A 230,686-nucleotide genomic window follows, 5' to 3' on the forward strand; every position below is an offset into this window, starting at 1 on the left:
CACTGTATTTATATACAGTGTAACTACGCCCAAATAAAAGCCACAAGAAATTTGTGATTATTATGTGAGCAGAGCCGAATTCCTGCCAGTCTCCTGCCAGAAATCGTCAGGCTTTATGATGAAAATAATCACTCAGACGGGAGAAAACGCCGCCCTTACCCACCGCCTCCAGCGTCACCAGAGGCCAGTGGGCGACCAGTTTGTCGCGGTCGTAGAGTTCAATTTCCCCGACCCGTTGATGCGCGGCAAGTGGGGCTTCCAGTTCCTTCTTATCCAGAATGTACTTCGCTTTGATGTTCGGCAGTTCCGCCTTCGGCAGGGCCATCCAGAAATCGTGTTCCGTACCCAACGCGATGTTCTCTTTATCGCCGTACCAGATGCGCTCCATCCCAACCTGTTTTCCGCTGCGCAGGATTTGCACCGTGTCGAAATGTTGTTGTCCCCAGCGCAGCAGTTTGCGTGCCTGATCCTCGCGCCCTTTTGGGCTATTCGCCCCCATCACCACGGCAATCAGCCGGCGCTGACCGTCCACCGCAGAAGCAATCAAATTGAACCCCGCGCCTGAGGTGTGCCCGGTTTTCAGCCCATCCACGTTCAGGGTTTTGTCCCACAGCAGTCCGTTACGGTTTTGCTGGGTAATGCCGTTCCAGGTGAGGCTTTTCTCACTGTACATGTGATAAAACGCCGGCTCACCGTGAATGATCGCCCGCGACAATACCGCCAGATCGTAAGCTGAACTGTGCTGGCCGGGTGCATCCAGACCGTGAACCGTTTCAAAATGGGTATCCTGCAGATTGAGCTTCTTCACGTAATTATTCATCATCGCGACAAACTGCGGCTGCCCACCGGCGATGTAATCCGCCAGCGCTACGCAGGCGTCGTTACCGGAATCAACAATCAGCCCACGGCTTAAATCGCGCACGGAAACCCGATCGCCTTCCTTCAGGAACATCAGCGAAGAGCCAACAAAAACCGGATTATCCTTTGCCCACGCGTCGCGCCCCACCGTCACGATGTCATCGGGTGTGATGCGATGGCTGTCAATGGCGCGATCGACCACGTAACCGGTCATCAGCTTGGTCAGGCTGGCAGGATTGCGCTGCTGATGCTCATTACCCGCCGTGAGAATTTGCCCCGTAGTGTAATCCATTAGCACCCAGGAGCTGGCTTCGATGACCGGTGGTGGTGGCGCAAAGTCAGCCGTACCGGCAGCAAGGGCAGAAGAGAGATGCATCGCGAGTAAAGAAGCGGCAATAAACAGACGGGGTTTCAACAGCATGTCCTCAGGTATACAAAAGAGCCGTCCTTTTTACGGAATTCTTGATAAACGAACAGGGATTAATTGCAAGGAAATGTGACTTACAGCACGTTATCTCCTGTCTGATTGATCCACCGCAACTTATCCTCACTCACTTTCTTTGTTTCTTCTCTGCGGGTCTGGCTGATTACCTCGCCGAACTTTGCTACTCTGTGCTGTCGAGGCAGCGCGTAACCAGAAGTCACGGAACCCACTTATTTATGAATGACGGCAAGCAGCAACCCACCTTTCTCTTTCACGATTACGAAACCTTTGGCACGCATCCGGCGCTCGACAGGCCTGCGCAATTTGCCGCCCTGCGGACCGACAGCGAGTTCAACGTCATCGGCGAGCCTGAGGTCTTTTACTGCAAACCGGCGGACGACTATTTGCCCCAGCCAGGCGCGGTGATGGTCACCGGGATAACCCCCCAGGAAGCGCGTGAGAAAGGCGAGAATGAAGCTGCGTTTGCTGCGCGGATCCACGCGCTGTTTACCGTGCCCAACACCTGCATCATCGGTTACAACAACGTACGTTTCGACGACGAAGTCACTCGTAACGTACTGTATCGCAACTTCTACGATCCTTATGCCTGGAGCTGGCAGCATGATAATTCGCGCTGGGATCTGCTCGATGTGATGCGTGCCTGCTACGCCCTTCGCCCGGAAGGCATCAACTGGCCGGAAAATGACGAGGGTCTTCCCAGTTTTCGCCTGGAGCATCTGACGAAAGCGAACGGTATCGAACACAGCAATGCGCACGATGCGATGGCGGATGTGTACGCCACCATTGCGATGGCACAACGGGTGAAGGCACAGCAGCCGCGTCTGTTTGAGTATCTCTATACACACCGTAGCAAACACAAGCTGGCCGCGTTGATTGATGTGCCGCAAATGAAGCCGCTGGTGCATGTCTCCGGCATGTTTGGCGCATGGCGCGGCAACACCAGTTGGGTTGCGCCGCTGGCGTGGCATCCGGATAACCGTAACGCGGTGATTATGGTGGATTTAGCCGGGGATATTTCGCCGCTGCTGGAACTGGACAGCGACACCCTGCGTGAACGTCTGTACACCGCCAAAGCCGATCTGGGCGATAACGCCGCCGTGCCGCTGAAGCTGGTACATATCAACAAATGCCCGGTGCTGGCACAGGCGAACACGCTGCGCCCGCAAGATGCCGATCGTCTGGGGATTAATCGCCAGCACTGTCTCGATAATCTGAAAGTTCTGCGTGAAAATCCGCAGGTGCGTGACAAAGTGGTCGCCATCTTTGCCGAAGCCGAACCATTCACGCCGTCCGACAACGTTGATGCCCAACTTTATAACGGCTTCTTTAGCGATGCTGACCGTGCGGCAATGAAGATAGTGCTGGAAACCGATCCGCAAAACCTGCCGGCGCTGGATATTACCTTTGTCGATCCACGTATTGAGAAACTGCTGTTCAACTACCGGGCGCGTAATTACCCCGGCACGCTGGATGAAGCAGAGCAACAGCGCTGGCTGGAACATCGCCGCCAGGTCTTTACGCCGGAATATTTACAGCGCTACGCCGACGAGTTGCAGATGTTGTATCAGGAATATGCGGATGATAAAGAGAAGCAGACGCTGCTGAAGGCGCTGTGGCAGTACGCGGAAGAGATCGTCTGAGATTCGCCCTCCGCGCCACGGCGGAGGGCCTGTTATCACGCTTTCTGAACGGTGATGCTCCAGGCGGCATCGCCAACCTGCTGATAATCCGTAATCGCATGCCCTTCTTCCGCCGCCCACTGAGGGATCGCTTCGGTCGCCTGGGTGCAGTCAAACTCAATCACCAGTTCGTCACCGCTCGCCATTTCAGCCAGCGCGGCTTTTGCTTCAATCAGTGGAAACGGGCAAACCTGCGTGACCACGTCCAGTTTTTTAATCGCCATCATTAATCCTTACGCTTAATTTGCCGCAGCGGTTGCCAGACGGGCTTTACGCTGCGGTCGAACAAACACAATCCACGACGCGGTCCAGACGCCGAGGATCATAAATACCAGGCCAATCCAGCCCTGCCAGGTCATCATCGCCGTCATCACCAGCCCATTACCGATAGAGCAGCCACCGGCAATACTGGCGCCGAACCCCATCAGTAAGCCACCGAAGCCGCTGCGCAACGTGGTTGCTGCATCGGCGGCCCGCACGCGGAATTCACGACTGGCTTTTGCCGCGATGAACGAGCCGAGGAAAATACCCAGCACCAGGAACACGCCCCAGTTGAGGAATTTGCTGTCTCCCGCCACCAGGAACTGCAAAATGTTAGCTGTCGGCGAGGTGATCCCGAGCCCAAACATCCGCCCGGTGGCTTCGCTCAGCGGCCAGGCCAGCAGCGCGATAAGGCCAATCAGTACCGCCGTCACGAACGGATGCCAGCGTTTTTCAAACAGAATATGTGCAAGCCCGGTACGACGCGGCGGTAAAGAGGCGACTTTCAGCTTTGGCTTTTTCAGCTCTTTACTGACGACCCAGAGCGTCACCACCAGCAGGACGGCAATCAGCGGCCAGACGGAGAGGTTCAGCGTGTCAGCAATGGAGTTGTGCTCCGTGCTGTACGTTTTTAGCGTCTGGTTCAAACCGCTGGCATGAGGCGAACGCATCACCGCACTCATCACCATGTAGGTTGCCAGCGCGATCCAACTACCAATTAAGCCCTCACCCGCACGATACCAGGTTCCGGTGGCACAACCACCCGCATAGACGATCCCAATCCCGAAGATATAGCCACCGACAACGGTACCGAGCCACGGGAATGCCCCGGCGTCATAACGGATCACCCCGGCCTGGATCAGCGCAAAAGCCCCGATGCTCTGCACGCAAATCGCGATCAGCAACGCATAGAACATGCGGTTGTTTTTGGCGATATACATGTCACGGAAACCGCCGGTCAGACAGAATCGACCACGCTGCATCACAAAGCCCAGCAGTGCGCCGCAGATCACGCCGCTTAAAATCATTGAAAACATAAATTAGTTAGCCTGAAGAATATCCATCAGGAAATTATTCCTGACCACGCGGCGGGGAACCAATAACCAAATTCTCTAATTTAGAACGAATAGTTATGAATAATGACAGGAAATAAACCAACAACATAAAAAAAGCCGGAGGGTAAACTCCGGCTTCCTGCCCGGTAACGCTTCGCTTACCGGGTCTACAAATTTTACGAATTACTGTGCGATATCTTCGTACTGCGGCACCGGGTTGCGGAAGCTTTTGGTCACGCAAGCCAGATACACCAGCCCGATACCGGCCCAGATCAGGCCCAGAACCATAGAGCTTTCTTCCAGGTTAATCCACAGCGCGCCCACGGTCAGCGCGCCACAAACCGGCAGCACCAGATAGTTGAAGTGGTCTTTCAGCGTCTTGTTGCGTTTTTCACGGATCCAAAACTGTGAAATCACAGACAGGTTCACGAAAGTAAACGCCACCAGCGCACCGAAGTTAATCAGCGCCGTCGCCGTCACCAGGTCGAATTCAATCGCCATCAGGGCAATTGCCCCCACCAGCAGTACGTTCCATGCCGGGGTACGCCACTTCGGATGAATGTAACCGAAGAAGCGAGTCGGGAATACGCCGTCACGACCCATCACATACATCAGACGAGAGACACCGGCGTGTGCGGCCATACCAGACGCCAGGACGGTGACGCTGGAGAAAATCAGCACGCCCCACTGGAAGGTTTTACCCGCCACGTACAGCATGATTTCCGGCTGAGACGCATCCGGATCCTTAAAGCGAGAGATATCCGGGAAATACAGTTGCAGAAAGTAAGAGGCGCCGATAAACACCAGACCGCCAATCAGCGCAGTCAGGAAGATAGCCTTCGGGATCACGCGCTCTGCATCTTTGGTCTCTTCTGACAGCGAAGAGATACCGTCAAAGCCCAGGAACGAGAAGCACAGAATCGTTGCGCCAGTGATCATTGGCACCACGTGTGCGTCTTCCGACCAGAACGGACGCGTACTGGTCAGCGTACCCGCACCTTCACCATTCGTAACACCGTGAATGATGAGGCCAACAATGACCGCCACAATACCCATTTGCAGGATCACAATCAGCGTATTGAAGTTTGCCACGGTTTTGATGCTGCGCAGGTTAGAGATGGTCATAAAGGCCACCAGCGCGACAACAAAGATCCACGACGGTACAGACGGCACCAGCGCTTCAAAGTAAATTTTAGCCAGCAGAATGTTGATCATCGGCATGAACAGGTAGTCCAGCAGGGATGACCAACCCACCATAAAGCCGACTGTCGGGCTGATGGATTTCTGAGCATAGGTATACGCCGAGCCAGCAGACGGAAAACGGCGAACCAGTTTACCGTAGCTCAACGCAGTAAAGAGAATAGCGACCAGCGCAAAGGCATATGCCGTTGCAACGTGACCGTCAGTGAGGCCTGAAACGATACCAAACGTATCGAACAGCGTCATCGGCTGCATATAGGCAAGGCCCATCATGACAACCGGAATCAGCGTAAGCGTTTTACGCAATTCCACGCGAGAAGTTTTTGGAGTAGCGTTATGCGACATGGTCATTCCCCTTTACGGCGAATGCCGTCGCGTAAGCAAAAAATTGCCCCATCTTCTGGATTCCTCAGCGACAACAACTGTCGGTTTTTAGTAAATATCTATCCGGTACGAAGCCCGGCCTCTTTATATGAATGATTGGTTTGATGCAAAAAAATAACCGACGCGTATGAAAACGTCGGTTAATCTCATTTTTTGCAAGCGGCGCATTGTGCCCTAAATTGGGGCGAAATGACAAGAGAATGAGGACCTTGCCATTAAATATTTTTTCTTAACCATTTGATTTGTCAGCATCGACTTTTGCGTAAACGCCAGCGATCGCACTATTTGCTAAAATAGCATCCCGCCACCAGGCGCTGGCAAGCCCTGCCGTCTGTTCATTCCAGCCGATCCAGACGGGTTCGAAGAGGATTTGCTCCTGCACTTTTTTCTCAATCAATGCCCCACTATCCAGGAAGCGCTGGGCCAGATAACGCGGAAGATAACCGCATCCCAGCCCACTGATTTGCAGCTCCAGCTTGGTCTTGAAATCAAACACCGTAATCGCTTGCTGGTCATCAAGCAGTTGTGTCGCAGTAGAAGAAAGATGCGAGCTGTCGCCGACCACTATAGCGCGGCAGCGCCTGATGGTGCTGCGACTTAGCGGCTCCGGCTCCTGAGCAAGCGGATGATGAGGCGCAATCGCAAAGACTTGCTCCAGTTCGCCAAGCCTTGTAAATCCAAAATCACTGGAGGAAGGAGGGTCGTGCATCGCGCCAACAATAATGTCCGCCCTGCCCTGAGTCAGCGCATCCCACGATCCGCCCAGCACGCCGTTGATAAATTTCAGGCGCGTGACGCTGTGGTGCTGGTAAAAGGCTTCAATCAGCGGCGCGAGCAGGGAAAACGGAAACGTATCGTCCACGCCGATGACCAGTTCATTTTCCCAGCCTTCGTGGAGCTTTATCGCCTGCTTTTCCAGCTCCCGCACGGTGTGCAGCACCTCACGGCCTTTTTCTAACAGCATTTGTCCGGTGCGGGTGAACCGGGCGCGATGGCCGCTGCGATCGAGGATTTGAATGTTAAGGTCGCTTTCGAGGCGGTGAACGGTGTAACTAAGCGCAGACGGCGTCTTGTAAAGTTTGGCCGACGCCGCCGCGAAACTCCCCTCTTTCTCTAAAGCATCGAGAATGATAAGCACATCCAGCAGTGGTTTCATACATACCCCCTTGCGGTGTACGACGGCTAACTGCTGGAAGCATGCTTATTCCAACGGCATCACCAGCGGGTCGGGATACTGATACTCAAACCCAAGCTCATTACAGATTCGGCTGCCATCGATAATTTTACCTTTACCGTTGTCCGCAGAATCGCGGAACTGCGGCGGCTCCATTCCCAGCAGACGCGCCATCTGCGGATAGAAGACATTGCGCGCCGGATGCGAAGGCGCACATATATTATAGATGTGCCCCCCTTTCGGCGCCTGTAGCAGCAGTGTGATGGCGGCAATCACATCTTCAAGATGCACCAGGTTGACGCCATGTTCGCCATTCGGCGCGGTTTTACCGGCAAAGAAGCGTCCCGGATGTCGTCCTGGCCCTACCAGTCCGGCCAGACGCAGAATATCGACTGACGTACCCGGTAGATTATGTAACCAGTCTTCCAGCTCTTTTAATACGCGTCCGCTGGCGGTAACCGGATTGCGCGGGGTATTCTCTTTGACCGTTCCCTGTACATCGCCATAGACCGAGGTCGAACTGGTAAAGATGATGCGCGGAATACGGTATGCCAGCGCGCTGTCCACCAGCTCCTGCATCGCCTGCAAATAGAAGTCTTCTCCTGGACCGCTGCGACGGGCCGGTAAAGTAATCACCAGCGCATCCACATCCATCAGCGCATCCAGATCGTCTGTTTCACACACCAACTCAGGCTCGAGCCGTAGCGGATACCCTTCAACCCCACTCATTCTGGCCGCTTCCACGCCATCCTGGGTGGTTTTGCTTCCCGTCACCTGCCAGCCTCTGGCAGTAAGCGACATCGCCAGCGGCATGCCTAACCATCCTAAACCGACAATTGCGACCTTTTTCATCCGTTTTCTCCTGACTCCAGCTCTATTTATATAAGGCTACGCCAGCGTTCTAAGACTGACAATTCATACTATAAATAGGAATTAAAAAAAGCGCTTGCTTTAAGGCGTTAAAGTGGTTTAGGTTAAAAGGCATCAAATGAATAAGCATTCATCGAGAATTTTATGACACGCGTTCAATTTAAACACCACCATCATCACCATCATCCTGACTAGTCTTTCAGGCGATGTGTGCTGGGAGACATTCAGATCTTCCAGTGGTGCATGAACGTATGAGAAAGCCCCCGGAAGATATCTTCCGGGGGCTTTTTTTTGGTGCGCAATTCAGACAGGTTCAGACAGGATAAAGAGGAAAAGAGAATGTTAGACAACAGCCGTTTACGCATAGCTATTCAGAAATCAGGTCGTTTGAGCGATGACTCACGCGAATTACTCGCCCGCTGCGGGATTAAAATTAACTTACACACCCAGCGCCTGATTGCGATGGCAGAGAATATGCCGATTGATATTCTGCGCGTGCGTGACGACGATATTCCCGGTCTGGTGATGGATGGGGTGGTTGACCTGGGTATCATTGGCGAGAACGTACTGGAAGAAGAATTGCTGAACCGCCGCGCCCAGGGTGAAGATCCGCGCTACTTTACCCTGCGTCGCCTCGATTTCGGTGGTTGCCGCCTTTCCCTGGCAACGCCGGTGGATGAAGTCTGGGATGGCCCCGCCGCGCTGGATGGTAAACGCATCGCCACCTCTTATCCGCACCTGCTCAAACGTTATCTCGACCAGAAAGGCGTCTCTTTTAAATCCTGCCTGCTGAATGGTTCTGTGGAAGTGGCCCCACGCGCGGGCCTGGCCGATGCCATCTGCGATCTGGTCTCGACCGGCGCGACGCTGGAAGCCAACGGCCTGCGTGAAGTGGAAGTGATTTACCGTTCTAAAGCCTGTCTGATTCAGCGCGACGGTGAGATGACTGACGCCAAGCAACAACTGGTCGATAAGCTACTGACCCGTATTCAGGGCGTTATCCAGGCTCGCGAATCAAAATACATCATGATGCACGCGCCAAGCGAGCGTCTGGAAGAGGTGATCGCGCTGCTGCCAGGCGCCGAACGCCCGACCATTCTACCGCTGGCCGGCGATCAGCAGCGCGTGGCAATGCACATGGTCAGCAGCGAAACCCTTTTCTGGGAAACCATGGAAAAACTGAAAGCGCTCGGCGCCAGCTCCATTCTGGTGCTGCCGATTGAGAAGATGATGGAATAATTGCACGCGACGGCGCCCGGTGGCGCATTCGCTTACTGGACCTGTAGGCCGGATAAGCAAAGCGTTATCCGGCATAATAAGGAAAGTGACATGAGCTTTAGCACAATCATTAACTGGAACTCCTGTTCCCCAGAGCAGCAGCGTGAATTACTGATGCGCCCGGCGATTTCCGCCTCTGACAGTATCACCCGTACCGTGAGTGAGATTCTGGAGAACGTCAAAGCGCGTGGGGATGACGCCCTGCGCGAGTACAGCGCGAAGTTTGATAAAACCGAGGTTGCGGCGCTGATGGTGACCGCAGAAGAGATTGCCGCCGCCAGCGAGCGACTGAGCGACGATCTCAAACAGGCGATGGCTGTCGCGGTGCAAAACATTGAAACCTTCCACAACGCGCAAAAATTACCGGCCGTTGATGTGGAAACCCAGCCAGGCGTCCGCTGCCAGCAGGTGACACGTCCGGTGGCGTCCGTAGGTCTTTACATTCCTGGCGGCTCCGCGCCCCTCTTTTCAACGGTCCTGATGCTTGCCACGCCAGCACGCATTGCGGGCTGTAAAAAGGTGGTGCTGTGTTCCCCGCCGCCGATTGCCGATGAAATTCTCTATGCCGCGCAACTGTGTGGCGTACAGGACGTCTTTAACATCGGCGGTGCGCAGGCTATCGCTGCGCTGGCATTTGGCAGTGAATCGATACCTAAGGTCGATAAAATCTTTGGCCCAGGCAATGCGTTTGTCACCGAAGCGAAACGTCAGGTGAGCCAGCGTCTCGACGGTGCGGCGATCGATATGCCTGCCGGTCCTTCCGAAGTGCTGGTGATTGCCGACAGCGGCGCCACGCCGGATTTCGTCGCCTCCGATCTGCTTTCGCAGGCAGAACACGGTCCGGATTCCCAGGTCATTCTGCTGACCCCGGATGCCGACATCGCCCGTCGCGTTGCCGAAGCCGTTGAACGTCAACTGGCTGAACTCCCGCGTGCGGAAACAGCGCGTCAGGCCCTCAGCGCCAGCCGCCTTATCGTCACACAAGATTTAGCCCAGTGTATTGCTATTTCTAATCAGTATGGCCCTGAGCACTTAATTATTCAGACACGTAATGCCCGCGAGCTGGTTGATAACATCACCAGCGCTGGTTCGGTGTTCCTCGGCGACTGGTCGCCGGAGTCGGCGGGGGATTACGCCTCCGGAACGAACCACGTCCTGCCGACCTACGGCTATACGTCTACCTGTTCCAGCCTCGGACTGGCGGATTTTCAGAAGCGCATGACGGTTCAGGAACTGTCGAAAGCGGGCTTCTCCGCGCTGGCTTCAACCATCGAGACACTGGCGGCGGCTGAACGCCTGACCGCTCACAAAAATGCCGTCACTCTGCGTGTTAACGCCCTGAAGGAGCAAGCATGAGCACTGAAAATACGATCAGCGTTACCGACTTAGCCCGTGAAAACGTCCGCAATCTGACGCCGTATCAATCCGCTCGCCGTCTGGGCGGCAACGGCGACGTCTGGCTCAATGCCAATGAGTTTCCGACGGCGGTCGAGTACCCGTTGACTCAGCAAACGCTGAACCGCTACCCGGAATGCCAGCCGAAGGCGGTCATCGAAAATTACGCGCAGTATGCCGGGGTTAAACCTGAGCAGGTGCTGGTCAGCCGCGGCGCAGATGAAGGCATTGAGTTACTTATCCGCGCCTTCTGCGAGCCGGGGAAAGACGCCATTCTCTACTGCCCGCCGACCTACGGCATGTACAGCGTCAGTGCCGAAACCATTGGCGTCGAATGCCGCACCGTTCCTGCGCTGGATGGGTGGCAACTGGATATGCAGGGCATCTCTGACCATCTCGAAGGCGTGAAGGTGGTCTATGTGTGCAGTCCCAATAACCCCACCGGACAGCTGATTAATCCGCAGGATTTGCGCACGCTGTTGGAACTGACACGTGGCAAAGCCATTGTCGTCGCCGACGAAGCTTATATCGAGTTTTGCCCGCAGGCGACGCTGGCGGGCTGGCTTTCTGAGTATCCAAATCTCGTCATTCTGCGAACGCTGTCCAAAGCGTTTGCTCTGGCTGGCCTGCGCTGCGGCTTTACGCTGGCGAATGAAGAGGTGATTAATCTGTTACTGAAGGTTATCGCCCCCTACCCGCTTTCTACGCCCGTTGCCGATATCGCCGCGCAGGCGCTCAGCCCACAAGGTATTACTGCGATGCGTGAACGTGTGGCGCAGATCCTGCTTGAGCGCCAGTACCTGGTGAAGGCGCTTAAAGAGATCGACTGTGTCGAAGAGGTTTTCGACTCCGAAACCAACTACATTCTGGCGCGCTTTACCGCCTCCAGTAGCGTATTTAAATCTTTGTGGGATCAGGGCATTATCTTACGAGACCAGAACAAGCAACCTTCTTTAAGCGGCTGTCTGCGTATTACTGTCGGTACCCGTGAAGAAAGCCAGCGCGTCATTGACGCTTTACGTGCGGAGCAAGTATGAGCCAGAAGTATCTCTTTATCGATCGTGATGGAACCCTGATTTCCGAACCGCCGAGCGATTTCCAGGTGGATCGCTTTGACAAACTCGCCTTCGAGCCAGACGTTGTGCCGGTGCTGCTGAAGCTGCAAAAAGCGGGCTTTAAGCTGGTGATGATCACCAATCAGGACGGTCTGGGAACGCAAAGCTTCCCGCAAGCCGATTTCGATGGCCCGCACAATCTGATGATGCAAATTCTGACCTCTCAGGGCGTGCAGTTTGATGACGTGCTGATCTGCCCGCACTTGCCTGCAGATGAGTGCGACTGCCGGAAGCCGAAAGTGAAGCTGGTCGAACGCTATCTTGCCGAACAGGCGATGGACAGCGCCAACAGCTACGTCATTGGCGATCGCGCCACGGATATCCAGTTGGCGGAAAATATGGGTATTCGCGGACTGCGTTACGACCGGGAAACGCTGAGCTGGGCGGCGATTGGCGAACAGCTGACCAAACGCGATCGCTACGCCCACGTTGAACGCGTCACCAAAGAGACGCAGATTGACGTCAAAGTATGGCTGGACCGCGAAGGCGGCAGCAAGATCAACACCGGCGTCGGTTTCTTCGACCATATGCTCGATCAAATTGCCACACACGGCGGGTTTCGCATGGAGATCACCGTCAAAGGCGATCTCTATATCGACGATCACCACACCGTGGAAGACACCGGTCTGGCGCTGGGCGAAGCATTAAAACTGGCGTTGGGTGATAAGCGCGGCATCAACCGTTTTGGCTTCGTGTTGCCAATGGACGAATGTCTGGCGCGCTGTGCGCTGGATATCTCCGGGCGTCCGCACCTCGAATACCGAGCAGAGTTTACCTATCAGCGCGTCGGCGATCTGAGTACGGAGATGATCGAACACTTCTTCCGTTCGCTTTCCTACACGATGGGCGTGACGCTGCATCTGAAAACCAAAGGCAAAAATGACCATCACCGCGTGGAGAGCCTGTTTAAAGCCTTTGGCCGTACCCTGCGCCAGGCCATTCGCGTTGAGGGTGATACCCTTCCCTCCTCCAAAGGAGTGCTGTGATGAACGTGGTGATCCTCGACACCGGCTGTGCCAACCTGAACTCGGTGAAATCCGCGGTGGCACGTCACGGCTATGATCCGGTGGTCAGCCGCGACCCGGACGTGGTGTTAATGGCCGATAAACTGTTTCTCCCCGGCGTCGGCACGGCGCAGGCGGCAATGGACCAGCTGCGCGAGCGTGAACTGATCGAGCTTATCAAAGCCTGCACGCAGCCGGTGTTGGGCATTTGCCTTGGAATGCAAATCCTGGGGCGGCGCAGCGAAGAGACGAACGGCGTCACTCTGCTGGGCATTATCGAACAGGATGTGCCGAAGATGACCGATTTCGGTTTACCGCTGCCGCATATGGGCTGGAACCGCGTCTACCCGCAGGCGGGAAACCGGTTATTCCAGGGCATTGAAGACGGGGCCTATTTCTATTTCGTGCACAGCTATGCGATGCCGGTCAATCCGTGGACCATCGCCCAGTGCCACTACGGCGAGCCGTTCACCGCCGCCGTGCAAAAAGATAACTTCTTCGGCGTGCAGTTTCACCCGGAGCGCTCGGGTGCCGCTGGTGCACAGTTGCTGAAAAACTTTCTGGAGATGTGATGATTATTCCGGCTTTAGATTTGATCGACGGCACCGTCGTGCGTCTCCATCAGGGCGATTATGCACAGCAGCGTGATTATGGCACCGACCCACTACCGCGTTTACAAGATTACGCTGCGCAGGGTGCCGAGGTGTTACACCTGGTTGACTTAACCGGCGCGAAGGATCCGGCGAAACGACAGATCCCGCTGATTAAAACGCTCGTGGCGGGTGTAAACGTGCCGGTGCAGGTTGGCGGCGGTGTACGTACCGAAGAGGATGTCGCGGCGCTGCTGGAAGCGGGAGTCGCTCGTGTGGTGGTTGGCTCTACGGCGGTAAAGTCGCCAGACATCGTGAAAGGCTGGTTCACGCGTTTTGGCGCCGACGCACTGGTCCTCGCGCTGGATGTGCGTATTGATGAGCAGGGAAATAAACAGGTGGCGGTGAGCGGCTGGCAGGAAAACTCCGGCGTTTCGCTCGAAGAACTGGTGGAAACCTATCTGCCAGTTGGCCTGAAACATGTGCTCTGTACGGATATTTCTCGCGACGGCACGCTGGCAGGATCTAACGTCTCATTGTATGAAGAAGTCTGCGCGAAATATCCGCAGATTGCCTTTCAGTCTTCTGGCGGCATTGGCGACATCAATGACGTTGCCGCCCTGCGCGGAACCGGCGTACGCGGCGTCATTGTCGGTCGTGCGCTGCTGGAAGGTAAATTTACCGTGAAGGAGGCTATCCAATGCTGGCAAAACGTATAATCCCTTGCCTCGACGTTCGCGATGGTCAGGTCGTGAAAGGCGTGCAGTTCCGTAATCACGAAATCATCGGCGACATCGTCCCGCTGGCGAAACGCTACGCCGATGAAGGTGCCGATGAACTGGTGTTCTACGATATCACCGCCTCCAGCGACGGACGCGTAGTGGATAAAAGCTGGGTTTCGCGTGTCGCAGAAGTGATCGACATTCCTTTTTGCGTCGCGGGCGGAATTAAGTCGGCAGACGATGCCGCGAAAATTCTCTCCTTCGGTGCCGACAAAATTTCCATTAACTCCCCGGCGCTGGCCGACCCGACACTGATTACCCGTCTGGCCGATCGCTTTGGCGTACAGTGTATTGTGGTGGGTATCGATACCTGGTATGACGCTCAAACCGGCAAGTACCATGTCAATCAGTATACCGGCGACGTAAGCCGCACCCGCGTCACCACCTGGGAAACCCTCGACTGGGTACAGGAAGTGCAAAAACGCGGCGCCGGAGAGATCGTCCTTAACATGATGAACCAGGACGGCGTGCGTAACGGTTACGACCTGGAACAGCTGAAAAAAGTACGTGACGTTTGCCGCGTACCGCTGATCGCGTCCGGCGGCGCGGGCACCATGGAACACTTTCTCGAGGCTTTCCGCGATGCCGATGTCGATGGCGCGCTTGCCGCCTCCGTCTTCCACAAACAGATAATCAATATTGGTGAATTAAAAGCGTACCTGGCAACCCAGGGCGTGGAGATCAGGATATGTTAACAGAGCAACAGCGCAGCCAACTGGACTGGGAAAAGACCGACGGACTGATGCCCGCCATCGTACAACACGCGGTATCAGGTGAAGTGTTGATGCTGGGATATATGAACCCGGACGCGCTGGATAAAACCCTCGAAACCGGCAAAGTCACCTTCTTCTCGCGAACCAAACAGCGACTGTGGACCAAAGGCGAGACGTCGGGCAACTTTCTGAACGTCGTCAGCATTGCGCCAGACTGCGATAACGATACTTTGCTGGTACTGGTGAATCCTGTCGGACCCACCTGTCACAAAGGCACCAGCAGTTGCTTTGGTGACACCAGCCACCAGTGGCTGTTCCTGTATCAACTTGAACAGCTACTCGCTGAACGCAAAACAGCCGACCCGGCAAGTTCCTATACCGCGAAACTGTATGCCAGCGGCACCAAGCGCATCGCTCAGAAAGTGGGTGAAGAAGGCGTCGAAACCGCGCTGGCAGCCACGGTACATGACAAATTCGAACTGACCAACGAAGCGTCGGATTTGATGTATCACCTGCTAGTTCTGTTGCAGGATCAGGACCTCGACCTGACGACGGTCATTGAGAACCTGCGCAAACGCCATCAGTGATCGTAAGGCGTAAAAAAGCCGGGTCAGTTCACAACTGGCCCGGCTTTTTATTGAAGGGTAATATTACTGCGCTTTTGGCTTGTAGTTACGCAGCGCGTTACGTCCCAGCACCACGCCGGCGCCAATCATTCCGCCAAGCAGTACCGCCAGTACCAGTGTGATCGATTTCTTCGGGCTATCGCGATAAACAGGTAATGTCGGCTTCATTACATAGCGGTAAGCATGAATGCTATCTGGATTAATCTTAAGCGAGTTGACCGCCAGCAGATTTTGTCGCGTCAGGTAGTAATCATCAGAAAATGTTAATGGGCGCGTTGCTTCATTATTGACCATGGAAGACAAGGCTTCACTTCCCAACATAAACATCGTGTCCTGGGAGACTTGATCGGCTTGCTGAACCTGCGGCAGCTTGATATTGGCCTGTTTAGCGACGGAAAGCGCCTGGTTAATCTGCGCAATGCGCAGTGCTTTTTGTTCCTGAGCCACTTTTTCCTGCGCCTCGAGCGAATGCTCTAAATCAGAAGCACGAGTTTTAATGCTCATCGCGAGGTCAGTATTAATTTCTTTGGAGACCGCTTCATCAACCTGCTGAATGTACCGCGCCAACGTTTTTTGCGCGGATTCAGCGGATGTTGACTGATAGGTGACTTTCAATGGCAATGGCTGACCTTTTACAGACGCGTTGATGGTCAATTTTTCTGGCTCTTCCTGATTATCGAGCGTTTCAGAAAGCGCGGAAAATGCCGAGTTAAAACGTCCAATCACACCCGACTGAACATCGTTTACTTTTGGCGCATCCTGACCGTAAAGGATACTCATGGCATTGGTATAGGTCGCCAACTGGCCAGCGTCAGGTTGAGTAATAATTGCCGTTGAGGTCCATTTCTCTTTCGCCACCGCCAGATAACCCACGGCCACAGCGATAGCCACAATAATGCAGATGATTATTGTCACTTTACCGCGCCAAATCTGAATCACTAAGTCAATCAAATCAATCTGTTCCGGTTCATTGCTGCGCCCGGATAGGTTGTTATTTTCCACTGTCATCATTGCCCTAAACAAGAAAGGTCTAAACTCGCCACAGTTTATCGGGAAACATAATTTATGCCATAGGAAATTTGGTGGGATTGCGAAAATTCTGGTAGGTTTTTAACTCATTATCAGGGATTCCCTTCCCTGCAGTTGATTAATCAATCACTGCCAAAAAGGTCACGGGTATAGACTTTTTCTGCGACATCTTTGAGTTCCTCAGCCATGCGGTTTGAGATAATGACATCAGCCAGTTGTTTAAACTGTGTCAAATCACGTTCGATTCGCGAGTGGAAAAACGTCTCGTCCTGCATCACAGGTTCATAAATCACCACTTCTACACCTTTGGCTTTAATGCGCTTCATGATCCCCTGAATGGAAGACGCACGGAAGTTATCTGAACCGCTTTTCATGATCAGACGATAGATTCCCACCACTTTGGGTTTTCTGGCGAGAATGGCATCAGCGATAAAGTCTTTACGGGTACGGTTGGCTTCAACGATTGCGGAAATAATATTATTCGGAACTGACTGATAATTAGCCAGAAGCTGTTTGGTGTCTTTTGGCAGACAATAACCACCGTAACCAAACGAGGGATTGTTATAGTGATTACCAATACGCGGATCCAGGCAAACCCCTTCGATGATCTGACGGGTGTTTAAACCTAAACTTTCAGCGTAACTATCGAGCTCATTAAAGTAAGCAACCCGCATTGCTAAGTAAGTATTAGCAAAAAGCTTGATCGCTTCTGCTTCGGTAGAATCCGTAAACAGCGTTGGGATATTTTGCTTCACCGCCCCTTCCTGAAGCAAAGCGGCAAACCGTTCTGCGCGTTCAGAGCGCTCGCCGATGACAATACGCGACGGATACAAGTTGTCATAGAGCGCTTTACCTTCACGCAAAAATTCAGGGGAAAAAATAATATTTTGCGTATTAAATTTCTTACCCATCGCTGCGGTAAAGCCAACCGGTACTGTTGACTTAATTATCATCACCGCATCTGGATTAATCGCTATCACATCCTGAATGACGGATTCTACACTTGAAGTGTTGAAATAATTTGTTTTTGGATCATAATCGGTTGGCGTCGCAATAATAACATAATCTGCGTTTCGATAAGCTTCATGCATATCCAGTGTGGCTTTGAAATTAATTTTCTCCGACGTCAGGAACTGCTGAATTTCTTTATCGACAATAGGAGATATCCGATCATTCAACATTTCAACACGAGAAGGGATAATGTCTAACGCCACAACCTCATGATGTTGTGCGATTAGTAGGCCGTTAGACAGGCCGACATACCCGGTACCGGAGATGGTGATTTTCATTACATGCTCTCAGAATTAACTTAAATAGACATCATGATGTATTCGCACCCTGACACGTTATTATTGTTTTAGCGCCTGAGCGAATAATGTGTCAACGAAGCCTAATACAATTAGGATTATCTTTATCATCCTAAAGGGACAATATTAAGTTAATATTAAGCAATGAAAATTATGCAATAAGAATCAGGATAAAAAAAAGCCCGATCATTAGACCGGGCTTCTGACATAGAATGTAATTAATCCATCCATTCGGTATGGAAAACGCCTTCTTTATCAGTACGCTTATAGGTATGCGCACCAAAGTAATCACGCTGTGCCTGGATCAGGTTAGCTGGCAGCACTTCAGCTCGATAGCTGTCGTAGTAGGCAACGGCTGCGGAGAAGGTCGGTACCGGGATGCCATTCTGAACAGCATAGGCAACTACATCACGCAGTGCCTGCTGATATTCATCAGCGATGTTCTTGAAGTACGGATCCAACAGCAGATTGGCAATGCCTGCATTCTTCGCATAGGCATCGGTGATCTTCTGCAGGAACTGCGCACGAATAATGCAGCCTGCACGGAAAATTTTCGCAATTTCACCGTAATTCAGATCCCAGTTATATTCGTCAGACGCTGCACGCAGCTGCGAGAACCCCTGCGCATAGGAAACGATTTTGCCGAGATACAGCGCACGACGAACTTTCTCAATAAACTCAACTTTATCAGCGGCAGGCTGCGCTTTCGGACCGGTCAGGACCTTAGAGGCAGCAACACGCTGGTCTTTCAGCGAGGAGATGTAACGAGCAAAAACGGATTCAGTGATCAAAGACAGCGGTTCGCCGAGATCCAGAGAACTCTGGCTTGTCCACTTACCGGTACCTTTGTTTGCCGCTTCGTCCAGAATGACATCAACGAGGTATTTACCCTCTTCATCTTTTTTAGTGAAGATGTCTTTAGTGATATCAATCAGGTAGCTGCTCAGTTCACCGTTGTTCCATTCCGTAAAGGTACTGGCCAGCTCTTCATTAGAAAGATTCAGGCCGCCTTTCAACAGGGAATAGGCTTCAGCGATGAGCTGCATATCGCCATATTCGATACCGTTGTGAACCATCTTCACGTAATGGCCTGCTCCATCAGCACCGATATAGGTCACGCAAGGCTCGCCATCTTCTGCGACTGCAGCGATCTTAGTCAGAATCGGTGCCACCAGTTCGTAGGCTTCTTTCTGCCCACCCGGCATGATAGACGGCCCTTTCAGCGCACCTTCCTCACCACCGGAAACACCGGTGCCGATGAAGTTGAAACCTTCAGCAGAAAGTTCACGGTTACGTCGAATGGTGTCCTGGAAGAAAGTATTACCACCATCAATGATGATGTCGCCTTTGTCCAGGTACGGTTTCAGAGAATCAATGGCAGCATCGGTACCCGCGCCTGCTTTCACCATTAACAGGATACGACGAGGCGTTTCGAGGGATTCAACAAACTCTTTCACCGTGTAGTAAGGCACCAGTTTCTTGCCAGGGTTCTCGGCAATCACTTCTTCGGTCTTTTCACGGGAGCGGTTGAACACGGAGACGGTATAACCACGGCTCTCGATGTTGAGCGCCAGGTTGCGCCCCATCACTGCCATGCCGACGACGCCGATCTGTTGCTTGGACATTACATACTCCTGTCAGGTGTGGTCACCGCGCGATGTATGCGCAGCTTGAATGTGGATAAATCTTACAGCAGAGGAAAAGTAATGACCAGACCTTGGTGCCAGAGTAGGCTAATTTACTATTGCGAACCTTTATATAAGTTAATGTATTCATCTTTTAGATTATTTAAATTAAAGTGATGAGCAACTTTATTTGCCACGAATCTATATTTGTTATAATGCGCTTGCATTTCATCAATAGCGGATGAAACTTCCTCAACAGTGTTCCCAAATAAAATTCCGTTTTTTTCACCATCAAATTCATAAATGAGTTCACTGCAACCACCAACATCACTTAATAGTAATGGAAGGCCAACGACCCCAGCCTCTATTGCAGACATTGGGAGCCCTTCACTATCTGAAGTCAAAATAAAGGCATCATAATCCCTGTAGTTGCAAAACCCTTTAACTTCACCAAGAAAATGAATATTATCTTGATTTCTATACTTCACCCTAAGCGCCTCAAGGTACTCACCACCGCCAATAAAAAACATATTGACATCTTCTTTATTATGCAATGCTTCAGCAAGCAATTCGGGTCTCTTTGGGTATGTCATCCGTCCAACAAAAACCAGTCTTAATGGCCCAGAATTATATTTAGCGGGGTCAACCATAGTTTCAGCAGGAAGAGTTGCATTATTTATAAGGGCCAGTTTACACTCTTTTATACCTATTACTTTAATAGCATTTTTCCTGTCATTATCTGAGACACATAAAATAGAATCAGAAAGATAAGACAGCAATTGTTCAATTAGGCAGTAAATTTTTTGTGCTCGACCACCATTATATATACAGGACCACCCATGTGAGACATAAATAGCACGGTGCTTCCAAATTAGTTTTGAAATGCGAGCATATAGACCAGCGTTTGCCGAATTACTAACAACGATATCAGCTTTAATATTTTTTAAAGCCTTAAAAACATGAAATATGTTTAGTATGTTTTTTACATTTATCAAACTTGGAATAATAAATGTCTTACTAACAGGAAATTGCTCTGTTAGCCATCCTTTATCTGAAGTAATAAGATATATATTGAAATAATTATCAAGAATTTTTTTTTGCTCGCTTACCCATTTTTGAGCACCGCCAACTTCTGACTTCGTAATCACAAAAACAAGATTTTTTTTAACGGAATTCATTCAGTTACCATATAATTATTTTAGTGGGAATTATTTTCCATATCCATTAGGGTTGTCAGACTGCCATTTCCAGGCGTCTCGAATCATTTCGATGATCCCCCTCTTGGCCTTCCATCCTAATTCGATATTTGCTTTTGAACTATCAGACCAACACTCTGCAATATCACCTTTTCTGCGAGGTACTAATTTATATGGGATTTTAATGCCAGTAACGCTTTCGAACGTATTAATTATCTCTAAAACCGAGTATCCCTTGCCAGTACCCAAATTATAGATTTGTAGACCATCTGAAGAAGAAATTTTAGACAATGCCTGTACATGAGCTTCAGCAAGATCCATTACATGAATATAATCCCGAACACCTGTACCATCGGGTGTAGGATAATCAAATCCATATACATTTAAATACGGCAAAGAGCCAATTGCGACCTGTGTTAAATAGGGCATTAGGTTATTTGGTATTCCATTAGGCTGCTCGCCAATATTTCCGGATTCATGTGCGCCAATAGGGTTAAAGTATCGTAATATTGTGATTTTCAGTTGTTCATGAGCTTGTGATATATCATTGAGCATTAACTCCATGAATAATTTTGAGCTTCCATATGGGTTTGTAGTTCCACCTATAGATGTTGATTCGCTTATTGGATAACTAGTTGTTTTGCCATAGACAGTTGCCGAAGAACTAAAAATAAAATTATTGACGTTATTTTTTATCATACATTTCAATAATGTCAGTGTACCTGAAACATTATTTACATAATATTCAACAGGTTTTTTAATAGACTCACCTATTGACTTTAACCCTGCAAAATGAATCACCGCAGTAACATTATTTTTACTGAAGATATTCTCCAGTGTTTTCTCACAACAAGAATCGCCTTCATAGAAAGTAATATTCTGACCAGTCATAGATTCAACTCTACGCAAAGGCTCAATAGTTGAATTTGAAAAATTATCCAGTACTATAACCGAATGTCCTTGGGAAACCAAAGAATACACGGTATGGATGCCGATATACCCACAACCACCTGTAACTAATATAGACATAACTTTACCCGTTCGATAATTACATGCTCAAAGAAAGATCCCATTATGAACTCTGTATTCTATTTCTTAATTTTCTAAGTATTCTTAGCAACTTTGGATTAAGTATTTTGCCTAATACACTAAGATATATATAGTATGATAAACTAATCGATTTTAAGGCAATCAAATACTTATCGAACGTACCCTTATCCTTTATAGATAAAGAGTAAAGTGCATTAATAAATATATTTTTTTTAAGAAAAATATTTAATGATTTAATCCTTTTGCAAGATAGCGTATTTTTTTCATCTGGATGCTCATGGAAATACTTAATATGGTATAGAATATCATTGTTCACTCTGGTTGATGTTCTATTTTCAGCATTCCTCCGAATTACTACTTGGGGATCCCCAGAATATGCTACCTCCCCAAGCATAGACATTTTTAACCACACATAGATGTCCTCTCCGAGTTTAATATTGCGTGGAAACCCTCCCATTTTTTGAAATAGAAATTTATTCAAACACACAGAAGAAGAGTTAATAAGACCTCTGGAATGAGAATAATCCTGAAAGAAATCTTCTAACATCCCCATATAATCTCTCGAGTATTTGTTCTTTGGTATGAACGTAGTTCCATCTTCTAATATTTCATAGTAACAAGAGGAATACAGTGCGCATTGTGGGTACAAAGCAATTAGATTGGCTATTTTTAGCAAATGAGCGGACTTCCAATAATCATCAGCATCTAATAAACAAACGTATTCTGATTTAGCCGCTTCTATACCAGTATTTCGAGCTACTGATACTCCTGAGTTTTTAATGTTAATGAGTCTGATGCGCTTGTCGTCAAATTCTCTGACTATATGCTCACTTCCATCAGTTGAACCATCATTCACAATAATTAATTCAAATCCTGCGTAGTCTTGATTTAATACTGAGGTAATCGTTGATCGGATCGATTCTCTTTTATTAAAAAGAGGGATTACAACTGACAGTAACATTACAGTCTCCAGCAGATTATGAATTAGTAGAGATAATAAAATGGTTCAAATGAAAAGGAAGGATATCTGGACCAAAAAGGATCTATAGAATTTCCGAACATATTCATTTTTTCCATAACAAACAATAAAATATAAATCAATATAAAATAATTCGTCAGAGATGGAAGCATCTTGTAAAGATACATATATACAAAATAGCCATAAATATATAACAATATGAAATTGATTCTCTCGGGTCCCAATGGAACTCCTAAAAAGCCAATGTATGACAGACAACTAAATATCGCGATAGTTTTCCAGTAGCTATTGCTTATTTTATTCCAGGATAACAGAATTATAATCGTTAAGGGGAAAATTAATATTGCAAATCTTTTAGATGTAAAACTGAATTCAGTGGCTGTCATCAAATAAAAGTTTAATTTATTTACACCAGGTAATCCTGCACCAACTTCAGATAAAAAGTTGAGAATAAAATACAAATTTAATTTTATCACTATCAGAAAAATAAAAATTATACTTATATGGCGCAAACTTATTTTACTATAGTATTTCTTCAAGAACAAATAAAACAAACCTATAGGAAGTGAAGTTAAATGGAATAACGTAGCTATGGTTAAATAAAAGAAACTTTTTTTACCTGACGTCGATATCGCAAAGAGTAATATTACTGTCGATATAGCTTGTCTTTGTAAATATCCATATGTTTGAATTGATGCAAACAGAATAATTAACGCAGCGATTACTCCTATCTGACTATGTAACTCATTTTTGAAAGCATATTTAAGCATCCATACGTACAGGAGAATGAGACATATAGAAGTATTAATTACTGCAAGACCCACTGGTGATATATTTACCGTGCATTTCGATATAAATAAATATATCAATGGCCACCCAACTTCGATGCCACCTGAAAATCCAAAAATTTCACTGTAATATCCAGAGGAAAGTGCTTTATACACCATGAAATAATGACTTAAATCATGATCAAGTTCATCAGTGTAATTTCTGGACGCGATAATTATTAAAAGCGAAATGAATGCCAGCAATATTAAACATTGACGAAAATAGCCAATAAGATGTTTTGACATTGTAAGTAGAGTTAAAATTGAAATGGCAAAACTGGCAATTGGTGAAAAAGGGATGGATAATAAACTTACACCGCCTAATAAAAGGATTAACTTATATGAAAGTGGGGCTGTATGCATTTAAATATATTATCTCTAAATGGTTTCTTTTAATTATCTAAGACTATCTGCCAAATAATTTAATGATTTCTTTCGCCAGGCTTCAACAATTTCATTGACTCTCAAATAATCAATATCATTTGACAAAATATTAGTTAAGTCAGTACCACTATTAATATCCTCTGGATAAACGAGTCTTTCTTTAAGCCCCAACAGTGTTAAGAGAGATATAAAGCGGCTTAGCCCTCTGGATTTATTCCCTATTGCTATGAAATTCTTATTAAAGATGATTGAAAATACCATGCCATGGAAAGAATCTGTCACTACATATTCTGCATTCTTAAATCTCTGCACCCATTCAGCAAGGGTATAATATTTATTGTCATCATGTATGTCTTTTTCTGACTTTATCTCTCGTTTATCTTTAATTATGCTTGAGAAAACACTCGCTGTTTCTTTTTCATCTAGAATGTACTTAAGTAAATAACCTGTATCCTGATTTGGTGAATGCTCTGAAAGAAGATCATCATAGAAGGATAAATCAAGCATAGTTGGATCAAGAACATGTACTACAGACTCTATAGAAAACTCATTTCGGCAAATATCAACGCCTGTATCTTCACGTACTGAAATCGCATCGAACTGTTTAAGTAATGACTTGGTTAATTGTCTTTTGTCTTCATGCTTCCAGACATCAACTCCAAATGAAGCTGCATATGATATTTTTTTACATTTTTCGCCTTCATAAAAATCTAAGAAATAGGCGGAATACATGTCATTATTGATGTAATCATAGCGCCAGACTTGATCACTACCTACGATCATAGCATCCAGAACCAATGTTTTGCTTTCATTTTTTAATTGATTTAAATTTTCAATTTTCTTTGTATGTTTATTTATGTACTTCTTAATGGTTTTTTTATTTTGCTTTTCTTTAATAAATCTCTCACGAATGCCACGAATATTCTGAAATGGAAATCGTGCTAATATATATAACAAAAAACGCCTTGTTGGATTTAACGCAGGTCTTATATCAATTAGCGTTACATCATGCCCCATTTTTTTCAGAACAAAAGTTAGCGACAGGCATTGTAGAATGCCACCATAATTAGAAATCAATGGTAACGTGAGCAACCCTATCTTTTTACTCATTTGACACCTTTTCTCTTCAAATAATTAGCAATAAAATATATATGCTTAATGCTATTTTTAATTAATGATTTAGTTAGAATTCGATACTTAACTTCATGGAATGCCATTTTATAAAAGAAAAACATCAAATTATTCTTCTTTTTGGCTTCGAAGAATATTGTATGTGATTTACTTGATATAATTTTCCTTATGCGATAGATTTCCTTGCGATTTTCATCAACTTCTGTAGGTAGTAAAAAATTTCTTTTCTGAGGATGCCATTTTTTTTCAAGATCTGCATCCTTAATTCTTATTAAAAGTCCTTCCTGTCGATGTCTATAATTACCTGCCTGAGCGTGTATGACATCATCAACGTCAATATGCTCTAAAAATAGTCGCTCTGCGCCAGCCGCCTCTTTTAAAAGAGTCGATATTTCAAGGTTTCTCGATAATACTATATTGGTCCCCTTTGGATCTGAGACATATTTTGGAAGCCATGCATCCCCAAAGACAACATCGGCAACTTCAGCTGCTATATCATCACACCACTCACATGCTTCAGGTTTGAATAATCCTAATCCCCAATCTGTTCCATATAGATGTCCTGTCTGAGCCATCCTTTCAACACCACTTGATGATGTGACTTTTATGCTATAACGGCTAGCTGTCCCAAATGAATTTTTGACTCGAAAATTTATGTGCTTAAGATTTGAAGGTAAGATACCTTGCTGCCAAGAGAGAAGTTCTGAGAATGCTTTTGTCTTGAGATGCCCACAAAATATGCCGATAAAATATTTCAAAGAGATATTGAGTTCATCATTTTTCTTGCACAACAGGCGGATCGCTTTGATATAGCAAGGAATCCCGACTACAGCATATTTTTTCCCTAAAACAATATTTTCCAGCGCATTATCAAATTTTGTTGGATAATATTGAGACCGTGTTTTTAATTTTATATCTTCAATAGATTCTGATATTGAATAAGAGTATAACTGCTCATTGGTTTTTGATGCCCCAACATGAATTACACCATCGATTAATTTTTTTGACATCAATTCGACAAGCAACCATGTCGTGAGTCCTCCAGAACTTGCATTTTCCCTATAATTTCCCTCACTAGCATATCCAGCGAAAATCTCATGATGATAGCCGACTTTTTGATGAAAACTTAAACCATCTACTTCACTATACAATGAATCTGCTATACTAGTTTCATTATGGTGAGATGCGAATGGACATATTTCATCATCAAGTTCATCAATATTACCATGCGGTTTAAGTATTCCATATTCATCCCATTCAAGTGTTATCTTATCATTTTTATAAGAACATGCTCCGCATCCTATGCAGTAGTTATTCTTTATTACCTTCTGAATACTCATTCACTCTCCCTAAAAAAAAGAATGCTTTTATAATTATATGCCAGGCATATGAATAAATTACTTAAAATTGTTGCAAGGACTCCGGCATAAACGCCGATATGTTTGTAGAACAAAAAAAAGCTAATCAGACTTATAGCACTCGCGATACACATTATTTTCACTTTGGATCGCATATTATCTTTAGTAACAAGTATTGCACCTGAATTACTTGCTAAATAAATGATTGGAATACTGAGCGCCATTAACTGAATTAATTCTATTGCGTCGTTATACTTCCATCCAAATAAGAGTGGAATAATATATGGAGATAAAAAATATATGACACTTGTTACGATAACTCCAAATATAAACATTAATATATTGCCATATTTATATACTGATTTTAGTTTTGAGATATCCTGATAAGCCCATCGATGTAGTTTTGGAAGAAGATATTTTTGATATATCACTGTAGGGAACAGTATAGCTGCAGAAATGAATAAAAACGCGACACTATAATAACCAGCATCCTCTGTGGAAATAAAATATTTAACAAGGACAATATTAACTTGATAATAAACCATATAGAAAACACCAGAAACCCCAAAAATTGCAGACTCTTTAATCATCTCAAGCTTATTAACATTTTGGAGTTTAATGAATTTTCTTTCAGTATGGCCTTTTAAATAAACATCCTTCTTAATTAGCCTTTCAATAACTCTATAAGTTGAAATTACCATCAAAAAGGATATCATTGCGTACCCAACAGAAATACTACTTATGGAAACTTCATTAAAAACCAGGTAAATAATAATTAATACACTGAAACGCAGAATATATACTGATGTTTGCACTACAGAAACAGCTATATAGTTTTCTTCTAATTGATAAAGCGCACCTAGCAACTCTATTATTACTTGGGACACAACGATAAATGACAATAAAAATAATAATTTTTGATGATAATATTCCGTGTATAGAAACCAACCTGAGAGCGTAACAATTATGATTGACGTCGTGAATAATGTAAATGTTAAACCAGGAATAATAAATCTAACACCTCCCCACCCCTCACTTCCAAACGCTTTCAACCAAAATTGTGGTATTCCGAAACCACATAATGGAGCAACAGTCATTGTTAAATAAAAAGCAGATGAAAAAATCCCGAAATCGCTTGGTGACATATGTTTTGCAAGCATGAATTGCGTAGCAAAATTTAACAATGCCGTTAATAGGGTACCAACGGCTAATATAATCATATGACCAGCAGCCTTGTTTTTACGCATTCAAAATCCCACGCTACCGCCCCTGGCTTAACAGTTACCAGTGCACTATTTTGCAAAAAGAAAAGCAGTAACTAATTATTAGATCTTATAAGACTACTGCTTTGATATCAGTTTATTAGTTAATTAATTGCCACAGATTAATTGCTTATCATTTTAACAATACTATCCCTAAACTTCGCCCCTTCTTTCAGATTGCGCAGCCCATACTTCACAAACGCCTGCATGTAGCCCAATTTCTTGCCGCAGTCGTAGCTGTCACCCGTCATCAACATGGCGTCAACAGACTGTTTTTTCGCAAGTTCTGCAATTGCATCAGTCAACTGAATACGGCCCCATGCGCCTGGTTCGGTTCTTTCCAGTTCTGCCCAGATATCAGCTGAGAGCACATAACGCCCTACCGCCATGAGATCAGAATCCAGCGTCTGCGGCTGATCTGGTTTCTCGATAAATTCGACAATGCGACTGACCTTGCCTTCATTATCCAGCGGATCTTTCGTCTGGATGACGGAGTACTCAGACAGGTCACCCGGCATACGTTTCGCCAGTACCTGGCTACGCCCTGTTTCCTCAAAGCGCGCAACCATTGCAGCCAGATTATAACGCAGCGGATCCGCACTGGCGGTATCGATGATGATATCTGGCAAAACCACCACAAAAGGGTTATCGCCAATTGCCGGACGTGCGCAAAGAATGGAATGGCCCAGACCCAGCGGCTGCGCCTGGCGCACGTTCATAATGGTCACGCCCGGAGGACAAATGGACTGCACTTCCGCCAGCAACTGGCGCTTAACGCGTTGCTCAAGAAGTGACTCAAGTTCATAGGAAGTGTCAAAATGGTTCTCAACGGCGTTTTTAGACGCGTGAGTGACCAGGAGGATTTCTTTGATCCCTGCAGCCACAATTTCGTCGACGATATACTGAATCATTGGCTTGTCAACGATCGGCAGCATCTCTTTGGGAATTGCCTTGGTGGCAGGCAACATGTGCATGCCGAGTCCTGCTACCGGGATAACTGCTTTTAAATTCGTCATTATCTATCCTACCTTTGAATGGCTGATGAAGTCTGGGTCTTTGCCATGAGCTAGACAGTTCCAGGCTTCCTTCTCGCTTGGTTTGATCGAAATCTCACCATTGAGACAAAATGTCTTCTCACACTACACTTCATCAACGTGAGGTTTAACTCAGATAACTCGGAAAACCTTCTCTGCTTACAATAGCTTAGTCGCTTTCCGAATTATCGTAGGTAGCAGTGTTATCACTCAAACGTCATGTATTACTCGGAAACAAACGTAATGTCGTCTTTCTTATCATGGACAAATTCGAACTTTAACGTTCTGTCCAGCCCCTGAGAAAGGGTGTAAGGCGCAACAAATCCTGAAGAGTGAACCTTAGTCGCGTCGAACTGCGTGGTAGCGCAGAATTTTTTGACCCGAACAGAACTTACCGCAAATTTCTTCCCGGTAAGTTTACTAAGAACATCAAAACAGTACCCCCCAAGCATGCCTAATGGATACGGTAGGTGCACCGAAGGGATCTTTTTACTAAGACTCTGTTCAACTTCCGTAACAAGCTGGTTCATGTTCAGATCAGGCTTATCGACATAATTGTAGACTTCATATCCTGGCTGTACATTCTTAAGTTTATATTTAATGAATTCAACAATGTTACCAACATAGGCCATAGACTTATAGTTAGTACCAGACCCAACCATCATGAATTTCCCGCCCGCAATCTGCTTGAGCAGATTATAAACATTGCCGCGGTTACGTTCACCGAATATCACCGTTGGTCGAATAATAGTCAATGAACGCTCATCAGGGGCTTTTGCATGCCATTCGCGAAGCACTTCTTCGGCTTGCCACTTACTTTTACCATAGTGGTTGAACGGGTCGTGTGGATGTGTTTCATCAGGGTTATTTTTGTTCAGACCATATACAGCAACAGAACTCGTAAAAATGATGTTTTTGACACCATTTTTTTCCATGGCAGCAAGAACATTGCGGGTACCCTGGACATTGACATCATAGTAAAGAGAAGTTGGGCTCACATCATCGCGATGCTCGGCCGCCAGCAGGACTACGGTATCAAACCCCGAAAGCGCCTGATCCAGTGCTTGTTGATCGCGCACATCGCCAATTTGCGTGATTTGCGGATAGAAATGGCTTTGCTGTTTATCCAGATTTTTAATGTTAAAGTCAGCAACAGCAGTTTCAAGGAGGCGCGTTCCAACAAACCCGGAGGCTCCAATGAGCAAAACGTTATCGTTCATAAATCACTTAGTCTGGTTATAAGATAAAAACACAAGATAAAGGTGAGAATCTTCCCTGAGTAGTCAGCGCTGCCCAGCCCCAGCTTTAACGGTAATTTCGCAATTATAATCTTTTAACACATGATATCCAGTAAGATTATGGCGGGTTGCATCACCCCCTCCTCTCCGGTAACCGGAAGTTGATCGCGTCAACATTCACCACATGGTGGTTTATCCGATCGATGTCGACTGAGCTCTGCCCTTTTTCGTTTACCGCATGCACGTTCGCGAGCGACAGCAGCGTATCCTCTTTCGCCATAAACTTACCGCGCACGTCTTTGCGCAGGTCAAAATGCATTTTCAGCGCCGGCCCCGTTGCCGACTCCTGCATCACCTTGATATTACGCAGAAAAAGATGTTGTGGCTGATTGTGCAACTCCAGCGTCGCCCGCTTCATCTCGATGTTGGTCAGCGCGACAAAAGAGGTGACATTACCGGAGGAAATTTGAATACCGCGTAACTTGTATTCAAGCTGGGTATTATCAAGCGAGATATGATTGAGTTTAAAATTTTGCGGGATGGAGAGATATTTTCCTTTGACCACGCCATAGCCAATGAGCATCCCTGCACTGTTAACCATATCGACATTATCAATCACGAAATTATCACAGCCATAAATGGCAACCGTTGCGTTGTCGATGCCAGCCTTTTTGCTGAAATCCGGGGTGATATTTTTCGCCTTCACATTGCGGATGACAAAATGTTTGCCGTTCTCGACATGCACCAGCTGCCGACAATCTGTGCCGCTAATATTGGCAACCACAAAGTTTTTGACCGTCTGCTTCTCAGGATAACTGTTATCGTACGTACTCCCGGCAAGACCAATCCCAATCCCCCAGTTAATTTTGCCGTTAGTACAGTTTATCCGTTCAATCACATGGTCCGAGATGAGGATATTGCGATCGTTAATGGCGACGTTCCATTCGATAGCATCTCCCTGCAAGTCGCTGAAACGACAGTGGGTGATACGCGCACCGTCAACCTGATTGTGGAATCCCTGGCGCAGAATCGCATAGTTGGCCTGGGTCACGGTGAGATTATCGATGACCAGATTGCGCATCACACGCGGCTTTTTTCCACCGATATAAATCTGCGTGACCGGCCCAAAGCCGCTCATCGCAAGACCCGTAATCGCGCAGCCAGAACCGCGCACATCCAGCGTGATGTTGTGCAGGCTCCCCCCCTTCTCGCCCACAACCTGGCATCCGTCCTGGAGCACAAAGCGACCGCGACCGTTGCCGCTCAGGCGGCCCAGCACGCGCAGCGTTTTTCCCGGTGGGATAAAAATGCCGGTATTGATGTTCTCACACACCAGTCCCGCTGGCACCACCACGGTCTGTCCTTCGCTAAATGCCTGTTTAAATGAAGCAATCCAGTCCTGTGGATTATAATCCTGAATATTGACGGTTCTGGATGACGCCACCGCGCGGGCAAAAGGAGAATGGAGGACAGGCAGCGCCGCAAGCGCAGTGCCTGTCGCAAGGAAGGTTCGTCGGGAAAGCGTCTTCTCTGGCATACACCCTCGGCTTAGATCGTTTGCAGCAGGCTGGCCAACTGACGATTGATCACCTGCTGATTAAAATCATGTTCAACTTTTTCACGCGCGCGCTGGACGACCGGTTCCAGCGTCTGGCGATCGATCTGGCTGAACGAGGCGAGCTGTTGCGCCAGCGCATGGGCGTCGTTTTCCGGCACCAGCCAGCCGGATTTACCCGCCTCTACCAGTTCCGGGATACCGCTATGGACGGTAGAAACAACAGGAATGCCCACCGCCATCGCTTCCATCAACGCGACGGGAATGCCTTCCATGTCGCCATCTGCTCCGGTAATGGACGGCAGCAGAAAAACATCCGCCTTATCCAGCAGCGCTTTCACTTCATGACTGGGCTTAAACCCCGGCATATCAATCACATCATCGAGTTGAAACTGCTCAATTAGCGTGCGCAGTCGCCGTTCCCAGGGACCAATCCCCAGAATGCGATAACGAAACGCCACGCCCTGCTCCTTCAGCTGGCGGCAGGCCTCTATCGCCACATGCAGCCCTTTTTTCTCCGTCAGTCGTGCAACTGAGATAATCTCCAGCGGCGTACCGGGCGCTTTTGCCGGGCGATGGGTAAAGCGCGTCATGTCCACCCCCATGCGCGACACGGCAATTTTCTCGGGCGGACAGCCCATACTTTTCAGGCGTCCAGCCCACAGCTCGCTTATCGGCAGCATCAGATCGCCACGGCGGAACAGTTGCTGATACTCCGGTGTGTAATGGTTGAGCACATTACGACTGGAGATATCTATACCGTGGAAAATCGTCGCAATCTTGCCCTGAATAACGCCCAGCTCGCGCAGTTTCGCCGCCGTCACGCCTGCCGGGCCAAAGTGGGCGATAAACACCTCCGCGCGCAATGGTTTACTCACCTGCGCACAAATCGACGAGAGAATTAGATTGCGTGACTCGTCGCCATAACGGGTGAAATTGAGTGATTTCCAGGTTGCCGCCCGGTGCAATCCCGGCAGCGTTTTACACGCCCGATAGCGCAGCTTTGCCAGCCGTCCCTGCGGTTCGTCCTGTAGCCAGCGCGTTCTGCCTGCCAGCCCATATTTCTCCCATGCCGCGTGGGTATTTTGCGTATCGCCTTTCTGTAGGGCGATAATTTCAACATCAAAGCCCATATCAATAAACGCGGTGATCTGATTGAGGACGAAGGTTTCCGACGACAGCGGAAATTTCAGTAAAAAGAAGCTGACCTTCATGTCCCCTCCCCGATGCGCGTTAATACCGACTCCACCATGCGGTATCCCTGTTCACGCTCGCGGCGAACGGCCTGCGCCAGCCGTTCGTTGACCTGCGGCAACTGACCCAGCGTATCCGCCACCATCGCTTCCAGGCTGCCGTTCAGCAGATGACGGATATCTATTGCCATCTCCGGCATGCCCAGTTGCTGCATGATGCCCGCCGACTTATGCTCGTAGTTAATGGCAATGGCGGGCGTCGCAAAGTTCATCGAGATGATGGCGGAATGCAGGCGCGTGCCCACCGTCAGGTCACACGCACCGAGGATCTTACCCATTTCGAGATCGTTGAGTTCATCCATCACCACATGGTAACGCGACGGGTCGCTGATATGCTGGCGCAGATTCAGCGCCACCATACGGTCATCTTTGTTATAGCTGTCAATGCCAGTACAGGTAGACAGCGCGATAACCTGATAGCCCTCATCCAGAATGCGGTTGACCACACCGGCGAAGGCCTGCTCATAAGCCTGCTGGGTAGTACCCAGACGCGTATCAAACGGCGCCAGTTCTCGCAGGGTAATTGCTACTGTTTTCTGCTGCGCCGCCACACTCAACCAGTGTTGAACGGCATAGCCCGGCGTAAAATCTTCATCGTGATGATCCACCAGCCAGGCCGTATCCACACCGTGCTCCACTTTTTCGGTGGTGATATTGCTACGCTTCATCAGATCCAGGCTCACCGACTCACGCAGGATCAGCGCATCACAATGGCCGAAAACATAATTAGCCAGTTGATTAAACTGCGGATCCTGGAACGGCCCCACGCTGTGACCAATCATGTAGAGCGGTTTTTTCGCCATAAAGGTGCACAGCGCGTGTTCAAACTGCGGTACGCCGTACAGGTCGACAAAGAACGACCCGCCCACCTGAATGATGGCATCATAACCCGCAAGCAGACGCACAAAGTCAGTAAAACCCTGGGCAATCGCGATATTACGCAGCTTGCCGGTATCCGTCACGCGGGAAAGCAGTACCTGGTGCTGGTAACGACGGCGCAGTACTTTTTTTACCCGCCCCACTACGCCCGCCGCGCTGTTGTGCTGTTTCATCTGTAAAAAGAGCGGGTCGCCCATCACCGGACGATTCAAAAGCCAGGACGAACTCACCGGATAGCGGCTCATCACATCCACTTCCGCGTCAGGCTCAAGGCGGTTAATGGCATCCAGCAAGCCGCGTAAAATCGCGCTATCGCCACGGTTGCCGCAGGTATGGTTGCCCAGAATCAATAATTTCATTTCACCCTCTTAAAATCGTTGCCGGATGACGGCTGTTGCCTGATCCGGCCTACAGGTCATTGACTTCGTAAGCCGGATAAGACGTGTGAACGTCGTCATCTGGCAAAACTTATCCTGCACGAAGCAAGGTTTTCATTTTTTCACTGCGACAAAACTGGCGCTTCATCTCTACCACCAGCGGATGGCGTGAGAGCACGATCATCACCGCGAACGCCAGCGCACCGGCGGCAATCTGTGTCGCCAGCAGCACGCCAAGTGACAGATGTCCCTGTAACGCGATACCCAGACCGTAGCTCACCGCCAGCGTCGGCAGTGACAGATAAAACGGCAGCCACAGGCTCAGGATGTACTGGCGGTAGCTGGAACCCAGCACCGGTTTGATCATCACGAAATAGCTCAGAATGGTGTTAATGATCTGCACCAGCAGGAAGCCCAGCGTCACGCCAATTGCCCCGGCCATCTGCCCGCCGACAATAATTGCCGGAATAAAGAGAAACGTTTTGAAGACGTTGAATTTAAAGCTGATATCTACCCGCGCTTTCGCCATGAGCAGCGAACCAATCGGATTGCCGACCGAGCGCAGCAACCCCACCACGCACAGCAGTTGCATCACGGGAATGATGCTGTTCCATTTCTCGCCAAAGACCAGCGGCACAAAATTATTCGAGACCACCATCAGGCCAAGCAGCGCCGGGAAGTTGATAATGCCCACAACGGAAAGCAGCTTGTAAAAGTTCACGCGCAGCTTCTGCGTGTCGTCCTGAATTTTGGCAAACGCCGGAAACAGCACGCGGGTGATGATCGGATTGAGCTTCATCGGCGGCACCACCGCCACGTTGTAGGCGAGGTTGTATCCGCCTGCGACGCCTGCGCCGAGAATGCGTGCCAGTACCAGCGTGGAGAGGTTGGTATTGACGTAGTTGATGATGCTGTCCGCCGTCAGCCATGCGCCAAAGCGCAAATTCGACGAAACGGACGCCAGCGAAAAGTGCAGACCCGGACGGTAGATCTTGCGACCAAAATAGCCAAACAACAGCGTGCGTACCGCGCTGTTGACCAGATAACCGAGAATAGCGGTCATGGCCAGCGGCCAGAAATGGGCGCTGATGACGGTAAAGGTAAAGCCCGCCAGCACCGAACTGGTTTCAATCATCCCAATCTTGTTGAATTCCAGCTCTTTTTGCATCAGCGCGCGAAACTGCTGCCCGTGCGGGATCACCACAAACGCCAGCGAAAGCGTTTTGATAAGCGGCGCCAGGTCCGGGTTATTCAGCACATCGCCAATCTCGTCGCTCAGCAGGAAAACGACCACACACACCACAATCCCCAGCCCCACGTTCAGCCAGTACAGGGTGGTCAACTCAAGATGGCTTATCTCCTTGCGCTGAATAATAGAGTTGGCAATCCCGAAGTCAGAAAGTGTGTCGGCCAGGGCGATAATCACCAGCGACACGGTCAGCAGCCCGAACTGATGGTTATCGATAATGCGGGCCAGCACCGTCATCTGAATCAGCCCCAGGCTGATGATGATCACCGTGGCGACGGCCGACCACTTCGCGCCGCTGATGGTTTTTTCACGTAAGCTCATGATCGTTCCTCAGTACGCCGCTTTGTTAACAAAGCCCTTGAACACGGTCAGAAAAACGATCTTGATGTCGAACCACACGCTCCATTCGCGGATGTACTCCAGATCGTACTCCACGCGTTTTTCCATTTTCTCCAGCGTGTCGGTTTCGCCGCGCCAGCCGTTGATTTGTGCCCAGCCGGTGATCCCTGGCTTGACCTTGTGGCGCAGCATGTAGCCCTCAATCAACTGGCGGTACTGCTCGTTATGCGCCACCGCGTGGGGTCGCGGACCGACGATGGACATTCCGCCGGTCAGCACATTGATAAACTGCGGCAGTTCATCCAGCGAGGTCCGGCGCAGGAAGTTCCCCACGCGGGTGACGCGCGGATCGTTCTGCGTCGCCTGCGTCACCACCTTGTCGTTTTCCATCACCTTCATCGAACGGAACTTCCACACTTTTATCGGCTTACCGTCCATTCCGTAACGGGTCTGGCGGAAAATCACCGGGCCCGGGGAGGTCATTTTGACCGCCAGCGCAATGCAGCATAGCACCGGGGAGATCAACAGCAGGATCAGCGTCGCCAGCACAATATCTTCCGCACGTTTAAGCAGACGATTGATACCCGACAGCGGCGTGTCATACAGCGGCACCACCGGCACGCCACTCACCTCTTCGATGCGTGAATGCAGGATGTTAAAAGTAAAGACGTCCGGAATCAGGATCACGGAACAGGTGGTATCCGCCAGCTCGCGCACCAGTTTCTTCACCTGCGCACCGTCGCACATCGCCATGGCGATGTAGACGTTATGGATGCGTGATGCTTTCGCGTCTTCTACCAGCTGTTCGAGGTTACCCGCCCAGTCAGAGGTGACGCCGCCCGGTTTCGGGTCGTGATAAACGCCAACCACCTCAAAGCCTAACCACGGTTCATTGCGGAAGCTATCAAGTAACGCCTGTCCGGCAGGCAGATCGCCTGCGACGGCCACCCGGCGCGTGTTGTAGCCACGGTTGCGCAGCCATCCTGCGCCGATGCGAATAAACGACCGGCAGAAAACCAGTCCGACGCTGGTCAGCAGATACCACGCCAGCCAGACCGCGAGGCGATTGTCGAAATCCTGATTGAACGCCACCAGACCGGCGCTAAAGACGAGGCTTAGCGTCCAGTTTTGTAACAGGAGCGCCAGCTCAGTGGAAATTTTGACGCCGCGCCATGAGCGATAAAAATCGGTCATGCCGCCCAGCATCTGAAAAACAACCAGCGTGATCAGCGCCACCAACAGGTGCATGTACAGGAAAGGCAGTCCACTCACTTCGCAGACCAGCCACAGCCCGCCAAACATGATGGTGATATCTGAAAAGCGTTGCACCATAGAGATTAACGATGCATTGGTTTTGGCTCGTTCGCGCTTTTTTAGATTTGTCATCGTTGTTCCTGTTATTAGCCCCTTACCCGCCAGCGGGTAAGGGAAGACCTGACCTTACTGATTCAGCAACGTCAGCAGAGTACGCGTTCGCGCTTCCATCAGCGGAATATCACCGCGTGATTCCACGTTCAGGCGTACCACCGGTTCGGTATTGGAGGAGCGCAGATTGAAGCGCCAGTCGACAAACGACATGCTGATGCCGTCGGTCCGATCCACGGCCAGCGCTTCACTGGCGAAATGCTGCTCCACACGCGAAATCGCCGCGGCCGGTTCGTCCAGCTTGCTGTTGATTTCACCGCTCGCCGGGAATGCCGCCATCCGGTCGCGAACCAGTTCGCCAAGCGTCTGCCCTTTCAGACACACCAGTTCCGCCACCAGTAACCACGGGATCATCCCGCTGTCGCAGTAAGCAAAATCGCGGAAATAATGGTGGGCGCTCATCTCGCCGCCGTAGATGGCGTCTTCGTGACGCATCCGCTCCTTAATGAAAGCGTGACCAGTTTTCGACATCACCGGCGTGCCACCCGCCGCGGTCACCACATCCACCGTGTTCCAGGACAGACGCGGGTCGTGAATAATTTTGGCACCGGGGTGTTTTTCGAGAAACGCTTCCGCCAGCAGCCCCACGATGTAGTAGCCTTCGATAAACTGGCCTTTATCGTCGAACAGGAAACAGCGGTCGAAATCGCCGTCAAAGGCAATGCCCATATCCGCGCCGTGTTCAATCACCGCATTACGGGTATCGGCGCGGCACTCCGGCAACAGCGGATTAGGAATGCCGTTCGGGAAGTTGCCGTCCGGGGTGTTGTGCACTTTGATGAACTCAACCGGCACGCCCAGCGCCTGAAAGCGCGCTTCAATAGCGTCCACGACCGGGCCTGCCGCGCCGTTTCCGGAGTTAATCACCAGCTTCAGCGGCGTGAGGTTTTTGACATTGATGTAGCCAAACAGATGGTCGATGTAGGCATCACGCAGGGAGATTTGCTTATAGCTTCCGCGCAGCGCAGGGTTCACCGGCGGAAAATCGTTGGCCTCGGCCAGACGCTGCACGTCGCGCAGACCGGTATCCCCGCTGATGGGACGTGCGCCTTCGCGCACCAGCTTCATGCCGTTGTAGTCCATCGGGTTGTGGCTGGCGGTGACTTCAATCCCGCCGTCAACGCCAAGGTGGAAGGTCGCAAAGTAGATCTCTTCAGTGCCCGACAGGCCGATATCCAGCACATCGACACCCGCATCCTGCAAACCTTTAGCCAGCGCCAGCTTCAGCGCCTCGCTGGTCAGACGCACGTCGCCGCCCAGCACAATGGTTTTCGGCTTCAGAAACTCGCCGTAGGCGCGGCCAATCCGCCACGCAATATCTTCATTCAGTTCTTCGCCCAGCCTGCCGCGAATATCGTAGGCTTTGAAACAGGTTAATTTTGTCATGTTTTTACCCTTCTTCAGGCAACAGTTGTCCCTGACCAGAAAATGGCCAAAAAATGTTTATTTATCGTTGTCGGATGACGCTTCGCTTATCCGACCTACAAAATCACAGGCCCGGTAAGCGCAGTTCCGTAGCTTCGTAGGCCGGATAAGCAACGCGCCATCCGGCAGTCTTCGCCTGATGGCGACGCTACGCGCCTTATCAGGCCTACATGCAACAAAATCGCATGCCCGGGCGCTATAAAGGCGTCACACCCGGCCGTAGCGATCCGCAAACCGCACCACGTCATCCTCTTCAAGATACGAGCCAGAGCGCACTTCAATCAGATCGAGCGGAATTTTTCCTGGGTTTTCCAGACAGTGGGTGGCTCCCAGCGGAATATAGACAGACTCGTTTTCACCGAGCAGTTTGATCTCACCGTCAATGGTGACTTTAGCGGTACCCGCCACCACCACCCAGTGTTCGGCGCGGTGATGGTGCATTTGTACCGACAGCCCTTCACCTGGTTTCACGGTGATGCGTTTGACCTGATAGCGATCACCGGCGTCGATGGAGTCATATTTCCCCCACGGACGGTATACTTCGCGGTGAATGTGGTGCTCATGGCGGCCATCGGCTTTGATTTGTTCAACCACTTTTTTGACGTCCTGCACCGCGTTACGGTCGGCAATCAGCACCGCGTCTTTGGTCTGCACCACCACCAGGTCTTTCACGCCAACGGTGGTCACCAGTCCCGATTCGGCATAAACGTAGCTGTTCTCGGTTTTATGGCTGATCACGTCGCCGTGGTGGACGTTTCCCTCGGGGGTATGCGCGCTGATCTCCCACAGTGAGGACCATGAACCGACATCGCTCCAGCCCGCGTCCATTGGCATCACCACCGCATCCGCCGTGCGCTCCATCACCGCGTAATCGACAGATTCTTCCGGACACGCCAGGAACGATGCTTCATCCACGCGAATGAAATCGAGATCCGGATCGACCGCGCTCATCGCGCTTTCGCAGGCTTCCAGGATATCGGGACGGTATTTTTTCAGTTCTTCCAGATAGCGACCGGCACGGAACAGAAACATCCCGCTGTTCCAGTAATAATCGCCGCTGGCAACGTAGGCCTGCGCCGTTTCCAGATTCGGTTTTTCCACAAACTGCGCAACGTCAAACGCCACGGCATCGTTAACGCCGGGGGTGACATCGCCGCGGCGAATATAGCCGTAGCCGGTTTCCGGTAGATCCGGCACGATCCCAAACGTAACCAGTTTGCCCGCTTCGGCATACGGCATCGCGCTGCGAACCGCGTCGCGGAAAGCGTCTTCGTTGGCAATCACATGGTCCGCCGCCAGCACCAGCATCAGCGGATCGCGGTCCGGGCTATGGCGCAATGTCGCCAGCGCGGCCAGGGCGATGGCGGGGGCGGTATTACGCCCCGCGGGTTCGAGAATAATGTTCTCAGTCAGTTTGTTCAGTTGACGCAACTGCTCAGCGACGATAAAGCGGTGCTGCTCGTTGCAGATCACCACCGGACTTTCACACTCCACGCCATTGAGACGACAAATTGTCGTTTGCAGCATGGTGAGATCGCCTTTCAGGCATAAAAACTGTTTGGGATAGAGTACACGGGAAAGCGGCCATAAGCGGCTACCGGAGCCCCCGGCCATTACAACCGGATAGAGTGTTGTCTGACTCATCATTAATCCCCGAATCCCCTTCATTCTTCAAGTTGCAGGTGTGTTGTCTTTCCTCGTTCACCCCAGGCACTTACTTATGTAAGCTCCTGGGGATTCACTGCGTCACCGCCTTCCTGCAACTCGAATTATTTTGGGGAAATATCATTCATAAATTGACGTAACACGTTCTCTTTATCGAGCGTGCGTTCGGCATATTCACGTGCCACCGTGTTGTTTTTTGGCATTGCAAGCGCCTGGGTGATCCCTGCCACCAGCGCGTCGACCGATTCCGGCTCTACGCAAACGGCAATGCCCGGATAGCTTTCGCAAAGCTGTCCCAGTTCGGTTTCAGGCTCTGCGGTGATCACCGCATTCCCGCCAACCGCCAGAATATTGGTTAACTTGGAAGGCAGAACGGCATCCGCGGCGCCGCGTTTTTGCACCACCAGATGGCAATCGCCCATCTTCAGCAGCGCAGGCAGCGCCTCATACGGTTGTAGCGGGAAGAAGAGAATATTTTGCAGGCCGCGTTCGCGGGCCATTTTCTCCAGACGCGCTTTGCCGCCCCCCTGACCAACAATGGCGAAAATCAGCGGCTGTTCGCGCAACCGTTCCGCCGCCGCAATCACGTTTTCCAGCCCCTGCTTCTCGCCGATGTTGCCAGAGTAAAGAATGATTTTTTTGTCATCCGGCAGACCGAGCTGTTGGCGCAGGCTGATAACCGCGTCGTCGTTAACCTTTTGAAAACGCGCCACTTCCGACCAGTTAGGGAAGAAAATTACCTTCTCTGCTGCCACCCCTTTTTCCTGCGCTTTCTTCATCATTGAGCGGGAGATGGTGGAGACATTGTCGACGTTATGCAGACCGCTGCGTTCAAAAGCGCTCGCCAGCTGCGCCACTTTGCCGGTTTTACCCTTGCCCGCCAGACCGAGACCCAGCATCGCATCGACTTCATAGTCCTGAATGTGTAGCAACGTGCGGGCGCCGGAAAGTTTTGCCAGCAGGCGCATCCCCGGCGTGCAAAACAGCGTGGGCACCACGCCAATAATGCGATCCGGCTTCCAGCGACGCTGCGCCATCAGCGGGAAAAAGCTACTGAGCGCAAAGCTGCCCAGATGCAGTAATCGTTTCAGAGTTGACGGCTGTTTCGGCACATACAGCGGGCAGCGCCAGACGGTTGCATCGCCCTCTTCCCGGCGATAGCCCCAGGCTGAATAGCGCTCGCCTACTTTCCACTGCGGGTAATACGGCGGCGCGGTGATCACCCGTACATCGTGGCCTTCACGCGCCATCCACTCGACCATTTCACCGGTGTATTTACCGATGCCGGTCAATTCCGGTGAGTAGTTGATGCCATAAACGAGGATTTTCATAATCCCGGTGCCTTAGCCTGACGTTCCGGCAAAAAATACGCCCGCGTGTTGTCATGGACGTTGTCGCTCGCCAGCAATGCCGTGGGCGTCAGCCAGCGGTAAGCACCGTGCTGCGCGTCAGGCAGAGGCAAATCACTTTCCTGCACCCGCAGACGAAAACCGAGCACGATGTAATGCGTCGAGAAGTCTTCGCCGGAAAAGTTGTCGTCATAGAAATGTTGCCAGACGCCATAAAATTTCCCGGCGGACAACGGGAGACGTTGTCCCAGTTCGGCTTCGGTCAGGCGTTCGAAGGCCGCGCTCAGCGGTTCATCTTTTTGCACCCGACCACCGGGCACGAACCAGAAACCCTGCGCCGGTCGGTTCAGTCGTTTACCCAGCAGAAATTCCCCCTGCGCGTTTTCCACGATCAAATCGATGGAGACAAGCGGCGCAGAACGCACGACGGTGGCAAGATCCTCCTGACGTAAAAACATGCTTACCCCCGAAATCGATGCTGATTTTCAAGGAACCACTGGTAAGTGCTGGCAAGGCCGGCCTCCAGTGAGATCTCGTGATACCAGCCCAGTTGATGCAGTCGGGTGACATCCAGCAATTTACGTGGCGTGCCGTCCGGTTTGGTGGCGTCAAACACCACTCGGCCCTTATAGCCCACCACCTGCGCGACGGTCTGCGCCAGTTCGCGAATGGTACAATCCACGCCCGTACCAACATTAATGTGCGACAACATCGGCTGGGTGTTCTCCTGCCAGACCTCGCTGTCCAGTTCCATCACGTGGATGCTGGCCGCGGCCATATCATCAACATGCAGGAATTCACGCATCGGCGTCCCGCTCCCCCACACCACCACGTCCGGCGCGTTCTGCGTGGTCGCTTCGTGGAAGCGGCGCAGCAGCGCCGGGATCACGTGCGAATTGCTCGGGTGAAAGTTGTCATGTGGACCATAGAGATTGGTCGGCATCACCGAGCGATAGTCGCGCCCGTACTGGCGGTTGTATGACTCGCACAGTTTGATACCGGCAATCTTGGCAATGGCATACGGCTCGTTGGTCGGTTCCAGCGTGCCCTGCAACAGTTCACTCTCCGCCATCGGCTGTTTCGCCAGCTTCGGGTAAATGCAGGAGGAGCCGAGGAAAAGCAGCTTATTTACGTCATGCAGATGCGCAGCGTGAATGATGTTGCTTTCCATCATCATGTTTTCAAAGATGAAATCGGCCGGATACGTGTTGTTGGCGACAATACCGCCCACCTTCGCCGCCGCCAGATAAACCTGGTCGATGCGCTCGGTGGCAAAGAAATCGTGCACCGCGTTGCTGTCCAGCAGATTCAGCTCATCACGGGTGCGCAATACCAGTTCCACATCACCGCGTTGTTCAAGCTGGCGGGCAATCGCGGAACCCACCATTCCGCGATGACCGGCAATAAAAATGCGTTGTTTGCTCATTCTCAGGACTCCAGCGCGATGGCAACCTCGTAGCCGTGAGACTTCAGCAGAGAGTGTTTCTTCGCCGCTTCCAGATCTTTCGCAACCATTTCACTGACCATCTCCTGCAACGTAATTTCCGGTTTCCAGCCCAGCTTCTCATGGGCTTTGGTCGGGTCACCCAGCAGGGTTTCCACTTCCGCCGGGCGGAAATAGCGCGGGTCAACGGCGACAATCACATCGCCCGGTTTTACGCCCGGTGCGTCATGACCGGTGACAGAAACCACGATCCCTTTTTCATTCACGCCTTCGCCTTCAAAGCGCAGCTTGATCCCAAGTTGTGCGGCGGCCATTTCAACAAACTGGCGCACGGAGTACTGCACGCCGGTGGCGATCACGAAGTCTTCCGGCTGTTCCTGTTGCAGCATCATCCACTGCATTTTGACGTAGTCTTTCGCATGGCCCCAGTCACGCAGGGAATCCATGTTGCCGAGGTACAGGCAAGACTCCAGACCCTGGGCGATGTTGGCAATCGCGCGGGTGATTTTACGGGTGACGAAGGTTTCGCCACGGCGCGGTGATTCATGGTTGAACAGAATGCCGTTACAGGCGTAGATACCATAGGATTCACGGTAGTTGACGGTGATCCAGTAGGCGTACAGTTTGGCGACGGCATACGGCGAGCGCGGGTAGAAAGGGGTGGTCTCTTTCTGCGGGATTTCCTGTACCAGACCGTACAGCTCAGAGGTCGATGCCTGATAGAAGCGGGTTTTCTTTTCCAGACCGAGGAAGCGGATCGCCTCCAGCAGACGCAGCGTTCCCATCGCATCCACATCGGCGGTGTATTCCGGTGATTCGAAGGAAACCGCAACGTGGCTCATCGCGCCCAGGTTGTAGACCTCATCCGGCTGCACTTCCTGGAGGATGCGCGTCAGGTTGGAGGAGTCCGTCAGATCACCGTAGTGCAGATGGAATTTCGGGTTGCTCGCATGCGGATCCTGATAGATATGATCCACGCGCTCGGTATTAAATGAAGAGGCACGACGCTTAATACCGTGAACTTCATAACCTTTTTCCAGCAGAAGTTCTGCCAGGTAAGAACCATCCTGCCCGGTGACACCGGTAATGAGAGCGACTTTAGACATTTTATTACCTCTTATTATCCCCTAAATAGTTCGGGTTGTAGCAAGGCGGCAACGCAGATTATCCAGGAGCTTACTGAAGTAAGTGACTGGGTAAGCGAGGAGCGCCAACACAGCTACAGCCCGAAATATGACGGGGAAACTGGTTACTTTTTAACGCGTTCGCGTGTTACTACTGCGGGATTGCCACGGCAAATCGTGTTTGCCGGTAGCGATTTAAAAACACTGCTACGTGCGCCTACCACGGCGCCATCGCCTATCGTGACGCCTGGCGCCACGAACACATCCGTTGCCAGCCAGCATTTCTCGCCAATCACAATCGGGGTGGCGTTAATATCAAAATGCGCGCTCGCGTAATCATGACTGCCGGTACACAAATAGCTTTTCTGCGAAACCACCGAATGGGCGCCGATCGTAATATCGCCAAGCGTATATAAATTCACGTCATCCCCGACCCAGGCATAATCACCAAGGGTTAATTTCCACGGATAGGTAATTTTCACCGACGGTCGAATCACTACGTTTTTTCCTATTTTTGCGCCAAACAGACGGAGCAAAAAAGCGCGCCAGCGATACAATACCTGTGGCGACCAGGCAAATAATGTTGCCTGTACAGCCCACCACATTTGCACTTTAATTGCATTTCCGCCGCGAAATCCTTTCGGTACGGAGAAACCACGTAAGTCTTGCATCATTAATCCTTATATTTCAGGCTTTGTTATATAAGGCTTTCGTTTTACCCGTCGTACGTAAGCGTAATAGCTTCGATAATTCAGCCCAAAAACCCGGCACGCGTAATATCTGACGCTGTACTTTTTTAGCGTCTTCGCATAATTCCAGATTATTCGTCGTTGACACGCCGCCCATTGAAAATTCAGAGACCAGCCCGTCCAGTTTTTTAAAGTCATAACCTTCTTTATACAGTCTGGCGGCCAGCGCATAATCGGAAGACACTTTGAACTGCAGGTCGTAACGCCATACTTTCAGCGCTGCGACCGGGAAAAATATGGCCTGATGGCTCGCCGGCAGGCTGTGATAAATATACCAACCGGGTTTTGCGCGACGTTGCATTTTTTGACCATTGCCAAAATCAAGCAGCGCGTCGCCGGTAATCATCACGTCTTCTTTTTGCGTCCGAAGCTGGCGAACAAAATGAGCGATATCCGGATGAAAAATATCGCCGGAATTGAGAAACAGCGCGAATTTGCCTTGCGCCATCTCAATGCCTTTGTTCATCGCATCATAGATGCCTTTATCCGGCTCGCTGATGAAGCGTAAGTGATAGTTGCCGCAGAGGTTTTCCAGAAATTCCTGCGTACCATCATTTGAACCGCCATCCACTACGATCCACTCAAAGCTGATGTCGTTCGCCTTCGCCAGATGCGCCAGAGAGGCGTGAGTTTTGACGATGCCGTCCAGATTACGAAACGCGACGGTGATAATGCTGAGCAGCATAGGATTAACCTCATCAAACTTTTGTAATATTCAGCGCTTTGCGCAAAATAAACGGACAAACAATTAAAAACGCGTATTCCGGGCTAAATATTGAACCGGTAAAAAACAATGACACCGGTGTAAAAAGATAAAGCTGCACCCGAAAGTTTTGATTATCGCCAAATGCATTTAATGTCATCTTAACGATTTTCCACATGTACCACAGCGTCATTAACACGGCGAACCAGGAAAAATAAATAATCAGTAGATACAAACCATTGTCTATTGTTTTCCCGACATCCGCACCGTTAAAGATTCCGAATGATGCGACATATTCATAAAGTGAGCCAAATCTGACTACGCCATCAATATGGGTTAAAGAATAACCGACCATCACTAACGGACCGACAATGCGATAATAAGACGAGGACCCTTCTGTTCCTAAATCGCCCAGACGCGTAGAAATATAAGGGAACGCAAATATCACCCCTACTAAAAATACGGCTAATGAGATTATCGCCAGCGGTAGTTTTTTCTTTATCGCGTCCTTATTCAGATACTGAAACGCCCATTCCAGCAGGTAAAACAGGATAAAAGTCATTACCCCTGAAAACGATCCTGATAATATTATCCCTGCCAGAATCATAGCATCGGTTTTAGGCGTTTTGATACCAAACTGTTTGATACTGAGCCAAATTGAGATTAAGGCCAGAGCAAAAAATGCCGGTTCGAAATAGAGCGCGGTGGTTCGCTTGCCGCCAAATTTAATAAAATTCAATACATAGCTATTGCTGTAAATAAGATATTTCGAAATGCTTTCCATCAGGCTGCTACCGCCGGTGAGGATGATTTGCGCCATTTCCGCTGCCGCCAACATCACCACCAGCGCTACCACCAGATAGAAAAAACGCAGGATTTTACGGTAGTTATGCGGCGAGATGGTTTTGAAGCGAATACTCCAGACCATACCGATAATAATCACGATATAGACAAACAGCATCGTCGATGTGACGTACTTGCTGGCGTTGAGCGACTGACCAAACAGATAGTTAAACGCCGTCAGCCCTGCCCCGATACCTAATGCAATCATCAGTTTTTTGATGCTGATGCGCTCAACGAACAGCAACAATAAAACCGGCAGAAAGGTGACGATGGTGATAGGGAAACTTTCGCCCAGTTGGGCAATTTTGACGTTAACCAGCAGGTAAATTAGCGGCAGCAGCAGATAGCTACAGATTCTGATAGAACGAGACATATTCCTCCAGCATCTGTTGACCACTGTATGCCGCGCGGCTGCGCTCGCGAAATTCACTGAGCGACGTACCAAAAACCGTCTGCGCGATGTCAGTTTTATTCATCTGCACCAGTGGCAGCACCTCTTTGGCAGAAAACGTTTTGCCGCCGGATTTGTGCAGAACTTCCTGCGCCGCCTCGCTGTGCGTGGCGATCACCGGTACACCGATAGACAACGCTTCGCATAAGATCAGCGGATAGTTGTCCACGCGGGAGCTGAACACCAGTGCGTCCATCTGGTTAAGCGCGCTCATCAACTTGCGTTTGTCGGTTTCAAAACCGTGATTGACCACGTTCTCTGCGTTAAACGGCGAGAATTTGCCAAAGGTATGCAGTTCGATCTTGTCGCCCAGCGCCATCATGTCACGCACCAGGCGCTGATTGGTTTTACCGTCGTAGCGCAGATCATGGGCGACAATGGCGATTTTCGGTTTACCCTGGGTCTCGTTGACCGGAGACAGCTCCGCTAAAATCGCTTCGGTCGCCACATCGATCCCGTTATTAATAATGCGACAGCGCCCCACCCCGTACAGGCTGTTAAACGCGTCGGCAACGTGCTGGCTCGGCGAAATAAACTGACAGCCCAGCGCCAGCATCTGGCGGAACAGTTGGCGTTTTCCGTCGACCAGCTTATGCGCGCGGTCAACTTTCACCGGCGGATAATTGCTCAGCGTCGGGCATTTCTGGCAGCCTGCTTTCCACCCCTCGCAGCCATCGGTAAAAGCACAGCGTCCGGTAACACTCCAGTGATCGTGCAGCGTCCAGACCAGCGTGACGTCCGGTTTGTGATTTTTCACTTTTTCGCAGAACGCCACTACTTCGGCCAGATTCAGCCAGTAGCTGTGCAGAACGTGAAAATGCAGGACCAACGGGCCCGACGTACGGTTCACGGTCCGATAAAGATTGTTCAGATTGCCAAACAGATCGCGATTAAACAGACGAAACAGCGCGATATTGGCCACTGAGGTCAGACGCGGCGTCTGTTTAATCACGTGTGGATAACGACTATGGCTGACACTTTTCTTTCCGCCCTTGCCGTAGCCGTAGATAAATTGCGAAGCCAGCCCTTTTTGTAGCGCGCGCTGATGCAGATCCAGCGCCACTCCAGCTGCCCCACCTTCCGCCAGTCGCACATTAAATTGCAGAATGTTCATTTAATTACCTTAACCCGGGCCTTCTCGCCCACCACCAGCGCGTTATCCGGGATGCTGTCGAGCACCACGCTGCCTGCGCCAATGGTCACATTGTTACCGATGCGAACATCACCCAGCAGGATCACGTTGGCACCCAGCTCTACGCCGTTGCCTATCACCGGGCAGGCCAGGTTGTCCGCCCCGCGATTGCCGATGGTGACGCCGTGACGAATCGTGAAGTCGTCGCCGGCCACCACGTTTTTATTGATCACCACCGCGTAACCGTGATGAATGGTGAAGCGTCGTCCGATGGTCGCTGCCGCCTGGATTTCATAGCCGAACAGGCATTCGGTTATCAGCCGATACAGCACCAGCACCGGCGCGGCCCACAGATTGTTCAGCACGTTTTTTTTGCGCCAGACGGAGCAGAAATGGGCGACCCGGTAGGCCAGCACCATGCAGCACGGGCGCAGGCTCCCGCTGTTGGCGCGGATATCTTCCAGCATGCTTAACGCCCTCGCAGACCGTCAGCCAGACGTTTGCCGTTACGCAAAGAAAGCAGCGTCAGCAATGTGCGCCAGGTCATCCGTTTGTTGCGGATCTGGTAGAGCGTAAATAGCTGATATTTCTTGCTGGCGCGGTCAAATTTGTCTTTATGCTTGCGATAGAAATGGAAGTAGCCAGAGAATTTCTTTGGCGACGAGGTAATCTGCATTTCGCCATGATTGATGTGCAGGATCTGCGTCGCCTCTTCCACCTTCCACGGCTCGCCGTACTCCACCACCATCCGCAGAAAGATGTCGTAATCCTGCGCGGCTTTCAGTTCGGTATCGAACAGGCTCTCTTTAAAACGCCACGCCCAGGTAAAGACCTGATTACCGATAATGTTGCGCTTATAGAACAGACGGCGCGAGTAAGGGGATTTCGGATACAGCGGCAGGCTCGCCGGCTGAGAATAGACCTCGCCTTCGCAGACATAATCGTTGGCGTACAAAAAGGCGTGAGTCACCAGTTGATGCTTATGGGCGAGGAATACGCTCAGACGGTTTGGCGTCCATTCGTCATCATCATCAATACCCGTGATGTAATGCCCTTTCGCCTGCATGATGGCCTGATTACGCACCGCGCAGGCACCAGAGTTAATTTCATTATGGGTATAGCGCACGCGCGGATCGTTTAGCCCCTCAACAAACTGCTGAAGCTGCTCATAAGAGGAGGAACAATCATCGACGATGATCATTTCCCAATGGGGATAATCCTGGCGCAGCACCGATTTAATCGCCCGAATAGCGAGCTGCTGCCGGTTCCAGGTTGGCATATAAATGGAGATCAGCGGATTTTCTGTTTTCATGCTTTTTTCCCAGGAAGTGATGCCGGAGGGCCAACGTGTAGGCCGGATAAGGCGTTTACGCCGCCATCCGGCAGCGATGCCTGATGACGCAGCGTGTAGGCCGGATAAGGCGTTTACGCCGTCATCCGGCAGCGATGCCTGATGACGCTTTGCTTATCAGGCCTGGTCAATGAGCAGGCCCCTCACGATTTTTTATTTTGTGTCGGACTTGTATTCGTACTCGTAGTACCCGTAATCCTGATACCCGGTGGCGCGACGGAAGATGGAGTTGAGGATTACCCCTTTCACCTGAATGCCATTTTGTTCAAAACGGCTCAGGCTGGTTTCCACTTCTTTCAGGGTGTTAACGGCATAACGGGCGACCATCAACGTCGTGCCTGCATGCCGCCCGACAATCGCGGCGTCGGTGACGGCCAGGATTGGCGGCGTGTCGATCAGCACCAGATCGTAATGGCTGCTCGCCCAGCGAATCAGTTCGCCAAAGCGTTCACTCATCAACAGCTCAGAAGGGTTCGGCGGCACCTGACCGCGCGGTACAAGGTCAAAATTAGGAATGGACGTCGGTTTCGCGCAGGTCGCGATATCCCCTTTCCCGACCAGAATCTCCGAGAGGCCATTCACGTTGTTGGTGCCAAGCAGTTCATGGGTATAGCCTTTACGCATATCGCAGTCGATCAACAGCACGCGCTTGTTGGTCTGGCTGATGACCGCCGCCAGGTTGGCACAGACAAAGGTTTTCCCGATAGACGGACTCACCCCGGTAAGCATCAGCACATTGTTTTGCGCCTGCATCATGGCGAAGTGAAGGCTGGTACGCAGGCTGCGCACGGCTTCGATCGCCAGATCCGTCGGATTACCCACCGCCAGCAACTGGCTCTGCTTGTAACGTTTGACGCCTTTGACGGTTTTGACGCTATCCCGCGCTTTCTGCCATTCCGACAGCGGAATACTGGCGTAAACGCTGATGCCGTTCTCTTCCAGTACCTGCGGGCTCTCGATACCGCGGTTGAGCAGCGAGCGCAACAGCACGCCAACAATGGAGAGCATCAGGCCGAGAATAATGCTACCGAGAATGATCAGCGCTTTCTTCGGCTTTAACACGCCAGGCTGGGCAATGGCCGGGTCAACGATCCGCACGTCACCCACGGTACTGGCTTCGGTGATCTTCAGTTCCTGCTGCTTATTCAACAGTTGCATGTAGACCTGCTGTCCCGACTCCACATCACGCGTCAGGCGCACAATCTCCTGCTGCGTTTTCGGCATCGCCGTCACGCGTCCGTTCAGTTTGGCTTTTTCATCCTCCAGCGCCTTACGTTTTTCCAGCAGCGTACGGTACGCCGGGTGCGCTTTGGTGAAGAGTTTCGAGATTTCCGCTTCTTTAAAGGTCAGCTCGTTGAGCTGGGCGTCGATGTTGACCATCGAGTCCAGCACGGCTTTTGCTTCCAGCGGCAAATCGACGGAGTCTTTATCCTGACGAAACGCATTGAGTTTATTCTCTGCTACGTCCAGATGCTGACGCACTTCCGGCAACTGTTTTGCCAGGAAGGCCAGGCTTTTTGCCGCCTCGGCAGATTTACGCTCAACGTTCTGTTCCAGATAATTTCGGGTAATGCTGTTGAGAATGTCGCGGATCTGATCGCGATCTTCACCGGTGAAGCTCAGGCTGAGCACGCCGGTATCTTTGCCGTTTTCGACGACCGTCAGGTTGTTTTGCAGGTTGTTGATCATCCCCAGCGTGGAGAATTTGGTGACGGTAAATTCCGTGTCCGGGCGAGCATGAATCGCACTGACCACCATCGTGACGCCGTCTTTGCTCAGGGCCTGCCCAACCTGTCCGCGCGCGCTGAAGCCGCCGTCGCTGTTCAGCTCGTAGTCTTTATCACTCAACACCTTGAGGGTGAAGGTCTGTTCGTTCATCCCTTTTGGCAGAGTAAAGGTGGTCACTTTCACTGATTCGTTCTGGCGCCCCATCAGCCGTTCCCAGCCCGCACCAAACAGTGGGAAGGTGTTCTTGCTGACCGAGATATCAAGGTCCAGATCGTCCACCGTTTTGCCTAACACGAGACGAGACTGGATTAGCTGTATTTCCGCCTCTGAGGCAGGCGGTTTGTTGGATAACGCAGAGCCGATATCCTGCACCAGCGAGTTGCCGGTGTTTTGTTCAATCTGCACCAGCGCATCCGCACTGTAGATAGGTGTGGCAAAGAGGGTGTAAATCACCGCGCACAGCGCAAAGACCGCCGTAATGCCCAGCACCCACCAGCGCGCTTCAATGACGGTTCCCACCAGGCGGCCGATATCAATCTCATCGTTGCCCGTTACCGGAGCGGCAGACTGTTTTACTTTTTCTGTCATTATTTTACCTGCTCTGCGTTCAATGCCTGCGCCCACTGGCGGGCAGACCGTTCAAGTAATGAATACACCGCTTCAAACGCCTCGCGGCTTTTGCGATACGGGTCGGGGATTTCGCGCTCATTGTCCCAGTGACCGAAAAGCATGACCTTGCCACGCATCTCAGGCGCCAGTTCGTGCAGAGAGGCGATATGCCTTTTTTCCATCGCCAGGATCAGGTCGTAGTCACGGCACAGTCGCCCGGTGACCTGACGCGCGCAGTGCCCTTCCAGAGAGAGGTCGTGACTTGCCGCCACGCTCACCGCTGAAGCGTCAGCGCCTTTTCCCACCAGCGCCCCCAGACCGGCGGACTCCACCGTTATTTGTGGGTGATACTGTTTGAGCAGGCGTTCTGCCGTCGGGGAACGGCAGATGTTCCCCACGCAAACCACTAATATTTTGTTAAACATGACGATTACCAGTTATGAATGTCGCTGGCCGTATCCGTCATGTAACGGACACCGCTGATGGTCGGCAGCAACTGATTGATCAGACGGTTCCAGCGTGCAACCGGTGCGGTCGTGACATACACCACGTCATACGGTTGCAGACGGAATTCCGTCGCCATGACCAGAGAGGTCGCATCAGACATATCGAGCTGATAAATGTTGGCAATCTTGCCGCCGGGGCCTTTGCCTTTCAGCGGACGGATCACAAAGATGCCGCTGGCGTTGGAGGTGGTCAGATCGATGCCTTCGGCGTTACCCAATGCTTCGGTCAGCGTCATGCCGCTGAAGTCCATTTTGAGGGTGCTCTGTTTTTTCACTTCACCCATCACGAAGACTTTCAGGTCGTCATTGCGCGGTACATAGAGAATATCGCCGGGATAAAGCAGACGGTTCTGGCTGAGATCGCCGTTTTGCATCAGCGCCTGCAGTGAAATGCGTTGTTCTTTACCTTTGTGCGTCAGCACCACGTTGCGCCAGTCAGCCACTTCTGTCAGGCCACCGGCGGCGTTAATGGCGTCCAGCACGGTCAGCGGCACGTTGGTGATCGCCTGCTGGCCGGATTTATTCACCTGCCCGGAGATGTAGGCTTTTTGCGAACGGAAAGCGGCGATATTAACGTCCACCTGCGGGTCAGCGATGTACTTCGCTAAGCGCCCGGTAATATCACTGCGGATTTCTGCCAGGGTTTTGCCGACCACGCTGACCTTGCCGATGTACGGGTAAAACATGGTGCCATCGGGCTGAACCCAGTTACCGGTATCGCTGGAGCTACGGTATTGGCCCGCAGGCGTGGTGAGTTCGGGATGATCCCAGACGGTCACGCTCAGCACATCCCCTGCCCCGACCCGGTACTCATAGCTGGCGAGCTCCTGGTCCAGCGACATATTCGGCTGGGCGACATTCGGGCGCGGACGTAATTGCTCAACCAGTCGCGGTGTCAGTGGATACACATTCACCATCCGGTCGAGATCAAAATCAGCGTCTTGCTGTTTAATCACGTCTTTACCCATCGTAGACATATTGCTGCCCGGAAGTACTGTGCAACCGCTTATCAAGGTTACCGACACCAATAATGGCATCAATTTCATTTTGGATTTCATCATTGATTATTTATCACTTTGGCAGAGTAATTATCCTGTGCAATTTAAATAGCGACTTCGCCGTACACATTTACATTGCAGTTAATTGAAAAGAAATTTAACTGGCATCAGTCCTAAAAAAATTGAATTCATCCGTAAGCTATTGACAGAATAATGCGTATTCGTCACCAGGCGTTCAGGCACGCTACCGCCCCTGGCTTTTTAGCTACCAACGCACTGATTAGATTATCTTTTTGTCAGCCTTGTTATTTCACCCTTTGTCATAACAGAGGAATACTTAAGGCATTCTGGATGTCAGTCATTAATGAAAAGGGATCCAACTTAATATATTTACTCTTCCATCATTAACGCTGGAAGAATTGTTACAGCTAACGTTATAGCAGGCAAGGTAACAAGCCTGCTATTCTCTGTTTTTAAGATTAATATTAAGCGCAATTAACGCCAGTTTTTAGGAATTACTTGATGTTGACAATATCTATTTATTTGACTCACCCTGCGATATTTCCTAAATATATTCTGACGCCGTCAATTATTCCCGCCGGAAACTTTATGGGTATTATGAATACCCTCAGCGACGCGAAAACGGGATAAATCCCTTCCCGACATTGCAATTTCCCTCGACATTATCCATGATCGAAATGTGACAATTGTCATATAACAAAAGGTATTACGTTTACTATGGAATGGATCGCCGATCCGTCAATCTGGGCCGGACTCGTCACGCTGGTGGTGATTGAATTAGTCCTCGGCATTGATAACTTAGTCTTTATTGCCATCCTCGCAGAAAAACTGCCGCCTGCTCAGCGCGACCGTGCGCGTGTCACCGGGCTTATCCTGGCGATGCTGATGCGCCTGCTGTTGCTGGCATCAATCTCATGGCTGGTCACGCTGACCAAACCGCTATTCAGTGTGCACGGGTTGAGCTTCAGCGCCCGCGATTTGATCATGCTGTTTGGTGGCTTCTTCTTGTTGTTTAAAGCCACGATGGAGCTGAACGAACGACTCGAAGGGAAGGACAGCGACAACCCCACCCAGCGCAAAGGGGCGAAATTCTGGGGCGTGGTGGCGCAAATCGTGGTGCTGGACGCCATCTTCTCGCTCGACTCCGTCATCACCGCCGTCGGGATGGTCGATCACCTGGCTGTGATGATGGCGGCCGTGATTATTGCTATCAGCCTGATGCTGTTGGCCAGTAAGTCGCTTACGCGTTTTGTGAACAGCCACCCAACCATTGTCATCCTCTGTCTCAGTTTCCTGCTGATGATCGGTTTCAGCCTGGTGGCAGAAGGTTTCGGCTTTCATATTCCGAAAGGATATCTGTACGCCGCGATTGGCTTCTCGGTGATGATTGAAGCGCTTAACCAGCTGGCTATCTTTAACCGTCGCCGTTTCCTGTCGGCGAATCACACGCTGCGCCAGCGTACGACCGAAGCGGTGATGCGTCTGTTGAGCGGGAAAAAAGAGGACGCGGAGCTGGATGCCGAAACCGCCTCTATGCTGGTCGATCATGACGACAGTCAGATCTTCAACCCGCAGGAGCGCCGGATGATTGAGCGCGTGCTCAACCTCAACCAGCGTACCGTCAGCAGTATTATGACCTCACGCCACGACATTGAGCATATCGATCTCACCGCACCAGAAGAGGAGATCCGTGCGCTGTTGGAGAAAAACCAGCATACGCGCCTGGTGGTGACCGGGGGCCACGATGAAGAAGATCTGCTGGGCGTGGTGCACGTTATCGATCTGCTTCAGCAGTCGCTACGCGGTGAACCGCTCGATCTGCGGGTGCTGATTCGCCAGCCGCTGGTGTTCCCGGAAACGCTGCCACTGCTGCCGGCGCTGGAGCAGTTTCGTAATGCGCGCACGCATTTCGCCTTTGTTGTGGATGAATTTGGTTCGGTGGAAGGGATTGTGACGCTGAGTGACGTCATGGAAACCATCGCCGGTAATCTGCCCAACGAAGTGGAAGAGATCGACGCCCGCCATGACATTCAGAAAAACCCGGACGGATCATGGACTGCCAACGGCCATATGCCGCTGGAAGACCTGGTGCAATATATCCCGCTGCCGCTCGATGACAAACGGGAATACCACACCATTGCGGGTCTGCTGATGGAGTATCTGCAGCGCATTCCTAAAACGGGCGAAGAGGTTCAGGTGGGGGATTTCCTGCTCAAAACGTTACAGGTTGAAAGCCACCGCGTGCAGAAGGTGCAAATCATTCCGCTACACAACGGGGATGAAATGGACTACGAGGTATAACGCTAAACGGTGCCGGATGGCGCTATCGCTTATCCGGCCTACAATCTCGTTTCCAGGCCGGATAAGCGTCCAGGCCGGATAAGACGCGAAGCGTCACCATCCGGCACAACACGATCAGCCTAATCAAAGCTTATCGAGCAGCTTCTTCACATCTTTGCCGTCACGGGAGTCTTTATTTCGCTCCGCCCAGTCGTTCAGACGACGCTTCGCTTCATCCTGCATATGCTTACGCAGGAGCTGATCAACCTGCAGAGTGTAATTCAGCGCCTGCCAGTTGCCGTAGACCCGCAGCGGAACCGGAGTCGCCTTCAGGAAGTCGATCAGTTTACCCTCGCCCTTCCAGCCGTCCAGCACCCGCACGTTAAACTGCGTGTCACAGGTTTGTCCGACCAGGTCGAGTGTACCCTGCCCGGTCAACGCCAGCATCGCAGATTCGCCTGCCATGTTATCCAGCACCAGTTTACCGTGATCCAGCGTCAGGTCCGTCACAAAGCGCGCCAGACGGGTCGCGTTATCGACGTTTTCCACTGACTGCACATCGCCGCCACTGCGTTCCACGGCCTGCTGAATCAACTGCTGGAAGTTCATACCGTCCATCCGCGTGTCACGCATGTCAATATGCGCTTTCCCCTGCCAGCTGTGACGGAACGACTGCGCATCGATGTCTGCCCCGGAAAAGTCTCCCGCCAGCGTCGTCTTGCCGGTCAGAGCAATCGGATAGTTGAACGCCCTGAGGATCGTACCGATTTCGACCTCTTCCAGACGCGGCTGAAACACCACACGGGGAGATTGTGCACGCGCATCCAGCATTCCCGGCAGCGAGATTGTCCCGCCGTCAAGTTTGCCCTGTAGTTCCGCGATGGTCAGCACGTCGGACTGATTGGTCATACGGCTGCTGACGTCGGTAAAATTCATCCCGCGCCAGACAACAGTGTTCGCTTTCAGCGCGATATCGGCACTAAAGCCTTTCAGCCCCTGATAGGCCGGTTCATCCACACGGCTTGAAATCACCGGACGTGCCAGCGGTGGCTGACTTCCCCCCTGTTCCGTCACGCCGTTGGTACTGCCAGCATTTTCAGGTGGCGCTAACAGGTTATCGAGATTTAAGCGGGCAAATTGCAGATTGACCGACCACGCCGGTTGTTCCTTCAGTGTCACCTGCACGTTTCCAGTTAACGCACTGTCGTTGGCCGTCACGTTAATCTGGTTGAAGGTGAGCGTTTTTTTCTCTTCCTGCCATTGCGCCTGCAGTTGCCCCTTCCCCTGTATGCCCTGTTTGGGTAAGTCGGCACCCTGCAATTGCCAGCTTAGCTGCTGAATGCTGGCCGCTAAATTATGAGGATAGTCGGAGGCGTCAACGGTTCCGCTAAGGGCAAGGGTAAGGTCGCGCTGATCACGATTAATACGCCCGGAAAATTCGAAAGAACCACGATGCTGTTCGTCCTGCTCCATCTCCAGGCGAATATCGCGAACGGTAACCTGTTCGTCGTTTTCATGTTGAAAGACCAGTACGCTGTCCGCCACGCGCAGACTGGCAATATCAAACGACCAGCCGCGATCTTCGGCGACATCCGGCAAGGTATTGTCTCTCGGAGCCACCGGAGCGTTTTCGCGACGTACCGCTTCCGTTTGCGGCGTCAGTTGAATCACCGCGCCTTTGAGCATCACCTGTTTGACACTGAGCTGATGACTCAGCAACGGCCACAGCGCGACGTCCAGACGCATATTATCCGCGCGAACCAGAGGCTCACTGGCCCCTTGCGCCGTTAACACCATACGCCCGGAGAGGATGCTGAGCTGCGGCCAGACATGCCAGCGCAACGGGCCATCGAGTTGCAGTTGATAACCGCTTCGCGCAGCCACCTGTTGCACCATATAGGCGCGGAAATCGTTCGGATTGACTAACAATACTAACGCGGAGAAGCCGGCCACCAGCACGACCAGCAATATCATCAGCGTCGTCAGAAATCGTCTCATGCTATCCTCAATGGACCAGACTCAGTCTTTATCAATCCGGCTGGCGACAGCGCCCTGCTGATCGCGATATTTCGCATCTTCACGACGGTTGTAAGGTCGAAGCGCAGGCCCCGAAAGCGGTTCGAAGCTCAACGCGCCGATCAACATCCCAGGACGCAACGCCAGCGGTAATTTACCGGAATTATAGAATTCCAGCACGATACAGCCAGACCAGCCCGGATCGATACGGTGCGCAGTCACGTGAACCATCAGACCAAGGCGCGCCAGTGAAGAGCGTCCGTCCAGCCATCCCACCAGGTCCGCCGGTAAGGTGACCGACTCATAGGTCACCGCCAGCGCCAGTTCGCCCGGATGCAGGTAAAATGCGTCGCCTTCAGCCAGTACAATCTCATCGCTCATTACGCGATCCAGCGCAGCGCTTACTTCTGCCTTTGGCCCGCTGAGATCGATAAAAGCAGCGGTATGTCCACTAAAGGTGCGAAATTTATTGCCCAGACGCACATCCACAGTGGCGCCATTAATACGCTCAACGGGTGGACGCGGGTTGATCGACAAACGGCCCTCATCAAGCCAGGCTTCAATATCTCGGTCACACAGACGCATGGCACTTTCTCCTTTCGTGCATCGGGCGCTTAACGCATTGTGCATTAAGGGCAAACCAGGTTATCACTGAACGGTACACAATTCGCCGGGCTTATTCAAAGAACTGACTGATTTTCGCTTTCAGAATATCAATGGCGATGCGATTTTTCCCACCACGCGGCACGATAATATCGGCGTACTGTTTAGACGGTTCAATAAATTGCAGAAACATCGGACGCACGGTCTTCTGATACTGCGCCATCACGGAATCCATCGAACGACCGCGTTCGTTAACGTCACGCTTGATACGACGCATCAGGCAAATATCCAGCGGCGTATCGACAAAAATAGAGAAGTTCATCTCTTCGCGCAAACGCGCATCGGTCAGTAACAGAATCCCTTCAAGAATAATGACTTTCTTCGGCTCGACGCGAACCGTCTCTTTCATGCGGGTGTGTTCAACGTAGCTGTAAACCGGCAGTTCAATCGCCGACCCCCGCTTGAGAGCCTGCAGGTGCTGAAACAGCAGACTGTGATCCATCGCGTTCGGATGGTCGTAGTTGGTTTTGACGCGTTCTTCCATCGACAGATGACTTTGATCTTTGTAATAGCTGTCTTCGGGAATAACGCCGATATGTTCATCGCCGACTTGTTCACGCAACTCACGATATAGGGTACTGGCAATAAGACTCTTGCCGGAAGCCGATGCGCCAGCAATACCGATGATGACGCACTGATGGGACTGATCAGTCATAAATTTAGCGACCTGAATAACCTGGTTAGGAAGGGGACGCCGCACGGGCGTCAAACGCGGCAATTATAGGGATTTCAGCCGTGCGATACCAGTCGAGATAGCAGGGAGTGTATTTAGCGCCCCATGATTCCCTGTCGCAAATTTATTTGTACATATTTGGAGCAACCCGCGGAATTACCCCGAATTCGCAGTAATTAATCGCCATATAATGTCAAATTATGAGCAACCGGGATATAAATTGTAAATTGTTTGTACTAGCATAAACAGAGATAACTACGATGCGTCCGGGCGTTCCGCGACGTTCCGGCCACTCGGAAGCAGGGTAATGAGTAAACCATCCCAACATGTTTTAGTTACCTTGCCGCATCCTCTGCTGCGCTTCGTCAGTTTAGGACTGGCGGCGTTTATTTTTACCCTTTTCTCGCTCGAATTATCCCAGTTTGGCGCCCAGCTCGCCCCGCTCTGGTTCCCGACGTCAATTATGATGGTGGCCTTTTACCGCCACGCCGGACGAATGTGGCCGGGAATTGCGCTCGCCTGCTCGTTAGGGAGCATTGGCGCATCGCTGGTCCTGTTCCCGCCTGGCGCGTTGAATTTTACCTACACCGCGATCAACATTATTGAAGCCATCGTCGGCGCCATGCTGCTGCGTAAGCTATTACCCTGGTATAACCCGTTACAGAATCTCAATGACTGGCTACGTCTTGCCTTTGGCAGTGCGGTCATCCCACCTCTGTTGGGTGGTATTCTGGTCTGGATGTTATCGCCGCATGAGACGCCGCTGAAAGCGTTTCTGATTTGGGTGCTGTCAGAATCCATTGGCGCGCTGGCGCTGGTGCCGTTGGGTCTGTTGTTCAAACCGCACTACCTGCTGCGCCACCGCAATCCGCGTTTGTTCCTTGAAACGCTGCTCACGCTGATGGTGACCTTAGTCCTGAGCTGGTTTGCCATGAAGTATGTTCCATGGCCCTTCACATTGGTGATCGTATTGCTGATGTGGAGCGCCGTGCGATTACCGCGGGTGGAAGCCTTCCTTATCTTCCTCGCCACCGTCATGATGGTGTCGCTCATGATGGCTGCCGACCCCACGCTGCTGATCACGCCCAAAGTGCATGTGATGAACAACCTGCCGTGGCTGCCGTTCTTAATGATTCTCCTGCCGGCAAACGTCATGACGATGGTGATGTATGCCTTTCGTGCTGAGCGTAAGCACATTACAGAAAGTGAAGAGCGCTTTCGCAATGCGATGGAATATTCGGCGATCGGCATGGCGCTGGTCGGTACGGAAGGACAATGGCTACAGGCCAACAAAGCGTTATGCCAGTTTCTGGGCTATCAGCAGGATGAGTTACGCTCGCTGACCTTTCAGCAGCTCACCTGGCCGGAAGATCTGAATAAAGATCTGGAACAGCTCGCCATGCTGGTGGACGGTGACATCAATAGCTATTCGATGGAGAAGCGCTATTACACCCGTGCGGGCGAGGTGGTCTGGGCGCTGCTGGCCGTCTCGCTGGTCCGTCACCCGGACGGCACGCCGCTTTACTTTATTGCCCAGATTGAAGACATCAACGATCTCAAACATACCGAATGGGTCAACAAACGGCTGATGGAACGCATCACCCTGGCTAATGAAGCGGGCGGCATTGGGATCTGGGAGTGGGAACTGCAACCCGACGTTATCAGTTGGGATCAGCGCATGTTCGAACTGTATGAGGTCCCCGTCCATGTTAAACCCACCTGGTCTGTCTGGTACGACTGCGTTATCCCGGAAGACAGAGAGTATGCAGAAAAAGTGGTTCGCGACTCATTAGCCGCCCGCCAGCCTTTTAAGATGGAGTTTCGCATTGCGGTAAAAGACGGCGTCCGCCATATCCGCTCACTGGCGAACCGGGTGTTGAATAAAGACGGTGAGGTCGAGCGGTTGCTGGGCATCAACATGGACATGACAGAAGTGAAGCAGTTGAATGAAGCGCTGTTTCAGGAAAAAGAACGTCTGCACATTACGCTGGATTCCATCGGTGAAGCGGTGGTGTGTATTGATGTTGATATGAAGGTCACTTTTATGAACCCGGTCGCCGAGAAGATGAGCGGCTGGCAGCAAGAGAATGCCATTGGCGTACCGCTGTTGACGGTACTGCGGATCACCTTTGGCGACAACGGCCCGCTGATGGAAAATATCTACAGCGCCGATATGTCCCGTTCCGCCATTGAACAGGATGTGGTTCTCCATTGCCGCAACGGCGGCAGTTACGATATTCACTACAGCATAACTCCGCTCAGCACGCTGGACGGCGGCAATATCGGTTCGGTGCTGGTGATTCAGGATGTCACCGAGTCGCGTAAGATGCTGCGTCAGCTGAGCTACAGCGCCACCCATGATGCCCTCACCCACCTGACCAACCGGGCTAGCTTTGAAAACAAACTGAAGCTGCTGCTGCAAACCGTGCGCACTGCGCATCAGCGCCACGCGCTGGTCTTTATCGATCTTGATCGTTTTAAAGCGGTAAATGACAGCGCCGGTCACGCGGCGGGCGATGCACTGCTGCGGGAACTGGCGCAACTGATGCTCAGCATGTTGCGTTCCAGCGATGTGCTGGCGCGTCTGGGCGGCGATGAGTTTGGTCTGCTGCTGCCGGAGTGCAATATTGAAAGCGCGCGCTTTATCGCCACGCGGATCATTAACGCCGTCAACGATTACCACTTTATGTGGGAAGGCCGCCTGCATCGCATTGGCGCCAGCGCCGGAATCACGCTCATTGACGAGAACAACTGCCAGGCGGTTGAGGTGATGTCGCAGGCAGATATCGCCTGCTATGCCTCTAAAAATGGCGGGCGCGGTCAGGTGACCGTGTATGAACCACAACAAGAGCAGGCGCATCACGAGCGCGCGATGATGTCGCTGGATGAACAGTGGCGGATGATTAAAGATAACCCTCTGTTAATGGTCGCTCGCGGTGTGGCCTCCCCGCGCATTCCCGAAACGCGCAACTTCTGGCTTCTCTCGCTGCGACTGTGGACCAGCGAAGGGGAAGTCATGGAAGAACAGGCCTTCCGCACAACCTTAGCCGATCCGGCGCTTAACCATGCGCTGGATCGCCGCGTACTCCATGAGTTTTTCCATCATGCCGCCCCGGCGGTTGCCAGCAAAGGACTCAGCGTCGCCCTGCCGCTTTCGGCGGCGGGATTAATCAGCACAACGCTCATTGACGAACTTCTGGCTCAACTGGAGCAGAGCGCTCTGCCGGGACGCCTGCTGCATCTGATTGTGCCTGCGGAAGCGCTGTTACTGCATCCGCAGGAGAGCACTGCCGCCATGCAGACACTACGTCAGGCAGAGTGTCGCATCATTTTGAGCCAGATTGGCCGCGATCTGCAGATCTTCAATCTGATGACGAAAGGTATTGCGGATTACCTGCTGCTCGACAGTGAACTGAGCGCCAGCATTCACGGCAATATGATGGATGAAATGCTGGTGTCGATTATTCAGGGGCACGCCCAGCGTCTGGGGATGAAAACCCTTGCGGGACCCGTGCAAACGCCGATCGTCATGGATACGCTGTCAGGTATTGGTATCGACCAGATTTATGGCGATATCATCGCCGAAGCGCAACCGCTGGATCTGCTACTCAACACCAGCTATTTCGCAATCAACTGACGGCTGCCATCCCTCGGTATACCAGATGTGCAGTAACGCGTAGGAGCGCCAGGGTTTCCAGCGTTCCGCATAGCGGCGGATCTGCGCGGGAGTCATCCCAGGGAAACGTTGTTTAATCAGATAGTCGTCAGGCAAAAACACATCCTTCGCCTGCCAGCCGCGCAGGGCGAAATAGTTTGCCGTCCAGCGACCAATCCCGGGAAATCCCTGTAGCGTTTTAATTGCCTGTTCAATATCTTCCGGCGGCTGACCGATCAGCGTCCCATTCTGCGCGGCCTGCGCCAGATGGATTAGCGCGTTGGCGCGCATCAGCGGCATACCCAACGCTTTCAGTTCCAGCGGATCGGCGGCAACAAGCTGTTCAGGGGTCGGAAAACACACATACTCTGGCGCGTCCGCTAACGTGTCGCCATACACTCGCGCAACCTTCGACGTCAGCTTTGCCGCCATCGCGACGCTCACCAGTTGGCCCAGAATCGCACGAACGCCCTGCTCAAAGGCGTCCACCGAGCCTGGCAGTCGCAGCCCCGGACGCGCCGCCCCCAGTTCACCTAAAGCCTGGCTGATCTGCTGTGGTTTACAGCGCAGATCGAACAGTCGCTCCATTTTCTCAAGGCAGATATCCGCAACCGGCAACAGCCCGTCACTCAGCGTTACCTGAAGCGTATTCGTCACCGTGTCAGGAACGACTGCGATGATTCCCTTGTGTTGCCCTATTGCCAGGCTCCGCGTGTAACGTAATGCCTCTACGGTTTCCACGCCGCTGACGGCACGTGCGGCAAGAAAACCTAACATCCATGACCAGTCATATGGCGGTTGCCAGCTCAGGGTAAACATCCTCAACTCCTTTTTCTGCAAACCTTCAGCATAAACGCTATTCAGACGTTGTGCTTTGCTTTCATATTCCAGTTGTCGCGACGGCGACATTTCGCTAAAGTCACGCCCCTTCTTCACTGGCATGGGGATTTTTAAGGTGTTTATTGGATTTGATTACGGTACCGCTAACTGCTCTGTCGCCATCATGCGTGACGGCAAGCCGCAACTGCTGAAAATGGAAAATGGCAGTACGCTGCTGCCTTCCATGCTTTGCGCGCCGACGCGTGAATCGGTGAGCGAATGGCTCTACCGCCATCATGGTGTTCCGACCCCAGACAATGAAACGCAGGCGCTGCTGCGTCGGGCCATTCGCTTCAATCGCGACGAGGACATTGACGTTCACGTCAGCAGCGTACAGTTTGGGCTCTCCTCGCTTAGCCACTATATTGACGACCCGGAAGAGGTGTATTTCGTTAAATCGCCGAAGTCTTTTCTGGGTGCCAACGGGCTGAAGCCTCAGCAAGTCGCGCTGTTTGAAGATTTAGTCTGCGCAATGATGTTGCACATTCGCCAACAGGCACAAAACCAACTGCCGGAAGCCATTACCCAGGCCGTGATTGGACGCCCCATTAACTTCCAGGGATTAGGCGGCGATGAAGCAAACCGTCAGGCGCAGGGCATTCTTGAACGTGCGGCAAAACGCGCCGGCTTCGAGGATGTTGTCTTCCAGTTTGAGCCGGTGGCGGCGGGACTGGATTTCGAAGCGACATTGCAGGAAGAAAAACGGGTCCTGGTGGTGGATATCGGTGGGGGGACGACCGACTGTTCGTTACTGCTGATGGGGCCAAAGTGGCATCACCGCGCCGATCGCGAGTCCAGCCTGTTGGGACACAGCGGCTGTCGCGTTGGCGGGAACGATCTGGATATCGCGCTGGCCTTTAAAAACCTGATGCCACAGCTTGGGATGGGAGGAGACACCGAGAAAGGAATCGCCCTCCCGGTGTTGCCATGGTGGAACGCGGTGGCGATCAACGACGTTCCGGCGCAAAGCGATTTCTACAGCAGCGCCACGGGCCGTCTGCTGAACGACCTGGTACGCGATGCCCGCGAACCGGAACAGGTGGCGCTGCTGCTGAAAGTCTGGCGTCAGCGTCTCGGCTATCGACTGGTCCGCAGCGCCGAAGAGAGCAAAATCGCCCTGTCAGCACAGCCTGAGGTTAACGCAACGCTTTCGTTTATCCGCGACGATCTGGGCACCCTCATCACGCAACAGGGGCTGGAGAACGCGCTGGATCAGCCGCTTGCACGGATTCTGGAGCAGGTGCAACTGGCGCTGGATAACGCCCAGGAGAAACCGGACGTCATCTATCTGACCGGCGGTAGCGCCCGCTCGCCGCTTATCAAAAAAGCGCTGACCGCCAAACTGCCGGGTATTCCCATTGCGGGTGGCGATGACTTCGGTTCCGTTACCGCAGGACTGGCACGCTGGGCTGAGGTGGTATTCCGCTAAACGCCTCGCAAGCTGAACGCAGATGGATTGACATTAAGGTTCATGTGGCTTAGTTTCAGGAGTGAGGGTTAGGGAGAGTTTCCCCTCCCCCTGGTGTCTTAGTAAGCCGGTAAGCTAATCACTAAGAGTATCACCAGTATGATGACTACCTTCATCATAACCCTTTCCTTATTTTGGCCCCTTCCTCGGGAGGGGCTTTCCCGTTTCAGCGTCCTGCTGAAATCCGTGGCTTACCTCCTTTTTGCCGTGCCGCCACTGTAGCGCACAATTTCTCATGCGCCTTTTTCGGCGATGATTGTTGCGTAACGCCTCGCAAAGCACGCCGCCATTCGGATGAATCCGTACAGGGTTTCATAATTCCTCCATTTTTCTCCCTTGATGGCTGGCTAAACTAGTATCATTCCGCGAAACGTTTCAGGATGAGAAACTCATAACGATGAAAGGCAGTCATAAATCCCGCTGGGTAATCACCATCGTGGTGGTCATCGCCGCCATCGCCGCATACGGGTTCTGGCAGAACCGGAGCGAACCGCAAAACACCGCACCCGGCGCAACCGGACAAGCGAAACCAGCGGCTGGCGCAGGTCGTCGTGGTATGCGCTCCGGCCCCCTCGCGCCCGTGCAGGCCGCGACGGCCACCGAACAGACCGTTCCGCGCTATCTCACCGGACTGGGGACGATTACCGCAGCCAACACCGTCACCGTACGTAGCCGCGTGGACGGGCAACTGCTGGCGCTTCATTTCCAGGAGGGTCAACAGGTTAAAGCCGGTGACCTGCTGGCGGAGATCGATCCCAGCCAGTTTAAAGTGGCACTGGCACAGGCGCAGGGCGTCCTGGCAAAAGACAAAGCCACCCTCGCCAACGCGCGTCGTGATTTAGCGCGTTACCAGCAACTGGTTAAAACAAATCTGGTCTCGCGTCAGGAGCTGGATGCCCAGCAGGCGCTGGTAAGCGAATCCGAAGGCACGATTAAGGCCGATGAAGCCAGCGTCGCCAGCGCGCAGCTGCAACTCGACTGGAGCCGCATCACCGCACCGGTTGATGGTCGGGTTGGTCTGAAACAGGTAGATGTCGGCAATCAGATTTCCAGTGGTGATACCAACGGTATTGTGGTGATCACCCAGACACACCCCATCGACCTGATTTTCACCCTGCCGGAAAGCGATATCGCCACCGTCGCGCAGGCGCAAAAAAGCGGACAGCCGCTGGTGGTTGAAGCCTGGGATCGAACCAATTCGAAAAAGCTCAGCACGGGCGTACTGCTGAGTCTGGATAACCAGATCGATGCCACCACCGGGACCATCAAAGTGAAAGCACGTTTTGAGAATCAGGATGATGCACTGTTCCCGAACCAGTTTGTAAATGCCCGAATGCTGGTCGACACCGAACAAAACGCCGTAGTGATCCCCACTGCCGCCCTGCAAATGGGCAACGAGGGGCACTTTGTCTGGGTGCTGAACGATGAGAACAAAGTCAGTAAGCATCTGGTCAAAACAGGGATTCAGGACAGCCAGAAGGTGGTGATCAGCGCCGGGATCTCGGCGGGTGACCGCGTCGTCACCGACGGGATTGACCGCCTGACGGAAGGGGCGAAAGTGGAAGTGGTGGAAGCGCAAGCCCCCGCCACAACTGAGACAAAAGCCACCCGCCGTGAATACGGTAATAAAGGAGCGCGCTCCTGATGCAGGTGTTACCTCCGAGCAGCACAGGCGGCCCGTCGCGCCTGTTTATTATGCGGCCCGTCGCCACCACGCTGCTGATGGTGGCGATTCTTCTCGCGGGGATCATCGGCTATCGTTTTCTCCCCGTTTCCGCGCTACCGGAAGTGGATTACCCGACGATTCAGGTGGTGACGTTGTATCCTGGCGCCAGCCCGGATGTCATGACCTCAGCCGTCACCGCGCCGCTGGAGCGGCAGTTCGGCCAGATGTCCGGTCTGAAACAGATGTCGTCGCAAAGTTCAGGCGGCGCTTCCGTCGTGACGCTGCAGTTTCAGCTCACCTTGCCACTGGATGTTGCCGAACAGGAAGTCCAGGCCGCGATAAACGCCGCCACTAACCTGCTACCGGGCGACCTGCCGAACCCGCCAGTCTACAGCAAGGTCAACCCGGCCGATCCGCCGATCATGACGCTGGCGGTGACCTCTACCGCCATGCCGATGACCCAGGTGGAAGATATGGTCGAAACCCGCGTCGCCCAGAAGATCTCCCAGGTCTCCGGCGTGGGTTTAGTGACGCTCTCCGGCGGTCAACGCCCGGCGGTCCGCGTGAAGCTCAATGCACAGGCGATTGCCGCGCTGGGCCTGACCAGCGAAACCGTCCGCACGGCAATTACTGGCGCGAACGTCAACTCCGCCAAAGGCAGTCTTGATGGCCCCAGCCGGGCGGTTACGCTCTCGGCAAACGATCAAATGCAGTCTGCCGACGAATATCGCCAGCTTATTATCGCCTACCAAAACGGTGCGCCGGTTCGTCTTGGCGATGTCGCCATTGTTGAGCAAGGCGCGGAAAATAGCTGGCTGGGCGCATGGGCAAACAAAGAGCAGGCCATTGTGATGAACGTCCAGCGCCAGCCGGGCGCGAACATCATCTCAACGGCAGACAGCATTCACCAGATGTTGCCGCAGCTAAAAGAGAGCCTGCCGAAGTCGGTAAACGTCACGGTGCTTTCTGACCGCACAACCAATATTCGCGCCTCGGTCAACGACACGCAGTTTGAGCTGATGCTGGCTATTGCGCTGGTTGTGATGATTATCTATCTGTTCCTGCGCAATATTCCCGCCACCATTATTCCTGGCGTCGCCGTCCCGCTTTCGCTGATAGGGACGTTTGCGGTGATGGTATTTCTCGATTTCTCCATCAATAACCTGACGCTCATGGCGCTGACCATTGCCACCGGCTTTGTGGTCGATGATGCGATTGTGGTTATCGAAAATATTTCGCGCTACATCGAGAAGGGAGAGAAACCGCTGGCCGCCGCGCTCAAAGGCGCCGGGGAAATCGGTTTTACGATTATCTCTCTCACCTTCTCGCTGATTGCGGTGCTGATCCCACTGCTGTTTATGGGGGATATCGTCGGGCGCCTGTTCCGCGAATTTGCCGTCACGCTGGCGGTGGCGATTTTAATCTCCGCCGTGGTGTCGTTGACCCTGACGCCGATGATGTGCGCCAGGATGCTGAGCCAGGAATCATTGCGCAAACAGAATCGTTTTTCCCGCGCCTCGGAGAAAATGTTTGAGCGCATCATTGCCGGCTACGGCCACTGGCTGGCAAAAGTGCTTAATCACCCGTGGCTGACGCTGAGCGTGGCGCTCGGCACTCTGCTATTAAGTATCATGCTGTGGGTGTTTATTCCGAAGGGCTTCTTCCCGATCCAGGATAACGGCATCATCCAGGGCACGCTACAGGCGCCGCAATCCAGCTCCTTTGCCAGTATGGCCCAGCGTCAGCGGCAGGTGTCGGATATGATTTTGCAGGATCCGGCGGTTGAAAGTCTGACTTCCTTTGTCGGCGTTGATGGCACAAATCCGTCGCTAAACAGCGCACGCCTGCAAATTAACCTCAAACCGCTGGATGACCGTGATGACCGGGTTCAAAAAGTGATCGCCCGTTTACAGGATGCAGTGGCGAAAGTACCGGGCGTTGACCTCTATCTGCAACCGACCCAGGATCTGACTATCGATACCCAGGTGAGTCGCACACAGTATCAGTTCACGCTACAGGCCACGTCGCTGGACGCGCTCAGTACCTGGGTGCCGCAACTGATGGAAAAATTGCAGGCGTTGCCACAGCTTTCTGACGTCAGCAGTGACTGGCAGGACAAGGGATTAGTGGCCTATGTCAATGTCGATCGCGACAGCGCCAGCCGTCTGGGGATCAGTATGGCGGATGTCGATAACGCGCTGTATAACGCCTTCGGTCAGCGGTTGATTTCCACCATCTACACCCAGGCGAACCAGTATCGGGTGGTGCTGGAACACAATACCGAAACTACGCCTGGACTGGCGGCGCTGGATGCAATCCGTCTGACCAGCAGCGACGGCGGCATCGTGCCGCTCAGTGCGATTGCTAAGGTTGAACAACGCTTTGCGCCGCTCTCGATCAACCATCTGGATCAGTTCCCGGTGACCACCATTTCGTTTAACGTGCCGGACGGCTATTCGCTGGGCGATGCGGTGCAGGCAATACTGGACGCGGAAAAAACGCTGAATCTGCCAGTGGATATCACCACACAGTTCCAGGGCAGCACCCTCGCCTTCCAGGCCGCGTTGGGCAGTACCATCTGGCTGATTGTGGCGGCGGTAGTGGCGATGTACATCGTGCTTGGCGTGCTGTACGAAAGTTTTATCCATCCCATCACCATTCTCTCCACCTTACCCACCGCAGGCGTCGGGGCGCTGCTGGCGCTGATGATTGCCGGTAGCGAGCTGGATGTTATCGCCATTATCGGCATTATTTTGCTGATCGGGATTGTGAAGAAGAACGCCATCATGATGATCGACTTCGCCCTTGCTGCGGAACGCGAACAGGGCATGGCGCCGCGCGAGGCGATTTTCCAGGCCTGCCTGCTGCGTTTTCGTCCGATTTTGATGACCACGCTGGCGGCGCTGTTGGGCGCGCTACCGCTAATGCTGAGCACCGGCGTCGGTGCGGAGTTGCGCCGTCCGCTGGGGATTGGCATGGTCGGCGGTCTGCTGGTCAGTCAGGTGCTGACTCTGTTCACCACGCCGGTGATTTACCTGCTGTTTGACCGCCTGTCGCTGTATATGAAAAAACGCTTCTCTCAGCAGGAAGAGGAGGCGTAAATGAAGTTTTTCGCCCTCTTCATTTACCGTCCGGTGGCGACGATTCTCATCTCTCTCGCCATTACCCTGTGCGGTGTGCTGGGCTTTCGACTGTTACCCGTCGCCCCGTTGCCGCAGGTGGATTTCCCGGTGATTATGGTCAGCGCCTCGCTGCCCGGCGCGTCGCCGGAAACCATGGCTTCATCGGTGGCGACACCGCTCGAACGCTCGCTGGGACGGATTGCCGGAGTCAGTGAAATGACCTCCAGCAGTTCTCTCGGCAGTACGCGCATCATTTTACAGTTCAATTTCGACCGCGATATCAATGGCGCGGCGCGGGATGTGCAGGCCGCAATTAATGCCGCGCAGAGCCTCTTGCCCAGCGGAATGCCGAGCCGACCGACCTATCGCAAAGCCAATCCGTCCGATGCGCCGATCATGATTCTGACGCTGACCTCGGAGACATACTCGCAGGGCGAGCTCTACGACTTTGCCTCAACCCAACTGGCGCAGACTATCGCGCAAATAGACGGTGTCGGCGACGTCGACGTGGGCGGCAGTTCGTTGCCTGCCGTGCGCGTCGGGTTGAATCCACAGGCGCTGTTTAATCAGGGCGTTTCGCTGGATGATGTCCGTACTGCCATCAGCAACGCCAACGTGCGCAAACCGCAAGGGGCGCTGGAAGATAACACGCATCGCTGGCAGATTCAGACTAACGACGAACTCAAAACGGCGGCAGAGTATCAGCCACTGGTGATTCACTATAACAATGGCGGCGCCGTACGTCTGGGTGATGTCGCGACGGTAACCGACTCGGTACAGGATGTCCGCAACGCCGGGATGACCAATGCTAAACCGGCCATTTTGCTGATGATTCGCAAACTGCCGGAAGCCAATATTATCCAGACCGTCGACAGCATTCGTGCGAAGCTGCCGGAGTTACAGTCCACGATCCCGGCTTCGATTGATATGCAAATCGCCCAGGATCGCTCGCCGACCATCCGCGCTTCGCTGGAAGAGGTCGAGCAGACGCTGATTATCTCAGTGGCGCTGGTCATTCTGGTGGTCTTTTTATTCCTGCGCTCCGGTCGCGCCACGCTGATCCCCGCGGTCGCGGTACCGGTTTCATTGATTGGCACTTTTGCCGCCATGTACTTGTGCGGTTTCAGCCTTAACAACCTGTCGCTGATGGCGTTGACCATCGCCACCGGCTTTGTAGTGGATGACGCCATCGTGGTGCTGGAAAATATCTCGCGCCATCTGGAAGCGGGAATGAAACCCTTACAGGCTGCACTACAAGGGACCCGTGAAGTCGGCTTCACTGTGCTGTCAATGAGCCTTTCACTGGTCGCGGTGTTCCTGCCGCTGCTGTTGATGGGCGGGTTGCCGGGGCGCTTACTGCGTGAATTTGCCGTCACGCTGTCGGTCGCCATCGGCATCTCTTTGCTGGTGTCGCTCACCCTCACCCCAATGATGTGCGGCTGGATGCTGAAATCGAGCCAGCCGCGAGAACAAAAACGGCTGCGCGGATTTGGCCGCATGCTGGTCGCGCTGCAACAGGGCTACGGTAAGTCGCTGAAATGGGTGCTCAACCATACGCGACTGGTCGGCGTGGTGCTGCTTGGCACGATTGCGCTGAATATCTGGCTCTATATTTCGATCCCAAAAACCTTCTTCCCGGAGCAGGACACGGGCGTTCTGATGGGTGGGATTCAGGCCGATCAGAGTATTTCTTTCCAGGCGATGCGCGGCAAGCTGCAGGATTTTATGAAGATCATTCGCGACGACCCGGCGGTGGATAACGTGACCGGTTTTACCGGCGGCTCGCGGGTCAACAGCGGGATGATGTTTATCACCCTAAAGTCTCGTGGCGAGCGGCAGGCAACGGCGCAACAGGTGATCGACCGTCTGCGGGTCAAACTGGCGAAAGAGCCTGGGGCCAATCTTTTCCTGATGGCGGTGCAGGATATTCGCGTCGGCGGACGCCAGTCTAATGCCAGCTACCAGTACACCTTGTTGTCAGACGATCTGGCGGCGCTGCGCGAATGGGAACCGAAGATTCGTAAAGCCTTAGCCGCCCTGCCCCAACTGGCGGACGTCAACTCCGACCAACAGGACAACGGCGCTGAGATGAACCTGGTGTACGATCGGGAAACCATGTCGCGGCTGGGTATTGACGTGCAGGCGGCAAACAGCCTGTTAAACAACGCCTTTGGTCAGCGGCAGATCTCCACCATCTATCAGCCGATGAACCAGTACAAAGTGGTGATGGAGGTTGATCCGCGCTATACCCAGGACATCAGCGCGCTGGAGAAAATGTTTGTCATTAATAGCGACGGAAAGGTGATTCCACTCTCGTATTTCGCCAAATGGCAGCCAGCGAATGCGCCGCTGTCGGTCAATCATCAGGGGCTGTCAGCCGCATCAACCGTCTCCTTTAACCTGCCAACCGGTTCTTCGCTGTCAGAAGCGAGCGAGGCCATTAACCGGGCGATGACCCAGCTTGGCGTGCCATCCACGGTGCGCGGCAGTTTTGCCGGTACCGCGCAGGTTTTTCAGGAAACCATGAACTCCCAGGTTATCCTGATTATCGCGGCGATCGCCACGGTCTATATCGTGCTCGGTATGCTGTATGAGAGTTACGTCCACCCGCTGACCATCCTTTCCACGCTTCCCTCAGCGGGCGTCGGCGCGTTACTGGCGCTGGAAATTTTCGATGCCCCGTTCAGCCTCATCGCCCTGATAGGGATTATGCTATTGATTGGCATCGTGAAGAAAAACGCCATCATGATGGTCGATTTTGCACTCGACGCGCAGAGGCAGGGTAACCTCACGCCTGAAGAGGCTATTTTCCAGGCCTGCCTGCTGCGTTTTCGCCCAATCATGATGACCACGCTGGCGGCGCTGTTTGGCGCGCTGCCGCTGGTACTCTCCGGCGGAGATGGCTCTGAACTGCGCCAGCCGCTGGGGATTACTATCGTCGGTGGTCTGGTGATGAGCCAGTTGTTAACGCTCTACACGACGCCGGTGGTTTATCTCTTTTTCGACCGTCTGCGGCTACGTTTTTCGCGTAAATCGATAACTGAAACATGACAGAACTTCCCAACAGCACCCGCTGGCAACTGTGGATTGTGGCATTTGGCTTTTTTATGCAGTCGCTGGATACCACTATCGTCAACACCGCGCTGCCCTCAATGGCGAAAAGCCTCGGGGAAAGCCCGCTACATATGCACATGGTCATCGTCTCTTACGTGTTGACCGTGGCGGTGATGCTGCCAGCCAGCGGCTGGCTGGCAGATAAGGTCGGCGTGCGAAATATCTTCTTCAGCGCTATTGTGCTGTTTACCCTGGGCTCACTGTTTTGCGCCTGGTCGGGTACGCTGAACGAACTGGTGATGGCACGCGTTCTGCAAGGCGTCGGCGGCGCCATGATGGTTCCCGTTGGCCGTCTGACGGTGATGAAGATCGTTCCGCGCGAACAGTACATGGCAGCAATGACCTTTGTGACCTTGCCCGGTCAGGTCGGTCCGCTGCTCGGCCCGGCTCTGGGCGGGATCCTGGTGGAATACGCCTCCTGGCACTGGATTTTCCTGATTAATCTGCCGGTCGGCATTGTCGGTGCTATCGCCACGCTGCTGCTGATGCCCAACTACACCCTGCAAACCCGCCGCTTCGATCTCTCAGGTTTTCTGCTATTAGCGGCGGGCATGGCAGTACTGACCATCGCGCTGGACGGCAGTAAAGGCATGGGGATTTCACCGCTTACCCTCGGTGGGCTGGTCGTCTGCGGCATCGCCGCCATTCTGCTCTATCTGAAACACGCGAAAGATAATCCGCGCGCGCTGTTTAGCCTCAACCTGTTTCACACCCCCACCTTCTCTCTGGGGTTGCTCGGCAGCTTTGCCGGACGCGTAGGCAGCGGCATGTTGCCTTTCATGACGCCGGTCTTTTTGCAGATTGGGCTGGGTTTCTCTCCGTTTCACGCCGGGTTGATGATGATCCCGATGGTGCTGGGCAGCATGGGCATGAAGCGCATTGTCGTACAGGTGGTTAACCGCTTTGGCTACCGTCGGGTGCTGGTCGCCACGACGCTTGGCCTATCGATGGTGACCCTGCTGTTTATGTCCAGCGCGTTGCTTGGCTGGTATTACGTGCTGCCGCTGGTGCTGTTTGTTCAGGGGATGGTTAACTCGACACGTTTTTCCTCCATGAATACCCTGACCCTGAAAGATCTGCCGGATGAGTTTGCCAGCAGCGGCAACAGCCTGTTGTCGATGATCATGCAGCTCTCGATGAGTATTGGCGTGACCGTTGCCGGGTTGTTGTTAGGCATGTTCGGGCAGCAGCACATTTCGATCGATAGTGGAACGTCGCATAGCGTCTTTATGTACACCTGGCTGTGTATGGCCGTTATTATCGCGCTGCCCGCCCTGATCTTTGCCCGCGTCCCAAACGATACCCATAAAAATGTCGTCATTGCGCGACGCAAAAGGAGAACCTGATGAAGCTCTGGCGACCGGGGATTACCGGCAAACTGTTTCTGGCGATTTTCGCCACCTGCATCGTGCTGCTGATCAGCATGCATTGGGCGGTGCGCGTCAGCTTCGAGAGAGGGTTCATTGATTACATCAAAAACGGCAACGAACAACGCCTGACCCTGCTCAGTGACGCGTTAGGCGAACAGTACCAGCAGCACGGTAACTGGCGCTTTCTGCGCAATAATGACCGCTTTGTTTTCCAGATCCTCCGTTCATTTGAACATGATAAAGACGACGACAAAGCTGGCCCCGGTATGCCTCCCCACGGCTGGCGCACGCAGTTCTGGGTGGTAGACCAGGATGCCCATGTGATGGTCGGCCCCCGCGGTCCGATTCCCAAAGATGGCACGCGGCGGCCTATTCTGGTGAACGGCGTGGAAGTCGGTGCTGTAATCGCCTCCCCCGTCGAACGTCTGACGCGCAACACCGACATTAATTTTGATAAGCAACAACGCCGCACCAGTTGGCTGATTGTCGCACTGGCTACGCTGCTGGCGGCACTGGCAACCTTCCTGCTGGCGCGTGGGTTGCTGGCGCCGGTTAAGCGTCTGGTTGAAGGCACGCATAAGCTGGCAGCGGGTGATTTCACCACCCGCGTCACCGCCACCAGCGCCGATGAGCTGGGCAAGCTGGCGCAGGATTTCAACCAGCTCGCCAGTACGCTGGAAAAGAATCAGCAGATGCGTCGAGATTTTATGGCCGATATCTCGCATGAGCTGCGCACACCGCTGGCCGTCCTGCGCGGTGAGCTGGAAGCGATTCAGGATGGGGTGCGGAAATTCACGCCGGAATCGGTAGCCTCACTGCAGGCCGAAGTGGGTACACTGACCAAACTGGTGGACGACCTGCATCAACTTTCAATGTCTGACGAGGGCGCACTGGCCTATCAAAAAACCTCCGTCGATTTAATCCCGCTTCTGGAAGTGGCGGGCGGCGCATTCCGCGAGCGTTTTGCCAGTCGCGGTCTGACAGTCACGTTTTCCCTGCCCGATAGCGTGATTGTCTTCGGCGACCGCGATCGCCTGATGCAGCTATTCAACAATCTGCTGGAAAATAGCCTTCGTTACACCGACAGCGGTGGAGGCTTGCGTATCAGCGCAGAGCAGCGCGACAAGCGCGTGCTGATCACCTTCGCCGACTCCGCGCCGGGAGTCAGTGACGATCAGTTGCCAAAACTGTTCGAGCGATTCTACCGCACCGAAGGTTCGCGCAACCGCGCCAGCGGAGGTTCCGGTTTGGGGCTGGCGATTTGCGTCAACATCGTCGACGCCCATAATGGCCGCATCCACGCGGCCCATTCGCCTTTTGGCGGGGTAAGCATTACAGTAGAATTACCGCTGGAACGCGATTTACAGAGAGACGTATGACTGAGTTACCCATTGATGAAAACACACCACGTATCCTGATTGTGGAAGATGAACCCAAGCTGGGACAGTTACTTATCGACTATCTGCGCGCCGCGAGCTATGCCCCGACGCTGATTAGCCACGGCGATCAGGTCCTGCCGTATGTGCGCCAGACGCCGCCAGATTTAATCCTGCTGGATCTGATGCTGCCGGGGACCGACGGGCTGACGCTGTGCCGCGAAATCCGTCGCTTCTCCGAGGTGCCAATCGTGATGGTCACCGCCAAAATTGAGGAGATAGACCGCCTGCTGGGGCTGGAAATCGGTGCGGATGACTACATCTGCAAGCCTTACAGCCCGCGCGAAGTGGTCGCCCGCGTGAAGACCATTTTGCGTCGCTGCAGGCCACAGCGTGAACTGCAGCAACTGGATGCCGAAAGTCCGCTTGTTGTAGACGAAAGCCGTTTCCAGGCCTCCTGGCGCGGTAAAATGCTTGACCTGACGCCCGCGGAATTTCGTCTGTTGAAAACCCTGTCTCACGAGCCGGGAAAGGTGTTTTCCCGCGAGCAATTACTGAATCATCTCTACGATGATTATCGCGTGGTCACCGACCGCACCATCGATAGCCATATCAAAAACCTGCGTCGCAAGCTGGAAGCGCTTGACGAAGAGCAGTCGTTTATCCGTGCGGTGTATGGCGTCGGGTATCGCTGGGAAGCGGATGCCTGCCGGATTGTCTGACGCAATAACGCCGCCCGTAGCCCGGCAATGCCGCGCTTATCGGGACGGCGTTACCCTTTACCTCCCTGCCCCGCAGCGCTACAATGCCCGCCCTTAACGTGAGGACTCTCCTCTACCCGCTTCATCAGGTGAAGCGGATCTGACCTGTCATCAGAACGAGAAAATAATGTTTAAACCGGAACTCCTTTCCCCGGCGGGAACGCTGAAAAACATGCGTTACGCTTTCGCCTATGGCGCCGATGCCGTCTATGCGGGCCAGCCGCGTTACTCCCTGCGCGTGCGCAATAATGAATTCAACCACGAGAATCTGCAGCGCGGCATTAATGAAGCCCACGAGTTGGGGAAAAAATTCTACGTGGTGGTCAACATCGCGCCGCATAACGCCAAGCTGAAAACCTTTATCCGCGATTTGAAGCCGGTGGTGGAAATGGGTCCGGATGCCCTGATCATGTCCGATCCGGGTCTTATCATGCTGGTGCGCGAGAATTTCCCGGAAATGCCGATTCACCTCTCGGTACAGGCCAATGCCGTTAACTGGGCGACTGTAAAATTCTGGCATTCAATGGGGCTGACCCGCGTGATTCTCTCTCGCGAACTGTCGCTGGAAGAGATTGAAGAGATCCGCCAGCAGGTGCCGGAGATGGAGATTGAAATCTTCGTTCATGGCGCGCTGTGTATGGCCTACTCTGGCCGCTGCCTGCTCTCGGGCTATATCAATAAACGCGATCCGAATCAGGGCACCTGCACTAACGCCTGCCGTTGGGAATATAATGTTCAGGAAGGCAAAGAAGATGTGGTCGGTAATATCGTCCACAAATACGAGCCGATCCCGGTACAAAACGTGGAGCCGACTCTGGGTATCGGCGCGCCCACCGATAAAGTGTTTATGATTGAAGAGGCCCAACGTCCGGGCGAATACATGACCGCGTTCGAAGACGAGCACGGCACCTATATCATGAACTCTAAAGACCTGCGCGCCATCGCTCACGTTGAACGTCTGACTCAGATGGGCGTGCACTCGCTGAAAATCGAAGGCCGTACCAAGTCCTTCTACTACTGCGCGCGTACCGCGCAGGTTTATCGCAAAGCGATTGACGATGCCGCTGCCGGCAAACCGTTTGATCCGCAACTACTGGAAACACTGGAAGGACTGGCGCACCGCGGTTATACCGAAGGTTTCCTGCGTCGCCACACCCATGACGATTATCAGAATTACGAATACGGCTATTCCGTTTCCGAGCGTCAGCAGTTCGTGGGGGAATTTACCGGTGAGCGCAAAGGCGACCTCGCAGCCGTGGCGGTGAAAAACAAATTCTCCGTCGGTGACAGCCTGGAACTGATGACCCCGCAGGGCAATGTCAACTTTACGTTAGCGCAGATGGAAAACGCCAAAGGCGAACCAATGCCGGTGGCGCCAGGCGACGGGTATACCGTATGGATCCCTGTGCCGCAGGATCTGATGCTGGATTATGCACTGTTAATGCGCAATTTTTCCGGCGAATCGACGCGTAATCCGCATGCTAAATAGTTAATCAGGGTTATTTTTTCAGTCCAGGAGGAATCTTAGAAACCGATCACATACCGCTTCGTTCTTTAAGGGTATTATCCGTTTCGCTGAAAAACATAACCCATAAATGCTAGCTGTACCAGGAACCACCTCCTTAGCCTGCGTAATCTCCCTTACGCAGGCTTATTTTTTTGTGGCCTAAATCGCGGTACTGATGCGCTGGCTGCACTCACTCACCCTGGTCACCTGGTTTTCTATGCCCCCAGGGATTCGTTCATTTGCCGCCTTTCCGTATCGCGATTTAGTTTACAAAAATAGTCTATTGCGTGCGTATTTTAAGCCTGTTCTGACCTCCCCTTTTCGTTTCTGCTATACACTTTCTTCATAGATTCCAAAAACAAACAGGCAAAAAAGGAATGGCAAATTTTCCCGCCAGCGTATTGATTCTGAATGGCAAAAGTGCTGATAACCCCGTACTGCGGGAAGCCATTGGGCTGCTCCGCGATGCAGGCGTAGAGATCCACGTTCGCGTCACCTGGGAAAAAGGCGATGCGCAGCGCTATGTCGAAGAGGCCCGCCGTCTGGGCGTTGAAACGGTGATCGCCGGTGGTGGCGACGGCACGATTAACGAAGTGTCGACGGCGCTGATCCAGTGTGAGGGGTCCGATATTCCCGCGCTGGGCATTCTGCCACTGGGCACCGCCAATGACTTTGCCACCAGCGTCGGCATCCCCGAGGAGTTAGATAAGGCGCTGAAGCTGGCGATCGCGGGCAACGCCATTGAAATCGATATGGCGCAGGTTAACGATAAAACCTGTTTTATCAATATGGCGACCGGCGGCTTTGGTACGCGCATCACCACTGAAACGCCGGAAAAACTGAAAGCGGCGCTGGGCGGCGTGTCATATATCATTCACGGCCTGATGCGCATGGATACGCTAAAACCGGACCGCTGCGAGATTCGTGGTGAAAACTTCCACTGGCAGGGCGACGCGCTGGTGATTGGAATTGGCAATGGGCGTCAGGCTGGCGGCGGACAGCAGCTGTGCCCCGATGCGCTCATCAATGACGGTTTACTGCAACTGCGTATTTTTACCGGCGAAGAGCTCCTGCCAGCCCTGTTTTCTACCCTGAAGCCACAGGAGGAAAATCCTAATATCATCGACGGCGCTTCGGCCTGGTTTGATATCCGGGCACCGCATGACATTACCTTTAATCTTGATGGCGAACCGCTCAGCGGACAGGAATTTCATATCAAAATCCTGCCCGCCGCGTTGCGTTGCCGGTTACCACCGGACTGCCCGCTACTGCGTTAAGCAATCGTCACTTTACTGTCAAGATAGACATCCTGCACGGCGTTGATCAATTTCACGCCGTCAGCCATCGATTTTTTGAAAGCTTTACGACCCAGAATCAATCCCATCCCGCCTGCGCGTTTGTTAATCACCGCCGTGCGCACCGCGTCGCTCAGGTCGGTCTCGCCGCCTGCCGCACCGCCGGAGTTAATCAACCCGGCACGCCCCATGTAGCAGTTTGCCAGTTGATAACGAACCAGATCGATCGGGTTCTCGGTGGTCAGCTTGCTGTAAACACGATCGTCGGTGTAACCATAATTCACCGCTTTGTAGCCGCCGTTGTTCTCCGCCATTTTCTGTTTGACGATATCCGCGCCAATTGTTGCCGCCAGATGGTTCGCCTGCCCGGTTAAGTCAGCGGAAACGTGATAATCGACGCCATCTTTTTTGAAAGCGGAATTACGCAGATAGGCCCACAGCACCGTTACCATGCCCAGCTCATGCGCCCGCTCAAAGGCGGCGGAAATCTCTTCAATCTGCCGACGCGACTCCTCCGATCCAAAGTAGATGGTTGCGCCAACAGCCACCGCCCCCAGATTGAACGCCTGCTCTACGCTCGCATACAACGTCTGGTCATAGGTATTCGGATAGCTCAACGTTTCGTTGTGGTTGAGTTTCACCAGAAACGGAATGCGATGTGCGTAACGGCGCGAGACGGAAGCCAGTACGCCATAGGTCGAGGCCACACAGTTACATCCGGCTTCGATCGCCAGTTCAACGATATTTTTCGGGTCGAAATAGAGCGGGTTGGCGGCAAACGACGCGCCTGCCGAGTGTTCCACCCCCTGATCGACCGGTAAAATGGACAGGTAACCCGTTCCCGCCAGACGCCCGGTGTTATACAACGTCTGCATGTTACGCAGTACCGCAGGCGGACGGTTGTTGTCCACCATCACGCGGTCGACATAATCCTGTCCGGGCAGATAGAGTTGGTCTGAGGGTATGGTCATGCAACGATGCTGTAAGAGGCTGTCGGCGTCTTTGCCAAGCAACTGCGCAATATCAGTCATAGTTATGCTCCCGTAAGTTCCGAATGCGTCGGAAGGTGAATTGTCCTGACCCGCCTTTGCGGGCAGCCTTAAGCCTGGTACTGACCGTGCGTTTTTTCCATCTTTCGGGGATTTTTCAGCGTAATCGGCTGGCACGATTCACTGACGATAAAGTGTTAAGACGGTCAAGTTTTCGCCTCAAAGGTATTTAAAAGGTATTATTTAATGGTACTGTCATGATGTACCTTACCTGTCATGAAGGATTTAAAGATGAAAACTACAGTGAAACTGTCGTTCATGATGTTCGTTGAATGGTTTATCTGGGGAGCCTGGTTTGTTCCGCTCTGGCTCTGGTTGAGTAAAAGTGGTTTTACTGCCGGTGAGATTGGCTGGTCTTATGCCTGTACCGCGATTGCCGCAATTCTGTCGCCGATCCTCGTGGGCTCGCTGACCGACCGGTTTTTCTCGGCGCAAAAGGTACTGGCGGTGCTGATGTTCGCCGGTGCGGTACTGATGTATTTTGCCGCTCAACAAACGACGTTCGGTGGATTTTTCCCGCTGCTGCTGGCCTACTCGCTGACCTATATGCCGACCATCGCACTGACGAACAGCATCGCGTTTGCCAACGTGCCGGACGTGGAGCGCGACTTCCCACGCATCCGCGTTATGGGCACCATCGGCTGGATTGCCTCCGGTCTCGCCTGCGGCTTCCTGCCACAGATGCTGGGCTATAACGACATCTCGCCAACCAATATCCCACTGCTGGTGACAGCCGCCAGCTCTGCGCTGCTGGGTATATTCGCCTTCTTCCTGCCGGATACCCCGCCGAAAAGCACCGGCAAGATGGACGTCAAAGTCATGCTGGGTCTGGATGCGATTATCCTGCTGCGGGATAAAAACTTCCTCGTCTTTTTCTTCTGCTCGTTCCTGTTCGCGATGCCGCTGGCGTTCTATTACATCTTCGCCAATGGCTATCTGACCGAAGTCGGGATGAAAAACGCCACCGGCTGGATGACGCTCGGTCAGTTCTCCGAAATCTTCTTTATGCTGGCGTTGCCCTTCTTTACGAAACGCTTTGGTATTAAGAAGGTATTATTACTTGGTCTTATCACGGCGGCGATCCGCTACGGCTTCTTCATCTACGGCGGCGCAGACGAATACTTCACTTATGCCCTGCTGTTCCTCGGTATTTTGCTGCATGGCGTGAGCTACGACTTCTACTACGTAACGGCATATATCTATGTCGATAAAAAAGCGCCGGTGCATATGCGTACCGCCGCACAAGGGTTGATTACGCTCTGCTGTCAGGGCTTCGGCAGCCTGCTGGGCTACCGTCTCGGCGGCGTGATGATGGAAAAAATGTTTGCTTATCCGGAGCCGGTCAACGGCCTGACCTTTAACTGGGCAGGCATGTGGACATTCGGGGCGGTGATGATCGCCGTGATAGCCGTACTATTTATGATTTTCTTTCGCGAATCAGACAAAGAAATTACCGCTATTGAGGTTCGCGAGACTGCGTTGACACAAGGGGAAGTAAAATGAAAGCAGAACGTATTCTCGGTGCTCTTTATGGGCAGGCGTTAGGGGATGCGATGGGGATGCCGTCAGAACTGTGGCCCAGAGCCCGCGTTAAAGCGCACTTTGGCTGGATTGACCGCTTTCTGCCGGGCCCGCAAGAGAACAATGCGGCCTGTTATTTTGGCCGCGCAGAATTTACCGACGATACCTCAATGGCGCTCTGTCTGGCGGATGCTCTGCTGGAACGCGACGGCAAGATCGACCCGGACCTGATTGGGCGTAATATTCTCGACTGGGCGCTGCGCTTTGACGCCTTCAATAAAAACGTTCTCGGGCCGACATCGAAAATCGCTCTGAACGCCATTCGCGACGGGAAACCGGTGGCGGAACTGGAGAATAACGGCGTGACCAACGGCGCAGCGATGCGTGTGTCGCCGCTGGGATGCCTGCTGCCGGCGCGCGATCTGGATGCGTTTATCGATGACGTGGCGCTCGCCTCCAGTCCGACGCACAAATCGGATCTGGCGATCGCCGGTGCGGTGGTGGTGGCATGGGCGATTTCACGGGCGATCGATGGCGAATCGTGGGGTGATATTGTTGACGCCCTCCCCGCAATCGCCCTGCACGCCCAACAAAAACGCATCACCACGTTTAGCGCCTCGCTTTCTGCGCGTCTGGAGATTGCGTTGAAGATTGTGCGCCAGGCCGACGGTGCCGAAGCGGCCAGCGAACAGTTGTATCAGGTAGTCGGTGCCGGAACCAGTACGATTGAATCGGTGGCGTGTGCCATTGCGATGGTTGAACTGGCAAAAACGGACCCCAATCGCTGCGCCATTCTGTGTGCCAATCTCGGCGGCGATACCGATACCATTGGGGCAATGGCGACAGCCATTTGTGGCGCATTACAGGGCATCAACGCCATCAATCCTGTGTGGAAACAGGAGCTGGATACGATAAACCAGCTCGATTTTAGCCGCTACGCGACGGCGCTTACGCGCCTGCGCCAACGTCGGGAGGCGTCATGAACACTTCTCGTTTAACCGAACTGTTGCCAGGTTTAACGACTCGCCAGCCGGTCACGGTTGTCGGCGCGGCGGTCATCGATGTGATTGCTGATGCCTATGCCCTGCCCTGGCGCGGGTGTGACATTGAGCTGAAGCAGCAAGGCGTTAACGTCGGCGGCTGCGCGCTGAACATCGCCGTGGCGCTGAAACGGCTGGGTATTGATGCCGGTAACGCCCTGCCGCTGGGCCAGGGCGTATGGGCGGAGATCATTCGTAACCGGATGGCGAAAGAAGGGTTACACAGCCTCATCGAGACCGCGCAAGGTGATAACGGCTGGTGCCTGGCGCTGGTCGAACCGGATGGCGAGCGCACGTTTATGTCATTCAGCGGCGTTGAGAACCAATGGAATACCGACTGGCTGGCTCAGCTCACCATCGCGCCTGACAGCCTGATTTATCTCTCGGGTTATCAGTTAGCCTCGCCCTGCGGCGAGCTGCTGGTGCAATGGCTGGAAGGGCTGGATCAGGTGACACCGTTTATCGATTTTGGCCCGCGTATTGGCGATATTCCTGATGTGCTGATGGCGCGCATTCTGGCCTGTCGCCCTCTGGTGTCGCTTAACCGCCAGGAAGCGGAAATCGCGGCGGAACGGTTGGGTCTCAGCCAGGTGGTGGAAGAGTTAGGCGCGCAGTGGGTGAAGCGATTTGCTGCACCATTAATCGTTCGCCATGACAAAGACGGTGCCTGGTACTTCAGCCCGCAATCCTGCGGATGCGTACCGGCCTTCCCGACGACGGTCGTTGATACGATTGGTGCCGGTGACAGCCACGCGGGCGGCATGCTGGCCGGGCTGGCGTCGGGCTGGTCGCTGGCGGACGCGGTGCTGCTCGGTAACGCGGTGGCATCGTGGGTGGTTGGACATCGCGGCGGTGACTGTGCGCCGTTTCATGAGGAGTTACTCCTCGCACACAAAGACGTATAAATCGCTTCGGCAGTAGCTGATGCTGTACTCGATAGGCCGCTGCTGTTGGTCAAGCGCCACCTGTTTGATCACCAGCACCGGCACTTTGCTGTCCATCTGGATATGCGACTGGAACTCAGCATCCGGCATTTTTGCACTCACCCGTGAGCGGGTACGCTGCGGGTGGATGTGCTGGCTGCGGAAATAGTCGTACAGCGATATGCCAATCTCATCAGCGTCATGAATGAGGTGCGCGGGCACCCACGACTCTTCAATAGACACGGCATCTTCATCGACGTAGCGGATACGCTTGAGCAGAAACACATCACTGCCGGCGGCAATCGCCAACTGCTGCGCCACCTCTTCAGGACACTTAACGACGCGCTTGTTGACCCATAAGGTGTCTGGTTTTTTCCCGCGTAACACCACCTGCTGAGAAAACCCCTTCGCCTCTTTCAGCGAATACTCAAAGATGTTGTTGATCTGCGTCCCGTAGCCGCGCGCGCGCGTCACGACCCCCTCTTCTTCCAGCGCCTGCATCGCTTTACGCACCGTAATGCGTGAGACACCGGTTAACTGGCTGAGATCGCGCTCTCCTGGCAGAATATTGCCATGCTCAAGCACGCCACTGCGCACGGCATTTTTCACCGTCTCGGCAAACTTGATATAAAGCGGCGTGTTATCCACCGCTGAAATACGATCGTTCAGTTGCGCGATAAGCTGAGTATGCGCTTGTTCCATGAGTCTTTTTCCTGACAGCCCGTCTGCTGCCAGTATATACGCTACCAGTACGCGTGGAAATGATGAACAGGCCCGATGCCGTGCCCAACCTCCAGCGTGTCGGCCTGCGCCAGCGCCGCCGACAGCCAGACTTTCGCCTCCTGCACCGCCCCGGCCCAGTCGGTATGTCGCGGACGCAGCGCCGCCAGCGCCGCGGAGAGCGTACAGCCCGTGCCGTGCGTGTTTTTCGTCATTACCCGCGGCGCGGTAAAGCGCTCTTCACCGGTCGCTGTAAAGAGCCAGTCAGGACTTTGCTCATCGTCCAGATGACCACCTTTCATCAACACGGCGCCACAGCCCATCCCCAACAGCGCCCGCCCCTGTTCCAGCATCTCTTTCTCGTTGCGCGCGTGCGGGCAATCCAGCAGCGCCGCCGCTTCCGGCAGATTAGGGGTAATCAGAGAAACCTGCGGTAACAGCCGCTTGCGCAATGTCTCAACGGCGGAAGGCGACAGCAACGGATCGCCGCTTTTCGCCAGCATGACTGTATCAAGCACCACATTTTGCACCTGATGGCGCTGCAAGCGCTCCGCCACCGCTTCGACGATATCCGTTTCTGCCAGCATGCCGATTTTGGTGGTGTCAATGCGTACATCACTGAACACCGAATCAAGCTGCGCGGCGACAAAATCAGGCTCAATACGATACACAGACTGCACGCCCAGGGTATTTTGCGCCACCAGCGCGGTAATTACCGCACAGCCGTAAGCGCCGAGCGCCGAGAAGGTTTTTAGATCGGCCTGAATGCCCGCGCCGCCGCTGGGATCCGTACCGGCAATGGTTAATGCGTTGATCCGTTTCATACCGCCGCCTCCGCATCCAGATGGTAGAGTGCGTCGAGAAACGCCGGGATAAAGCTGCCGGGACCGTGACTGGTCTTTGTCGCGAGTTCTCCCGCCTGTTTCATCCAGCAACAGGCAGAAGCAATATTGTGCAGCCTGTCTCCAGCCAGAGCGCAGCTGGCCGCGACTACCGCCGAAAGGGCGCAACCGGTGCCCACCACTTTCGTCATCAGCGGGTTACCACCCGTGACACCCAGAGTGCGCTCGCCGTCGGTGACGTAATCCACTTCGCCGGTGACCACCACAACAGCGCCAGTCTGGCGTGCCAGAATCTGCGCCGCCGGCAGAGCCGTTGCAACCGCATCGGTGGCATCCACTCCGCGCCCCCCGGCGCTTTCACCGGCTAACGCCAGGATTTCTGAAGCATTGCCGCGAACGGCGGCAGGTTTTAACGCAAGGAGTTCAAGGCAGAAACGTCGACGGTATTCAAGCGCGCCTACGGCAACCGGGTCCAGCGTCCAGGGGGTGTTGGCGCTGTTTGCCTGCTCAACCGCCGCCCGCATTGCCTGCGCACGCGGTTGTGTCAACGTGCCGACGTTGATGAGCAACGCGCTGGCAAGAGCGGCAAACTGGCGAGCTTCTTCGGGCTCAATCACCATCGCCGGAGAAGCCCCCAGCGCCAGTAGCGTATTGGCGGTAAAACTCTGTACGACGTCATTGGTCATACAATGTGTTAACGGAGAAAAGGTATGAAAATCTTGTAAGGTACGAACCGCATGTTCGCGGCTGTGCAGGTCAGGCTGCATGGTTACGCTCCTGCCCGCGCGAAGAAGGGACACGAGCAGTGTCTGACTTCCCTACGCTGGCATTATCCAGATCAGGTGGTACGGGTATTTCTCAGCCCATCAGCGATGGGGCACCCCGAGTCATTTAAAAAAATCAAAAACTTGCGATTAACGTCCCGTTAATCCCTGATCAGGATCATGCCAGCGGAAAGCCAAAGACTCAACCTTAAAAAATGCTCTGTGTCCCAGTTTGTGTCTCAAGTTGTGGCTCACAGTACCAAACACCGAACACAAAAAAGGCCGGGTTTCCCCAGCCTCAACAGCACAATTTAAGATGCCTTCACAAACCTATTTACCTAGATGTGCTCTTACCTTAGCAGTGCCATTACCAACAGCTTTGACAGCAGCCCTAAGCTGAGATTCAGTAACACCCAACGCTTGGGTCCAATATGCCACTTCCCAAGATTCACTCAAGCTGATGAAACGTTTATCTTCTGGCTGCCGACGCTGTAAGTTATCTGCCATTTGTTTTGTCCTGAGTATTACAAGCTTATGCCTGCTCACTACCTATATGACTTCTCTACCGCTTCGTAAACGGTCAGTTATCAAACAATTGACACTGGTCATAAAACCAGTAAAAACTTTTCCCCGAACTTGCTACTTTGCCGCTTCGCTTCTATCATAACCACTACATATTGTGCTTATTGATATAATAAATACAATATATCCAAAAAATCCATCCTGTGAATAGGTGTTGAAATGGCGAACAATGATAAGCAATCCTCGAAAGATGTAGCTCATCTGGCAGCAGAGACTCTAAACAACCCAAACGCCTCTGCGATTCAGAAAAGTTTAGCGGGTTCGGTGCTATCACAAGCAGGAACTAAAAATCAGACTGGTGCAGATATGGAAGCCAAAGCATCAGCAGCATTGAAAAACGCCCGTTCAAGCGAGGTTACTAAAACCTTGGCTGGTTCGGTTGTTTCTCAATCTAATAAAAAGCGCTAAAAAAAAGCCGGGATTAACCCGGCTCTTATGTTTTGATTTTTCGTTGTCGCTGTTCGGTGAGGTAGTACCGTATAGCCCCTTCCAGCCCCATACTGGCGACCTTATCAAGAAATGAAGCTCTTGGCACTCCCAGCGCCCTGCACAGGCCACTGATATTGATCAAGTCGTTTTCTTCCAGTGTCTTGACGTGTGAGACAACCAACGGCACATTACCTACACCAGAAATTGTGATTTTCATAAATCCTTTCCTTTGCATTCTCTAAATAAGCGGGGAGCGAAACCGCCCCCCGAAAACTAAAATAATCTTATGCGCCGTTACGCTTCTGTAGTGTTAACAGTCAGACGGGTAATCATCGACTGGTTGTAACAGATAGGCAGCAGGCCATACTCGGATTGGATCGTGACGTTGTGAAGGTGGTCCTCCCATGAGTACTGGAAGAATTGACTCTCTGCTTCCTCTGCCGCTAAACGCGCATCTCGTGATGCAGGACCGTGGTAAATTTCGAATGGTTGCAGGTCACTACCAACGATATTGTTTGCACCAAACACAGGAACCATAAATGCCTGCCCAGCCGGAATGAATTCACGATACAGAAGACCAGTATTAACAAAAGTCAGGCCGTCGATGGTCATCGCCTGAAACGCTGGCAGGCTCGCTTTAACACTGTCGTTAAACAGATTGCTATCCGGCAGCACACCATGATTGATCAGGCTCAGCATAGACGGGTGAAACTTGATCGCCTTGTACGCTTCCGGAGAGCACAGAACAACCACACCACGCATGGAACTTAGCCAACCACCAAGGGCAAAACGCATGTTATTAGCAGCAGTATCCAGATCTTCTAACGGGCCGTTACCTGTTTTGGTGGCGTCTATTGTGGCTGTTGCTACGGTCTGACCGAATTCTTCCTCAAAATCCAGCACGGGGCGGTCTTGGGTATACGGTGATAGAACCTTTCCGGCGAATAATGCGCGGGCGAGGTACTCTTCTTTAGTAGCACGGAATTTCAGATACTGGCGGATACCTTCATCAGAAATTAGTTCATCGCGTAGTGTCTGACGCTGAGTTGAGATACGGCGGCGTGACTGGAAATCGGCAGCGCTCACTGTTCCAACGGTTACAAAATGTGGAATTTCGATCAGACGATTTTTTCCGAGTGGGCGCTCTGTCGAATCAACTTCGGTTGAATAGCGGTTAACACTAGAAGAAACGGCCTGCATATTTTCGTGAAGCTCGTCGACTTCCAGCTTAGGTAGTGGAGAGGTTTTATCTTTGAAAATATTTAGCGCCTGCAACAGGAAATTATCCCCAAATTGCTCTTTATACGCACCAGTGAAATAGTTGACCTTGAAGCCAGAGGTAGAAATTGTCATATTTTGATGTCCTTATCGTTATTATTATTCAGAAACAGAAACACGATTCAGGCCATCGGCCTCAATCTGGGAGATAGCATTCGCAACGGCGGTTGCATCGGTGCCGATCAATCCGGCTCGGTTCAGGACACAGCCACGGTCAACCACAATCACAGGGACGTTCGAGCCTGCCTTGTGGCTATCAAGGGCGATCAACAGGTCACTACCTGACGCGTAGGCGGTGCCATCACTGGCTAACAGAGTGCCGGGAACGGTATCAATTGCCAGCGTGGTAAAAACGCGCGTTTTATGCGAGAACACAGGATCATCACGGTAAATCACTACATCACGGAATGAGCGATCTTCTGTAGCTACAATCATCATTAACTCCATAGATTTTTATATTATTTTTCATCCGACATATTCGTCAGACGGCAGGTAAGAAAAACGCCAACTAAGGCGTTTAACGGTTTTTTTACTTGTCAGAAAAGCCGTGGCGGGAAATAACCCGCCAGGTGGTAGGAGAAATAATAATGATCTATATCTGATTGTTATTTTCTGACAGTAGGAATGAGGGAACAAACACCGCCAAATTGCGGACATCCACAGCCGTTAGAAAACGGTGTTTGTTCAGTGCCAGTTTGCATCATGGTGGGATGACCGACGAGGAGAGCGCCGGATTTATTACGGCGCATAGCGCTTTACCTTTCGGTAAACCCGTAAACGGGCGTTAATAGCCTAATCCGGGTAACCCGGAGTAGTACTTCTTTTCTGAATACAACCAGTGGTCGGCGAAAACCTTCCCGTGAGAGTGCGGATATTGGCTGTATTTAGAAAAGGCGCTCTTGGCGAAGCGCACTTTATATTTCGTAAGGAGAAATGAGGAAAAAGCTATTTGGCAGTAGTCTATTCCTTGTATATTATTTTATCACGTGATTATATCAATTGCAATAAATACTTGGCAAATTTGACGGAAAAATATTGACTTCCCGACACAATTGATATAATAGCGGCAGATTCGCCGCCTTCTGTTTCATCATTGAGCAATCCCCAGAATCAGGTTGTTCTGAGCCTGGTTGTTCTCTCGGATCTTGGTGTCCACCAATCCAGCAATTTTGTCATCATGTACAAAGACGTCCATCTGCTGATTAATGTTCGCCTGCCCGGTAACACTGACAGGGATCGGTTGTTGCTTCGCCAAACTGTCGATTGTTGGGACGGTGAATGTTGGCTGCTGCGGTTGTAGTGTCTGGTAGTTCAGACCAGGCACATTCAACGCTAACGCTGGATTGTTAAACGCTGTGCCTGATCCGTTACTCTGAGACGGCATTCCCTGCACTCCCGGAATGGTACTGGCGCTAGTAATACCCTCAATAGAATTCTTGAACGACTGCCAGACACGCCCCACCATTGAATCTTTATAGTAAAGACCGTTGTCGGAAAGTTGCTCGTGCTTGTTTTCTGGGTTGATACCACCAAACCAGGAGGTGATTTTCAGCACTACCGCCGACATTTCACCCAGAGATTTCCCCAACTCGTTGGTAATCGGAATCAGTCCAGCCATTCCCTTGCTCAAATTGTCGGTATTTTGACCATATTCACCCAGTCCAGCAACGAACGAAGCTGAGAAGTGATCTGCAAGGCTGGTCTGTACCCTGCTGTATTCAGTGCTCAACGCTGAGAGTTTCTCAAGGTTGGCTTGTTGTGCATCTGATAGGGTCCATCCTTCAGCAGCAAGCTGACGCATACGGGCAATAACTTCGTCACCTTCCCCACTGATACCCGCCATCAAGACCGATCCGTCATCGATAGCCTCAAGGAAAAAGCGCATTTCTCGCTCTGTAAAATTAAACTGTTTGCCCAACTGCCGGACGAAGGTAACGAAGGTTCCCATATCCAGTTTCTGAAGCTCGCCAATTACTTTTTGTGCTGTTCGCTGGTTGGTTTTGCTAAGGACTGCATTCACCAGCCCGGCAAGTTCACCGCCTCCGCTGAATGTTGTTACCCCTTGCTTGTTAGTTTTAAATGAGCCGGTATTCAGTAACTCACCCGCTTTCTCGAAGTAATCCTTATTCATTGAGGCGTACTTATCTACAGTCAGGTCGTACCCTGTACGCTTCTGTACAACGTCGTGGATAGCATTAAATTCAAGCTGACTAATATCATACTGTTTTAATTGCTGCGCCTCTCTGGAGCGCTCTAGGCTCCCCTGGAGGGTCTGACCAACACGAGCAACACCCATTGAGCCAATCAGGGAACCACCTGCAATAACACCAGCGGCAGCAAGTCCACCCCTGCCCTCTGTGCGTACACGACCAGCACGAACACCTCCGGCTTTCTGTTCACGGGTAATACGCTGTTGCAGACGGGCCTGTTTGCGTAATTCTGTTGTGATACGGGCCATTTCAAAGCGAGTCTCTTCTACGGTGAAACGCTCCTCCTTCTGTGCCTTCAGCGCCTCTTTAGCTGCACGGATGGCTTTATAACGAGTTGCCACATCAGCACCATTCACGTTAGCCAGAGTTAAGGCTGATTTACGGAGGCTGTTGTAATAAGCAACTTCACGCTTGAGAGCGGCCTCCTTCTTTTCTTCAAGGGCAAGAGCACGTTTTTGTGCTGCGATGTCAGCAGCAACAGCACCGTGACCGCGTAGCATCGCTGCATTTTGACGTTCTAAAAGACCACGTTCAGCGAAGTTCCCGCCCATATCTGGGTTGTAGGTCATAACTTGTGATCTGGCTGCGGCCTGCACTTTTGCAGAAATTGCCGCGAGTCTGGCAGATTGACGTGCTGCCTGTTCCTGTTGGGATAACTGACGCGCCTGTAATGAAGTCATCTTATTGGCGTGGGCGATTGCGTCCCGCTCCATTTTGGCCTGGATTTTTGCCTGTTTCTGTTGCTGTTTTGATAATTGCTCCGCCTGTCGAAGCTTCGCAGTCTGAGCCTTAGCCGCTGCAAGAGCCGCTTTGCCTTCGCTTTGAACAGTACGCTTCTGTGCCTTCTCCAGCGCTTTAGCGGGTTTGGCGGTTAACTGCCGAAGTGAAAGAATTTTCTTCTTCGCTGCTTCATAACTTGAGCGGGAAATTTCCCAGCTAACGACGTTGACGGTGCAGGTGACAATTTTATTGGTTCCACTCATTCAGCCCCCTGATTAATGATGTTGCCGTACCGTTCAGGATTATCAGCAACCAGTTTCCGACAAGCGGCCTTTGCCCTCTCGAGCGCATCAGGATCGATGTGGTCAGTGGTATGAGCAACCACTGGACGACTATCAGCACCCAGCGATTTTTTAATCCGTTTGGTGGGTGTGTCAGCCGAGGCTGATTTGAGCAACTCCGGATGTTGTTCCAGAAAGTTATCAGTGACGCTCTTCAGATTGTTCCGCGCTTTTTGAAGTTCGTACTCGCCCGGCGTCATGCCGTGCATTGCCGCAAAGATGCGATTACGGACGGTTTTTATTAGTGTCATTTTATAGTGTCTCCAGAGTAGGATCAGCCCATCACGGGCGCAGCAATACGCCAGCCACGTAACAGGCAGGTAAGATATGATCGTTTCAATGTTCATTTTTCCCCGGCTGGGGTTGGGTCAGTGCATCGCAAGGCGATTAACGACAATAACCGTTAACCCGCTGGCGGGTGTCAATAATGCAGGCGTGGTGATCGACGCTGTGGATTGCTCTGTTTTCTGACGACCGTTTCACGATAAGCTATGTATAGCGGGTCGGTTTGATCAGGCATCCGTGATGCCATCTGCTGATCGCTGATGCCTTCACGCTTAAGAAGCGTCACCACGGTGAATAATGGTAGTTGCAGATCCTGACAGATTTTTTCGAGCATTGCCCCACTGTCGAAATATTGCCGAACAGTCACCTTAGTTGCGTACTGGCTGGTGTATTTCACCCTACGGAATCGGGGGTTCCAAGTTTCCGCCAGTTCCGTCACAAATGCAGGATCGAGACGGAGGAGTAAGGCGACTTTCCCAGGGCTGACACCATGCACAAGGAGGGTTTTTGCGGTTTTGACAATTGATTCGTCACGGCGGCGTTTTTTGAAAAGGCGCTTTAAATCTTGGTTTGGTTTTTCAACTGCGGTCAAATCACCGCTTACGTACTCACACAAGTATTCCTCCAGTATCAAAAAGGGATCTCCGGATCATCTTCATCGTAGTGAAATATATCCGGCCCGTTAACTTGTTGCTTTCCTGGCGCTGGTTCTGTTGCGGGTATATCATCAGGCCGCATAGTCTCTCCAGGCTCACCCATATTGGTTTTACCTGTTAGTTTCCACACAAGTTTGATCTCATCCTGCCAGGTTGTAGCGCCCTGTGATTGCGCCCAGCGTCGCGCCTCTGGAACCAAAGGCCCACGAGGGGTAAACGAGGTGGCGAGCCACGGTATCCCGACAACATTTTCCCCGGCTGGCTCACTCAGTGATGGATCATCACTACCGGATAAATCAACATCGACAGGAATATCCACAGCAGGTACACCGTCTGGCTTTCCAGCAGCAGGCGCGGCAGTCTCAGGGTTATCAGAAGCAGGTTGTTCGTGCTCTTGTTGCTGTACGCCATTTTCGCTCTCCTCGATTTTTGGCTGTGTTACTTTTTTCCTCGTGGCCATGGATTTAAAATTTTTATTCGCCCGTTCATGGTCCCACGCTGGAGCGCCTTTGTACTTTTTGTGGATCACCTCAAGCGCATCTGCAACATCATTGAAAAAATGGACAGTGTAAGCTTCACTATTCCCCCTCCATCCGGCAGTCTCAACAATTCCCAGTTTCTTCAACTCCGCCAGGGCTTTGCTGAATGTGTCGCGTGAAATATCCAGCGCCGCCGCCATTTGTCGCTGGTCTGTATAAAATTGCTGTCCACGACTTGAGAATCCAATATACTGATTCCTCATGTATTGATAGGCGAGCTTCATCACAGGAGTTATTTTCACAACCTCGCCAGTGCTGCGAATCAAAATCCTGCTGGCACACAAGAAACGCATCTCAACAACGCCGTAAGCCTCATCTGGTGTAGGTTGAACTTTAGTTTTTTCTAATTCCGTCATTAATGTCTCCATTCATTGTCCCCAAGTCGGGTAAAGTTTCACCGTTATCAAAAAGATGAGCGGCGATTGCCAGCACTTCGCGTGCAAGGTTTGGAACAGTCGTTCCTCGGCGCTTCGCTTCTGCTAAAAGTCCGGCGTAAACGTGCTGTTGAATCTTCAAATTCATATCAATTGTCCTCCTCGTTTTAGGTACAAAAGAACTCCCGCCAGTGGTCGCCCAAAGGCGAACCGGCTCAGGTTTTGTTCAGTGTTGTTAGACTGCGGTTGCGGTCGGGAAGTCACCCGCACAGGCATAGCCGTAAGATTCCAGACGTTCCACACCATCAGTGGCGATCAGGAACAGGATCACTTGTTCCGGTGTCAGGTCCAAATTGAGTTTATCTCTATATAGCTCACGGTAGCCCTGTAACACTGGATTCAGGATTTGCGTTAAAGAATTACCCTCAGCATATTTATTGCTCAAAGGCTTGAGGATCGTTGTAACCGCCCGCGCCTGCTTTGCTTTCTTCCGCTCCTGCCTCAGGATATGTAGGCAGACGGCGATCTGCGGGTATCGGACATGGACAGCAGATGCCCCACCATTTCTACTAATAAAGGCCCATAGCGCTGATTTAGTATATTTGCCGAAAAGTATGAGGTCAGCGATCTGCTCGCCTGTCATGGTGGTCAGGTCAAGGCGTTGGGATTTTGGTTTGTTCATGTTGGGTTCTCCGTTCTGTTAAAAGAATTATTCGCGGAGGTCTTTTTGTACCCATTTTGTATTGCCGTCGGATTGACAGAGGGTGTCAGAAATACGGCAGATTTTTCGTTCGAGGATTCGCAGGCAATTTCTCGCCCTACCCAGTTATTTTATAGGATAAACATCGGAATAGCAAGCATTTCTTGCAAAAATTTTATAATACCTCAAAATAACCTTACCCCATCATGATTTCTTTGTCAATAGGGCTAAATCGCTCTGTATCGCGTTATGCGGGGACTTGTCGTTATAGCAGTACCATCGTATTACCCACACCATTTAAACGCTGTAGAGAGACGTTGAGGTGGACATTTAGTTAGCCCGTGCCGCCCCGGAGTGAACCGGACAGATGCAGAGCAGTCCTCTCCGCCGTGCTCCGATCCACATTTCCTGACGCGCCTTGCGGCTTGTCTCCCACACAAATCAGCGTGTAACGCTGTTGCCGTAGGCTGTTGGGTGTACCCGAGTCGCAGAGCGTAAGCGATGGGCAAACGAGGGTTAGAAGGTCACGAGGTGGCGTGGCTGTTTCACGTCAGCGAAGGTGAGCTTCTTACCACACAGATCCTGAAGTGGCGAAGCCATTCAGAGCAGAGCGATACAGAAGCATCACTCCTTTAACACCAACAATTGAACGCATGTTCAACCAGCCGTTGATCTTAATGTTTTAATGATCTTATTGGTTTTAATGCTGTTATTAGTATTGATCTTATTAGCGCCTGAAATTCCGACATGGTTTGGAACCTTTATGTCTGGAATTCCGGCATGGTTGGTTAAGAGTTTTTACTAATGGCTCGCCGTGCGACCAGAGGCATTATCATCTCCCTGCCCCGCTTTCATCTGAAGGTACCGACCATTCTCCGCGCTGGCTGGAGATTGGCAACCCCTTACTGGTTTTCTGTCAAAATTTGGTGGATGACCTCCAACCTTGGTTATCTTGTACACAAATGAACTTAAATACACCTTGAATACCCCATTAATCGCAGTTAATTATTCTATTTTGGTCACAATGCGTACAAATCAAGAGACTGTCTGTATGAGCGCTATGGTATGCGTTACAGAACAAAGCCGCGCCAGTGCTGGGTGCGTTAAATCTGTTGGTGGGTATAGGGCTAAGCATAATCACCTTTCTGAACCACCTTTTCACAGAAAATAAAAAAACATAAAAAAACCAAAACAGATGCCCTCTGGTGGTTATTGTATGCCTCTCAACGGGGCGCTGTGATAACGGTCTGTCAGTTTACATTGTGTGGGAGATGATGCACTGTAGCGCTTCTGGTGAAGCTTACGTGGCTACTGGTGGGACTGCTTGCGCTTGTGTGGATAAAGGTACGCATCTGTGACTGTCGGGACGGGAGAAGATCGCCAGGTGATGGCAGACCTTCAACCCGTTGTGATAACGTCGCTGTAGTGGCTTTCTATCTGCTTGCGAAAAGAAAAATGAGCTTTTATGGCGTTTGATGCGCTGGCAGAGTCAAAGGGCTGAAACCTGAAATTGTGTGTTGAACTGGCAAACTCAAACAAAATCATTGAACAAGATAACTATCCTCAAACCCTACCGAATGATTCCCTTCACTTTGTAAAATCGCTACTGATTACCTGCTTCGCGTCAACGTTCCGAAAAGCAATACCTGACCATTTCAGTCAAGTACGTACTACGTATCATATGTTAAATAGAGCAAAAATTGAGCATAAAAATTCTTGTAACAGCAATTTTTCTCATGAGTTGGTGAAGTTATGCGTAATGCAGGAAGCACATTGCGGGATGTGTCGGCGCTGCGATATTTGGTGAAGATTAATGCTTTTTGCGAAGGGTCTGGAGTGACGGCTTGGCGGTTATCCAACTGCGACGTGGACTGATTACTATCTTCAGCAACTGAGAAGAGTTCATGTGTTTTTCTCAAGGTTACTAGTAATATGACTCCGCATGTCCAAAATAATGTTGAAGAAATCAGCACTCGATCAAAATATCTATTTTTTTTAGGTATTATTGACATCCCCGCCAGGCCTTATAAGACGCGCATTTAGCCTTTCTTACCATCTCGCAGCCTCAATTTAACTTCAAAATCAACCCTTGTACACAACAGAATCATCTCTAAAATATCGACTATGTGGGGCTAACATTGATTTACCACCCCCACATGTAGTGCCATGCCTGATTTTTAGGCATGAAAAAACCGGATTCATTTTCACGAATCCGGCTTACAAAGCATGACCAATAGGAGTCGCCAAACTCGTATGAATCTTAGCCTTGCCTTCATTTCTGACGGCTTGATTGTGCCAGGCAAAGAGGATCATGTAAACCTTAAAATGAACGCTCATAAGGAGCATTACATGACTATTTGTAAACAGTCACATCGTTACAACACTCTTTTCATTAGCTTACCTCACGATCAAGGTGGTGAAGGTCGCCATAAATGTTGTGGATGCGCTTACGATCAGGGCTACAGTGCGGGTTTAGCCCGAACAGGCCAACCTTGGGTTGATTTATCTGCCTTACCTGATAGCCAAGCAGGAACCGTTCGTCATAAAAGCCCTCAGGCAGCATTTGCTGATGGCTATCGTAATGGTGTCCGTGATTCATACTGTAAAGCTGTTTGAAATCAAATAATGCATCTGGGGGCTTCGCCCCCTTTTTAAGAATATTTATTGAAAGTTTTAATATAGGGGTCAAAATGGATAGTGTAAAAGACTCAATTTCGCAAGCTATAAAAGAACGATTCACTAGCCCTTTATGGGGCTATATTATGCTTTCATGGCTCGGCTTTAACTGGCAGAATCTTGCATGGCTCTTCATGAGTCAGCAAGATGTTGAAAAAAGAATTGAACTTATTACATCACAAAGTTGGTTTTATAGTCATTATTTTCTTCTTCCCGTACTTGTTGGTGCGATATTGGCTGCATTATCGCCTTACTTTAAATTATTACTTTCAATAATACATAAAAAAGCAGAAAAAAAGTTGACCAATGTTGAACGTGATCGTTCACTTAATAATTTGCAGATTGAAATTGATATTATGGAAAAAACAGCGGAAAGAAATTTCGCCTCACGTCAAGCGGAAGCTAAAGAACAAAAACGACTTCTAGAAATAGAAGAAGAACAGAAACAGTTACCTTTTAAAACTGAATCGCTTATGAAAGAGCATGAAATATTGAGCAAGAAAATAAAAACCCTTAGCGAAGAAATAAATGAAAATACAAATCGCAAAGATAAATTAAAATCTGAAATAGCGGTTCTCAAAAACAAAACAGAACAAATAATCAGTATTTTCAGAAAATACAACTCTCCCAGCAACCATGAAGAAATAAAACGTTTTGTAAATGAAATCTCATTAATTTTTAAAGAAATAGATAATAACAATCCTTATTCATCAAAATCTACTTCAGTTGAAGATGCTAAGATTGCATTAGAGAATATAACTAAAGCATCACTTGCAGGTTTAAGCCTTCAAAATCCGTTTTCTGAATTACAATATAAAAAAGCATATGAACAAATCAAACAATCGCTATCACCTCATCCAGATTTAGCAAAGTTAGCTGCAAGTTCTTTAGCGGCTTTCAGCAATCCTAACTTTAAAGAAATTGGGGAGCTAAGCCGACAGATTGCAGCACTTAAAGAACAATTTCCACAATTATCTTCACTATCTTCACAAACTTCAGAAGCGCTGAAAAACTTGACAAGTGATAACATAAATAATTTTGCGAAATACGCTCATCTCGTAAAACCCGAATACACTGATATTTACGGTCTTCTTGAAAAGGCCAAGAATGAAAATTCAATAAAAGAATACGATAGTATCGTAGAAAATCAATAAAATTTCATACATAAAAGGGGTGTATGCCCCTTTTATGGTAAGATAACAAGCAGAGCCGCTAGGCGAAAGCATCTTAATACCATTCCAGATTGTCAATCACATAACAAACAGTGGAAAGCGGGAACGTATGAAGATAACGCCTGGTGATTCCAGAGCCGCTCTTCTCATGACCAACCACCTGTTGCAAATGCGCCAGGTTGCCAACCCAACCAGCTAAACAGGTTGAAATCATGGTATGCCGGAAACTATGCACTAATCTGCGCTGCCCATAATCATCAAGGTACGGAATACCAAGCTGATCACGGACATCAGCCAAGACTTTGCCGATTTTTGGCATGTTCTTACCCGACACAGGCGAGAAAATTTTCTCTTTCCATTGGCGGTTAACAAAATCAAGGAAACCCCACTCGATCAGTCTGGGATGGATCACCACCTGCCTTATAGCGTTCTCGGTTTTCCCCTGTCCTCCTTCAGCGATCAGGAGATAGTGCCGCTGGCTATCTTCATCAAATTTGATCTGTGATTTCTCCAGCTTGGCGATCTCCCCTCTTCTTGCTCCCGTATACGCCAACAACAAGGTGATCCATTTCTGCCAGCCATCAGGCTGCTTGAGCGCCCACCCTACAAACTTTCTCATTTCTGCTGCACTGTAAGCTCCAAACCTCGCTTTCGACGGTGCGGCGACTACTCCATCAGTCGGAGACTTCTCCAGAATATCCTTGTTGTCAGTCAAAAAGGTTTTGAATAGCGATTTGTAAATCTTCAGATGCTTATGGATTGACTCAGCACCAACTAAATCTTCAGGCGGCACATCATCACACTCGATCAGTTGCTGAACGGTCATCGATCGGTAAGGCTGAACAACACGCTTAGGTAAGTTTTCAACAACTTCCATCACCTGCCTGATATCTTGTTTTGTAATGGTCGTTACATCTGTTGAGGCACCCAAGACAATCATCAGCACTTCCATAAAGCGCTCGTTGGCTTGTGTGATAGCCGTCGTCCAATTTTGGGCTTTTTCCTTTTTGTACATACTCCACGCGCCAGCCAGCGTTAAAACTTCCTTTTGTTCTTCAGGTTTTTCGGTGATGACTGGGGTAACCTCCTCCCGATATTCCTGCACAACCAGCGGCTGCGGTTTACGGAAGTCACCGTCAAGAAATTGTTGGGTTAACCAACTTTCATTCTGTTGCCTCAAGTGGTTGCCGTATTCTGAAAGGCGATTACCAAACTGAACCGGATCGATGGTTCCACGTTGAACCAAAGGAATGACTGGAGATGCAAAAGACATAAGCAACTGCGCCAGGGCGTGGCTGTCAGTCTCCAGCGACTTGCGGAAATATTTATTACCAGGCAGGCGAAACCGAACGTAATAAATCCCGTTGCGTGTGGTGGTGTGGCGTATGGTCCTGTGGCCCATTCTGAAAGCCTCATTGAGTAATGAACTAACAAAACAGGACGTTAAAACTAATAATTTCTTTTAATTTTCAATGGATAACTGCCAGACTACGCTGGCATTATCCAGATCAGGTGGTACGGGTATTTCTCAGCCCTTCGTGAAAAGGGGCACCCCGAGTCAACATACTTAGAAAACAATTATTTACACATCAATAATTTGTACTTTTTAGTGTAACCGGTGCCGTAGGCAGGGCGCAAGAATTTTCGATTTACCCCAGCCGTTATCACTGACTGGAATAGCTTAATCACGCAGTGGATCACCTGTCGCTGTAAATATTTTATAGTTAACTATCGCCATACTGAAAAACAAGTCTGTGATATTTTTGATAGATATTTAACAAATAATTAAAGAATATTCAAGAATCGTATTTCCAGGGGGGATACCATATCTAATTCATGTTATTTAAACATTCAGACATTTTTGTAATTACATTTTAAAAGTTAACTTTCAGGTTAAGTAAACGCCTCTTTCATTTGAAGGCACATTTATTACTTACTTTATTTATCATATCCAGCCACGTTAGCTATATGTGCTTTATGTGACATAGATCAACATCACCAAACACCTCTTAAGTGATAGTTCATTTTCGTTACTAAAAAAGTTACGGTTAAAGATATACCTGCGTGAGCACATGAACATAACCGGGTAATCACTGCTCAACGAAATGAGAGCCGATAACGCTAATATTTATTCCTTAATAAGTTAATGAGACTCCTTAAATGATATCTATTAATAAATCTGTTGTTGCTGTAATGACGTGTGGTGCTGTTATTGCTGGTTCAATAAACGTTGCGCATGCTTTCGATTTTGCAACCGATGTAAGCGGTTCTACTCAATGGGCGCAAAATATTCAGGGGCAAGTAGACGGTTTGTCCAGTGATGCCGCAACGCTGTACCAGGAAAGCGCTACTAATAATACCCGCATAACGGCACTTGAGAATGCACCTAAGCCGCAAGACGGTGCAAAAGGCGATAAAGGCGATAAAGGCGATAAAGGTGATACAGGCGCGACGACAACTATCACTAAGAAAGAAGTTGATACCGCAACTATTAGCAAGGTTAAGACGCTGTCAACTCAAGCCGCTACACAATCTGCTGACCTGAACGCCGCTAAGTCGTTCTTCAACACTCAGACGCAACACGCTAACGAGCGTATGAGCAACATTGAAGATCAGCAAAATAGCGATCGCAAAGAATATCGCGCGGGTATCGCTGGAGCAGCTTCTATCGCTGGCTTGCATTATGTAGATACTGATAACGCTGTGGCTATCGGTGCGGCTAATTTCAAAGATCAGCAAGGTTACGCATTAGGTTATCGTCATAAGTTCGCAGAGAATGTCGCTGCTACCCTTTCGACTTCTGGTACTTCTGACGGTGATGAAATCGTAGCCGCTTCTGCTTCTGTCGGCTGGTAAGCAACTCATAATAACCAGGATAAAAAGTAATCTTTGCTATGTTACCGTATAATCTCTGCTGCTTTTTCTTAAACTTCGCCTATAAAAAAAGCGGGTAATATTCGATGTAAAAAGTTCGGAAGGGTCTTATCCATAGCGATTCAGTCATCTGTTTTATTTGATGAACTGATTAAACAATCGGTATACATAATATTAATGTCAGCATTACTGGAATCTCTGACCATTATATTATTTATCAACAATTATGATCCGTATCAACATTGTCAACCCACACCTGACCAATAGTTTATGAATCAGGCAATCTGTATGTTGACATTAATGTTATGTTGATATCCAAATTAACTTTTACATTTTTATAAAGTAACGGTTTATACGCATTTGATAGCACAGTTTCGGAGACGCCTGATGTTAATTGCCTGAGCGTATTGAAATGAAGTTTTTCGTCCTCCAGCTCAGTTTGTATCTTTTGATGATACTGTGTGGATTTGTCGCCGGAGCCATGTATGCCCAGAATCTACATTTTTGCGTCTGGGGTTAAATTATGTTAGTTCCTTATCGCAGTCAGTCGTTTTAAATAAAGGTAATCGTATGAAAAAGTTAATGATGATTAGCATTGTCCCATTGGTGATGGCTTTAGCCGGTTGTTCCACCGCGGCAGAAAGAATGGCGAAATGTGAAAGTGAAGGCGTATCAAAAGATACCTGTTATGCCGTTGAGCAAAACAGACAAGCGAGCATGAATGCCGTGGCGGAAAAACAGGCGCTGGAAAACGCGGCGCAGTATGCACAAGCGGCGAAAGCAGAACATGTCGCTGACCCTTTGCGGATGACTGAATTTACCGGGCCTGGTGTGAAGGCCAGCATCAACAATGGCTTTACTCAGGGAACCATCAACAATAAAAAAGCAACGGTAAAGCGCTTCAACGAAAACTACTATGAACTGAGCGGCGCGGGTTATGTCGTCTCCATTTCATTGAATGCCGAAGGTGTGGAAAGTGCCTCGTACACAAAAGCGCATAGCCGCGTTAATGGCATTGTTCAGTTTGTTCAGAAATAATGGCTGAAAGCCCCCCGTCTGTCCGTGGGGCTACTGCCCGCACCTTTGCATCCAGGAAAGATAAACAGCATAAGAAGCCATCATCAAAAACGGAATTCTTCTATAGTGAGAGGTTAGCGGAGAGTGTAAGTTTACATTTTTTACGAAATTTCCGGGAATCTAACAAACCAGCGCTTGTCAGTTATCATGAAAGCCGGGAAAGATACACGGCTGATTTTGAGGATCCTAACAGTGGAGCGTAGAAGTATGAAGAATAGATTGGTGATGGGCGCGCTGCTACTCGCATCCAGCGCGGTCTGGGCCGCACCTGCCACAACCGTCGCCGCGAAAGGGATTGATCAGTATGAACTCAGCGGCTTCATTGCTGACTTCACTCACTTCAAACCTGGCGATACGGTGCCAGAGATGTATCGTACTGACGAGTACACCATCAAGCAGTGGAATTTGCGTAATTTACCTGCACCGGATACCGGTACACACTGGACCTATATGGGCGGCGCGTACGTGTTGATCAATGACGCTGACGGTAAAATTATTAAAGCCTACGATGGCGAGATTTTCTATCACCGCTGAAAGTCGCCCCCTCGCGATGAGGGGGAATTCAGACGCTTACTTTATCGTTAAGGTCACCCGAATAACCCCGGACAGTCAGTCAGATTTAAGAAAAACGCCCACGTTATCCAAATTAGTCATTCACCGCATTAATGTAAAACCAATGCGGTGAATAGCGATAAATAACGTCGTTCAGATTAAATCAGACGGCACGAAAGGCAATTTCACCGGGAATGACTTCACCCTGCCAGTAAAGCTGTGCGGCAACACGGTCCGCCAGTTCACGATAGATAGCCGTAAAATCACTGTCCGGACGGCTAACGACGGTCGGCGTACCGCGATCGAGATCTTCACGCAGACTGATATGCAGCGGCATTTGCCCCAATAACTGCGTGTGATACTGCTCCGCCAGCTTCTGCGCGCCGCCGGTACCAAATATCGGTTCATGATGACCACAGTTGCTGCAGATATGCATGCTCATGTTTTCGACGATCCCCAGAACCGGGACCTCGACTTTTTCAAACATGACAATGCCTTTTTTGGCGTCGATCAGCGCAATATCCTGCGGCGTGGTCACCACAACGGCGCCCGTTACCGGGATGTTTTGCGCCAGCGTCAACTGGATATCACCGGTGCCAGGCGGCATGTCCAGCACGAGATAATCCAGATCCGGCCACAGCGTCTCCTGTAACATCTGCATCAGCGCTTTGCTGGCCATCGGGCCCCGCCACACCATCGCGTTGTCATCGGTAACCAGATACCCGATAGAGTTTGTCGCCAGACCATGGGACACAATCGGTGCCATATGTGTGCCATCCGGCGAAGTTGGACGCTGGTTTTCCGCCCCCAGCATGGTTGGGATCGACGGACCATAAATGTCGGCATCCAGAATTCCGACTTTTGCCCCTTCCGCGGCTAAGGCCAGCGCGAGGTTCACTGCGGTTGACGATTTACCGACGCCGCCCTTACCGGAACTGACAGCGATAATATTCTTCACGCCATTCACGCCAGGCTGATTTTTTACCCGCTTCAGCGTGGCGATATTGTGCGAAAGCTTCCAGTCAATGGCCTTCGCGCCGGTGATGCGCAGCAGGTCAGCACTGCATTGCTCTTTTAACACTTCAAACGCGCTGTGCCAGACAAACGGCATGACCAGCTCAACGTGCAGCGTGTCATCCATCCAGGCGACGTGGTGCAACGCTTTCAGCGTCGTCAGATTATGCTTCAGGGTGGGGTGCTGGAAATTTGCCAGCGTCCCGGCGACCATCGCGCGCAGGGTCTCTGGTGATTTGGCCTGGGATTGTGCGTTCATCCCGACTCCTTTTTGTTGTTCTGAAAAATACAATTGTAGCGAGGTAGTGTACTCCAGCGGTAATGATTAATCATTTATGGTTTGATGCCCTTAATTCTCCCTTAAATCTTGGCGTACTTATTACCTTTCAGGTAACATCAAAACCCCCTTTCAATAGAGAAGAAGTAATACCCACTATGACTCAAGTCGCGAAGAAAATTCTGGTAACGTGCGCACTGCCGTACGCCAACGGCTCCATCCACCTCGGCCATATGCTGGAGCACATCCAGGCTGATGTCTGGGTCCGTTACCAGCGAATGCGCGGCCACGAAGTCAACTTCATCTGCGCCGACGACGCCCACGGCACGCCGATTATGCTGAAAGCCCAGCAGCTTGGCATCACCCCGGAGCAGATGATTGGTGAAATGAGTCAGGAACACCAGACGGATTTCGCCGGGTTCAACATCAGTTATGACAACTACCACTCCACGCACAGCGATGAGAACCGGGAACTGTCTGAGCTGATCTACACGCGTCTGAAAGAGAACGGTTTTATTAAAAACCGCACTATCTCTCAGCTCTACGATCCGGAAAAAGGCATGTTCCTGCCGGACCGTTTTGTGAAAGGCACCTGCCCGAAATGTAAATCTCCGGACCAGTATGGTGATAACTGTGAAGTCTGCGGCGCGACCTATAGCCCGACAGAGCTGATCGAGCCGAAGTCCGTAGTCTCTGGCGCGACGCCGGTCATGCGTGACTCTGAACACTTCTTCTTTGACCTGCCGTCGTTTAGCGAAATGCTGCAGGCGTGGACCCGTAGCGGCGCGCTGCAGGAGCAGGTGGCGAACAAAATGCAGGAATGGTTTGAATCCGGCCTGCAACAGTGGGATATCTCCCGCGATGCCCCTTACTTTGGTTTTGAAATCCCGAATGCGCCGGGCAAATATTTCTATGTCTGGCTGGATGCGCCAATCGGCTACATGGGCTCGTTCAAAAACCTTTGCGACAAGCGCGGTGACACCGTAAGCTTCGACGAATACTGGAAGAAAGACTCAACTGCCGAACTGTATCATTTCATCGGTAAAGACATCGTCTACTTCCACAGCCTGTTCTGGCCGGCGATGCTGGAAGGCAGCAACTTCCGTAAACCGACAAACCTGTTTGTACATGGCTATGTTACGGTCAACGGCGCGAAGATGTCTAAATCCCGCGGCACCTTTATTAAGGCCAGTACCTGGCTGAACCACTTTGACGCCGACAGCCTGCGTTACTACTACACCGCGAAGCTCTCTTCGCGCATTGATGACATCGACCTGAATCTGGAAGATTTCGTTCAGCGCGTGAACGCCGATATCGTCAACAAAGTGGTCAACCTGGCATCCCGTAACGCCGGCTTTATCAATAAGCGTTTTGATGGCGTGCTGGCAGCGGAACTGGCCGATCCGGCGTTATATAAAACCTTTACCGACGCGGCAACGGTGATTGGTGAAGCGTGGGAAAGCCGTGAGTTCGGCAAGGCCATTCGCGAAATCATGGCGCTGGCGGATGTCGCAAACCGCTATGTTGACGAACAGGCTCCGTGGGTTGTGGCGAAACAGGAAGGCCGCGACGCCGATCTGCAGGCCATCTGCTCAATGGGCATCAACCTGTTCCGCGTGCTGATGACGTACCTGAAGCCGGTGTTGCCGACGCTGAGCGAACGCGTAGAAGCGTTCCTCAATACGGAGCTGAACTGGAATGCCATTGCGCAACCGCTGCTCGGCCATAAGGTGAACACCTTCAAAGCGCTGTATAACCGTATCGATATGAAACAGGTAGAAGCGCTGGTTGAAGCGTCGAAAGAAGAGGTTAAAGCGATGTCTGCGCCGGTGACCGGCCCGCTGGCTGACTTCCCGATTCAGGACACCATCACCTTTGATGATTTCGCGAAAGTGGATCTGCGCGTGGCGTTGATTGAAAACGCCGAGTTCGTTGAGGGTTCCGATAAACTGCTGCGCCTGACGCTGGATCTGGGCGGTGAGAAGCGTAACGTCTTCTCCGGCATTCGCTCTGCCTATCCGGACCCGCAGGTGCTGATTGGTCGTCATACGATCATGGTGGCAAACCTGGCGCCGCGTAAAATGCGCTTCGGCATCTCGGAAGGGATGGTGATGGCCGCGGGGCCTGGCGGGAAAGATATCTTCCTGTTAACCCCGGATGAAGGCGCAAAGCCTGGGCATCAGGTGAAATAATTCCTCTCTCAAGCGCCGCTCTCGCGGCGCTTTTTACGTGACACGTGCATATGACGTTTGATTGCGTAGTTTCAGACTTTTCCCCGTTATTTTCAGACAGTTCCCTTAGCCCGATTTCCCCGTCCTGCTTCATTTCTGGTATACATACCCTGCAAGGTTTATTTTTGAGCACCCGACGTTTCATAAAATGGAGTTTTACATGAAAGTATTAAATACGTTTTTTTCGGTCGCTTTTGCGTCAGTTCTCGTTTTCTCTCTGGCAGGATGTGGCGACAAGGAAGAAAGCAAAACATTCAAAGCGGACGTCAATGGCACTGAGATCGTGATGACCTATACCTACAAGGGTGACAAAGTTATTAAGCAGACCTCAGAGAACAAAATCAACTATGCTTCTGTCGGGGTAAAAACCAAAGAAGATGCGGCGAAAATCCTGGGTCCGATCAGCGAAAAATATCAAAACATTCCCGGCGTGGAAGAAAAGTTGACCTATAAGGATGACTACGCAGAAGAAACCGTTTCTGTTGACATGGAAAAAGTTGACTTTAAAAAGCTGCAGGGCGTGTTGGGCACGCAATTCTCGGGTGACCCAGGCAAAGGTATCAGTATGAAGCAGAGTCAGAAAATGCTGGAAGCCTCTGGCTTTAAAGAAGTGAAATAATCACACGACGACCAGGGAGCATACCTGGTCGTCGCTTTTTTTAGGCTTTATTGCCGTGCAAACGTACCGTCAGGCCACGCAAGAAATAGCGCAAAAACTGATCGCCGCATTCGCGGTAATTTTTATGATCCGGCGCACGCATCATCGCAGTGATTTCCGGCATTGAAACGCGAACGTTTTGTTGGGTCATGATCGCCTGAATATCATCCGTTTTCAGCGAAAAGGCGATACGCAGCTTTTTCAGCACCGTATTGTTGTTCACCCGACGCTCAAGCGCCAGCTCTGGCGCTGAATCATCTTTACCGCGCTTATCATAGATAAGACCATTCAAAAATCCGGAAAGGATAATATCCGGGCAACGGACAAACCCCTCTTCATCTTCTTTGGTCACCCAGGTGTCGAAATTCGCGGAGGTGGATTCCATCTCGGCCAGCGCAAGAATACGCACCATGTCGTTATTATTCACTTTCAGGGTGTAGCGCAGGCTACGAAGAATATCGTTACTAAGCATAGAGCCTTCAACTGTCGATGATGCAATGGCGCGCAGTGTACCAGTTTTACAGGCCAATCGCCTCTTTCAAACTTTTCAGGTAGCGGCGACTGACCGGAACGGTGAGTCCGTTACGTAGAATCAACTCCGCCTGACCGTTATCTTCCAGACGAATTTCCTGTAAATGCGCCATGTTAACCAGATACTGCCGATGGCAGCGCAGCAGCGGTGTGCGACTTTCCAGTGTTCTGAGCGTCAGTTCCGTAAAGCCTTCTTTGCCTTCGCTACTGGTCACGTAAACGCCGCTCAGGCGGCTGCTGACAAAGGCGACATCGTCCATTTGCAACAGATAGATCCGGCTATGGCCGCTACAGGGGATAAACTTCAGCGACTGCTGGTTTTCCGGCAGCACCGACACGTCCTGTTTGCTGCGCTCCTGGCGCAGACGGCTAAGGGTTTTCTCCAGCCGCGCCTCTTCTATCGGTTTCAGCAGATAATCAAAGGCGTGCTCTTCAAAGGCCTTAATGGCGTACTCGTCAAAAGCGGTCAGGAAGACAATATACGGACGATGCTCCGGGTCAAGCATGCCGACCATTTCCAGCCCACTTATACGCGGCATTTGAATATCCAGAAACAGCACATCCGGGTGCAATCTGTGCACTGCGCCAATCGCTTCCACGGCATTGGCACACTCGCCCACAATTTCAATATCGCTTTGTTCCTGCAACAGGATCCGCAGATTTTCCCGCGCTAACGGCTCATCATCCACAATCAGCACTTTAATCATGCGTTCTCCTCCAGGGGCAATCGTAGGGTTATTCGGGTAAAGCAATCCGGTTCGCAGTCCACGCTGATGCCATAGTCATCGCCAAACCGTTCGCGCAGGCGCTTATCCACCAGATTCATGCCCAGACCGCTGGCATTGGTGGTGGGTTGGTACAACCCGGCGTTATCTTCAATATCCAGCATCAGGTACTGCCCTTCCTGACGAGCGGTGATGGACACCTCGCCCGTTCCCAGCAGTTGCGACGTCCCGTGTTTAATGGCATTTTCGACGATGGGTTGCAGGGTGAAGGCCGGTAACTGCTGGTGGGCCAGCGCGTCCGGTACGTTTAAACTCACCTGCAGCCGTGACTGGAAACGTGCTTTCTCAATTTGCAGATAGGCATTGACGTGCTCAATTTCGTCAGCCAGCGTGACGACCTCCGACGGGCGCTTTAAGTTCTTACGAAAGAAAGTGGAAAGATCCTGCACCAGTTGGCCCGCCTGTTCACTGTCCCGACGCACCACCGCTTTAATAGTGTTGAGCGCATTAAACAAAAAATGCGGGTTAACCTGCGCGTGCAGCAGCTTGATTTCTGACTGCGTCAGCATCGCTTTCTGACGTTCATATTGTCCGGCGAGGATCTGCGCTGAGAGTAGCTGCGCAATCCCCTCACCCAGCGTTCGGTTAATGGAACTGAACAGCCGGTTTTTCGCTTCATACAGCTTGATGGTGCCCATCACCCGTTGGTTTTCACCGCGCAAGGGAATGACCAGCGTCGAGCCGAGTTTGCACTGTGGGTGCAGTGAACAGCGGTATGGCACTTCGTTGCCGTCAGCATAAACCACCTCACCCGTCTCGATGGCGCGCAGCGTGTAACCGGAGGAGATCGGCCTGCCCGGCAGATGATGATCGTCGCCAATCCCGGTAAAGGCTAACAGCTTCTCACGATCGGTAATGGCCACCGCGCCAATATCAAGTTCTTTATACAGCACCTGCGCCACCTTCATGCTGTTCACTTCGTTGAATCCCTGGCGCAGGATCCCCTCGGTAGAGGCCGCCACTTTTAGCGCAGTGGCGGAAAAGGCGGAGGTGTATTTTTCAAACATGGCTCGCTTGTCGAGCAAAATGCGCATAAACAGCGCCGCGCCCACGGTATTAGTGACCATCATGGGGGCGGCAATATTACTGACCAGCCGGTAAGCATCGTCAAACGGTCTGGCAATCAGCAAAATGATCAGCATCTGGACCATTTCGGCGACAAACGTGATCGCCCCTGCCGTCAGCGGATTAAAGACTTTATCGGTACGTCCGCGTCGCGTCAGCACGCTGTGCACCAGCCCGCCCAGTAGCCCTTCGACGATAGTGGAGATCATGCAACTGAGCGCCGTCATTCCCCCCATCGAATAGCGGTGCAGCCCGCCCGTTAAGCCGACCAGTCCACCGACAACCGGCCCGCCGAGCAGACCGCCCATCACTGCGCCAATTGCACGGGTGTTAGCAATGGAATCGTCTATATGCAGACCAAAATAGGTGCCGAGGATACAGAAAATAGAGAAGGTGACGTAGCACAGTAACTTATGCGGTAAGCGAACGGTAACCTGCATCAACGGTATGAATAAACGCGTTTTACTCATCAGCCATGCGATAACCAGGAACACACACATCTGCTGAAGCAGCAGCAACACCAGATTAAACTCGTACATACCCGCAAACCACACTTCGATTAAAACCGCGTAACATACATCGACTACGTTAATCTTTCTTTGAACTGTTGCAAAAAAAGAGGAATTCGTGAGAACGATCACTCAAATGTGCTCGTACGAATACACTATCACCCTTCGTTTGATTAAAAAACAGACAAAACTACCTGGTTCGAAAAAGAGCGACTAAAGTTAGACTGGGCCCTCGCGAGCAAGGATAAAAAGATGGCGCTTTACACCATAGGTGAAGTGGCTTTGCTTTGTGATATTAACCCCGTCACGCTGCGCGCGTGGCAGCGGCGTTATGGATTATTGAAACCGCAGCGCACCGACGGCGGACATCGTCTGTTCAATGATTCGGATATTGACAGAATTCGTGAAATAAAACGCTGGATAGATAACGGCGTGCAGGTCAGCAAAGTCAAAATGCTGCTGAGCAATGAAAACGTAGACCTGCAAAACGGCTGGCGTGAACAACAAGAAATCCTGCTGCACTATCTGCAAAACAACAATCTGCACAGCCTGCGGGTCTGGCTGAAAGAGCGTGGGCAGGATTACCCCGCGCAGACGCTCACCACCCATCTTTTTCTTCCGCTACGACGGCGGTTACACTGCCAACAGCCCACGTTACAGGCGCTCCTGGGGATCCTTGACGGCGTGCTGATCAATTACATCGCTATTTGCCTCGCCTCCGCCCGAAAAAAACAGGGCAAAGACGCGCTGGTGGTCGGCTGGAATATTCACGATACCACGCGTCTGTGGCTGGAAGGATGGGTTGCCAGTCAGCAAGGATGGCGAATTGACGTCCTGGCCCATTCGCTAAGCCAGTTTCGCCCGGACCTGTTCGAAGGACGCACCTTACTGGTGTGGTGTGGCGAAAATCAGACATCAGCGCAGCAACAGCAGCTGAATGCCTGGCGTGCGGAAGGGCACGATATTTTCCCACTTGGCATTTAATGATTCATTAACAGCTACGCTTCTCTGTATAATCTCTGGGTTAACATAAGGAGAACATCATGAGCGCAGCGAAAATCGGTGTTATCACCCTCTTTTTACTGATGGCCATCGGCGGCATTGGCGGTGTGATGCTGGCAGGCTATACCTTCATCCTGCGTGCCGGCTAAGGTGCAGAACTAACCGCTCGAACAGGCGGTCTACGATGATCGCCGCCAGCGCGACCAGCAGCGCGCCCTGAATGACATACGCCGTATTGAACCCGCTCAACCCAATGATAATCGGTGTACCGAGCGTGCTGGCCCCTACCGTTGAGGCAATCGTCGCCGTGCCAATATTGATGATTACCGATGTGCGAATACCCGCCAGAATCACCGGCGCCGCCAGCGGCAGTTCAACCTTGCGTAACTGTTGTACCGGACTCATTCCCATGCCGCTGGCAATTTCCCGCACGCTTGCTGAAATGGAACCCAGCCCTGCCAGCGTGGCTTGCAGAACCGGTAAAATCCCGTACAGAATCAGCGCGATAATGGCCGGTTGCTGACCAAACCCCATCACCGGTACCGCAATCGCCAGTACCGCGACGGGCGGGAAGGTTTGTCCAACGGCGGCAATGGTCTCCACCAGCGGACGAAACTCTTTTCCCCATGGCCGGGTCACCACAATCCCGGCGCCGACGCCAATCACCACCGCAAACAGGCTCGACACAGCCACCAGCCAGAAATGGGCCAGCGCCAGCGCGAGAAAGCTCTCCTGTTGATAAACCGGACGCGGGAGTTCGGGAAACAGGCTGGCGAATATCGCCTGGCTGTGCGGTAACCCCACCAGCATCAACAGGAAGAAAACAATCAGCCAGAACAGCGGATCACGCAGTCGTTTCATGCACCGCCCTCTCCACAAGCAGATCGCGAAAATGTAACGTCCCGCAGACAGTCCCCTGCTGATTGATCACCGGTAACACCTCGCAACCGCGCGCGACGAACGCGGAAAGCGCATCGCGTAATGTCATCTCTTCCGTCAATGCCTCACCGGCAATCTGTTCATCGCGGCGAACATAGTCCGCCACCGTTCTCAGTGACAGCAATCGTACTCCCAGTTCACTGCGACCAAAAAACTGCTGCACAAAGTCACCCGCCGGTGCCGTCAGCATCGACAGCGGCGTCCCCTGTTGAACAATCTCGCCACCGTCCATCAGCACCAGGTGCTCCGCGAGGCGCAGCGCTTCATCAATGTCGTGCGTCACCAGCACAATGGTGCGCCCCAACAGACGGTGGATGCGGGTCATCTCCTGCTGCAATGCCCCGCGCGTGACCGGATCCAGCGCGCCGAAAGGTTCATCCATCAACAGCACCTGCGGATCGGCGGCAAGCGCCCGCGCCACGCCGACGCGCTGCTGCTGTCCTCCGGAAAGCTGGTGCGGATAGCGCCCACGTAACCCCTCCTCCAGCCCGAGCAACGCCATTAATTCAGTCACCCGCTCATCTATTTTTCGGCGTGACCACTTCAGCAACTGCGGCACGGTGGCGATGTTTTGCGCCACCGTCCAGTGCGGAAACAGGCCAATCGACTGAATCGCGTACCCCATCCGCCGACGCAGTTCCAGCACCGGCAGGTTGCGAATTTCCTCTCCGGCAAAGCGGATCCGGCCGCTGTCATGCTCCACCAGTCGGTTAATCATTTTCAGGGTGGTGGATTTCCCTGAACCCGAGGTGCCAATCAATACCGAGAAGCTGCCTTCCCGGATGTGCAGGTTAAGATCGCGAACCGCGTTGTGCTCGCCAAAGGCTTTGTTAACGTGGCTAAATTCAATCATGGTGGGTTACCTTCAGCAGTGCGATCCCTAAGTCAAACAGCGCATCAATCAGTACCGCCAGTGCGATAACCGGGATCACTCCCAGCAGCACCAGATCCACGGCACTACTGAGCAGTCCCTGAAACACCAGCGAGCCAAAACCACCCGCGCCAATCAGCGCTGCGATGACGGCCATCCCGACAGTCTGCACCATCACCACCCGCAGGCTACGTAAAAAGACCGGCAACGCCAGCGGCAACTGCACGTGAAGGAAACGCTGGGCGGTGCTCATGCCCATCGCCCGTGCGCTTTCGAGAACATCACGAGGAACCTGATTCAGCCCGGCCACCACCCCGCGAACCAGTGGCAAAAGCGCATACAGCACCAGCGCGATCAGCGCCGGAGTCATGCCGGTTCCCGCTACGCCCATTGTCGCAAGCCAGGGAAAGGCTTTAACCAGCCCGGCAAGCGGCGCAATTAACAGGCCGAACAGAGCGACGGAAGGAACAGTCTGGATAACATTGAGAACGGTGAACACCGGCCCCTGGCGGGACGGGAAAAAATAACACCCGATACCGAGAGGGATGCCAATCACCAGCGCGGGCAGCACGGTCCCGAACAGCAATGTAAGATGCTGAGCCAACGCATCATCAAAGACATCCTGACGGTTAGCGTACTCTTTGAGTAAAGAGAGGTTATCGAAGGTCCCCGTCAACAAGAGTGCGACGGGAATGATCGCTATCTGCGCATGTAAAACCCAACGCCAGAGGGGTTGTGCGGTAATTCGCCGGATGGCGTCACTGCAGGCCAGCAATCCCAGCGCGAGCCCCAGCCACAGACCGCTTCCCACACTGGTTCGCGCCAGCGGTGTCCCGGTTTCAGCCAGATATGTCGCCGCCTTGCCGACGCTGCACAACATCAGGATCACCAGCAGTTGCGCCACCGCCAGCGTGCCTACCGCCCCTTTTCTTCCCGGCACGAAGCACAAGGTCAGCAAGGCGCAGCCCGCACCGGTGAGCACCGACACCGAACCGGGCCACAGAGTCCAGAGCTGACGCCCCTCTCCCGATACCAGGCGATTCGGGGCATAGTTCACAAACGGCAGCGCGACGGCGGCGGCAGAAAGCACAACCAGCAGTAACAGAACGCGCTGAATACTCACTTTTGACACATCACCCAACCTTTTTCAGTCCCTTTACTTCACCCATCCCTTTTGTTTCAGATAGTCCGCCGCCACTTTTTTGGCGTCTAACCCTTCAACGGCAATGCTGGCATTAAGTTGTTGCAACGTTTTTTCATCCAGGCTGGCAAACACCGGTTGCAGCCATTCCGCCATTTGCGGGTATTCCTTCAATACCGCCTCACGCACGACCGGGGCTGGTGCATAAATGGGTTGTACGCCTTTGGGATCGCTTAAGGTCTGCAGCCCCAGCGCGGCGACCGGACCATCCGTACCGTAAGCCATCGCAGCGTTGACGCCGGACGTTTGCTGCGCGGCGGCTTTAATGGTAACCGCCGTGTCACCCCCCGCCAGCGACAGCAACTGATCCTGACTGAGTTTGAAATCGTAGGCTTTTTCGAAAGCGGGCAGCGCGTCAGCACGCTCGATAAATTCAGCGGAGGCGGCCAGTTTGAAGGTGCCGCCCTCTTTCAGGTAACGTCCGAGATCGGCCAGTGAAGTGAGTTTATTCTGTTGTGCGACATCGCTACGCACCGCGATAGTCCAGGTATTGTTAGCCGGTGCTGGCGTTAACCAGACCAGCTTATTCTGCTCTGCATCGAGTTTTTTAACTTTCTCAAAGCCCGCTTGCGCGTTTTTCCATGCCGGATCGTTTTCATCTTTGAAGAAAAACGCGCCGTTGCCGGTGTATTCAGGGTAGATATCCAGTTCACCCGAGGTAATTGCCCCACGTACGACCGGCGTGGTGCCCAACTGGACCTTATTCACCGTTTTGACGTCGTGGCTTTCCAGCACCTGCAAAATGATGTTGCCAAGCAGTGCGCCTTCGGTATCAATTTTCGACCCAACCTTCACCGGCGATGCCGCCTGCAAGGGTAAGCTCACTGCCGCTAACAGCGCCAGCGAACCGGCCCAGACCTTTGAGATTGTCATGATGCTTTCCTCATCTTTTTGTCGCCTTTTTCAGCGACTTGAGGGAAAAGCATAGTCGAAAAGTGCTCTGTTAACCCAACATTTCCGATTTTTCACTGCACTCACAAGGGGAACCCACGGGTGAGTTCCCCTGTATCAGTTACAGCAATTCAAACGTCCCCTGCTTCACGCGGGCAGAATCGACGCCGATAAAGACGTTGAACTTGCCGGGTTCAGCATCGAACGTCATCTGCTGATTCCAGAACTTCAGCGCATTGATATCAATCGGGAAGCTGACGGTTTGCGTTTCGCCAGGTTTAAGGTTCACTTTCTTAAAGCCTTTCAGCTCTTTGACCGGTCGGCTCATGGACGCAGTGACATCCTGCACATACATCTGGATCACCGTCTCACCTTCACGCTTGCCGGTATTGGTGACCTGAACGCTTGCGGTCACGCTGCCGTCACGTTTCATCGTGGGTGCTGAAAGCGACACGTCAGAGACGGTAAACGTGGTGTAGCTCAGACCATAACCAAACGGATAGAGCGGGCCGTTCGCTTCGTCAAAATAGCGAGAGGTGTATTTGTTCGGTTTGTCGGCGTTATACGGACGACCGGTGTTGAGGTGGCTGTAATAAGTCGGGATCTGCCCCACCGAGCGCGGGAAAGACATGGGCAGCTTGCCCGACGGGTTGTAGTCGCCAAACAGCACGTCGGCAATCGCGTTGCCGCCTTCTGTCCCGGCAAACCAGGTTTCCAGAATCGCATCGGCCTGTTGATCTTCTTTCACCAGCGCCAGCGGACGTCCGTTCATCAGCACCAGCACCAGCGGTTTGCCGGTCGCTTTCAGTGCCGCGATCAGGTCACGCTGGCTCTGTGGCAGCGTGATATCGGTGCGGCTTGACGCTTCATGTGCCATGCCCTGCGCCTCACCCACTACGGCGACAACCACATCAGACTGCTTCGCCGCCGTGACGGCTTCATCAATCATCTCCTGAGGAGAACGGGGATCCACCTTCACCGCGTCTTCATACTGATTAAGGAAGGTAACGATGTCTTTATCGTTAGTGACGTTGGCCCCGTGGGCGTACACCACTTTCCCGTTTGCACCCAGCGCATTTTTAATGCCGGTGAGAACCGTCACGGACTGGTCGGCAACCCCTGCGGCGGACCAACTGCCCATCACGTCACGTTTGCTGTCCGCCAGCGGGCCGACCACCGCGATGGTGCCCGATTTTTTCAGCGGCAACGTTTCAAGGCGATTTTTCAGCAGTACCAGACTTTCACGCGCCACTTCACGCGCTTCTTTGCGGTGCAGTCGGCTCTCGGCGTTGGTATCCACCGGATCGGACTCTTTCGCCCCGAGGTGGCTGTACGGATCGTTAAACAGCCCCATGTCATATTTCACATTGAGGACATGACGCGCCGCGTCATCCAGCTCCGCCATTGTCACTTTGCCGGATTTGATCAGCCCCGGCAGATACTTGCTGTAATACTCGTCGCTCATGCTCATGTTAATGCCGGACTTCAGCGCCACACGGACAGCATCTTCCGGATCGGAGGCCGTGCCGTGTTTAATCAGCTCTTTGATGGCACCGTGATCAGAGACGGTAATGCCTTTGAAGCCCCACTTGTCGCGCAGAATGTCTTTCAGCAGCCAGGCGTCAGAGGTCGCCGGTGTGCCGTTCAGCGAGTTCAGCGCCACCATCACCGCGCCGCTCCCCGCATCCAGACCGGCTTTGTACGGCGGCATGTAGTCGTTAAACAGGCGCTGCGAGCTCATGTCCACGGTGTTGTATTCTTTGCCCCCCTCCACGGCGCCGTAGGCGGCGAAGTGCTTAACGCTGGTCATCACTGAATAGCGATCCGCCGGGCTTTTACCCTGCATCGCTTCCACCATGGTTTTGCCCATGATGGAGGTCAGATACGTATCTTCGCCAAAGCCTTCCGAGGCGCGTCCCCAGCGAGGGTCGCGGGAGACATCGACCATCGGCGCCCAGGTCATGTTCAGCCCGTCGTCAGCGGCCTCATACGCCGAGATGCGTCCAACCGTTTTCACCGCGTCGAGATTAAAAGAGGACGCCAGACCGAGGCTAATCGGGAAGACGGTACGCTGGCCGTGCAGCACGTCGTAGGCGAAAAAGAGAGGGATTTTCAGGCGGCTCAGTTCCATCACCTGATCCTGCATTTTGCGGATATCCTGCCGGGTGACGGTGTTAAAAATCGCCCCGACCTGGCCGTCTTTGATCATCTCGCGGATCGCCTCTTTCGGGTTATCCGGACCGACGCTGATTAAACGCAACTGACCAATCTTTTCATCGACGGTCATTTTCGTCAGCAACTGGGTGACGAACGCGTCCCGCGCTTCCGGGGTCAGCGGATGGTTACCGAACAGCTCCTCCGCCAGCGCGGGTTGCACCGCCAGACTGACTGCGACACCTACAGAACATAGCCATTTCATGTTGATTCTCTCTTTCTCTAAAGCCCGACGTGGCAGCGAAAATATAGCAAAAACCGCATTTTGCCGTAAGCCTAAACGGCAGCGGCGCAGAAAGCTAAGGTTATTCTCTTAATTTTCAACGCCGCCAATTCAAAGACAGCGTGAATGAGAAAGCGTATTGTCATACAAAGCGCTATGCTTGAACCTGATATTTTGTCCCACCACAAGGAGTGGAGAATGTCTTCCATTACAACAACTGATAATAAAACCTTCCTGAATGAGCTCGCCCGCCTGGTGGGACATTCACACCTGCTGACTGAACCGGCTAAAACGGCCCGCTATCGCAAAGGTTTCCGTTCTGGTCAGGGCGATGCCCTGGCTGTGGTTTTCCCCGGCTCGCTACTGGAACTCTGGCGCGTACTGAACGCCTGCGTCAACGCCGATAAAATTATTCTGATGCAGGCCGCCAATACCGGGCTGACCGAAGGCTCCACGCCTAACGGCAATGATTACGACCGCGAGATTGTGATTATCAGCACCCTGCGCCTCGACAAGCTGCATGTGTTGGGCAAAGGCGAGCAGGTGCTGGCGTATCCCGGCACCACCTTATATTCGCTGGAAAAAGCGCTGAAACCGCTGGGACGCGAACCGCATTCAGTGATTGGTTCGTCGTGCATCGGCGCGTCGGTCATTGGGGGGATCTGTAATAACTCCGGCGGTTCGCTGGTGCAAAGAGGCCCGGCGTACACTGAAATGTCCCTGTTTGCCCGTATTGATGAAAATGGCAAGCTGCAACTGGTTAATCATCTGGGGATCGACCTGGGGCAAACGCCAGAGCAGATCCTCAGTCAATTGGACGATGAGCGGATTAAAGAAGAAAACGTGCGCCACGACGGGCGACACGCGCATGACCACGACTACATCACTCGCGTCAGAGATATCGACGCCGATACGCCCGCACGCTATAACGCCGATCCGGATCGTCTGTTCGAATCCTCGGGCTGTGCCGGGAAGCTGGCTGTCTTTGCTGTGCGCCTCGACACCTTTGAAGCGGAAAAAAACCAGCAGGTCTTTTACATCGGCACCAACCAACCCGAGGTGCTGACGGAGATCCGCCGCCATATTCTGGCGAAGTTCGATAATCTGCCAGTGGCGGGTGAATACATGCACCGCGACATCTATGACATTGCCGAGCAGTACGGTAAAGATACGTTTCTGATGATTGATAAGCTTGGCACCGACAAAATGCCGTTCTTCTTTACTCTGAAGGGCCGCACCGATGCGCTGCTGGAAAAGGTGAAAATCTTTCGTCCGCACTTTACCGATCGCGCGATGCAGAAGTTTGGGCATCTGTTCCCAAGCCACCTTCCGGCGCGCATGAAAAGCTGGCGCGATAAATATGAACATCATCTGCTGCTGAAAATGGCAGGCGATGGCGTAGCTGAAGCGCAAAACTGGCTCGGTGAATTTTTCAAAACCGCAGAAGGCGACTTTTTTGCCTGTACGCCGGAAGAAGGGAGCAAAGCGTTTCTGCACCGCTTTGCAGCGGCGGGTGCCGCTATTCGCTATCAGGCGGTACATGCTGACGAGGTGGAGGATATTCTGGCGCTGGACATCGCCCTGCGCCGCAATGACACCGAATGGTATGAACATCTGCCAGCAGAAATCGACAGCCAGTTGGTGCATAAACTCTATTACGGGCATTTCATGTGCTACGTCTTCCATCAGGATTACATCGTGAAGAAAGGTGTGGATGCTCATGCGCTGAAAGAAAAAATGCTGGAACTGCTGCAACAGCGCGGTGCGCAATATCCGGCGGAGCATAACGTCGGACATCTGTACGAAGCCCCGGAAACTCTGACCCGTTTTTATCGCGAAAATGACCCCACCAACAGTATGAATCCCGGAATTGGCAAGACCAGTAAGCAAAAATTCTGGAAAGCGCCATCCTCCGAACACGTTCAGTAAATCTGCCAGATGGCGCAGGCTGGATCTGCGCGAAATATCGTGCAAAAGTAATGACATGTGCCGGAGCTCTCGCTCCGGCTTTTTATGCCAAAGGTGAGAATCATGTCTGCTGCCGATACGCTTTCTGAAAACGATATTGTGGTGCGCGACGCACTGCCCGATGACGTAGAGGCGATCTCCTCGCTGTATGCATGGCACGTTTTGAATGGCCGTGCCTCTTTTGAAGAAATCCCGCCAACGGTGGCCGAGATGCGCCAGCGGATGCATAAGGTTGAACAATACGGTTTACCCTGGCTGGTGGCGCTCTATCGCGGCGTGATCGTTGGCTATTGTTATGCGACGCAGTACCGCCCCCGCCCGGCCTACCGTTATACGCTCGAAGAGTCGATTTACGTCGATGCCAGCATGACCGGGCGCGGTGTCGGCAGCCTACTGATGCACACGCTCATCACCCGCTGTGAAGAAGGCCCGTGGCGGCAGATGGTGGCGGTGATCGGCGACGGGCATAACAATCCCGGGTCGCTGCGACTGCATAAAAAGCACGGTTTCGAGATTGCCGGGCAGTTGCGTAGCGTCGGCTATAAGAAGGGAGACTGGCGGGATACGTTGATAATGCAGCGCCCACTCAATGAAGGTGACTGGACGCTGCCGGAGTAAGGTTTTGTTATCCATGCCGGAGACGGTATAACTGCCTTATCCGGCCTACGGCTGAGATACCTTCATAGGCCTGATAAGCGAAGCGTCATCAGGCTATTTTCAACGACGACTTCGCCTTCTTCGGCCTGGTGCAGCATCAGTCGTTTTGCGCGGTCTGCTCACCCGCGCTGCTACCCGAAGCGGCCATCTGCGCCGCTTTCTGCTTTTTATAGCTCAACGCCGCCGCCGGAACCGGCATCACTTTTCCGGTTTCAATCCAGGTACGTAAACGACTGGCATCGGCAAAATGGGTGTACTTACCGAAGGCATCCATCACTACCAACGCCACCGGTTTGTTATTGATAACCGTGCGCATCACAAGGCAATGCCCCGCCGCATTGGTAAAGCCGGTTTTGGTAAGCTGAATATTCCAGTTATCGCGATACACCAGATGGTTGGTATTGCGAAACGGAAGCGTATACGCCGGGTTGGCGAAGGTCGCCATATCTTCCCGCGTGGTGCTCAGTTGCCCGATCAACGGATACTGCTTGCTGGCAATCAACAATTTGGTGAGATCGTGCGCGGTTGAGACGTTGTGAATCGACAAACCGGTCGGCTCGACGAAACGCGTGCGGGTCATGCCCAGCGCTTTTGCCTTCGCATTCATCGCTTTAATAAATGCGTTATAGCCGCCAGGATAGTGGTGCGCCAGGCTCGCTGCCGCCCGGTTTTCCGAGGACATCAGCGCCAGCAGTAACATATTTTTACGGCTGATTTCACTGTTCAGTCGCACGCGAGAGTAGATCCCTTTCATCTCCGGCGTCTGGCTGATATCCACTTTCAGTTTTTCATCCAGCGGTAGTCGCGCATCAAGCACCACCATCGCCGTCATTAATTTGGTTATTGACGCAATCGGACGTACCAGATCCGGATGATTGGCATAGATCACCTTATTGGTGTTCAGATCCACGATCATCGCACTACCGGAGGCGATCTCCGGTTGAGACGCCGTGGCAGTCGCCGCCGTTTTTGCCAGCGCTTGCGGCGCAAAAGGCACAGCCAGCATCAGCGCCAGGCTCAGTATGGAAACTCGGAATTTCAGCATGATGAGATTTCAAAAAATGATTCACGCGTGTTGACACGCACCGCCGGAGTCAGGGTGGCTCAGGCTAGCAGACAAATCATAGCGAGCTAAGAACATTGCCGCCAGAAGAGATTCGTCAGGAAATGCTGCATTGCTGACTTTTACACCAGCAACGCAGCACGAGAGTCAGAACAAACGGTATCCATAGCCCCACAGGATAACGGTCAGCGCGAGCAGCACTTCGAGTACCAGTACACCGATAGCCAGCGTTGAACTGGAGAAACTCAACCCCTCTTCCTTATTGATATTGAGGAATGTCGGAATGCCCAGATAAAGCAGATAGCCGGTATAGAACAACGCTACCGTCCCGACGAATGCGCAAAGCCACACCAGCGGATACAGCGCCACCAGACCGCTGAGAAACAGCGGCGTCGCCACATAACCGGCAAACACCATACAATGCGTCAGGGATGGACGCTGCGGATACCCTCGCGCCATCCACCAGATCACACGCCCCATGACCGCCACGCCCGCCAGCATCACGGCATAGAACAGGACAGCCAGTGCCAGTCCGGTAAACAGAGAAAGCTTCAGGACCGTGCCGTCGCCAAAATTCCAGCCGATTTGCGTCGTACCAATAAAGGCGCAAATGACCGGGATCGCCGCCATTAACAGAACATGGTGGGTATAGTGATGCGAAACCGTTTCGTTCTCGCTGTTGATCACCTGCATTTCACGATTGGGATGGGAAAACAGCCCCCAGACATGGTTCATACCGCCCCCTTGTTGTCAGCCGTGAACCTAACACCTCAAGTATAATTCAGCTTTTCGATTATTTATTGAACAGACGAAGAAATGCCGCCGCGCATGAGGGCCCTTTTTGGGCAACCGGTATTCTGAGGGTGTATGCTTACAGACGTGGAGGTCATACAGACGTATGGATATAAACAGTTTTATTGCACAATACGGTTATGCCGCGCTGGTGATCGGGAGTCTGGCTGAAGGTGAAACCATTACTCTGCTGGGCGGCGTGGCGGCTCATCAGGGTTTACTCAAATTCCCGCTTGTGGTTATTTCCGTGGCCTTAGGCGGCATGATCGGCGACCAGTTGCTCTATCTGCTGGGACGCCGCTTCGGTGGCAGGATCCTGCGCCGCTTCGGGCGACACCGTGACAAAATTCGTCATGCGCAGAAGATGATCCAGCGCCGCCCGTACCTGTTCGTGATTGGCACCCGGTTTATGTATGGGTTTCGTGTGATCGGCCCGCTGCTGATTGGCGCCAGCCATCTACCGCCAAAAATTTTTTTACCGCTGAATATCCTCGGCGCGCTGGTCTGGGCGCTGATCTTCACCACCCTGGGCTATATGGGTGGCGAAGTGATCGCGCCATGGTTGCACAACCTCGACCAGCACCTGAAACACTGGATTTGGCTGGTTCTGGCGGTGGTGCTGGTGATCGGCGTCCGCTGGTGGCTGAAACGCCGCAGCCGTAAACAGGTGGGGTAAGCGGGTTATTCCGGCCTGAACTGGGGATTGGCCAGCATAAATCCCCCATCCACAATAAACGATTGCCCGGTGGTATAACCCGCCTCTTCCGAGCACAGCCAGGCGACCAGACTGGCGATTTCCCGCGTCGCCCCAGGTCTTCCCAGCGGGATTGACGGCTCGGTTCCCGGCTTAACGTCACTGTCATCCATATCATTCATCGGCGTGGCAATCGCCCCAGGCGCTACGGCGTTAACCAGAATGTTGTGGCGGACCAGCTCAAGCGCCATGGCTTTGGTGAGTCCGCCGAGAGCATGTTTCGCCGCCGTGTAGGCGCTGGCCTCGGGTAACGGCGTATGTTCGTGCACCGAGGTAATATTGATGATGCGCCCACCCTGCCCCTGCTTCACCATCTGGCGGGCCGCCAGCTGTGAGCAGAGAAACGCCCCATCGACATCGACCGTAAATATCTGCCGCCAGTCGTCAAAGGAGGTCTCAAGGAATGCGGATTTGTTCATTGTTCCCGCGTTATTGACCAGCACGTCGAGCTGCCCAAAGCGTGCGATCAGGTGTTCCAGCGCCTGCGCGCCTTGCGGCAGCTGGCTCAGGTCCAGTTGAAGGGTTTCTGCCCGGACGCCATGACTTTCCACCTCGCGGGCGGTATCACGCGCGCCCTGCTCGTCGGAATGCCAGGTGATGCCGATATCAAACCCCGCTTTCGCTAACTGAAGGGCGCACGCCTTGCCAATACCTGAATCGGAAGCCGTCACGATTGCCGCTTTTGCCATATCATCCTCCGGTTGCAACAGAACTGAGCCTTAAGTATAGAAACTCTCTTCGAAGCAACCGAAATAATCAGGAATGATGGTAACCACCGCCAAGCGCGCTGGTAAGCTGGATGGAGGCATCCAGCCACTGACCTTGCAAAATCAGGCCATTCCCTTGTTCACGCAGGGCGGGGATTTTAGCCTGGCTAACGCGGGAACCGGCGATGATCCCGGCGCTAAAGCGCGCCTGCGCCAGTGAAACCACCCGTTCTGCGTCATGCTCAATCTGCTGCTGGTGCTGATTTTTTTGCATCAGCGTTTCCACCTGACTGGCCGTGCGCGCCACGTCATTTACCGCATCAACGACGGCTTTGTTATAACGGGCGATCGACAAGTTGTTCTGCGCCTGGGCAATATCAAGGCTGGCATTTAGTCTCCCGCTGTCGAAGATCGGCAGCGTCAGCCCGGCTGTCACCCCCATCTGCTGGGCGGAACTGCGGAACAGATCGCTCAGGTGCAATGCATCCTGCTGTAAAAAGGCCATCAGGTTGACGTCAGGATAGAACGCCGCTTTCGCCGCCTCCACGCTGCTCATTGAGGATTCGATCACCCAGTGCGCCGCCTGCAAATCCGCCCTGCGCGCCAGTAAGGAGTAGCCCAGTTGCGTCGGTAACTGGCTTTCCACTTTCGGCAAGCTCACCGGATGTAGCTTCAGCGCCGCCGACTGGGTATTAGTCAGCGCGCTCAGACGCGCCTCGATCGCTTTCATCTTTCCGGCGACGTCATTGAGCTGTTGCTGTGTTTTGCTGTCATCAATATCCGTTTCAACCCCTTCAACGGAAGAGGTAATGCCGTTCTGGTACAGCTGGCGATCGGTATTAATGATCGTGCGTTGTTCCTGTTCTATTTGCGTCAGCAGCTTGCTGAGTGACGCCTGCGTCTGCCACTCCCAGTAGAGGCGAGCCACGCTGCTGGCTAAAAGCTGACGGGTCTGTTCACGCTCGGCTTCCTGCGCCTTCACAACGCCGATTCGCGCCGTCACTTCCGCCCGGTTTTTGCCCCACAAATCGAGGTCCCAACCGGCGGTTAAGCCGAAGGTGCCGTTGGTATACCACGGTCCAGTGGTGCCCGCCGCCGGATCGTTCAGGGCAAACGGCCCCATGATGCCTTCCGCGGACATTTTCTGCCGTTCGGCATTCGCGGAGAAATCAATCTGCGGCCCGTCCTGGGCTTCAACGGCTTTAGCCTGCGCTTCGGCCAGTCTGATCCGCTGTTCCGCGACCTGCATATCCGGCGAATTTGCCAGCGCATTCTTGACTAAGTTGTTCAACTGCGCGTCATGGTAGTCCTGCCACCACTGGCTGCCTGGCCAGCCGTGAGCCAGTGCAGAAGGCAGCGCAGCATTGACGTGTGAGGCCGGAAGTTGTTGTGCCAGCGTCGGTGCGGTGTCGTGCATGGGCGCACATCCCGCCAGCAAAATGAGCAGAGGAAAACACGCGTGCAGCGCGTGAAAAGAGTCACGATTCATGAAGAAGTTCTGGTAAAAAAAGGTGCGCGGAGCTTACCCGTTGTTGTGAGCTCTTTTTTAGTTACGCGTGGCATAACATCTTCGGCAATGAAAAGTCACAACTGGCAAAATATATTCCAGCGGAATATAAGCAGCTCAATAATATTAAATTTCAATTGACTGAATCGCGCGGGCAATATCCGGTGAATTATTTAATGCACGGACAGACTGGAAGACGTCCGTGGCTTCTTCATACTCTTTTCGCAAGTAACCCAGCCACTGCTTAATGCGCGCAACGTGATACAGCCCGGTGTCACCCTGTTTTTCCAGGCGGGTATATTTTTTCAGCAGAACCACCACCTGCGGCCAGGGCATTCGCGGCTCATTGTATTTCACCACCCGGCTGAGGTTGGGAATGTTCAGTGCCCCGCGGCCAATCATCACCGCATCGCAGCCGCTGACGGCCAGGCATTCCTGCGCGCTTTGCCAGTCCCAGATTTCCCCGTTAGCAATCACCGGGATCGACAGTCGCTGGCGGATTTCGCCAATCGCCTGCCAGTTGATATGTTCCGCCTTATAGCCCTGCTCTTTGGTGCGCCCGTGTACGACCAGTTCGCTCGCCCCGGCCTGCTGCACGGCATCCGCAATCTCAAACTTTTTGTCGCCGCTGTCCCATCCCAGACGCACTTTCACCGTCACCGGCAGATGCGCCGGGACCGCTTCACGCATCGCTTTCGCCCCCTGATAGATGAGTTCGGGATCCTTCAGCAACGTCGCGCCACCGCCGCTGCCGTTGACCATTTTTGACGGGCACCCGCAGTTGAGATCAACACCGTAAGAGCCGAGTTCCACGGCGCGGGCGGCATTTTCCGCCAGCCACTGCGGATATTGCCCCAGCAGTTGCACGCGCACTAAGGTGCCGGAAGGGGTCCGGCTACCGTTGAGCAGTTCGGGGCAGAGTCGATGAAACACTTTTACCGGCAGCAGTTGATCCACCACGCGCACAAATTCGGTGATGCAAAGATCGTAGTCATTCACTTCCGTCAGAAGCTCGCGCACCAGGGAATCGAGCACGCCTTCCATCGGCGCCAGTAAAACACGCATATCGTCATCCGCAAAAAAAAGAGGCGCTATCATAGCGCCTCTGTGCGATGAGCAAAACCTTTTGCCGGAAGACGGCATCCTGTCTGTAGGCCGGGCAAGCGAAGCGCCCCCGGCGAAGGCCCTGTTTTCTCAGCGCGGCAGCAGACAGTTATCTTCTTTCCAGCCGTACAGCCATTCCATACCGCGATAAAACTCTGCCTGCGATTTGCCTTTCCACAGCAGATTACGCACCTGACGCTCCACGCCAGCTGCGTGATACACGCGGCCCATTTCGCGGGTAGACCAGACGATGCGCGCCGTGCGCGGAATGCGCACCGACTCATACAAGGCAAAGGCTTTCGCCGCATCGCCATCGCACTGCTCCAGCGCTTTACCCAGCGTCACGGCATCTTCCAGCGCCATACAAGCCCCCTGCGCCATGTACTGCGCCACCGGGTGCGCGGCATCGCCCACCAGCGTGATGCGCTCAGTGCCCCATTTTTCTACCGGTTCGCGATCCGCCGTAGACCAGCGACGCCAGGTCGTGGGTTTATCCAGCATCTGCCGCGGACGCGGATGGATCCCGGCAAAATACGACAGCACCTCTTCCTTGCTACCGTCTTTGACGCCCCACTCCTCCTGCTGGCGGCTGTGGAAGGTCACCACCAGGTTGTACTGTTTACCGCCGCGCAGCGGATAGTGTACGAGGTGACAGTGCGGCCCGGCCCACAGCACCGGCGCATTAATGCGCAGATCTTCTGGCATATCCGCACAGTCAATCACCGCACGGTAAACCACGTGTCCGGTTACGCGCGGCGAATCGCCCAGCAAACTCTGGCGCACGACCGACTTCACGCCATCACAACCGACCAGAATATCGGCGGTCCAGCTGTGTCCCTGTTCATCGAATACGGTCACGTCGTCTGCCGTCTGGCGAATATCGACCACGTTGGTTGAAGTCCGGTATTCAACATTCGGATGGGTCAGTACCGCTTCCCAGACCGAAGCATGAATATCGACCCGGTGGATGACCGCGTACGGACCGCCGAAGTGGTCGCGAAAGGCCTGCCCGGTCTCAATGCGCACCACTTCTTCTGCGTTCACCGCGTCCATCATGGTGATGTGATCGGTGAACACTGCGCGCTGGCGCGCAACCTCACCGACGCCCAGGCTGTCCAGCGCGGAGAAGGCATTCGGACCGAGCTGAATGCCCGCGCCAATCTCACCAATTTCATGGGCTTTTTCCAGCAGCATCACCTTGATGCCCTGGCGCGCCAGCGAAAGCGCGGTGGCTGCCCCGCCAATTCCGCCGCCGACAATAATTGCGCTCGTCACTTTAGCCATTGTCATTCTCCTTCTCAGGCTGAGATTTTATCTTGTTGATTTTCCGGGGCGGCGGCGATGAACGCCGGTAGCTGTGTGCAGGCGTCATACACGGCTTTGCAGCGCGGATAGCCGCTTAAATCGCACCCCATTCTTAACGCGTTCGCCCATTGCGGGATCAGGCAGCAGTCGGCGAGCGTCGGCGTATTGCCAACGCAGTAATTCTGCGACTGACTCTGACGCAATAATTGCTCGACAGCGCTTAACCCCTGCTGGATCCAGTGTGCGTACCAGCGTTTTTTCTCTTCTTCACTGACCTTCAGTTCCTCGCTCAGATAGCGCAGCACCCGCAGGTTGTTAACCGGATGAATATCGCAAGCGATGGCATAGACAATCTCCAGCACCTGCCTGCGCGCCGGATCGTTGACGGGCAGCAAGCGCGACTGTGGAAAATGCCGGTCCAGCCAGTCGATAATCGCCAGCGACTGACCAAGCGCGTCGCCGTCGTCGGTCACCAGCGTCGGCACCAGCCCCACCGGATTCATCCGCCGGTAGGCCAGTTCATTTTGCTGACCGATACGAATATTGACGCCCACTGTCTGGTAGTTGATACCCTTTAATGCCAGCGCGATACGCACGCGGTACGACGCCGAACTGTTAAAAAAACTGTACAGCTTCATACATCACCTCAGACAATCTTCACAGCGACAGGCGTCAACCCGTCCACGCCACCGGTGATCACATCCCCTTTCACCACGGCACCCACGCCTTCCGGCGTGCCGGTGAAAATCAGGTCGCCCGGTTGCAGTTCGAAGAAACCGGACAGATAACTGATCGTTTCATTCACCGACCAGATCAGATGGCGAATGTCGCTGCGCTGATGATCGTCGCCGTTCACCTGTAACCAGATGGGCGCCGCGGTGATATCCGCAATCTCATCCGCTTTGTGCAGCGGCGCGATAGGCGCGGAGAGATCGAACGCTTTACCGATTTCCCACGGACGCCCCATCTGACGCATCTCCATCTGGCGGTCGCGGCGGGTCATATCCAGCCCGGTGGCGTAACCCCAGATATATTCATGAGCTTTCTCTAACGGAATATCACTGCCTTTTTTACCGATAGCGACCACCAGCTCAATTTCATAGTGATAGTTATCCGTTTGCGACGGGTACGGCAGCGCTAACGTTTCGCCAGCAGCAACCGGCACAATCGCATCGGCCGGTTTACAGAAGAAGAACGGCGGCTCGCGATCCGGGTCAAAGCCCATTTCGCGGGCATGGGCGGCATAGTTGCGTCCTACGCAATAGACGCGGTGAACGGGGAACTGCGCATCGCTGCCGACAACCGGTACGGTCACGGGGGCCTGTGGTGCAAATACATATTGAGTCATGGTTCTCTCCCAAATTAATAACGGGCTTCACGGAACAACCCGAGGGCTTCCTGTACCGGTCTGTCCGAAAAACTGAATAAAACGGTCTCTTCCGTGGCGTTGAATGACACACCGTGCCAGGTTGGCACCACGAAAATATCTTTGGCTGAAAAGTGGAAGGTCTCATTGCCGACGGTGACGTCGCCCGCCCCTTCAACCACGTGGTATATGGTGCTGTCCGTGGTGCGCGCCACCCGCGAGGTAAAGCCTTTTGGCAACAGTTGCAGGAACGTCCCCATCGACGGCATCGGGTAGCCGCCGGTCACCGGGTTGACATAGCGCATCTTGTAGCCATCCCACTCGTCGGCATCGCCCAGACGGGTCAGGTCGTGCAGCGCATCGCGACTGCGGTCATAGCGATAGTTGAAAATCGGCGATGAGTTGCCTTTCTGATGGCGCAGCGGCAGCATGTTGGCGGCATAGCGCGGCAGATAGTCGCCCTCTTTACGTGAAACCGGCTGCTGGTCTTCCGGGTAATCTTCGGCAAAGCCGCAGCCCAGAATGTTAACCAGCGGCAGATCCAGACCGTCCAGCCAGACCACCGGCTCATCGCCAGGGTTGCCGTGGTCGTGCCATTGCCACTGCGGCGTCAGAATAAAGTCGCCGGCGTGCATTTGGGTACGCTCGCCGTCCACGGCAGTGAACGCGCCTTTGCCTTCCACAATAAAGCGTAACGCCGACTGGTTATGGCGATGGCTGGGTGCGACTTCGCCCGGCAGGATCAGTTGCAGTCCCGCGTACAGTGTTGAGGTGATGGAGGATTGCCCACGTAACATCGGGTTTTCCAGGACCAGCACCCGGCGTACCGCCTCTTTCGCGCCAATCAGATTGCCGCTTTCCAGCAGCAGCGGGCGAATTTCCTGGTAGTTCCAGTACGCCGGCGCACAGGTCGGATTCGGCGTCTGCGGCACCAGATGATGCAGTGATTCCCACAGCGGGGTCAGGTTCTGCCCGGAAATATGCTGGTAAAACTGCTGACGGCTGTTTTTTACATCCTGATTATGTTCTGACATAGGGATTCTCCTTATTCGTTCACGACGCTTGCGTGCGGCAAAACGTCAGGGACAGAGGCTGACTGGCGGACGACTACCGTCAGGACGGCTAACATCACCGCGCTGATGACCGCCGGAGCAGCGATAATGAAAAACAAGGTGTCGAAAGAGAAATTCATCGCCATCATCACGCCGCCGGAAAGCGAACCGACAATCGCGCCACAGCGCCCCACCGCGTTGGACCAGCTCACGCCAGTCGCCCGACTCTGTGTGGGATAGAGCGTGGCCGTTAAGGCATTGAGACCCACCTGCGATCCGCTGATACCCACCCCGGTACCAAAGATTGCCAGCGCCATCAGCCATAAACCGTTTTCGCTCAGACCAATCATGACGATACATACCGCCCCCAGCGCGTAGCTGACAGCCAGTACCCGGAACGGATTGTATTTGTCCATTAACACGCCCAGTGCCAGCGCACCGAGCGTACCACCAACCTGAAATGCTGCGGTCACCCAGGAGGCCTGTTGCAGATCAATCCCACGATGGTTCAACAGCGTCGGCATCCAGCTTGACAGCAGATAGATGATTAACAGGCTCATGAAGAACACGACCCATAACATCAGGGTAATGGGTAGCTGACGCCCGACGAAAAGCTGACGAATGCTGCCTTTGGCAATTGCTGCGGCTTCGTTGAGATAAAAATGCGTGTTGTCATAGCGTTCGCCAGTAATCGCACTCAACGTTCTGGCAATGGTCGCCTGCGGCAACTGGCGGCGGACCTGCCAGCGCGGAGACTCCGGCAGGACGACGAGCAGAGCGAAGAACAGCATCAGCGGTAAGACGCCGCCAAGCACCAGGATGCCGTGCCAGCCGATAGCCGATACTAATTGCGCACTGACAATCCCACCCATCGCGGAACCAAGCGTAAAGCCGCAAAACATCAGCGTGACCAGTGCGCCGCGGCGGCGGGCAGGCAGATATTCAGAAGTCATGGTGATGGTATTTGGCATAGCGCCGCCGAGGCCCAGGCCGGTCAGAAAGCGCAGGAACACCAGCGTCTGGAGGTCAGGCGAGAAAGCCGAAAGCAGGCTCAGCGCGCCAAACAGCGCCACGCAGAGCTCAATCACCCGTTTGCGACCAAAGCGGTCAGACAGCGGGCCGCAGAGCAAAGCGCCTGCGGTAAGTCCTAACAGACCGGCGCCAAACAGCGGGGCGAGATCTCCGGCGGTTAACTGCCAGTGGCTACGAATATCGGGTGCAATAAAGCCAATCGCGGCGGTATCAAAACCATCCAGCATGACCACCAGAAAGCAGCAGATAATCACCCGCCACTGGGTCTTGCTGACGGGAGCAGCATCAATCAGGGCTTGTAGTTCACGTCGTTGAGTCATAGTCAATGCCTCGGTGCAGGTAGGGACAGATGTTGTTTTGTTTTTGGTATGTTACGAGTTTGTAGACTGGGCGATAAAATGTACAATGGCATTTCATGCAGAGACATAACCTGGAGGTTATCGCTGATGGCAAACTGGGCGCAAAAACTGAAGCTGCACCATCTGCAAATGCTGGTGGCGCTGGGCGAACAAGGGAATCTGACGCACGTTGCGCGAATGATGAATATCACCCAGCCCGCGCTGTCGAAATGGTTGTCACAGCTCGAAGATGAGATGGGGATCACGCTCTTTGAGCGTCACAGTAAAGGCCTGCGCCCCTCAGAAGGCGGCAAATTGCTGTTACAACATGCCCAGCGTTTAATCAATGACATGGAGCGTTCGCAGTATGAAATGGCACGCTTTAAAGAAGGCGGACTGGTCGGGAGCCTGAAGATTGGCTGCTCGCCAGTGGCAACCGACTGCGTGTCGCAGGCGATCCTCAATCTGCTCGTTGAGATGCCGACGCTGCATCTTAACATTGAAGAAAAGGTCATGACCCCGCTGCTGCATGACCTGCTGGCCGGTTCCGTGGATGTGGTGGTCGGTCGCGTTGGGGGGCGGGCACTGCAGCTTCCGCTCAATTATCAGGTGCTGTATACCGAACCCGTTTGTTTTGTCGCCCGCCCACACCATCCGTTAGCGAAGTTTGACACCCTGAGCTGGGCCGACCTTGCGCACTGGCGCTGGATAGTCTGGCCGACGGGAACGCCCATCCGCCTGAGTATTGATAACGCGCTGGTCGATAACGGGGTAATGTTGCCGGAAAATACCATTGAATCGGCCTCGATGAACGTCAGCACCAACCTGCTGCAAAGCAGCGATATGATCTCTATTCTTTCTTTACGGCTGGCACAGCGCTATGCCAGCCAGGGGCAACTGGTGATCCTCAATCTGCCGAAGATTGAACAAAAAGGCAGCGTGGGGGTGTTCTGGCGCAACAATGAAACACCATCCAGTGCGCTGAGCCGTTTCCTGCAGCTGCTGGCACAAATTTAGCGTGACAGACTGGGGCATTGCCTAATGTTCCCGCTGTCTATCTTCAGTATGCTAAGAATTCATGATGTGATCGATAGCACGTTTTAAGGTTTAATTGTATGATGAATCCGTCGCTTCAAGGAATTTCAACATGAGCAAGACACTGAATATCATCTGGCAATACTTACGCGCTTTCGTGCTGATTTATGCCTGTCTGTATGCAGGCATTTTTATTGCGTCCCTGCTGCCCGTCGCCATTTCAGGCAGCATCATCGGGATGCTAATCCTGTTTGTACTGCTGGCACTGCAAATTATCCCGGCAAAATGGGTTAACCCTGGCTGCTATGTGCTGATTCGCTATATGGCGCTGTTGTTTGTGCCGATTGGCGTCGGCGTAATGCAGTACTTCGATCTGCTGCGCGCGCAGTTCGGCCCGGTGGTGGTGTCGTGTGCCGTTAGTACGCTGGTGGTTTTCCTGGTAGTGAGCTGGAGTTCGCATCTGGTCCACGGTGAACGTAAAGTAGTGGGACAGAAAGGGTCTGAAGAATGATGTCGTCAATCTGGTGGTCTTTACCGCTGACGCTGGCGGTTTTTTTCGGTGCGCGCAAACTGGCTGCGCGGTTTAAATTTCCTTTACTGAATCCGCTGCTGGTGGCGATGGTGGTGATTATCCCATTCCTCCTGCTGACCGGTATTTCCTACGAGAGCTATTTTAAAGGTAGCGAGATACTCAACGACCTGCTGCAACCGGCGGTCGTGGCGCTGGCTTACCCGCTATACGAACAACTGCATCAGATTCGCGCCCGCTGGAAGTCGATCATTACTATCTGTTTCGTCGGCAGTATTGTGGCAATGGTGACCGGCACCACGGTAGCACTGCTGATGGGCGCCACGCCTGAAATCGCCGCCTCCGTCTTACCGAAATCCGTCACCACGCCAATTGCGATGGCCGTGGGCGGCAGCATCGGCGGCATCCCGGCGGTCAGCGCCGTGTGCGTGATTTTCGTCGGTATTCTCGGCGCCGTCTTTGGTCATACTCTGTTAAACGCCATGCGCATTAAAACCAAAGCCGCACGCGGACTGGCGATGGGCACCGCGTCTCACGCTCTCGGCACCGCCCGCTGCGCGGAGCTGGATTATCAGGAAGGCGCATTCAGTTCGCTGGCGCTGGTGATTTGCGGGATTATTACCTCATTAATCGCCCCGTTCCTGTTTCCGGTTATTCTCGCGGTTGTGGGCTAAAATTTGCGATACGTCGCGCATTTTTCATTTAAGTTACATTAGTTGCATAAACAATGAGATTTAGATCACACATATAGCTGTAACAGGCCCGTACACTACGATCCCAATACATTGTTATGAGGCAACGCCATGCACCCACGTTTTCACACTGCGTTCAGCCAACTCGCGGATAATTTGCAATCAGCGCTGGCGCCGATCCTGGCGGAAACGCATTTTTCTGCTTCGCTGACTGCTGAGCAAGTTTCCACGCTTAAAAGCGCAACGGGACTTGACGAAGACGCGCTGGCATTTGCACTTCTGCCGCTGGCGGCGGCCTGCGCCTGTACGCCACTGTCTCATTTCAACGTCGGCGCCATCGCCCGCGGTGTCAGCGGGACATGGTATTTCGGCGCGAATATGGAGTTTATCGGCGCGACCATGCAGCAAACCGTTCACGCCGAGCAAAGCGCCATCTGCCATGCCTGGCTGCGGGGTGAGAAAGGCCTCGCGGCGATCACCGTAAACTACACCCCGTGCGGCCACTGCCGTCAGTTCATGAATGAACTGAACAGTGGACTGGATCTGCGCATTCATCTGCCCGGTCGCGAACCGCATACGCTGCGTGACTATTTACCGGATGCGTTCGGACCGAAAGATCTCGACATCAGAACGCTGCTAATGGACGAACAGGACCACGGTTTTGCCCCTCAGGGTGATGCACTGTCGCAAGCGGCCATTGCCGCCGCGAGCCGCAGTCATATGCCGTACAGCCAGTCACCGAGTGGTGTGGCGCTGGAATGCAAAGACGGGCGTATCTTTAGCGGAAGCTATGGCGAAAACGCCGCATTTAACCCGACCATCCCACCGCTACAGGGCGCGCTGATACTGCTTAATCTCAACGGCTACGGTTATGACGATATTAAGCGTGCGGTGCTGGCGGAAAAAGCCGATGCGCCACTTATTCAGTGGGATGCCACCGCCGCCACACTGAAAGCGCTGGGTTGCAGTAACATCGATCGCGTTCTTTTGGCTTAATTCCCGGATAGCGTCCGTTCACAGGCTGGATAAGGCATTTTCACCGCTATCCGGCCTAACCGCCTGATGACGCTACGCTTATCAGGTCTACGCTCGCTGACTGGCGCCTTTTTCTGGAATTGCTGAAAATCCCCCCAATCAGACTGCTGTTTCTTGCGCTTCGACAGCGGGTACAGTAGCCTGATTGAAATTTCATCCAGTGACAGAGTTTTCTTCATGCTAAAGCGCGCACTCTACAGCCTGTTGGTCCTGATCGGCTTGCTGCTGTTGATCGTGCTGGGCCTTGACCGCTGGATGAGCTGGAAAACCGCCCCCTATATTTACGACGAACTTCAGGACCTGCCCTACCGCCAGGTTGGCGTGGTGCTTGGTACGGCTAAATACTATCGTACCGGGGTGATCAATCAGTATTACCGCTACCGGATTCAGGGCGCGCTGAACGCCTATAACAGCGGTAAGGTCAATTATCTGCTGCTCAGCGGCGACAACGCCATGCAGAGCTACAACGAACCGATGACGATGCGCAAAGATCTGATTGCCGCCGGTGTCGATCCTGCGGATATCGTGTTAGATTACGCCGGATTCCGTACCCTCGATTCGATTGTCCGCACCCGTAAAGTCTTCGACACCAATGATTTCATCATTATTACCCAGCGCTTCCACTGCGAGCGCGCGCTGTTTATCGCGCTGCATATGGGCATTCAGGCGCAGTGCTACGCCGTACCGTCGCCAAAAGATATGCTGACGGTTCGGGTGCGCGAGTTTGGCGCACGCTTTGGCGCGCTGGCCGATCTGTATCTGTTTAAACGTGAACCCCGATTCCTCGGCCCGTTAGTGCCCATCCCCACGCTGCATCAGGTGCCGGATGATGCGCAGGGTTATCCGGCCGTAACGCCAGAACAATTGCTTGAGCAGCAAAAAAAACAAGGGAAATAAGCATGGAAGACAAAACGCTTTTTATCGTGATTGGCGTACTGATGATCGTCGCCTGGACGCTTCGCGAAGGGATTAAAGGGCTGCGATCCGGCGTTGTCGAGAAAACGGTTAAAGGCTCGCAGACTCCGCGCTTAATTCAACGCGCTGAAGAACCCGGCTCATACTGGAGCTATATCGGCGTTTACTTTGGTCTGTCAGTTGGCGCGCTGCTTGTCGGCATCTGGTTGGTATTTATTAAATAAAAAGCCGGCGCAGAGCACATCTGCACCGGCTTGATTCGACATGAAAGGGTTACTTCTTACGCGCGTATTTCAGTGAATCCAGCGCGACCGCGAAGATGATGATGCCGCCCTTAATGATGTACTGCCAGTACGGGTTGACGCCGATGTAAGTCAGGCCGTAGTTAATGACGGTAAAGATAATCACCCCGGTCACCACGCCGAATACTGTACCGACCCCGCCGCTGAACGACACGCCGCCGACGACACACGCCGCAATCGCATCCAGTTCGTACATAAAGCCGAGGTTGTTTGTGGCAGAGCCGATGCGTCCCGCTTCCAGCAAACCGCCGAAGGCATAGAACACACCGGACAGCGCATAGATCATCAGCAGATTCAGCGCTACGTTCACACCTGACACTTTTGCCGCTTCCGGGTTGCCGCCGATGGCGAAAATGTTTTTACCGAAGCGAGTTTTGTTCCACAGCACCCAGACAAATGCCACGGCGATCAGCGCATAGAATGTGATATACGAAAGCCGGAAGCTACCCAGTGCGATAAAACCTTGAGCAAAGGTCGAGAAGCCGCTATCAAAGCCCGAAATCGGCGATGCCCCGACAAAATCGTAATACAGGGAGTTGATCCCGTAGACGATAATCATCGTACCAAGCGTGGTTATAAACGGCGTTACGTTCAGGTAAGCGATGATAATTCCGTTCACCAGACCGATGACCGCGCCAATTACGCAAACAATCAGGATCACCAGCGCAATCGGCATGGTCGCCATTTCGGGGAACACTTTATTGGCGTTCTCCATCGACTGTAACAGCGTTGCCGCGACAACCGCCGCCAGCCCGACCTGACGCCCCGCAGACAGGTCAGTTCCTTGCGTCACAATCAAACCCGCCACGCCCAGCGCGATGATAATACGCACAGAAGACTGGGTCAGAATATTACTTAAGTTAAGCAGACTTAAGAACGTGGGATCCTGGAAAATAATAATGGCCAGCAAGACTAAAAGAACGACGTAAATACCGCCCTCTTTCAGATAAGTGAGAAAACTTTTCTTATTTAACGCACTCATGAGGAGCCCCTGATCTTAAAGGTGCAAAGACGCAAGACGCAAAATTTCGTTTTGCGTTGTCGTTTTAGTATCAACAATTCCAGAAACGAGGCCGTTGCTCATGACCAGAATACGATCTGTTATCCCTAACAATTCCGGCATTTCGGAGGAGATGATAATGATCCCTTTCCCTTTCTTCGCCAGTTCCGCAATTAACTGATAAATTTCAAACTTCGCGCCGACATCAATCCCGCGAGTGGGTTCGTCGAGCATTAAAATTTCCGGTTGTGTCAGCAGCCAACGACCAATAACCACCTTCTGCTGGTTACCGCCCGAAAGCGAACCAATTTGCGTTTTATGACCAGGCGTTTTTACCCGCATGGAATCAATGACCCATTGGGTATCACTTTTCATTCGCGAGTTATCTAACAGACCGACTTTATTTTTGTAATTCTGAATATTGGAAATTAAGGAGTTAAAACCAATGTCCAGATAAGCATAAATACCGGTGGAACGACGCTCTTCAGTTACCAGCGCGAAACCGTGATTAATGGCTTCATTCGCAGAATGGTTATTAATCTTTTTGCCGTGCAACGTAATGGTGCCCGATGATTTCTCACGAATACCAAACAATGTTTCAACAATGTCAGTGCGCTTAGCGCCGACCAGCCCTGCAATACCGAGGATCTCGCCTTTATGCAAATCAAAGGAGACATCACGGATCGATGGCTGACGCAACGAGGTCAGGTTACGCACTTCCAGAATCACTTCACCCGGATTGTTGGATTTATCCGGGAATCGCTGGTTCAGAGAACGGCCGACCATCATGGCAATGATCTTATCCATATCCAGCCCTTCCAGCGGTTGCGTCGCAATCCACTGTCCGTCGCGCAGAACGGTAATCTCATCACACAGCTGGAAAATCTCTTCCATTTTGTGGGAAATATAAACAATGCCGCAGCCGCGCTCTTTCAGTTTGCGAATAATCGTGAACAGATGGTTGACCTCTTTCTCGGTTAACGACGAGGTCGGTTCATCCATAATCACAATTTTGGCGTTATAGGAAAACGCTTTGGCAATTTCGATCATTTGCATTTGCGACACGGACAATGTTCCGACACGCGCACGCGGATCAATATCAATATCCAGCTCGTCAAATATAGCTTTGGTATCCCGGTACATTTTTTCCTGATCGACAAACATGCCTTTGGTGGGATAACGCCCCAGCCACATATTGTCCATAACAGAACGTTGTAATACCAGGTTTAACTCCTGGTGTACCATTGAAATACCATTCTCCAGCGCTTCTTTGGCAGAATGAAAATCGATTTCTTTACCCTGAAATAATATACTGCCAGAATCTTTTTGATAGATCCCAAAAAGACATTTTAATAGTGTCGACTTTCCTGCGCCGTTCTCCCCCATTAATGCATGAATCGAATGCGGGCGGACTTTTAAATTAACATTATCAAGTGCCTTAACGCCGGGAAAAGACTTGTTGATGCCGCTCATTTCCAACAAGTATTCGCCTGACGGCTGAGTAGTTGTGCTGACCATAATTATACCTTGTTGGCCTCGCAGAGTGCGTGGTGAAAGGGGCGCGATACGCTCGCGCCCAACAAACTTACTTCTTGGTGAACTCGGCCAGGTTATCTTTATCGACGCCTACGTAAGGAACGCGGACGATTTTATTGTCGATTTTCCACTCAGTGCCGTCAGCCGCACCCTTGCCGTCAGCGAGGTTTTTCGCCAGATCAAAGGTCGCTTTTGCCTGGTTGTTTGCATCGTTCAGCACAGTACCGGCCAGCGCGCCCGATTTCACCAGCGCCAGCGCTTCTGGCAACGCATCGACGCCAAATACCGGTACGCTGGTTTTGTTATGCGCTTTCAGCGCTTCAACGGCGCCCATTGCCATCGCATCGTTGTTGGCGATGACCACTTCAATTTTGTTGGCGTTCGGGCCGGAGAGCCACGCATCCATTTTGTCTTTTGCCATCGCGGTGTCCCACATGGCGGTATCTAACTGCAGCTGTTCGGTTTTGATACCTTTGTCGTTCAGCTCTTTGATAACGTAAGTCGTACGCGCTTCTGCATCAGGATGTCCCGGCTCGCCTTTCAGCAGCACGAACTGAATCTGACCATCTTTGTTCAGATCCCAGCCCTGGTTTGCCGCCCAGTGTTTAGCAATCAGATCGCCCTGGATAATCCCGGATTCTTTGGAGTCAGTACCCACGTAATAAGCCTTGTCATAGCTGTCCAGGGCTTTGCGGGAAGGTTCTTTGTTGAAGAATACGATAGGAATGTTTTGACCACGCGCTTTCTCGATAACGGTGCCCGCCGCCGCAGGGTCAACCAGGTTTATCGCCAGCGCCTTCACGCCTTTTGCCAGCAGCACGTCTATCTGATCGTTTTGTTTGGACTGGTCGTTCTGCGAGTCGTTCATCAGCAGTTGCACATCTGGCGCTGATTTCGCGTCTGCTTCGATAGCCTTACGCACCACGGACATAAAGTTATCGTCATATTTGTAGATTGTCACACCGATGCGAGTATCAGCAGCGTGCGCAGCCGCGCCGAATAACATGCTTGCCATAACGGCAGAAAGGGTCAACACCTTCTTATTCATGGTAACTCCGGTTTTATTATGCAGGGTAGTACGTAAGAAAATGCCCGGCGGGACAAAACGTTAATGAAGTGTTATGTAAACGCCGAAGCTCATTTTAAAAAAATCTCTCTTCCTTGCCCGGTAACGCTCCAGAAATAGGCTTTAATTTCGCTTAAAGCGCCTTTACCTCGGTAAAAGTGATTACTCACAGTTACATCGTAGTTACAGTGCGACAAGCGGTGCCATCATAGCTATCACAATGTTAAGATACTGTGAATTTACTCACATATTGAAAGCGGTTACATCTGGCGACATCATAAGTTAGTGATCGCCGCCGCATTCTGCCGAACCGCCACGGAATGACGACGTACCAGGGTAGGCATAAAGCAGTGGGTCGCGGAAGAATCCAGCGTTCCCGCAGCACCCTGTAAAGCGAGTTCCGTCGCCAGTTTTGCCATAGAAGCAATGGGATAGCGCACCGTTGTCAGTTGCGGATCGGTGTAACGGGCGATGGGAATATCATCGAAACCAATGATTGAAAGATGTAAAGGGATGGAAATGCCGTTGTCTTTTAGCGCAGTGAGCGCTCCGGCGGCCATGTTATCGTTATAGGCGAACACCGCGGTCAGTTGCAGGTTGCGCCCCAGCAGTTCAACCATTGCCGCCTCTCCCCCCTGCATATCCGGCGAGCCAGTGCCAATCCAGCTTTCAGGCGCCACAATGCCCTGCTCTTTTAGCGCACTGCTCCACCCTTCCCGACGCATGACATCATCTTCAATACGATGGCTGGAAGCCAGGTAACCAATGCGTTGATGGCCGTTGTTGAGCAGCATGCGAGTCGCCATTTTCGCGCCGCTGATGTTATCCAGGCACACGCAGCGGTGGGCGTAGCCAGGCACAATACGATTGATCAAAACCATACCGGGGATCTGGTCCATAAACTCGCCCAGTTCTCGATCGCTTAACGCTTTTGAGTGAACGATCAGCGCGTTACAACGCTGGCGAATCAATACCTCAATGGCATGGCGCTCTTTTTCGGCTTCATGATAACTGTTGCCAATCAGCACATATTTTTGATGCTGTTGAGCGACCAAATCCACCGCTTTCACCAACGCGCCAAAAAACGCATCGGAAACGTCCATCACCACCACGCCAATCGTTTCACTGACCTGCGTCGCCAGCGCCTGGGCATTAGCGTTTGGCCGGTAGCCCAGCAGCGTCACCGCCTTCATTACTGCTTCGCGCGTATCGGGACTGACCAGCGCGCTGTTGTTTAATACGCGGGAAACCGTCGCCACGGATACGCCTGCCTGACGCGCCACATCACGAATGGTGATCATATTCACTACCCTGTCTGGAATTGCAGTGGTGCACTGCATAACTGGCGGCTATTTTGTCAGCGGAGGGAAATGGACTACGTGAGTACGGTCACAGCGATGAAAGCGCTTACATCCATTTTGTTAATGATTGTGATCCAGATCGTTATCTGGATGTATGAGACAATGCACTCCCTGCGGCACGGAGGGTTAATTGCCGCCAGAGCCACTCCACCGGACCTTGTGGAAAAAAGTGCAGCCAGATAACCGAGAAAAGCAGATTCGCCAACCAGACGGGGAATACAAACAGCAGCAGTTCTGGACGGTCAAATTTCATAAATAAACCGAACTGATAGAATAGCGTGGTGCAAATCAGGGTTTGTAACAGGTAATTGGTTAACGCCATGCGCCCTACGCAGGCAATGGCAATGACGATTTTACAGCGGCTGAGCTGCGGCCAGTAACCAAATATCAGCGCGGTGTAGCCGAGCGTCTGAAACGGCGCGCTAAGCTCACGCGGTGCCTGTAACAGGAATGCGCACCAACGATAATTCCAGCCCAGTTGCCACTGCGCGATGACGGCAGGAACATTAATCAGCAGGCCGACGACAATCAGTACCAAACCGCTGCGGCGATAGTGTGAAAGGCTAAACTGCCCTTTCAGCCAGCCACTGCGCATCAATGCCGCCCCGAGCAACATCATCCCCGCCAGTTGCCAGCCGTATTGCGCGCCCAACGCCAGCAGGCTGTTCGATAAGGCGTCAACCCGATTGCTGATGGCCTCAATGCCACCGTTCAGCTTCCAGTATTTTTCATACAGTAAAGCCGAGGCATCCGGCGTCCAGGCACGGTTTGTTTCGCTTCCCGAAATGGCCCCCAGTAGCAGCAAAACGCCAATACCGGCCAGATAGAGCAGTACGCCGGTGTTAAACAGGCTTTTCACCGACGGCGCATCACGCACCAGTCGCCAGCAGATCAGCCCCACCAGCCCATAGGCCAGCAGAATGTCGCCATCCCAGAACAGTAAAGCATGAATAAAGCCAAGCAACACCAACAGCGTCAGACGCGACTGGATCCAGCGCTTGCCACGCGGCAATAGCATTTGCAAACCCGCGCCGAACAGCAGCGCGAAAAGGGTGAGGAACTTGACCTGGGCAAAAACATCCAGAACAGCCCAGGTCCAGGCATCCTGAGACGTGATATTTCCGTACCAGGCAGGATTGAGGTAAGCCGCCTTTGGCAGACCAAAGGCGCTGATATTCAACAGCAGGATGCCCAGGATGGCGACGCCACGAACAAAATCCAGCGTGACATTACGCTCCATAGCTCCTGCCTTAATCAGTTGTGATGACGGACTGCGCGTAAAAATTCCTGACGCGTATTCTGGCTCGACTTGAACAGGCCGCCAAGCGAGGTGGTCGTCGTTGCACTGGTGGCGTCGCGAATGCCGCGCGCTTTCACGCAGTAATGTACCGCATCAATCGATACCGCCACATTATTGGTCCCCAGCAGAGTTTGCAGTGCAGTCAGGATCTGCTGCGTTAAACGCTCCTGCACCTGCGGACGCTGCGCGAAAAACTGAACGATGCGGTTGATCTTCGACAGACCGATTACCGAATCTTTCGGGATATACGCCACGGTCGCTTTACCATCAATGGTCACAAAATGGTGTTCACAGGTGCTGGTCAGGGTGATGTCACGCACGGTGACCATCTCATCGACCTTCATTTTGTTTTCAATAACGGTGATTTTCGGGAAGTTAGCGTAATCCAGGCCGGAGAAAATCTCATCAACATACATCTTCGCGATGCGATGTGGGGTTTCCATCAGGCTGTCATCGCTCAGGTCGAGATTCAACAGTTGCATGATCTCCGTCATATGGCCTGAAATAAGACGTTTGCGCGTTTCGTTATCCATTTCATGCACGGGCGGACGCAGCGGTGTTTCCAGCCCTCGCGCAACCAGCGCTTCATGAACCAGGGCCGCTTCTTTACTGAGTGATGACATTTATTCTCTCCTGCAGGTGTGGCGCCTCTGCCCTGCGTGGGGCAAAGTTTGTAGGCTGTAGACAGCCCGATTATTGTGCGTGAGGCCGCGCACATAATCCAGTATTCACAACGATAATTATTGAAATCGCCGCAGCCTTTCATACCGTGTTTCGCCAAAGGCAGCGGGAAGGGTTCCAGCGACGTGATATCGATGATGAAGCAAGTCTGCACAATGCGGAAGTGAAAGTTACTCACAGCACCATGAATTATCTGTATTATGGGGAGTTTGCGAACACATTCAGGTTCAACACAACAAGGAGCCACGCATGGAAATGCTCGAAGAGCACCGCTGTTTTGAAGGCTGGCAGCAACGCTGGCGTCACGACTCCACCACGCTGAACTGTGCAATGACGTTCAGCATTTTTCTCCCCCCACCTCGCGATACGACCCCTCCGCCGGTTCTGTACTGGCTGTCCGGGTTAACCTGCAATGATGAAAACTTTACCACCAAAGCCGGCGCACAGCGTATCGCGGCTGAACTGGGTATCGTATTAGTCATGCCGGATACCAGTCCGCGTGGTGAACAGGTCGCCAACGATGAAGGTTATGATCTGGGTCAGGGGGCCGGTTTTTATCTCAATGCGACACAGCAACCCTGGGCCGCCCATTTCCGCATGTATGACTACGTGCGTGATGAACTTCCGGCGCTGATTCAGGCGCAGTTTAACGTCAGCGACCGCTGCGCGATCAGTGGGCATTCGATGGGGGGGCACGGTGCGCTGATCCTGGCGTTGAAAAATCCGGGCAAATACACCAGCGTTTCCGCCTTCGCGCCTATTGTTAACCCGTGCCGTGTCCCCTGGGGCGAGAAGGCATTTCGCGCCTATTTGGGTGAGGATCGCGCCGCATGGGCAGAGTGGGACAGTTGTGCACTGATGTACGCCAGCAAACCGGAAGAAACCATTCCTACGCTGATTGATCAGGGCGACAACGATCAATTTCTCGCCGATCAGCTCCAGCCTGCCGTTCTGGCGGAAGCTGCTCGTCAGAAGTCCTGGCTAATGACGCTACGCATTCAGCCAGGTTACGATCACAGCTATTACTTTATTGCCTCATTTATTGAGGATCATCTGCGTTTCCATGCTGAGTATTTAATGAAATAACCGCAGGAGGGCAAGCCGCCCTCCTCTCTCCCAATTCTTCATCATTTCTCCATCTTTTCCTCACATTTACGTTCCTCTATCTTGTTGACTTAAAAGCGTTTCTCTTTCAAATCAAACAAACGCAAATGATTTCAATTATCATTTGTGTTTACAAATATTCATTCTTTTGTACAATTCCACTCGCTTCTTTACCGCAAAGAGTTCTTAAAAGACAAACACATACAGTTGTCATGGCCTTTCACATGACACGCGGTTTTACTCGTTTAATGGAATGACAAAATGACTATACCTCACGTTAAGGCTGTTACCGTCGCGGTATGCGCGGCATGCCTCCCATCGCTCGTTCATGCTGCCGATCAGGATACCGTTGTGGTTACCGCGACGGGATTTGAGCAGAAAATCCAGAATGCCCCGGCTTCAATTTCGGTTATTTCAAAACAGCAAATTGAAGACAAAGCTTACCGTGACGTTACCGATGCCCTGAAAGATGTCCCTGGCGTGGTCGTCACTGGCGGCGGTAGCAGCAGTGATATCAGCATTCGTGGGATGGCATCGCAGTACACGCTGTTCCTGGTGAACGGCAAGCGCATCAGCACGCGCGGTACACGCCCGAACAGCGATAACGCGGGGATCGAACAGGGCTGGCTGCCACCGCTGGAATCGATCGAGCGTATCGAAGTCATTCGCGGACCTATGTCTTCGCTGTACGGTTCCGATGCGATGGGCGGCGTGATTAACGTGATCACCAAAAAAGTCTCTAATACCCAGGGCTGGAGCGGCTCTCTGCACGGCGACGCCACTTTCCAGGAAAACAGCGATTCTGGCGATCTGTTCCAGACCAATGCTTATGCTTCAGGCCCGTTGATCGATGGCTTGCTGGGTGCGAAAGTTACCGGGCTGCTGTCTCGCCGTGCGGAAGATCAGATAGTCAACGGTTATAATGAACAGCGTCTGCGTAACGGCGGTCTGACCCTCAATTTCACGCCTGATGATAAAAACGACATCGATTTTGATATCGCCCGTGAATTGCAGGATCGCGACAGCACGCCGGGCAAATCGATGGCCGCAGAGACCTGCCGTAACGGAACCTGTAAACCCAACAGCAAAAGCGAAAGCCGCTATGAGCACACCACCTATTCATTAACGCACAGCGGTTATTACGACGACTTCAACACCACCAGCTATATCCAGCAGGAAGAGACCCACAACCCGGGTCGCGAAATGAAGTCATACAACACCACCCTCAATAACCAGAACCAAATTTTCCTCGGCGCCCACACCCTGACGCTGGGTGGCCAGTATCGTTATGAAAAACTGCGCGATAACGGCAACCAACTGGAAGCGGCAGACGGTCTGAATAAGCTGACCCGCTGGAGCTGGGCGCTGTTTGCGGAAGACGAATGGGCGATGACCGACAGCTTTACCCTGACTGGCGGGATCCGCATGGATAAAGACGAAAACTACGGCGACAACTGGACGCCACGCGGTTACGGCGTCTGGCACCTGACCGATCAATGGACCTTAAAAGGCGGCGTCTCCGCAGGCTATCGCGCACCGGACCTGCGTCAATCCTCCGCGAGCTGGGGCCAGGTCACCGGTGGCGGCCGTCTGAATGGAATTATCGTCGGTAACCCGGATCTGAAACCAGAAAAGAGTCTGAGCGAAGAGCTGGCGCTACTGTGGGATAACGGTGAAAACCTCAACGCTGGCGTCACCCTGTTTAACACCGATTTTAAAGACAAGATCACCGAAGTTCGTCGCTGTAACAGCAGCGCCGATCCGGCCTGTACCATTGGTAGCGAAAGCTATGATTTTGTCAGCGATCGCGTGAACGTTGATAAAGCCAACATGCGCGGCGTGGAATCAACGTTCGGCTGGAAGCTGACCCGCGACCTCAACTGGACGGCCAACTACACCTATACCGAATCAGAACAGAAGAGTGGTCAGTTTGAAGGTAAGCCATTAAACAAAATGCCAAAGCATATGTTTAACACCACGCTGGACTGGCAGGCGACTGAGACCGTGGGCTTCTGGAGCCGTCTGAACTTCCGTGGGAAAACCTCTGAATACCTGAGCCGCACCTCAATGTCACAAGGCACGCCGTCCTATACGCAAGTTGATGTTGGTCTGCGTTACAACGCGAATAAGAACCTGCTGGTGACGGCCGGGGTGTACAACGCGCTGGATAAACAGATTGATTACGATACCTACGACACCATCCTCGATGGTCGCCGCTATACGGTAGGTCTGACGTATAACTTCTGAGTTCAGCCCAGCAAAAAGCCCCGACGCGTCGGGGCTTTTTTATCACTTCACTTACGTGGTTACTGTTATTTCTTCACGCGTTCCGGGAAGTGCATTTCACTGTAACGTACGAAGTGAGTCCCGCGGGTCAGCTTATAGCCGAACCAGATGATCAGGAACAGCGGGATACCAATATAAGTTGCCGCCACGCCGCCCCAGTCAATAGTGTCCTTCAGGAACGCTTCGTAGTTCTGGCCCAGCGTGATGATCAGACACAGAACAAACGCGAAGATAGGCCCCAGCGGGAAGAAACCGGAACGATATGGCAGATCCTTCACGTCATGCCCTTGTAGAACATACCCACGACGGAAACGATAATGGCTGATGGCAATTCCCAGCCAGGCGATAAAGCCCGTCATCCCGGAGGTGTTCAGTAGCCACAGGTACACCGTCTGGTTACCAAACATGGAGGTCAGGAAGCACAGACCGGCAATCACCGTCGTGGCATACAGCGCATTACGTGGAACGCCGCCGCGAGACAGTTTCGCGAAAATACGCGGCGCTTTACCGTCACAGGCCAGGGTATACAGCATACGGGTGGAAGCGTACATCCCGGAGTTACCTGCCGACAGCACCGCTGTCAGGATCACCGCATTCATCACCGCCGCCGCAGAGAGCAGGCCGGCATGCTGGAAGACCAGCGTGAACGGGCTGACGCTGATATCTTTCACATCATTACGCAGCAGGCTCGGATCGGTATACGGGATGATCAGGCTGATAATCAGAATCGCAAAGACATAGAACAGCAGGATTCGCCAGAATACCTGACGCACCGCGCGCGGAATGTTCTTCTCCGGATCTTCAGATTCACCAGCGGCAATACCAATCAGTTCCGTCCCCTGGAAGGAGAAACCGACAATCATCGCCACGCCAATCATCGCCGCAAAACCACCGGCAAACGGCGCATCGCCCGTCGTCCAGTTGCTCCAGCCCACCGGCTGAGTGCCTTTGAAGATACCGACGATCATCATGACGCCAACAATGATGAAGATAATCACAGTGGCCACTTTGATCAGTGAGAACCAGTATTCCGCTTCACCAAAGCCTCTGACCGAGATGTAGTTCAGCAGGAAGATAACGCCGAGGAACAGCGCACTCCAGATCCAGCCTGGCGTATCAGGGAACCACCAGCTCATCACCAGTTGTGCCGCCACAAGGTCAACCGCGATGGTCACCGCCCAGTTGTACCAGTAGTTCCAGCCCAGCGCGAAGCCGAAGCCTTCTTCAACATAGTTCTGACCATAAGTCGCAAACGAACCGGACACCGGCATATAGGCTGCCAGTTCGCCCAGACTGGTCATCAGGAAGTACACCATCAGGCCAATCAGAATATAGGAAAACAGCGCACCGCCTGGACCCGCTGCGGAAATGGTGGCACCAGATGCCACGAAAAGACCTGTACCGATAGAACCGCCAATCGCGATCATCGTCAGGTGACGCGCCTTCAGTTCGCGACGTAACGCGGGCGCTTCTGTGGTTTTAGTTTCGGAAACCATGTGAAAATGCTATCCATCCAAAAAATGAGGCGCGATTGTAGCAGACGAAACGCTCGTCTTCTGGCACAAATGCGCTGTTATAAGAGACCTTCATGACTGGCCGCGGATTATAAGTAATAGCAGAGAATAGTGAACTTACTGCCTCCAGGACTTATCACCGTCAGGCGACAGTCCCCGGGAGGCATTATTCGCAATAACTGAGGAAGCGTTGGAGCGCATTAGAGAGATGTTTCTGGCGATGATGGATCCGCCAGAGCGTACGCACCAGACGCGGAAGCGGCACCGCAACTTCACTCAGCGTTCCCGCCTGGAGTTGTTCATCAATCACGCGTCGTGACAGACAGCTAATGCCCAGCCCATGACGAACGGCATGCTTGATGGCTTCGGAGTTTCCCAGTTCCATCGCCATTTCGAATTTGGGGAGGTGTGACAGCAGCAGATAATCGACAATTTCCCGCGTGCCGGAACCGCGTTCACGCAGGATCCAGGGGGCAGCCGCGAGTTGTTCAAGCGTTACCGGGCCCTGCGCCAGCGGCGAGGACGGCGCAGCGAATACCACCAGTTCATCTTCCAGCCACGGCTCTGAGATGATTTCCGTATTGTGACACGGCCCTTCGATAAGCCCGATGTCGACGCGAAAATCCAGCACCGCCGTAATCACATCCTGACTGTTACCGACGCTAAGTTCCAGCGGGAGCGCGGGGAAATCGCGACGATAACGGGCAATCACCCCCGGAAGGATATAGTTGCCGATGGTGCTGCTGGCATACACGCGTATCGCGCCATTGTCTTCGCGGAACAACTGCTCGATCTCCACCGCCTGCTCCAGCAAGGCCAGCGCCCGCGGATAAAGCAAGCGCCCGTGCTCATTCACCACCAGCCGTTTACCGACGCGATCAAAGAGCTGAACGCCAAGCTGACCTTCCAGATCGGTTAGCGCCGCGCTGACCGCCGACTGCGACAGCGCCAGCATCACCGATGCCTGCGTGGTCGAGCCGCTTTTCAACACTTCGGTGAAGACTTCTAGTTGCCGCAGGGTGATGTGCATGGTCGCTTACCACTTATAAAGATTAATTATAAATATATAATCAATTTTATTTTTAAGCCAGTTCGCCGTAACCTTTTGCCCATAAAAGAGGAGAAGGCAATGACAGAACTCACCTTAACGAATCATCGTCGAACAATGTGGCATTTTATTCCTGGGCTTGCCCTGAGCGCAGTGATTACCGGGGTGGCCTTATGGGGTGGTTCCATTCCCGCCGTGGCGGGGGCCGGGTTCAGCGCCCTCACGTTAGCCATTTTAGTGGGGATGGTGATTGGCAACACCGTCTATCCGCAGATCTGGAAAAGCTGTGACGGTGGCGTCCTGTTTGCCAAGCAACATTTATTACGCCTGGGGATCATCCTCTACGGCTTTCGCCTCACCTTTGCGCAGATTGCTGACGTAGGTGTCAGCGGCATTCTGATCGACATCCTGACGCTGTCCAGCACCTTTATGCTGGCCTGCTTTCTGGGTCAGAAAGTCTTTGGACTGGATCGCCAGACCAGTTGGCTGATCGGCGCGGGCAGCAGTATTTGCGGCGCGGCGGCGGTACTGGCGACGGAACCGGTCGTGAAAGCTGAGGCCAGCAAAGTCACGGTCGCCGTCGCGACGGTGGTGATCTTCGGGACAATGGCGATTTTCCTCTACCCGGCGATGTATCCGCTGCTGGCGCACTTGTTTAGCCCGGAAACGTACGGCATCTTTATTGGTTCCACCATGCATGAAGTTGCCCAGGTTGTGGCGGCAGGACATGCGATCAACCCGGACGCCGAAAACGCAGCGGTGATTGCCAAAATGCTGCGCGTCATGATGCTGGCTCCGTTCCTTATCTTTATGGCGGCGCGTGTTAAACAACTGTCACCGGCCAGCGGTGGGGAAAAAAGCAAAATCACTATTCCGTGGTTTGCCATCCTGTTCATCGTGGTTGCGATTTTCAACTCGTTCCACCTGTTACCGCAGTCAGTCGTGAATATGCTGGTCACGCTGGATACGATACTGCTGGCCATGGCAATGGCAGCTCTGGGGCTGACCACGCATGTCAGCGCGTTGAAAAAAGCGGGAGCAAAACCGCTATTGATGGCGCTGGTGCTGTTCATCTGGCTGATTGTCGGCGGTGGTGTGATTAACGTACTGGTCCAGCACGTTATTGCATAATTCGCTACATCCTTACCCTGTTAACCCGCTATGATTGGCAAGATTCAATTTTCGGATACACAACTCCTCCAGGCTGTATCTGGCGGGTTAACAGGAGTCTTTAATGAAATACATCGGAGCACACGTCAGCGCGGCTGGCGGGCTGGCAAATGCCGCAATTCGCGCCGCTGAAATCGAGGCAACCGCGTTTGCACTCTTCACCAAAAATCAGCGTCAATGGCGCGCCGCGCCTCTCACCGCGCAAATCATCGATGACTTTAAAGCCGCCTGTGAGAAATACCGCTTCACTTCCGCCCAGATCCTGCCGCACGACAGCTATCTGATCAACCTGGGTCACCCCGTCAGCGACGCGCTGGAAAAATCCCGCGATGCGTTTCTTGATGAAATGCAGCGCTGCGAACAGCTCGGCTTATCCCTGCTTAACTTCCACCCGGGCAGCCATCTGATGCAAATATCGGAAGACGAGTGTCTGGCGAAAATTGCCGAGTCAATCAACATCGCCCTTGATCAGACGAAAGGCGTGACCGCAGTGATTGAAAATACCGCCGGTCAGGGCAGTAATCTCGGATTCAAATTTGAACACCTTGCCGCCATCATCGACGGTGTGGAAGATAAATCCCGCGTTGGCGTATGCATCGACACCTGCCACGCATTCGCCGCAGGCTATGATTTACGCTCCGCCGACGAATGCGAAAAAACCTTTGCCGAATTTGAACGTATCGTCGGCTTTCAGTATCTGCGCGGTATGCACCTCAACGATGCCAAGAGTGCCTTTGGCAGCCGGGTCGACCGCCACCACAGTCTCGGTGAAGGCAACATTGGTCATGACGCGTTTCGTTGGATCATGCAGGACGCCCGTTTCGACGGTATTCCGCTGGTGCTGGAAACCATCAATCCCGACATCTGGGGGGAAGAGATTGCCTGGCTGAAAGCGCAGCAGACTGAAAAAGCGGTGGCGTAATCATGAACGACAGGGAAAAACAGATACTCAAAATTCTGCGTCGCAATCCGCTGATTCAACAAAACGAAATTGCCGACATTTTGCAGATCAGCCGTTCACGCGTAGCCGCGCACATCATGGATCTGATGCGGAAAGGGGCGATCAAAGGGAAAGGCTATATTCTGACGGAACAGGCCTATTGCGTGGTGGTAGGGGCAATTAACATGGATATACGCGGCATGGCGGATATTCACTACCCGCAGGCCGCGTCCAATCCAGGCAGCATCCACTGTTCTGCGGGCGGCGTCGGGCGCAATATCGCGCATAATCTCGCCCTGCTGGGTCGCGATGTGCATCTGATTTCCGCTGTCGGCAGTGATTTTTACGGCGAGACGCTGCTGGAGCAAACACGTCAGGCAGGCGTCAATATCTCCAGTTGCATTCGCCTGCACGGGCATAACACCTCAACTTATCTCTCCATCGCCAATCAGCAGGAAGAGACGGTGCTGGCAATTAACGATACCCACATCCTGCAACAGCTGACGCCGCAGTTGCTGAACAGCTCGCGGGATTTAATCCGTCACGCCGGGGTGGTGCTGGCGGACTGTAACCTGACGCCGGAAGCCATCGAATGGGTCTTTACGGTTGCAGATGATATTCCGGTGTTCATTGATACCGTTTCCGAGTTCAAGGCGACGAAGGTAAAAACCTGGTTTACGCGCATCCATACGCTGAAACCGACGCAAAGAGAGCTGGAGATCTTATGGGGCCAGCCCATCAACAGCGACGCCGACAGACTCAGCGCGGTGAATGCCCTTCATCAACAGGGCATTCAGCAGATTTTCGTCTGTCTGGAAGATGAGTCAGTCTTTTGTAGCGAGAAAGATGGCGAGCAATTCTTGCTCACGCCGCCCGCGCATACGGTGGTCGACAGCTTCGGCGCCGACGACGGCTTTATGGCCGGACTGATTTATTGTTTTCTGGAAGGGAGCGATTTTCGTGAAAGCGCAAATTTCGCGATGGCCTGTGCGGCCCTGTCACGCGCCAGCGTCAGTATCAACAACCCCACCCTTTCCGCTGATAATGCGCTGTATCTGTTAAAAACAAGCCAGAACTGAACTCAATACTGGAAGGCGACGCGGCCTACAGGCCCCATCCCTGTAGGCCGGAAAACGCACAGCGTCGCCATCCGGCAATCTCAATGGCTACGCTAAACCGATAAAGAACCCGGCAATGGTCGCACTCATCAGGTTAGAGAGCGTGGCCGCCGCCAGCGCCCGCATCCCCAACTGGGCGATTTCCGGCGCACGCTGAGGCGAGATGGCAGAGAACGCCCCAACCACCACACCAATGGAACCAAAGTTGGCAAACCCACACAGCGCAAAAGAGATAATGGCGATGGTTTTCACATCCAGGGTGCCGCCATCCTGCAAATAAGGCGAGAGGTTGAGGTAAGCGACAAATTCGTTAATCGCCAGCTTCTGCCCAATCAGGCTCCCTGCCAGGGTGGCATCGCTCCAGTCAACGCCCATGATCCACGCCAGCGGGGCTAACACCCAGCCGAAAATCCCTTCCAGCGTCGCATGACCATAGCCGAACCAGCCGCCGACACCGCCGATAATGCCGTTAATCAGCGCGATAATTGCGACAAACGCCATAACCACCGTTGCCACGCCTGCGGCAATTTTCAGCCCGGTCATCGCACCGCTTGCCGCCGCTTCGATAATGCTTTTTGGCGGCGTCTCGGTGAAAGAGAGGTTTTCGAAGGTGACTTTTGACTCTTCCGTTGCCGGACTCAGAATACGGGCAAACAGGATCCCGCCAGGAATCGCCATCAACGAGGCTGCCAGCAGATAATCAATCGGCACGCCCATCCCGGCGTAGCCAATCATCATCGAGCCCGCAATCGAGGCCATCCCGCTACAGATCGCGGTAAACAGTTCATTGCGATTCAGGCGGTCGATAAACGGCTTCACAATCGCCGGGATCTCGTTTTGCCCGAGGAAAATCGTTGTAACCGCCACAAAAGATTCAATCTTACTGATATTCAGGGCCTTCTGGAAAATCCCACCCAGAATGCGGATCAACAGCCCCATCACGCCAATGTAGTACAGCAGGCTGATGAGCGCGGTGACAAATATAATCGCCGGGAGCACGCGGAAGGCAAAAATGAACCCGGCGCCGTCAAACAGCACATCCATTTTTGGCCCAACCAGAGAGCCAAAAATAAAGGCACTGCCCGCGTCACTGTAGGACATGACCTTATGCACGCCCAGCGCGGCCTGCTCAACCAACCATTTACCCGGCGGGAAATAAAGCATGATCCCGCCAATTGCGATTTGCAGTACCAGCGCAGCACCTACGGTACGTAAGCTAATGCGCTTTTTATTCACCGACAGTAAATAGGCGATCACCAGCAGCACCGCCATACCCACAACACTTCTCATTATATCCATAATGATTTCCCTTCATGCCAGGAAACCCGGCGCGAAGCCAGGTTTTGGTGGTTTCGGGCGACCGCACGCTGCCCGTTCATTTCAATCAGGCGAGACGTTGATACTCCTTCGCTATCTCGCAGGCCAGTACGGCGTTGTTAAACACCAGTTGAATGTTCGACTTCAGGCTATCGCCGCCGGTTAATTCAGCTACGCGCGCCAGCAGGAATGGTGTGCTCGCTTTGCCGATAACGCCCTGCTCTTCCGCTTCCCGGACGGCCTGGTCAATCGCCGCGTTGATTTTCTCTTCCGCCATGGCGTAGGCTTCCGGAATCGGGTTGGCGACCACCAGCCCGCCGTTCAGGCCGGTTTGCCATTTCACAGCCATTGCACGCGCAATTTCCCTGGCGCTGTCGAGACGGATACTGACCTCAAACGGGCTGGTACGGCAGAAAAATGCCGGTAACGCGGTGGTCTGATAACCAATTAACGGCACCCCGAACGTTTCCAAATATTCGGTGGTTAAACCTAAATCGAGAATAGATTTTGCGCCGGCGCACACCACGGTCACATTGGTATGGGCGAGTTCCTGAAGATCGGCGGAAATATCAAATGTATGTTCCGCACCGCGATGAACGCCGCCAATTCCTCCAGTGGCAAAAACTTTAATTCCCGCAAGCGCGGCAATAATCATGGTCGAGGCGACAGTGGTCGCGCCATTTTTTCCGGCAGCGACGACAAACGGTAAATCACGACGACTGACTTTAGCGACGCTATGTCCTTCGCGACCTAATAATTCAATTTCTTCTTTACTTAACCCGACTTTCATTACCCCGCCAATAATGGCAATGGTTGCCGGTACGGCGCCGTGTTTACGAATAGTTTCTTCAACTTCAATTGCCGTCTGCGCATTTTGTGGAAAAGGCATACCATGAGAAATAATCGTCGACTCAAGCGCAACAATCGGTTTATTACTGTTAATGGCGTCCTGGACTTCTGGCGAAATATGCAGTAATTCAGAGGAAAGCGTTAATTCAGACATTCTGTGTTCTCCACAAGGGTGTTAACGTTCGCAACAGATAATTCAGGGTTGTTGGTATATTCGCTGGCCAGTGCCATGGAGGAACAACCCTGCGCAAATCGAATGGAATCAATAAATGGCATGTCATCAACCCAGCAGGAAGCGAGTCCCGCCATCATGGCATCACCCGCCCCGGTAACGTTGACCACATGGGTTTTTATCGGCAACGACCAGCCGCTGTCACCGCCTTTTTCACTGTAATAGACGCCATCGCCACCCATACTCAGCACCAGGCGATACAGTCCACGCGCATGGAACCAGGCGGCGACTTTCACAACATCTTCGCGCCCTGACAGCGCAATGCCACTGAGGGTTTCCGCTTCAAGGCGGTTGGGTTTGAGGGTATGAATTTGCCCTAATCGCTCGCGGATTTTGACGCATTTCCATGCCGATACCGGGTCAACAAACACCGGAACATCTCCTGTGTTATCCAGTAACCAGGCCAGTGTCTGCTCACTGATATTACAATCCGCCACAATGACTTTTGCGCCACGGATAAAATCAACGTGCTGTGCCAGAAACGCTTCTGAAATATGCTCAGTAATACTCATATCATTGATTGCTACCAGCATTTCACCGGTATTATCGAGAAGCGATAAATAACTTGAAGTATTTTCGCCGGCAACAATCAGGCAATTATCCACATGCACACCCGATTGATTCGTCTGCGCCAGTAATGATTGCCCATAGAAATCATTGCCAACCGCTGTCATTAGCCATGAATTTTTCCCGAGCAGGGCAAGATTATGAGCGATATTGCGACCAACGCCACCCGGCGTAAATTTAATTTTCCCAGGGTTCGAGTCCGCATAATTTAAGGATGCATGCGAATATCCTGCAACGTCCATATTGGCGGAACCAATCGTGATGATGTATTCCTTTTCGCGCATAGCACATCTCCTGGTATGAAAATACCATGACAATGAGATCGTTAAGACTATTCACGGCTCAGATAAAATTATTAGAGCACATGTTTACATTCGAACATGTGTTCATAGTAAGCTCGTTTTTATAAAAGTAAACGCACTGGCAAGGGCAAAAACCGCCAGACATGAACAGAATCACAATTTTTTATAGATACAGTTTGCAACGGAGAAAAAAGTTGCGAGGAAGGGCACAAAACGAAAATAAAAAAAGGGCAGAGAAATCTCTGCCCTGGTATGACACGCCGATGGCGTTATGCCGCTTTAGCAACAACTTCCGCTTCCGGGCGTTTCAGGAAAGCATAAGCCAGGCCTGCGACCAGCGTACCGGCGACAATGGCAATCAGGTATCCCAACACCGGAGTAATCGCCCCTGGGATCAGCAGAACAAACAGACCGCCATGCGGTGCCATCAGTTTTGCACCGACCGCCATGGAGATAGCCCCCGTCAACGCACCACCGACGATACAGCACGGCAGAACACGCATTGGGTCGCGTGCGGCGAAAGGAATGGCCCCTTCAGTGATAAAGCACAGACCGAGTACCAGCGCCGCTTTCCCCCCTTCCTGTTGCGCCTTGTCGAATTTACGACGCGCTACAATGGTCGCCAGACCGAGCGCCAGCGGTGGCACCATGCCCGCCGCCATAATGGCCGCCATTGGCGCATAGGTTTGGGTACTCAGCAGACCGACGCCAAACGCGTATGCCGCTTTGTTCACCGGGCCGCCCATATCGGTACACATCATCCCGCCGAGGATCGCGCCCAGCAGCACCGCATTCGCCGTTCCCATGGTTTGCAGCCAGTGTGTTAACCCTTCGAGGATACCCGCCACTGGTTTACCGATAAGGTAGATCATGGCCAGACCCACTACGAGGCTGGAAATCAACGGAATGATCAGGATCGGTTTCAGCGCTTCCATACTCTGCGGCAGCTTCAGCTTCGTGCTGATGGCCTTCGCCACATAGCCTGCAAGGAAACCGGCAATGATCCCGCCAATAAAACCAGAGCCCGTGCTGACGGCGAGCATACCGCCGATAAGACCTGGCGTCAGACCCGGACGGTCAGCAATCGAGAAGGCAATGTATCCCGCCAGAACCGGCACCATCAGCGCAAAGGCTGAACCGCCGCCAATCTGCATCAGCGCGGCCGCCAGCGTCCCTTCCACTTTGAATGCTTCAATACCAAAGGCAAAGGAAAGCGCGATACACAGACCGCCGGCAACCACCATGGGCAGCATGTAGGAAACGCCCGTCAGCAGGTGACGATATGCGCCTGCGCTCTCTTTTTTCCCTTCATTCGCCGCAGCCTGCGCTTTGCCGGTAGGCTCATATACCACGGCTTGCGTCACGGCGTTATCCAGTTCCTGCGCGGTTTTCTTCAGCGCCAGTCCGGTTGAGGTACGGTACATGGGCTTACCGGCAAATTTCGCCAGATCCACTTCAATGTCTGCCGCCACAATCACCAGATCCGCCTGTGCCACTTCTTCCGGTGTAATGGCATTGCCCGCGCCCACAGAACCACGGGTTTCGACTTTCACCCACCAGCCGCGTTTTTTCGCTTCGGTTTCGATCGCTTCCGCCGCCATAAAGGTATGCGCGACGCCGGTCGGACACGCCGTCACGGCCACAACGCGTTTCGGACCGCTGGTTGTGGCAACAGGCGCTGCGGCAACCGGTGCGCTGTAAAGCTTCGCATGATCTTTGGCTTCGCTGAGAAACAGTTCCGGGTGCGCAACGGCCCGGGCAATATCACCCAGCCAGACTTTTTTGCCGTTCAACGCGTTGTCATTAGGGATGGCATCGGCCAGTACGATCGCCAGTTCAGCGTCATTTGGATTGTCGATGATATCCAGATTTGCTTTATGCGCCGCCGCACCGAGCAGAGTTTTCGCCATGTAAGCGCGAGCCTGCCCAAGGTTAGCGTCAATAATCAGCAGCGTTTTCATTATGCCTCTCCTGCTGTCAGTTAAACGGTTGTAAGTCGACACGCGCCATCATTGCGGCCAACTGTGGACGATCGGTAATACCGACATTGCTCTGACTGACCGCCAGCGCAGCGACAGCGGTCGCCAGACGCAGCGTATGTTCGCTGGATTCACGCATCAGCAGACCGTAAATCAGGCCGCCAACCATCGAATCCCCGGCGCCCACGGTGCTGACCACGTCAACCGAAGGCGGTTTGGCGAGCCATTCTCCCGAGGCGTTCACCCACAGCGCACCTTCTGCCCCCAGGGAGATCACCACATGTGCAATACCTTGCTCACGTAACGCATGCGCGGCCTCAATCACATCTTTCATTTCAGGCAGCTTGCGGCCGGCCCAGATTTCCAGTTCGCGGCGGTTCGGTTTCACCAGCCACGGCGCGGCTTTCAGTCCTGCAACCAGGGCTTCGCGGCTACTATCAAAGATAATGCATGGGCACTGACTGCGCAGGCGGGTCATCCAGTCGGTGAAGGCTTCCGGACTCACGCCGGATGGCAGACTGCCGCTGACGCACACCATGTCGAACTGACCCAACCAGCTCAGGGAATCATTCACAAAACGCTCCCAGTCGGCAGGCGTGACCTCAAAACCGGAGAAGTTAAAGTCAGTGACTTCACCGTCTTTTTCCGTCAGCTTAACGTTGATACGGGTACGCCCCTGCACCACCTGAAAGCGGTTAGCAATTCCCAGTTCGCTGAACAACTGCTGAAAACCGTCCTGGTTATCTTTGCCGAGGAAACCGCCGACCGTCACGTCGATCCCGAGATCTTTCAGCACCTTGGCGACATTGATCCCTTTCCCCGCCGCGTGCAGACCGGTCGTTTTCACCAGGTTAACTTCACCGCGCTCAATTTCAGGACAGAACCCTACCAGATCGTAAGCCGGGTTTAGCGTGATGGTCGCAACACGTCTGCTCATTACGCGCCCTCCCCAAGACCGGCAGCGATGGCATCGCCAATCGCTTTCAGCGCCTGTTCAGCATCAGCTCCCTGCGCTGTAAAACGCAGGCGATGTCCTTTCTTCACGCCCAGCGCTACCACTTTCATCAGACTACGTCCATTTGCCGGTTTGCCGGTTCCATCAAGGTTTGCCACGGTAATTTCACTGTTAAATTGTTTAATCGTATTGACCAGCATGGTCCCTGGGCGGGCATGCAGTCCGTGCTCATTGCGAACCACAAACTCGGCGTTCAGCACGTCATCCGTCAGTGCGTCATCGCTGGTCAGCAACGCCAGAACGGTCGCCGCGTCGGCGTTCAGCAGACGGTCAGCTTTCGTCTCCAGCAGCAGATCGCCCAGACGCTTCAGCACTGCCACGGGCTGGTCGTCAGCCATGGCAACAGTCACCAGCAGTGCGGCTTTTTCGCCCTGAACGTCAAAAGCATTTGCCGCACGACTCACCGCCACGGCACTGCGCAGGTTGCCTTCAGCACTGTCGCTCAACCAGATCCCCTGACCCAGGTTCATCGGCTGTTCGTTAATCACTTTCGCGACAAACGCGGCATCGACCGCGCCCGCCTCTTTCAGACGCGCCGCATTCAACGCCTGCAACGTCACTAAATCGGTCGCGACGACATCCAGCATCAGCGTGTCGTTGTCGAGCTTCAGCTGCTCACTTTGCTTTTCACCCATCAGCAACGCACGCAGCTCTTCAGCCGTGGTCGCTGACTTAAGCTGTTCAGCCACGGAGTCATCGCTCAGCACGTGTGTCAGCTGACGCAGCAGACCAAGGTGCTCATCGGAGCTGGCGGCGATGCCAATCGCCACATAAGCCACCTGACCGTCACCCCAGGTTACGCCCTGCGGGAACTGAAAAACCTGAACGCCGGTTTTCAGCACCTGATCGCGGGTGTCGGTGGTGCCGTGCGGAATCGCAATCCCGTTGCCAAGAAAAGTGGACGTCTGCTGCTCGCGAGCTAGCATGCCCTCTACGTAGCCGTCCGCTACGTTACCGGCCTGCACTAACGCAGCGGCAACCTGACGGATGGCTTCCTGTTTGTCTCCGGCCTGCTCGCCCGGATGAATGTCCTGAACGGATAACTGAAACATGGTTCTCCTCTCCTGCTGAATTGAAACGATTCAGCTTGCATGAGAAAAAAGACGCTATACGGTTCCTTCAACTGAGACTCGACAGCGCTGAAACGTTTCAAGAAGTCTTGCGCTTTCTGCTTCAGCACGCAAGAAAAGTTGCATTTTTGATCGCAAAATTTAGAAGCAATGCACATTTTTGCCTCATCAACGGTATGTTGCTGAAGTCAATGCGGCACTATTTCGCTTAGGGTTCAGCAGCGTCAGCTAGCAACATAGACAGAGTGAAATGCCATTTTGATTTTTCGTGGCAATTTGATTTAGGCATCTGTTTATTTCTCACTAAGCGGCGTAAACTCCGCGTCTCATCACACTACTGATATCCAAACATGCACAACACCCCCGCTGCCGCCTCGCCAAAAGCGTTTGACCTGACGTCTACGGCTTTCCTGATTGTCGCCTTTCTCACCGGCATCGCCGGTGCCCTACAGACGCCGACACTGAGCCTTTTTCTGACCGATGAAGTCCATGCACGTCCCGGCATGGTCGGCTTCTTTTTTACCGGCAGTGCGGTGATCGGCATCCTGGTGAGCCAGTTTCTGGCGGGTCGTTCAGATAAAAAAGGCGATCGCAAAAAGCTGATCGTCTTCTGCTGTGTGCTGGGCATGCTGGCGTGCGTGTTATTTGCCTGGAATCGTAACTATTTTATTTTGCTGTTTGTCGGGGTGTTTCTCAGCAGTTTTGGTTCGACCGCCAACCCGCAAATGTTTGCCCTTGCCCGCGAACATGCTGACCGCACAGGCCGTGAAGCGGTGATGTTCAGCTCCATACTGCGCGCCCAGGTTTCACTTGCGTGGGTGATTGGCCCGCCGCTGGCTTACGCGCTGGCAATGGGCTTCAGCTTTACGGTGATGTACCTCAGTGCTGCGGTGGCGTTTGTGGTTTGCGGCGTGATGGTGTGGTTTTTCTTACCCTCAATGCGCAAAGAAACCGGGCTGGCGACGGGTACGCTGGAAGCACCACGTCGAAATCGTCGGGATACCCTGCTGCTGTTTGCAATTTGTACCTTAATGTGGGGAACCAACAGCCTGTATATCATTAATATGCCGTTGTTTATTATTAATGAGCTGCATCTGCCGGAGAAACTGGCGGGTGTGATGATGGGGACAGCAGCCGGGCTGGAAATCCCGACGATGCTGATTGCGGGATACTTCGCGAAGCGTCTGGGTAAACGCCTGCTGATGTGTATTGCGGTGGCTGCCGGTTTTTGCTTTTACGCAGGTATGCTGGTCGCGCACTCCCCGGTAGTGCTGTTGGGCTTACAACTGCTGAACGCTATCTACATTGGTATTCTCGGCGGCATCGGTATGCTCTATTTTCAGGATCTGATGCCCGGTCAGGCGGGTTCAGCCACCACGCTTTACACTAATACTATCCGCGTCGGCTGGATTATCGCCGGGTCACTGGCGGGTATTGCCGCTGAAATCTGGAACTATCATGCCGTTTTCTGGTTTGCACTGGTGATGATTATCGCCACCATGGCCTGTCTGACGCGCATTAAGGATGTTTAGGGCGCGGTTAGCGCTTCCAGGTCAATAAGCCAGGTCATCGCCTCGTCGCGATTTGTTAAGCACATTTCCGGGGACGGTTTGAGACTGCGACAGACATTGGGGCGCAGGCTGGAGCCAAAAATACGGCACAGGTTGTCATCTGAGAGCTGGACGCACCTCACGTTTGCTGGCTTTCCCTGCGGCATGCCGGGGATAGGACTAGAAATAGAAGGGGCAATACAACACGCCCCACAATCCGGACGGCATTCCATAATCTGACTCTCTTTATTGTGACCCCCGGACAGGTGCGCACAGTACCACCTTTTTTGCACCAGCTAAAGGTGAATTCCGCTTGCCTGAATGACCCGGCGCGAGTAGTTTGACGCGATAATTTAGCTAATCTCTAATACAGGATCTTTTCGATGCCAAGAGCGAACGAAATCAAAAAAGGTATGGTACTGAATTACAACGGCAAGCTGCTGATTGTGAAAGATATCGATATTCAGTCCCCGACTGCCCGTGGCGCGGCAACGCTGTACAAAATGCGTTTTTCCGATGTCCGTACCGGTCTGAAAGTGGAAGAGCGTTTCAAGGGCGACGACATTGTGGATACCGTCACTCTGAGCCGCCGTGGTGTCGACTTTTCCTATATCGATGGCAACGAATACGTGTTCATGGATAAAGAAGATTACACGCCTTACACCTTCACCAAAGATCAGATTGAAGAAGAGCTGCTGTTTATGCCGGAAGGCGGGATGCCGGATATGCAGGTACTGACCTGGGATGGCCAGTTGCTGGCGCTCGAACTGCCGCAGACCGTTGATCTGGAAATCGTGGAAACCGCCCCTGGTATCAAAGGCGCTTCAGCCAGCGCGCGCAACAAACCGGCGACGCTGAGTACCGGTCTGGTTATTCTGGTTCCAGAATACCTGAGCGCCGGAGAGAAAATCCGTATTCATATTGAAGAGCGCCGCTATATGGGCCGTGCGGATTAACTTTCGTTTGGACGTAAGAAAGGACAGCCGACGCTGTCCTTTGAGAGTGATGACAAACCTCACCACAACACAGGATAAATAGAGATCACCTCATTAAAAACCAGGAAAATCAATTGATTGATTTTCGGCTGATAGCCACAAAGAAGGAAAAACCACGTTTTTTCCTTCTTTGTCACCAGTCTGAAAGGACAGCCGCCGCTGTCCTTTCTTTTATTTGCGATCTTACAGCAGGTCGCGGAACTGGGTCATTTTCAGTGCTAACTCAACACCGCGTACTTCCGCCAGCCCTTTGAGACGGCCAATAGCGGAATAGCCCGGGTTGGTTTTCTTATGCAGATCGTCCAGCATCTGGTGACCGTGATCCGGACGCATCGGAATCGGACGTAAATCGCCGGCCTTCTTACGGCGCTGCTCTTCGGTCAGAATCGCCGATACCACCGCCACCATGTTCACATCTCCCTGCAAGTGCGCGCCTTCATGGAAGGTTTTCGGGTTCTCTTCGCGACACGTCGAGCGCAGATGCGTAAAGTGGATACGATCGCCAAAGGTTTCGATCATTTTCACCAGATCGTTATCGGCGCGAACGCCGTAAGACCCGGTGCACATGGTGAAACCGTTGTAAATGCTGTCGACGGTCTCTTTCAGCCACTGCATATCTTCAATGGTAGAGACAATGCGCGGTAACCCAAGAATCGGACGCGGCGGATCGTCAGGATGCACCGCCAGGCGGACGCCGACTTCTTCAGCCACCGGCACAATCGCGCGCAGGAACACCGCCATATTGTTGCGCAGATCGTCTTTACTGATACCGTCATATTCAGCCAGACGCGCGCGGAACTGATCGAGGGTGTAGCCCTCTTCCGCGCCTGGCAGACCGGCAATAATATTGCGGGTCAGTTTTTCAATATCCGTGTCGCTCATGGCATTGAAGTAAGCCAACGCCTGACGCTGTTCTTCTTCGCTATAGTCCGCTTCCGCTCCCGCACGCTTGAGAATATGCAACTCAAAAGCGGCAAACGCTATCTGATCGAAACGCAGCGCTTTCGAGCCGTCCGGCAGTTCGTATTCGAGATCGGTGCGCGTCCAGTCCAGAATCGGCATGAAGTTATAACAGACGGTGTCGATGCCGCAGGCCGCCAGGTTGCGGATGCTCTGCTGATAATTCGCAATCCAGGTCTGATATTGACCGGAGCGGGTCTTGATCTCTTCATGAACCGGAATACTTTCGACAACCGACCAGGTTAACCCTTTTTCCGCCAGAATCGCCTGACGTTTTTTTATCTCGTCGACCGGCCATACTTCTCCGTTCGGAATGTGGTGCAATGCCGTTACAACGCCCGTTGCGCCAGCCTGACGCACATCATCAAGTGATACCGGATCGTTAGGTCCGTACCAACGCCAGGTTTGTTCCATTGCTTTACCTCACAAAGTTGTTATACCAAATTAGCGAACCTGAATGACGACTACCATACAGGCTTCTGCTCAGCGATCAATAAAGGGGAGATGATTGATTGATCCAGCTCACATTACCCGGATAAATTCGGCTTACCAATTTAATTTGTTGTCATATAACTTTACACTGGTGTTGTTAATTTATGGTTAATCAGGTGTGTAATAAATGACTACAATTGCCTCAGCAATATTGCCGGATGGCGTACAAACGCCACGCTATGACCGCCAGCAACTGAAAACTCGCATAGTGCATTTCGGTTTTGGTGCCTTTCATCGTGCGCATCAGGCATTACTAACCGATCGGGTGCTGAACGCCCAGGGCGGAGACTGGGGAATTTGTGAAATCAGCCTGTTCAGCGGCGACACGTTGATGCGTCAACTCCGCGAGCAGGATCATTTATACACCGTGCTGGAAAAAGGCGCAGACGGCAATCAGGCGATTATCGTCGGTGCCGTCAACGAATGCCTGAATGCGAAACTCGATTCGCTCGCCGCTATAATCGAAAAATTCTGCGAACCTCAGGTGGCGATTGTCTCGCTGACCATCACTGAAAAAGGATATTGCATCGATCCAGCAACCGGCGCGCTGGACTTGACGAATCCGCGCATTGTTCACGACCTGCAATCGCCTGATGAACCTCATTCTGCGCCCGGTATTCTGGTGGAAGCGCTGTCACGTCGGCAGGCACGCGGGCTGGCGCCTTTCTCCGTGCTCTCCTGCGACAACATTCCTGATAACGGTCACGTGGTGAAAAACGCCGTGCTGGGGATGGCGGAAAAGCGCTCGCCCGCACTGGCAGACTGGATCCGTGAACACGTAAGCTTCCCCGCCACGATGGTCGACCGTATCGTTCCCGCCGCGACGGAAGAGTCGCTGGCTGAAATCACTCGCGAACTGGATGTAGCCGATCCTTGTGCGATCAGCTGCGAGCCATTCATTCAATGGGTGATTGAAGACAATTTTGTCGCCGGTCGTCCCGCATGGGAAGCGGCAGGTGTACAAATGGTCAGCGATGTGCGCCCCTGGGAAGAGATGAAATTGCGGATGCTTAATGGCAGCCACTCGTTTCTCGCTTATCTTGGTTATCTTGCCGGATTTCAGCATATTAATGAGTGTATGCAGGACAGCGCGTTCCGCGAAGCCGCGTACCGACTGATGATGGACGAACAGGCGCCGACACTCACTATTACCGGCGTAGATTTAACCGGCTACGCGCAAAGCCTGATTGAACGCTTTGCGAATCCGGCGCTGAAGCATAAAACCTGGCAAATCGCGATGGACGGTAGTCAGAAACTGCCGCAGCGGATGCTGGCGGGTATTCGTCTCCATCTGGAGCGCGAAAGCGCATGGCCATTACTGGCGCTGGGCGTGGCGGGATGGATGCGCTATGCCAGCGGCGTGGATGATGCCGGCGCGGCCATTGACGTTCGTGATCCGCTGAGCGATAAAATCCGCGCAATGGTCGCTGTCAGTACTGAGGACCAGCGTGTCGCGGCCCTGCTCTCTTTACAGGAAGTTTTTGGTAACGACCTCCCGCACAATCCTGCGTTTGTCCAGACGATAGAAGCCGCCTGGCAGCGCATCGCGCAACACGGTGCGCATCATGCAGTAATCGAGACGTTAAAAAGTTAACAATTTCTGCCATTAAGACGAACGAAGCCTGTCTTCGTTCGTCCCGCCCTTCTCTTTTTCACTTTTTTTCGCCAGGATTAATGGAAACCGTTACGGCACATCATTCTGGAGCAGGCGTGACCAAAACTAACCTCATCACCGGTTTCCTCGGCAGCGGAAAAACTACATCGATTCTTCACCTGTTAGCGCACAAAGACCCCGCCGAAAAATGGGCAGTACTGGTCAATGAATTCGGTGAGGTCGGCATCGACGGCGCCCTGCTCGCAGAAGGTGGCGCGTTGATCAAAGAGATCCCCGGCGGCTGCATGTGCTGTGTGAACGGCCTGCCGATGCAGGTTGGACTGAATACATTGTTACGCCAGGGAAAACCAGACCGGCTGCTGATTGAACCAACGGGACTGGGACATCCAAAGCAGATCCTCTCCCTCCTCACCGCGCCGGTGTATGAACCCTGGATCGATCTTCGCGCCACGCTGTGCGTTCTTGATCCACGCGGATTGCTGGATGAAAAAATCGTCACCAATGAAAACTTCCGCGACCAGTTAGCGGCGGCAGATATCATTGTGGCGAATAAAACCGATCGCGCAACGGCGGAAAGTGAACGCGCCCTGCAGGCCTGGTGGCAACAGTTCGGCGGTCATCGGCAGTTAGTGCAGGCTACGCACGGTCAGATTGACGGACAGTTGCTCGATTTACCGCGTCTCAACCTGGCTGAACTGCCCACCAGCGCAGCGCATTCGCACAGCCATCCAGAGAAGCGAGGACTGGCGGCGCTCAGCCTGCCAACACAGCAACGCTGGCGTCGTAGCCTCAACAGCGGCCAGGGGCATCAGGCCTGCGGCTGGATTTTCGATGCCGATACCGTATTTGACACCATCGGGCTGCTGGAATGGGCTCGTCTGGCGCCGGTTGGCCGGGTGAAGGGCGTTATGCGTATTCCGGAAGGCCTCGTGCGAATTAATCGTCAGGGTGAAGATCTGCACATTGAAACGCAGAACGTCGCGCCGCCGGACAGTCGTATTGAACTGATTTCCAGTACCGAGGCAGACTGGAATACGTTGCAGAGCGCATTGTTGAAGCTTCGTTTAGCTGAACACGCGTAAGGTTGCCTGCGATTTATTGAACAGTGAACGCTTTGAATATGAAAATCCGGTTACCCCTGATACTTTTGCTGAATGTTGCCGGTCTGGCTTTGTTCATGAGCTGGTATATGCCCGTGAAACATGGATTCTGGTTCCCCATTGACGCCGGCATTTTTCACTTCTTTAACCAGAAACTGGTCGAGAGCCAGACTTTCCTGTGGCTGGTCGCTATCACCAATAACCGGGCGTTTGACGCCTGTTCCCTGTTGGCGATGGGCTGTCTGATGCTGAGTTTCTGGCTGAAAGAGACCCCTGCAGGTCGCCGTCGTATTGTCATCATCGGTCTGGTGATGTTGCTTACCGCCGTGATTCTGAACCAGGCCGGTCAGGCGCTATTGCCCGTTAAACGCGCCAGTCCGACGCTCAGCTTCGATAATATTTATCGCGTCAGTGAGTTGCTGCATATTTCAACGAAGGATGCGTCCAAAGACAGTTTCCCTGGCGATCACGGGATGATGCTGCTTATTTTCGCCGCGTTTATGCTGCGCTATTTCGGAAAAACCGCAGGATTTATCGGCCTTATTATTGTTGTGGTTTTTGCGTTCCCGCGTGTCATGATCGGCGCTCACTGGTTCACCGATATCGCCGTCGGTTCATTAACCGTGGTTCTAATTGGCCTGCCCTGGTGTCTCCTGACACCGTTAAGCGATCGCCTTATCACGCTTTTCGACAATTATCTTCCCGGCAAAAACAAACAAATCTTAAACAAATAACCCACAGTTATTAACATCATCAGGGTTTATTCTTACGCCCTGATGATGCGTTAAGATAAATTATTCATCTCATCGTCTTTATTTAGTCATAACATTACCTTTGAGAATGAATGGGTTGCCTGTTTTTCCACCATTTTGCGTTTAAATTGACCAATCCCGTTTATTCACTTTCTGTATCACATTTTCTTATTAAAATTCAGATAAAATCACTCGCCAAGCCAGTGGCGATCGGGTAACCTCGAACTCGTTTTGCCTCGCTGGGTTATTATTCTCTTCGCGAATAAATTTGTGCGTTCTGCCACAGTTTTGCGCTTAAAGAATTGTCTCATTGTGCGCAGGTAATTAGTCTCGTCACGTTTGGCATTTTTTATAACGATATTTATCGTTAAGGACTTCAAGGGAAAACAAACAAAATGGTCAAATCTCAACCGATCTTGAGATATATCTTGCGCGGGATTCCCGCGATAGCAGTCGCGGTACTGCTTTCTGCATGTAGCACTACCACAAACACCGCAAAGAACACGCATTCTGAGACGCTTGGTGTGAATCAAGAAGCTTCCTCACTGCAAGCTTCTCAGGATGAATTTGAGAGTATGGTGCGTAACCTCGATGTTAAATCGCGGATTATGGATCAATATGCTGACTGGAAAGGCGTGCGCTATCGTCTCGGTGGCAACTCTAAAAAAGGTATTGATTGTTCCAGCTTTGTACAGCGTACATTCCGTGAACAATTTGGTTTAGAGCTCCCACGCTCCACCTACGAGCAACAGGAAACGGGTAAATCGGTTTCACGCACTAATCTGCGTACCGGCGATCTGGTTCTGTTCCGTGCAGGTTCGACAGGCCGTCATGTTGGTATTTACATTGGCAACAACCAGTTTGTTCATGCCTCTACCAGCAGCGGTGTCATTATTTCCAGCATGAACGAGCCATACTGGAAGAAGCGCTACAACGAAGCGCGTCGGGTTCTGAGCCGCAGTTAATCGTTTAGTTGCTATCCCTTGGCAGCCCTGACGAGACAAAACGAAAAGCATCGCTTCGGCGGTGCTTTTTTTTTGCTTCCCTTTAAGCCCTTGTGGAAAAGCATGACTCGCTGAAGCAATCCAGGCTATAGTCTTGTTATTCCATCATATTTATCATCAACCACACTCGCAGGGTAAAGTCAGGCATTATGATTACACGCGCCTTAACAACCGGTCGAAAAATCGCGCTTACCTGCCTGGTTACCGGGGTTGTGGTTGCTATTGTGATCAGTAGCCTGCAATTTGTCATGGCCTGGCATAAGCGGGAAGTTAAATACGACACGCTGATTTCTGATATTGAGCATTACCTGGTCAGTTATTTCGCCGATCTCAAAAGTACCAGCGATATCCTTCAGCCGTTGACCCTAAATACCTGTAAACAAGTCGGGGCGGAACTCACTTCTCGCGCCGCGTTTAGTCTGAACGTTCGCGCCTTTTTGCTGGTTAAAGATAAGAAAGCATTTTGCTCATCGGCAACCGGAGGCATGGATGCGTTGCTAACTGAACTGGTCCCCAGTATCGATATTAATAAAGATATCGATATGGCGATTATTCCGGGAACGCCGATGATGCCCAATAAACCCGCGATGGTGATTTGGTATCGTAATCCCCTGATGGTGAATAGCGGCGTTTTCACTTCCCTGAATATCAACCTCACGCCATATCTTTTGTATACCGCCCGGCAGGAAGACTTTGACGGGATAGCCATCATCGTCGGCAACACCGCATTATCGACCTTTTCTGACCATCTGCTCACCGTGGATGAACTCAACGGTTCACCGGAGCGCGAAGCGAAAATTCGCGGTGTGCCGATGACGATCAGGCTATACGCCACCAACTGGACCTGGCCCGACTTGTGGTATGCCCTGCTCCTCGGCGGAATGGGAGGCATCATTGCGGGTTTACTCTGCTACTACATCATGAGCATCCGCTTACGCCCCGGGAAGGAGATCCTCACCGCGATTAAACGCGATCAATTCTACGTGGTCTATCAACCTGTCGTGGATACACAGTCGCTGAAGGTCACCGGGCTGGAGGTGTTACTGCGCTGGAAACACCCAACGGCCGGAGAAATCCCGCCTGATGCGTTTATTCATTACGCTGAAGCCCAGCGCATGATTGTGCCGCTGACCCAGCATCTGTTTAAACTGGTGGCGCGAGACGCCCCTACGCTGCAAAAAATCCTCCCCGTCGGCGCTAAGTACGGTATCAATATTGCACCCGATCACCTGCACAGCAGCAGTTTTAAGAACGACATACGCCAGTTAGCCGCCGCGATGCCGCCCAATCACTTCCAGATCGTGCTGGAAATTACCGAACGAGACATGCTCCAGCAACATGAGGCTTCACAGTTATTTGAATGGCTGCACGCCGCCGGTTTCGAAATTGCAATAGATGACTTCGGTACAGGCCACAGCGCACTCATCTATCTGGAACGCTATACCCTGGATTATCTGAAAATCGATCGCGGATTTATTAATGCTATTGGTACAGAAACCGTCACCTCACCGGTGCTGGATGCCGTACTGACACTCGCCAGGCGCCTCGATATGATGACCGTCGCGGAAGGGGTGGAAACGCCTGAACAGGCAAAATGGCTGCATGAACACGGTGTTCGCTTCCTTCAGGGCTACTGGATTAGCCGTCCGATGCCGCTCGATGAATTTGTCCAGTGGGTTTCGCAACCGCACACGCTGAAATGGTAAAGCGCTGACACGTGGATTCACAACAGACACCTCCTGCCCTATTATTCAGACATAAGAGTGACCTGCGCAGGCGGGTAAGGTATAGAAGGAATCCCTTTGCAGATAATCGTTCGCATATTGTTGCTGTTTGTCATGTTGATGAGCGCAAGCGCCCAGGCGCAAACGATCAAAGAGAGCTATGCCTTCGCGGTACTGGGAGAGCCTAAATACGCATTCAACTTTGATCATTTCGATTACGCCAATCCCGCCGCCCCCAAAGGGGGTCAGCTAACGCTCTCCGCACTCGGTACTTACGACAATTTTAACCGCTATGCCCTGCGCGGTAATCCCGGTGCCCGTACCGAACAACTTTACGACACCCTGTTTACCACGTCCGATGACGAGCCCGGCAGCTATTATCCGCTGATCGCCGAGAGCGCCCGTTACGCGGAGGATTATTCGTGGGTTGAAATCGCAATCAATCCCCGCGCCCGCTTTCATGATGGCTCCCCCATCATGGCCAAAGATGTCGCTTTCACTTTCAACAAGTTTATGACCGAAGGCGTGCCGCAGTTTCGTCTGGTCTATAAAGGCACAACGGTTAAAGCCATTGCCCCGCTGACCGTACGTATGGAGCTCGCAAAGCCAGGTAAAGAGGATATGCTCAGTCTGTTCTCATTACCCGTGATGCCGCAAGCCTACTGGAAAGATCATAAGCTCAGCGATCCGTTGTCCAGACCTCCGCTGGGCAGCGGCCCTTACCGCATTAGTCAATGGAAGATGGGTCAGTATATTGTCTATACGCGTGTGAAGGATTACTGGGCGGCGAATCTGCCAGTGAACCGCGGTCGATGGAATTTCGACACTATCCGCTACGACTATTATCTCGATGACAACGTGGCCTTTGAAGCCTTTAAGGCCGGTGCGTTTGATTTACGTCTGGAGAACGACGCCAAAAACTGGGCAACACGCTATATCGGCAAAAATTTTGATAATCAGTACATCATCAAAGATGAACAGAAAAATGAATCGGCGCAAGACACGCGCTGGCTGGCATTCAACACACAGCGCCCCGTGTTCGGCGACCGTCGCGTCCGTGAAGCCGTGACGCTGGCATTTGATTTTGAGTGGATGAATAAAGCGCTGTTCTACAACGCCTGGAGCCGGGCCAACAGCTATTTCCAGAACACCGAATATGCTGCCCGAAACTACCCGGATGCAGCTGAACTGGTCCTGCTTGCGCCAATGAAAAAGGATCTGCCGCCGGAAGTCTTCAGCCAGATTTATCAGCCTCCCGTGTCCAAAGGTGACGGTTACGATCGGGAAAACCTGTTAAAAGCAGATACCTTACTGAAAGAGGCTGGCTGGGAACTGAAAGGTCAGCAGCGGATCAACACCGCGACGGGTAAACCGCTGAGCTTTGAACTGCTTATTTCCGCCGCCAGCAACAGCCAGTGGGTTCTGCCCTTCCAGCATAATCTCCAGCGTCTGGGGATTACGATGACCATTCGCCAGGTGGATAACTCACAACTCACCAATCGCCTGCGCAGCCGGGACTACGACATGATGCCGACCCTGTGGCGGGCGATGCCGTGGCCCAGTTCCGATCTGCAAATCTCCTGGGCATCTGAATACATCGACTCAAGCTATAACGCCGCCGGCGTGAAAAGTCCTGTGATCGACAACCTTATCAATCAAATCATCGCGGCAAAGGGTGATAAAAACAAACTGCTGCCGCTTGGGCGTGCGCTCGACCGCGTGCTGACCTGGAATTACTACATGTTGCCAATGTGGTATATGGCGCAAGACCGACTGGCCTGGTGGGATAAATTCTCCCGTCCAGCCATTCGTCCGATTTATACCCTCGGTCTGGATACCTGGTGGTATGACGTGAACCGGGCGGCGAAGTTGCCTGCATCCAGAAGGCAGGGAGAATAAATGGGCGCCTACCTGATTCGCCGTTTGTTGCTGGTTATCCCGACGCTCTGGGCGATCATCACCATCAACTTTTTTATCGTGCAAATTGCACCCGGCGGCCCGGTCGATCAGGCGATTGCCGCCATCGAGTTTGGACAAACGAGCGCGCTACCCGGCGCCGGGAGCGAAGGCGTTCGCGCCAGCCATGCCCGAACCGGGGTCGGAAATATCAGCGACAGTCACTACCGAGGAGGACGCGGACTTGATCCGGAAGTGATTGCTGAAATCACCCAACGCTACGGTTTCGATAAACCACTGCACGAGCGCTATTTCACCATGTTGTGGAATTATATCCGTTTCGATTTCGGCGACAGCCTGTTTCGTAGCGCTTCGGTACTGACGCTCATCAAGGAGAGCCTGCCGGTGTCGGTCACGCTGGGGCTGTGGAGTACGCTCATCATCTATCTGGTGTCGATTCCATTAGGGATCCGTAAAGCCGTGCATAATGGCAGTCGGCTCGACGTCTGGAGCAGCGCGTTTATTATCATCGGCTACGCTATCCCGGCGTTTCTGTTTGCCATACTGCTGATTGTCTTCTTTGCTGGTGGCAGTTATTACGACCTCTTCCCGCTGCGTGGTCTGGTCTCGGCGAATTTTGACACGCTGCCCTGGTATCAGAAGGTAACCGACTATCTGTGGCACATCACTTTACCCGTCCTGGCGACGGTCATCGGCGGGTTTGCCGCGCTGACCATGTTGACCAAAAATTCCTTTCTCGATGAAGTACGCAAGCAGTATGTCGTCACTGCCCGTGCCAAAGGGGTAAGTGAAGGGAATATCCTGTGGAAACACGTTTTTCGCAACGCCATGCTGCTGGTGATTGCCGGTTTTCCGGCCACCTTTATCAGCATGTTTTTTACCGGCTCGCTGCTGATCGAAGTGATGTTTTCTCTCAACGGTCTGGGGCTATTAGGCTATGAGGCGACGGTGTCTCGCGACTACCCGGTGATGTTTGGCACGCTGTATATCTTCACCTTGATCGGCCTGCTGCTGAATATCCTCAGTGATATCAGCTATACGCTGGTCGATCCGCGCATTGATTTTGAGGGACGTTAATGGTCCATTTAAGCCCCGTCAATCAGGCCCGCTGGGCGCGTTTTCGCCATAACCGTCGTGGCTTCTGGTCGTTGTGGATTTTTCTCGTGCTGTTCGGTCTGAGTCTGTGTTCTGAATTGATTGCTAACGATAAACCCCTGTTAGTGCGCTACGACGGAAGCTGGTATTTCCCGCTGGTCAAAAACTACAGTGAGAGCGATTTTGGCGGTCCGCTGGCCACCCGAGCAGATTACCAGGACCCGTGGCTGAAGCAACAACTGGAAAGCCGCGGTTGGGTCCTCTGGGCGCCAGTGCGCTTTGGCGCGAACAGCATCAACTTTGCGACTGACAAACCCTTCCCTTCCCCGCCTTCGGCACAAAACTGGCTGGGTACGGATGCCAACGGCGGCGACGTACTGGCGCGAGTGCTTTACGGCACGCGGATCTCCATACTTTTCGGCCTGATGCTAACGCTGTGTTCAAGCGTCATGGGCGTGCTGGCCGGGGCGCTACAGGGCTATTACGGCGGTAAAGTGGATTTATGGGGCCAGCGGCTTATCAAGGTCTGGTCAGGAATGCCAACGCTGTTCCTGATTATTTTGCTCTCAAGCGTCGTACAACCCAACTTCTGGTGGTTACTGGCGATTACGGTGCTGTTTGGCTGGATGAGTCTGGTAGGCGTGGTGCGTGCAGAGTTTTTACGCACGCGAAATTTTGATTATATCCGGGCGGCCCAGGCACTCGGCGTCAGCGACCGCAGTATTATTTTTCGCCATATGCTGCCCAACGCGATGGTTGCCACCCTGACCTTCTTACCGTTCATTTTATGCAGTTCCATCACCACTCTGACATCGCTCGATTTTCTTGGCTTTGGTTTACCGTTGGGTTCTCCTTCGCTCGGCGAGTTACTCCTGCAAGGCAAAAACAACCTGCAGGCGCCGTGGCTGGGTATTACTCCGTTTTTGTCGGTCGCCATTCTCCTCTCGCTACTGATCTTTATCGGCGAGGCCGTCCGTGACGCATTCGATCCCAACAAGGCGGTGTAACATGACGCAACCTTTGCTCGACATTGACAACCTGACGCTGGGATTTCGTAAGCAGGAAACGGTTCGCACGGTGGTTAACGCGGTGTCGTTACGTGTGGAAGCCGGCGAGACGCTGGCGCTGGTCGGTGAATCCGGCTCCGGCAAAAGCGTGACCGCACTGTCAATTCTGCGCCTGTTGCCTGCTCCGCCCGCCGTATATCTTAGCGGCGATATCCGTTTTCACGGTGAGTCATTGCTCCACGCCAGCGAGCAGACACTTCGCGGTGTGCGCGGCAACAAGATCGCCATGATTTTCCAGGAACCAATGGTGTCGCTGAACCCGCTGCACAATCTTGAAAAACAACTTTATGAAGTGCTTTCCCTGCACCGGGGAATGCGCCGGGAAGCGGCGCGGGCGGAGATAATAAGCTGCCTTGACCGCGTAGGGATTCGCCAGGCAACGAAGCGGCTGGGTGATTATCCCCACCAGCTTTCCGGTGGCGAACGTCAGCGGGTGATGATTGCGATGGCGCTGCTCACACGCCCCGAACTCCTTATCGCCGATGAACCCACAACCGCACTGGATGTCTCAGTACAGGCGCAGATCCTGCAATTGCTGCGCGAACTCCAGCACGAGCTCAATATGGGGATGCTGTTTATCACCCATAACCTCAGTATTGTCAGAAAGCTCGCCGATAGCGTTGCAGTGATGCAAAACGGACAATGCGTTGAGCAAAACCATGCCGCTCCCCTTCTCCATGCGCCCGTACATCCCTATACGCAGAAATTGCTCAACAGCGAGCCGGCAGGCGATCCGGTTCCGCTACCAGCCGGACAATCGCCTTTGCTAAAGGTAGAGGATTTGCGCGTCGCCTTCCCCATTCGCAAGGGTATCCTTAAGCGCGTGGTGGCAAACAATGAGGTAGTGAAAGGCATCAGTTTCAGTCTGCAACCGGGTGAAACGCTGGGGCTGGTCGGTGAATCAGGTTCAGGGAAAAGTACCACCGGGCTGGCACTCCTGCGGCTTATCACCTCTCAGGGCAGCATAGAATTTGACGGCCAACAGTTACAACATCTTAACCGCCGACAGCTGTTGCCCGTCCGCCATCGTATTCAGGTGGTTTTCCAGGATCCCAACTCCTCACTGAATCCGCGACTGAGCGTATTGCAAATCATTGAAGAGGGACTGCGCGTTCACCAGCCAACGCTCTCAGCCGAACAGCGTGAGCAGCAGGTCATAACCGTAATGGCGGAAGTGGGGCTGGATGCCGACACGCGTCACCGCTATCCCGCGGAGTTTTCCGGCGGTCAGCGTCAGCGTATTGCAATTGCCAGAGCGCTGATCCTGAAGCCGTCATTGATTGTTCTTGATGAGCCCACGTCGTCTCTCGACCGGACCGTGCAGGCGCAAATTCTCGCGCTGTTGAAATCGCTACAGCAAAAGCATCGCCTGGCCTATATCTTTATAAGTCACGATTTGCACGTGGTACGCGCGTTATGCCATCAGGTGATTGTGCTGAAACAGGGAGAGGTTATCGAGCAGGGGCAATGCAGGCACGTCTTTAGCGCACCGCAACAGGCGTATACGCGTCAGCTTCTTACGCTAAGCTGACGCTCAAAAAGGATTGTTGTTTGAAAACGGTTCCGCAATGGCCACGCCAAAATTCTTCAGGCGGCAGGTTGCGGCAAACTCGTCCTGACGATTCACAAACAGGCACGGTTCGCCTTCACACTCCAGAACGGAACATGGCACTTCGATATCACTGAGCGCCTGACTGAGTTTATGCATCACCGGCCAGGCGCTATCGCCATCCGGACTCAGCAGTTTAAGCGCCACCAGACTGTTTTCACCACTTTGGCTATTTTGCGGAATCGGTTCAACTTTCGAACCTGCAAAACCCGCTGACCAACGATAGTTCTGTGGTAAGCGATGAACGATTGAGAGCTGTAATGTTGTCACTTTCTTTCCCCGGAAGCACAATAACTTCACAATTTATTTACATCAATATTAACACATCATTGACAATCCGTCCTTAAACGGATGCATAACGTGGCAATCCTTATCCCGCGTGGCCAGTATGTTGGGTATGGCCTTTATTAAAATAGAGGTTTCCAGCCGGGACAGGATCGGGGGCTATATGTACCCGTTTCTGCGATCTAACTCAACCTTTTTAACTACAATGATGTGACTTTTTACATAAATTGATTTTACATAAAATAAACATATATCGGGGAAATGATGGAATTGTCGTTGACGTACATCAACAAAGGAAGCCAAACGGCTTCCGTGTTGTGTATTTGATCACCGTTTTTTCGGACGGCTCGCATAGAGATAGAACAAAATGGAACAGCTGGCACAGAAAGCAATGGACCAAATCATCGGCCAGGCTGTGTTAAACGTTGCCAGAGAGAGCAACGCGCCGACAAGCGCGCCAATGCCAAAGCGGAAGGTACCCGCCAGCGAAGAGGCCGTGCCTGCCATATGCGGAAATTCATCCAGAATCACCGCCATCGCGTTAGATGAGATCATCGACACACAGCCGACGAAAACCGCCACGCCCAGCACCAGCGCCCAAAATCCGACGCCAAACAGCGCGCTCAGCACCATCCACACCGCCATCGCCAGTTGGATCCACAATCCGGTACGGAACATGTTTAACGCACCGATCCGACGCACGAAGCGACTGTTAAAAATCGTCATAATGAACAAAAAGACGATGTTCAGGGCGAAGTAGTAGCCAAAATTCTGCGGCGACACATGGTTGATTTCGATATATACGAAAGGCCCGGCGCTGAGAAATGAGAACATCCCGGCAAAGCTAAAACCGCTTGCCAGCATATAGCTCAGCACCCGTTTGTGGCGAAACAGTGAGGCAAAGTTACCTATCGTCGTGCGGATGTGGAATGGCTGGCGTTTTTCCACCGGTAGCGTCTCTTTAATCAGCGTCGCGATCATGACAGAGGCCAGAACCGCGGCGATCGCCAGGATCCAAAAGATTGAGTGCCAGCTCAGCCACACCAGTACCCAGCCGCCGATGATCGGCGCCATCAGCGGCGCAATCGTCGTAACCAGCATGACGAACGACATCATGCGGGAGAACTCTTCTTTAGGATACATATCGCGCATTAGCGCATTGATCACCACGCTGGCCGCGGCTGCCGCCAGGCCGTGAAAGAATCGCATCACAATCAACTGATCGATGGTCTGCGCCAGCGCACAGGCCACAGCTGCAGCGGCGAACATCAGCGTGCCGCCGAGGATCACCGGTTTTCGCCCGAGGCTGTCTGCCATCGGTCCATACAACAACTGCCCAACGGCGAAGCCCAGAATATAGGTACTGAGCGTCATCTGCGCGTTGCCTGCCGGCACGCCAAACTGATCGGCGATCACCGGCAGCGCCGGAAGATACATATCGATCGACAATGGCATTAGCATCGCCAGCAGACCGAGAATAAAAACAATGGCAAAAGACGAGTGCTGCCGGGTGGTCACAAAGAGACTCCTGAATGTGTCTGATGGCGGTTAAAAACCGGTGCCATCGGGCTTAGCCAACGCTGGCAATTTCTTCTTCGGTCAGAGGACGATACTCACCGGGTTCAAGGTCAGCATCAAGAGTAATGGCGCCTATCCGCTCGCGGTGCAGTTCGACCACGTGGTTGCCCACAGCGGCAAACATCCGTTTCACCTGATGATAGCGTCCTTCGCTGATGGTCAGACGCACCTGCGTGGGGGTGATAACCTCAAGCACAGCGGGCTTCGTGAGATCTTTCTCATTATGTAGCTGCACGCCTTTCGCAAACTGTGCGGCGGTATCTTCGGCGACGGGCGACTCCAGCGTGACCAGATAGGTTTTCTCGCAGTGGTGACGCGGAGAGGTGATGCGGTGCGACCACTGCCCATCGTCGGTCATCAGCACCAGACCGGTGGTGTCGATATCCAGGCGACCCGCAGCGTGTAATTTATGCGCGACCGGCTCATCCAGGAAATACAGGATCGTCGGATGGTCCGGGTCATCCGTCGAGCACACATAGCCCTGGGGTTTATTAAGCATAAAGTAACGTGGCCCGTTTTGCTGAACCAGCGTGTTGCCGTCATATTCTATGTCGTGTTCTGGCAGCAGTTTGAACGCGGTATTCCGGATGATTTCACCATCCACGGTAACACGGCTACCGCGGATCTCACGCCCGGCAATAGCGCGGCTGACGCCGAGTTGCTGAGCGATAAATTTATCAAGTCGCATGAGTGTGATTTTGCCTGTAAAAATACGGGAATCGGGCGCGTCGCCCGAAAAGTGGAGCCGTTATCTGCCCAGTATAGCGGGCAAACAACATCCCTCAAGGGAAAACGATTCGTGGCATACTATACCCGAGTTCGTTACGTATTGTGAGACCATGATTTTTACACTTCGCCCCTACCAGCAAGAAGCCGTGGATGCCACGCTCAACCATTTCCGTCGCCATCGCACGCCTGCGGTGATTGTTCTGCCCACTGGCGCCGGTAAAAGCCTGGTGATTGCCGAACTGGCGCGCGTTGCCAGAGGGCGTGTGCTGGTGCTGGCGCACGTGAAAGAGCTGGTGGCGCAAAACCATGCCAAATACTGCGCGCTGGGGCTGGAGGCGGATATTTTTGCCGCCGGACTTAAACGTAAAGAGAGCCACGGTAAAGTGGTGTTCGGCAGCGTTCAGTCCGTGGCTCGCAATCTGGACGCCTTCCAGAGCGAGTTTTCGCTGCTGATTGTCGATGAATGCCATCGTATCGGCGATGACGAAGAGAGCCAGTATCAGCAGATACTCAGCCATCTGAGTAACGCCAATCCTCATATTCGTCTGTTAGGGCTAACCGCCACCCCGTTTCGCCTCGGCAAAGGCTGGATCTACCATTTTCACTATCATGGTATGGTTCGCGGCGACGACAAGGCGCTGTTTCGCGACTGCATTTACGAACTGCCGCTGCGCTATATGATTAAGCACGGCTATCTGACACCGCCGGAACGCCTCGATATGCCGGTGGTACAGTACGATTTCAGCCGTCTGCAGGCGCAAAGCAACGGTCTGTTTAGCGAAGCCGATCTTAACCGTGAGCTGAAAAAGCAGCAGCGCATCACGCCGCATATCATCAGCCAGATTATTGAGTTCGCCCAGACGCGCAAAGGGGTGATGATTTTTGCCGCCACTGTCGAGCATGCCAAAGAGATTGCCGGACTGCTGCCTGAAGAGGATTCCGCGCTGATTACCGGCGATACGCCGGGTCCTGAACGCGATGAGCTGATAGACGCGTTTAAGGCTCAGCGTTTTCGTTATCTGGTCAACGTCTCCGTCTTAACCACGGGTTTCGATGCCCCGCACGTCGATCTCATTGCCATTCTGCGCCCCACCGAGTCGGTCAGCCTGTACCAACAAATTGTGGGCCGCGGCTTGCGCCTCGCGCCGGGAAAAACGGACTGTCTGATTCTCGATTACGCCGGGAATCCGCACGACCTCTATTCTCCGGAGGTGGGTAGCCCGAAAGGGAAAAGCGACAACGTGCCGGTCCAGGTCTTCTGTCCGGCCTGCGGTTTCGCGAACACCTTCTGGGGTAAAACCACCGCGGATGGTACGCTGATCGAACATTTTGGCCGCCGCTGTCAGGGTTGGTTTGAAGATGATGAAGGACACCGCGAGCAGTGCGATTTTCGCTTCCGCTTTAAACATTGCCCGCAATGCAATGCCGAAAACGACATTGCCGCTCGCCGTTGTCGGGAATGCGATACGATCCTTGTCGATCCCGACGACATGCTGAAAGCAGCGTTGAAACTGAAAGACGCGCTGGTGCTCCGCTGTAGCGGCATGACGTTGCAGCACGGCCATGACGAGAAAGGGGAATGGCTGAAAATCACCTACTACGATGAAGACGGTGCGGACGTCAGCGAACGCTTTCGCCTGCAAACCCCTGCCCAGCGTACGGCATTTGAACAACTGTTTATCCGCCCACATACCCGCACGCCAGGCGTACCGCTACGCTGGATAACGGCGGCGGATATTCTCGCGCAACAACCCTTGTTACGCCATCCCGACTTTGTGGTGGCGCGGATGAAAGGCCAGTACTGGCAGGTGCGGGAAAAGGTGTTCGATTACGAGGGGCGTTTCCGTCGGGCACATGAATTACGCGGTTAATCGTACTTTTGATTGATGTAACGGGCGTTTGAGGATAGAATCTCGCCCGCTTTTGCATACGCAAAGCAGATCACTTACCTGTTGCTGGGTCGCCTGTAGCAGGAATTATTAAAGAGAGATTTAAATGTTTACTATCAACGCTGAAGTACGTAAAGAGCAGGGTAAGGGTGCGAGCCGCCGCCTGCGTGCCGCTAACAAGTTCCCGGCAATCATCTACGGTGGCAAAGAAGCCCCGATTGCTATCGAACTGGACCACGATTCCATCATGAACATGCAAGCTAAAGAAGGTTTCTATAGCGAAGTTCTGACCATCGTTGTTGACGGTAAAGAAGTAAAAGTTAAAGCTCAGGCTGTACAGCGTCACGCGTTCAAGCCGAAGCTGACTCACATCGACTTCGTTCGCGCGTAATCGCCAACAAGTTGAAGAAAACCCCGCTCCGGCGGGGTTTTTTTATGGCATTTAATTACCGCCTGAGGTACGACGCTGAAGCTGATCGCGCAGATTCGGCGGCGTGCCTTTAATGGTCAACGTATCGGTGGCGGGATCCCAGAAAATGCGCTCGCCCAACAGCATCGCGTCAAAGTTAATGGTTAAGCCACCGCCGCTGCCGGCATATTTGGTCAGTTGGCGCAGTGTACTGCGATCGGCCGGGAAACTCTCTTCCAGCTCATAGCCCTTCTCTGCCGTAAATTCGCTAAAACTCACTTCACTGACCCCGGAAAGCTCTTTCGACAGCGACTCCAGCTCGATCTCTTCACCGGCCTGAAGCTGCTCGTTGCAGTAGCTGTACACTTGCTGACGCACATTCTGACGTTCGGCTTTATCCAGTTGCGCCTCGGCGGTGAAGTCGTCAACCGCCTGCAGCAGCCCACGGTTTTGCGCTTTGGCATTGAGCCCTTCGCTGGCACCGAGGAAATCCATAAAGAAGTCGGCAACTTTGCGCCCTACCCGTCCTTTCAGAAAGGTCAGATAGCGGGTGGATTCCGGATTGGTTTCCCACTCGGTCAGATCGATACGCGCGACGATATCGGCATGGTTGATATCCAGATAGTGCGTCGGGTTGATATCCAGGTTTTCATTGACGCGCATGCTGCTTAAGTTGTTCAGCACCGCCACCAGTAAATACTCGACCGCCAGATAGCGATAATGACAAAACAGCACAATGCCACCATCAGCAAACGGGTATTTGGCGAGCTCGTCACGTAAACGTCCAGTCGCCGCACGGCTAAAGGCGAGAAAATCTTCCTCACCCTGACGCTGCAAGCGCAGCGCTTGCGCCAGTTCGCTCTCTTCGCTGAACAGGCCGTACGCTTTGTTTTTCGCGCTATAGACCCGATGCAACTCAGCCATCATCTCAACAACGGTGTTTGTCGGTTCCAGTAATGAATCGCGCAGGACCAGCTCAAGGTTTTGCTCATCGCGTTTGATAAGCTGGTGCAGGGCAATCTGGTTGATATCCAGACTCATGATAAACTCTCCTTAAAGACCGGGCGGTATTCAACCACCACCGGCGAGGCGACGCAACAGAAGATGCAGCGCCGTTTGGCCTGTTGCACGGTAACGCGAATTATTGAGGATAAAAAAGCGGAAAAAAAACTGTTGCTACGGTAATATGTTGCCCTTTCATGAATAAACTGATTCCGATTTATGCCACAAATCTCCCGCTATAGTGACGAACACGTTGAACAGCTGCTTACCGAAATGCTCAACGTACTGGAAAAACATAAGGCACCAACTGACCTTTCTCTGATGGTACTGGGAAATATGGTCACTAACCTTATTAATACCAGCATTGCCCCGGCTCAGCGCCAGGCGATTGCAAATTCTTTTGCCCGCGCGTTGCAGTCCTCGGTAAACGACGACCAGGCGCACTAAAAGCCGACTTCGGGGAAACGAACAACACGTTATGGTAACTCATCGTCAGCGCTACCGTGAAAAAGTCTCCCAGATGGTTAGCTGGGGGCACTGGTTTGCTCTGTTCAACATTCTGCTGGCTATTGTGCTCGGCAGCCGTTACCTGTTCGTCGCCGACTGGCCGACAACGCTGGCCGGTCGCGTTTACTCTTATCTGAGTATTGTTGGTCATTTTAGCTTTCTGGTGTTTGCCACCTATCTGCTGATCCTGTTCCCGTTGACGTTCATTGTGATGTCCCAGAGGCTGATGCGTTTCCTGTCAGCCATTCTGGCGACGGCCGGAATGACGCTTCTGTTGATCGACAGCGAAGTGTTTACCCGTTTCCACCTGCATCTTAATCCCATCGTCTGGGAACTGGTGATTAACCCCGACCAGAACGAAATGGCGCGTGACTGGCAGCTGATGTTTATCAGCGTGCCGGTTATCCTGCTGATTGAAATGCTGTTTGCGACCTGGAGCTGGCAGAAACTGCGCAGCCTGACGCGGCGTCGCCACTTCGCCAAGCCGCTGGCCGCCTTCTTCTTTGTCTCATTTATTGCTTCACATGTGGTCTATATCTGGGCGGATGCCAATTTTTATCGTCCGATCACCATGCAGCGCGCCAACCTGCCGCTCTCCTATCCAATGACCGCGCGCCGGTTTCTGGAAAAACATGGCCTGCTGGATGCGCAGGAGTATCAGCGCCGTCTGGTCGAACAGGGGAATCCGGAAGCCGTATCCGTGCAGTATCCGCTGAGCGAATTACGCTATCGTGATATGGGCACTGGACAAAACGTTCTGCTGATCACAGTCGATGGTCTGAACTATTCACGCTATGAAAAGCAAATGCCGGCCCTTGCCGAATTTGCCGGGCAAAACATTGCCTTCACGCGCCACATGAGCTCCGGCAACACCACCGATAACGGTATTTTTGGCCTGTTCTACGGCGTGTCGCCAAGCTATATGGACGGAATTCTATCCACACGAACGCCGGCAGCGCTGATTTCTGCGCTGAATCAGCAGGGTTATCAGTTAGGACTGTTCTCCTCCGACGGCTTTACCAGCCCGCTGTACCGCCAGGCGCTGTTGTCTGACTTCTCGATGCCAAGCGTACAAACGCAGTCTGACGAGCAGACCGCCAGTCAGTGGATCAACTGGCTGGGCCGTTACGCGCAGGAAGATAACCGCTGGTTCTCGTGGGTTTCGTTTAACGGCACCAACGTTGACGACAGCAACCAGACTAACTTCGTTCGCCGTTACGCCCGCGCGGCGGGAGATGTCGATAAACAGATTAACCGTGTGCTTGGTGCATTACGCGAGTCCGGCAAACTGGATAACACGGTAGTGATTATTACCGCGGGTCGCGGCGTTGCGTTGAGCGATGAAGAGAGAAACTTCGCCTGGTCACGCGGCCACCTGCAGGTTCCGCTCATTATTCACTGGCCGGGGACTCCCGCGCAGCGAATCAACACCCTGACCGATCACACAGACGTGATGACCACGCTGATGCAGCGTCTGCTCCACGTCAGCACGCCTGCCAATGAATATTCGCAGGGACAGGATCTGTTCAATGCCAACCGTCGCCACTACTGGGTGACGGCGGCCGACCTCAGCACGCTGGCAATCACCACGCCGGAAATGACGCTGGTGCTGAACAACAACGGCAAGTACCAGACATACGATTTACGTGGCGAGAAGATTAAAGATCAGAAGCCGCAACTGAGTCTGCTGTTGCAGGTGCTGACGGATGAGAAACGTTTTATCGCTAACTGATTTATTATTAGTCAGTTAGCAGGATGTCCCCTTGCATTCGGTGTGGAAAGCGGTAGTATTACCTCCCACGCGTCGGCACGTAGCGCAGCCTGGTAGCGCACCGTCATGGGGTGTCGGGGGTCGGAGGTTCAAATCCTCTCGTGCCGACCAAAATTCCCCTTAAGAACCAGCCTTTTACGGCTGGTTTTTTTATGCCTGAAATTTGTACGGGGAATAACAGCCGTCGACAATGCTGTGCCAGCGGACAAATTTATCTGGCACGCCGTTGGCAATGTGAAAAATCAGGGACCAGAGATGATCGAGCCCGTCACTTAACGCGCAGCAGATCGGAGAACCTTGTCGTGTACCGCGGCGAAAGCATTTCGCGTTTCATCGCCCACTCCTGCTGTATACCCTGTCCGGCGAAGTAGAGCGTTCCACGTCCGTTTTTGGCATTGAGTTGATCCAGCACTTCCATCAGTTTCTCGCTGTCGGCACGCGGCGCATTGTCATCAAACAGATTAAGCTGTGCGACGCCCTGGCTAAAGAAATCACCGAGCATCACGCCTGCTTTCTGGTATCGGTGACCTTCTTTCCATATTCTGTCCAGACAGCGCGTAGCCGCGCTGATAATATCCCGACTGTCTTGCGTCGGTGTCAGTAATTTCACGGATGCGCTATTGCTGTAACAGGGCTCATTGAGCGCAAAAGGAGACGTTTTTACGAAAGCAGAAATAAATCGGCAATACTGGTGCTCACCTCTCAATTTCTCTGCTGCTCGCGACGCGTAGCTGGAGATAGCCTGCCGCATTGCATCGTATTCCGTGACACGTTCACCGAAAGACCGACTGCAAAGTATCTCCTGTTTTACTGGCGCAAATTCTTCAAATTCAAAACATGGCTCACCTCGCAGTTCTCGTACCGTTCTCTCCAGCACAACATTGAAGTGTTTGCGGATAAACCGGATGTCGGTGTCAGCCAGGTCGAGGACCGTCTTGATCCCTATAGCCTCGAGTTTTTTGGTAATGCGCCGTCCTACCCCCCATGTCTCATCCACGGGAAGCATCGCCATCAGTTTACGCTGTCGATCGACGTTCGACAGATCAACAACGCCACCCGTCTGGCGTTGCCACCTTTTTGCAGCGTGGTTTGCCAGTTTCGCCAGCGTCTTGGTCTGCCCTATTCCCACGCCGACTGTGAGTCGTGTGTTCCGGTATACCGCGTCCTTTAATTCCCGCCCAAAGTCTTCCAGAATCCTGCAATTACGCACTCCGGTAAGATCGCAGAAAGCCTCGTCTATTGAGTAGATCTCGCAGCGAGGTGACATTTCTTCAAGCGTAGTCATCACCCGATTGGACATGTCAGCATAGAGCTCGTAATTACTGCTGAAGCAGACCACTCCGCATCGCCTGAACAGCTCTTTCTGCTTAAAATAGGGATCGCCCATTTTGACGCCGAGTCGCTTTGCTTCTGCAGAGCGCGCAATCACGCAACCGTCGTTATTCGACAGCACAACAACCGGTTTGCCTTTCAGAGCAGGCCTGAATGCCGTCTCGCAGCTCGCATAAAATGAGTTCACATCAACCAGGGCAAACATCACATCACCGGTCAGTCGTCAAACTCGCCTTTACGGGCATCATTGATGATATACGTCACCACGCCTAAGATTTCGCTTTCTGGTGACATCACCTGATTTCGGTCTGGATAATTGAGGTCCTCAAGGCAGCGCACCGGAGATAAACGCAAGCGCTTAAGACGCAGTTCATCGTTTAACTGACATACGACAATGGAACCATTAACGGGAGTCGCGGCACTGTCCACAACAAGCATTGCGTCTTTCATGATGCCTGCTCGCCTGATCGTTTCCACAGACTGCATGATGTAAGTCGATGTTGGCCTGGGGATCAGTTTACTGTCGAGAGAAAGCCTTTCAACGGCATAGTCTGATACTGGAATGTGAAAACCCATATCGCCCCCTTCTATATACACTGTATAAATACACAGTATATACTGTATATCAAACCAGTAAACAGGGATGCGAAAATATGTTTGGAATGGTTAACAATACCAGACACAGCGCAGCTTACAGAGCTTTCCTGGCGATGTCGGAGGGCGGGGGTTCGAATCCTCTCAGACCTGCCAGGATTTGACACATTCATGCAAAATCACTGATCTAACGTCAAATACCAAAAAAAAAAGCATCATCTCTTTAGAAAGATGGTGCTTTCATTCGTACGGGTTGTGGAGGACGACTAGATCAAATTAATTTTAATATCATAGCCTTCCAGCCCAGTCATTTTTTCACGGGCAGTAAACTGGATATCAGTAACTTCTTTACCTGTCTTTTTTTTGAGCTCAGCTATTTTTTTAGTAATGAAATCAGAAATATCCGCTTCAGTTTTTCTTTTTAACTCTTCAATTTTCATTATGCACCTCTTCTGGTCTGTAATGGCATCTCTGCCCCGGCAGATCCCATGATTCCTGTGATAACGTGGACAACCATTAATATCTATAAACGATAAGATGGAAAGTTTCAATAATCAAAGGGTTAGTGCATAATGTTTATACCAAAATCGCTCAACAATTAAACATCCCTTCGCGACCTTATTGCCATTCATAGAAAAATGATCGGTGATTATTTTAAGAGCTTTGTTGCTGCTTCAAAAATTTCTTCTGAAGAAACATTGCGATCAGAGGCAACATAAACAATTTTATGATCACCTGTGATAGATGGAAAACCTGCGGACATGACCTGAAGGTTGGCTTTTTCCCCATTCGGATACTCACGTATTATTGTCGTAACCCCCTTCATGACTGAGTCAACTACTGCGGATTCTGAGTTAAAAAACACTATCACTTTTTTCATCATTCCCCCATAATAAATCTGTCAATAACAACCACATAGATATAAAAAAAGGCTCCATAAGGAGCCTGCATTTTATTTTCTGAAATCTAATGGAACCTGACCAGAACGAATGTACATTGCAATATTATCGAATGTTATCATTGTAGTTTTGCAAAATATGCATTTCGCGCCGAAAGGATTTCTGTCAGTAACATCAAAAGATGACATTCTGTACTGAGACCCGTGGCAACAAGGGCATCTGAAGTGAATATTATTAGTAATAACAGTTTCCTTAAAGGGCTACGACATTCACTGCCGAGGGACCTTTAGGGCCCTGTTCAACACTAAACTCGACTTCCTGATTCTCATTCAATGTTTTGAAATCGTTACTCTGGATTGCAGAAAAGTGTACGAATACATCCTTACTGCCATCTTTCGGAGTGATAAAACCAAATCCTTTTTCCGGATTGAACCATTTAACTAAGCCAGTCATTTTGTTAGACATAATCATTACCTTTTTGAGTAAGCCCTTGGGCAGAATGGTCCGAAAAAAAATTATCAGAGAGAAAAAGCCGACAAGGAAATCTCAATAGGAACAAATAATAAAATTATTACAGTAACTGCTTCAGATAAATTCGCAACAAACCAGAACTCCATTAACGCATGATTACCACGACATAGCAAGGTATAGTTTTGTCAGTGAGTCCCACTCTACTATCGAACAACAAAATAAGAGAAATAATCTTAATCAGAAACCATGCCATGCTGGTTCTGGCCATAGGCTCAACGTTGATAGTTTGGATAGTGCCGTGTATCTGAAAAAGACAAGATTTCTGGGCTGTTTTGTACAAGTAAAAAAGAAAGTGTTCCCGCCAGCCTGAAATATAAACTCTCTATATAAAGATGCCAGAGACGGAAAATTTATACTGATAAAAATAAATATGAGATAATTTTAATTATATGGTGTATCATTAATGCCCATTCATACAGGAAAAGCCTATGTCAGAACGTAAAGATTCGAAATCACGTCGCAATTATCTTGTCCACTGTTCCTGCCCCAACTGCACCCAAGAATCTCAACACAGTTTTTCAAGAGTACAAAAAGGTGCTCTTTTGATCTGCCCTCATTGCAATAAGGTATTCCAGACAAATCTCAAAACCGTTGCCTGATGATTTGAGAAACTCCCGCATACTTGCAATAGCAAACTATATAATGATCCAATTGATATAGTAAAAAAACCGCAGTGAAATTCTCTTGCCAGGTTATTCATGCTGCTAAGCAGTAAACCTGTCCCGGCATGGCTGCGGTGAATTTCAGATAGTATAAAGAGATGTCAGGGCGGCGGTTAACATCCTCTCCCGATGACCAACACGCCCCCAAAAACCCGTCCTGCTAGGCTGGTTTTCCATAATTTCCACTATCAGTATCGAATTCGATTCGAGGTAGGGGTGAATATAATGTTACAATCCCGGCTTTTGCATAGCCGATCTTATTGCTTATGTGGCATTACTTCATTAAGTACACTTCTGTAGGCGTGATCAACACATTGATTCACTGGATAGTTTTTGCTATCTGCATCTACGTTTTTCATACCCATCAGGCACTGGCAAATTTCCTCGGTTTCGGCGTTGCGGTCAGTTTTTCTTTTTACGCCAACGCCCGGTTTACCTTCAAACAATCGACCACGACGCGTCGCTATCTGTTGTATGTCGGTTTTATGGGGCTGCTCAGTATCCTGACGGGCTGGGGAGCGGAAAAATGCGGTTTCCCGCCGCTGGTGACGCTGGTCGCGTTCTCAGCCATTAGCCTCGTTTGTGGATTTATCTATTCCCGATTCATTGTCTTCAAGGACGTATGATGAAAATTTCACTGGTCGTTCCTGTCTTCAACGAAGAAGAAACCATTGGTCTCTTTTACAAGACGGTGCGCGAATATGACGCACTGAAAGCGCATGACATCGAAATTGTGTTCATCAACGATGGCAGTACCGATGCAACAGAATCCATTATCAACGCTCTCGCCGTTGCCGACCCACTCGTTGTTGCGCTCTCGTTTACGCGAAATTTTGGCAAAGAACCGGCGCTGCTTGCGGGGCTCGACAATGCCAGTGGCGATGCCGTCATTCCGATGGATGTTGATCTCCAGGATCCTGTCGAAGTCCTCCCCCACCTGATCAAAAAATGGCTGGAAGGGGCGGACATTGTGCTGGCTAAGCGTTCCGATCGCTCCGTCGATAGTCGCCTGAAGCGTAAGACTGCCGAATGGTTCTATAAGCTGCACAATAAAATCAGCACGCCGCATATCGAAGAAAACGTTGGCGATTTTCGGCTGATGAGTCGTGAAGTGGTGGACAACATCAAACAAATGCCAGAACGAAATCTGTTCATGAAAGGGATTTTATCCTGGGTTGGCGGCAAAACTGACATCGTCCTCTACGCGCGCGCCACCCGCTGTGCCGGGAAAAGCAAATTTAACGGCTGGAAGTTGTGGAACCTTGCGCTGGAAGGAATTACCTCTTTTTCCACCTTCCCTCTGCGTATCTGGACCTACATTGGTCTCGCGGTTGCACTGATCTCTTTCGCTTATGGCGCAGGAATGGTGATAGATACGCTTTTATGGGGTAACCCCGTGCGTGGCTATTCTTCTCTGATTGTGTCAATCCTGTTCCTGGGAGGCGTTCAGCTTATTGGTATCGGCGTTCTTGGGGAGTATATCGGGCGAATCTATGTCGAAACCAAACAGCGCCCCCGATACATCCTGAAAAAACGTAAAACAGTGGTTCACGAGTCAAACAAGGAAAACTGATGTTAAAGCATGTTGATAAAAGCATTCTTTTAATTGCCTTTTTTGCGGTATTTGTCCTGGAGTGGTTTACCCCTATTCACTCCGATGACTACCGCTATGCCCTGCTTGGCATCTCATTTGATGCGCATCTGAATCACTACCTGACCTGGAGCGGACGTGTAGTGGCTGACTATGTCAGCGCGTTGTTACTCGCCACCGGGTCTCGCGGATTTATTTCGGCCATGACCGGTCTTGTTGTCGTCGCGTTCTGCTATTTCATTGTAAAAACGCCGACAGGTACGCTGAAATGGAAAAAGCATGACGGGCTGATTTTTACCCTTGTTTTTCTGACTTTTTGGGTCGCGAACCCAAATATTGGACAAACGGTTTTCTGGATAGTCGGCAGCGCAAACTACCTGTGGACCAATCTGTTCGTCGCTGCATGGATATGGAACCTGTATCGCATACAATGCCAGCGTGAAACGCGTCTGCACATGGGTATGCTGTTACTCGGACTGTTGGCGGGTTGCTCCAATGAAAGCGTCGCGCCATTTGTGGTGGGTCTCGCCCTTCTGGCTATCGTGTACGATTACTGGCAAGCAAAACGCGTCTACGCGAACAAAGTCGCGTATTTTATGTCCGCACTGGTGGGCGCCAGTATTTTGATTTTCTCGCCAGGCAATTTTATTCGCGCCCAGGGCGCCCATACCGTCTGGTACAATAAATCAATCGTTGAACGAATCACAATTCATCTGAGCGAGCGCTTCTTTAACCACCTGGCGCTGGTCTGGATTTCTTATGTCGTGCTGGTCTTACTGGCAATTCTTCTGTTCGTGGCGAAACGACACGGACATCGCATTAAAAGTGCGAATCCTGGCATGGTCGGGTTAATGCTGCTGGTGGGGCTGGGGACGTCTTTAATTATGGTGGCCTCTCCGTCGTATCCTGATCGGGTCATGCTGTCGACATTTTTATTTTTCCTGCTTGCCCTCTCGTTCCTTGCGCGGGAAGTCGTCACGGTAGCCGGACCGCATGTCATGAAGGGCGTCTATGCCGTTACGGGCCTGATGGCTGCGGTATTCATCTGGTCATATGCCTTAATGTATGCCGCTTATACGCGCGTTTATGAGCAGGATGCTGTTCGTGTGAATATCGTTAAAAACCAGCTCAGTCAGGGTCATAAAGACTTTACGGTGCCTGACTTCCACTTCCTGAAAATGCAAAATAGCGGAGGACATTTCGGTTTCTTTCACGACCCGCAGATCTATGGCCGTTATTTTGGCGCAGGGAATGTGGTGAAGGAAAAAGTTAACTTTGACTACTCCGTACTCGTAAACGGTAAGCAGCAAGCGATCGGTGACGATACCGTTGCATGGTTCAATAACCGTGGCGATTTAATGCTGGTGAGTCAGCATCCGTTAGTCGGAACCGTACAGGTGAAAACCCCATCGTCTGACACATCGCTCCCGCTGGCGCGTTTTACCGTCGCGAAAATCAATAATGAATACTGGTATTTCAGCGCCATACCAGAGAAAGAGGTCACTCACGTCGCGTTACTGCCCTGAATGCATAGCCTCTCATGACAATGAGAGGCTCTCCCCTTTTCCCGACAGGTTTTACTACTTACCCATACGTAATCTGGGGTAATATTTCTTCCTCTTATCGATGCGGTGAATCTGGACGATCCGTGATCGAATAACAATAATGATTCTAATAAAATCTCGGGAGATAACTATGCCTGAAGCAACGCCTTTTCAGGTGCTGGTGGTAGATGACCACCCTCTTATGCGTCGTGGTATCCGCCAGTTACTGGAACTGGATCCGACATTTGAGGTGGTTGCCGAAGCGGGCGATGGCGCAACGGCGATTGATCTGGCAAACCGTCTCGATCTGGATTTGATCCTGCTTGATCTGAATATGAAGGGCCTGAGCGGTCTGGATACGTTAAACGCCCTGCGCCGCGATGGGATCACGTCGCAAATTATCATTCTCACCGTTTCGGATTCGGCCAGCGATATCTACGCGCTGATTGACGCCGGGGCGGATGGTTATCTGTTGAAAGACAGCGATCCGGAAGTGCTACTGGAAGCGATTCGCAGGGGCGCCAATGGCGGTAAAGTATTTAGCGAACGCGTCAGTGATTATCTGCGTGAGCGTGAAATGTTTGGTGAAGAGGACGATCCGTTCAGCATGCTGACCGAGCGGGAGCTGGATGTGTTGCACGAACTGGCGCAGGGGCTGTCCAACAAGCAGATTGCCTCGGTCCTCAATATTTCCGAACAAACCGTGAAGGTGCATATCCGCAACCTGCTGCGCAAGCTCAACGTACGCTCGCGCGTTGCCGCGACCATCCTGTTTTTACAAACCCGCGGTATGCAATAGCCCAGAAAGTGCCCGATGGCGCTACGCTTATCGGGCCTGTGCGTCGCCATCCGGCCGGGTGGTTACTCACTCTTTGGAGACAAATGCTGCATTGCCTGTGCGATACTGCGCTCAATCACCGCACGACGCGTATCGTTCGCCGGCAGCATTTTCAACATCATCTCCCAGGCGGCTACCGCCTCGCCAAAACGTTCCTGCTCAAAGGCATTGAAGGCGTACATACTCAGAACCCGCACGTTGGCGTGATCGCTACGGACCAGTTCTCGCAGTAACTCCCCACCCCGACGGTTATCATCAGGATCGGAAGAGCGCGTCAGCGCCTCAGCATAGCCCAGCGCCGCATCACTGTTCTTTGGAGCGAGTCGATAAGCGTTGGCGTACGCCTCCGTGGCAGTGCTGGCATTGCCAAGCACCATGCCGATCCGTCCCAGCATGATCCAGCCTTCCACGTTTTTCGCATCGCTTTGCAGACGGGTACGCAGCCCCAGCGACAGACGCGTCATCTCTTCTTCATTCAGCGGCTGCGCGTTTGGATCCAGCGCGCGCTCCAGCAGCGCCGGGCTTTGTGCCGTCGCCTGCTGCCAGATTTCCACCTGCTTATAGCTCCCGGTCTGGTAATAACTGACAGCCCCCACAATGACAGCAATGACAATACCGGGCAGATAAACCGCCAGCCCGGCACGTTTGCCCTCCGGTAACGACATCTCATCCGGGAACACCTCCTGCTTCAGGCGTACCCGCCGACGCGAACGGGCTACGATAATCCAGCCACCTGCGCCAATTGCCGCCACGGGGAGCACCCACAACAAGATGGTCAGCGGTGTCAACGGCGGATCATAGGTGACGAAGTTACCGTAGCGCGCCACCATATAGTCGACAATCTCTTTCTGACTTTTCCCTTCCTGCATCAGCTCATAGACTTTCTGGCGCAGGTCAGTCGCAATCATCGAATTAGAATCCGCGATACTGTTGTTCTGACATTTAGGACAACGTAGCTGTTCGGTCAATTGACGGAACTGTTGCTCCTGAGTTTCATCCTTAAACTGCATCACATCAATGGTGGCCAGCGCGTTAGCAGAAAGCAGCAACATTAGCACACCCAGCAAAAGTCTCATTGCGCGGCCTCCTTGCTGTATTTCTCCCACAGCGGCTTAATCTCACTCTCCCAGACACGGGCGTTCAGATCGCCGGCATGGCGGTAACGAATAATGCCTTTACCGTCGATCAGGAAGGTTTCCGGCGCGCCATAGACGCCAAGATCCAGGCCCAGCATACCGTCGCCATCAAACAGACTCAGTGCGTAAGGGTTGCCCAACTCTTTCAGCCAGACGATGGCCTTCTGGCGGTCGTCTTTATAATTCAGCCCTACGACGCGAATCCCCTGCGCCGACAGCTGGTTCAGATACTGATGCTCAGCACGACAGGTCGGGCACCACGTCGCCCACACGTTCAGCAACACCGGTTTACCCTGCGTCAGCACATCCGCCTCATAATGCTTACCGGGGTTCTCCAGCGACTCAAGCCGGAAAGTCGGCACCGGTTTACCAATTAGCGCCGACTCCAGATTCGTCGGCGTGTCGCCTTCTGCGTTACGCGCCAGTTGCCACAGCAGCGCTGCGGCAATCACGAGAAAAATCACAAAGGGAATCAAAAGTACGTTGCGCTTCATACCGCCTCCGACGCCGATTTTTGCGGTTGTACGCGTTTGCGATAACGCGGGTCAAACAGGCACAACAGCCCGCCAATCGCCATCAATATTCCACCCGCCCAGATCCAGCGAATAAACGGTTTGTAATACAGACGCACTGCCCACGCGCCGTTATCCAGCTCTTCACCAAGCGCGGCGTACAGATCGCGGGTGATCCCGCCGTCAATCGCCGCTTCAGTCATCATCGAACTGGTACTGTTATAAAAGCGTTTTTCGGCATGCAGCGTCGCTTCTGCCTTGCCATCACGGGTGACGCCGATAATCGCCACACCACCGCGATAGTTGGGTCCGGTGATATCCTTCACTTCACGGAAGGTGAAGCGATATTCATGGATATCGACGCTGTCACCGGCTTTCATGCGGACATCACGCTCGACGCTATAGTTCTGGCTGAAGGCGATGCCGACAATCGTCACCGCCAGGCCGACGTGCCCGGCCACCATTCCCCAGTAGCTGAGCGTCATTTTCGCGCCACGCGAAATTCGCTGCGCAAGCTCCGCCATCGCCAGCACAAACACCCAACAGGCCATTGCCAGCCCGACGACCGTCATGGCGATAATCTTGTTCTCAAACAACCATGGCAGCAGCAGAGAGAGCACAAACGTGCTGGCCAGCGCGATGATCAACAACCGTTGCAGTTTACGCGGTCGGTCGCGTCCCCAGCGGACCAGCGGGCCAATGCCAAGCAACAGCGCAAACGGCGCCATTAGCCAGGTAAACATGGTATTAAAAAACGGTTCGCCGATAGAGATACTGCCCATCCCGAGCTGCTTATGCACCAGCGGCAGCAACGTTCCCAGCAGCACTACCAGCATGGCGGCAATCAGCAGCACGTTGTTACCGAGCAACAGCGATTCACGCGACCAGAGGGCGTTATTCACCCGGGAGCGAACCTTATGTCCTCGCGTGGCAAACAGCAGCAGCGAGCCGCCGATGACCAGCACCATAAAGGCCAGAATAAACATCCCGCGAGACGGATCGGAAGCAAACGCATGCACCGACACCAGCACGCCCGAGCGCACGAGGAACGTCCCCAACAGGCAGAGCGAGAACGCGCAGATGGAGAGCAACAGCGTCCACGCTTTGAAGCTGCCGCGCTGTTCAGTGACCGCCAGCGAGTGCATCAGCGCGGTTCCCACCAGCCACGGCATAAACGAGGCGTTTTCCACCGGATCCCAGAACCACCAGCCGCCCCAGCCGAGTTCGTAATACGCCCATGCCGAGCCCAGCACGATCCCCAGCGTCAGGAAAACCCATGCCGCCAGCGTCCAGGGGCGGGAAAAACGGGCGAAGGTGCTGTCCAGGCGACCGCTCATTAGCGCCGCGATAGCGAACGCGAAGGCGACCGAGAAACCGACATAGCCCATATACAGCAGCGGCGGATGAAAAATCAGCCCCGGGTCCTGCAACAGCGGATTCAGGTCGCGCCCTTCTATCGGGAAATCGGGTAACGTACGGGCGAATGGATTAGAGGTAAACAGAATGAACAACAGGAAGCCGACGCTGACCATCCCCATCACCGCGAGTACGCGAGCGACGATATCCAGCGGCATTCGCTGAGAAAAAAGCGCGACGGCAAAGGTCCAGCCGCTCATCAGCAACACCCACAGCAGCAGCGAGCCTTCATGCGCGCCCCAGGTGGCAGCGACGCGGTACCAGACCGGCAGTTGCGTGTTAGAGTTGCTGGCGACATAAACGACAGTGAAATCATTCACTACAAAGGCGTTGACCAGCACCAGAAAGGCGCCCATCACGAGGATAAACAACAGCCAGGAAAACGGTCTTGCCGACACCATCATCCGCGCGTCGCCACGCGCCACACCCCATAGCGGATAGACTGAGAGTAACAACGCAACGCCCAGTGCCAGGCATAACAGCGCATTGCCAATTTCAGGCATCATGATGTTTTATCCTTATAAACGCTCTCCGGACGGCGATGATTTTCCTGCATCGCTTTTTCCACTTCCGGCGGCGTGTAGTTCTCATCATGCTTGGCGAGAACTTCTTTCGCCTGAATATGGTTTTTCTCGCCGAGCTCCCCCTGCACCACCACGCCCTGCCCTTCACGGAACAGGTCCGGCAGAATACCTTCGTAAGTGACATCCACTACGCCTTCGGCATCATAGATGCTGAAATTCACCTTCAGCGAGTTGGGGTCGCGCTTGACGCTGCCGGGCATGACCATGCCACCTACACGCAGCCGCTGGCCCACTTCCGGCATCTGTTGGGTCTCGCGTTTGCCGTAGAGAATCTCACCTGGCGTGTAGAACAGGTCGATGTTGGCGCGCAGCGCGTACAGCACCAGCGTAATCGTCAGCGCTAACCCGACAAGCACGCCGCAGGCAATCCATAAACGGTTCTTACGTCGAATATTCACGCCGCCTCCCGTTGCGCCTGTGCCGCACGCAGTCGTGCTTCACGCGCCCGCTGGCGAGCGACATCATGCAGAATGGCGCGATGTTGCGTCACAGTATGAATAACCAGCACGGCCAGCGGGATGACGCTCAGCGCCACGGCCAGCCAGACGTAGAAGGCGTAGCCGCCCATCGCAAAGAAATCACTCCAGGATGCAAATGCAGTGGTCATTGGCGGCCCCTTTTTAAAATCAGTTCACTCACCCACGGGCGACGTTTTTCCATCATCAGAATCAGGTTACGCATGCGCATCAGCGACAGCGTGATAAACAGCAGCAGATAGCCGACAATCGCCAGCCGCAACGGTGTGCGCATAGCCGGATCAATACTTTGCTGCATACGGGTCGAGCCCTGATGCAGCGTGTTCCACCACTCCACTGAATAATGAATAATCGGCAGGTTCACCACGCCAATCAGCACCAGGATCCCGGCCGCACGCCCCGCCATCTTGCGGTCGTCAAAGGCATGCCACAGGGCAATTGCGCCAACATAGAGAAACAGCAGCACCAGTTCCGACGTTAGCCGCGCATCCCACACCCACCAGGTGCCCCACATCGGTTTACCCCAGGCGGAGCCGGTGACCAGCGCAATAAACGTAAACACCGCACCAATCGGCGCCATCGCGGCCAGCGCCAGGTTCGCCATTTTCATCTGCCAGACGAGACCGATAAACGCCGCTACCGCCATCGAGGCATAAATCCCCATTGACCATATAGCCGCCGGTACGTGCAGATAAATAATGCGGTAGCTCTGCCCCTGCTGGTAATCCGCAGGGGCAAAACCGAATCCCCAGATCCAGCCCGTCGCCAGAACCAGTACACAAGCGACAGCCAGCCACGGTACAAAATAGCCGCAAAGCTGATACAGCCGTGGGGGCATAGCCAGTTGATGAAGTGTTTTCCACATAATTTCGTCACCAGACTCCAACAAACGAATGAAACTACCGTCGTACCGGATGGCGGCTGACGCCTTATCCGACCTACTTATACGCCCAACAGGCTACTGCAAACTGATGCGTAACGCGGCCGCTGTCGCAAAAGGACTTAACGTCGCGCTACCCGCCAGCAGCGCCCCCAAAATCGCCATGTATCCATCCACAGGAAGATGCATGGATGCGGCATCCATTGCCGCGGTCGCAAAAATCAACAAGGGAATAGTCAATGGCAGCACCAGCACGCTCAGTAGTACGCCGCCGCGCTTTAGTCCCACCGTCAACCCCACCCCCGGCGCGCCGAGAAAGCTCAGCGTCGGCGTGCCCAGCAGTAGAGTCAGCGCCATAATCTTCCAGCCGTAGAGGTCCATCCCCAGCAGCAATGCCACCAGCGGAGAGAGGATTAACAACGGCAACCCGGTGACCATCCAGTGGGCCATCACTTTTGCCAGCACCACCATCGGTAATGGGATCGGCAGCAGCATCAGTTGCTCAAGGCTGCCGTCCTGCAGGTCATCGCGAAACAGTCGCTCCAGCGCCAGCAGCGAGGCCAGCAGCGCAGCAACCCAAATAATCCCCGGCGCAATACGCGCCAGCAGTTGCGGTTCCGGCCCAATGCTCAGCGGGAACAGTGTGATAACAATCAGGAAGAACCACAGCGGATTGGCAATTTCCGCGCTATGGCGAAAGGCAACGCGCAGTTCGAGCCGGAAGATACGCCACATCATTGCCCTGCCCTCTCGTGAGTCAGCGCAATCCGGCGAATGCGGTCTGTAGCAACGTTCATCGGCTGGTGGGTGGTGAGGATAACGATCCCGCCTTCTTCGGTATGCTGTGCCATCCGCTGCGTCAGGCGTTCAACGCCGTTCACATCAATGGCGGTAAAAGGTTCGTCGAGGATCCAGAGCGTGGCGCGGGTCAGCCAGAGACGCGCTAACGCCACCCGGCGCTGCTGTCCGGCAGAGAGTTGATTAACCGGAATATCTTCGTAACCCGCAAGGCCGGCCTGCGCCAGCGCCGCGAGACATTTCGCGATATCGCCGTCCTGATGGAAAAAACGCAGGTTTTCCAACGCCGTCAGCCGGGTTTTTATCCCCGGCTGATGTCCAATCCACAACAAATTTTGATGGTAGCTGTCCCGCACACGATGTAGCGGTTGCTCCTGCCAGCACACCTCCCCGGCGTCAGGACGAGAGAATCCTGTCAGCAACCGCAGCAGGGTGGTTTTCCCTGCGCCGTTGCCGCCGGTGACCTGTATCCACTCCCCTGCGCTGACCTGGAATGACAAATCGCTAAACAGGACTCGGTCATCCCGCTCACAGAGGAGCTTTCTGGCTTCAAGCATACTACCCACTCATTACCATCCCGTCAGAAGCCCGGTTTGACATCGCGCATATCAGGAAGCTTGTGCGCAATCCCTTTATGGCAGTCAATACAGGTTTGCCCGTCTTTCACCGCCTGATCGTGCATTTTTGCGGCGACACTCTTCTGGGCGGTTAAGTCCATGAACTCAAAGTTGTGACAGTTACGGCACTCCTGAGAATTGTTATCTTTCATCCTTCGCCATTCATTCTGCGCCATCGTCAGACGATGCGCTTCGAACTTCTGCGGTGTATCAATCAGACCCAACGCTTTTGCGTACAGTTCTTTACTGGCCTTGATCTTACGGATCATTTTCGGCACAAATTCATGCGGTACGTGGCAGTCAGGACAGGTCGCTCGCACACCGCTACGGTTGTTGTAATGCACGGTTTCCATGTATTCCTGATACACGGTATTGCGCATTTCATGGCAGCTAATGCAGAACTCTTCGGTGTTGGCTTTTTCCATCCCGGTGTTAAATCCACCCCAGAAAATAATCCCGCCGACGAACCCGATTAACAGCAGCGTTCCCAGCGCCAGGCGACTGGGGCGACGCCACCACTGCCAGAGGCGCTTAATCCGGCCTGGTTTACGGTTAGCATTTTCCATAATGACCTCTTATTTCCCGAAACCTTTCGATGGGGTAAAGGTGTTACCCACAATCGGCGGGGCGTCAGTCTGCGGAACATGGCACTGCAAACAGAAGTAACGACGCGGCGCCACTTCAGCCAGTACTTTGCCATCGCTGTCCATAAAGTGAGTTGGACTAATACGCGGCGCGCCGGTGGCGCGATAGCTTTCGACACCGTGGCATTGCAGACAACGGTTGGTATTGGTGGTCACCTGGTAACCATCGACGCTATGGGGAACCATCGGCGGCTGATTCACGTAGTTCAGCGGCATACGCTCCTGCTCTTTCTGCATGCGAATTGCCCCTTCCTGTGTCCCCGACACTTCCGGAGACTGGCTAAGATCCACTCCGTTTGCCGCCCAAACCGCACCGCTCACCACCAGGGCCAGCAGGGCTGTCCATTGACACAGCGCTTTCTTCAGGTCATGGCTTTTCATGATTTCGCTCCCGAACTCCATCGTGTAGTTATTGTAAATACGTCCTCAGAACAGACATCCACGCAGCGACCGCAGGCCATGCAATCGCGACTGGTGACCTGCACCGGGCTTTGCTCATCCAGCACCGGGGCACGTAATACATGCGGTTCCGGGCAAACATGAAAACAGTCCATACAGCGGTTACATTTCTGTCGGTCTTTTGCCGCAACGGTGATAGCGCCCCGGCTACCCAGCACGCCATACAGTGCGCCCAAAGGACAAAGATGCCCGCACCAGCCGTGTTCAACGACCAGCAAATCAAATAAAAACAGAGCGATAATCAGCAGTGCGCCGCTACCGAATCCCATCACCAGGCTACGCCCCAGCAGTGAAACAGGGTTAATCCATTCCCACAGTAGCGTTCCGGTCAGCGCTGAACCCACCAGCACCACAACCAGCAACACGTACCGTATATGACGCGGAATCGTTGCGGACTGATTCAGGTCAAACCTTCTGCGTAGCCAGGCCGCAAAATCGGTAATCGGGTTTAGCGGGCAAACCCAACCGCAAAACAATCGCTTTCCTGCCAGGGCGTAAAGCACGGTAATAATTGCCGCACCTGTTAGCGCCACCGCCACGGGCAGATGACCGCTCGCCAGACTTTGCAGGGTGATGAGCGGATCGGTCAGCGGAATCGTCTCCAACAGCAGACTGCTGGAGTAGTTCCCATGCAGGATCCACACGCCAAACCACGGGCCGCTGAGAAACATCCCCAGCACGATAAACTGGCTAAGACGGCGCAACATCAGCCAGCGATGGCTGCGCCACCAACCCTTTTTCGCCTGCGCTTCGCGCCCGGCGTCACGTTTACGATTTGCCATCGTTCCCCTCCAGCCAGCCGAAGCGGTAATGGTGGCCTAACTCCCCTTTCGCCAGCGACAGCGGCAACACTTTTATCGCGGGTTGCTCCAGCACACAGACTTTTTCGCATTTACCGCAGCCGGTGCAGGCGTCGCTGTGAACGGTCGGAAGAAATCGCGCATGTTTGCCGGTTCGCATGTTGCGATCCAGCTCCAGCGTGATGGCCTCATCGATTTTTGGGCATTCGCGATAGCAGACGTCACAGCGTAATCCCTGGAAGTTCAGGCAGTTTTCCTGATCCAGCAGAACCGCCAGCCCCATCCGCGAATCGTCAATGGAGGCAATCTCACGGTCCAGCGCCCCGCTGGGGCAGACTTTGGCGCACGGAATGTCTTCACACATTTCGCAAGGGATATCGCGGGCGATGAAATACGGCGTGCCGGCCGACAGACCCGACGCCAGCGTCGCCAGTTTTAAGGTGTCATACGGACAGGCCTGAACGCACTGCCCGCAGCGCACGCAGGCGCTGGCAAAGGCGTTCTCGTTAACGGCGCCTGGCGGGCGTAACCGCACGCCCGTAGCTCGTGCGGTTTGCTGCTGTAACCCCAGCGCCACGCCAACGGCAGCCAGTCCGCCCGCTGTGCGAACAACATCGCGCAGAAAGCGGCGGCGGCCATTTTGGGGTTTCGCTGACCGGGACATGGCGTGTTACACCTTCGCCAGCTTCACGGCGCACTTCTTGAAATCCGTCTCTTTAGAGAGCGGATCCGTCGCATCCAGCGTCAGGTTATTCACCAGCTGTGCGGCGTCGAAGAACGCCATGTAGACCAGCCCCTGCGGCGGACGGTTACGTCCACGGGTTTCAACCAGGGAAATCACCTCACCGCGACGAGAGACCACTTTGACCTTATCGCCACGACGCAGATCGCGTTTTTTTGCATCCAGCGGATGAATAAACAGCACCCCTTCCGGGAACGCACGGTGCAGCTCAGGCACGCGACGCGTCATGCTGCCGGTATGCCAGTGTTCCAGCACACGTCCCGTGGACAGCCACAGATCGTACTCGGCATCCGGCACTTCTGCGGCCGGTTCAAACGGCAGCGCGAAGATCACCGCTTTGCCATCTGGTTTACCGTAGAACTTGTAGCCTTCGCCCGCTTTCACGTAGGGATCATGGCCTTCGCTGTAGCGCCACTGCGTCTCTTTCCCGTCAACCACCGGCCAGCGCAGACCGCGCGCTTTATGATAATCATCGAACGGCGCGAGATCGTGGCCGTGTCCGCGACCAAACCAGGCGTACTCTTCAAACAGCCCTTTTTGCAGATAGAAGCCCAGCTCACGAGATTCGTCGTTAAGCTGATCCTCTTTCAACTCCGTCAGCGGGAATTTGCTCACCGCAGGGGTGGCAAACAGCACGTCATACAGCGTTTTACCGCGCAGTTCTGGTTTCTGTGCCAGCAGTTCTTCGGGCCAGACCTCTTCCGTTTTGAAGCGGCGTGAGAACTGAACCAGCTGCCACAGATCAGATTTTGATTCGCCCGGCGCTTTAATCTGTTGGCGCCAGAACTGAGTGCGTCGTTCGGCGTTGCCATAGGCCCCTTCCTTCTCCACCCACATCGCAGTTGGCAGGATCAGGTCCGCAGCCAGCGCGCTGACGGTCGGGTACGGATCGGAGACAATGATAAAGTTACGCGGATCGCGCCAGCCTGGCAGACGATCTTCGTTTATGTTCGGACCGGCCTGCATGTTGTTGGTACACATCGTCCAGTAGACGTTCAGCTTGCCGTCTTTCAGTGCCCTGTCCTGGGCAACCGCGTGGAGACCGATTTTCGCCGGAATGGTCCCGGTCGGGATATTCCAGTGTTTTTCACAGATCTCACGGTGTTTTTCGTTAGTGACCACCATGTCCGCCGGCAGACGGTGAGCAAAAGTACCCACTTCACGCGCAGTACCACAGGCGGAAGGCTGACCGGTTAACGAGAACGGTCCGCAGCCCGGCTGCGCGATTTTGCCAGTCAGCAGGTGGATGTTGTAGATCAGGTTGTTGGCCCACACGCCGCGCGTATGCTGGTTGAAGCCCATCGTCCAGTAAGAGATGACTTTCTTGTTCGGATCGGCATACAGCTTCGCCAGTTGCTCCAGCTGATCTTTCGGCACACTGGTCATTTCAGCGGTTTTTTCCAGCGTGTACTCAGCCACAAACGCTTTGTAATCTTCAAAGCTCATCGGCTCAGAGGCGTCAGAACCTGGGTTTTTCGCGGCTTTTTCCAGCGGATGCGTCGGACGCAAACCATAGCCGATATCCGTTGCCCCTTTGCGGACGTTAACGTGTTTGCTGAAGAAGTCCTGGTTAATCGCGTTGTTCTGAATGATGTAGTTAGCGATGTAGTTGAGGATCACCAGGTCAGACTGCGGCGTAAAGACCATCCCGTTGTCCGCCAGCTCAAAGCTACGATGCTGGAAGGTGGACAGTACGGAGACGTTAACATTCGGATCGGAAAGGCGACGGTTGGTGATACGCGACCAGAGGATCGGGTGCATCTCTGCCATGTTCGATCCCCACAGAACAAACGCATCGGCATGCTCGATATCGTCGTAGCAACCCATCGGTTCGTCCATGCCAAAGGTACGCATAAAGCCTACCACCGCTGACGCCATGCAGTGACGCGCGTTTGGATCGAGGTTGTTCGAGCGCAAGCCCGCTTTAAACAGTTTGGAGGCGGCGTAACCTTCCCAGATGGTCCACTGACCGGAACCAAACATACCGACAGATTCCGGGCCTTTCTCTTTCAGTGCGGTTTTAAACTTCTCTTCCATCACGTCGAAGGCCTGATCCCAGCTGATCGGCGTAAATTCACCGTCTTTGCTGTACTTACCGTCTTTCATGCGCAGCAGCGGCTGTGTTAAGCGGTCCTCGCCGTACATGATTTTGGGCAAGAAATAGCCCTTGATGCAGTTCAGACCCCGGTTTACTGGTGCATCCGGATCGCCCTGACAGGCGACAATACGCCCCTGTTGCGTACCCACCAGAACGCCACAGCCCGTCCCGCAAAAACGGCACGGGGCTTTATCCCACTTAATGGCTTCCTGTTGACCAACAACTGCACGAGCGACGCCCGGCACGCTTAGCCCGGCAGCCGCCGCAGCGGCCGCAACGGCGTTAGCTTTCATAAAGCTACGACGACTGAGTTTCATGGTGTTTCCTCACCTTGTTCTTCCTGCTGGTGATAAACCAGCGACACCGCCAGCACGCCCGCAACGTTGCGTACCGACTCAATTGTTTGCATCAGCGGTTCACTGTGTTCCGCTTCAACCACGGCAATCATCTGACCGCTTTGCGGGTCGCTTACGGCCACTTCGCAGCCCGGCAATGCGTTTAACTGCGTGCTGATATCCTGTACATGCTCGCCTTTGGCCTGAACAATCAGGCTGCAGACCTGCCAGTTAATGGGCATGGTTATACTCCGCGCTAATGGCTGACACCGGGCAACTGGCGACACACGCGCCGCATCCGTTACAGTTCTGGTTATCGAGTTGTGGTTGATAAATACCGGACAGTGTCGGGCGAAATGTTATCGCCTGCGGTTCACAGCTATCCTGACAGCGGCGGCACTCTACGGACTGATACGCCAGACACGCTTGCCCAATAGTAAAAATCAGATCCCATGCCCTGGTGTGGCGCGGAGAAAAGAGAGATTCGGGGCAAGCCTGCGCACAGGCGTAGCAGAAGGTGCATTCACTTTGTTGGAAATTAACGCTCGGATAGCCACCCGTGCCACGTTGCAAAACATCGTGTTCACAAGCCTGAATACAGGCGTCGCAACGGGTACACTGGGACAGAAACTGAGAGGCTTCCCTGACCCACGGCGGACGGATCTCACGGTTGGCATTACGCCAACTGCCAGTCAGTATGCCTCGACGGGATAGATCAACCATGGCATCGCCCTTCCATAAACGACGCTCCCCCGGCTGGGTGAACGACAATAAAAACCGCATTACTACTAAGTCATTATTATGATCGCTAAGATAGTAAAGGATGGGGTCCAGGAGCATACCCCAATCGGGGTAAAACCAGTGGTTGGATCAAAAGAGTGTTAATGAAGCTTGTCAGAATGTGCTTCTCCGCACATATCAAAGGGTTATGTAATTTCTTACATATCGAGACAATCATCAGGATAATCAAACCAAACAAAAGGCATAAATAAGAATAAATAACCAGCTATCTTATATAATCAAAACTAATGAACTTTAAAAATACGTAAAGACAGATTAATGATTTCACCCCACATGTTAATCTGTCGTGAAATCGTTCATAAGATAAAAAAGGAAAACCTGTGAACTCGAAAATGAAGACAATAGTCCCTGCCGTTTTGTTCGCTGCCTTTGCCAGCACCTCTGCATGGTCGGCCTCCACGGAAGCGAATCCGCAACCGCTGGAAAAAATCGCCCCCTGGCCGCAGGCGGAAAAGGGCATGAAGCGTCAGGTCATTCAGCTACCCCATCAGGAAGATGAATCTACTCTGAAAGTGGAGCTGATGATCGGCCAGACGCTGGAAGTCGACTGTAATCAGCATCGTTTGGGCGGCGAATTGGAAAGCAAAACGCTGGAAGGCTGGGGTTATGACTACTACGTCTTTGACAAAGTTACCTCTCCGGTATCGACCATGATGGCCTGCCCGGATGGCAAAAAAGAGCAGAAATTTGTGACCGCCTATCTGGGTGATAACGGTATGCTGCGTTACAACAGCAAGTTGCCAATCGTGGTGTATACCCCGGCAAATGTTGATGTGAAATTCCGCATCTGGAAAGCGGAAGAGAAGATTCAGGACGCGGTTGCCCGATAAACCACCGATGATGCCGGATGGCGGCGCCCCCCCCTATCCGGCCTACAGGAACTCAGCGTAGGCCGGATAAGCGCAGCGCCATCCGGCAATGCAGTTACAGCGCGATATCCGCCACTTCTTTACGCGCAGGCTGAGCCTGTGGTTTAAGCTGCGCTTTCGGTGCCGCGTCCGCCGTCTGCGGCTGGACATACTGTAGCCCCAGCACTTCACTGGTGTATTGCAGTTCCTGTTGCGTCGCCTCAACGTTGCCGTTCAGTTTTGTACCGTAAGACGGAATAATCGTTTTCAGCTTCGCCTGCCATTGCGGCGTGTTCACTTTATCTTTAAAGACCGTTTCCATCAGGTGCAGCATGATGGGGGCCGCAGTGGATGCACCCGGTGACGCGCCCAGCAGTGCGGCAACGGTTCCTTCCTTGTCGCTCACCACTTCTGTTCCCAGTCGCAGTACACCGCCTTTATCTTCATCACGCTTGATGATCTGTACCCGCTGACCCGCCTGCCACAAACGCCAGTCCTCTTTCTTCGCCTGCGGATAGTACTCTTTTAGCGCCTCGAAGCGGTCGTCATCGCTCAGCATTACCTGGCTAATCAGGTATTTCACCAGATCGAAGTTATCCATCCCGACGTTGACCATCGGCATGAAGTTGGAAGGCGTGGTTGAACTCAGCAGATCCCACAGCGAACCGTTTTTCAGGAATTTGGTGGAGAACGTGGCGAACGGTCCGAACAGCACGACACGTTTACCGTCCAGAATACGGGTATCGATATGCGGGACTGACATCGGCGGTGCCCCGACGGAAGCCTGACCGTACACTTTCGCCAGATGACGGTTCACCACGTCCGGGTTTTCTGCGACCAGGAATTGCCCACCAACCGGGAAGCCTGCGTACTCTTTGGCTTCCGGAATACCGGTTTCCTGCAACAACTTCAGCGCTGCGCCACCCGCGCCGATAAAGACGAATTTGGCTTTAATTTTATGTTCCGCTTCGCCGTTTTTCAGATCGGCGACGGTCACCGTCCAGGTATTATCGTCGTTACGTTTAAACCCACGGACTTCGGAGCTCAATTCCAGAGAAAAATTGGGCTTTTTCTGCAACGAAGCAATCAATTGGCGTGTAATTTCGCCGTAGTTCACGTCCGTTCCCATTTCGGTACGCGTAGCGGCGACTTTCTGCTTCGGATCGCGCCCTTCCATCACCAGCGGTGCCCACTCTTTGATTTGCGCGTGGTCTTCGGAGTAGCGCATACCACGGAACAACGTGCTCTGTTGCAGTGCCGCATAGCGGGCGCGCAGGAAGTTGACGTTCTCTTCACCCCAGACGAAGCTCATGTGCGGAACGGTGGTGATGAAGGTGCGCGGGTCGTGCATCACGCCGCTCTTGACCTGATGCGCCCAGAACTGGCGAGAAATCTGGAAGGCTTCGTTAATTTCGACTGCCTTTTCGGTACTGATACTCCCGTCGGCTTTCTTCGGCGTGTAGTTCAGCTCCATCAGCGCGGAGTGCCCGGTACCGGCGTTGTTCCAGCCGTTTGAACTCTCTTGTGCGACACCGTCCAGGCGCTCCACCATGGTCATCGACCAGTCGGGTTCCAGTTCCTGTAGATAAGTTCCCAGTGTGGCGCTCATGATGCCGCCGCCGATCAACAGTACGTCCGTCTCCTGCTCTTCCGTCGCTTTCGCTTTTGCCGCCATCGAGACAGCATTCAGCCCTACGGCCATCGAGAAGAGCATGGCAGTCACTTTTTTCATATGGTTAATGCCTTACTTTTAGTATCGTTTTTTTGCTTTTTGCAGGTGAAAATCGAGCGGCACCAACGTTAACACTTCAGTAAAAATATTTAAATATTGTTTATAAATTATATTAAGATTTTAAAATAGTTAAAAATACGTTGAATGTTTATAAGGTTATTCGCAATATTTTCTGGAAACAGACGCTCCAGAAAGGTACTATGCGGCGCTTTGCTATTCACCGCACGGACGCCTGTCGGTCTGCTGTTATCAGGCCCTTTCCTACCTGAGAGTAAATATGTCTGTAACCCCTTCGTCTCCTGTTCTGGCTGCGGAACACACGGTCGGTGGCGTTCTTCGCGCCCCACGTCTGCTGGTACGCGAAACGCTGGCAGGGATGATCACCGCGCTGGCGCTGATCCCGGAAGTGATCTCATTTTCGGTGATTGCCGGCGTTGACCCGAAAGTCAGCCTGATTGCCTCAGTGGTTCTTTGTCTGGCAATGTCTTTCATGGGCGGCCGCCCGGCGATGGTCACGGCAGCAGCCGGTTCCGTTGCGCTGGTGATAGGCCCGATGGTGCACCAGCATGGCGTACAGTACATTCTGCCAGCGGTCGTATTAGCCGGGCTTATCCAGATCCTGTTTGGCGTTACCGGGATGGCGCGCCTGATGCGTTTTATTCCTGCCGCCGTCATGACCGGGTTTGTGAACGCCCTCGGCATTCTGATTTTCTTCGCCCAGGTCCCCCATTTCTGGAGCAAAAGTCCGCTCATCTGGGGGCTGTTTGCCTTAACGCTACTCATTGTGTTGTGGGTGCCGCGCTTTATTAAAAGCGTTCCTGCACCGCTGATTGCCATTGTTTTATTGACACTGTTTACCGCAACCACCGGACAATTGCTGCCGACCGTCGGTGATGAAGGCGCAATGAGCGGCGGGCTACCGGGACTGACGCAGCTGTTAGTGCCGCTGAATCTGCAAACGCTGACAATTATCTGGCCCTGCGCGCTGAGTATCGCTTTCGTGGGCCTGATGGAGTCGCTACTGACGGCGAAACTGGTTGATGATCTGACGGTCACGCCGTCGAACAAAAATCGTGAAAGCGCGGGTCTGGGGTTCGCCAACATTCTGGCGGGCTTTTACGGCGGCATTGCTGGCTGCGCGATGATCGGACAGACCATCGTGAATGTGGAGATGGGGAAAGGCCGCAGCCGCGTGTCGACGATCGCCGCCGGGTTGGTTTTACTGCTGCTGGTCACCGCGCTGAGCGACGTGATGGCAAAAATCCCGATGTCGGTTCTGGCCGGGATCATGGTGATTGTGGCGGTGAAAACGTTCAGTTGGCACAGCATCCAGCCTGCCACCCTGACGACACTGCCCGTAGTGGAAACGCTGGTGATGGTCATTACCGTTGCCGCAACGGTCTCCACCGGCAACCTGGCGATTGGCGTGGTTGCCGGAGTGGTGGCGATGGGATTACTGCCTCGCGTCGTGAAGCGTAAACGACGCGCTACATCAGAAACAGCGTCGCCAGCCCAAGAAAAATAAAGAACCCGCCGGTATCGGTAATTGCGGTGATCATCACGCTCGAGCCGACCGCCGGGTCGCGCCCGAGTTTCACCATCGTCATCGGGATAATCACCCCCATCAGCGCCGCCATAAGCAGGTTCAGCATCATTGCCAGGGTCATGACTCCACCGAGCGCCATGTCGTCGTACAGCCACCAGGTGATCCCGCCCATAATTCCGCCCCAGACGAGGCCATTGACCAGCGCCACCCCCATCTCGCGCAGAATAAGAAAGGTCAGGTTACCCGGCTGGATATTCTGTAATGCCAGTGCCCGGACAATCATGGTGATGGTCTGATTACCGGTATTCCCGCCGATCCCGGCGACAATCGGCATCAGCGACGCCAGTGCCACCAGTTGTGAAATAGTGTGCTCAAAGCCATCAATGACGCGGGATGCAATGAACGCGGTGCAGAGGTTAACCGCCAGCCACGCCCAGCGGGTTTTTACCGCTTTAGGAACGGGCGCAAAAACGTCCTCTTCGGCACTCAATCCGCCCATTCGACGCAGGTCGGTGTCCGTCTCTTCGTAGACCACGTCGACGATCTCGTCGATCGTTAAGCGCCCCATCAGTTTCCCGGAAGGATCGACCACGGCTGCACTGACCAGGTTGTCACGTTCGAAGGTACGTGCTGCGTTTTCCGCTTTGTCTTCCGGGGCGAAGGTCAGCGGATCGTCATCCATCACCTCGCTGACTTTGCTGTGCACATCGTTAAGCAGAATACAGGTCAGGGTTAGCTCACCGACCAGCGTTTTGTCGCGACGGGTGACAAACAGTTTATCGGTGTTTTCCGGCATCTTACCCAGCCGACGCAGATAGCGCTGCACCACTTGCAGCGTCACATCCGGGCGCACGGTGATGACCTCAAATTCCATGATCGCGCCGACGCGATTCTTTTCGTAGTGCATAACCTGGCGCACACGTGCCCGTTCTTCGGGTGGCAGCGTCGCCAGCAACCTGCCCGTGAGATTACGCGGCAAGTGCTGAACCAGGTAAATCTGTTCGTCGATGTCGAGATATTGCAGCGCCTCAAGCAGTTCCCGGTCGGTCATTTCGTCGATCAGGTCATCCCAGACGTTTTCGGACGCCTCAAGCAGGACATACCCACGCTTATCACTCTGGATCAGCCTCCAGAGAGCATGACGCTCTTCTGAGGGCAATGCTTCGAGGGTATCTGCGAGATCGGGAGGCGGGAGATGCTCGACCAGCGCGCCTACCTCAGCAATATCGTCGGCGAGTGTACCGACATCATATTGCTCAGCCAGGGTGAGCTTGCCCAACAGGGTGGAAACAACGGCTTTATCGGTGGTAAGCAGCCAGATCAGGCGTGCTCGCTCTTCATCACGCAGCCTTGCGCTATTTTTGTGTGTAGCGGCCATTAATCATAAATCCATGATATGAGATACCATTAAGCATGGCGCGAGGTTATGTAAATAACAATAAACGGGGGTGTCAGATGGATAAAAAAGAAACGTTGCCCCGAAACGCCTTGCGCCGTCGGGACAACGGTTTAGCAGAATCAGGCCGTGCGCGCGACTGCATCGCGTGATGCGGCATCACGCTCATCACCCACCAGTTCACTCAGTTGTCCGTTACGCATTTCCAGCAGACGGTCGGCATGAATAAAATAGTGGTCGTCGTGGCTGATGGCGAAAATGGTTTTCCCCATCTCCTGCATCAGCGGTAACAGTACCTGATAAAATTCCCGGCGGAAGTGCGGATCCTGATCGGCTGCCCACTCATCAAGCAGAATAATGTCGCGATCTTCCGCCAGCGCCAGCAGCAGCGCCACGCGCTTTTTCTGCCCTTTTGACAGCTTCAGATTCAGGATCCGGCCATCGCTCAGCTCCAGCTTGTGCGTCATTTTCAAATGCCCCAGCCACTTCTCAACCAGTAGCGGATCGGCCGGTTTGCCTTCCGGTCCCAGTAGCCGGTCAAAGAGCCAGACGTCGGTAAATACCGCTGAAAAGAGCTTGCGATAATCTTCTGGTTTTTCGGCGCTGACAGGCTTGCCGTCCAGCAGGATTTCCCCTGACTGCGGCTGATACAGGCCCGTCAATAGCATCGCCAGCGTCGATTTACCGCTGCCGTTGCCGCCGATTAAAAACAGCAACTCACCACGGTTAATTGTCAGATTCACCGGCCCGACGGAGAATGCGTTGTCCTGATAGTGGAACATGACGTTACGCAGTTCGAGGGTTTTCCAGTCCGGGAACGCCTGCGGGCGCGGAAATTGTGCTTTAAACGGCGCCAGCGCGAAGGTGTTCAGCTTGTTGAAAGCCACCTGCGCCGTAAGCAGCGTCGGGAGTGCACCCACCGCTGACAGCAGCGGCGTGCGCAGGAACAGCAGCGTTAACGAGTAGGTGGCCGCAACGTTGGTATCCGCCCAGCCGAGGCTGTTCGCCATCCAGAACACCAGGCCAATCGCACCAAGCATCATGATGTTCGACCAGTTCACGGCGCTGAGGTGGAAGGTGTCGGCGCGAATAATGTGGTGACGATACGCTTTGGCATCCGGAATATAGAGGTTGTTGAAGATATGCTCCGCCCGCTCGCGGTTGAGCGTCAGCTCTTTGCGCCCTTCCAGCACCGTCTGATAATCGTTATACAGCTTATCTTCGGTTTCGCGCAGGGTTGCCATATGACGGTAAACCCGCGACACCAGCATAAACCCGCCCCAGATGGTAATAACCATCCAGATAGCGGTCACCAGCAGCATTTTGGTCGACAGCATCGCCAGATACGCCGCCGAGCCGACAGTCAGAATAATCCCCTGCACCAGTTCAGGCAGACGAACAAAAGCAATGGTGATGTTGCGCACGTCGCTGGTCAACCCGGCCAGCAAAGAGGCGCTGCCCAGTTCTTCAATACGTTCCACGTGCGTATCGAGAATACGCTTGATGAATTCGCTACGCAGGCGGAAGACAAAGTGGTGACCCAGCGTGGTGAGCGCCAGTTGTGAACCCAGCGTCACCGCCATCAGCAGTAACAGGAGTCCCAGAAATTCCGGTAAAACCAGCAGAGAGGGATCAGCATTTTCAATAAGCCGCTGATTGATAAAGGCGATAAGGCCAATCCCCAGCGCCGCGCTGACGAGGCTGAGCGCCATCACGCTAATAAATGGCCAGCGATACTGCCGCCAGACAAGAAGAAGTAGTTCCATTCATACAACCCGGACAAGGAATAACAGCCCGCAGTTTAAACATCTCAACGCGTTCAGCAATAATAATTCTTATTTTTATTCTTTTTTACCCGCCTGACGAAAAGTCAGATTGTAACGACAGTCCGCGGTCAGAGGATGGAACCCGGCTTTCAGCGGCTGAATACCGTGATAGTACAGGCGCGATTCACCGCCCCAGACCACCACATCACCGTGCTCAAGCAGGATCCGCGTGAGGGGATCGCTACGTTTCAGGCCGCCAAACTGGAAGACGGCCGGTAAACCCAACGAAACAGAGACGATGGGCGCACGCAGATCCGGCTCGTCTTTGTCCTGATGCAACGAAAGCTTTGCGCCTGGCGCATAGCGGTTGATCAGGCACGCATCCGGCTGGAAATCAGCGTAGCCCGCCTCGGTCGCCGCCTGCTGGCACAAGGTGAGAAAAGACGCCGGAAAAGGCGGCCAGGCATTTCCAGTGAGTGGATCGATCGGCGAATAGAGGTAGCCGTCGCGGTCCGTCGTCCAGCCCAGTCGGCCACAGTTGGTCATCGCCACCGACATCGTGTAACCGCCGGGAGTGATCATCTGGCGAAACGGCGAGCGGTGGGCGACCGTCTCAATCTCTTGTACCAGTTGCGGCGCCGCGCTGAAGGCAAAGCGGCGTAGAATCACCGCACCGGGCGCCAGCGGTTCCTGCCAGGGCTGCGATTCGGCAAACAAATCAAGCATTATGCCCCCTCATCAGGCGATTCACGGCGCAGGATCTGTGCCTTGCGCGACACGCCCCAGCGATAACCGGAGAGCGAACCGTCACCCCGCACAACACGGTGGCAGGGGATCACAATAGCCAGTTTATTCGCGCCACAGGCGCTGGCAACGGCACGAACCGCATTCGGCTTGCCGATCGCCTTTGCCAGTTGCAGATAGCTGACGGTCTCACCATAAGGAATCGTCCGCAACGCCTGCCAGACCTGCTGTTGAAACGCGGTACCCTGAATATCCAGCGGCAATGACAGTGCGACGTCACGCCCGTCAATACTGGCAATCACACGGTGAAGACGCTGCTGAAAGCCGGCATCAGCCGGCTCATTATGCGCGGCGGGAAAGAGCGTATGCAGTTCGGCCGTCAGCGTCGCATCATCATCGCCCAATAAAATGGCGCAAATCCCGCGTTCGCTTTCCGCCACCAGACAGCGCCCGAGTGAACAATCAGCCAGCGCATAACGCACGACCAGATTGTCGCCGCCGCGACGGAACTGCTTCGCGGTCATCCCTAACGTTGCGTCGGCGTTACGATAGTAGCTGCTGCTGTCAGGAAAACCGGCGTTGAGAATCGCCTGGGTTACACTTTCGCCGTGACTGAGGGCGTCACGCAGGCGTCGGGCACGATACGACTGTTGCCATGCTTTTGGCGTCATCCCGGTCGTGGCTTTGAACACCCGATGGAGATGATATGGACTCATCGCCACCTGCTCGGCCAGCGCATCGAGCGTGATCGGGCTTTCCTGCTCCAGAAGCTGACAGGCCAGGGTGATTTTATCCAGTCGATGCTGCCGGGCGTTGGCTTTATCCGGCTGACAGCGTTTGCACGGGCGAAAACCGGCCGTTAACGCGTCCTGCGCGTCGGGAAAGAAGCGAACATTTTTGCGCAGCGCATGTTTTGCCGTGCAGGAAGGCCGGCAAAAGATCCCGGTCGTCTGCACCGCAAAGACAAATTCACCATCTGCACTGGCATCGCGTTCTAAGACCAACTGCCAGCGTTCATCATCATTAAGGCAAAGAAAGTGTGTCATTCTGGGCTCCTTCATTAAGCATAGTGCCTGCTTAGCGGTAGTGTGTCCGAAACCCGTCAACCGAAAACCCGCAATCTTGCTTTTTAATTTTGCTCACGTATGAGGAAGCTTTCAAACTGCGGAGACATCCAGGTTTTGAACCCCTCGCCCTCTTTAATAATCATGTATACCGCCAGCCCTTCCTGGCGCACAACCTCTTTGGCTTTCTCCGCACCGAGCACCATCAGCCCGGTGTCCCAGCCATCCGCCTCCAGCGCTGTTGGCGCAATCACCGTCACCGACACCAGATTGTGCTCAATGGGGCGACCCGTTTGCGGATTGATAACGTGAGTGAGGCGCTTGCCGTTCAGCTCGTAATAATTGCGATAGCTGCCGGAGGTGCTGATACCGTGCCCGTTAATATCCAGCACTGCCTGAACCGCGTTTTCACGGTCAGTAGGCTTCTGGATAGCCACCCGCCACGGATGTCCTTCAGCGTTCATTCCGCGACTGTTCAACGCGCCTCCAACAGAGACCAGATAGCGGGCGATACCTTCGCGCTCCATCAACTGTGCCAGATGATCGGCGGCATAGCCTTCACCAACGGTGGAGAGATCAACAAACAAATCCGGCAGATCTTTTTGCAGATACTGCTGTTTCGCCTGGTTGATCACCGTCAGGTGTTGCAACCCGCTGTTGGCTTTTGCCGCATCAATTTGCGCTTGCGTCGGGATCTGGACCGGCTGCTTGTCGGGGCCAAACCCCCACAAATTCACTAACGGCCCGACGGTGATATCCATCGCGCCCTGTGTTTTTTGCCCAATACGCAACGCTGAAGTGACAATATCCGCCATCGCCTCGCTGACAGGCCAGGGAGAAAGACTTTTCGACTGGTTGAAGCGCATCAGCGCCGAATCATTTTTATAGGTTGAGAGCAGTTGGTCGTCGGCATCCAGTTGCGTCTGAATTTTTGTTTGTAGTATCTCAGCCCGTTTGGCATCGACTCCGACCACGCTCACGCGCCAGAAGGTGCCCATCGTTTTCCCTTCCAGCACAACCGGAGCCGTGGCAGGCGTTTGCGCAGCCTCCGGCGCACTATCGCACCCGGTTAAAAAGAGCGCCGCCGCCAGTAAGACCACACGAGCAATGTTCATTTCCATACGTGATTATCCTCCTGCGAAAGAGGCGCAAGAGTACACCAAAAACCGGTGGTTGTGCGCCGTAAAACCGCACAAAAAAAGGCCCCGAAGGGCCTTCTATCGACATTAAGCAAACTTAGAACTGGTAAACCAGGCCCAGTGCAACGACGTCGTCGGTGCTGATACCAGCATCGCGAGTGAAGTTGTTGTCATCCAGCAGGTTGATTTTGTAATCAACGTAGGTGGACATGTTTTTGTTGAAGTAATAGGTTGCGCCTACATCAACATATTTCAGCAGATCTTCATCGTCGTAGTTACGACCGTTGAGAGTTCCCAGGTTTTTACCTTTGGACTGCAGGTAAGCAATGGACGGACGCAGACCGAAGTCGAACTGGTACTGAGCAACCACTTCGAAGTTCTGCGCTTTGTTTGCCCAACCTTCGCCGCCTACACGCGTCGCGTTATAGGTCTGGGTGTACTGTGCTGCCAGATAAAGGTTGTTAGCGTCGTATTTCAGGCCACCGGTGTAGGTTTCAGCACGATCGCCGTTACCAAGGTAGATCGCTCTGTTCTGCTCATCCGTACGTTTGGAGCTGCTCACTGCCGCACCCAGACCGAAGCCTTCGCCGATGTCATAGGTCAAGGAACCGCCAACACCGTCACCGTTCTGACGCAGCGCTTCACGACCGTTGTTAGTTACACCGGTGTAAGCGATGCCATCATCACCTTCACCAGATGGGCTACCGTTTTTACCCTGATACTGCAGGGCAAAGTTCAGGCCATCAACCAGACCGAAGAAATCAGTGTTACGGTAAGTCGCGAAGCCATTACCACGCTGCTGCATGAAGTTGTCAGAACCGTAGGTATCCCCACCGAATTCTGGCAGGACGTCGGTCCATGAAGTTACGTCATACACAACGCCGTAGTTACGACCGTAGTCGAAAGAACCCGCATCGCCGAATTTCAGACCTGCGAATGCAACACGAGTCCAGGAGTTGTTTTCGGATTCAGGCGCGTTACCCTGGATCTGATACTCCCACTGGCCGTAACCGGTGATCTGATCGTTAACCTGGGTTTCGCCTTTGAAGCCGATACGCATATAGGTCTGATCGCCATCAGCGCTTTTATCATCGGAGAAATAATGCAGACCGTCGACTTTACCGAACAGGTCTAATTTGTTGCCGTCTTTGTTGTAAATTTCAGCCGCATTTGCTGCGCCTGCTACCAGCAGTGCTGGTACCAGGAGGGACAGTACTTTAACTTTCATGTTATTAACCCTCTGTTATATGCCTTTATTTGCTTTTTTATGCCACTGCATACTGATTAACCCTCATTAACCAGTCGGCAAGTTCATTCTCCTCAAAATTGCAGAATAATCCAACACGAATATGATACTAAAACTTTTAAGATGTTTCATTTATCCATATAGATGTTTCTAAATGTAAATTCAAGGGAACTTTTTTTACCTCAGAAAGTTAAAAAATAAGCACGATCACACAAACAATATAAAAAAGCATTTAAAAACAACACAATAGAGAAATAAAATTCATAGCACTGAATGACAAAACAAAATCGTCATGCATCACTAAAATAGCTTTCGCTATCATCATTAACTTTATTTATTACCGTCATTCATTTCTGAATGTCTGTTTACCCCTATTTCAACCGGATGCGATGCGTTCGGTTTTTTTTTACCCTTCTTTACACTTTCTTTCTCATTATGTGCTACCGCACTAAAATAATAACAACTATTAACTATTTACCTTCATTCAGTCACTGACTGATATCAGAAACCGGTTTCTTGTTATTTTGTGCTATTCGTTACCCTGCTTCGGGCAATATTTGTACGTAGCAGGGAGTTCTGTACACATTTAAGTCATTTAACTGTTGAATTCTTTTTGGCGAAAAATGCAGAACATCAATGAGGAGAGAATGTGGAAATTCACACCGTACCCTTTATACTGCCCTTTCACCTTCTGCGTTGTTTTACAGGTCATAACCACGAATGAGTCAGTCTGATACAACGGCTACGTCCCGATTTTCCCTCCTGCCGGGAAGCATTACCCGTTTCTTTTTATTGCTGATCATTGTGTTGCTGGTGACGATGGGCGTGATGGTGCAAAGCGCGGTAAACGCATGGTTGAAAGATAAGAGCTATCAAATCGTCGATATCACCCATGCCATTCATAAGCGTATCGATACCTGGCGTTACGCGACCTGGCAAATCTATGACAATATCGCCGCGACCACGAATCCGTCGAACAGCGAAGGCTTGCAGGAAACGCGCCTGAAGCAGGACGTCTACTATCTTGAAAAACCACGGCGTAAAACCGAAGCGCTGATCTTTGGATCGCATGACAGTTCAACGCTGGAAATGACGCAGCGTATCTCAACTTACCTCGACACCCTGTGGGGTGCCGAAACCGTGCCGTGGTCCATGTATTATCTCAACGGGCAGGACAACAGTCTGACCCTTATCTCGACGTTGCCGTTAAAAGATCTCTCTTCGGGATTTAAAGAGTCGACCATCGGCAGCATTGTCGATTCCCGTCGGGCAGAGATGCTTCAGCAGGCCAATGCGCTGGACGAACGGGAAAGCTTTTCATCTTTGCGCCGTCTGGCATGGCAAAATGGTCACTACTTTACCCTGCGAACCACTTTTAACCAGCCGGGACATCTGGCGACCGTTGTCGCGTTTGATCTGCCCATCAATGACTTAATTCCTCCCGGCATGCCGCTGGACAGCTTCCGCCTTGAGCCTGACACGACACCAGCCAGCACACGCAATGCAGATAAAGAATCACCCGACAGCGTAAGCATCAGCTTTAACAGTTCAAAAATTGAAATCGCCTCGGCGCTGAACTCGACGGGAATGCGACTGGTCTGGCAGGTTCCGTTTGGTACTCTGCTGCTTGATACGCTGCAAAACATCCTGTTACCGCTGCTGCTCAATATCGGCCTGCTGGCCCTCGCCCTGTTTGGCTATACCACCTTCCGTAACCAGCCGGGACGCACAACGGAAGTCGCGCCGAATACTGCAGCCAATAATGAGCTACGTATTCTGCGTGCGATTAACGAAGAGATTGTCTCCCTATTGCCGCTGGGTCTGCTGGTGCATGACCAGGAAGCGAACCGCACGGTGATGAGCAACAAAATTGCCGACCATCTGCTGCCGCATCTGAATCTGCAAAATATCACCAGCATGGCGGAACAGCATCAGGGCGTGATCCAGGCGACGGTCAATAACGAGCTGTATGAGATACGGCTGTTCCGCAGCCAGGTCGCCCCACGCACCCAGATCTTTATTATCCGCGATCAGGATCGCGAAGTGCTGGTGAACAAAAAGCTCAAACAGGCGCAACGGTTATATGAAAAAAATCAGCAGGGCCGCGTCGCCTTTATGCAAAACATCAGCGAGACGTTGAAAGAGCCGGTCAAAACGTTGGTAGCGGAAATTGCCCAGTTGCAAACGCATGATGCCCGGCAACTGGCGAACCATGCCGACGAACTGGTCCGCATGATTGATGAGATTCAACTGGCGAACATGCTGGAAAACGACGCCTGGAAGAGTGAGCCTACCCTCTTCTCGGTTCAGGCGTTAATTGACGACGTCGTCCCGCAAGTGCTGCCCGCGATGAAGCGTAAAGGGTTGCAACTGCTCATCAATAATCATCTGACGGCAAATGACGAGCGGCATGGCGATCGCGATGCGCTGCGACGGATCTTACTGCTGTTGATGCAATACGCGGTAACAACTACCCAGATTGGCAAAATCACGCTCGAGGTGGATCAGGATGAGTCGGTGGCCGAGCGCCTGACGTTCCGCATTCTGGATACCGGCGAAGGCGTGACGTTAAGCGAAATCGACAACCTGCATTTCCCGTTCATCAGTGAGACGCAGAAAGACCGTTACGGCAAAGCCAATCCGCTGGCCTTCAGGTTATGCGATCAGCTGGCGCGTAAACTTGGCGGACATTTGAGCATAAAAGCGCGAGATGGGCTGGGTACACGCTATACAGTCCATGTTAAAATGACGCCGCTCGACCAGCATAAAGAAGACGAAGAGCGTCTGCTGGATGATGTCAGCGTGATGATCGACGTGACCTCAAACGAGGTGCGCAATATCGTGCTTCGCCAGCTGGAAAACTGGGGAGCGACCTGCATCACCCCGGATGAGAGACTCATAAGTCAAGAATATGATCTCTTTTTAACTGATAATCCGTCTAATCTTACTGCCTCCGGCTTGCTTTTAAGCGATGATGAGTCAGGCGTGCGGAAAATTGGCCCCGGCCAGCTTCGCGTCAACTTTAATATGAGCAACGCTATGCAGGAAGCTGTACTACAACTAATTGAAGAGCAACTGGCGCAAGAAGCGGTCCCGGAATCCCCTCTGGGAGGTGATGAAAACGCCGAACTTCATGCCAGCGGTTACTACGCACTATTTGTAGACACAGTACCGGATGATGTTAAGAGGTTGTATACTGAGGCTGCAATCAGCGATTTTGCTGCGCTAGCCCAAACGGCTCACCGCCTGAAAGGCGTGTTTGCCATGCTAAATCTGGTACCCGGCAAGCAGTTATGTGAAACGCTGGAACATCTGATTCGTGAGAAAGATGCTCCAGGAATAGAAAAATATATCAGCGACATTGACGCCTACGTCAAGAGCTTGCTGTAGCAAGGTAGCCTTTACATGAACAATATGAACGTAATTATTGCCGATGACCATCCGATTGTACTGTTCGGTATTCGCAAATCACTTGAACAAATCGAGTGGGTGAATGTTGTTGGCGAATTTGAAGACTCCACAGCACTGATCAACAACCTGCCAAAATTAGATGCACACGTGTTGATTACCGATCTCTCTATGCCGGGCGACAAGTACGGCGATGGGATCACCCTGATCAAATATATCAAGCGTCACTTTCCGAGCCTGTCGATCATTGTTCTGACTATGAACAATAACCCGGCAATCCTGAGCGCGGTGCTTGATCTCGATATCGAAGGAATTGTCCTGAAACAGGGCGCGCCAACAGACCTGCCGAAAGCGCTGGCTGCGCTGCAGAAAGGCAAAAAGTTCACCCCGGAAAGCGTCTCTCGCCTGCTGGAAAAAATCAGCGCGGGCGGCTACGGCGACAAACGTCTCTCTCCGAAAGAGAGTGAAGTGCTGCGTTTGTTTGCCGAAGGTTTCCTGGTGACTGAAATCGCCAAGAAGCTCAACCGCAGTATCAAAACCATCAGCAGCCAGAAGAAATCAGCGATGATGAAACTGGGCGTTGAGAACGATATCGCACTGCTGAACTATCTCTCTTCCGTGACCCTGAGTCCGGCAGACAAAGACTGATACCTTTTCAGTTGCGAAATGCCGGATGGCGCTCCGCTTATCAGGCCTGGTGACGGAAAATATCCCCGTTCTGTAGGCCGGATAAGGCAAAGCCGCCATCCGGCATTTTTACCCCCGCGTTTTCCTGACCCGCTCCGCATACACCGCCAGCGTCTGCCTGATGACATCCAGCGTAACCGGCTTCGACAGACAGCTGTCCATCCCCGACTCCAGACAGCGCTGTTTCTCTTCAGCTAAAGCGTTGGCCGTCACCCCAACAACCGGTAAAGTCAGCCCTAACTGACGTATACGCTGCGTCAGACGATAGCCATCCATATTCGGCATGTTAACGTCGCTTAGCACGATATCGATAGGGTTTTTGCTCAGGACGTTCAGGGCATCCACGCCGTCATTGGCGGTTTTGCACTGATACCCCAGCGATCCCAGTTGATCGGCCAGCAGGCGGCGGTTAATGGGATGATCGTCAACCACCAGAATCATCATGTCATCATTGGTAGCCGCCGCTTTTTCCGGAGCCGGTAACGCGGAGGAGAGCTCCTCATCGTCCAGCTCAATACGGTAGATCCGGGCCAGCAACGCCGGCAGTTCATGCGGCGACGCCACGCTGTGCACCCACTCACCCGGCACCCTTTCCTGCGGAATGCCTATATGGCGACGACAGAATATGACCGCCGCACGCCCCTGCCACGGCTGTTCCAGCGCATCATCCGTGATCAACATGTCGTCACTCGCCGGTGTCTGACCTTCATAACGCAACACCTCGACGCCGCTGCGCGTCAGGCTGTTTTCCACAAACTGGCACAGCGAGGCATTACGCACTGCCAGCCAGCAGCGTGTACTGGCCAGTCCATCGAGACCTTTTTTCGCCGGATACTGTGCGCCATACAGCGGGATACGCACCGTAAACTGGCTGCCCATTCCCGGTTCGGAATCCACCGAGATGTCACCATCCATCATGCTGATCAGTTTTTCGCAAATCGCCAGCCCCAGCCCCGTTCCCTGGAAATTGCGCTGCACGCCCGTACCGACCTGGAAGAACGGATCGAATAAGCGCACCACTTCTTTCGCCGGGATCCCGACGCCAGTATCCCGCACGCGAATACTGAGATAATCATCGTCGCGGCTGACATGCAGTACGATGCAGCCCATGTCGGTGAATTTAATCGCGTTGCTCAACAGGTTAGAAATCACCTGTTGCAGGCGCATCGGATCGCCATTAAGCGCCACCGGCACATTCGGTTCGATAAAGCAGTACAGGCCGAGCTGCTTGCGCACCACCAGCGGCAGATAGTTCGCGGTAATGTGGCTCATCACCTCGCGCGGTGAGAATTCACGCGGCTCAATTTTCAACTGCTCCGATTCGATTTTCGAGAAATCGAGAATGTCGCTAATGATTTTTAGCAGCAAGCTGGAGGAGTTATTCATCGCCGTCACCAGGCGATCGACCCCTTTTGGCAATTCTTTGGTTTGCAGCAGATCGAGGTTACCGATGATGCCATACAGCGGCGTACGCAGCTCATGGCTGACGGTCGCCAGGAACATCGATTTCGACTGGCTCGCCTGCTCAGCCGCCTGCGCCATCTCCTGCAACGACTCTTCCATTTTGACGCGAGCGGAAACATCGACCAGCACGCAAATCGCCACGTTTTCATTGCGATAGCGGGAATGGACAAAGCTAATCTGCAGATTCGTGTTATTGCTGGTCAGCACATCGACAAAGTTCACCTGCTGTCCGCAGATGATTTGCGTCAGCCGCTGTCGGTCCTCATGGGTGAGCATGTTCAGATACGTGTGCGCAAGCTCGTTACTGAGGATGTTAATACCGTCAACGGTACGCAGGATACAGATCCCGACCGGCGCGGACGCGACAATCTTACGGTTGAACTGCTCATGCTCTTCCAGCCGTTGGGCGTCGCTTTCCGCCGGAATAAAGATCCGCCGTTCGTACATCCGCGCGAGGGTAAACAATGCCGCACCCACCAGCACGTTCAGCAGAATGGCATTCAGAATCAGCATCCGGATCCGTTCCAGCACCAGATCGACCGGAACAGAATAGACAATACTCAACGAGGACGGCGGCAGGTTTTTCTTCAGCACCAGCTCACGAAAGCCTGGCGTATAGCCAAACCAGGAACGCTCCTGCATCCAGCGAGGTTCCGCCTTGATGGTACCTTCCGGCCCGGTCAGTGAAATCAGCGCATGCCCATTTTCATCCAGAATGGTTACGCCCATCGGCAGGCTGCCCGGGGTAAAAAAGTTTTCCATCCGAATGGACTGCTCAACGCCCAACAGCGCCTGCAGGCGGTTTGCAAGATAGACCGGCGTCAGCGCGTAGAAATAACCAATTCCCGGACGCGGCCCCTGCCCCACCCAGTAAAGATTGTTCCCGGACTCATCCTTCGCCGCATCCCGGTACTTCATAATCCGCTCGTGCAGCGTTTTCAGCGCATTATCGCGCTCGACGGGCATATCGCGCAGACCGAAATTAGCCATGCAGAGGTTATCGCCGCCAATGAGAAAAACGCGATTCAGGTCGTACGCGGCGGAAAAGTTATCGCGCCAGTAGCGCATAAACCACGCCAGCGACTCCAGCGATCCGCGCCAGGCATTGCCCATCGCCGCGCAGTCGGAATCGGCAAACAGCGGCTGGAAGGTCGGCACCACGGTTTTGTCGTCACGGGCGCGCGAAGAGAGGACGCCGTTTTCCGCCGTCAGGCGATTCTCAGCGATATATTTGAGCTCTTTCATCACATCCGAGGTGCGCTGAATGTAGCGCTGGGCCTGATCGGAACTGAGGTTAAACTCCTGGCGGATCTCAGATTCGCGCTGATGCAGGGCGTTCACGATGTAGAACACCGAGGCAAAGGCAATGAGCAGCCAAATTAACAGCGCCAACGCTCTGAACAGGTAGCGCGAGATTTTCAGTGTCGTGCGAAAGGAAGCAAGGTATTTCAAAAGGGCGAAGCTCCGCCTCAGGCGATAAATGGAGTGTGATTAAGGTAGCGGTAAATGCGCGGCGTCGCAATGCCCGCGCCTTCGTTTGCGGGAATATGATACACCGCTGAGAAACCGTTGCCGCAACCCCCGATAATCGGCGTTTGTCAGAAAATGGGTCACAGGGATGCCAGCATGCGCTTTTTGAGAGGGTTATACCCGCGACGCTTACGCAATCAAATGATACTGATGGCGATCCTGATGGTCATCGTGCCGACGCTGTCAATCGGTTATATCGTAGAAACCGAAGGACGGTCAGCAGTCTTATCCGAAAAAGAGAAAAAATTATCTGCCGTCGTGCATCTGCTCGATCAGGCGCTGGGCGATCGCTTTACCCATTTTACGACGTTGCCGCGGGAAGCGCGTATTCAGGCGCTGAATGCCGAACTTGGCCCCATCACCGAACAGATCACTCAGGCGTTTCCGGGCGTCGGCGCGGGCTACTATAACAAAGCGCTGGATGCGATTGTCACTTACGCCCCTTCCGCGCTGTATCAAAATAACGTCGGTGTGACGATTGCCGCCGATCACCCCGGACGCGAAGTGATGAGCAGCAATAGCCCGGTGGTCTTTTCCGGTCGCCAGGTGCGCGGCGATATTCTCAACTCAATGATCCCCATCACCCGGGATGGCGACGTGCTGGGTTACATCTGGGCAAATGAGTTAACGGAAGATATCCAGCGTCAGGCCTGGAGAATGGACGTGCGTATTATTGCGGTACTGGCGGCGGGCCTGCTCTGTAGCCTGTTATTGATTGTGCTGTTTTCCCGACGCCTGAGCGCCAATATCGACATCATCACGGACGGCCTGTCAACGCTGGCGCAGAAAACACCGGCACAACTGCCCAATCTTCCTGGCGAACTGGGGCAAATCAGTCGCAGCGTCAACGCCCTGGCGCAAACGCTGCGTGAAACCAAAACGCTTAACGATCTGATCATTGAAAACGCCGCCGACGGCGTGATTGCGATCGACAGGCAGGGCGACGTTACCACCATGAACCCCGCAGCGGAAATGATTACCGGCTACACGCTGAATGAACTGGTCGGTAAACCTTATGCCACCCTGTTCTCTGATCCTCATTTTGCCAGCCCGGTTCTCGATACTCTGGCGCACGGAACGGAGCATCTGGCGCAAGAAGTCAGCTTCCCGGCGCGCGACCGCACCATTGAACTCAGTGTCACCACCAGCCGCATTCATAACCCCAGGGGTGAATTAATTGGCGCGCTGGTGATTTTTTCCGACCTGACCGCCCGCAAAGAGACGCAACGTCGTCTGGCGCAAACGGAGCGACTTGCCACACTGGGAGAACTGATGGCCGGCGTGGCGCATGAAGTGCGCAATCCCCTGACCGCCATCCGGGGTTATGTGCAAATCATCCGTCAACAAACCAGCCTGCCGGTGCATCAGGAATATTTGTCTGTGGTCCTAAAAGAGATTGATTCGATTAACAGAGTCATTCAGCAGTTGCTGGATTTTTCCCGACCGCGGCAGAGTCAGTGGCAACAGGTTCAGCTTAACGCGCTTATCGAAGAGACTCTGATTCTGGTGCAAACCTCTGGCGTTCAGGCGCGGATTGCCTTTAACTGCGAGCTGGATCGGTCATTACCTGCCATTGCTGCCGATCGCGAACTGCTGAAACAGGTGATCCTCAATCTCTTGATTAATGCCGTGCAGGCCATCAACGCACGCGGTGAAATTCGCATTCGTACCTGGCAATATTCAACTACACAACAAGCCGTAACGATTGAAGATAATGGTTGTGGAATCGATGTCGCGCTACAGAAAAAGATCTTCGACCCCTTTTTCACCACCAAAGCCTCAGGAACGGGGCTTGGACTCGCGCTCAGCCAGCGCATTATTAATGCTCACCAGGGCGATATTCACGTTACCAGCATGCCCGGATGCGGCGCGACCTTTACCCTTATTTTACCGATAAACCCGCAGGGAACTTTGTCACAATGAAAACCCGCTATCGTATCCTCATCGTGGATGACGAAGATAACGTTCGTCGTATGCTCACCACAGCCTTTTCGTTACAGGGGCATGAAACGCACTGTGCCAGCAACGGGGAGGAAGCGTTACAGCGCTTTGTCGACGCACCGCCGGATGTGGTGCTGATGGATATCCGCATGCCGGAGATGAACGGGATTGAGGCGCTGAAAGTCATGCGCACCCAGCAACCGCGCATTCCCGTGATCCTGATGACCGCTTACGCCGAAGTCGAAACTGCCGTCGAAGCGTTACGCAGCGGAGCGTTTGATTACGTGATCAAACCTTTCGATCTCGATGAACTCAATTTACTCATCCAGCGTGCCCTGCAACTACAGGCGATGAAACAGGAGATCCGCAGTCTGCATCAGGCGCTGAGCACCAGCTGGCAGTGGGGGCATATCCTGACCAACAGTCCACGGATGATGGATATCTGCAAAGACACGGCAAAAATTGCCCTGTCACAGGCCAACGTCCTGATCAGTGGTGAAAGCGGCACCGGTAAAGAGTTGATTGCGCGTGCTATTCACTACAACTCGCGCCGGGCAAACGGTCCGTTTATCAAAATCAACTGCGCCGCGCTGCCGGAATCGCTGCTGGAAAGCGAGCTGTTTGGTCATGAAAAAGGGGCCTTCACCGGCGCACAAACTCAGCGGCAGGGGCTGTTCGAACGCGCCCATCAGGGAACGCTGCTGCTCGATGAAATTGGCGAAATGCCGTTAGTCTTGCAGGCGAAGCTGCTGCGCATCCTGCAGGAACGGGAATTCGAACGCGTAGGCGGGCACCAGACCATTCAGGTGGATATCCGCATTGTCGCCGCCACCAACCGGGATCTCCCCGCGATGGTAAAAGAGGGAACCTTTCGTGAAGACCTGTTCTACCGTCTCAATGTCATTCATCTGCAACTTCCCCCGCTGCGAGAACGACGGGAAGACATTGCGCTGCTCGCTAACCACTTCCTGCAGAAATTCAGTTCGGAAAATCAGCGTGACATTATTGAGATCGATCCGGCGGCCATGTCGATGCTCACGACCTGGCCGTGGCCCGGAAACATCCGGGAGCTATCGAACGTGATTGAGCGGGCGGTAGTGATGAACACGGGTGCAGTTATTTTTGCTGAAGATCTGCCCGCCCCGCTCCGCCAGCCGGTATGTGGCGACAGCGAGATAAAAACCGTGCAGCCCGGTGAACGCAATCTGAAAGAAGAGATTAAACGCGAAGAGAAGCGAATCATTATCGAGGTGCTCGAACAGCATGAAGGAAACCGCACCCGCGCCGCCCTGATGTTAGGCATCAGTCGACGTGCGCTGATGTACAAACTACAGGAATACGGTATCGATACAGCCGGGTTGTAGGACCAGAATCTGCTATGCAGAATTTTGCACAGTGCGCAAAATTCTGCATAGCATCCGTACGAAGATCACACCGCGAAAAAATGAATAATACATGTTATTCAATGAGTTAATTAATTCCCCTCTCCATTAGCCATTCTGGCATCCCGATTGCTATTCCCTTTACGTACCCAAAATGGAGTATGCAAAAGGGAAACATAATGAAAACAAAACTTATTGCCTTACAAGACGCTGCCGGATTCTTTCGTGACGGCATGACCATCATGGTAGGTGGTTTTATGGGGGTAGGGACACCGCCCCGCCTTGTCGAAGCCTTACTTGAATCCGGCGTCAGAGACCTGACGCTGATCGCCAACGACACCGCCTTTGTCGATACCGGTATCGGCCCACTGATCGTCAATGGCCGGGTGAATAAAGTCATTGCGTCGCATATCGGCACCAATCCGGAAACCGGACGCCGGATGATAGCCAAAGAGATGGAGGTTCAACTGGTACCACAAGGTACGCTGATTGAACAGATCCGCTGCGGCGGTGCGGGTCTCGGCGGCTTCCTGACCCCTACTGGCGTTGGCACCATCGTGGAAGATGGCAAACAAACTCTGACGCTCGACGGTAAAACCTGGCTGCTGGAGCGCCCGCTACGCGCCGATCTGGCGCTCATCCGCGCACACCGTGCCGACCCTCTTGGCAACCTGACCTACCAACTCAGCGCCCGCAACTTTAATCCGCTGATTGCCCTCGCCGCTGATATCACTCTGGTGGAACCAGACGAACTCGTTGAAACAGGCGATCTGTTGCCTGACCAGATAGTCACCCCCGGCGCGGTTATCGACCATATCGTCATGCCACAGGAGAGAAAATAATGGATGCGAAACAACGTATTGCGCGCCGTGTGGCGCAAGAACTTCGTGATGGTGATGTCGTGAACTTAGGCATTGGCCTGCCAACAATGGTCGCCAACTATTTGCCGGATGACATTCATATCACCCTGCAATCAGAGAACGGATTTCTCGGCCTGGGGCCGGTCACCACCGCACATCCCGATCTGGTGAACGCTGGCGGACAACCCTGTGGGATTTTACCGGGCGCGGCGATGTTCGACAGCGCAATGTCGTTCGCCCTGATCCGTGGCGGTCACGTAGACGCCTGCGTTCTGGGTGGGTTGCAGGTTGATGAACAGGCTAACCTTGCGAACTGGGTGGTCCCCGGCAAGATGGTGCCTGGCATGGGCGGCGCGATGGATCTGGTGACCGGTGCGCGCAAAGTCATTATCGCGATGGAACACTGTGCGAAAGACGGCTCGGCAAAAATCCTCCGTCACTGCACCATGCCGCTGACTGCCCAGCACGCGTTGCATGTGCTGGTGACTGAACTGGCGGTATTCCGTTTCATCGATGGCAAAATGTGGCTGACCGAAATTGCCGAAGGGTGCTCTCTTGAGACGCTGCGCGCAAAAACCGAAGCACAGTTTGACGTGGCTGCCGATCTGCTCGTTCAACGAGGTGATGCATGATTGGCCGTATCTCACGTTTCATGACGCGCTTCGTCAGCCGCTGGCTGCCCGATCCTCTGATTTTTGCCATGCTGCTGACGCTGCTGACGTTTGGCATCGCGCTGTGGCTGACGCCGCAAACGCCCGTCGCGATGGTGCGTTTCTGGGGGGATGGCTTCTGGAATCTGCTGGCCTTCGGGATGCAGATGGCGTTGATCATCGTGACAGGCCACGCGCTGGCAAGCTCGGGTCCGGTGAAAAACCTGCTGCGTACTGCCGCGTCTGGCGCTAAAACGCCCGCTCAGGGCGTGATGCTGGTGACCTTTTTTGGATCCGTCGCCTGCGTCATCAACTGGGGCTTTGGTCTGGTGGTGGGGGCGATGTTTGCCCGTGAAGTTGCCCGTCGCGTACCGGGTTCCGATTATCCGCTGCTGATTGCCTGCGCCTATATCGGTTTTCTGACCTGGGGCGGCGGCTTTTCTGGATCGATGCCCTTGCTGGCGGCAACGCCGGGTAACCCGGTTGAGCACATTGCAGGCTTGATACCGGTCAGCGACACCCTGTTCACTGGCTTTAACATCTTCATCACCCTCGGGCTGATTGTCGTTATGCCATTCATCACCCGCATGATGACGCCAAAACCCTCCGATGTGGTCAGCGTCGATCCGAAACTGTTGATGGAAGAGCCTGATTTTCAGAAGACCCTGCCAGCTGATGCGCCGCCGTCAGAAAAACTGGAAGAGAGCCGTATCCTGGCGTGGATCATTGGGGCGCTAGGCATCGCTTATCTTGGGATCTACTTCGCCGAGAAAGGGTTCAACATCACTATCAACACCGTCAACCTGATGTTTATGATTGCCGGTCTGCTGCTGCACAAAACGCCAATGGCCTATATGCGCGCCATTAGCGCCGCTGCGCGCAGCACCGCCGGGATCCTGGTGCAATTCCCGTTCTATGCCGGGATCCAGTTGATGATGGAGCATTCCGGTCTCGGTGGGCTTATCACTGAGTTTTTCATTAACGTCGCCAATAAAGACACCTTCCCGGTCATGACCTTCTTCAGCTCTGCGCTGATCAACTTTGCCGTGCCGTCAGGCGGCGGTCACTGGGTTATTCAGGGGCCGTTCGTCATGCCCGCCGCGCAGGCGTTAGGGGCCGATCTGGGTAAATCCGTGATGGCCATCGCCTACGGCGAGCAGTGGATGAACATGGCGCAACCCTTCTGGGCGCTTCCCGCACTGGCCATTGCCGGACTGGGGGTTCGCGACATCATGGGTTACTGCATCACCGCTCTGCTGTTCTCTGGGGTCATCTTTGTCGTCGGTCTGACGTTGTTTTAACGTCACGTTAAAAAGGAATCGAACATGAAAAATGCCGTTATTGTCAGTGCCGTACGTACGGCGATGGGCAGCTTCAATGGCGCGCTGGCAGGCGTTGGCGCGGTAGAGTTAGGGACGATCGTGATTCGGGAGGCGCTACACCGCGCCGGGCTGGATGGACAACCGATTGACGAAGTCATTATGGGCAACGTATTACAGGCTGGGCTGGGGCAAAACCCGGCACGCCAGGCGTTGCTGAAAGCGGGTTTGCCTGAATCGGTCTGCGGCTTCACGGTAAATAAAGTGTGCGGGTCGGGGCTAAAAAGCGTAGCGCTGGCGGCACAGGCGATTCAGGCAGGCCAGGGCAACGTGCTGGTGGCGGGCGGAATGGAAAATATGAGCCAGGCGCCGTATCTGCTCAACGCCAAAGCACGCTGGGGCTACCGGTTGGGCGATGGCGAACTCTCAGACGTCATCCTGCGTGATGGTCTGATGTGCGCCAGCGAAGGCTATCATATGGGCATTACGGCGGAAAACGTCGCCAAAGCCCACGGCATCACCCGCGCGATGCAGGATGAAGCCGCGCTACGTTCCCAACAAAAAGCGCAGGCAGCCATTGAATCGGGCGCGTTCACTCAGGAAATCGTGCCGGTAACGGTCAAAAGCCGTAAAACGGAAATCCAGTTTACGGTTGATGAGTTCCCCAAAGCGGGGACCACGCTGGACGGTCTGTCAGCGCTGCGCCCGGCGTTCGATAAAAATGGCACAGTAACCGCCGGTAACGCCTCGGGAATCAACGACGGCGCGGCGGCGCTGGTAGTGATGGCTGAAGACGCCGCCCGGGCCGCGGACTTAACGCCGTTAGCGCGTATTCGCGGTTTTGCCAGCGGCGGCGTTGCGCCATCGATGATGGGGATGGGGCCGGTGCCCGCAACGCAAAACGTGTTGCAGCAAACCGGCTTAACGCTGGCGGATATCGATCTGATTGAAGCCAATGAGGCGTTTGCCGCGCAGTTCCTCGCCGTCGGCAAAACGCTGGGTTTCGATCCGCAAAAGGTGAACGTTAACGGAGGCGCGATTGCTCTTGGCCATCCCATCGGAGCCAGCGGCGCGCGGATTCTGGTGACATTACTGCATGCGCTTTCAGCCAGGGATAAAACGCTGGGGCTGGCGACACTGTGCATCGGCGGCGGTCAGGGTATTGCGATGATTGTGGAAAGGATGAACTAACCCCTGGAGTCCCCTGGTTATACACTAAATCCTTCGAGTTGCAGGACAAAATGCTTACTGCATTTTGAACCACGCTTGCGCTGACCCAAAGGGACGAGGCTCATGGACGAGCCATGTCGCTTCGTCGCCAACACAGAGGCAGCTTGAAGGATAAAGTGTATCTGTCATAATAAACAAAACCGAGGGACCTTAATGAACATTATCGAACAACTTCAGTTACTGGTAAAAACAGGATCGCACGCGGAACAAACAATTAGCCGTTACATTCTGGCTACATTATCGGGTGCGGAAAAACTGACGTCTACGGCAATTTCAAAAAAGACGCAGACCAGCCAACCTTCCATTGTTCGTTTTGCTCAATCCCTCGGATATACGGGCTTTACTTCATTTAAATATGATTTAATTAAGTGTCTGCGTAGTCAACCCGAGACTCTGCTTCCGGCCCAGGCAACGAAGAACAATGTTATTCTTAGCGAGTTTATCAATAATAATAACCCGGCAGCACTTAATACTTTCTTTGAAATTATTAATTCCAGTCGCAATCTCTATTTTTGTCATCCACGGGAATTAAGTTCCTTACTCAGCAATATCATTCAGGACTATAGCGATATTGGTAAAGTCTGCATTCCCGTCGAATATCAGAACGCCCATTCGCTGCTGACAAACACCCTGACGGATTGTGATTCCGTGATCCTGCTACCTGGACTCAAAGAGGAGCCGGATAATCAATTGATTACCTTGATTCGTGAACACGAGGCCGCCTCACTGGCAGTTGCCTGCCATCAAAGCGGCGCGGCGATGGCCGATGTGACGTTATATACGCCGCAATCCAGCATCAGCCCTCTAAGTTTCGCTGCGCTGAAAATGTCATTACACACGCTTTTTTTCCACGCGCTGCAATATTGCTATTTAAATATGAACAGTGAAAAGACGCCTCATAAACGATGATCATCGACCGGGTCAGGGGGAATAAAGAACCCTGCCTTAATCAGAGAAATTAAAGCCAGAAAAGAATGTTTATGAGGCGTAAACTGTAAATTACTTATAACTGCACAATACTTCCTGTTGATAATGAATGATGTACGGCTTCGCAAATTAACGTCGCCTGCAGCCCATCATCTGCCGTTGCCAGATAAGGCGTATCAAATAATATATGCTCAACAAAATCATGTATTGGCTGAATTCCGTAGCCACTGGCCTTATTATTAACGTAGTTAATAAAATTATAATTTGGCGTTGCACTACGCTGCGGAGTAAACATTTCATAGCCGCGTAACTGCGCATCGGCACGATAATAATTATTCTCGGTGATAACAAAACTGCGGCCATCATTGGCTTTGGGGAATGAAAGAGGTAAGCACCACCCCACTTCCACAGTCCATTGCGCGCCATTATCAAAGGTGACGAAAGACTGAATGGTGTCCCAGGCATCAATACCTTCCGCCACCAGCTTCTTCTTCTGCCCTATCGCATAGACGCTTACTGCATTGGCACCGTTCATATAATATCTAATCAAATCAAAACAGTGCGTTCCCAGGAAATGAACGGGAGAGCTCTCATTCGCCCAGGACAGCCAGTTTTTCGGCACGTCGATGATATCGTCCATACTCATGTAGCCACGCAGGACCTGGCCTGTTTCAGGTTTCAACAGTTCATGATGAATATGCTGCGCCATCCCGTCCCAGCGCTTGTGGTAATCGACACCAATCTTTACCCCGTGTTGCTGTGCACAGCGAATGATTTCCCGACATTCTGCGGATGTGGTCGCCATCGGTTTTTCAATCAGCACATGTTTACCCGCTTCGATGGCCTCAATCGTGGCATCAAAGTGGAAGGGATCCGGCGTGGCGATTGACACCAGATCAACCTCTGTTGCGGCAAACAACTCTGCCAGCGAGGCATAACCCGGCACCTGAAACTCCGCCGCAACGCTGGCACGGATGTCCGGATTGATTTCGCAAAACCCCACCAGATTGACCCACGGGTTATAGTGATACGCATTGATATGATGCTTGCCGTAAATCCCTGCTCCCACCACCGCGGCATTGATTTTCTTCATTACACGATTCCTCAGTTAAATAAGCCAAACGAAAACAGATAACCGATAGCCACCGCCAGAGGCGCGGTAATCATCCTTGATAACAGAAATGAAGGAACACCAAGACGAATGGTCTTCTCTTTCGCCTCCTGCATGGAAAGTCCAACGGGAATAAAGTCCGCGC

The 230,686-nt window shown here is 52.7% G+C and carries 207 protein-coding genes, 1 tRNA gene, 3 pseudogenes, 2 riboswitches and 1 other annotated feature (1 of these 214 running past the window's edge); of the genes and pseudogenes, 82 read left to right on the forward strand and 129 right to left on the reverse strand.

All coding sequences use genetic code 11. The features are described from left to right. Positions 1-106: 106 nt before the first annotated feature. On the reverse strand, positions 107-1,279 hold the full coding sequence (dacD, locus tag QNN88_RS02955; RefSeq protein WP_414238895.1) for a serine-type D-Ala-D-Ala carboxypeptidase DacD: 1,173 nt from the start codon (positions 1,277-1,279) through the stop codon (positions 107-109). Between the two features lie 239 nt (positions 1,280-1,518). Here dacD and sbcB point away from each other — a divergent pair, with 239 nt between their 5' ends. After that, complete coding sequence (gene sbcB / locus QNN88_RS02960; RefSeq protein ID WP_414238896.1) at positions 1,519-2,943, forward strand: exodeoxyribonuclease I; 1,425 nt, start codon at positions 1,519-1,521, stop codon at positions 2,941-2,943. Positions 2,944-2,978: 35 nt separating this feature from the next. Here sbcB and tsuB read toward each other — a convergent pair whose 3' ends face one another. The 6 genes and pseudogenes from tsuB to QNN88_RS02990 all read right to left on the reverse strand — a co-directional run bounded on the left by tsuB (position 2,979) and on the right by QNN88_RS02990 (position 7,908). Next, the gene (gene tsuB / locus QNN88_RS02965; protein ID WP_000985275.1) at positions 2,979-3,206 is read right to left on the reverse strand and encodes a thiosulfate utilization sulfurtransferase TsuB/YeeD; all 228 of its coding nucleotides are present in this window, start codon (positions 3,204-3,206) and stop codon (positions 2,979-2,981) included. 15 nt (positions 3,207-3,221) lie between these two features. After that, positions 3,222-4,280 (reverse strand): thiosulfate utilization transporter TsuA/YeeE, encoded by a 1,059-nt coding sequence (gene tsuA / locus QNN88_RS02970; RefSeq protein WP_414238897.1) that lies wholly within the window; start codon positions 4,278-4,280, stop codon positions 3,222-3,224. A 201-nt stretch (positions 4,281-4,481) separates the two neighbouring features. Then, positions 4,482-5,843, reverse strand: coding sequence for an APC family permease (locus tag QNN88_RS02975; protein WP_414238898.1), 1,362 nt, complete (start codon positions 5,841-5,843; stop codon positions 4,482-4,484). Beyond that, positions 5,833-5,895 (reverse strand): membrane protein YoeI, encoded by a 63-nt coding sequence (gene yoeI, locus QNN88_RS02980; RefSeq protein ID WP_099433339.1) that lies wholly within the window; start codon positions 5,893-5,895, stop codon positions 5,833-5,835. The genes QNN88_RS02975 and yoeI overlap by 11 nt, the downstream gene beginning before the upstream one ends. Before the next feature lie 161 nt (positions 5,896-6,056). Then, a pseudogene (locus QNN88_RS02985) lies at positions 6,057-7,038 on the reverse strand (LysR family transcriptional regulator). Between the two features lie 45 nt (positions 7,039-7,083). Next, positions 7,084-7,908 carry an SDR family oxidoreductase gene (locus QNN88_RS02990; protein ID WP_196010311.1) on the reverse strand — a complete coding sequence of 275 codons (825 nt, stop codon included), beginning with the start codon at positions 7,906-7,908 and terminating at the stop codon, positions 7,084-7,086. Positions 7,909-8,070: 162 nt separating this feature from the next. On the opposite strand from QNN88_RS02990, the gene hisL reads away from it, so the two are divergent. The 9 genes from hisL (at position 8,071) to hisIE (ending at position 15,390) form a co-directional block, all read left to right on the forward strand. Continuing rightward, complete coding sequence (hisL, locus tag QNN88_RS02995; protein ID WP_001364200.1) at positions 8,071-8,121, forward strand: his operon leader peptide; 51 nt, start codon at positions 8,071-8,073, stop codon at positions 8,119-8,121. After that, positions 8,097-8,219: a sequence feature (His leader region), on the forward strand. It overlaps the preceding gene by 25 nt. Positions 8,220-8,265: 46 nt before the next feature. Next, a complete protein-coding gene (gene hisG / locus QNN88_RS03000) occupies positions 8,266-9,165 on the forward strand; it encodes an ATP phosphoribosyltransferase (RefSeq protein ID WP_414238899.1) in 900 nt (299 codons plus the stop codon). Between the two features lie 90 nt (positions 9,166-9,255). After that, a complete protein-coding gene (gene hisD / locus QNN88_RS03005; protein WP_414238900.1) occupies positions 9,256-10,560 on the forward strand; it encodes a histidinol dehydrogenase in 1,305 nt (434 codons plus the stop codon). Next, positions 10,557-11,636 carry a histidinol-phosphate transaminase gene (gene hisC / locus QNN88_RS03010; protein WP_414238901.1) on the forward strand — a complete coding sequence of 360 codons (1,080 nt, stop codon included), beginning with the start codon at positions 10,557-10,559 and terminating at the stop codon, positions 11,634-11,636. Before hisD ends, hisC begins: the two co-directional genes overlap by 4 nt. Then, the gene (gene hisB / locus QNN88_RS03015) at positions 11,633-12,700 is read left to right on the forward strand and encodes a bifunctional histidinol-phosphatase/imidazoleglycerol-phosphate dehydratase HisB (RefSeq protein ID WP_196010314.1); all 1,068 of its coding nucleotides are present in this window, start codon (positions 11,633-11,635) and stop codon (positions 12,698-12,700) included. The genes hisC and hisB overlap by 4 nt, the downstream gene beginning before the upstream one ends. Then, positions 12,700-13,290: an imidazole glycerol phosphate synthase subunit HisH gene (gene hisH, locus QNN88_RS03020; RefSeq protein ID WP_414238902.1), complete on the forward strand. Its 591-nt coding sequence runs from the start codon at positions 12,700-12,702 to the stop codon at positions 13,288-13,290. Before hisB ends, hisH begins: the two co-directional genes overlap by 1 nt. After that, on the forward strand, positions 13,290-14,027 hold the full coding sequence (gene hisA / locus QNN88_RS03025; protein WP_196010316.1) for a 1-(5-phosphoribosyl)-5-[(5-phosphoribosylamino)methylideneamino]imidazole-4-carboxamide isomerase: 738 nt from the start codon (positions 13,290-13,292) through the stop codon (positions 14,025-14,027). The genes hisH and hisA overlap by 1 nt, the downstream gene beginning before the upstream one ends. Then, positions 14,009-14,785 carry an imidazole glycerol phosphate synthase subunit HisF gene (gene hisF / locus QNN88_RS03030; RefSeq protein ID WP_414238903.1) on the forward strand — a complete coding sequence of 259 codons (777 nt, stop codon included), beginning with the start codon at positions 14,009-14,011 and terminating at the stop codon, positions 14,783-14,785. The genes hisA and hisF overlap by 19 nt, the downstream gene beginning before the upstream one ends. Continuing rightward, positions 14,779-15,390 carry a bifunctional phosphoribosyl-AMP cyclohydrolase/phosphoribosyl-ATP diphosphatase HisIE gene (gene hisIE, locus QNN88_RS03035; RefSeq protein ID WP_196010318.1) on the forward strand — a complete coding sequence of 204 codons (612 nt, stop codon included), beginning with the start codon at positions 14,779-14,781 and terminating at the stop codon, positions 15,388-15,390. The genes hisF and hisIE overlap by 7 nt, the downstream gene beginning before the upstream one ends. 63 nt (positions 15,391-15,453) lie before the next feature. Here hisIE and wzzB read toward each other — a convergent pair whose 3' ends face one another. The 32 genes from wzzB to QNN88_RS03195 all read right to left on the reverse strand — a co-directional run bounded on the left by wzzB (position 15,454) and on the right by QNN88_RS03195 (position 53,066). Next, positions 15,454-16,437 (reverse strand): LPS O-antigen chain length determinant protein WzzB, encoded by a 984-nt coding sequence (gene wzzB, locus QNN88_RS03040; RefSeq protein ID WP_414239345.1) that lies wholly within the window; start codon positions 16,435-16,437, stop codon positions 15,454-15,456. Between the two features lie 143 nt (positions 16,438-16,580). Beyond that, positions 16,581-17,747, reverse strand: a complete 1,167-nt coding sequence (gene ugd, locus QNN88_RS03045) for a UDP-glucose 6-dehydrogenase (protein ID WP_414238904.1) — start codon at positions 17,745-17,747, stop codon at positions 16,581-16,583. A gap of 236 nt (positions 17,748-17,983) precedes the next feature. After that, positions 17,984-19,390 carry an NADP-dependent phosphogluconate dehydrogenase gene (gene gndA / locus QNN88_RS03050; protein ID WP_044327333.1) on the reverse strand — a complete coding sequence of 469 codons (1,407 nt, stop codon included), beginning with the start codon at positions 19,388-19,390 and terminating at the stop codon, positions 17,984-17,986. 116 nt (positions 19,391-19,506) lie between these two features. Beyond that, positions 19,507-20,568, reverse strand: coding sequence for a glycosyltransferase (locus QNN88_RS03055; RefSeq protein WP_414238905.1), 1,062 nt, complete (start codon positions 20,566-20,568; stop codon positions 19,507-19,509). A gap of 30 nt (positions 20,569-20,598) precedes the next feature. After that, positions 20,599-21,615, reverse strand: coding sequence for a UDP-glucose 4-epimerase GalE (gene galE, locus QNN88_RS03060; protein ID WP_414238906.1), 1,017 nt, complete (start codon positions 21,613-21,615; stop codon positions 20,599-20,601). 43 nt (positions 21,616-21,658) lie between these two features. Beyond that, entirely contained in the window at positions 21,659-22,597 is a 939-nt protein-coding gene (locus QNN88_RS03065; RefSeq protein ID WP_414238907.1) for a glycosyltransferase family 2 protein, read from the reverse strand. A gap of 23 nt (positions 22,598-22,620) precedes the next feature. Continuing rightward, a complete protein-coding gene (locus QNN88_RS03070) occupies positions 22,621-23,805 on the reverse strand; it encodes an EpsG family protein (protein ID WP_414238908.1) in 1,185 nt (394 codons plus the stop codon). A gap of 33 nt (positions 23,806-23,838) precedes the next feature. Then, positions 23,839-24,936 carry a polysaccharide pyruvyl transferase family protein gene (locus tag QNN88_RS03075; RefSeq protein ID WP_414238909.1) on the reverse strand — a complete coding sequence of 366 codons (1,098 nt, stop codon included), beginning with the start codon at positions 24,934-24,936 and terminating at the stop codon, positions 23,839-23,841. Beyond that, positions 24,933-26,297 (reverse strand): Coenzyme F420 hydrogenase/dehydrogenase, beta subunit C-terminal domain, encoded by a 1,365-nt coding sequence (locus QNN88_RS03080; protein ID WP_414238910.1) that lies wholly within the window; start codon positions 26,295-26,297, stop codon positions 24,933-24,935. Before QNN88_RS03080 ends, QNN88_RS03075 begins: the two co-directional genes overlap by 4 nt. Beyond that, a complete protein-coding gene (locus QNN88_RS03085; RefSeq protein WP_414238911.1) occupies positions 26,294-27,562 on the reverse strand; it encodes an oligosaccharide flippase family protein in 1,269 nt (422 codons plus the stop codon). The genes QNN88_RS03080 and QNN88_RS03085 overlap by 4 nt, the downstream gene beginning before the upstream one ends. 137 nt (positions 27,563-27,699) lie before the next feature. Beyond that, positions 27,700-28,593: a GalU regulator GalF gene (galF, locus tag QNN88_RS03090; protein ID WP_414238912.1), complete on the reverse strand. Its 894-nt coding sequence runs from the start codon at positions 28,591-28,593 to the stop codon at positions 27,700-27,702. Positions 28,594-28,835: 242 nt separating this feature from the next. Beyond that, a complete protein-coding gene (locus tag QNN88_RS03095) occupies positions 28,836-29,831 on the reverse strand; it encodes an SDR family oxidoreductase (RefSeq protein WP_414238913.1) in 996 nt (331 codons plus the stop codon). A gap of 151 nt (positions 29,832-29,982) precedes the next feature. Next, positions 29,983-31,386 (reverse strand): colanic acid biosynthesis protein WcaM, encoded by a 1,404-nt coding sequence (gene wcaM / locus QNN88_RS03100; RefSeq protein ID WP_414238914.1) that lies wholly within the window; start codon positions 31,384-31,386, stop codon positions 29,983-29,985. An 11-nt stretch (positions 31,387-31,397) separates the two neighbouring features. Next, entirely contained in the window at positions 31,398-32,618 is a 1,221-nt protein-coding gene (gene wcaL, locus QNN88_RS03105) for a colanic acid biosynthesis glycosyltransferase WcaL (RefSeq protein WP_414238915.1), read from the reverse strand. Beyond that, entirely contained in the window at positions 32,615-33,895 is a 1,281-nt protein-coding gene (wcaK, locus tag QNN88_RS03110) for a colanic acid biosynthesis pyruvyl transferase WcaK (RefSeq protein ID WP_414238916.1), read from the reverse strand. Before wcaK ends, wcaL begins: the two co-directional genes overlap by 4 nt. A gap of 109 nt (positions 33,896-34,004) precedes the next feature. Further along, positions 34,005-35,483 (reverse strand): colanic acid undecaprenyl disphosphate flippase WzxC, encoded by a 1,479-nt coding sequence (gene wzxC / locus QNN88_RS03115; protein ID WP_414238917.1) that lies wholly within the window; start codon positions 35,481-35,483, stop codon positions 34,005-34,007. A gap of 9 nt (positions 35,484-35,492) precedes the next feature. After that, positions 35,493-36,887, reverse strand: a complete 1,395-nt coding sequence (gene wcaJ / locus QNN88_RS03120) for an undecaprenyl-phosphate glucose phosphotransferase (protein WP_196010325.1) — start codon at positions 36,885-36,887, stop codon at positions 35,493-35,495. A 54-nt stretch (positions 36,888-36,941) separates the two neighbouring features. Further along, a complete protein-coding gene (gene cpsG, locus QNN88_RS03125; RefSeq protein ID WP_414238918.1) occupies positions 36,942-38,312 on the reverse strand; it encodes a colanic acid biosynthesis phosphomannomutase CpsG in 1,371 nt (456 codons plus the stop codon). Positions 38,313-38,558: 246 nt separating this feature from the next. Continuing rightward, positions 38,559-39,995: a mannose-1-phosphate guanyltransferase gene (gene cpsB / locus QNN88_RS03130; RefSeq protein WP_414238919.1), complete on the reverse strand. Its 1,437-nt coding sequence runs from the start codon at positions 39,993-39,995 to the stop codon at positions 38,559-38,561. 125 nt (positions 39,996-40,120) lie between these two features. Further along, positions 40,121-41,347, reverse strand: coding sequence for a colanic acid biosynthesis fucosyltransferase WcaI (gene wcaI / locus QNN88_RS03135; RefSeq protein WP_414238920.1), 1,227 nt, complete (start codon positions 41,345-41,347; stop codon positions 40,121-40,123). Further along, entirely contained in the window at positions 41,344-41,823 is a 480-nt protein-coding gene (locus QNN88_RS03140; protein WP_414238921.1) for a GDP-mannose mannosyl hydrolase, read from the reverse strand. Before QNN88_RS03140 ends, wcaI begins: the two co-directional genes overlap by 4 nt. 2 nt (positions 41,824-41,825) lie before the next feature. After that, positions 41,826-42,791 (reverse strand): GDP-L-fucose synthase, encoded by a 966-nt coding sequence (fcl, locus tag QNN88_RS03145; RefSeq protein WP_414238922.1) that lies wholly within the window; start codon positions 42,789-42,791, stop codon positions 41,826-41,828. Between the two features lie 2 nt (positions 42,792-42,793). Continuing rightward, positions 42,794-43,915 (reverse strand): GDP-mannose 4,6-dehydratase, encoded by a 1,122-nt coding sequence (gene gmd, locus QNN88_RS03150; protein ID WP_196010330.1) that lies wholly within the window; start codon positions 43,913-43,915, stop codon positions 42,794-42,796. A gap of 143 nt (positions 43,916-44,058) precedes the next feature. Further along, entirely contained in the window at positions 44,059-44,604 is a 546-nt protein-coding gene (gene wcaF, locus QNN88_RS03155) for a colanic acid biosynthesis acetyltransferase WcaF (protein WP_196010387.1), read from the reverse strand. A gap of 16 nt (positions 44,605-44,620) precedes the next feature. Continuing rightward, the gene (wcaE, locus tag QNN88_RS03160; RefSeq protein ID WP_414238923.1) at positions 44,621-45,367 is read right to left on the reverse strand and encodes a colanic acid biosynthesis glycosyltransferase WcaE; all 747 of its coding nucleotides are present in this window, start codon (positions 45,365-45,367) and stop codon (positions 44,621-44,623) included. 13 nt (positions 45,368-45,380) lie between these two features. Next, positions 45,381-46,601, reverse strand: a complete 1,221-nt coding sequence (wcaD, locus tag QNN88_RS03165; protein ID WP_414238924.1) for a colanic acid polymerase WcaD — start codon at positions 46,599-46,601, stop codon at positions 45,381-45,383. After that, positions 46,576-47,793, reverse strand: a complete 1,218-nt coding sequence (gene wcaC / locus QNN88_RS03170; protein WP_414238925.1) for a colanic acid biosynthesis glycosyltransferase WcaC — start codon at positions 47,791-47,793, stop codon at positions 46,576-46,578. The genes wcaD and wcaC overlap by 26 nt, the downstream gene beginning before the upstream one ends. Further along, positions 47,790-48,278 (reverse strand): colanic acid biosynthesis acetyltransferase WcaB, encoded by a 489-nt coding sequence (wcaB, locus tag QNN88_RS03175; protein WP_196010334.1) that lies wholly within the window; start codon positions 48,276-48,278, stop codon positions 47,790-47,792. The genes wcaC and wcaB overlap by 4 nt, the downstream gene beginning before the upstream one ends. 2 nt (positions 48,279-48,280) lie before the next feature. After that, positions 48,281-49,123: a colanic acid biosynthesis glycosyltransferase WcaA gene (wcaA, locus tag QNN88_RS03180; protein WP_414238926.1), complete on the reverse strand. Its 843-nt coding sequence runs from the start codon at positions 49,121-49,123 to the stop codon at positions 48,281-48,283. Positions 49,124-49,315: 192 nt separating this feature from the next. Continuing rightward, the gene (gene wzc, locus QNN88_RS03185) at positions 49,316-51,478 is read right to left on the reverse strand and encodes a tyrosine-protein kinase Wzc (RefSeq protein ID WP_414238927.1); all 2,163 of its coding nucleotides are present in this window, start codon (positions 51,476-51,478) and stop codon (positions 49,316-49,318) included. Further along, complete coding sequence (gene wzb / locus QNN88_RS03190) at positions 51,478-51,924, reverse strand: low molecular weight protein-tyrosine-phosphatase Wzb (RefSeq protein ID WP_196010337.1); 447 nt, start codon at positions 51,922-51,924, stop codon at positions 51,478-51,480. Before wzb ends, wzc begins: the two co-directional genes overlap by 1 nt. Positions 51,925-51,929: 5 nt before the next feature. Then, a complete protein-coding gene (locus tag QNN88_RS03195; RefSeq protein WP_196010338.1) occupies positions 51,930-53,066 on the reverse strand; it encodes a polysaccharide export protein in 1,137 nt (378 codons plus the stop codon). 675 nt (positions 53,067-53,741) lie between these two features. On the opposite strand from QNN88_RS03195, the gene QNN88_RS03200 reads away from it, so the two are divergent. Continuing rightward, positions 53,742-55,325, forward strand: a complete 1,584-nt coding sequence (locus tag QNN88_RS03200; protein ID WP_414238928.1) for a TerC family protein — start codon at positions 53,742-53,744, stop codon at positions 55,323-55,325. Positions 55,326-55,448: 123 nt separating this feature from the next. Here QNN88_RS03200 and asmA read toward each other — a convergent pair whose 3' ends face one another. From asmA to udk, 3 genes are all read right to left on the reverse strand, one after another. After that, on the reverse strand, positions 55,449-57,302 hold the full coding sequence (asmA, locus tag QNN88_RS03205; protein WP_414238929.1) for an outer membrane assembly protein AsmA: 1,854 nt from the start codon (positions 57,300-57,302) through the stop codon (positions 55,449-55,451). 21 nt (positions 57,303-57,323) lie between these two features. Beyond that, entirely contained in the window at positions 57,324-57,905 is a 582-nt protein-coding gene (gene dcd / locus QNN88_RS03210; RefSeq protein ID WP_043000174.1) for a dCTP deaminase, read from the reverse strand. Between the two features lie 91 nt (positions 57,906-57,996). Continuing rightward, entirely contained in the window at positions 57,997-58,638 is a 642-nt protein-coding gene (udk, locus tag QNN88_RS03215; RefSeq protein ID WP_042318055.1) for a uridine kinase, read from the reverse strand. A 325-nt stretch (positions 58,639-58,963) separates the two neighbouring features. On the opposite strand from udk, the gene QNN88_RS03220 reads away from it, so the two are divergent. Beyond that, positions 58,964-62,293, forward strand: coding sequence for a diguanylate cyclase (locus QNN88_RS03220; protein WP_414238930.1), 3,330 nt, complete (start codon positions 58,964-58,966; stop codon positions 62,291-62,293). Here the strand turns inward: QNN88_RS03220 and alkA are convergent. Further along, positions 62,261-63,130 (reverse strand): DNA-3-methyladenine glycosylase 2, encoded by an 870-nt coding sequence (alkA, locus tag QNN88_RS03225; RefSeq protein ID WP_196010388.1) that lies wholly within the window; start codon positions 63,128-63,130, stop codon positions 62,261-62,263. The genes QNN88_RS03220 and alkA overlap by 33 nt on opposite strands. A gap of 136 nt (positions 63,131-63,266) precedes the next feature. Here alkA and yegD point away from each other — a divergent pair, with 136 nt between their 5' ends. Further along, the gene (gene yegD, locus QNN88_RS03230) at positions 63,267-64,619 is read left to right on the forward strand and encodes a molecular chaperone (RefSeq protein ID WP_414238931.1); all 1,353 of its coding nucleotides are present in this window, start codon (positions 63,267-63,269) and stop codon (positions 64,617-64,619) included. A 98-nt stretch (positions 64,620-64,717) separates the two neighbouring features. Here the strand turns inward: yegD and QNN88_RS03235 are convergent, their stop codons facing one another. Continuing rightward, on the reverse strand, positions 64,718-64,777 hold the full coding sequence (locus QNN88_RS03235) for a type I toxin-antitoxin system Ibs family toxin (protein WP_105887528.1): 60 nt from the start codon (positions 64,775-64,777) through the stop codon (positions 64,718-64,720). Positions 64,778-65,055: 278 nt separating this feature from the next. Between QNN88_RS03235 and QNN88_RS03240 the strand changes: the two genes are divergently transcribed. The 8 genes from QNN88_RS03240 (at position 65,056) to yegS (ending at position 78,851) form a co-directional block, all read left to right on the forward strand. Then, the gene (locus QNN88_RS03240; RefSeq protein ID WP_196010343.1) at positions 65,056-66,303 is read left to right on the forward strand and encodes an MdtA/MuxA family multidrug efflux RND transporter periplasmic adaptor subunit; all 1,248 of its coding nucleotides are present in this window, start codon (positions 65,056-65,058) and stop codon (positions 66,301-66,303) included. Further along, positions 66,303-69,425, forward strand: coding sequence for a multidrug efflux RND transporter permease subunit MdtB (gene mdtB, locus QNN88_RS03245; RefSeq protein ID WP_196010344.1), 3,123 nt, complete (start codon positions 66,303-66,305; stop codon positions 69,423-69,425). The genes QNN88_RS03240 and mdtB overlap by 1 nt, the downstream gene beginning before the upstream one ends. Then, entirely contained in the window at positions 69,426-72,497 is a 3,072-nt protein-coding gene (gene mdtC / locus QNN88_RS03250) for a multidrug efflux RND transporter permease subunit MdtC (RefSeq protein ID WP_414238932.1), read from the forward strand. Continuing rightward, positions 72,494-73,906: an MFS transporter gene (locus QNN88_RS03255; RefSeq protein WP_414238933.1), complete on the forward strand. Its 1,413-nt coding sequence runs from the start codon at positions 72,494-72,496 to the stop codon at positions 73,904-73,906. Before mdtC ends, QNN88_RS03255 begins: the two co-directional genes overlap by 4 nt. Beyond that, complete coding sequence (gene baeS / locus QNN88_RS03260; RefSeq protein WP_414238934.1) at positions 73,906-75,309, forward strand: two-component system sensor histidine kinase BaeS; 1,404 nt, start codon at positions 73,906-73,908, stop codon at positions 75,307-75,309. The genes QNN88_RS03255 and baeS overlap by 1 nt, the downstream gene beginning before the upstream one ends. Next, positions 75,306-76,028, forward strand: coding sequence for a two-component system response regulator BaeR (gene baeR, locus QNN88_RS03265; protein WP_414238935.1), 723 nt, complete (start codon positions 75,306-75,308; stop codon positions 76,026-76,028). Before baeS ends, baeR begins: the two co-directional genes overlap by 4 nt. Positions 76,029-76,194: 166 nt before the next feature. Next, a complete protein-coding gene (gene yegQ, locus QNN88_RS03270) occupies positions 76,195-77,556 on the forward strand; it encodes a tRNA 5-hydroxyuridine modification protein YegQ (RefSeq protein WP_414238936.1) in 1,362 nt (453 codons plus the stop codon). A gap of 395 nt (positions 77,557-77,951) precedes the next feature. Continuing rightward, on the forward strand, positions 77,952-78,851 hold the full coding sequence (gene yegS / locus QNN88_RS03275; protein ID WP_196010350.1) for a lipid kinase YegS: 900 nt from the start codon (positions 77,952-77,954) through the stop codon (positions 78,849-78,851). Here the strand turns inward: yegS and fbaB are convergent. Then, positions 78,848-79,900: a class I fructose-bisphosphate aldolase gene (gene fbaB / locus QNN88_RS03280; RefSeq protein ID WP_196010351.1), complete on the reverse strand. Its 1,053-nt coding sequence runs from the start codon at positions 79,898-79,900 to the stop codon at positions 78,848-78,850. The genes yegS and fbaB overlap by 4 nt on opposite strands. Positions 79,901-80,149: 249 nt before the next feature. Between fbaB and QNN88_RS03285 the strand changes: the two genes are divergently transcribed. Genes QNN88_RS03285 through QNN88_RS03295 form a run of 3 tightly spaced genes read left to right on the forward strand, consistent with a single transcriptional unit; the run spans position 80,150 to position 83,384 of the window. Continuing rightward, entirely contained in the window at positions 80,150-81,421 is a 1,272-nt protein-coding gene (locus tag QNN88_RS03285; RefSeq protein WP_414238937.1) for a nucleoside permease, read from the forward strand. Next, the gene (locus QNN88_RS03290) at positions 81,418-82,422 is read left to right on the forward strand and encodes an ADP-ribosylglycohydrolase family protein (protein WP_414238938.1); all 1,005 of its coding nucleotides are present in this window, start codon (positions 81,418-81,420) and stop codon (positions 82,420-82,422) included. Before QNN88_RS03285 ends, QNN88_RS03290 begins: the two co-directional genes overlap by 4 nt. Continuing rightward, a complete protein-coding gene (locus QNN88_RS03295) occupies positions 82,419-83,384 on the forward strand; it encodes a carbohydrate kinase family protein (RefSeq protein WP_414238939.1) in 966 nt (321 codons plus the stop codon). The genes QNN88_RS03290 and QNN88_RS03295 overlap by 4 nt, the downstream gene beginning before the upstream one ends. On the opposite strand, the gene QNN88_RS03300 is transcribed toward QNN88_RS03295, so the two are convergent. From QNN88_RS03300 to QNN88_RS03315, 4 genes are all read right to left on the reverse strand, one after another. Continuing rightward, positions 83,358-84,104, reverse strand: coding sequence for a GntR family transcriptional regulator (locus QNN88_RS03300; protein WP_196010355.1), 747 nt, complete (start codon positions 84,102-84,104; stop codon positions 83,358-83,360). The genes QNN88_RS03295 and QNN88_RS03300 overlap by 27 nt on opposite strands. A gap of 41 nt (positions 84,105-84,145) precedes the next feature. Beyond that, positions 84,146-84,946 (reverse strand): bifunctional hydroxymethylpyrimidine kinase/phosphomethylpyrimidine kinase, encoded by an 801-nt coding sequence (thiD, locus tag QNN88_RS03305; protein ID WP_414238940.1) that lies wholly within the window; start codon positions 84,944-84,946, stop codon positions 84,146-84,148. Further along, a complete protein-coding gene (thiM, locus tag QNN88_RS03310) occupies positions 84,943-85,731 on the reverse strand; it encodes a hydroxyethylthiazole kinase (protein ID WP_414238941.1) in 789 nt (262 codons plus the stop codon). The genes thiD and thiM overlap by 4 nt, the downstream gene beginning before the upstream one ends. A gap of 31 nt (positions 85,732-85,762) precedes the next feature. Continuing rightward, positions 85,763-85,859, reverse strand: a riboswitch (TPP riboswitch). A gap of 199 nt (positions 85,860-86,058) precedes the next feature. Then, positions 86,059-86,235 (reverse strand): DUF3606 domain-containing protein, encoded by a 177-nt coding sequence (locus QNN88_RS03315; RefSeq protein ID WP_414238942.1) that lies wholly within the window; start codon positions 86,233-86,235, stop codon positions 86,059-86,061. A gap of 234 nt (positions 86,236-86,469) precedes the next feature. On the opposite strand from QNN88_RS03315, the gene QNN88_RS03320 reads away from it, so the two are divergent. Then, entirely contained in the window at positions 86,470-86,718 is a 249-nt protein-coding gene (locus QNN88_RS03320) for a hypothetical protein (protein WP_414238943.1), read from the forward strand. 25 nt (positions 86,719-86,743) lie between these two features. On the opposite strand, the gene QNN88_RS03325 is transcribed toward QNN88_RS03320, so the two are convergent. The 9 genes from QNN88_RS03325 to QNN88_RS03365 all read right to left on the reverse strand — a co-directional run bounded on the left by QNN88_RS03325 (position 86,744) and on the right by QNN88_RS03365 (position 93,824). Further along, positions 86,744-86,956 (reverse strand): hypothetical protein, encoded by a 213-nt coding sequence (locus tag QNN88_RS03325; RefSeq protein WP_414238944.1) that lies wholly within the window; start codon positions 86,954-86,956, stop codon positions 86,744-86,746. 77 nt (positions 86,957-87,033) lie between these two features. Beyond that, positions 87,034-88,092, reverse strand: coding sequence for a major capsid protein (locus QNN88_RS03330; protein ID WP_414238945.1), 1,059 nt, complete (start codon positions 88,090-88,092; stop codon positions 87,034-87,036). A gap of 24 nt (positions 88,093-88,116) precedes the next feature. Beyond that, positions 88,117-88,455 carry a hypothetical protein gene (locus QNN88_RS03335; protein ID WP_414238946.1) on the reverse strand — a complete coding sequence of 113 codons (339 nt, stop codon included), beginning with the start codon at positions 88,453-88,455 and terminating at the stop codon, positions 88,117-88,119. Between the two features lie 652 nt (positions 88,456-89,107). Continuing rightward, positions 89,108-91,210, reverse strand: coding sequence for a chemotaxis protein (locus QNN88_RS03340; protein WP_414238947.1), 2,103 nt, complete (start codon positions 91,208-91,210; stop codon positions 89,108-89,110). Then, positions 91,207-91,635, reverse strand: a complete 429-nt coding sequence (locus QNN88_RS03345; RefSeq protein WP_414238948.1) for a hypothetical protein — start codon at positions 91,633-91,635, stop codon at positions 91,207-91,209. The genes QNN88_RS03340 and QNN88_RS03345 overlap by 4 nt, the downstream gene beginning before the upstream one ends. A gap of 74 nt (positions 91,636-91,709) precedes the next feature. Continuing rightward, positions 91,710-92,207, reverse strand: a complete 498-nt coding sequence (locus tag QNN88_RS03350; protein ID WP_414238949.1) for a hypothetical protein — start codon at positions 92,205-92,207, stop codon at positions 91,710-91,712. Next, entirely contained in the window at positions 92,204-93,124 is a 921-nt protein-coding gene (locus QNN88_RS03355) for a helix-turn-helix domain-containing protein (RefSeq protein ID WP_414238950.1), read from the reverse strand. The genes QNN88_RS03350 and QNN88_RS03355 overlap by 4 nt, the downstream gene beginning before the upstream one ends. After that, positions 93,102-93,290, reverse strand: coding sequence for a hypothetical protein (locus tag QNN88_RS03360; RefSeq protein WP_414238951.1), 189 nt, complete (start codon positions 93,288-93,290; stop codon positions 93,102-93,104). The genes QNN88_RS03355 and QNN88_RS03360 overlap by 23 nt, the downstream gene beginning before the upstream one ends. A gap of 87 nt (positions 93,291-93,377) precedes the next feature. Beyond that, positions 93,378-93,824 carry a hypothetical protein gene (locus QNN88_RS03365; RefSeq protein WP_414238952.1) on the reverse strand — a complete coding sequence of 149 codons (447 nt, stop codon included), beginning with the start codon at positions 93,822-93,824 and terminating at the stop codon, positions 93,378-93,380. Positions 93,825-96,095: 2,271 nt separating this feature from the next. Between QNN88_RS03365 and QNN88_RS03370 the strand changes: the two genes are divergently transcribed. Both QNN88_RS03370 and QNN88_RS03375 read left to right on the forward strand, forming a co-directional pair. After that, entirely contained in the window at positions 96,096-96,458 is a 363-nt protein-coding gene (locus QNN88_RS03370; protein ID WP_414238953.1) for a hypothetical protein, read from the forward strand. Between the two features lie 74 nt (positions 96,459-96,532). Beyond that, positions 96,533-97,672: a hypothetical protein gene (locus QNN88_RS03375; protein WP_414238954.1), complete on the forward strand. Its 1,140-nt coding sequence runs from the start codon at positions 96,533-96,535 to the stop codon at positions 97,670-97,672. A gap of 73 nt (positions 97,673-97,745) precedes the next feature. On the opposite strand, the gene QNN88_RS03380 is transcribed toward QNN88_RS03375, so the two are convergent. Beyond that, on the reverse strand, positions 97,746-99,092 hold the full coding sequence (locus QNN88_RS03380; protein WP_414238955.1) for an integrase: 1,347 nt from the start codon (positions 99,090-99,092) through the stop codon (positions 97,746-97,748). A gap of 63 nt (positions 99,093-99,155) precedes the next feature. Then, positions 99,156-99,256: riboswitch (TPP riboswitch) on the reverse strand. Positions 99,257-99,850: 594 nt separating this feature from the next. On the opposite strand from QNN88_RS03380, the gene QNN88_RS03385 reads away from it, so the two are divergent. From QNN88_RS03385 to QNN88_RS03395, 3 genes are all read left to right on the forward strand, one after another. Further along, the gene (locus tag QNN88_RS03385; protein WP_414238956.1) at positions 99,851-100,546 is read left to right on the forward strand and encodes a YadA-like family protein; all 696 of its coding nucleotides are present in this window, start codon (positions 99,851-99,853) and stop codon (positions 100,544-100,546) included. A 588-nt stretch (positions 100,547-101,134) separates the two neighbouring features. Next, positions 101,135-101,602: a hypothetical protein gene (locus QNN88_RS03390; protein WP_414238957.1), complete on the forward strand. Its 468-nt coding sequence runs from the start codon at positions 101,135-101,137 to the stop codon at positions 101,600-101,602. 246 nt (positions 101,603-101,848) lie between these two features. Beyond that, a complete protein-coding gene (locus tag QNN88_RS03395) occupies positions 101,849-102,175 on the forward strand; it encodes an RcnB family protein (protein ID WP_414238958.1) in 327 nt (108 codons plus the stop codon). A 181-nt stretch (positions 102,176-102,356) separates the two neighbouring features. Here the strand turns inward: QNN88_RS03395 and apbC are convergent, their stop codons facing one another. Next, positions 102,357-103,466 carry an iron-sulfur cluster carrier protein ApbC gene (gene apbC / locus QNN88_RS03400; protein ID WP_196010361.1) on the reverse strand — a complete coding sequence of 370 codons (1,110 nt, stop codon included), beginning with the start codon at positions 103,464-103,466 and terminating at the stop codon, positions 102,357-102,359. Between the two features lie 176 nt (positions 103,467-103,642). On the opposite strand from apbC, the gene metG reads away from it, so the two are divergent. Continuing rightward, entirely contained in the window at positions 103,643-105,676 is a 2,034-nt protein-coding gene (metG, locus tag QNN88_RS03405; RefSeq protein WP_414238959.1) for a methionine--tRNA ligase, read from the forward strand. A 199-nt stretch (positions 105,677-105,875) separates the two neighbouring features. Then, positions 105,876-106,334: a YehR family lipoprotein gene (locus tag QNN88_RS03410; RefSeq protein ID WP_414238960.1), complete on the forward strand. Its 459-nt coding sequence runs from the start codon at positions 105,876-105,878 to the stop codon at positions 106,332-106,334. Positions 106,335-106,374: 40 nt separating this feature from the next. Here QNN88_RS03410 and QNN88_RS03415 read toward each other — a convergent pair whose 3' ends face one another. From QNN88_RS03415 to QNN88_RS03425, 3 genes are read right to left on the reverse strand one after another with little or no spacing between them, the layout of a single operon-like run. Beyond that, positions 106,375-106,845: a DUF1456 family protein gene (locus QNN88_RS03415; protein ID WP_196010364.1), complete on the reverse strand. Its 471-nt coding sequence runs from the start codon at positions 106,843-106,845 to the stop codon at positions 106,375-106,377. A gap of 46 nt (positions 106,846-106,891) precedes the next feature. Further along, the gene (gene btsR / locus QNN88_RS03420; protein ID WP_196010365.1) at positions 106,892-107,611 is read right to left on the reverse strand and encodes a two-component system response regulator BtsR; all 720 of its coding nucleotides are present in this window, start codon (positions 107,609-107,611) and stop codon (positions 106,892-106,894) included. Then, a complete protein-coding gene (locus QNN88_RS03425) occupies positions 107,608-109,293 on the reverse strand; it encodes a sensor histidine kinase (RefSeq protein WP_196010366.1) in 1,686 nt (561 codons plus the stop codon). The genes btsR and QNN88_RS03425 overlap by 4 nt, the downstream gene beginning before the upstream one ends. 222 nt (positions 109,294-109,515) lie before the next feature. Here QNN88_RS03425 and mlrA point away from each other — a divergent pair, with 222 nt between their 5' ends. Together mlrA and QNN88_RS03435 are read left to right on the forward strand one after the other, a co-directional pair. Next, positions 109,516-110,247, forward strand: a complete 732-nt coding sequence (mlrA, locus tag QNN88_RS03430) for an HTH-type transcriptional regulator MlrA (RefSeq protein WP_196010367.1) — start codon at positions 109,516-109,518, stop codon at positions 110,245-110,247. A gap of 59 nt (positions 110,248-110,306) precedes the next feature. Then, positions 110,307-110,414, forward strand: a complete 108-nt coding sequence (locus tag QNN88_RS03435; protein WP_003027354.1) for a protein YohO — start codon at positions 110,307-110,309, stop codon at positions 110,412-110,414. On the opposite strand, the gene QNN88_RS03440 is transcribed toward QNN88_RS03435, so the two are convergent. From QNN88_RS03440 to bglX, 5 genes are all read right to left on the reverse strand, one after another. Beyond that, a complete protein-coding gene (locus tag QNN88_RS03440) occupies positions 110,395-111,126 on the reverse strand; it encodes an ABC transporter permease (RefSeq protein ID WP_414238961.1) in 732 nt (243 codons plus the stop codon). The two genes, QNN88_RS03435 and QNN88_RS03440, sit on opposite strands and share 20 nt — an antisense overlap. Further along, positions 111,110-112,057 carry an ABC transporter ATP-binding protein gene (locus tag QNN88_RS03445; RefSeq protein WP_414238962.1) on the reverse strand — a complete coding sequence of 316 codons (948 nt, stop codon included), beginning with the start codon at positions 112,055-112,057 and terminating at the stop codon, positions 111,110-111,112. Before QNN88_RS03445 ends, QNN88_RS03440 begins: the two co-directional genes overlap by 17 nt. Beyond that, positions 112,050-113,216 (reverse strand): ABC transporter permease, encoded by a 1,167-nt coding sequence (locus QNN88_RS03450; RefSeq protein ID WP_414238963.1) that lies wholly within the window; start codon positions 113,214-113,216, stop codon positions 112,050-112,052. Before QNN88_RS03450 ends, QNN88_RS03445 begins: the two co-directional genes overlap by 8 nt. A gap of 15 nt (positions 113,217-113,231) precedes the next feature. Continuing rightward, entirely contained in the window at positions 113,232-114,149 is a 918-nt protein-coding gene (locus QNN88_RS03455) for an ABC transporter substrate-binding protein (protein WP_196010371.1), read from the reverse strand. 139 nt (positions 114,150-114,288) lie between these two features. Next, complete coding sequence (gene bglX / locus QNN88_RS03460) at positions 114,289-116,586, reverse strand: beta-glucosidase BglX (protein ID WP_414238964.1); 2,298 nt, start codon at positions 116,584-116,586, stop codon at positions 114,289-114,291. A gap of 216 nt (positions 116,587-116,802) precedes the next feature. Between bglX and dld the strand changes: the two genes are divergently transcribed. Then, entirely contained in the window at positions 116,803-118,533 is a 1,731-nt protein-coding gene (dld, locus tag QNN88_RS03465) for a D-lactate dehydrogenase (RefSeq protein WP_414238965.1), read from the forward strand. A 102-nt stretch (positions 118,534-118,635) separates the two neighbouring features. Next, entirely contained in the window at positions 118,636-119,190 is a 555-nt protein-coding gene (locus QNN88_RS03470; RefSeq protein WP_414238966.1) for an N-acetyltransferase family protein, read from the forward strand. 136 nt (positions 119,191-119,326) lie between these two features. On the opposite strand, the gene pbpG is transcribed toward QNN88_RS03470, so the two are convergent. After that, complete coding sequence (gene pbpG / locus QNN88_RS03475) at positions 119,327-120,274, reverse strand: D-alanyl-D-alanine endopeptidase (protein WP_414238967.1); 948 nt, start codon at positions 120,272-120,274, stop codon at positions 119,327-119,329. 165 nt (positions 120,275-120,439) lie between these two features. Continuing rightward, positions 120,440-121,027: a Yip1 family protein gene (locus QNN88_RS03480; RefSeq protein WP_414238968.1), complete on the reverse strand. Its 588-nt coding sequence runs from the start codon at positions 121,025-121,027 to the stop codon at positions 120,440-120,442. Between the two features lie 163 nt (positions 121,028-121,190). Here QNN88_RS03480 and QNN88_RS03485 point away from each other — a divergent pair, with 163 nt between their 5' ends. Next, complete coding sequence (locus QNN88_RS03485; protein WP_414238969.1) at positions 121,191-121,760, forward strand: DedA family protein; 570 nt, start codon at positions 121,191-121,193, stop codon at positions 121,758-121,760. A gap of 5 nt (positions 121,761-121,765) precedes the next feature. On the opposite strand, the gene QNN88_RS03490 is transcribed toward QNN88_RS03485, so the two are convergent. The 8 genes from QNN88_RS03490 to QNN88_RS03525 form a co-directional block, all read right to left on the reverse strand. Continuing rightward, the gene (locus QNN88_RS03490) at positions 121,766-122,527 is read right to left on the reverse strand and encodes an SDR family oxidoreductase (RefSeq protein ID WP_414238970.1); all 762 of its coding nucleotides are present in this window, start codon (positions 122,525-122,527) and stop codon (positions 121,766-121,768) included. A gap of 67 nt (positions 122,528-122,594) precedes the next feature. Next, positions 122,595-124,034 carry a multidrug resistance outer membrane protein MdtQ gene (gene mdtQ / locus QNN88_RS03495; RefSeq protein WP_414238971.1) on the reverse strand — a complete coding sequence of 480 codons (1,440 nt, stop codon included), beginning with the start codon at positions 124,032-124,034 and terminating at the stop codon, positions 122,595-122,597. Positions 124,035-124,178: 144 nt separating this feature from the next. Further along, positions 124,179-125,117 (reverse strand): tRNA dihydrouridine(16) synthase DusC, encoded by a 939-nt coding sequence (dusC, locus tag QNN88_RS03500; protein ID WP_414238972.1) that lies wholly within the window; start codon positions 125,115-125,117, stop codon positions 124,179-124,181. Between the two features lie 129 nt (positions 125,118-125,246). Then, positions 125,247-126,440, reverse strand: a complete 1,194-nt coding sequence (locus QNN88_RS03505) for a 3-hydroxybenzoate 6-monooxygenase (protein ID WP_414238973.1) — start codon at positions 126,438-126,440, stop codon at positions 125,247-125,249. A 14-nt stretch (positions 126,441-126,454) separates the two neighbouring features. Next, the gene (maiA, locus tag QNN88_RS03510) at positions 126,455-127,099 is read right to left on the reverse strand and encodes a maleylacetoacetate isomerase (RefSeq protein ID WP_414238974.1); all 645 of its coding nucleotides are present in this window, start codon (positions 127,097-127,099) and stop codon (positions 126,455-126,457) included. Between the two features lie 8 nt (positions 127,100-127,107). Next, the gene (locus QNN88_RS03515; RefSeq protein ID WP_414238975.1) at positions 127,108-127,809 is read right to left on the reverse strand and encodes a fumarylacetoacetate hydrolase family protein; all 702 of its coding nucleotides are present in this window, start codon (positions 127,807-127,809) and stop codon (positions 127,108-127,110) included. Between the two features lie 14 nt (positions 127,810-127,823). Further along, entirely contained in the window at positions 127,824-128,861 is a 1,038-nt protein-coding gene (gtdA, locus tag QNN88_RS03520) for a gentisate 1,2-dioxygenase (RefSeq protein ID WP_414238976.1), read from the reverse strand. Between the two features lie 11 nt (positions 128,862-128,872). Continuing rightward, a complete protein-coding gene (locus QNN88_RS03525; RefSeq protein ID WP_414238977.1) occupies positions 128,873-130,231 on the reverse strand; it encodes an MFS transporter in 1,359 nt (452 codons plus the stop codon). A 126-nt stretch (positions 130,232-130,357) separates the two neighbouring features. Between QNN88_RS03525 and QNN88_RS03530 the strand changes: the two genes are divergently transcribed. The 6 genes from QNN88_RS03530 (at position 130,358) to QNN88_RS03555 (ending at position 134,679) form a co-directional block, all read left to right on the forward strand. Then, positions 130,358-131,266, forward strand: coding sequence for a LysR substrate-binding domain-containing protein (locus QNN88_RS03530; protein ID WP_414238978.1), 909 nt, complete (start codon positions 130,358-130,360; stop codon positions 131,264-131,266). A 130-nt stretch (positions 131,267-131,396) separates the two neighbouring features. Further along, positions 131,397-131,795 carry a CidA/LrgA family protein gene (locus tag QNN88_RS03535; RefSeq protein ID WP_414238979.1) on the forward strand — a complete coding sequence of 133 codons (399 nt, stop codon included), beginning with the start codon at positions 131,397-131,399 and terminating at the stop codon, positions 131,793-131,795. Continuing rightward, positions 131,792-132,487, forward strand: a complete 696-nt coding sequence (locus QNN88_RS03540; protein ID WP_414238980.1) for a CidB/LrgB family autolysis modulator — start codon at positions 131,792-131,794, stop codon at positions 132,485-132,487. The genes QNN88_RS03535 and QNN88_RS03540 overlap by 4 nt, the downstream gene beginning before the upstream one ends. Positions 132,488-132,616: 129 nt before the next feature. After that, complete coding sequence (cdd, locus tag QNN88_RS03545) at positions 132,617-133,501, forward strand: cytidine deaminase (RefSeq protein WP_414238981.1); 885 nt, start codon at positions 132,617-132,619, stop codon at positions 133,499-133,501. A gap of 216 nt (positions 133,502-133,717) precedes the next feature. Next, positions 133,718-134,437, forward strand: a complete 720-nt coding sequence (gene sanA, locus QNN88_RS03550) for an outer membrane permeability protein SanA (RefSeq protein WP_414238982.1) — start codon at positions 133,718-133,720, stop codon at positions 134,435-134,437. A 2-nt stretch (positions 134,438-134,439) separates the two neighbouring features. Then, positions 134,440-134,679 (forward strand): DUF2542 family protein, encoded by a 240-nt coding sequence (locus QNN88_RS03555; RefSeq protein WP_414238983.1) that lies wholly within the window; start codon positions 134,440-134,442, stop codon positions 134,677-134,679. 49 nt (positions 134,680-134,728) lie between these two features. On the opposite strand, the gene mglC is transcribed toward QNN88_RS03555, so the two are convergent. The 6 genes from mglC to folE form a co-directional block, all read right to left on the reverse strand. Beyond that, the gene (gene mglC / locus QNN88_RS03560; protein ID WP_414238984.1) at positions 134,729-135,739 is read right to left on the reverse strand and encodes a galactose/methyl galactoside ABC transporter permease MglC; all 1,011 of its coding nucleotides are present in this window, start codon (positions 135,737-135,739) and stop codon (positions 134,729-134,731) included. Between the two features lie 15 nt (positions 135,740-135,754). Then, on the reverse strand, positions 135,755-137,275 hold the full coding sequence (mglA, locus tag QNN88_RS03565) for a galactose/methyl galactoside ABC transporter ATP-binding protein MglA (protein ID WP_414238985.1): 1,521 nt from the start codon (positions 137,273-137,275) through the stop codon (positions 135,755-135,757). Between the two features lie 67 nt (positions 137,276-137,342). Further along, positions 137,343-138,341, reverse strand: a complete 999-nt coding sequence (gene mglB, locus QNN88_RS03570) for a galactose/glucose ABC transporter substrate-binding protein MglB (protein WP_414238986.1) — start codon at positions 138,339-138,341, stop codon at positions 137,343-137,345. A 293-nt stretch (positions 138,342-138,634) separates the two neighbouring features. Next, on the reverse strand, positions 138,635-139,660 hold the full coding sequence (galS, locus tag QNN88_RS03575) for an HTH-type transcriptional regulator GalS (protein ID WP_414238987.1): 1,026 nt from the start codon (positions 139,658-139,660) through the stop codon (positions 138,635-138,637). Between the two features lie 142 nt (positions 139,661-139,802). Continuing rightward, positions 139,803-140,960, reverse strand: coding sequence for a DUF418 domain-containing protein YeiB (gene yeiB / locus QNN88_RS03580; RefSeq protein WP_414238988.1), 1,158 nt, complete (start codon positions 140,958-140,960; stop codon positions 139,803-139,805). A 14-nt stretch (positions 140,961-140,974) separates the two neighbouring features. Next, complete coding sequence (folE, locus tag QNN88_RS03585) at positions 140,975-141,643, reverse strand: GTP cyclohydrolase I FolE (RefSeq protein ID WP_012131616.1); 669 nt, start codon at positions 141,641-141,643, stop codon at positions 140,975-140,977. A gap of 307 nt (positions 141,644-141,950) precedes the next feature. Between folE and fghA the strand changes: the two genes are divergently transcribed. Further along, positions 141,951-142,787, forward strand: coding sequence for an S-formylglutathione hydrolase (gene fghA / locus QNN88_RS03590; protein WP_414238989.1), 837 nt, complete (start codon positions 141,951-141,953; stop codon positions 142,785-142,787). 279 nt (positions 142,788-143,066) lie between these two features. Then, a complete protein-coding gene (locus tag QNN88_RS03595) occupies positions 143,067-145,052 on the forward strand; it encodes a ligand-gated channel protein (protein ID WP_414238990.1) in 1,986 nt (661 codons plus the stop codon). Positions 145,053-145,117: 65 nt separating this feature from the next. Here the strand turns inward: QNN88_RS03595 and lysP are convergent, their stop codons facing one another. Together lysP and yieE are read right to left on the reverse strand one after the other, a co-directional pair. After that, positions 145,118-146,587 carry a lysine-specific permease gene (gene lysP, locus QNN88_RS03600; RefSeq protein WP_043000118.1) on the reverse strand — a complete coding sequence of 490 codons (1,470 nt, stop codon included), beginning with the start codon at positions 146,585-146,587 and terminating at the stop codon, positions 145,118-145,120. Between the two features lie 184 nt (positions 146,588-146,771). After that, the gene (yieE, locus tag QNN88_RS03605; protein WP_054176002.1) at positions 146,772-147,635 is read right to left on the reverse strand and encodes a DNA-binding transcriptional regulator YeiE; all 864 of its coding nucleotides are present in this window, start codon (positions 147,633-147,635) and stop codon (positions 146,772-146,774) included. Positions 147,636-147,734: 99 nt separating this feature from the next. Between yieE and QNN88_RS03610 the strand changes: the two genes are divergently transcribed. From QNN88_RS03610 to QNN88_RS03620, 3 genes are all read left to right on the forward strand, one after another. Then, positions 147,735-148,784: a YeiH family protein gene (locus QNN88_RS03610; RefSeq protein WP_414238991.1), complete on the forward strand. Its 1,050-nt coding sequence runs from the start codon at positions 147,735-147,737 to the stop codon at positions 148,782-148,784. A 103-nt stretch (positions 148,785-148,887) separates the two neighbouring features. Continuing rightward, complete coding sequence (gene nfo, locus QNN88_RS03615; protein WP_414238992.1) at positions 148,888-149,745, forward strand: deoxyribonuclease IV; 858 nt, start codon at positions 148,888-148,890, stop codon at positions 149,743-149,745. A gap of 2 nt (positions 149,746-149,747) precedes the next feature. Next, a complete protein-coding gene (locus tag QNN88_RS03620) occupies positions 149,748-150,842 on the forward strand; it encodes a sugar kinase (protein ID WP_414238993.1) in 1,095 nt (364 codons plus the stop codon). 87 nt (positions 150,843-150,929) lie between these two features. Here the strand turns inward: QNN88_RS03620 and QNN88_RS03625 are convergent, their stop codons facing one another. From QNN88_RS03625 to fruB, 6 genes are all read right to left on the reverse strand, one after another. After that, a complete protein-coding gene (locus tag QNN88_RS03625; RefSeq protein ID WP_414238994.1) occupies positions 150,930-152,180 on the reverse strand; it encodes a NupC/NupG family nucleoside CNT transporter in 1,251 nt (416 codons plus the stop codon). A gap of 85 nt (positions 152,181-152,265) precedes the next feature. Further along, entirely contained in the window at positions 152,266-153,201 is a 936-nt protein-coding gene (locus QNN88_RS03630; protein WP_414238995.1) for a pseudouridine-5'-phosphate glycosidase, read from the reverse strand. Continuing rightward, complete coding sequence (locus QNN88_RS03635; RefSeq protein ID WP_414238996.1) at positions 153,189-154,130, reverse strand: pseudouridine kinase; 942 nt, start codon at positions 154,128-154,130, stop codon at positions 153,189-153,191. The genes QNN88_RS03630 and QNN88_RS03635 overlap by 13 nt, the downstream gene beginning before the upstream one ends. A gap of 287 nt (positions 154,131-154,417) precedes the next feature. Further along, a complete protein-coding gene (fruA, locus tag QNN88_RS03640) occupies positions 154,418-156,109 on the reverse strand; it encodes a PTS fructose transporter subunit IIBC (protein WP_414238997.1) in 1,692 nt (563 codons plus the stop codon). 16 nt (positions 156,110-156,125) lie between these two features. Further along, on the reverse strand, positions 156,126-157,064 hold the full coding sequence (gene fruK, locus QNN88_RS03645) for a 1-phosphofructokinase (protein WP_042317960.1): 939 nt from the start codon (positions 157,062-157,064) through the stop codon (positions 156,126-156,128). After that, positions 157,064-158,194: a fused PTS fructose transporter subunit IIA/HPr protein gene (gene fruB / locus QNN88_RS03650; RefSeq protein WP_414238998.1), complete on the reverse strand. Its 1,131-nt coding sequence runs from the start codon at positions 158,192-158,194 to the stop codon at positions 157,064-157,066. Before fruB ends, fruK begins: the two co-directional genes overlap by 1 nt. Positions 158,195-158,562: 368 nt before the next feature. On the opposite strand from fruB, the gene setB reads away from it, so the two are divergent. Then, positions 158,563-159,744: a sugar efflux transporter SetB gene (gene setB / locus QNN88_RS03655; RefSeq protein ID WP_414238999.1), complete on the forward strand. Its 1,182-nt coding sequence runs from the start codon at positions 158,563-158,565 to the stop codon at positions 159,742-159,744. On the opposite strand, the gene QNN88_RS03660 is transcribed toward setB, so the two are convergent. Continuing rightward, entirely contained in the window at positions 159,741-159,995 is a 255-nt protein-coding gene (locus tag QNN88_RS03660) for a YkgJ family cysteine cluster protein (protein WP_414239000.1), read from the reverse strand. The two genes, setB and QNN88_RS03660, sit on opposite strands and share 4 nt — an antisense overlap. A 150-nt stretch (positions 159,996-160,145) precedes the next feature. On the opposite strand from QNN88_RS03660, the gene yeiP reads away from it, so the two are divergent. Beyond that, the gene (gene yeiP / locus QNN88_RS03665; protein WP_414239001.1) at positions 160,146-160,718 is read left to right on the forward strand and encodes an elongation factor P-like protein YeiP; all 573 of its coding nucleotides are present in this window, start codon (positions 160,146-160,148) and stop codon (positions 160,716-160,718) included. Positions 160,719-160,940: 222 nt separating this feature from the next. Here the strand turns inward: yeiP and uxuA are convergent, their stop codons facing one another. Further along, the gene (gene uxuA / locus QNN88_RS03670) at positions 160,941-162,131 is read right to left on the reverse strand and encodes a mannonate dehydratase (RefSeq protein WP_414239002.1); all 1,191 of its coding nucleotides are present in this window, start codon (positions 162,129-162,131) and stop codon (positions 160,941-160,943) included. A 205-nt stretch (positions 162,132-162,336) separates the two neighbouring features. On the opposite strand from uxuA, the gene QNN88_RS03675 reads away from it, so the two are divergent. The 9 genes from QNN88_RS03675 to yejF all read left to right on the forward strand — a co-directional run bounded on the left by QNN88_RS03675 (position 162,337) and on the right by yejF (position 174,014). Next, a complete protein-coding gene (locus QNN88_RS03675; RefSeq protein ID WP_414239003.1) occupies positions 162,337-163,803 on the forward strand; it encodes a mannitol dehydrogenase family protein in 1,467 nt (488 codons plus the stop codon). Between the two features lie 116 nt (positions 163,804-163,919). Then, positions 163,920-164,906: a CobW family GTP-binding protein gene (locus QNN88_RS03680; RefSeq protein WP_414239004.1), complete on the forward strand. Its 987-nt coding sequence runs from the start codon at positions 163,920-163,922 to the stop codon at positions 164,904-164,906. 32 nt (positions 164,907-164,938) lie between these two features. Continuing rightward, a complete protein-coding gene (locus QNN88_RS03685) occupies positions 164,939-165,658 on the forward strand; it encodes a phosphatase PAP2 family protein (protein ID WP_414239005.1) in 720 nt (239 codons plus the stop codon). A gap of 413 nt (positions 165,659-166,071) precedes the next feature. Continuing rightward, positions 166,072-166,641: a bifunctional murein DD-endopeptidase/murein LD-carboxypeptidase gene (mepS, locus tag QNN88_RS03690; protein WP_043000104.1), complete on the forward strand. Its 570-nt coding sequence runs from the start codon at positions 166,072-166,074 to the stop codon at positions 166,639-166,641. Positions 166,642-166,829: 188 nt separating this feature from the next. Beyond that, positions 166,830-168,386, forward strand: a complete 1,557-nt coding sequence (locus tag QNN88_RS03695) for a cyclic di-GMP phosphodiesterase (protein WP_414239006.1) — start codon at positions 166,830-166,832, stop codon at positions 168,384-168,386. A 102-nt stretch (positions 168,387-168,488) separates the two neighbouring features. Continuing rightward, on the forward strand, positions 168,489-170,303 hold the full coding sequence (locus QNN88_RS03700) for an extracellular solute-binding protein (RefSeq protein WP_414239346.1): 1,815 nt from the start codon (positions 168,489-168,491) through the stop codon (positions 170,301-170,303). Then, positions 170,304-171,398 carry a microcin C ABC transporter permease YejB gene (locus QNN88_RS03705; protein WP_414239007.1) on the forward strand — a complete coding sequence of 365 codons (1,095 nt, stop codon included), beginning with the start codon at positions 170,304-170,306 and terminating at the stop codon, positions 171,396-171,398. Further along, positions 171,398-172,423: an ABC transporter permease gene (locus QNN88_RS03710; protein ID WP_414239008.1), complete on the forward strand. Its 1,026-nt coding sequence runs from the start codon at positions 171,398-171,400 to the stop codon at positions 172,421-172,423. The genes QNN88_RS03705 and QNN88_RS03710 overlap by 1 nt, the downstream gene beginning before the upstream one ends. Before the next feature lies 1 nt (position 172,424). After that, positions 172,425-174,014, forward strand: coding sequence for a microcin C ABC transporter ATP-binding protein YejF (gene yejF / locus QNN88_RS03715; RefSeq protein ID WP_414239009.1), 1,590 nt, complete (start codon positions 172,425-172,427; stop codon positions 174,012-174,014). Positions 174,015-174,017: 3 nt separating this feature from the next. On the opposite strand, the gene QNN88_RS03720 is transcribed toward yejF, so the two are convergent. The 3 genes from QNN88_RS03720 to rsuA all read right to left on the reverse strand — a co-directional run bounded on the left by QNN88_RS03720 (position 174,018) and on the right by rsuA (position 176,643). Next, a complete protein-coding gene (locus QNN88_RS03720) occupies positions 174,018-174,362 on the reverse strand; it encodes a YejG family protein (RefSeq protein ID WP_414239010.1) in 345 nt (114 codons plus the stop codon). Positions 174,363-174,704: 342 nt separating this feature from the next. Further along, on the reverse strand, positions 174,705-175,895 hold the full coding sequence (locus tag QNN88_RS03725; RefSeq protein ID WP_414239011.1) for a Bcr/CflA family multidrug efflux MFS transporter: 1,191 nt from the start codon (positions 175,893-175,895) through the stop codon (positions 174,705-174,707). Positions 175,896-175,947: 52 nt separating this feature from the next. Further along, positions 175,948-176,643 (reverse strand): 16S rRNA pseudouridine(516) synthase RsuA, encoded by a 696-nt coding sequence (gene rsuA, locus QNN88_RS03730; RefSeq protein ID WP_414239012.1) that lies wholly within the window; start codon positions 176,641-176,643, stop codon positions 175,948-175,950. 151 nt (positions 176,644-176,794) lie between these two features. Here rsuA and QNN88_RS03735 point away from each other — a divergent pair, with 151 nt between their 5' ends. Both QNN88_RS03735 and rplY read left to right on the forward strand, forming a co-directional pair. Further along, positions 176,795-178,555, forward strand: coding sequence for a DEAD/DEAH box helicase (locus QNN88_RS03735; RefSeq protein WP_414239013.1), 1,761 nt, complete (start codon positions 176,795-176,797; stop codon positions 178,553-178,555). Positions 178,556-178,679: 124 nt separating this feature from the next. Then, complete coding sequence (rplY, locus tag QNN88_RS03740) at positions 178,680-178,964, forward strand: 50S ribosomal protein L25 (RefSeq protein WP_414239014.1); 285 nt, start codon at positions 178,680-178,682, stop codon at positions 178,962-178,964. Positions 178,965-179,015: 51 nt separating this feature from the next. Here the strand turns inward: rplY and yejK are convergent, their stop codons facing one another. Further along, on the reverse strand, positions 179,016-180,023 hold the full coding sequence (yejK, locus tag QNN88_RS03745; protein WP_414239015.1) for a nucleoid-associated protein YejK: 1,008 nt from the start codon (positions 180,021-180,023) through the stop codon (positions 179,016-179,018). Between the two features lie 180 nt (positions 180,024-180,203). Between yejK and QNN88_RS03750 the strand changes: the two genes are divergently transcribed. The 5 genes and pseudogenes from QNN88_RS03750 to QNN88_RS03770 all read left to right on the forward strand — a co-directional run. After that, positions 180,204-180,431, forward strand: a complete 228-nt coding sequence (locus QNN88_RS03750; RefSeq protein WP_414239016.1) for a YejL family protein — start codon at positions 180,204-180,206, stop codon at positions 180,429-180,431. A gap of 31 nt (positions 180,432-180,462) precedes the next feature. Further along, complete coding sequence (yejM, locus tag QNN88_RS03755) at positions 180,463-182,223, forward strand: LPS biosynthesis-modulating metalloenzyme YejM (protein ID WP_414239017.1); 1,761 nt, start codon at positions 180,463-180,465, stop codon at positions 182,221-182,223. A 73-nt stretch (positions 182,224-182,296) separates the two neighbouring features. Further along, positions 182,297-182,373, forward strand: a tRNA-Pro gene (locus QNN88_RS03760). After that, positions 182,329-182,436, forward strand: a pseudogene (locus tag QNN88_RS03765) (hypothetical protein); the annotation flags it as partial. The gene QNN88_RS03760 and the pseudogene QNN88_RS03765, both read left to right, overlap by 45 nt. Positions 182,437-182,442: 6 nt before the next feature. Further along, positions 182,443-182,538: pseudogene (locus QNN88_RS03770) on the forward strand (SOS response-associated peptidase); the annotation flags it as partial. Here QNN88_RS03770 and QNN88_RS03775 read toward each other — a convergent pair. The 6 genes from QNN88_RS03775 to cspG all read right to left on the reverse strand — a co-directional run bounded on the left by QNN88_RS03775 (position 182,531) and on the right by cspG (position 185,552). After that, a complete protein-coding gene (locus QNN88_RS03775) occupies positions 182,531-183,799 on the reverse strand; it encodes a Y-family DNA polymerase (RefSeq protein ID WP_414239018.1) in 1,269 nt (422 codons plus the stop codon). The pseudogene QNN88_RS03770 and the gene QNN88_RS03775 sit on opposite strands and share 8 nt — an antisense overlap. 11 nt (positions 183,800-183,810) lie before the next feature. Beyond that, positions 183,811-184,170 carry a S24 family peptidase gene (locus QNN88_RS03780; RefSeq protein WP_414239019.1) on the reverse strand — a complete coding sequence of 120 codons (360 nt, stop codon included), beginning with the start codon at positions 184,168-184,170 and terminating at the stop codon, positions 183,811-183,813. A 284-nt stretch (positions 184,171-184,454) separates the two neighbouring features. After that, positions 184,455-184,628 (reverse strand): GnsA/GnsB family addiction module toxin, encoded by a 174-nt coding sequence (locus QNN88_RS03785; RefSeq protein WP_414239020.1) that lies wholly within the window; start codon positions 184,626-184,628, stop codon positions 184,455-184,457. 209 nt (positions 184,629-184,837) lie between these two features. Next, a complete protein-coding gene (locus QNN88_RS03790; RefSeq protein ID WP_414239347.1) occupies positions 184,838-185,068 on the reverse strand; it encodes a hypothetical protein in 231 nt (76 codons plus the stop codon). Positions 185,069-185,140: 72 nt separating this feature from the next. Then, complete coding sequence (locus QNN88_RS03795; protein ID WP_414239348.1) at positions 185,141-185,329, reverse strand: cold-shock protein; 189 nt, start codon at positions 185,327-185,329, stop codon at positions 185,141-185,143. A gap of 10 nt (positions 185,330-185,339) precedes the next feature. After that, positions 185,340-185,552 carry a cold shock protein CspG gene (gene cspG / locus QNN88_RS03800; protein ID WP_046479624.1) on the reverse strand — a complete coding sequence of 71 codons (213 nt, stop codon included), beginning with the start codon at positions 185,550-185,552 and terminating at the stop codon, positions 185,340-185,342. Positions 185,553-186,046: 494 nt separating this feature from the next. On the opposite strand from cspG, the gene QNN88_RS03805 reads away from it, so the two are divergent. From QNN88_RS03805 to narP, 5 genes are all read left to right on the forward strand, one after another. Further along, entirely contained in the window at positions 186,047-186,217 is a 171-nt protein-coding gene (locus QNN88_RS03805; RefSeq protein WP_414239021.1) for a YnfU family zinc-binding protein, read from the forward strand. 329 nt (positions 186,218-186,546) lie between these two features. Continuing rightward, a complete protein-coding gene (locus QNN88_RS03810; protein ID WP_414239022.1) occupies positions 186,547-186,906 on the forward strand; it encodes a GtrA family protein in 360 nt (119 codons plus the stop codon). Then, on the forward strand, positions 186,906-187,853 hold the full coding sequence (locus QNN88_RS03815; protein WP_414239349.1) for a glycosyltransferase family 2 protein: 948 nt from the start codon (positions 186,906-186,908) through the stop codon (positions 187,851-187,853). Before QNN88_RS03810 ends, QNN88_RS03815 begins: the two co-directional genes overlap by 1 nt. Then, positions 187,853-189,397 carry a DUF6056 family protein gene (locus QNN88_RS03820; protein WP_414239023.1) on the forward strand — a complete coding sequence of 515 codons (1,545 nt, stop codon included), beginning with the start codon at positions 187,853-187,855 and terminating at the stop codon, positions 189,395-189,397. The genes QNN88_RS03815 and QNN88_RS03820 overlap by 1 nt, the downstream gene beginning before the upstream one ends. A gap of 169 nt (positions 189,398-189,566) precedes the next feature. Then, entirely contained in the window at positions 189,567-190,214 is a 648-nt protein-coding gene (gene narP / locus QNN88_RS03825) for a nitrate/nitrite response regulator protein NarP (RefSeq protein WP_414239024.1), read from the forward strand. Between the two features lie 62 nt (positions 190,215-190,276). Here the strand turns inward: narP and QNN88_RS03830 are convergent, their stop codons facing one another. The 15 genes from QNN88_RS03830 to napF all read right to left on the reverse strand — a co-directional run bounded on the left by QNN88_RS03830 (position 190,277) and on the right by napF (position 202,473). Next, entirely contained in the window at positions 190,277-191,329 is a 1,053-nt protein-coding gene (locus QNN88_RS03830) for a cytochrome c-type biogenesis protein CcmH (protein ID WP_414239025.1), read from the reverse strand. Beyond that, complete coding sequence (gene dsbE / locus QNN88_RS03835) at positions 191,326-191,883, reverse strand: thiol:disulfide interchange protein DsbE (RefSeq protein WP_152403490.1); 558 nt, start codon at positions 191,881-191,883, stop codon at positions 191,326-191,328. The genes QNN88_RS03830 and dsbE overlap by 4 nt, the downstream gene beginning before the upstream one ends. Then, the gene (locus QNN88_RS03840; RefSeq protein WP_414239026.1) at positions 191,880-193,823 is read right to left on the reverse strand and encodes a heme lyase CcmF/NrfE family subunit; all 1,944 of its coding nucleotides are present in this window, start codon (positions 193,821-193,823) and stop codon (positions 191,880-191,882) included. The genes dsbE and QNN88_RS03840 overlap by 4 nt, the downstream gene beginning before the upstream one ends. Then, positions 193,820-194,299, reverse strand: coding sequence for a cytochrome c maturation protein CcmE (gene ccmE / locus QNN88_RS03845; RefSeq protein ID WP_061074747.1), 480 nt, complete (start codon positions 194,297-194,299; stop codon positions 193,820-193,822). The genes QNN88_RS03840 and ccmE overlap by 4 nt, the downstream gene beginning before the upstream one ends. Then, positions 194,296-194,508 (reverse strand): heme exporter protein CcmD, encoded by a 213-nt coding sequence (gene ccmD / locus QNN88_RS03850; protein ID WP_414239027.1) that lies wholly within the window; start codon positions 194,506-194,508, stop codon positions 194,296-194,298. The genes ccmE and ccmD overlap by 4 nt, the downstream gene beginning before the upstream one ends. Continuing rightward, positions 194,505-195,242: a heme ABC transporter permease gene (locus QNN88_RS03855; RefSeq protein WP_414239028.1), complete on the reverse strand. Its 738-nt coding sequence runs from the start codon at positions 195,240-195,242 to the stop codon at positions 194,505-194,507. Before QNN88_RS03855 ends, ccmD begins: the two co-directional genes overlap by 4 nt. Positions 195,243-195,335: 93 nt before the next feature. Further along, entirely contained in the window at positions 195,336-195,995 is a 660-nt protein-coding gene (gene ccmB, locus QNN88_RS03860) for a heme exporter protein CcmB (protein ID WP_043000084.1), read from the reverse strand. Beyond that, complete coding sequence (gene ccmA, locus QNN88_RS03865) at positions 195,992-196,612, reverse strand: cytochrome c biogenesis heme-transporting ATPase CcmA (protein WP_414239029.1); 621 nt, start codon at positions 196,610-196,612, stop codon at positions 195,992-195,994. Before ccmA ends, ccmB begins: the two co-directional genes overlap by 4 nt. A gap of 23 nt (positions 196,613-196,635) precedes the next feature. Next, positions 196,636-197,238: a cytochrome c-type protein NapC gene (gene napC / locus QNN88_RS03870; RefSeq protein ID WP_042317909.1), complete on the reverse strand. Its 603-nt coding sequence runs from the start codon at positions 197,236-197,238 to the stop codon at positions 196,636-196,638. Between the two features lie 9 nt (positions 197,239-197,247). Next, a complete protein-coding gene (napB, locus tag QNN88_RS03875) occupies positions 197,248-197,697 on the reverse strand; it encodes a nitrate reductase cytochrome c-type subunit (RefSeq protein WP_414239030.1) in 450 nt (149 codons plus the stop codon). Next, positions 197,694-198,557, reverse strand: coding sequence for a quinol dehydrogenase ferredoxin subunit NapH (gene napH / locus QNN88_RS03880; protein WP_414239031.1), 864 nt, complete (start codon positions 198,555-198,557; stop codon positions 197,694-197,696). The genes napB and napH overlap by 4 nt, the downstream gene beginning before the upstream one ends. Beyond that, entirely contained in the window at positions 198,544-199,239 is a 696-nt protein-coding gene (gene napG / locus QNN88_RS03885; RefSeq protein WP_414239032.1) for a ferredoxin-type protein NapG, read from the reverse strand. The genes napH and napG overlap by 14 nt, the downstream gene beginning before the upstream one ends. 6 nt (positions 199,240-199,245) lie before the next feature. Beyond that, positions 199,246-201,732, reverse strand: a complete 2,487-nt coding sequence (gene napA / locus QNN88_RS03890) for a nitrate reductase catalytic subunit NapA (protein ID WP_414239033.1) — start codon at positions 201,730-201,732, stop codon at positions 199,246-199,248. Beyond that, entirely contained in the window at positions 201,729-201,992 is a 264-nt protein-coding gene (napD, locus tag QNN88_RS03895; RefSeq protein WP_414239034.1) for a chaperone NapD, read from the reverse strand. Before napD ends, napA begins: the two co-directional genes overlap by 4 nt. Next, positions 201,982-202,473 carry a ferredoxin-type protein NapF gene (gene napF / locus QNN88_RS03900; protein WP_414239035.1) on the reverse strand — a complete coding sequence of 164 codons (492 nt, stop codon included), beginning with the start codon at positions 202,471-202,473 and terminating at the stop codon, positions 201,982-201,984. The genes napD and napF overlap by 11 nt, the downstream gene beginning before the upstream one ends. A 410-nt stretch (positions 202,474-202,883) precedes the next feature. Between napF and eco the strand changes: the two genes are divergently transcribed. After that, positions 202,884-203,381: a serine protease inhibitor ecotin gene (gene eco / locus QNN88_RS03905; protein ID WP_414239036.1), complete on the forward strand. Its 498-nt coding sequence runs from the start codon at positions 202,884-202,886 to the stop codon at positions 203,379-203,381. Between the two features lie 94 nt (positions 203,382-203,475). Here the strand turns inward: eco and mqo are convergent, their stop codons facing one another. Beyond that, on the reverse strand, positions 203,476-205,131 hold the full coding sequence (mqo, locus tag QNN88_RS03910; protein ID WP_414239037.1) for a malate dehydrogenase (quinone): 1,656 nt from the start codon (positions 205,129-205,131) through the stop codon (positions 203,476-203,478). A gap of 277 nt (positions 205,132-205,408) precedes the next feature. Here mqo and QNN88_RS03915 point away from each other — a divergent pair, with 277 nt between their 5' ends. Continuing rightward, on the forward strand, positions 205,409-206,656 hold the full coding sequence (locus QNN88_RS03915; protein ID WP_414239038.1) for a SulP family inorganic anion transporter: 1,248 nt from the start codon (positions 205,409-205,411) through the stop codon (positions 206,654-206,656). Here QNN88_RS03915 and mgtE read toward each other — a convergent pair. The 6 genes from mgtE to QNN88_RS03945 form a co-directional block, all read right to left on the reverse strand. After that, a complete protein-coding gene (gene mgtE, locus QNN88_RS03920) occupies positions 206,619-208,055 on the reverse strand; it encodes a magnesium transporter (RefSeq protein ID WP_414239039.1) in 1,437 nt (478 codons plus the stop codon). The two genes, QNN88_RS03915 and mgtE, sit on opposite strands and share 38 nt — an antisense overlap. Positions 208,056-208,195: 140 nt before the next feature. Beyond that, the gene (locus tag QNN88_RS03925) at positions 208,196-209,839 is read right to left on the reverse strand and encodes a multidrug ABC transporter permease/ATP-binding protein (protein WP_414239040.1); all 1,644 of its coding nucleotides are present in this window, start codon (positions 209,837-209,839) and stop codon (positions 208,196-208,198) included. Between the two features lie 75 nt (positions 209,840-209,914). Next, positions 209,915-210,565 (reverse strand): DNA oxidative demethylase AlkB, encoded by a 651-nt coding sequence (alkB, locus tag QNN88_RS03930; protein WP_414239041.1) that lies wholly within the window; start codon positions 210,563-210,565, stop codon positions 209,915-209,917. Next, positions 210,565-211,629, reverse strand: a complete 1,065-nt coding sequence (gene ada / locus QNN88_RS03935) for a bifunctional DNA-binding transcriptional regulator/O6-methylguanine-DNA methyltransferase Ada (protein ID WP_414239042.1) — start codon at positions 211,627-211,629, stop codon at positions 210,565-210,567. Before ada ends, alkB begins: the two co-directional genes overlap by 1 nt. Positions 211,630-211,712: 83 nt before the next feature. Continuing rightward, a complete protein-coding gene (gene apbE, locus QNN88_RS03940) occupies positions 211,713-212,768 on the reverse strand; it encodes an FAD:protein FMN transferase ApbE (protein WP_414239043.1) in 1,056 nt (351 codons plus the stop codon). Positions 212,769-212,883: 115 nt separating this feature from the next. After that, positions 212,884-214,014 (reverse strand): porin OmpC, encoded by a 1,131-nt coding sequence (locus tag QNN88_RS03945; protein WP_414239044.1) that lies wholly within the window; start codon positions 214,012-214,014, stop codon positions 212,884-212,886. 738 nt (positions 214,015-214,752) lie between these two features. On the opposite strand from QNN88_RS03945, the gene rcsD reads away from it, so the two are divergent. Continuing rightward, entirely contained in the window at positions 214,753-217,422 is a 2,670-nt protein-coding gene (gene rcsD, locus QNN88_RS03950) for a phosphotransferase RcsD (RefSeq protein WP_414239045.1), read from the forward strand. Between the two features lie 15 nt (positions 217,423-217,437). Beyond that, positions 217,438-218,088 (forward strand): response regulator transcription factor RcsB, encoded by a 651-nt coding sequence (gene rcsB / locus QNN88_RS03955; RefSeq protein ID WP_001061917.1) that lies wholly within the window; start codon positions 217,438-217,440, stop codon positions 218,086-218,088. Between the two features lie 108 nt (positions 218,089-218,196). Here the strand turns inward: rcsB and rcsC are convergent, their stop codons facing one another. Further along, the gene (rcsC, locus tag QNN88_RS03960; protein ID WP_414239046.1) at positions 218,197-221,043 is read right to left on the reverse strand and encodes a two-component system sensor histidine kinase RcsC; all 2,847 of its coding nucleotides are present in this window, start codon (positions 221,041-221,043) and stop codon (positions 218,197-218,199) included. A 174-nt stretch (positions 221,044-221,217) separates the two neighbouring features. On the opposite strand from rcsC, the gene atoS reads away from it, so the two are divergent. The 7 genes from atoS (at position 221,218) to QNN88_RS03995 (ending at position 229,412) form a co-directional block, all read left to right on the forward strand. Next, positions 221,218-223,044: a two-component system sensor histidine kinase AtoS gene (gene atoS / locus QNN88_RS03965; protein WP_414239047.1), complete on the forward strand. Its 1,827-nt coding sequence runs from the start codon at positions 221,218-221,220 to the stop codon at positions 223,042-223,044. After that, entirely contained in the window at positions 223,041-224,426 is a 1,386-nt protein-coding gene (gene atoC, locus QNN88_RS03970; protein WP_414239048.1) for an acetoacetate metabolism transcriptional regulator AtoC, read from the forward strand. The genes atoS and atoC overlap by 4 nt, the downstream gene beginning before the upstream one ends. Positions 224,427-224,623: 197 nt before the next feature. After that, positions 224,624-225,286 (forward strand): acetate CoA-transferase subunit alpha, encoded by a 663-nt coding sequence (gene atoD, locus QNN88_RS03975; protein ID WP_414239049.1) that lies wholly within the window; start codon positions 224,624-224,626, stop codon positions 225,284-225,286. After that, positions 225,286-225,936 (forward strand): 3-oxoacid CoA-transferase subunit B, encoded by a 651-nt coding sequence (locus QNN88_RS03980; protein WP_414239050.1) that lies wholly within the window; start codon positions 225,286-225,288, stop codon positions 225,934-225,936. Before atoD ends, QNN88_RS03980 begins: the two co-directional genes overlap by 1 nt. Then, positions 225,933-227,255 (forward strand): TIGR00366 family protein, encoded by a 1,323-nt coding sequence (locus tag QNN88_RS03985; RefSeq protein ID WP_414239051.1) that lies wholly within the window; start codon positions 225,933-225,935, stop codon positions 227,253-227,255. The genes QNN88_RS03980 and QNN88_RS03985 overlap by 4 nt, the downstream gene beginning before the upstream one ends. Positions 227,256-227,279: 24 nt before the next feature. After that, complete coding sequence (locus QNN88_RS03990; protein ID WP_414239052.1) at positions 227,280-228,464, forward strand: acetyl-CoA C-acetyltransferase; 1,185 nt, start codon at positions 227,280-227,282, stop codon at positions 228,462-228,464. A 192-nt stretch (positions 228,465-228,656) separates the two neighbouring features. After that, complete coding sequence (locus tag QNN88_RS03995; RefSeq protein WP_414239053.1) at positions 228,657-229,412, forward strand: MurR/RpiR family transcriptional regulator; 756 nt, start codon at positions 228,657-228,659, stop codon at positions 229,410-229,412. A 94-nt stretch (positions 229,413-229,506) separates the two neighbouring features. Here the strand turns inward: QNN88_RS03995 and QNN88_RS04000 are convergent, their stop codons facing one another. Next, complete coding sequence (locus QNN88_RS04000; protein ID WP_414239054.1) at positions 229,507-230,523, reverse strand: Gfo/Idh/MocA family protein; 1,017 nt, start codon at positions 230,521-230,523, stop codon at positions 229,507-229,509. Positions 230,524-230,534: 11 nt separating this feature from the next. Further along, a protein-coding gene (locus QNN88_RS04005) for a PTS sorbitol transporter subunit IIB (protein WP_414239055.1) crosses the window boundary here: on the reverse strand, positions 230,535-230,686 show its 3' portion. It continues 865 nt past the right edge of the window; 152 of the gene's 1,017 nt are visible here — the last part of the coding sequence; its start codon lies off the right edge, out of view — the gene reads right to left on this strand; its stop codon occupies positions 230,535-230,537.

The organism is Citrobacter sp. ANG330, from assembly GCF_047467925.1.
Taxonomy (GTDB): Bacteria; Pseudomonadota; Gammaproteobacteria; order Enterobacterales; family Enterobacteriaceae; genus Citrobacter_A; species Citrobacter_A amalonaticus_G.

Bases quoted from the DNA above. Each gene is read 5' to 3' on its own strand.
- pbpG (WP_414238967.1), bottom strand. From the start codon at position 120,274: ATGCTGAAATTCCGAGTTTCCATACTGAGCCTGGCGCTGATGCTGGCT.
- QNN88_RS03445 (WP_414238962.1), bottom strand. From the start codon at position 112,057: ATGATTGAATTTAGCCACGTTAACAAAGCCTTTGGCGAGCACAACGCG.
- QNN88_RS03855 (WP_414239028.1), bottom strand. From the start codon at position 195,242: ATGTGGAAAACACTTCATCAACTGGCTATGCCCCCACGGCTGTATCAG.
- QNN88_RS03785 (WP_414239020.1), bottom strand. From the start codon at position 184,628: ATGAAAATTGAAGAGTTAAAAAGAAAAACTGAAGCGGATATTTCTGAT.
- QNN88_RS03780 (WP_414239019.1), bottom strand. From the start codon at position 184,170: ATGGGTTTTCACATTCCAGTATCAGACTATGCCGTTGAAAGGCTTTCT.
- napC (WP_042317909.1), bottom strand. From the start codon at position 197,238: ATGGAAAATGCTAACCGTAAACCAGGCCGGATTAAGCGCCTCTGGCAG.
- QNN88_RS03675 (WP_414239003.1), top strand. From the start codon at position 162,337: ATGACTACAATTGCCTCAGCAATATTGCCGGATGGCGTACAAACGCCA.
- fruA (WP_414238997.1), bottom strand. From the start codon at position 156,109: ATGAAAACGCTGCTGATTATTGACGCTAACCTTGGGCAGGCTCGCGCT.
- QNN88_RS03990 (WP_414239052.1), top strand. From the start codon at position 227,280: ATGAAAAATGCCGTTATTGTCAGTGCCGTACGTACGGCGATGGGCAGC.
- QNN88_RS03340 (WP_414238947.1), bottom strand. From the start codon at position 91,210: ATGAGTGGAACCAATAAAATTGTCACCTGCACCGTCAACGTCGTTAGC.
- galS (WP_414238987.1), bottom strand. From the start codon at position 139,660: ATGATCACCATTCGTGATGTGGCGCGTCAGGCAGGCGTATCCGTGGCG.
- udk (WP_042318055.1), bottom strand. From the start codon at position 58,638: ATGACTGATCAGTCCCATCAGTGCGTCATCATCGGTATTGCTGGCGCA.
- wcaF (WP_196010387.1), bottom strand. From the start codon at position 44,604: ATGCAAGACTTACGTGGTTTCTCCGTACCGAAAGGATTTCGCGGCGGA.
- mglB (WP_414238986.1), bottom strand. From the start codon at position 138,341: ATGAATAAGAAGGTGTTGACCCTTTCTGCCGTTATGGCAAGCATGTTA.
- QNN88_RS03790 (WP_414239347.1), bottom strand. From the start codon at position 185,068: ATGAAAAAAGTGATAGTGTTTTTTAACTCAGAATCCGCAGTAGTTGAC.
- wcaM (WP_414238914.1), bottom strand. From the start codon at position 31,386: ATGCCAGAGAAGACGCTTTCCCGACGAACCTTCCTTGCGACAGGCACT.
- QNN88_RS03240 (WP_196010343.1), top strand. From the start codon at position 65,056: ATGAAAGGCAGTCATAAATCCCGCTGGGTAATCACCATCGTGGTGGTC.
- tsuA (WP_414238897.1), bottom strand. From the start codon at position 4,280: ATGTTTTCAATGATTTTAAGCGGCGTGATCTGCGGCGCACTGCTGGGC.
- napB (WP_414239030.1), bottom strand. From the start codon at position 197,697: ATGAAAAGCCATGACCTGAAGAAAGCGCTGTGTCAATGGACAGCCCTG.
- asmA (WP_414238929.1), bottom strand. From the start codon at position 57,302: ATGAGACGATTTCTGACGACGCTGATGATATTGCTGGTCGTGCTGGTG.
- alkB (WP_414239041.1), bottom strand. From the start codon at position 210,565: ATGCTTGATTTGTTTGCCGAATCGCAGCCCTGGCAGGAACCGCTGGCG.
- galE (WP_414238906.1), bottom strand. From the start codon at position 21,615: ATGTCTATATTAGTTACAGGTGGTTGTGGGTATATCGGCATCCATACC.
- alkA (WP_196010388.1), bottom strand. From the start codon at position 63,130: ATGTTTACCCTGAGCTGGCAACCGCCATATGACTGGTCATGGATGTTA.
- QNN88_RS03335 (WP_414238946.1), bottom strand. From the start codon at position 88,455: ATGATGATTGTAGCTACAGAAGATCGCTCATTCCGTGATGTAGTGATT.
- fghA (WP_414238989.1), top strand. From the start codon at position 141,951: ATGGAAATGCTCGAAGAGCACCGCTGTTTTGAAGGCTGGCAGCAACGC.
- QNN88_RS03360 (WP_414238951.1), bottom strand. From the start codon at position 93,290: ATGAATTTGAAGATTCAACAGCACGTTTACGCCGGACTTTTAGCAGAA.
- QNN88_RS03435 (WP_003027354.1), top strand. From the start codon at position 110,307: ATGAGCGCAGCGAAAATCGGTGTTATCACCCTCTTTTTACTGATGGCC.
- ccmD (WP_414239027.1), bottom strand. From the start codon at position 194,508: ATGACCACTGCATTTGCATCCTGGAGTGATTTCTTTGCGATGGGCGGC.
- QNN88_RS03290 (WP_414238938.1), top strand. From the start codon at position 81,418: ATGAAAGCAGAACGTATTCTCGGTGCTCTTTATGGGCAGGCGTTAGGG.
- QNN88_RS03815 (WP_414239349.1), top strand. From the start codon at position 186,906: ATGAAAATTTCACTGGTCGTTCCTGTCTTCAACGAAGAAGAAACCATT.
- QNN88_RS03200 (WP_414238928.1), top strand. From the start codon at position 53,742: ATGGAATGGATCGCCGATCCGTCAATCTGGGCCGGACTCGTCACGCTG.
- hisIE (WP_196010318.1), top strand. From the start codon at position 14,779: ATGTTAACAGAGCAACAGCGCAGCCAACTGGACTGGGAAAAGACCGAC.
- QNN88_RS03555 (WP_414238983.1), top strand. From the start codon at position 134,440: ATGGAAGACAAAACGCTTTTTATCGTGATTGGCGTACTGATGATCGTC.
- QNN88_RS03485 (WP_414238969.1), top strand. From the start codon at position 121,191: ATGGATATAAACAGTTTTATTGCACAATACGGTTATGCCGCGCTGGTG.
- QNN88_RS03375 (WP_414238954.1), top strand. From the start codon at position 96,533: ATGGATAGTGTAAAAGACTCAATTTCGCAAGCTATAAAAGAACGATTC.
- QNN88_RS03080 (WP_414238910.1), bottom strand. From the start codon at position 26,297: ATGAGTATTCAGAAGGTAATAAAGAATAACTACTGCATAGGATGCGGA.
- QNN88_RS03440 (WP_414238961.1), bottom strand. From the start codon at position 111,126: ATGAAACGACTGCGTGATCCGCTGTTCTGGCTGATTGTTTTCTTCCTG.
- yegQ (WP_414238936.1), top strand. From the start codon at position 76,195: ATGTTTAAACCGGAACTCCTTTCCCCGGCGGGAACGCTGAAAAACATG.
- QNN88_RS03395 (WP_414238958.1), top strand. From the start codon at position 101,849: ATGAAGAATAGATTGGTGATGGGCGCGCTGCTACTCGCATCCAGCGCG.
- QNN88_RS03830 (WP_414239025.1), bottom strand. From the start codon at position 191,329: ATGAGACTTTTGCTGGGTGTGCTAATGTTGCTGCTTTCTGCTAACGCG.
- QNN88_RS03695 (WP_414239006.1), top strand. From the start codon at position 166,830: ATGATTACACGCGCCTTAACAACCGGTCGAAAAATCGCGCTTACCTGC.
- yejK (WP_414239015.1), bottom strand. From the start codon at position 180,023: ATGAGTCTGGATATCAACCAGATTGCCCTGCACCAGCTTATCAAACGC.
- QNN88_RS03390 (WP_414238957.1), top strand. From the start codon at position 101,135: ATGAAAAAGTTAATGATGATTAGCATTGTCCCATTGGTGATGGCTTTA.
- mgtE (WP_414239039.1), bottom strand. From the start codon at position 208,055: ATGGCCGCTACACACAAAAATAGCGCAAGGCTGCGTGATGAAGAGCGA.
- napF (WP_414239035.1), bottom strand. From the start codon at position 202,473: ATGGTTGATCTATCCCGTCGAGGCATACTGACTGGCAGTTGGCGTAAT.
- wzc (WP_414238927.1), bottom strand. From the start codon at position 51,478: ATGACAGAAAAAGTAAAACAGTCTGCCGCTCCGGTAACGGGCAACGAT.
- QNN88_RS03775 (WP_414239018.1), bottom strand. From the start codon at position 183,799: ATGTTTGCCCTGGTTGATGTGAACTCATTTTATGCGAGCTGCGAGACG.
- apbC (WP_196010361.1), bottom strand. From the start codon at position 103,466: ATGAACGCACAATCCCAGGCCAAATCACCAGAGACCCTGCGCGCGATG.
- bglX (WP_414238964.1), bottom strand. From the start codon at position 116,586: ATGAAATGGCTATGTTCTGTAGGTGTCGCAGTCAGTCTGGCGGTGCAA.
- dusC (WP_414238972.1), bottom strand. From the start codon at position 125,117: ATGCGTGTTTTACTGGCGCCGATGGAAGGCGTGCTCGATTCCCTGGTG.
- QNN88_RS03365 (WP_414238952.1), bottom strand. From the start codon at position 93,824: ATGAACAAACCAAAATCCCAACGCCTTGACCTGACCACCATGACAGGC.
- wcaJ (WP_196010325.1), bottom strand. From the start codon at position 36,887: ATGACAAATCTAAAAAAGCGCGAACGAGCCAAAACCAATGCATCGTTA.
- narP (WP_414239024.1), top strand. From the start codon at position 189,567: ATGCCTGAAGCAACGCCTTTTCAGGTGCTGGTGGTAGATGACCACCCT.
- dcd (WP_043000174.1), bottom strand. From the start codon at position 57,905: ATGCGTCTGTGTGACCGAGATATTGAAGCCTGGCTTGATGAGGGCCGT.
- QNN88_RS03140 (WP_414238921.1), bottom strand. From the start codon at position 41,823: ATGTTTTTACGTCAGGAGGATCTTGCCACCGTCGTGCGTTCTGCGCCG.
- atoS (WP_414239047.1), top strand. From the start codon at position 221,218: ATGCGCTTTTTGAGAGGGTTATACCCGCGACGCTTACGCAATCAAATG.
- QNN88_RS03425 (WP_196010366.1), bottom strand. From the start codon at position 109,293: ATGTACGAGTTTAATCTGGTGTTGCTGCTGCTTCAGCAGATGTGTGTG.
- ccmB (WP_043000084.1), bottom strand. From the start codon at position 195,995: ATGATGTGGCGTATCTTCCGGCTCGAACTGCGCGTTGCCTTTCGCCAT.
- galF (WP_414238912.1), bottom strand. From the start codon at position 28,593: ATGACGAATTTAAAAGCAGTTATCCCGGTAGCAGGACTCGGCATGCAC.
- napA (WP_414239033.1), bottom strand. From the start codon at position 201,732: ATGAAACTCAGTCGTCGTAGCTTTATGAAAGCTAACGCCGTTGCGGCC.
- wcaB (WP_196010334.1), bottom strand. From the start codon at position 48,278: ATGCTGGAAGATATCCGCGCCAACAGCGGGAGCCTGCGCCCGTGCTGC.
- QNN88_RS03980 (WP_414239050.1), top strand. From the start codon at position 225,286: ATGGATGCGAAACAACGTATTGCGCGCCGTGTGGCGCAAGAACTTCGT.
- QNN88_RS03055 (WP_414238905.1), bottom strand. From the start codon at position 20,568: ATGAATTCCGTTAAAAAAAATCTTGTTTTTGTGATTACGAAGTCAGAA.
- ccmA (WP_414239029.1), bottom strand. From the start codon at position 196,612: ATGCTTGAAGCCAGAAAGCTCCTCTGTGAGCGGGATGACCGAGTCCTG.
- nfo (WP_414238992.1), top strand. From the start codon at position 148,888: ATGAAATACATCGGAGCACACGTCAGCGCGGCTGGCGGGCTGGCAAAT.
- thiM (WP_414238941.1), bottom strand. From the start codon at position 85,731: ATGCAGCCTGACCTGCACAGCCGCGAACATGCGGTTCGTACCTTACAA.
- yeiB (WP_414238988.1), bottom strand. From the start codon at position 140,960: ATGGAGCGTAATGTCACGCTGGATTTTGTTCGTGGCGTCGCCATCCTG.
- ada (WP_414239042.1), bottom strand. From the start codon at position 211,629: ATGACACACTTTCTTTGCCTTAATGATGATGAACGCTGGCAGTTGGTC.
- QNN88_RS03985 (WP_414239051.1), top strand. From the start codon at position 225,933: ATGATTGGCCGTATCTCACGTTTCATGACGCGCTTCGTCAGCCGCTGG.
- QNN88_RS03415 (WP_196010364.1), bottom strand. From the start codon at position 106,845: ATGCTTAGTAACGATATTCTTCGTAGCCTGCGCTACACCCTGAAAGTG.
- rcsD (WP_414239045.1), top strand. From the start codon at position 214,753: ATGAGTCAGTCTGATACAACGGCTACGTCCCGATTTTCCCTCCTGCCG.
- hisB (WP_196010314.1), top strand. From the start codon at position 11,633: ATGAGCCAGAAGTATCTCTTTATCGATCGTGATGGAACCCTGATTTCC.
- atoD (WP_414239049.1), top strand. From the start codon at position 224,624: ATGAAAACAAAACTTATTGCCTTACAAGACGCTGCCGGATTCTTTCGT.
- metG (WP_414238959.1), top strand. From the start codon at position 103,643: ATGACTCAAGTCGCGAAGAAAATTCTGGTAACGTGCGCACTGCCGTAC.
- gndA (WP_044327333.1), bottom strand. From the start codon at position 19,390: ATGTCCAAGCAACAGATCGGCGTCGTCGGCATGGCAGTGATGGGGCGC.
- napD (WP_414239034.1), bottom strand. From the start codon at position 201,992: ATGCCCATTAACTGGCAGGTCTGCAGCCTGATTGTTCAGGCCAAAGGC.
- QNN88_RS03095 (WP_414238913.1), bottom strand. From the start codon at position 29,831: ATGAACGATAACGTTTTGCTCATTGGAGCCTCCGGGTTTGTTGGAACG.
- mlrA (WP_196010367.1), top strand. From the start codon at position 109,516: ATGGCGCTTTACACCATAGGTGAAGTGGCTTTGCTTTGTGATATTAAC.
- QNN88_RS03070 (WP_414238908.1), bottom strand. From the start codon at position 23,805: ATGCATACAGCCCCACTTTCATATAAGTTAATCCTTTTATTAGGCGGT.
- yegS (WP_196010350.1), top strand. From the start codon at position 77,952: ATGGCAAATTTTCCCGCCAGCGTATTGATTCTGAATGGCAAAAGTGCT.
- QNN88_RS03480 (WP_414238968.1), bottom strand. From the start codon at position 121,027: ATGAACCATGTCTGGGGGCTGTTTTCCCATCCCAATCGTGAAATGCAG.
- QNN88_RS03315 (WP_414238942.1), bottom strand. From the start codon at position 86,235: ATGGCAGATAACTTACAGCGTCGGCAGCCAGAAGATAAACGTTTCATC.
- QNN88_RS03065 (WP_414238907.1), bottom strand. From the start codon at position 22,597: ATGTTACTGTCAGTTGTAATCCCTCTTTTTAATAAAAGAGAATCGATC.
- QNN88_RS03595 (WP_414238990.1), top strand. From the start codon at position 143,067: ATGACTATACCTCACGTTAAGGCTGTTACCGTCGCGGTATGCGCGGCA.
- mdtQ (WP_414238971.1), bottom strand. From the start codon at position 124,034: ATGAATCGTGACTCTTTTCACGCGCTGCACGCGTGTTTTCCTCTGCTC.
- QNN88_RS03750 (WP_414239016.1), top strand. From the start codon at position 180,204: ATGCCACAAATCTCCCGCTATAGTGACGAACACGTTGAACAGCTGCTT.
- QNN88_RS03610 (WP_414238991.1), top strand. From the start codon at position 147,735: ATGACAGAACTCACCTTAACGAATCATCGTCGAACAATGTGGCATTTT.
- baeS (WP_414238934.1), top strand. From the start codon at position 73,906: ATGAAGCTCTGGCGACCGGGGATTACCGGCAAACTGTTTCTGGCGATT.
- cdd (WP_414238981.1), top strand. From the start codon at position 132,617: ATGCACCCACGTTTTCACACTGCGTTCAGCCAACTCGCGGATAATTTG.
- wcaD (WP_414238924.1), bottom strand. From the start codon at position 46,601: ATGTCTCGTTCTATCAGAATCTGTAGCTATCTGCTGCTGCCGCTAATT.
- napG (WP_414239032.1), bottom strand. From the start codon at position 199,239: ATGTCCCGGTCAGCGAAACCCCAAAATGGCCGCCGCCGCTTTCTGCGC.
- hisH (WP_414238902.1), top strand. From the start codon at position 12,700: ATGAACGTGGTGATCCTCGACACCGGCTGTGCCAACCTGAACTCGGTG.
- QNN88_RS03735 (WP_414239013.1), top strand. From the start codon at position 176,795: ATGATTTTTACACTTCGCCCCTACCAGCAAGAAGCCGTGGATGCCACG.
- wzzB (WP_414239345.1), bottom strand. From the start codon at position 16,437: ATGACAGTGGAAAATAACAACCTATCCGGGCGCAGCAATGAACCGGAA.
- QNN88_RS03530 (WP_414238978.1), top strand. From the start codon at position 130,358: ATGGCAAACTGGGCGCAAAAACTGAAGCTGCACCATCTGCAAATGCTG.
- cpsG (WP_414238918.1), bottom strand. From the start codon at position 38,312: ATGACAAAATTAACCTGTTTCAAAGCCTACGATATTCGCGGCAGGCTG.
- wcaC (WP_414238925.1), bottom strand. From the start codon at position 47,793: ATGAACATTCTGCAATTTAATGTGCGACTGGCGGAAGGTGGGGCAGCT.
- rplY (WP_414239014.1), top strand. From the start codon at position 178,680: ATGTTTACTATCAACGCTGAAGTACGTAAAGAGCAGGGTAAGGGTGCG.
- yeiP (WP_414239001.1), top strand. From the start codon at position 160,146: ATGCCAAGAGCGAACGAAATCAAAAAAGGTATGGTACTGAATTACAAC.
- gtdA (WP_414238976.1), bottom strand. From the start codon at position 128,861: ATGTCAGAACATAATCAGGATGTAAAAAACAGCCGTCAGCAGTTTTAC.
- maiA (WP_414238974.1), bottom strand. From the start codon at position 127,099: ATGAAGCTGTACAGTTTTTTTAACAGTTCGGCGTCGTACCGCGTGCGT.
- QNN88_RS03630 (WP_414238995.1), bottom strand. From the start codon at position 153,201: ATGTCTGAATTAACGCTTTCCTCTGAATTACTGCATATTTCGCCAGAA.
- QNN88_RS03810 (WP_414239022.1), top strand. From the start codon at position 186,547: ATGTGGCATTACTTCATTAAGTACACTTCTGTAGGCGTGATCAACACA.
- wcaK (WP_414238916.1), bottom strand. From the start codon at position 33,895: ATGAAATTATTGATTCTGGGCAACCATACCTGCGGCAACCGTGGCGAT.
- wcaL (WP_414238915.1), bottom strand. From the start codon at position 32,618: ATGAAGGTCAGCTTCTTTTTACTGAAATTTCCGCTGTCGTCGGAAACC.
- QNN88_RS03620 (WP_414238993.1), top strand. From the start codon at position 149,748: ATGAACGACAGGGAAAAACAGATACTCAAAATTCTGCGTCGCAATCCG.
- QNN88_RS03915 (WP_414239038.1), top strand. From the start codon at position 205,409: ATGTCTGTAACCCCTTCGTCTCCTGTTCTGGCTGCGGAACACACGGTC.
- QNN88_RS03410 (WP_414238960.1), top strand. From the start codon at position 105,876: ATGAAAGTATTAAATACGTTTTTTTCGGTCGCTTTTGCGTCAGTTCTC.
- QNN88_RS03490 (WP_414238970.1), bottom strand. From the start codon at position 122,527: ATGGCAAAAGCGGCAATCGTGACGGCTTCCGATTCAGGTATTGGCAAG.
- wcaI (WP_414238920.1), bottom strand. From the start codon at position 41,347: ATGAAAATCCTCGTTTATGGCATCAACTACTCACCGGAATTGACCGGC.
- ugd (WP_414238904.1), bottom strand. From the start codon at position 17,747: ATGAAAATCACCATCTCCGGTACCGGGTATGTCGGCCTGTCTAACGGC.
- QNN88_RS03710 (WP_414239008.1), top strand. From the start codon at position 171,398: ATGGTCCATTTAAGCCCCGTCAATCAGGCCCGCTGGGCGCGTTTTCGC.
- dacD (WP_414238895.1), bottom strand. From the start codon at position 1,279: ATGCTGTTGAAACCCCGTCTGTTTATTGCCGCTTCTTTACTCGCGATG.
- fruB (WP_414238998.1), bottom strand. From the start codon at position 158,194: ATGTTTCAGTTATCCGTTCAGGACATTCATCCGGGCGAGCAGGCCGGA.
- rcsB (WP_001061917.1), top strand. From the start codon at position 217,438: ATGAACAATATGAACGTAATTATTGCCGATGACCATCCGATTGTACTG.
- fruK (WP_042317960.1), bottom strand. From the start codon at position 157,064: ATGAGCAGACGTGTTGCGACCATCACGCTAAACCCGGCTTACGATCTG.
- QNN88_RS02990 (WP_196010311.1), bottom strand. From the start codon at position 7,908: ATGAAAAAGGTCGCAATTGTCGGTTTAGGATGGTTAGGCATGCCGCTG.
- QNN88_RS03325 (WP_414238944.1), bottom strand. From the start codon at position 86,956: ATGAAAATCACAATTTCTGGTGTAGGTAATGTGCCGTTGGTTGTCTCA.
- QNN88_RS03300 (WP_196010355.1), bottom strand. From the start codon at position 84,104: ATGGAACAAGCGCATACTCAGCTTATCGCGCAACTGAACGATCGTATT.
- mglC (WP_414238984.1), bottom strand. From the start codon at position 135,739: ATGAGTGCGTTAAATAAGAAAAGTTTTCTCACTTATCTGAAAGAGGGC.
- cspG (WP_046479624.1), bottom strand. From the start codon at position 185,552: ATGTCTAACAAAATGACTGGCTTAGTTAAATGGTTCAATCCGGAAAAA.
- eco (WP_414239036.1), top strand. From the start codon at position 202,884: ATGAAGACAATAGTCCCTGCCGTTTTGTTCGCTGCCTTTGCCAGCACC.
- QNN88_RS03285 (WP_414238937.1), top strand. From the start codon at position 80,150: ATGAAAACTACAGTGAAACTGTCGTTCATGATGTTCGTTGAATGGTTT.
- fcl (WP_414238922.1), bottom strand. From the start codon at position 42,791: ATGAGCAAACAACGCATTTTTATTGCCGGTCATCGCGGAATGGTGGGT.
- hisA (WP_196010316.1), top strand. From the start codon at position 13,290: ATGATTATTCCGGCTTTAGATTTGATCGACGGCACCGTCGTGCGTCTC.
- QNN88_RS03255 (WP_414238933.1), top strand. From the start codon at position 72,494: ATGACAGAACTTCCCAACAGCACCCGCTGGCAACTGTGGATTGTGGCA.
- wzxC (WP_414238917.1), bottom strand. From the start codon at position 35,483: ATGAGCTTACGTGAAAAAACCATCAGCGGCGCGAAGTGGTCGGCCGTC.
- QNN88_RS03945 (WP_414239044.1), bottom strand. From the start codon at position 214,014: ATGAAAGTTAAAGTACTGTCCCTCCTGGTACCAGCACTGCTGGTAGCA.
- QNN88_RS03355 (WP_414238950.1), bottom strand. From the start codon at position 93,124: ATGACGGAATTAGAAAAAACTAAAGTTCAACCTACACCAGATGAGGCT.
- QNN88_RS03345 (WP_414238948.1), bottom strand. From the start codon at position 91,635: ATGAACATTGAAACGATCATATCTTACCTGCCTGTTACGTGGCTGGCG.
- mepS (WP_043000104.1), top strand. From the start codon at position 166,072: ATGGTCAAATCTCAACCGATCTTGAGATATATCTTGCGCGGGATTCCC.
- QNN88_RS03455 (WP_196010371.1), bottom strand. From the start codon at position 114,149: ATGACAATCTCAAAGGTCTGGGCCGGTTCGCTGGCGCTGTTAGCGGCA.
- QNN88_RS03660 (WP_414239000.1), bottom strand. From the start codon at position 159,995: ATGGAATGCCGTCCGGATTGTGGGGCGTGTTGTATTGCCCCTTCTATT.
- cpsB (WP_414238919.1), bottom strand. From the start codon at position 39,995: ATGAGTCAGACAACACTCTATCCGGTTGTAATGGCCGGGGGCTCCGGT.
- yieE (WP_054176002.1), bottom strand. From the start codon at position 147,635: ATGCACATCACCCTGCGGCAACTAGAAGTCTTCACCGAAGTGTTGAAA.
- QNN88_RS03515 (WP_414238975.1), bottom strand. From the start codon at position 127,809: ATGACTCAATATGTATTTGCACCACAGGCCCCCGTGACCGTACCGGTT.
- sanA (WP_414238982.1), top strand. From the start codon at position 133,718: ATGCTAAAGCGCGCACTCTACAGCCTGTTGGTCCTGATCGGCTTGCTG.
- folE (WP_012131616.1), bottom strand. From the start codon at position 141,643: ATGTCATCACTCAGTAAAGAAGCGGCCCTGGTTCATGAAGCGCTGGTT.
- sbcB (WP_414238896.1), top strand. From the start codon at position 1,519: ATGAATGACGGCAAGCAGCAACCCACCTTTCTCTTTCACGATTACGAA.
- QNN88_RS03075 (WP_414238909.1), bottom strand. From the start codon at position 24,936: ATGAGTAAAAAGATAGGGTTGCTCACGTTACCATTGATTTCTAATTAT.
- hisD (WP_414238900.1), top strand. From the start codon at position 9,256: ATGAGCTTTAGCACAATCATTAACTGGAACTCCTGTTCCCCAGAGCAG.
- QNN88_RS03320 (WP_414238943.1), top strand. From the start codon at position 86,470: ATGGCGAACAATGATAAGCAATCCTCGAAAGATGTAGCTCATCTGGCA.
- QNN88_RS03195 (WP_196010338.1), bottom strand. From the start codon at position 53,066: ATGATGAAATCCAAAATGAAATTGATGCCATTATTGGTGTCGGTAACC.
- QNN88_RS03540 (WP_414238980.1), top strand. From the start codon at position 131,792: ATGATGTCGTCAATCTGGTGGTCTTTACCGCTGACGCTGGCGGTTTTT.
- lysP (WP_043000118.1), bottom strand. From the start codon at position 146,587: ATGGTTTCCGAAACTAAAACCACAGAAGCGCCCGCGTTACGTCGCGAA.
- dld (WP_414238965.1), top strand. From the start codon at position 116,803: ATGTCTTCCATTACAACAACTGATAATAAAACCTTCCTGAATGAGCTC.
- QNN88_RS03470 (WP_414238966.1), top strand. From the start codon at position 118,636: ATGTCTGCTGCCGATACGCTTTCTGAAAACGATATTGTGGTGCGCGAC.
- QNN88_RS03370 (WP_414238953.1), top strand. From the start codon at position 96,096: ATGAATCTTAGCCTTGCCTTCATTTCTGACGGCTTGATTGTGCCAGGC.
- hisF (WP_414238903.1), top strand. From the start codon at position 14,009: ATGCTGGCAAAACGTATAATCCCTTGCCTCGACGTTCGCGATGGTCAG.
- QNN88_RS03925 (WP_414239040.1), bottom strand. From the start codon at position 209,839: ATGGAACTACTTCTTCTTGTCTGGCGGCAGTATCGCTGGCCATTTATT.
- setB (WP_414238999.1), top strand. From the start codon at position 158,563: ATGCACAACACCCCCGCTGCCGCCTCGCCAAAAGCGTTTGACCTGACG.
- QNN88_RS03535 (WP_414238979.1), top strand. From the start codon at position 131,397: ATGAGCAAGACACTGAATATCATCTGGCAATACTTACGCGCTTTCGTG.
- QNN88_RS03995 (WP_414239053.1), top strand. From the start codon at position 228,657: ATGAACATTATCGAACAACTTCAGTTACTGGTAAAAACAGGATCGCAC.
- fbaB (WP_196010351.1), bottom strand. From the start codon at position 79,900: ATGACTGATATTGCGCAGTTGCTTGGCAAAGACGCCGACAGCCTCTTA.
- QNN88_RS03295 (WP_414238939.1), top strand. From the start codon at position 82,419: ATGAACACTTCTCGTTTAACCGAACTGTTGCCAGGTTTAACGACTCGC.
- wcaA (WP_414238926.1), bottom strand. From the start codon at position 49,123: ATGAAAACAGAAAATCCGCTGATCTCCATTTATATGCCAACCTGGAAC.
- thiD (WP_414238940.1), bottom strand. From the start codon at position 84,946: ATGAAACGGATCAACGCATTAACCATTGCCGGTACGGATCCCAGCGGC.
- hisG (WP_414238899.1), top strand. From the start codon at position 8,266: ATGTTAGACAACAGCCGTTTACGCATAGCTATTCAGAAATCAGGTCGT.
- yejM (WP_414239017.1), top strand. From the start codon at position 180,463: ATGGTAACTCATCGTCAGCGCTACCGTGAAAAAGTCTCCCAGATGGTT.
- QNN88_RS03705 (WP_414239007.1), top strand. From the start codon at position 170,304: ATGGGCGCCTACCTGATTCGCCGTTTGTTGCTGGTTATCCCGACGCTC.
- uxuA (WP_414239002.1), bottom strand. From the start codon at position 162,131: ATGGAACAAACCTGGCGTTGGTACGGACCTAACGATCCGGTATCACTT.
- wcaE (WP_414238923.1), bottom strand. From the start codon at position 45,367: ATGCTGCTCAGCATTATCACCGTCGCGTTTCGTAATCTGGACGGCATC.
- atoC (WP_414239048.1), top strand. From the start codon at position 223,041: ATGAAAACCCGCTATCGTATCCTCATCGTGGATGACGAAGATAACGTT.
- gmd (WP_196010330.1), bottom strand. From the start codon at position 43,915: ATGTCTAAAGTCGCTCTCATTACCGGTGTCACCGGGCAGGATGGTTCT.
- QNN88_RS03820 (WP_414239023.1), top strand. From the start codon at position 187,853: ATGTTAAAGCATGTTGATAAAAGCATTCTTTTAATTGCCTTTTTTGCG.
- QNN88_RS03385 (WP_414238956.1), top strand. From the start codon at position 99,851: ATGATATCTATTAATAAATCTGTTGTTGCTGTAATGACGTGTGGTGCT.
- mdtB (WP_196010344.1), top strand. From the start codon at position 66,303: ATGCAGGTGTTACCTCCGAGCAGCACAGGCGGCCCGTCGCGCCTGTTT.
- QNN88_RS03220 (WP_414238930.1), top strand. From the start codon at position 58,964: ATGAGTAAACCATCCCAACATGTTTTAGTTACCTTGCCGCATCCTCTG.
- QNN88_RS03625 (WP_414238994.1), bottom strand. From the start codon at position 152,180: ATGGATATAATGAGAAGTGTTGTGGGTATGGCGGTGCTGCTGGTGATC.
- QNN88_RS03380 (WP_414238955.1), bottom strand. From the start codon at position 99,092: ATGGGCCACAGGACCATACGCCACACCACCACACGCAACGGGATTTAT.
- QNN88_RS04000 (WP_414239054.1), bottom strand. From the start codon at position 230,523: ATGAAGAAAATCAATGCCGCGGTGGTGGGAGCAGGGATTTACGGCAAG.
- QNN88_RS03840 (WP_414239026.1), bottom strand. From the start codon at position 193,823: ATGATGCCTGAAATTGGCAATGCGCTGTTATGCCTGGCACTGGGCGTT.
- tsuB (WP_000985275.1), bottom strand. From the start codon at position 3,206: ATGGCGATTAAAAAACTGGACGTGGTCACGCAGGTTTGCCCGTTTCCA.
- baeR (WP_414238935.1), top strand. From the start codon at position 75,306: ATGACTGAGTTACCCATTGATGAAAACACACCACGTATCCTGATTGTG.
- mdtC (WP_414238932.1), top strand. From the start codon at position 69,426: ATGAAGTTTTTCGCCCTCTTCATTTACCGTCCGGTGGCGACGATTCTC.
- mqo (WP_414239037.1), bottom strand. From the start codon at position 205,131: ATGAAAAAAGTGACTGCCATGCTCTTCTCGATGGCCGTAGGGCTGAAT.
- rsuA (WP_414239012.1), bottom strand. From the start codon at position 176,643: ATGCGACTTGATAAATTTATCGCTCAGCAACTCGGCGTCAGCCGCGCT.
- mglA (WP_414238985.1), bottom strand. From the start codon at position 137,275: ATGGTCAGCACAACTACTCAGCCGTCAGGCGAATACTTGTTGGAAATG.
- QNN88_RS03525 (WP_414238977.1), bottom strand. From the start codon at position 130,231: ATGACTCAACGACGTGAACTACAAGCCCTGATTGATGCTGCTCCCGTC.
- hisC (WP_414238901.1), top strand. From the start codon at position 10,557: ATGAGCACTGAAAATACGATCAGCGTTACCGACTTAGCCCGTGAAAAC.
- wzb (WP_196010337.1), bottom strand. From the start codon at position 51,924: ATGTTTAACAAAATATTAGTGGTTTGCGTGGGGAACATCTGCCGTTCC.
- QNN88_RS03505 (WP_414238973.1), bottom strand. From the start codon at position 126,440: ATGGCTAAAGTGACGAGCGCAATTATTGTCGGCGGCGGAATTGGCGGG.
- QNN88_RS03330 (WP_414238945.1), bottom strand. From the start codon at position 88,092: ATGACAATTTCTACCTCTGGCTTCAAGGTCAACTATTTCACTGGTGCG.
- QNN88_RS02975 (WP_414238898.1), bottom strand. From the start codon at position 5,843: ATGTCGCATAACGCTACTCCAAAAACTTCTCGCGTGGAATTGCGTAAA.
- apbE (WP_414239043.1), bottom strand. From the start codon at position 212,768: ATGGAAATGAACATTGCTCGTGTGGTCTTACTGGCGGCGGCGCTCTTT.
- dsbE (WP_152403490.1), bottom strand. From the start codon at position 191,883: ATGAAGCGCAACGTACTTTTGATTCCCTTTGTGATTTTTCTCGTGATT.
- QNN88_RS03635 (WP_414238996.1), bottom strand. From the start codon at position 154,130: ATGCGCGAAAAGGAATACATCATCACGATTGGTTCCGCCAATATGGAC.
- QNN88_RS03085 (WP_414238911.1), bottom strand. From the start codon at position 27,562: ATGCGTAAAAACAAGGCTGCTGGTCATATGATTATATTAGCCGTTGGT.
- btsR (WP_196010365.1), bottom strand. From the start codon at position 107,611: ATGATTAAAGTGCTGATTGTGGATGATGAGCCGTTAGCGCGGGAAAAT.
- napH (WP_414239031.1), bottom strand. From the start codon at position 198,557: ATGGCAAATCGTAAACGTGACGCCGGGCGCGAAGCGCAGGCGAAAAAG.
- yejF (WP_414239009.1), top strand. From the start codon at position 172,425: ATGACGCAACCTTTGCTCGACATTGACAACCTGACGCTGGGATTTCGT.
- QNN88_RS03805 (WP_414239021.1), top strand. From the start codon at position 186,047: ATGTCAGAACGTAAAGATTCGAAATCACGTCGCAATTATCTTGTCCAC.